General features: G+C 64.1%; 159 protein-coding genes, 1 tRNA gene and 4 pseudogenes. 81 read left to right on the top strand and 83 right to left on the bottom strand.

Features of this window, described 5'->3' with window-relative positions:
* Positions 1-157, bottom strand: a pseudogene (locus tag K359_RS61305) (IS5/IS1182 family transposase); the annotation flags it as partial.
* Positions 158-354: 197 nt separating this feature from the next.
* Between K359_RS61305 and K359_RS0117865 the strand changes: the two are divergent.
* On the top strand, positions 355-990 hold the full coding sequence (locus K359_RS0117865; RefSeq protein WP_029080576.1) for a pyridoxamine 5'-phosphate oxidase family protein: 636 nt from the start codon (positions 355-357) through the stop codon (positions 988-990).
* Positions 991-1,096: 106 nt separating this feature from the next.
* Here the strand turns inward: K359_RS0117865 and K359_RS0117860 are convergent, their stop codons facing one another.
* The 5 genes from K359_RS0117860 to K359_RS0117840 all read right to left on the bottom strand — a co-directional run bounded on the left by K359_RS0117860 (position 1,097) and on the right by K359_RS0117840 (position 8,363).
* On the bottom strand, positions 1,097-1,504 hold the full coding sequence (locus tag K359_RS0117860) for a nuclear transport factor 2 family protein (protein WP_029080575.1): 408 nt from the start codon (positions 1,502-1,504) through the stop codon (positions 1,097-1,099).
* Positions 1,505-1,628: 124 nt separating this feature from the next.
* Positions 1,629-4,781, bottom strand: a complete 3,153-nt coding sequence (locus K359_RS0117855) for an efflux RND transporter permease subunit (RefSeq protein WP_029080574.1) — start codon at positions 4,779-4,781, stop codon at positions 1,629-1,631.
* Between the two features lie 12 nt (positions 4,782-4,793).
* Positions 4,794-5,711, bottom strand: a complete 918-nt coding sequence (locus K359_RS0117850) for an efflux RND transporter periplasmic adaptor subunit (RefSeq protein ID WP_029080573.1) — start codon at positions 5,709-5,711, stop codon at positions 4,794-4,796.
* A 273-nt stretch (positions 5,712-5,984) separates the two neighbouring features.
* Positions 5,985-6,638 (bottom strand): OmpA family protein, encoded by a 654-nt coding sequence (locus tag K359_RS0117845; protein WP_029080572.1) that lies wholly within the window; start codon positions 6,636-6,638, stop codon positions 5,985-5,987.
* A 141-nt stretch (positions 6,639-6,779) separates the two neighbouring features.
* Entirely contained in the window at positions 6,780-8,363 is a 1,584-nt protein-coding gene (locus tag K359_RS0117840) for a caspase family protein (RefSeq protein ID WP_029080571.1), read from the bottom strand.
* A gap of 497 nt (positions 8,364-8,860) precedes the next feature.
* Here K359_RS0117840 and K359_RS0117835 point away from each other — a divergent pair, with 497 nt between their 5' ends.
* Both K359_RS0117835 and K359_RS0117830 read left to right on the top strand, forming a co-directional pair.
* Positions 8,861-9,667, top strand: coding sequence for an N-acyl homoserine lactonase family protein (locus tag K359_RS0117835; protein WP_029080570.1), 807 nt, complete (start codon positions 8,861-8,863; stop codon positions 9,665-9,667).
* Positions 9,668-9,727: 60 nt separating this feature from the next.
* Positions 9,728-10,612 (top strand): annotated as a pseudogene (locus tag K359_RS0117830) (NAD(P)-dependent oxidoreductase); the annotation flags it as partial.
* A gap of 221 nt (positions 10,613-10,833) precedes the next feature.
* Here K359_RS0117830 and K359_RS0117825 read toward each other — a convergent pair.
* Positions 10,834-11,394, bottom strand: coding sequence for a MarR family winged helix-turn-helix transcriptional regulator (locus K359_RS0117825; protein ID WP_371261162.1), 561 nt, complete (start codon positions 11,392-11,394; stop codon positions 10,834-10,836).
* Positions 11,395-11,562: 168 nt separating this feature from the next.
* On the opposite strand from K359_RS0117825, the gene K359_RS0117820 reads away from it, so the two are divergent.
* From K359_RS0117820 to fahA, 5 genes are all read left to right on the top strand, one after another.
* The gene (locus tag K359_RS0117820) at positions 11,563-13,191 is read left to right on the top strand and encodes an FAD-dependent oxidoreductase (RefSeq protein ID WP_029080567.1); all 1,629 of its coding nucleotides are present in this window, start codon (positions 11,563-11,565) and stop codon (positions 13,189-13,191) included.
* A gap of 9 nt (positions 13,192-13,200) precedes the next feature.
* Positions 13,201-13,428, top strand: coding sequence for a DUF2783 domain-containing protein (locus K359_RS0117815; protein ID WP_029080566.1), 228 nt, complete (start codon positions 13,201-13,203; stop codon positions 13,426-13,428).
* 27 nt (positions 13,429-13,455) lie between these two features.
* Positions 13,456-14,412 (top strand): MBL fold metallo-hydrolase, encoded by a 957-nt coding sequence (locus tag K359_RS0117810; RefSeq protein ID WP_029080565.1) that lies wholly within the window; start codon positions 13,456-13,458, stop codon positions 14,410-14,412.
* Between the two features lie 2 nt (positions 14,413-14,414).
* Positions 14,415-15,761 carry a homogentisate 1,2-dioxygenase gene (hmgA, locus tag K359_RS0117805; RefSeq protein ID WP_029080564.1) on the top strand — a complete coding sequence of 449 codons (1,347 nt, stop codon included), beginning with the start codon at positions 14,415-14,417 and terminating at the stop codon, positions 15,759-15,761.
* Between the two features lie 106 nt (positions 15,762-15,867).
* Positions 15,868-17,139, top strand: coding sequence for a fumarylacetoacetase (gene fahA, locus K359_RS0117800; RefSeq protein WP_029080563.1), 1,272 nt, complete (start codon positions 15,868-15,870; stop codon positions 17,137-17,139).
* 101 nt (positions 17,140-17,240) lie between these two features.
* Here fahA and K359_RS0117795 read toward each other — a convergent pair whose 3' ends face one another.
* Positions 17,241-17,552, bottom strand: coding sequence for a DUF1272 domain-containing protein (locus K359_RS0117795; RefSeq protein ID WP_029080562.1), 312 nt, complete (start codon positions 17,550-17,552; stop codon positions 17,241-17,243).
* A gap of 83 nt (positions 17,553-17,635) precedes the next feature.
* Positions 17,636-18,112, bottom strand: a complete 477-nt coding sequence (locus K359_RS0117790) for an Lrp/AsnC family transcriptional regulator (RefSeq protein WP_029080561.1) — start codon at positions 18,110-18,112, stop codon at positions 17,636-17,638.
* A 123-nt stretch (positions 18,113-18,235) separates the two neighbouring features.
* On the opposite strand from K359_RS0117790, the gene hppD reads away from it, so the two are divergent.
* On the top strand, positions 18,236-19,354 hold the full coding sequence (gene hppD, locus K359_RS0117785; protein WP_029080560.1) for a 4-hydroxyphenylpyruvate dioxygenase: 1,119 nt from the start codon (positions 18,236-18,238) through the stop codon (positions 19,352-19,354).
* A gap of 183 nt (positions 19,355-19,537) precedes the next feature.
* On the opposite strand, the gene K359_RS0117780 is transcribed toward hppD, so the two are convergent.
* From K359_RS0117780 to K359_RS64430, 5 genes are all read right to left on the bottom strand, one after another.
* Positions 19,538-20,650: a CaiB/BaiF CoA-transferase family protein gene (locus K359_RS0117780; RefSeq protein WP_029080559.1), complete on the bottom strand. Its 1,113-nt coding sequence runs from the start codon at positions 20,648-20,650 to the stop codon at positions 19,538-19,540.
* Between the two features lie 248 nt (positions 20,651-20,898).
* The gene (locus K359_RS0117775; protein WP_029080558.1) at positions 20,899-21,699 is read right to left on the bottom strand and encodes a xanthine dehydrogenase family protein subunit M; all 801 of its coding nucleotides are present in this window, start codon (positions 21,697-21,699) and stop codon (positions 20,899-20,901) included.
* 13 nt (positions 21,700-21,712) lie between these two features.
* The gene (locus K359_RS0117770) at positions 21,713-24,052 is read right to left on the bottom strand and encodes a xanthine dehydrogenase family protein molybdopterin-binding subunit (protein ID WP_029080557.1); all 2,340 of its coding nucleotides are present in this window, start codon (positions 24,050-24,052) and stop codon (positions 21,713-21,715) included.
* A 91-nt stretch (positions 24,053-24,143) separates the two neighbouring features.
* Entirely contained in the window at positions 24,144-24,629 is a 486-nt protein-coding gene (locus K359_RS0117765; RefSeq protein WP_029080556.1) for a (2Fe-2S)-binding protein, read from the bottom strand.
* A 133-nt stretch (positions 24,630-24,762) separates the two neighbouring features.
* Positions 24,763-25,098: a hypothetical protein gene (locus K359_RS64430; protein WP_245284643.1), complete on the bottom strand. Its 336-nt coding sequence runs from the start codon at positions 25,096-25,098 to the stop codon at positions 24,763-24,765.
* Between K359_RS64430 and K359_RS0117755 the strand changes: the two genes are divergently transcribed.
* The 4 genes from K359_RS0117755 to K359_RS0117740 all read left to right on the top strand — a co-directional run bounded on the left by K359_RS0117755 (position 25,082) and on the right by K359_RS0117740 (position 29,658).
* Positions 25,082-26,749: a PQQ-dependent dehydrogenase, methanol/ethanol family gene (locus K359_RS0117755; RefSeq protein ID WP_198031154.1), complete on the top strand. Its 1,668-nt coding sequence runs from the start codon at positions 25,082-25,084 to the stop codon at positions 26,747-26,749. The genes K359_RS64430 and K359_RS0117755 overlap by 17 nt on opposite strands.
* 29 nt (positions 26,750-26,778) lie before the next feature.
* Entirely contained in the window at positions 26,779-27,981 is a 1,203-nt protein-coding gene (locus K359_RS0117750; protein ID WP_334262164.1) for a c-type cytochrome, read from the top strand.
* 138 nt (positions 27,982-28,119) lie between these two features.
* A complete protein-coding gene (locus K359_RS0117745; RefSeq protein WP_029080553.1) occupies positions 28,120-28,800 on the top strand; it encodes a response regulator transcription factor in 681 nt (226 codons plus the stop codon).
* Between the two features lie 81 nt (positions 28,801-28,881).
* The gene (locus K359_RS0117740) at positions 28,882-29,658 is read left to right on the top strand and encodes a response regulator transcription factor (RefSeq protein WP_245284648.1); all 777 of its coding nucleotides are present in this window, start codon (positions 28,882-28,884) and stop codon (positions 29,656-29,658) included.
* A 102-nt stretch (positions 29,659-29,760) separates the two neighbouring features.
* Here the strand turns inward: K359_RS0117740 and K359_RS0117735 are convergent, their stop codons facing one another.
* Together K359_RS0117735 and K359_RS0117730 are read right to left on the bottom strand one after the other, a co-directional pair.
* Complete coding sequence (locus K359_RS0117735) at positions 29,761-31,134, bottom strand: ATP-binding protein (protein WP_029080551.1); 1,374 nt, start codon at positions 31,132-31,134, stop codon at positions 29,761-29,763.
* Entirely contained in the window at positions 31,131-32,303 is a 1,173-nt protein-coding gene (locus K359_RS0117730) for an FIST N-terminal domain-containing protein (protein ID WP_029080550.1), read from the bottom strand. Before K359_RS0117730 ends, K359_RS0117735 begins: the two co-directional genes overlap by 4 nt.
* Before the next feature lie 462 nt (positions 32,304-32,765).
* Here K359_RS0117730 and K359_RS0117725 point away from each other — a divergent pair, with 462 nt between their 5' ends.
* From K359_RS0117725 to K359_RS0117705, 5 genes are all read left to right on the top strand, one after another.
* A complete protein-coding gene (locus K359_RS0117725; protein ID WP_029080549.1) occupies positions 32,766-34,799 on the top strand; it encodes a methyl-accepting chemotaxis protein in 2,034 nt (677 codons plus the stop codon).
* A 336-nt stretch (positions 34,800-35,135) separates the two neighbouring features.
* Positions 35,136-36,626 carry an MFS transporter gene (locus K359_RS0117720; RefSeq protein WP_029080548.1) on the top strand — a complete coding sequence of 497 codons (1,491 nt, stop codon included), beginning with the start codon at positions 35,136-35,138 and terminating at the stop codon, positions 36,624-36,626.
* Positions 36,627-36,632: 6 nt separating this feature from the next.
* Positions 36,633-37,463, top strand: coding sequence for a trehalose-phosphatase (gene otsB, locus K359_RS0117715; protein ID WP_029080547.1), 831 nt, complete (start codon positions 36,633-36,635; stop codon positions 37,461-37,463).
* A gap of 213 nt (positions 37,464-37,676) precedes the next feature.
* A complete protein-coding gene (gene otsA / locus K359_RS0117710; RefSeq protein ID WP_029080546.1) occupies positions 37,677-39,128 on the top strand; it encodes an alpha,alpha-trehalose-phosphate synthase (UDP-forming) in 1,452 nt (483 codons plus the stop codon).
* A 1,296-nt stretch (positions 39,129-40,424) separates the two neighbouring features.
* Positions 40,425-40,514, top strand: a tRNA-Ser gene (locus K359_RS0117705).
* A gap of 330 nt (positions 40,515-40,844) precedes the next feature.
* Here the strand turns inward: K359_RS0117705 and K359_RS0117700 are convergent.
* The gene (locus tag K359_RS0117700; RefSeq protein WP_029080545.1) at positions 40,845-42,344 is read right to left on the bottom strand and encodes a CoA-acylating methylmalonate-semialdehyde dehydrogenase; all 1,500 of its coding nucleotides are present in this window, start codon (positions 42,342-42,344) and stop codon (positions 40,845-40,847) included.
* 137 nt (positions 42,345-42,481) lie between these two features.
* Here K359_RS0117700 and K359_RS0117695 point away from each other — a divergent pair, with 137 nt between their 5' ends.
* The 3 genes from K359_RS0117695 to K359_RS57280 all read left to right on the top strand — a co-directional run bounded on the left by K359_RS0117695 (position 42,482) and on the right by K359_RS57280 (position 47,157).
* Positions 42,482-43,369 carry a LysR family transcriptional regulator gene (locus K359_RS0117695; protein WP_029080544.1) on the top strand — a complete coding sequence of 296 codons (888 nt, stop codon included), beginning with the start codon at positions 42,482-42,484 and terminating at the stop codon, positions 43,367-43,369.
* A 550-nt stretch (positions 43,370-43,919) separates the two neighbouring features.
* Positions 43,920-45,878 carry a primary-amine oxidase gene (locus K359_RS0117690; protein WP_029080543.1) on the top strand — a complete coding sequence of 653 codons (1,959 nt, stop codon included), beginning with the start codon at positions 43,920-43,922 and terminating at the stop codon, positions 45,876-45,878.
* Positions 45,859-47,157, top strand: a complete 1,299-nt coding sequence (locus K359_RS57280; protein WP_084518431.1) for an MFS transporter — start codon at positions 45,859-45,861, stop codon at positions 47,155-47,157. The genes K359_RS0117690 and K359_RS57280 overlap by 20 nt, the downstream gene beginning before the upstream one ends.
* A gap of 17 nt (positions 47,158-47,174) precedes the next feature.
* Here K359_RS57280 and K359_RS0117680 read toward each other — a convergent pair whose 3' ends face one another.
* Positions 47,175-48,212, bottom strand: coding sequence for a response regulator transcription factor (locus K359_RS0117680; protein WP_029080541.1), 1,038 nt, complete (start codon positions 48,210-48,212; stop codon positions 47,175-47,177).
* Between the two features lie 614 nt (positions 48,213-48,826).
* Between K359_RS0117680 and K359_RS0117675 the strand changes: the two genes are divergently transcribed.
* The 8 genes from K359_RS0117675 (at position 48,827) to K359_RS52265 (ending at position 59,443) form a co-directional block, all read left to right on the top strand.
* A complete protein-coding gene (locus K359_RS0117675; RefSeq protein ID WP_029080540.1) occupies positions 48,827-50,110 on the top strand; it encodes an ABC transporter substrate-binding protein in 1,284 nt (427 codons plus the stop codon).
* Positions 50,098-50,886 (top strand): ABC transporter ATP-binding protein, encoded by a 789-nt coding sequence (locus tag K359_RS0117670; protein WP_198031153.1) that lies wholly within the window; start codon positions 50,098-50,100, stop codon positions 50,884-50,886. Before K359_RS0117675 ends, K359_RS0117670 begins: the two co-directional genes overlap by 13 nt.
* Positions 50,883-51,650 carry an ABC transporter ATP-binding protein gene (locus K359_RS0117665; protein WP_051346179.1) on the top strand — a complete coding sequence of 256 codons (768 nt, stop codon included), beginning with the start codon at positions 50,883-50,885 and terminating at the stop codon, positions 51,648-51,650. Before K359_RS0117670 ends, K359_RS0117665 begins: the two co-directional genes overlap by 4 nt.
* A gap of 3 nt (positions 51,651-51,653) precedes the next feature.
* Positions 51,654-52,538 carry a branched-chain amino acid ABC transporter permease gene (locus tag K359_RS0117660; RefSeq protein ID WP_029080537.1) on the top strand — a complete coding sequence of 295 codons (885 nt, stop codon included), beginning with the start codon at positions 51,654-51,656 and terminating at the stop codon, positions 52,536-52,538.
* Between the two features lie 3 nt (positions 52,539-52,541).
* Positions 52,542-54,191 (top strand): branched-chain amino acid ABC transporter permease, encoded by a 1,650-nt coding sequence (locus K359_RS0117655; RefSeq protein ID WP_029080536.1) that lies wholly within the window; start codon positions 52,542-52,544, stop codon positions 54,189-54,191.
* 73 nt (positions 54,192-54,264) lie between these two features.
* Positions 54,265-56,589 carry a N,N-dimethylformamidase beta subunit family domain-containing protein gene (locus tag K359_RS0117650; protein ID WP_029080535.1) on the top strand — a complete coding sequence of 775 codons (2,325 nt, stop codon included), beginning with the start codon at positions 54,265-54,267 and terminating at the stop codon, positions 56,587-56,589.
* Between the two features lie 82 nt (positions 56,590-56,671).
* Entirely contained in the window at positions 56,672-57,037 is a 366-nt protein-coding gene (locus K359_RS57275) for a hypothetical protein (protein ID WP_051346178.1), read from the top strand.
* A gap of 66 nt (positions 57,038-57,103) precedes the next feature.
* Positions 57,104-59,443, top strand: coding sequence for a N,N-dimethylformamidase beta subunit family domain-containing protein (locus tag K359_RS52265; RefSeq protein WP_051346177.1), 2,340 nt, complete (start codon positions 57,104-57,106; stop codon positions 59,441-59,443).
* A gap of 340 nt (positions 59,444-59,783) precedes the next feature.
* Here the strand turns inward: K359_RS52265 and K359_RS52260 are convergent, their stop codons facing one another.
* Positions 59,784-60,602, bottom strand: coding sequence for an IclR family transcriptional regulator C-terminal domain-containing protein (locus K359_RS52260; protein ID WP_035976707.1), 819 nt, complete (start codon positions 60,600-60,602; stop codon positions 59,784-59,786).
* A gap of 226 nt (positions 60,603-60,828) precedes the next feature.
* Between K359_RS52260 and K359_RS0117630 the strand changes: the two genes are divergently transcribed.
* The 6 genes from K359_RS0117630 (at position 60,829) to K359_RS52255 (ending at position 68,546) form a co-directional block, all read left to right on the top strand.
* Positions 60,829-61,923, top strand: coding sequence for a PEP/pyruvate-binding domain-containing protein (locus K359_RS0117630; protein ID WP_029080534.1), 1,095 nt, complete (start codon positions 60,829-60,831; stop codon positions 61,921-61,923).
* Between the two features lie 23 nt (positions 61,924-61,946).
* Positions 61,947-63,758, top strand: coding sequence for a PEP-utilizing enzyme (locus tag K359_RS0117625; protein WP_029080533.1), 1,812 nt, complete (start codon positions 61,947-61,949; stop codon positions 63,756-63,758).
* Positions 63,759-63,771: 13 nt separating this feature from the next.
* The gene (locus K359_RS0117620; RefSeq protein ID WP_035976706.1) at positions 63,772-64,557 is read left to right on the top strand and encodes an SDR family NAD(P)-dependent oxidoreductase; all 786 of its coding nucleotides are present in this window, start codon (positions 63,772-63,774) and stop codon (positions 64,555-64,557) included.
* A gap of 16 nt (positions 64,558-64,573) precedes the next feature.
* The gene (locus tag K359_RS0117615; protein WP_029080531.1) at positions 64,574-65,668 is read left to right on the top strand and encodes an aromatic ring-hydroxylating dioxygenase subunit alpha; all 1,095 of its coding nucleotides are present in this window, start codon (positions 64,574-64,576) and stop codon (positions 65,666-65,668) included.
* Between the two features lie 24 nt (positions 65,669-65,692).
* Complete coding sequence (locus K359_RS0117610) at positions 65,693-66,373, top strand: HAD family hydrolase (protein ID WP_029080530.1); 681 nt, start codon at positions 65,693-65,695, stop codon at positions 66,371-66,373.
* A gap of 532 nt (positions 66,374-66,905) precedes the next feature.
* Positions 66,906-68,546, top strand: coding sequence for a cytochrome c (locus tag K359_RS52255; RefSeq protein WP_156928542.1), 1,641 nt, complete (start codon positions 66,906-66,908; stop codon positions 68,544-68,546).
* A 111-nt stretch (positions 68,547-68,657) separates the two neighbouring features.
* Here K359_RS52255 and K359_RS0117590 read toward each other — a convergent pair whose 3' ends face one another.
* Positions 68,658-69,749: a GNAT family N-acetyltransferase gene (locus K359_RS0117590; protein WP_029080529.1), complete on the bottom strand. Its 1,092-nt coding sequence runs from the start codon at positions 69,747-69,749 to the stop codon at positions 68,658-68,660.
* Positions 69,750-70,260: 511 nt separating this feature from the next.
* Between K359_RS0117590 and K359_RS0117585 the strand changes: the two genes are divergently transcribed.
* Positions 70,261-71,598, top strand: coding sequence for an MFS transporter (locus tag K359_RS0117585; RefSeq protein WP_029080528.1), 1,338 nt, complete (start codon positions 70,261-70,263; stop codon positions 71,596-71,598).
* A 57-nt stretch (positions 71,599-71,655) separates the two neighbouring features.
* Here K359_RS0117585 and K359_RS0117580 read toward each other — a convergent pair whose 3' ends face one another.
* From K359_RS0117580 to K359_RS0117550, 7 genes are all read right to left on the bottom strand, one after another.
* Positions 71,656-72,432, bottom strand: coding sequence for an SDR family oxidoreductase (locus K359_RS0117580; RefSeq protein WP_029080527.1), 777 nt, complete (start codon positions 72,430-72,432; stop codon positions 71,656-71,658).
* A gap of 43 nt (positions 72,433-72,475) precedes the next feature.
* Entirely contained in the window at positions 72,476-73,678 is a 1,203-nt protein-coding gene (locus tag K359_RS0117575) for a CaiB/BaiF CoA-transferase family protein (protein ID WP_029080526.1), read from the bottom strand.
* Between the two features lie 57 nt (positions 73,679-73,735).
* Positions 73,736-74,698: a 3-hydroxyacyl-CoA dehydrogenase NAD-binding domain-containing protein gene (locus K359_RS0117570; RefSeq protein WP_035976705.1), complete on the bottom strand. Its 963-nt coding sequence runs from the start codon at positions 74,696-74,698 to the stop codon at positions 73,736-73,738.
* 7 nt (positions 74,699-74,705) lie between these two features.
* Positions 74,706-75,467 carry an acetoacetate decarboxylase gene (locus K359_RS0117565; RefSeq protein WP_029080524.1) on the bottom strand — a complete coding sequence of 254 codons (762 nt, stop codon included), beginning with the start codon at positions 75,465-75,467 and terminating at the stop codon, positions 74,706-74,708.
* Positions 75,468-75,622: 155 nt separating this feature from the next.
* Entirely contained in the window at positions 75,623-76,045 is a 423-nt protein-coding gene (locus tag K359_RS0117560; RefSeq protein ID WP_029080523.1) for a phasin family protein, read from the bottom strand.
* Between the two features lie 56 nt (positions 76,046-76,101).
* A complete protein-coding gene (locus tag K359_RS0117555; protein WP_029080522.1) occupies positions 76,102-77,748 on the bottom strand; it encodes a fatty acid--CoA ligase in 1,647 nt (548 codons plus the stop codon).
* A gap of 45 nt (positions 77,749-77,793) precedes the next feature.
* A complete protein-coding gene (locus K359_RS0117550) occupies positions 77,794-77,988 on the bottom strand; it encodes a hypothetical protein (protein ID WP_029080521.1) in 195 nt (64 codons plus the stop codon).
* Positions 77,989-78,472: 484 nt separating this feature from the next.
* Here K359_RS0117550 and K359_RS52250 point away from each other — a divergent pair, with 484 nt between their 5' ends.
* From K359_RS52250 to K359_RS0117510, 8 genes are all read left to right on the top strand, one after another.
* On the top strand, positions 78,473-79,102 hold the full coding sequence (locus tag K359_RS52250) for a TetR/AcrR family transcriptional regulator (protein ID WP_051346175.1): 630 nt from the start codon (positions 78,473-78,475) through the stop codon (positions 79,100-79,102).
* Positions 79,103-79,299: 197 nt separating this feature from the next.
* Positions 79,300-80,076, top strand: a complete 777-nt coding sequence (locus K359_RS0117540; protein WP_035976704.1) for an enoyl-CoA hydratase-related protein — start codon at positions 79,300-79,302, stop codon at positions 80,074-80,076.
* Between the two features lie 33 nt (positions 80,077-80,109).
* The gene (locus tag K359_RS0117535) at positions 80,110-80,970 is read left to right on the top strand and encodes a xanthine dehydrogenase family protein subunit M (RefSeq protein ID WP_029080519.1); all 861 of its coding nucleotides are present in this window, start codon (positions 80,110-80,112) and stop codon (positions 80,968-80,970) included.
* 4 nt (positions 80,971-80,974) lie between these two features.
* Complete coding sequence (locus K359_RS0117530) at positions 80,975-81,457, top strand: (2Fe-2S)-binding protein (RefSeq protein ID WP_029080518.1); 483 nt, start codon at positions 80,975-80,977, stop codon at positions 81,455-81,457.
* On the top strand, positions 81,454-82,215 hold the full coding sequence (locus K359_RS0117525) for an N-acyl homoserine lactonase family protein (RefSeq protein WP_029080517.1): 762 nt from the start codon (positions 81,454-81,456) through the stop codon (positions 82,213-82,215). Before K359_RS0117530 ends, K359_RS0117525 begins: the two co-directional genes overlap by 4 nt.
* Positions 82,208-84,610: a xanthine dehydrogenase family protein molybdopterin-binding subunit gene (locus K359_RS0117520; protein WP_051346174.1), complete on the top strand. Its 2,403-nt coding sequence runs from the start codon at positions 82,208-82,210 to the stop codon at positions 84,608-84,610. Before K359_RS0117525 ends, K359_RS0117520 begins: the two co-directional genes overlap by 8 nt.
* Entirely contained in the window at positions 84,603-85,352 is a 750-nt protein-coding gene (locus K359_RS0117515; RefSeq protein ID WP_029080515.1) for an SDR family NAD(P)-dependent oxidoreductase, read from the top strand. Before K359_RS0117520 ends, K359_RS0117515 begins: the two co-directional genes overlap by 8 nt.
* Before the next feature lie 10 nt (positions 85,353-85,362).
* Entirely contained in the window at positions 85,363-86,904 is a 1,542-nt protein-coding gene (locus K359_RS0117510; protein ID WP_029080514.1) for a class I adenylate-forming enzyme family protein, read from the top strand.
* Between the two features lie 15 nt (positions 86,905-86,919).
* Here K359_RS0117510 and K359_RS0117505 read toward each other — a convergent pair whose 3' ends face one another.
* Positions 86,920-87,978 (bottom strand): helix-turn-helix domain-containing protein, encoded by a 1,059-nt coding sequence (locus K359_RS0117505; protein ID WP_245284641.1) that lies wholly within the window; start codon positions 87,976-87,978, stop codon positions 86,920-86,922.
* A gap of 164 nt (positions 87,979-88,142) precedes the next feature.
* Between K359_RS0117505 and K359_RS0117500 the strand changes: the two genes are divergently transcribed.
* The 3 genes from K359_RS0117500 to K359_RS0117490 all read left to right on the top strand — a co-directional run bounded on the left by K359_RS0117500 (position 88,143) and on the right by K359_RS0117490 (position 91,469).
* Complete coding sequence (locus K359_RS0117500) at positions 88,143-89,372, top strand: ABC transporter substrate-binding protein (RefSeq protein WP_029080512.1); 1,230 nt, start codon at positions 88,143-88,145, stop codon at positions 89,370-89,372.
* 65 nt (positions 89,373-89,437) lie between these two features.
* Entirely contained in the window at positions 89,438-90,991 is a 1,554-nt protein-coding gene (locus tag K359_RS0117495) for a 4-hydroxyphenylacetate 3-hydroxylase family protein (RefSeq protein WP_051346173.1), read from the top strand.
* Positions 90,992-91,028: 37 nt separating this feature from the next.
* Positions 91,029-91,469, top strand: a complete 441-nt coding sequence (locus tag K359_RS0117490) for a carbon monoxide dehydrogenase subunit G (protein ID WP_029080510.1) — start codon at positions 91,029-91,031, stop codon at positions 91,467-91,469.
* A 237-nt stretch (positions 91,470-91,706) separates the two neighbouring features.
* On the opposite strand, the gene K359_RS0117485 is transcribed toward K359_RS0117490, so the two are convergent.
* The 7 genes from K359_RS0117485 to K359_RS0117455 all read right to left on the bottom strand — a co-directional run bounded on the left by K359_RS0117485 (position 91,707) and on the right by K359_RS0117455 (position 98,417).
* Entirely contained in the window at positions 91,707-92,369 is a 663-nt protein-coding gene (locus K359_RS0117485) for a hypothetical protein (protein ID WP_156928541.1), read from the bottom strand.
* Positions 92,350-92,964, bottom strand: coding sequence for a papain-like cysteine protease family protein (locus tag K359_RS57270; RefSeq protein ID WP_165127262.1), 615 nt, complete (start codon positions 92,962-92,964; stop codon positions 92,350-92,352). The genes K359_RS0117485 and K359_RS57270 overlap by 20 nt, the downstream gene beginning before the upstream one ends.
* Positions 92,961-93,872, bottom strand: coding sequence for a phosphatase PAP2 family protein (locus tag K359_RS65800; RefSeq protein ID WP_029080508.1), 912 nt, complete (start codon positions 93,870-93,872; stop codon positions 92,961-92,963). Before K359_RS65800 ends, K359_RS57270 begins: the two co-directional genes overlap by 4 nt.
* Before the next feature lie 50 nt (positions 93,873-93,922).
* Positions 93,923-95,731 carry an adenylate/guanylate cyclase domain-containing protein gene (locus tag K359_RS0117470; protein WP_063618934.1) on the bottom strand — a complete coding sequence of 603 codons (1,809 nt, stop codon included), beginning with the start codon at positions 95,729-95,731 and terminating at the stop codon, positions 93,923-93,925.
* 280 nt (positions 95,732-96,011) lie between these two features.
* Positions 96,012-96,863, bottom strand: a complete 852-nt coding sequence (locus K359_RS57260; protein WP_165127264.1) for an alpha/beta fold hydrolase — start codon at positions 96,861-96,863, stop codon at positions 96,012-96,014.
* Positions 96,853-97,251, bottom strand: coding sequence for a carboxymuconolactone decarboxylase family protein (locus tag K359_RS0117460; RefSeq protein ID WP_029080506.1), 399 nt, complete (start codon positions 97,249-97,251; stop codon positions 96,853-96,855). The genes K359_RS57260 and K359_RS0117460 overlap by 11 nt, the downstream gene beginning before the upstream one ends.
* Before the next feature lie 23 nt (positions 97,252-97,274).
* A complete protein-coding gene (locus tag K359_RS0117455; RefSeq protein ID WP_029080505.1) occupies positions 97,275-98,417 on the bottom strand; it encodes an FAD-dependent monooxygenase in 1,143 nt (380 codons plus the stop codon).
* Between the two features lie 303 nt (positions 98,418-98,720).
* Here K359_RS0117455 and dctA point away from each other — a divergent pair.
* The 9 genes and pseudogenes from dctA to K359_RS0117410 all read left to right on the top strand — a co-directional run bounded on the left by dctA (position 98,721) and on the right by K359_RS0117410 (position 106,768).
* Positions 98,721-100,036: pseudogene (gene dctA / locus K359_RS52230) on the top strand (C4-dicarboxylate transporter DctA).
* 24 nt (positions 100,037-100,060) lie between these two features.
* The gene (locus K359_RS52225) at positions 100,061-100,999 is read left to right on the top strand and encodes a LysR substrate-binding domain-containing protein (RefSeq protein WP_084518424.1); all 939 of its coding nucleotides are present in this window, start codon (positions 100,061-100,063) and stop codon (positions 100,997-100,999) included.
* 188 nt (positions 101,000-101,187) lie between these two features.
* Entirely contained in the window at positions 101,188-102,483 is a 1,296-nt protein-coding gene (locus K359_RS0117440) for a potassium channel family protein (protein ID WP_029080504.1), read from the top strand.
* 79 nt (positions 102,484-102,562) lie between these two features.
* Positions 102,563-103,168 (top strand): hypothetical protein, encoded by a 606-nt coding sequence (locus tag K359_RS0117435; RefSeq protein ID WP_198031152.1) that lies wholly within the window; start codon positions 102,563-102,565, stop codon positions 103,166-103,168.
* Positions 103,169-103,458: 290 nt separating this feature from the next.
* Positions 103,459-104,391 carry a tripartite tricarboxylate transporter substrate-binding protein gene (locus K359_RS0117430; RefSeq protein WP_245284646.1) on the top strand — a complete coding sequence of 311 codons (933 nt, stop codon included), beginning with the start codon at positions 103,459-103,461 and terminating at the stop codon, positions 104,389-104,391.
* 251 nt (positions 104,392-104,642) lie between these two features.
* Positions 104,643-105,359: a septum site-determining protein MinC gene (gene minC, locus K359_RS0117425; RefSeq protein ID WP_029080501.1), complete on the top strand. Its 717-nt coding sequence runs from the start codon at positions 104,643-104,645 to the stop codon at positions 105,357-105,359.
* Positions 105,360-105,381: 22 nt separating this feature from the next.
* Positions 105,382-106,197 carry a septum site-determining protein MinD gene (minD, locus tag K359_RS0117420; protein ID WP_029080500.1) on the top strand — a complete coding sequence of 272 codons (816 nt, stop codon included), beginning with the start codon at positions 105,382-105,384 and terminating at the stop codon, positions 106,195-106,197.
* Positions 106,197-106,475 (top strand): cell division topological specificity factor MinE, encoded by a 279-nt coding sequence (gene minE, locus K359_RS0117415; protein WP_029080499.1) that lies wholly within the window; start codon positions 106,197-106,199, stop codon positions 106,473-106,475. The genes minD and minE overlap by 1 nt, the downstream gene beginning before the upstream one ends.
* The gene (locus tag K359_RS0117410) at positions 106,472-106,768 is read left to right on the top strand and encodes a hypothetical protein (RefSeq protein WP_029080498.1); all 297 of its coding nucleotides are present in this window, start codon (positions 106,472-106,474) and stop codon (positions 106,766-106,768) included. The genes minE and K359_RS0117410 overlap by 4 nt, the downstream gene beginning before the upstream one ends.
* Positions 106,769-106,792: 24 nt before the next feature.
* Here the strand turns inward: K359_RS0117410 and K359_RS0117405 are convergent, their stop codons facing one another.
* Positions 106,793-107,635: an NAD-dependent protein deacetylase gene (locus K359_RS0117405; protein ID WP_256375161.1), complete on the bottom strand. Its 843-nt coding sequence runs from the start codon at positions 107,633-107,635 to the stop codon at positions 106,793-106,795.
* A 104-nt stretch (positions 107,636-107,739) separates the two neighbouring features.
* On the opposite strand from K359_RS0117405, the gene K359_RS0117400 reads away from it, so the two are divergent.
* On the top strand, positions 107,740-108,120 hold the full coding sequence (locus tag K359_RS0117400; RefSeq protein WP_051346167.1) for a cytochrome c family protein: 381 nt from the start codon (positions 107,740-107,742) through the stop codon (positions 108,118-108,120).
* A 20-nt stretch (positions 108,121-108,140) separates the two neighbouring features.
* Here the strand turns inward: K359_RS0117400 and K359_RS0117395 are convergent, their stop codons facing one another.
* From K359_RS0117395 to K359_RS0117385, 3 genes and pseudogenes are all read right to left on the bottom strand, one after another.
* Complete coding sequence (locus K359_RS0117395) at positions 108,141-109,301, bottom strand: LysM peptidoglycan-binding domain-containing protein (RefSeq protein WP_029080495.1); 1,161 nt, start codon at positions 109,299-109,301, stop codon at positions 108,141-108,143.
* 166 nt (positions 109,302-109,467) lie between these two features.
* Positions 109,468-109,554: pseudogene (locus tag K359_RS61300) on the bottom strand (AsnC family transcriptional regulator); the annotation flags it as partial.
* 60 nt (positions 109,555-109,614) lie between these two features.
* On the bottom strand, positions 109,615-109,821 hold the full coding sequence (locus K359_RS0117385) for a hypothetical protein (RefSeq protein WP_029080494.1): 207 nt from the start codon (positions 109,819-109,821) through the stop codon (positions 109,615-109,617).
* Between the two features lie 404 nt (positions 109,822-110,225).
* On the opposite strand from K359_RS0117385, the gene K359_RS0117380 reads away from it, so the two are divergent.
* Complete coding sequence (locus tag K359_RS0117380) at positions 110,226-110,468, top strand: hypothetical protein (protein WP_029080493.1); 243 nt, start codon at positions 110,226-110,228, stop codon at positions 110,466-110,468.
* Between the two features lie 22 nt (positions 110,469-110,490).
* Here K359_RS0117380 and K359_RS0117375 read toward each other — a convergent pair whose 3' ends face one another.
* The gene (locus K359_RS0117375) at positions 110,491-110,955 is read right to left on the bottom strand and encodes an Lrp/AsnC family transcriptional regulator (protein WP_029080492.1); all 465 of its coding nucleotides are present in this window, start codon (positions 110,953-110,955) and stop codon (positions 110,491-110,493) included.
* Between the two features lie 161 nt (positions 110,956-111,116).
* Between K359_RS0117375 and K359_RS0117370 the strand changes: the two genes are divergently transcribed.
* From K359_RS0117370 to K359_RS0117360, 3 genes are all read left to right on the top strand, one after another.
* Positions 111,117-112,130: a 1-aminocyclopropane-1-carboxylate deaminase gene (locus K359_RS0117370; protein WP_029080491.1), complete on the top strand. Its 1,014-nt coding sequence runs from the start codon at positions 111,117-111,119 to the stop codon at positions 112,128-112,130.
* A 99-nt stretch (positions 112,131-112,229) separates the two neighbouring features.
* The gene (locus tag K359_RS0117365; protein WP_245284645.1) at positions 112,230-112,475 is read left to right on the top strand and encodes a hypothetical protein; all 246 of its coding nucleotides are present in this window, start codon (positions 112,230-112,232) and stop codon (positions 112,473-112,475) included.
* 207 nt (positions 112,476-112,682) lie between these two features.
* Positions 112,683-113,948, top strand: a complete 1,266-nt coding sequence (locus K359_RS0117360) for a S1C family serine protease (RefSeq protein WP_029080489.1) — start codon at positions 112,683-112,685, stop codon at positions 113,946-113,948.
* A 23-nt stretch (positions 113,949-113,971) separates the two neighbouring features.
* Here K359_RS0117360 and K359_RS0117355 read toward each other — a convergent pair whose 3' ends face one another.
* The 6 genes from K359_RS0117355 to K359_RS61295 form a co-directional block, all read right to left on the bottom strand.
* Positions 113,972-114,916, bottom strand: a complete 945-nt coding sequence (locus K359_RS0117355) for a metallophosphoesterase (RefSeq protein ID WP_029080488.1) — start codon at positions 114,914-114,916, stop codon at positions 113,972-113,974.
* 82 nt (positions 114,917-114,998) lie between these two features.
* The gene (locus K359_RS0117350) at positions 114,999-116,747 is read right to left on the bottom strand and encodes an NAD(P)/FAD-dependent oxidoreductase (RefSeq protein WP_029080487.1); all 1,749 of its coding nucleotides are present in this window, start codon (positions 116,745-116,747) and stop codon (positions 114,999-115,001) included.
* Positions 116,748-116,906: 159 nt separating this feature from the next.
* On the bottom strand, positions 116,907-117,599 hold the full coding sequence (locus tag K359_RS0117345) for an alpha/beta hydrolase (protein ID WP_029080486.1): 693 nt from the start codon (positions 117,597-117,599) through the stop codon (positions 116,907-116,909).
* Positions 117,600-117,744: 145 nt separating this feature from the next.
* A complete protein-coding gene (recQ, locus tag K359_RS0117340) occupies positions 117,745-119,613 on the bottom strand; it encodes a DNA helicase RecQ (protein WP_029080485.1) in 1,869 nt (622 codons plus the stop codon).
* Between the two features lie 240 nt (positions 119,614-119,853).
* The gene (locus K359_RS0117335; RefSeq protein WP_029080484.1) at positions 119,854-121,068 is read right to left on the bottom strand and encodes a DUF2235 domain-containing protein; all 1,215 of its coding nucleotides are present in this window, start codon (positions 121,066-121,068) and stop codon (positions 119,854-119,856) included.
* A 64-nt stretch (positions 121,069-121,132) separates the two neighbouring features.
* The gene (locus K359_RS61295) at positions 121,133-121,417 is read right to left on the bottom strand and encodes a hypothetical protein (RefSeq protein ID WP_156928539.1); all 285 of its coding nucleotides are present in this window, start codon (positions 121,415-121,417) and stop codon (positions 121,133-121,135) included.
* Between K359_RS61295 and K359_RS0117330 the strand changes: the two genes are divergently transcribed.
* The gene (locus K359_RS0117330) at positions 121,409-121,936 is read left to right on the top strand and encodes a hypothetical protein (RefSeq protein ID WP_245284640.1); all 528 of its coding nucleotides are present in this window, start codon (positions 121,409-121,411) and stop codon (positions 121,934-121,936) included. The two genes, K359_RS61295 and K359_RS0117330, sit on opposite strands and share 9 nt — an antisense overlap.
* Positions 121,937-121,984: 48 nt before the next feature.
* Here K359_RS0117330 and K359_RS0117325 read toward each other — a convergent pair whose 3' ends face one another.
* The 9 genes from K359_RS0117325 to K359_RS0117285 all read right to left on the bottom strand — a co-directional run bounded on the left by K359_RS0117325 (position 121,985) and on the right by K359_RS0117285 (position 130,647).
* Entirely contained in the window at positions 121,985-123,376 is a 1,392-nt protein-coding gene (locus K359_RS0117325; protein WP_029080482.1) for a VWA domain-containing protein, read from the bottom strand.
* A gap of 6 nt (positions 123,377-123,382) precedes the next feature.
* Complete coding sequence (locus K359_RS0117320; protein WP_371261164.1) at positions 123,383-124,336, bottom strand: AAA family ATPase; 954 nt, start codon at positions 124,334-124,336, stop codon at positions 123,383-123,385.
* A 249-nt stretch (positions 124,337-124,585) separates the two neighbouring features.
* Complete coding sequence (locus K359_RS0117315; protein WP_198031151.1) at positions 124,586-125,218, bottom strand: HAD-IA family hydrolase; 633 nt, start codon at positions 125,216-125,218, stop codon at positions 124,586-124,588.
* Positions 125,219-125,387: 169 nt separating this feature from the next.
* Positions 125,388-126,086, bottom strand: coding sequence for an isoprenylcysteine carboxylmethyltransferase family protein (locus K359_RS0117310; protein WP_084518423.1), 699 nt, complete (start codon positions 126,084-126,086; stop codon positions 125,388-125,390).
* A gap of 99 nt (positions 126,087-126,185) precedes the next feature.
* The gene (locus K359_RS0117305) at positions 126,186-126,527 is read right to left on the bottom strand and encodes a hypothetical protein (RefSeq protein ID WP_156928538.1); all 342 of its coding nucleotides are present in this window, start codon (positions 126,525-126,527) and stop codon (positions 126,186-126,188) included.
* A gap of 37 nt (positions 126,528-126,564) precedes the next feature.
* Positions 126,565-126,744: a hypothetical protein gene (locus tag K359_RS0117300; RefSeq protein ID WP_029080477.1), complete on the bottom strand. Its 180-nt coding sequence runs from the start codon at positions 126,742-126,744 to the stop codon at positions 126,565-126,567.
* A 52-nt stretch (positions 126,745-126,796) separates the two neighbouring features.
* Positions 126,797-126,988 (bottom strand): hypothetical protein, encoded by a 192-nt coding sequence (locus K359_RS0117295; protein WP_029080476.1) that lies wholly within the window; start codon positions 126,986-126,988, stop codon positions 126,797-126,799.
* Positions 126,989-127,163: 175 nt separating this feature from the next.
* Complete coding sequence (locus K359_RS0117290; protein WP_029080475.1) at positions 127,164-129,626, bottom strand: S8 family serine peptidase; 2,463 nt, start codon at positions 129,624-129,626, stop codon at positions 127,164-127,166.
* 346 nt (positions 129,627-129,972) lie between these two features.
* Complete coding sequence (locus K359_RS0117285) at positions 129,973-130,647, bottom strand: response regulator transcription factor (RefSeq protein ID WP_029080474.1); 675 nt, start codon at positions 130,645-130,647, stop codon at positions 129,973-129,975.
* Positions 130,648-131,089: 442 nt separating this feature from the next.
* On the opposite strand from K359_RS0117285, the gene K359_RS0117280 reads away from it, so the two are divergent.
* Positions 131,090-131,851: a trypsin-like serine protease gene (locus tag K359_RS0117280; protein ID WP_029080473.1), complete on the top strand. Its 762-nt coding sequence runs from the start codon at positions 131,090-131,092 to the stop codon at positions 131,849-131,851.
* A 188-nt stretch (positions 131,852-132,039) separates the two neighbouring features.
* Here K359_RS0117280 and K359_RS0117275 read toward each other — a convergent pair whose 3' ends face one another.
* The 3 genes from K359_RS0117275 to K359_RS0117265 form a co-directional block, all read right to left on the bottom strand.
* The gene (locus K359_RS0117275) at positions 132,040-134,262 is read right to left on the bottom strand and encodes an acetate--CoA ligase family protein (RefSeq protein WP_029080472.1); all 2,223 of its coding nucleotides are present in this window, start codon (positions 134,260-134,262) and stop codon (positions 132,040-132,042) included.
* A 168-nt stretch (positions 134,263-134,430) separates the two neighbouring features.
* A complete protein-coding gene (locus K359_RS0117270; RefSeq protein ID WP_029080471.1) occupies positions 134,431-135,021 on the bottom strand; it encodes a class GN sortase in 591 nt (196 codons plus the stop codon).
* Between the two features lie 213 nt (positions 135,022-135,234).
* Entirely contained in the window at positions 135,235-137,454 is a 2,220-nt protein-coding gene (locus K359_RS0117265; RefSeq protein ID WP_371261163.1) for a marine proteobacterial sortase target protein, read from the bottom strand.
* Positions 137,455-137,707: 253 nt separating this feature from the next.
* On the opposite strand from K359_RS0117265, the gene K359_RS0117260 reads away from it, so the two are divergent.
* The gene (locus K359_RS0117260; protein ID WP_029080469.1) at positions 137,708-138,472 is read left to right on the top strand and encodes a helix-turn-helix transcriptional regulator; all 765 of its coding nucleotides are present in this window, start codon (positions 137,708-137,710) and stop codon (positions 138,470-138,472) included.
* Between the two features lie 251 nt (positions 138,473-138,723).
* Here K359_RS0117260 and K359_RS0117255 read toward each other — a convergent pair whose 3' ends face one another.
* Together K359_RS0117255 and K359_RS0117250 are read right to left on the bottom strand one after the other, a co-directional pair.
* Complete coding sequence (locus tag K359_RS0117255; RefSeq protein WP_035976700.1) at positions 138,724-139,944, bottom strand: ABC transporter substrate-binding protein; 1,221 nt, start codon at positions 139,942-139,944, stop codon at positions 138,724-138,726.
* Between the two features lie 128 nt (positions 139,945-140,072).
* Positions 140,073-141,614 (bottom strand): long-chain fatty acid--CoA ligase, encoded by a 1,542-nt coding sequence (locus K359_RS0117250; RefSeq protein ID WP_029080467.1) that lies wholly within the window; start codon positions 141,612-141,614, stop codon positions 140,073-140,075.
* 215 nt (positions 141,615-141,829) lie between these two features.
* On the opposite strand from K359_RS0117250, the gene K359_RS0117245 reads away from it, so the two are divergent.
* The 4 genes from K359_RS0117245 (at position 141,830) to K359_RS0117230 (ending at position 145,860) form a co-directional block, all read left to right on the top strand.
* On the top strand, positions 141,830-142,966 hold the full coding sequence (locus K359_RS0117245) for an acyl-CoA dehydrogenase family protein (RefSeq protein ID WP_029080466.1): 1,137 nt from the start codon (positions 141,830-141,832) through the stop codon (positions 142,964-142,966).
* Between the two features lie 116 nt (positions 142,967-143,082).
* Positions 143,083-144,252 carry an acyl-CoA dehydrogenase family protein gene (locus K359_RS0117240; RefSeq protein ID WP_029080465.1) on the top strand — a complete coding sequence of 390 codons (1,170 nt, stop codon included), beginning with the start codon at positions 143,083-143,085 and terminating at the stop codon, positions 144,250-144,252.
* Complete coding sequence (locus tag K359_RS0117235) at positions 144,252-144,908, top strand: glutathione S-transferase family protein (protein ID WP_029080464.1); 657 nt, start codon at positions 144,252-144,254, stop codon at positions 144,906-144,908. Before K359_RS0117240 ends, K359_RS0117235 begins: the two co-directional genes overlap by 1 nt.
* A 133-nt stretch (positions 144,909-145,041) precedes the next feature.
* A complete protein-coding gene (locus tag K359_RS0117230; RefSeq protein WP_156928537.1) occupies positions 145,042-145,860 on the top strand; it encodes a helix-turn-helix domain-containing protein in 819 nt (272 codons plus the stop codon).
* 178 nt (positions 145,861-146,038) lie between these two features.
* On the opposite strand, the gene K359_RS0117225 is transcribed toward K359_RS0117230, so the two are convergent.
* Complete coding sequence (locus tag K359_RS0117225; RefSeq protein WP_029080462.1) at positions 146,039-147,262, bottom strand: ABC transporter substrate-binding protein; 1,224 nt, start codon at positions 147,260-147,262, stop codon at positions 146,039-146,041.
* Positions 147,263-147,480: 218 nt separating this feature from the next.
* Between K359_RS0117225 and K359_RS0117220 the strand changes: the two genes are divergently transcribed.
* From K359_RS0117220 to K359_RS0117200, 5 genes are all read left to right on the top strand, one after another.
* Positions 147,481-148,347, top strand: coding sequence for a 3-keto-5-aminohexanoate cleavage protein (locus tag K359_RS0117220; RefSeq protein WP_029080461.1), 867 nt, complete (start codon positions 147,481-147,483; stop codon positions 148,345-148,347).
* 106 nt (positions 148,348-148,453) lie between these two features.
* Entirely contained in the window at positions 148,454-150,055 is a 1,602-nt protein-coding gene (locus tag K359_RS0117215; RefSeq protein WP_029080460.1) for an AMP-binding protein, read from the top strand.
* Positions 150,052-150,180, top strand: a complete 129-nt coding sequence (locus tag K359_RS65795; protein WP_256375159.1) for a hypothetical protein — start codon at positions 150,052-150,054, stop codon at positions 150,178-150,180. The genes K359_RS0117215 and K359_RS65795 overlap by 4 nt, the downstream gene beginning before the upstream one ends.
* Positions 150,180-151,808 (top strand): acyl-CoA carboxylase subunit beta, encoded by a 1,629-nt coding sequence (locus K359_RS0117205; RefSeq protein WP_029080459.1) that lies wholly within the window; start codon positions 150,180-150,182, stop codon positions 151,806-151,808. Before K359_RS65795 ends, K359_RS0117205 begins: the two co-directional genes overlap by 1 nt.
* Positions 151,805-153,784, top strand: a complete 1,980-nt coding sequence (locus K359_RS0117200; protein WP_029080458.1) for an acetyl-CoA carboxylase biotin carboxylase subunit — start codon at positions 151,805-151,807, stop codon at positions 153,782-153,784. Before K359_RS0117205 ends, K359_RS0117200 begins: the two co-directional genes overlap by 4 nt.
* A 133-nt stretch (positions 153,785-153,917) precedes the next feature.
* Here K359_RS0117200 and K359_RS0117195 read toward each other — a convergent pair whose 3' ends face one another.
* The 9 genes from K359_RS0117195 to K359_RS0117155 all read right to left on the bottom strand — a co-directional run bounded on the left by K359_RS0117195 (position 153,918) and on the right by K359_RS0117155 (position 164,411).
* Positions 153,918-154,913 (bottom strand): ABC transporter ATP-binding protein, encoded by a 996-nt coding sequence (locus K359_RS0117195; protein WP_029080457.1) that lies wholly within the window; start codon positions 154,911-154,913, stop codon positions 153,918-153,920.
* Positions 154,910-155,923, bottom strand: coding sequence for an ABC transporter ATP-binding protein (locus tag K359_RS0117190; RefSeq protein ID WP_029080456.1), 1,014 nt, complete (start codon positions 155,921-155,923; stop codon positions 154,910-154,912). Before K359_RS0117190 ends, K359_RS0117195 begins: the two co-directional genes overlap by 4 nt.
* The gene (locus K359_RS0117185; protein WP_029080455.1) at positions 155,923-156,816 is read right to left on the bottom strand and encodes an ABC transporter permease; all 894 of its coding nucleotides are present in this window, start codon (positions 156,814-156,816) and stop codon (positions 155,923-155,925) included. Before K359_RS0117185 ends, K359_RS0117190 begins: the two co-directional genes overlap by 1 nt.
* A 60-nt stretch (positions 156,817-156,876) precedes the next feature.
* Positions 156,877-157,824: an ABC transporter permease gene (locus K359_RS0117180; RefSeq protein WP_029080454.1), complete on the bottom strand. Its 948-nt coding sequence runs from the start codon at positions 157,822-157,824 to the stop codon at positions 156,877-156,879.
* 35 nt (positions 157,825-157,859) lie between these two features.
* On the bottom strand, positions 157,860-159,455 hold the full coding sequence (locus K359_RS0117175; protein WP_029080453.1) for an ABC transporter substrate-binding protein: 1,596 nt from the start codon (positions 159,453-159,455) through the stop codon (positions 157,860-157,862).
* Between the two features lie 423 nt (positions 159,456-159,878).
* The gene (locus K359_RS0117170) at positions 159,879-160,766 is read right to left on the bottom strand and encodes a TauD/TfdA family dioxygenase (protein WP_029080452.1); all 888 of its coding nucleotides are present in this window, start codon (positions 160,764-160,766) and stop codon (positions 159,879-159,881) included.
* 79 nt (positions 160,767-160,845) lie between these two features.
* Complete coding sequence (locus K359_RS0117165) at positions 160,846-161,544, bottom strand: DUF2270 domain-containing protein (protein ID WP_245284639.1); 699 nt, start codon at positions 161,542-161,544, stop codon at positions 160,846-160,848.
* Positions 161,545-161,666: 122 nt separating this feature from the next.
* Positions 161,667-163,217 (bottom strand): AMP-binding protein, encoded by a 1,551-nt coding sequence (locus K359_RS0117160; RefSeq protein ID WP_029080450.1) that lies wholly within the window; start codon positions 163,215-163,217, stop codon positions 161,667-161,669.
* A 39-nt stretch (positions 163,218-163,256) separates the two neighbouring features.
* Entirely contained in the window at positions 163,257-164,411 is a 1,155-nt protein-coding gene (locus tag K359_RS0117155; RefSeq protein WP_029080449.1) for an iron-containing alcohol dehydrogenase, read from the bottom strand.
* 1,125 nt (positions 164,412-165,536) lie between these two features.
* Here K359_RS0117155 and K359_RS0117150 point away from each other — a divergent pair.
* Entirely contained in the window at positions 165,537-165,839 is a 303-nt protein-coding gene (locus tag K359_RS0117150; RefSeq protein WP_245284638.1) for a hypothetical protein, read from the top strand.
* On the opposite strand, the gene K359_RS52220 is transcribed toward K359_RS0117150, so the two are convergent.
* The 5 genes from K359_RS52220 to K359_RS0117125 form a co-directional block, all read right to left on the bottom strand.
* Positions 165,821-166,378 (bottom strand): GNAT family N-acetyltransferase, encoded by a 558-nt coding sequence (locus tag K359_RS52220; RefSeq protein WP_035976699.1) that lies wholly within the window; start codon positions 166,376-166,378, stop codon positions 165,821-165,823. The two genes, K359_RS0117150 and K359_RS52220, sit on opposite strands and share 19 nt — an antisense overlap.
* A gap of 7 nt (positions 166,379-166,385) precedes the next feature.
* Positions 166,386-166,916 (bottom strand): phage tail protein, encoded by a 531-nt coding sequence (locus K359_RS0117140; RefSeq protein WP_029080447.1) that lies wholly within the window; start codon positions 166,914-166,916, stop codon positions 166,386-166,388.
* Between the two features lie 12 nt (positions 166,917-166,928).
* Positions 166,929-167,447 (bottom strand): phage tail protein, encoded by a 519-nt coding sequence (locus K359_RS0117135; RefSeq protein WP_029080446.1) that lies wholly within the window; start codon positions 167,445-167,447, stop codon positions 166,929-166,931.
* 12 nt (positions 167,448-167,459) lie between these two features.
* Positions 167,460-167,957, bottom strand: a complete 498-nt coding sequence (locus K359_RS0117130) for a phage tail protein (RefSeq protein WP_029080445.1) — start codon at positions 167,955-167,957, stop codon at positions 167,460-167,462.
* 381 nt (positions 167,958-168,338) lie between these two features.
* The gene (locus K359_RS0117125) at positions 168,339-176,414 is read right to left on the bottom strand and encodes a cadherin repeat domain-containing protein (protein ID WP_156928536.1); all 8,076 of its coding nucleotides are present in this window, start codon (positions 176,412-176,414) and stop codon (positions 168,339-168,341) included.
* Positions 176,415-177,294: 880 nt separating this feature from the next.
* Here K359_RS0117125 and K359_RS0117120 point away from each other — a divergent pair.
* From K359_RS0117120 to K359_RS0117110, 3 genes are all read left to right on the top strand, one after another.
* Positions 177,295-178,455, top strand: coding sequence for an efflux RND transporter periplasmic adaptor subunit (locus K359_RS0117120; protein WP_245284644.1), 1,161 nt, complete (start codon positions 177,295-177,297; stop codon positions 178,453-178,455).
* Positions 178,452-181,625, top strand: coding sequence for an efflux RND transporter permease subunit (locus K359_RS0117115; protein WP_029080442.1), 3,174 nt, complete (start codon positions 178,452-178,454; stop codon positions 181,623-181,625). Before K359_RS0117120 ends, K359_RS0117115 begins: the two co-directional genes overlap by 4 nt.
* A 296-nt stretch (positions 181,626-181,921) precedes the next feature.
* Positions 181,922-183,112 (top strand): ABC transporter substrate-binding protein, encoded by a 1,191-nt coding sequence (locus K359_RS0117110; protein WP_029080441.1) that lies wholly within the window; start codon positions 181,922-181,924, stop codon positions 183,110-183,112.
* A 161-nt stretch (positions 183,113-183,273) separates the two neighbouring features.
* Here K359_RS0117110 and K359_RS0117105 read toward each other — a convergent pair whose 3' ends face one another.
* From K359_RS0117105 to K359_RS0117085, 5 genes are all read right to left on the bottom strand, one after another.
* Entirely contained in the window at positions 183,274-183,663 is a 390-nt protein-coding gene (locus tag K359_RS0117105) for an MAPEG family protein (protein WP_029080440.1), read from the bottom strand.
* 166 nt (positions 183,664-183,829) lie between these two features.
* On the bottom strand, positions 183,830-184,915 hold the full coding sequence (locus K359_RS0117100; protein ID WP_029080439.1) for a lipocalin-like domain-containing protein: 1,086 nt from the start codon (positions 184,913-184,915) through the stop codon (positions 183,830-183,832).
* On the bottom strand, positions 184,905-187,364 hold the full coding sequence (locus K359_RS0117095) for an ABC transporter permease (RefSeq protein ID WP_029080438.1): 2,460 nt from the start codon (positions 187,362-187,364) through the stop codon (positions 184,905-184,907). Before K359_RS0117095 ends, K359_RS0117100 begins: the two co-directional genes overlap by 11 nt.
* The gene (locus tag K359_RS0117090; protein ID WP_029080437.1) at positions 187,361-188,014 is read right to left on the bottom strand and encodes an ABC transporter ATP-binding protein; all 654 of its coding nucleotides are present in this window, start codon (positions 188,012-188,014) and stop codon (positions 187,361-187,363) included. The genes K359_RS0117095 and K359_RS0117090 overlap by 4 nt, the downstream gene beginning before the upstream one ends.
* 40 nt (positions 188,015-188,054) lie before the next feature.
* The gene (locus K359_RS0117085) at positions 188,055-188,813 is read right to left on the bottom strand and encodes a class I SAM-dependent methyltransferase (RefSeq protein ID WP_029080436.1); all 759 of its coding nucleotides are present in this window, start codon (positions 188,811-188,813) and stop codon (positions 188,055-188,057) included.
* Between the two features lie 224 nt (positions 188,814-189,037).
* Here K359_RS0117085 and K359_RS0117080 point away from each other — a divergent pair, with 224 nt between their 5' ends.
* Positions 189,038-190,354 carry an MFS transporter gene (locus K359_RS0117080; RefSeq protein ID WP_029080435.1) on the top strand — a complete coding sequence of 439 codons (1,317 nt, stop codon included), beginning with the start codon at positions 189,038-189,040 and terminating at the stop codon, positions 190,352-190,354.
* A gap of 219 nt (positions 190,355-190,573) precedes the next feature.
* Here K359_RS0117080 and K359_RS0117075 read toward each other — a convergent pair whose 3' ends face one another.
* Positions 190,574-192,292, bottom strand: a complete 1,719-nt coding sequence (locus K359_RS0117075) for an amidohydrolase family protein (RefSeq protein WP_029080434.1) — start codon at positions 192,290-192,292, stop codon at positions 190,574-190,576.
* A 188-nt stretch (positions 192,293-192,480) separates the two neighbouring features.
* Complete coding sequence (locus K359_RS0117065; protein WP_029080433.1) at positions 192,481-194,283, bottom strand: chloride channel protein; 1,803 nt, start codon at positions 194,281-194,283, stop codon at positions 192,481-192,483.
* Positions 194,284-194,361: 78 nt separating this feature from the next.
* Between K359_RS0117065 and K359_RS0117060 the strand changes: the two genes are divergently transcribed.
* Together K359_RS0117060 and K359_RS52215 are read left to right on the top strand one after the other, a co-directional pair.
* Positions 194,362-194,814, top strand: a complete 453-nt coding sequence (locus K359_RS0117060; RefSeq protein WP_029080432.1) for a MarR family winged helix-turn-helix transcriptional regulator — start codon at positions 194,362-194,364, stop codon at positions 194,812-194,814.
* 187 nt (positions 194,815-195,001) lie between these two features.
* On the top strand, positions 195,002-196,666 hold the full coding sequence (locus K359_RS52215) for a CYTH and CHAD domain-containing protein (protein WP_084518422.1): 1,665 nt from the start codon (positions 195,002-195,004) through the stop codon (positions 196,664-196,666).
* Between the two features lie 73 nt (positions 196,667-196,739).
* Here K359_RS52215 and K359_RS61290 read toward each other — a convergent pair whose 3' ends face one another.
* On the bottom strand, positions 196,740-196,928 hold the full coding sequence (locus tag K359_RS61290) for a hypothetical protein (protein ID WP_156928535.1): 189 nt from the start codon (positions 196,926-196,928) through the stop codon (positions 196,740-196,742).
* A gap of 131 nt (positions 196,929-197,059) precedes the next feature.
* Here K359_RS61290 and K359_RS0117045 point away from each other — a divergent pair.
* A partial coding sequence (locus K359_RS0117045; protein WP_029080431.1) for a helix-turn-helix domain-containing protein occupies positions 197,060-197,308 on the top strand: 249 nt, incomplete at its 3' end.

Here is a 197,308-nt window from a genome sequence, read left to right as displayed (position 1 = left end):
CGTTCTCGCTGTAGAGCGGCGCGATCTCGCCGTCGATCCAGTCCCAATCGATCTTGCCGGTGAGCCGGACCAGCTCGTGCTTCAGATTGATGATCTGGTCGAGCCGCGCCCGGAAAAAATCGTTCGCTCCCGTCGTTTTGTGCTTCTTCGGCCGCATCGTGCCCTCCGATGCGGACAGGGAATCATGCTTCGCCCGTCGAGGGAATCTCGAAAACGAAATTGCAAGCTTCCGATGCACAAAACACCAAAACCTTGCAATCTCAGAACGTCATTCCAGCCAAATTACGATTCCAGATCAGTCGCCTGGAAGCTTCTTAACGGGCGACGGTATAGACCGACCAAAGGGAGTCGGTCATGGACAGCCAGAACACGGACGGCAAGCCGCCGGTCAAGTCGCAGGAGGATCTGCGCGCGCATTTCGGGCAAGTGAGCCCGCTCGCGGAGAAGAAGGTCCTCAATCATCTCGACAAGTTCTGCCGCGACTTCATCGCACTGTCGCCGTTCCTCGTCATCGCCACCAGCGACGGCAAGGGCCATGCCGACGCCAGCCCGCGCGGTGATGCGCCGGGCTTCGTCTCCGTGCTCGACGACAAGACGCTGCTGATCCCGGACCGGCGCGGCAACAACCGGGTCGATACGTTCGGCAACGTCCTGGCCTCGCCCGGGGTCGGGCTGATCTTCCTGGTGCCCGGCATCAACGAGACGCTGCGCGTCAACGGGCGGGCGGAGATTTCGCAGGAGCCGGACCTCTTGACGCCACTCACGGTGCAGAACGTCACGCCGATCATCGGCGTGAAGGTGCATGTCGATGAGACCTACTTCCATTGCGGCAAGGCGCTGATGCGCTCAAAGCTCTGGAGTCCCGCCACGCAGGTCGAGCGCCACAGCTTCCCGACGCTGGGCCGGATCATCGCCGAGCAGACCGCCGCCGTCGAGGTCGAGGTCGCCGAGAAGGCGATGGAAGAAGCCTATCGCACAAGGCTCTACTAATCTGCTCGCGGTCCTGGCTGTCGAGCTCCGCCATCACGTTCCGGCCGGATCCACCTGCAGAGCCCCGCAGTCCCTCGTTGGCTGCGGGGCTATTGCTTTGCGGGTGCTATGCGGAAGTGAGATGCTTTATCAGGGCGGTATCAGCAAACTCGATCAGTTCAACGATCTTTCCGTCGCGGATCGTGAACAGGTCGAGCATATCGGTGGTGAACGGGTGGTTCTTTGGAACGAAGCGGATTGTGACGCGCGAGTGGACGGCCGCGCGGTCACCGTCGATCAGGAAGCTGATATATTCGCGCTTGGTAAACTCGAATGCCGCGCACAATTGCGTCAATGTCTGCGTAAGATTCGAGTGACCGCGCGTGGCGCCGGCCACCACGAGCAGCTTGTCGTCGCCGACAAGCTCAAACGAGGCTTCGGCATGAAAATCAGCCAGGATGCCGGCGACGTCCCCTCTGCCTCGTGCAGCGTAGGCTTGTTCGATCAATCTGCGTACTGCTTCCCGATCGGCCATGATGCCGCTCCCTCAGAAATGTCGAATGAGGCATGCTACCATTTCGGGAATACAATTGAACAGGCAACCTTCAGCAGTTGCGGACCCGATTTCGAGCGATGACGCGGTGGGCGCCAGCCTCGGCTCATTCCGCGGCGGGTGAGATCATGCTCGGTGGGCCGGGCGGCTTCTTGGCTTCGTCGGCCGGATGCTCGCTCGGGGTCAGCTCGTGGTCGGCGTGCGAAACGACAAGCCGCTTGCCGAAGCGCCAGATCAGGCTGCCGATATCGTCCATCACCATGAACATCGCCGGCACGAACACCAGCGACAGCACGGTCGAGAAGATCAGGCCGCCGATCACCGCGAGCGCCATCGGCGAGCGGAATTCGCCGCCGGCGCCGAACGCTAGCGCCGACGGCATCATGCCGGCGGCCATCGCGATCGTGGTCATCACGATCGGGCGGGCGCGCTTCATGCCGGCGTCGATCATGGCGTCTTCGCGCGCCTTGCCGTCGCGGATCGCCTCCACCGCGAACTCCACCAGCATGATGGCGTTCTTGGTGACGATCCCCATCAGCATCAGGATGCCGATCCACACCGGTGTGGTGAGCTGCTTGCCGGTCAGCAGCAGCGCGCCGATCGCGCCCCCGATCGAGAGCGGCAGCGAGAACAGGATGGTGATCGGCTGCAGGAAGGTGCCGAACAGCAGCACCAGCACGGCATAGACCATCATCAGGCCGGCGGTGATCGCGGTGGCGAAGCCGTCGGACAGTTCGGCGAGGCTCTCGGCGTCGCCGGACGGGCTGACCTTCACTCCCTTGGGCAGGCTCTTCATGACCGGCAGGTCGTAGATCAGCTTGGTGGCGTCGCCGAGCGCGGCATTGCCGACCAGATCGGCGGCGACGGTGGCCTGCCGCTCGCGGTCGTAGCGGTTGATGCTGGTCGGGCCCTGGTCGAGCTGGATGTCGGCAACCACGGAGAGCGGCACGCCGCCGCGTTCGCCGCGCTGGCCGAGCGGCACACGCAACTGCTCCAGCATCTGCAGGTCGCTGCGCGCATTGTCCTCGAGCTGGACGCGGATCGGCACCTGGCGGTCGCCGGCGTCGAACTTGGCCAGCGCCGGGCCGACGTCGCCGATGGTGGCGACGCGGATGGTCTGCGACAGGCTCTCGGTCGAGACGCCGAGCCGCGCGGCGAGCTCGGCGCGCGGACGGATGCGCAGCTCGGGCCGGTCGAGCGCGGTCTCCGAGATCACGTTGGCGATGATCGGGATCCGCTTCATCTGCGTTGCCAGTTCGCTGGCGACGTTGTTGACGATGTTGCTGTCGGTGCCGGTGACGACGAGCGAGATGGCGCGCAGGCCGTTCTCGTCGAGGAACCAGAACCTGATATCGGGAACGTTCTCGAGCTCCTTGCCGATCGCAAGCTCGAGCTCGCGCTGGGTGATCTTGCGGTCCGCCTTCGGCGTGTAGTTGATGATCAGCGCGGCGCGGCGCACTTCTTGCGTGCCCGGCGGCACGCGGCCGCCGTCGACGAAGATGCTCCTCACCTCGGGCCGCTTGCGCAAGCGCGCCACGATCTCCTCGGTCACCTTCTCGGTGTAGGCGAGCTGCGAGCCGGGCGGCAGCTCCATCGCGAGCAGTGAGCGCGCGGTGTCCTGCGCGGGCAGGAAGCCCTGCGGCAGCAGCGTGATGCTCCAGATCGACGCGGCAAAGACCGCAAAGCCGATCAGCACCGTGATGTAATGGTGCTTCACCGACCAGGCGACGAGGCTGTGATAGCCGCGCAGGATAGGGCCGGGCGGCGGGTCGTCGTGGTCATGGTGCTTGAGGAAATAGGCGGCCAGCACCGGCGTCACGAAGCGCGCGGCGAGCAGCGAGAAGAACACCTGCACCGACACGGTGATGCCGAACTGCTTGAAGAACTGTCCGGCGATCCCCGACATGAAGCTCGCCGGCGCGAAGATCGCGATGATGGTGAGCGAGATCGCGATCACCGCAAGGCCGATCTCGTCGGCCGCTTCGAGCGCGGCACGATAGGGCGACTTGCCCATCCGCATGTGGCGGACGATGTTCTCGATCTCGACGATGGCGTCGTCGACCAGAATACCGGTCGACAGCGTGATGGCGAGGAAGGAGACCAGGTTGAGCGAGAAGCCGAGCAGGTCCATCGCCCAGAATGCCGGGAAGATCGACAGCGGCAGTGAGACCGCCGCGATGATCGTGGCCCTGATATCGCGCAGGAACAGCAGCACGATGATGACGGCGAGGATCGCGCCCTCGAACAAGGTCGAGATCGCGGCTTCGTAATTGCCCTTGGTGAACTCGACGGAGGTGTCGATCAGCTTGAGATCGACGTCGGGATAGGCAACCTTCAGTGCGTCGATCCGCTTCTGCACCGCGGCTGCGACCACCACGTCGCTGGCGCCCTTGGAGCGCTTGATGCCGAGCGCGACCACCGGCTCGCCGTTGAAGCGGGCGAAGGTGCGCCGGTCGGCGATGGTGTCGGTGACGGTGCCGAGGTCGTCGAGCCGGATTTCGCCGCCGCCGAACAGCGGGATCATCGTGCCGGCGAGTTCGTTCAGCGTCTTGGCGCCGGCCAACGTCCGGATCGCCTGGTCGTTCTTGCCGATCTCGGCGCGGCCGCCGGCGACGTCGACATTGGTGCCGCGCAGGATCTGGCTGACATTGACCGCGGTGAGCCCCACCGCCTGCAGCTTGTCGGGATCGAGCGAGACCAGGATCTCGCGCTCGACACCGCCGATGCGCTCGACCTGGGCGACGCCGCGCACGCCCTGCAGCGCGCGCTTGACCACGTCGTCGACGAAATAGGAGAGCTGCTCCGGCGTCTTGCCGGGCGAGATCGCGGCATAGGTCACGATCGGCAGGCCGATGACGTCGACGCGCTGGATCAAGGGCTCGGTGACGTTCTGCGGCAGGTTGGCGCGGACCCGCGTCACCGCGTCCTTGACGTCGTTGAGCGCGCGGTCGGTGTTGGTCTCCAGCGCGAACTGGATCGTGGTCACCGACAGGCCGTCGGTGATCGATGAGGAGATGTGGCGCACGCCCTCCACGCCGGAGACGCCGTCTTCGATCGTCTTGGTGACCTGCGATTCAAGTTCGGACGGCGCGGCGCCGAATTGCGAGACCGCGACCGAGATCACCGGAATGTCGGCGCTCGGCAGCCGCGTCACCGCGAGCCTGGTGAAGGAGACATAGCCCAGCACGAGCAGGATGATCGAGAAGACGATCGAGGGAAGCGGGTTCCGGATCGACCATGCCGAGATGTTCAAAGCCATTAGCGTGCCCGATTACCGTGTCCGAGTGCGATCGAGTTCGTCGGCGAACATGGTCTTGATCTGGTCGCCGTCATGCAGCGAGGTGCCAGCATCGGCCACGACGATTTCGCCGACGTCGAGGCCTTCAAGGATTTCGGTCGAGGTGTCGGAGGTCAGCCCGACGCGCACCCGGCGGGTCTCGACCGTGTTGCCCTTGACGACCTGCAAGGTCAGGCGGTCGATCGCGGTGCGCGGCACCGCGACGCCGCAGGAGCGCTTGGCGTCGATATTGGCGCGCGCGAACATGCCGACCTTCAGCGTCGGATTGTTGTTGATCGTGATGCGGACATGTCCGAGCTGGGTGGTGCGGTCGATCTGCGGCGAGATCAGGCGGACCTTGCCGACCATGTCGGGCGCATCGTCGCGGCTGATCCGCACATTGGCGCCGGGGTTGAGCTTCAGCAGCTGGAAGCCCGGTACCTCGGCGTCGAGCTCGATCTCGTTGTTGATCGAGATCCTGAACATCGGCGGCGCCTGCGGCGAGGCCGGCGCGCCCGGTGCGGTGCGCACCTCAGTGACAAGGCCGGCCGCCGGCGCGCGCAGCACGATCGGCTTGGCATTGCCTTGAGCGGCCTGCTGCGGCGGTGGGGTCAGCCGCGCCAGTTCCTGGTTCTCGGTCACGGTATCGCCCTCGCGGACCAACACGTCGGTGACCTTGGAGCCTTCCTGGTCGACATTCACCTGAGCCTCGCGGCGCGGCACGATGAAGCCGGTGACGCGGACCATGTCGGAGAAGCAGGCATTGGTCGACTTCGTCACCACCACCAGCGCCTGGCCCGGCGTCTCCTTCTCCTCCGGATGGGAGCGGTGCTCGAACGCGTAATAGGCGACAGCGAGGATGATGACAAACAGCGTGCCGAGCGCAGGCTTGAGGTATTGGGAAAAATTCATCACCGGATCAATCCAGAACTTGTCGCGCCAGAACGTGTCGCGCCATGGGTGTTCGTCGAAGTCTCATCCCGCCCGCCATCGTATTTGTTTGAGCATGCGATAGGCCGGTGTCCATTGTTGGGGATCATGCCCTGACGTCATGTGAGGCGGGTCACGTGTGGGCCGCTTAGGACCTCGGTCCAAAGCATTGACCCAAAAGCAAATGCGCCCCGCCGGGGTGCGGGACGCATTGTAACCGCAAAAAGGCGGTCCGCCACGCCCATCGCTTCCAGATCACTTGGAGGCGGTGGCCTTGTTTTCCATATTCACGACCTGCACGCGCCGGTTGACGTCCGCCATCGGGTGGCCCGGGTCCTTCAGCTTGCTCTTGCCGTAGCCGACGGTGACGAGATCGGTGCCGTTGATGCCGTATTTGTCGACCAGATAGCGCTTGATGGCGTCGGCGCGGCGCTCCGAGAGGCCCTGATTGTACTCCTCGCCGCCGGCGGCGTCGGTGTGGCCGGCAACCACGAAGGTCGAGCCCTTCAGATCCTGATTGGTCAGGGCGCGACCGAGCGCCTGCACCGACGCCAGCGACTTGGCGCTAATGTCGGCGGAGTTGTAGTCGAAGTTGATCTCGAGATCGATCTTGGGCTTGTCCTGGACGATGGTCGCGATTTCCTCGCGTTCGGCCGAGGACAGCGAGCGGGTGGCGCGGCCACGGACGCTCTGCACGAATTTGGCCTGGTCGGCGTTCAGCTCGGGCGACGTGGTCTGCGGGCCGGCCGACAGGCCGCGGGTCAGCGACTTCTTGTCGGGCGTCAGCGCCTTGATGATCTGGTCCTCGGTGACGTTGTCACCGGCGCGGACGGCGGTCATGCCGAACGACAGCACGATGCCGGCGGTCATGATTGAAAGGATCGCGGCCTTTGCCGACGGCTTGAACATTTCGGTCCCCCCTGCGCGAGCTGGCGCGGTTCCAGGCAATTATTCAGATCGATTGCCGGCAGCGGTGCCCGGCACGCACCCTCTGATTAGTCGTGCAATTCCATCAGCGGTTCGAGTCGCGGGCAGGCCTCGTTCGATTGGTCATTGCACGCCGTAGTCGGCGAATTCCTTGACGATATTCGGATCCATCGCCTTGGCGTTGGCGATGTCGAGATCGCCTTCCGCGACCGCGCCGTTGCGCTTTTTGGCAAGGCCCCGCCCGTACAGCGACGAGGTCAGCCGCGGGTTGATCTTCAGCGCAGCGTCGAAATCGGCGATCGCGTTCTTGTTCTGCCCGCCCTTCAGGTTCATCAGCCCGCGGCTGTCGAGCGCGTCGACGAAATTCGGGCGCAGCCGCAGCGCCTCGTTGCAGTCCTTCAGCGCCGCCTGCAGGTCGCCGATGACGGTGCGAACCCAGCAGCGGTTGTTATAGGCCTCGACGTCCTTCGGGTTCAGCCGCAGCGAATTGGTGAAATCCTTCACCGCGAGGTCGTAGGCACCCTTGCTGGCATAGACCTGGCCGCGGCGGTACAGCGCGGCCGCATCATCGGGGTTCTTGTCCAGTTTTTCGCTGAGGCTCTTGATGGTCGGATCGTCGGCAAGCACAGGCGAACTGCTCGGCGCCGGGGTCGGCTGGATCACCACCGGTGGGGGTGGCGCAGGTGGCGGCAGCGCGATCTCGGGCGCCTTTGGCGGGGGCGGCGGTGAGGTCGGCGCTGTGGCGACGGGCGGCTTCGGCGGCGCCGGTGCCGGCGTCGGCGCGGTTGCCGCGGGTGGCGTCGGCGTGGTCGCCGGAGGCGGCGCAGGCGGAGGTGAAACCGGTGGCGCGGCTGCCACCTCGGGCGACGGCGATGCGGCAGGCGCGGGAGCCGGTGCAGCGGTCGACGGCCCCGCCGCGCCGCTTGGACTGGCTGCGCCACCAGGAATGGCTGCGCCGCCTGGAATGAACGAGAAGTCCGCGGCGAGGGACGACGAGATCCACGGCACCTGTTCCTGGCGCGAGGCCCGGGTGACGCCAACGCGGGTGCGGTTCAGCGTTTCCTCCGCCATCAGGTCGGGGGTGCGGATCTCCTTCAGGAGTTCCCGCACGAACAGGCTGTGGTCGCTGCCATTGTCCGAGATGACGGACGACAGTGCCGCCGAATACATCACCAGCGTACCGTTGGGCGCGATCACCGGGGCAAGCCCGGCCGAGAAGCTGCGGAAGCGGCGCTCGAACGGGTTGCGCCTCGAGGCGTCGACCAGGGCGATCTTCACCCCGGCGCCGCGGCTGTTGATCTCGCCGAGCACGGTCTCGAGGCTGAAACCGTCGCGGCGAACGTCGGCTTCGGCCCAGATCTGGGCATCGACCGGGATCATGTAGCTCTGCCGGTTCGACTGGATGCCGTAGCCCGAGAAGAAGATCAGGGCGACCGAGCCCGGCTTGATCCTGCCATAGAGCCTTTCGAAGGCGCGGCGCATGCCGTCGCCGGTCAGGTTCTCGCCGACCTCGACGGTGAAGCCGTCGCGCTTGAGCTCGTCGGCGACGTCACGCGCGTCGTTGATCGGCTCCTTCAGCGGCGCGTCGGCGTCGGGATATTTGGCGTTGCCGATCACCAGCGCGAAGCGGTCGCCGGCGGCGAAGGACAGGGTCGGCGACGCGATTGAAAAAATCAGCGTGGCGAGCAAGGCAAGGCGGATTTTCATAATCGCGGCAAATCCAGATCGCGGCTTCCAATGAAATGGCGCCGCTTCGAGCCTGCGCCTCGGGGACCTTACTCTAGAGCCATTTCCGTTCCGATGGAAATCGGAACGGGGCTCTAGATTCTTGTTTTGACGCGTTTTCTTGACGCGAGCCGGTGGCCATCCCGCATCAAGTGCGGGACAGGCTTCGCTCGAAAACGCTCTCACGAAAACCCATTATCAAACCACGGCCAAACCCGCGTCAACGGCTTGCGGCGCCATCGCTAATCGCGGCGGTGATGGCGAGGCCGCAGTGCAACAGCTGCGATCATGGCCGCCATCGCCGTCGTGGCATAGTGCGGGTTCCTGCGACCGGATAATGTGATTGCACTCACAGAGGCGCTCGCCCCCTGTCATGCGCTCGTCGCACTTCGCGCGGTTTGACCTTTGCGCGAGGCGATGGCTTTGTGGTCGGGACGGCAAGCCGTGCAAAACAAGCCACGCAAACAAGAGCGAAACCGATGGGAAACGCCTACGAAATCTACGCCCTGCGCTATGCGACGATGTCGCCGCGCACGCCTCACCTCAACTTCCTGGTGCCCGATCCGCACGACACCACCGCGCAGGACCTTGATTATTTCGTCTGGCTGGTCCGCGGCCACGGCCGCGACATTCTGGTCGACACCGGCTTCAACGCCGAGGAGGCCAAGGCGCGCGCCCGCAAGCTGACGCTCAATCCGGTCGATGCGCTGGCCGGCTTCGGCGTCAGTGCCGATGCGATCCGCGACGTCATCGTCACTCATCTGCACTATGACCACGCCGGCAATCTCGATCGCTTCCCGAACGCCAGATTCCATCTGCAGGAACGCGAGATGAGCTACGCGACCGGCCGCTGCATGTGCAACGGCATGCTGCGCCATCCGTTCTCCATTGAACACGTCACGCAGATGGTGCGTCACGTCTATGGCGAGCGCGTCACCTTCCACTCCGGTGACGGCGAGATCGCGCCCGGCGTCACCGTGCACCGCGTCGGCGGCCATTCCGACGGCCTGCAAGTGGTGCGGGTCGAGACCCCGCGCGGCCCGGTCGTGCTGGCATCCGACGCCGCGCATTACTATGCCAACCTGCACAAGCGCAGCCCGTTTCCGATCGTCTACAATGTCGGCGATATGGCGCAGGGCTGGGAGACCGTCGAGCGGCTCGCAGGTCATCCGGACCGCTTCATCCCCGGCCATGATCCGATCGTCAGCGAGATCTATCCGCGCGCCAGCGACAAGGTCGATGCGTTCGCGCTGCATCTGGCGCCGTCGCGATCGTTCGCGAAATAACCTCGCCGGTTTGGGCGGGGTGCATGCACAACACCTCAAGAAACGTCAAAAAGAAGAAGCGATATGACTGACTATAAGACTCTCGGGTTCATCGGCCTCGGCGTGATGGGTGAGCCGATTTGCCGCAACCTGGTCAGGAAGAGCGGCGAGCGCGTCGTCGTGTTCGACCTGTCGGCCGAACCGCTGCAGCGGCTGCGCGCTGACGGCGCCGAGGTGGCTGAAACGGTCGCCGACGTCGTCAGGCAGAGCGACGTGCTGTTCCTCTGCCTGCCGAGCGCCAAGCATGTGCGCGCGGTGTTCGAGGGCGACGGCATTTTGAAGAACGTGAGGAGCGGCCAGATCGTGGTCGATCTCGGTACGTCGTCGGTGAGCCAGACCCGCGACTTCGCCGGGCAATTGCAGGCCAAGGGCGTGGCCTGGGCCGACGCGCCGATCGCGCGCACGCGGCAGGCAGCGCAGGACGGCACGCTCAGCGTGATGGTTGGCGCGGAGCCCGCGCTCTATGCCGCGATCGAGCGGCTGATCCGCTGCTTTGCCACCGACGTCACCCATTGCGGCGAGGTCGGCGCCGGGCAGGTGACCAAGATCCTCAACAACATGGTGCTGTTCGAGACCGTGAACGCGCTGGCCGAGGCCGTCGCGGTGGCAAAGCACAATGGCGTCGATCCGAAGCTGTTGCTCGATACCCTGTCGAAGGGCTCGGCGGACAGCTTTACGCTGCGCAATCACGGCATGAAGGCGATCGTGCCAGGCGTGTTTCCCGAGCGCGCGTTCTCGACCGAATATGCGCTGAAGGATCTGTCCTACGCACTGGAACTGGCGGCCGACGCCGGCATCACGATCCGCGGCGCGGAGCTGATCGGCACGGTGTTGCAGCAGGCGATCGACAAGGGATCGAAGGACAATTACTTCCCGGTGATTGCGAAGCATATCGGCGGGGCGTAATTCCCTCCGTCGTCATTCCGGGCTCGACGCTGCGCTTTGCCCCGGCATGACCTGTATTCGGGAGGCTCGAAGCCAACCCCCAGCGTCGTCCTGGCGAAAGCCAGGACCCATTACCACAAATGTCGCTCATTGCGCTTCGCTGGAACGACGATTCGTGTTCACGACACCGGGCGCGGAGTATGGGTCCTGGCTTTCGCTAGGACGACAGCGGAGTGCGCCGCCTAATACACGTCCTTCGCGTCGGCCTCTTCGCTGGTCTGCACCAGTTCAAGGCTGGTCTCGATCTTGCCGAGCAGGCGTCCGAGATCGCGGCGCTCCTGCGCGGACAGGCAGGAGATGATCTCTTGCTCCTTGCGCAGCAGGCGCGGGATCAGCTCTTCGTACAGCGCCTGGCCCTTTTTGGTCAGCTGCAGGCGGAATTCGCGGCGGTCGTCGGCATTCTCGACGCGCTCGACGATCTCGCGCTCCATCAGCGCCGACACCGCGCGGCTGATGGTGGATTTATGCGTGCGGGTGCAGTGCGCGATGTATTGCGCGCTGCAAGGATCGCTGCGGAAGCCCAGCGTGGCGAGCACGCGCCATTCCGGAATGTCGAGGCCGTAGCGCGCCTGATATTCGCTCGATAGCGCCGAGCTCACCTCGGCCGCCAGCCGGTTGAGGCGGAACGGCATGAAGTGGAAGAGGTCGAGGCGCTTCTTTCCTGGCGCGGCATTGTCGCGCACGTCCGCGTCCACGGCGCTGCGCGGCCGCGCTGGAGGCTGGCTTGCAGAGGTCCTGGCCAAAAATCTCTCCAATTTGAGTTGACGGCGGCCCCGACTGGGGGTTTAAGATAGTTGCAAGTGAGACTAATTTAGCAAGGTCGCGGCCGACCCGCAAGGTCCTGGTCGCAAGCCGGTCACACAGAACCGCAGCCAAGGGCCGCGGCGCAAGGGAACATCCAGGGTCATACAATGGCAAACGCCAATACGGCACAGGCCAAAACCCAGTTCGGCTATCGCCACCACCCCGACCAGGAGCGGTCGGGCGCCAACATGGCGGAGCATCCCGTTGTCGTGGTCGGCGCCGGGCCAGTGGGGCTGTCGCTTGCGATCGACCTCGCGCAGCGCGGCCAGCGCGTGGTGCTGCTCGACGATGCCGACCGGATCGGCGAGGGTTCGCGCGCGATCTGCTTCTCGAAGCGCTCGCTGGAGTTCTGGGACCGCCTCGGCGTCGGTGACCGCATGGTCGAGAAGGGCGTGGTGTGGAGCGTCGGCAAGATTTTTCACGGCGCCTCGCAGCTTTATCAATTCAACCTGCTGCCCGAGGAGGGTCACAAGCGGCCCGCCTTCATCAACCTGCAGCAGTTCTATGCCGAGGCCTATCTGGTCGATCGCGTCGAGCAGCTGCCTGGGATCGATCTGCGCTGGCGCAACAAGGTGATCGCGCTGGAGAGCCGCAATGATGGCGTCGCGCTGACCATCGCGACCCCCGACGGCTCATACCAGGTGCATGCCTCTTTCGTCGTCGCCTGCGACGGCGCCCGTTCCTCGCTGCGCCAGATGGTCGGCGCGGATTTCGCGGGGCAGGTGTTCGAGGACCAGTTCCTGATCGCCGACGTCAAGATGACCGCGGCGTTCCCGACCGAGCGCTGGTTCTGGTTCGATCCGCCGTTCCATTCCGGACGCTCGGCGCTGCTGCACAAGCAGCCGGACGACATCTGGCGGATCGATCTGCAGCTCAATCCGGATGCCGATCCGGTGGCCGAGAAGCAGCCGGAGAATGTCCGGCCGCGGATCGAGCGCATGCTCGGGCATGACAAGTTCGAGTTCGAATGGATCTCGCTCTACAAGTTCCAGTGCCGTCGGATGGCAAAATTCATCCACGGGCGGGTGATCTTCGCCGGCGATTCCGCACATCAGGTCTCGCCGTTCGGCGCGCGCGGCGCCAATTCCGGGCTCGAGGATGCCGAGAACCTGGCGTGGAAGCTCGACCGCGTGCTGCGCCGGCTCTCGCCCGAAGGCCTGCTGGAGAGCTATCATATCGAGCGCAGCGCGGCGGCGGACGAGAACATCCGCGAGTCGACCCGCTCGACCGATTTCATGGCACCGGCGACGAAACAGGAGGCGCGGCTGCGCCAGGCGGTGCTGTCGCTCGCAGAGAATACCGAGTTCGGCAAGCGCATGGTCAATGGCGGCCGGCTGTCGGTGCCGTCGGTCTATGACACGCCGCTGTCGAGCGGCGATCGCGACGACTGGCGCGGCGGTCCGCGGCCGGGCGCCTCGATGCTGGATGCCCCGGTGACCGAGCAGGGTGGCGGTTCCATTTATTTGACCGACGTTTTCATCAGGCAGGGAACGCGTTTCACGCTGCTGGAGTTTGGCAATGGCGCGGCAGCCGATGTCCCTGATGGCGTCGGCCGCATCCGGATCGGCGGTGAGGGCGGCCTTGTCGACACGCAGGGGCTCGCCGGCAAGCGCTACGATGCCGAGCCCGGCACCGCCTATCTGCTGCGGCCGGACGGCTACGTCGCGGCGCGCTTCCGCAACGCTGAGCGGCCGTCGCTCGATGCGGCGCTGGCGCGCGCCGCCGGCCTGAACTGAGGAGCGGTCATGGCGCTGTCGACCAGTTCGAATTTCGCAAAGCCCGATGACGCCTTCCGCGCCATCGTTGAGGCGCATCGCGGCCTCACCGAGGCGCAGAGCGCCGATCTCGATGCCGCGCTGGTTCTGGTGCTCGCCAACCATATCGGCGATCTCGACGTGCTGCATGAAGCGATCGCGCTGGCGAAGCGGCGGATGCTGGACGCGAGCCAGCAGCAGCAACAGCAACAACAATAGACTGATCAAACGGACAGGATTGAACTGATGGCCAAAGGTTTTGCATCGACCACGGATCTCGCGGAGAAGAAGGTCACCTTCTCCGAGATCGGCACCGATCTCTATGCCTTCACCGCAGAGGGCGATCCGAACACCGCCGTCATCGTCGGTGAGGACGGCTGCCTGGTGTTCGACGCGCAGGCGACGCCGGCGATGGCGAACAAGGTGATCGAGCGGGTCAAGACCGTCACCGACAAGCCGATCAAATATGTCGTCCTGTCGCACTATCACGCGGTGCGCGTGCTCGGCGCGTCGGCCTATCACGCGCAGGGCATCGTGGCCTCGCAGGAGACCTCCCGGCTGATCCAGGAGCGCGGCCAGCAGGATTGGGATTCCGAATATGGCCGTTTTCCCCGTCTGTTCCAGGATGCCGCGAGCATTCCCGGCCTGACCTGGCCGACGCTGACCTTCGAGGGCGAGATGTCGATCTATCTCGGCAAGCGCGAGGTGCGGCTGATGCAGCTCGGCGCCGGCCATACCTCGGGCGACATCGTCGCCTGGGTGCCGGACGCCGAGGTGATGTTCTCCGGCGACCTGATCGAATATCACTCGGCCTGCTATTGCGGCGACGCGCATTTGCGCGAATGGCCGATGACCTTGAACGAAATCCGCGCCTTCAATCCGAAGGCGATCGCGCCGGGCCGCGGCGATGCGCTGAAGGGCCTCGAGACCGGCCGTGATGCGATCGCTATGACCCGCGATTTCGTCACCACGCTCTATGGTGCCGCCGAATCCTCAGTCGCCAAGGGCCGCAGCTTAAAGGAATCGATGGCGGCGACGCGCGAGGTGATGGATCCGAAGTTCTCGAAGTTTGCGATCTACGAGCACTGCCTGCCGTTCAACGTTTCGCGTGCCTATGACGAGGCGTCCGGGATCGACGATCCCGTGATCTGGACCGACAAGCGCGACCAGGAAATGTGGGCCGCCCTGCAAGGAGGAGGATAGAAATGAACATCAACACCTCGCCTGATCAGATCGTTCGCAGCTCGGGGCAAGTGACGCCGGGCTACATGTCCGGCTTCGGCAACAGCTTTGAGACCGAGGCATTGCCCGGCGCGCTGCCGATGGGGCGCAACTCGCCGCAGCGCTGCGCCTACGGGCTCTATGCCGAGCAGCTATCGGGCTCGCCGTTCACGGCGCCACGTGGCACCAATGAGCGCTCCTGGCTGTATCGCATCCGTCCGTCGGTGCGGCACTCCGGCCGGTTCGCCAAGGCCGACGCCGGGCTGTGGCGCACCGCGCCGTGCCACGAATACGACATGCCGATCGCGCAACTGCGCTGGGACCCGGCGCCGATCCCGAAGCAGGACATGACCTTCCTGCAGGGCGTGCAGACCATGACCACGGCCGGCGATGCCAACACCCAGGCCGGCATGGCGGCGCACATCTATCTCATCACCAAATCGATGGTCGATCAGCATTTCTACAACGCCGATGGCGAGATGATGTTCGTGCTGCAGCAGGGCAATCTGCGCCTCGTTACCGAATTCGGCCGCATCGATGCCGAGCCTGGCGAGATCGTGGTGATCCCGCGCGGCGTCAAATTCCGCGTCGAAATTCCCAATGGTCCGGCGCGCGGCTATCTCTGCGAGAATTACGGCGGCGCGTTCACGCTGCCGGAGCGCGGCCCGATCGGCGCCAACTGCCTGGCCAATTCGCGCGACTTCCTGACGCCGGTCGCGAGCTACGAGGACAAGGACACGCCGACCGAGCTCTACGTGAAATGGGGCGGCGCGCTGTTCAAGACCACGCTGCCGCACTCGCCGATCGACGTGGTCGCCTGGCACGGCAATTACGCGCCCTACAAATACGACCTGCGCACCTTCTCGCCGGTCGGTGCGATCGCGTTCGATCATCCGGATCCGTCGATCTTCACGGTGCTGACCTCGCCGTCGGAGACCGCCGGCACCGCGAATATCGACTTCGTGATCTTCCCGGAGCGCTGGATGGTGGCCGACAACACCTTCCGCCCGCCGTGGTACCATATGAACATCATGTCCGAGTTCATGGGCCTGATCTACGGCGTCTACGATGCCAAGCCGCAAGGCTTCGTGCCCGGCGGCATCTCGCTGCACAACATGATGCTGCCGCACGGCCCCGATCGCGAAGCCTTCGAGCACGCCAGCAACGGCGAACTGAAGCCGGTGAAGCTGACCGGCACGATGGCCTTCATGTTCGAGACCCGTTTCCCACAACGCGTGACGCAGCACGCCGCGACATCGGCGACGCTGCAGGATGATTACTCGGATTGCTGGAAGGGGTTGGAGAAGAAGTTCGACCCGAACAAGCCGTAGTGTTCATGTCGTCATGGCCGGGCTTGACCCGGCCATCCATCTTTCAAAGAGCGATGGATCGCCGGGTCAAGCCCGGCGATGACAGGTTAGTCACCGGAGAAGCATCTTGCCCCACCCCAACGACCCAAAACTCCGCTCCTTCATCGACGTCGCGCCGACCTCGGACTTCCCGATCCAGAACCTGCCTTACGGCGTGTTCTCGTCGAAGGACGGCCTCGCGCCGCGCGTCGGCGTCGCGATCGGCGACTTCGTGCTCGACCTCTGGGAACTCGAGCAGGACTCGCGGCTCGATGTCGGGCCGCTCGGCGTGTTCTCGCAACCCTCACTCAATGCCTTCATGGCGCTCGGGCCAAAGGTGTGGTCGGCGACGCGGGCGCGGATCAGCGAGCTGTTGCGCTCGGATCATCCGGAGCTGCGCGACAACAGGGAATTGCGGGCGCGCGCGCTGGTGCCGATGGCCGACGTCAGGCTGTACATGCCGTTTGCCGTCTCGGGCTACACCGATTTCTATTCGTCGAAGGAGCACGCCACCAATGTCGGCGTCATGTTCCGCGGCAAGGACAATGCGCTGCAGCCGAACTGGCTGCATATGCCGATCGGCTACAACGGCCGCGCCTCGACGGTGGTGGTGAGTGGCACGAAGGTCCGGCGCCCGCGCGGGCAGCTGAAGCCGCCGACCACTGAGGTGCCGAGCTTCGGCGCGTGCAAGCGGCTCGATTTCGAGCTGGAGATGGGCATGGTGGTCGGGCAGGCGTCGCCGATGGGCGAGATGCTCACCGAGAAGCAGGCCGAGGAGATGATCTTCGGCTTCGTTATCCTGAACGACTGGAGCGCGCGCGACATCCAGCAATGGGAATATGTACCGCTCGGGCCGTTCCAGGCCAAGGCGTTTGCGACTTCGATCAGCCCGTGGGTGGTGACGCGCGAGGCGCTGGAGCCGTTCCGGATGCAGGGCCCGGCGCAGCAGCCGGAGCCGCTGGCTTACCTGAAGCAGGCCCAGCCGAATAATTACGACATGCAGCTCGACGTCGCGCTGCGCGCCGGCGCCATGAACGAGGCGAAGACGATCTGCAGCACCAACTTCAAATACATGTACTGGTCGTCGGTGCAGCAGCTGGTGCATCATGCCTCCAGCGGTTGCGCGATGAATGTCGGCGATCTCCTAGGCAGCGGCACGATCTCCGGCCCCGAAAAGCACCAGCGCGGCAGCCTCTTGGAAATCAGCTGGAACGGCACCGAGCCGGTCGAGCTTGCCAGCGGCGTGACGCGCTCGTTCCTCGAAAACGGCGATTCGCTCGTGATGCGCGGCTGGTGCCAGGGCGACGGCTATCGCGTCGGTTTTGGCGAGGTCGAAGGAACGATCGTCGCGGCGGAGTAATTCGCACGGGCGCTGCTTCACCTCCCCTACCAGCTCCCGCGACTGACCCCCATCCCACCTTCCCCCTTTCAGGGGGGAAGGAGCCCGAGAGCAGGGCAGCCTCACCGCTCCTCCGGCCTGATATCCTTCAGCCGTGCCGTATTCGCCGCGACATCGTCGAGGCTGTATTTCAGATGCACCCGCTTGTCCGACGGCGGCTGGTTCACCGTGCAGACGCCCGGCCGCCACGGCTTGGCGGGGCGGATCGGCCGCGGCGCAAAGCCGCCGCCGCAGTTCGGGCAGACATTGCCGAGCTTGGTCTCGGCGCAGTCTGCACAGAACGTGCATTCATAGGAGCAGATACGCGCGTCCACAGCGCTCGGCGGCAAGTCCTTGTCGCAATATTCGCAGTTCGGTCGCAGCTGCAGCGCCATGGTCGTCTCTTTGCCGGATGTTAAAGCGATGATCGCAAATCACTTGCTGAATGCGAACGGCGTATTTCCCTCGATTTGCGCCATCACGTCTGTAGCAATTTGAGCGGCAGCTTCGTGCTCTCCTTCAACCGGTCGAGCACGATCGAGGAGCGCACATGCGCCACGCTCTGGTGCGGCATCAGCACGTTGTTGACGATATCGGACAGGCTCTTCAGGTCGCGCAGCATCACCTTGAGCACGTAGTCGGCATCGCCGGTCAGCGCATAGGCCTCCTGGATGTCGTCGACGCGGTTGACCAGCTCGCGAAACCGCTTGGCGTTGTCGGGCGAGTGGGTCGCGAGCGTAATGTGGATGAAGGCGATCAGGCCGAAGCCGAGCGCCTCGCCGGCCAGGTCGGCGTGGTAGCCGGCGATGACCTTCTCCTCCTCCAGCCGCATCCGCCTCCGCGAGCATTGCGAGGCTGAGAGCCCGACCAGGTCGGCCAGCTGCTGGTTGGTCAACCGACCGTCATCCTGCAGCGCGGCGAGCATTTTGAGGTCGAAGGTGTCGACTTCAGGCATGCGTCAAATATCCATTTCATGCACAGATCATGCGCGGTATTAGCAAAACAGGGGCAATTTTGCACGCACGTTGCGCGAGAGGTGACGGAAACTGATCTCCAGACAAATCAGGGAGTTACCGTCATGGGTCCGTTTCCGCACGACGCGCCGCCGGCCGAGATCAGCGCCGACAATCCGATGGGCACCGACGGCTTCGAGTTCGTCGAATATGCCCACCCCAATCCTGGCGAGTTGCACGCCCTGTTCAAGCTGATGGGCTTTGTCGCGGTGGCTCGCCACCGGACCAAGCGGATCACGGTCTATCGCCAGGGCGACATCAACTATCTCGTCAATGAGGAGCCGGGCACCCACGGCTTCAACTTCGTTGCCGCACACGGCCCCTGCGCGCCGTCGATGGCGTTCCGCGTGGTCGATGCCAAACTCGCCTATGAGCGCGCGATCGCGCTCGGCGCCGAGCCGGCGGATGTGTCGTTCGCCGAGAAGACGCTCGATGTGCCCGTGATCAAGGGCATCGGCGGCAGCCTGCTCTATTTCGTCGATCGCTACGGCGCCAAGGGTTCGGCCTATGATGCCGAGTTCGAATGGCTCGGAGCGGTCGATCCGCGTCCCGCGGGTTCGGGGCTGTATTACGTCGATCATCTCACCCACAACGTCCATCGCGGCCGCATGGATGTCTGGACCGGGTTCTATGCAAAGCTGTTTAACTTCCGCCAGATCCGCTTCTTCGACATCGAGGGCCGCGCGTCCGGCCTGTTCTCCCGCGCGCTGACCAGCCCGGACGGCAAGATCCGGATTCCGATCAACGAGGATGCCGGCGATTCTGGGCAGATCGAGGAGTATCTCAACGTCTATCGCGGAGAGGGCATCCAGCACATCGCCTGCGGCGCGCGCGATATCCATGCGACGGTCGAGACGCTGCGTTCGTCCGGCCTGCCGTTCATGCCGTCGCCGCCCGAGACCTATTTCGAGCGGATCGACGCCCGCCTGCCGAAGCACGGCGAGGACGTCGCGCGGCTACAGACCAACGGCATCCTGATCGACGGCGAGGGCGTGATCGAAGGCGGCCAGACCAAGGTGCTGCTGCAGATCTTCTCGGCGAACGCGATCGGGCCGATCTTCTTCGAATTCATCCAGCGCAAGGGCGACGACGGATTCGGCGAAGGCAACTTCAAGGCGCTGTTCGAGTCGATCGAGGAAGACCAGATCCGCCGCGGCGTGCTGAAGGTCGATCACGCCGCGTAGATACTGCGTAGCGTGCCACGCTAGGGCACAGCCAGCAGGTGTCGTCCCGGCGAACGCCGGGACCCATGCCGCGGAATTGATCGCGTATTCCGGATGGCAGTCCCGCGGAACGGTCGTGCGCCACAACGGCGTTGCAGGGTATGGGTCCCGGATCGCGCTCGCTTGTCCGGGACGACAGCGAGACTATTTCCCCGCCTTCCACGCACTCGTCACGTCGCCAATATCAGCCAGCTCCGGCTCGCGGATCGCGGACGGCGTGCGCGAGAAGCGCGGCGCGGGGGCGGGCTGGGTGACGCCGTGGCGCTCGACGAACACCTGGCGGGCCGCCATATGTGGATGCTTCGGCGCTTCCTCCATGGTCAGGATCGGCGCGAAGCAGATGTCGGTGCCTTCCATGATCGTGCACCAGTCGGCGCGCGACTTGCTCTTGAATACCTTTTCCAGCTTCTCCTTCAGCGCCGGCCAGGCCTTGCGGTCCATCTGCGCGTCGAAGTCGGCGTCGGAGAGGTCAGCATGCTTGCGCAGCAGCGCGTAGAACTGCGGCTCGATCGAGCCGATCGAGATGAAGTTGCCGCAGGAGCATTCGTAGACGCCGTAGAAATGCGCGCCGCCGTCGAGGAAATTCTGGTCGCGGCCGCCGCTCCAGCGGCCCTGCGCGCTCATATCGTAGAACATCGACATCAGCGACGCCGCGCCGTCGCACATCGCGGTATCCACCACCTGGCCCTTGCCGGACTTCTGCGCTTCCAGCAGCGCGGCGAGCACGCCGACCACGAGGTAGAGCGCGCCGCCGCCGAAATCGCCGACCAGATTGAGCGGCGGCACCGGCTTCTCCTTGGTGCCGATCGCGGCCAGCGCGCCTGTTATCGAGATGTAGTTGATGTCGTGGCCGGCGGCATTCGCCAGCGGGCCTTCCTGGCCCCAGCCGGTCATGCGGCCATAGACCAGCCTGGGATTGCGCGCGAGCACGACATCGGGGCCGAGACCGAGGCGCTCCATCACGCCGGGACGAAAGCCTTCGATCAGCGCGTCGGCATGGCCGAGCAGGTCGAGCACTTCGGCAATCGCGGCCTTGTTCTTGAGGTCGAGCTCGATCACCTTGCGGCCGCGGGTGGCCACCGCCTTCAAATTCTTGCCCGCGCCGACCCGGTCGAGCGTGATGACCTCGGCGCCCATGTCGGCGAGCAGCATGCAGGCGAACGGTCCGGGGCCGATGCCGGCGAATTCGACGATGCGGAAGCCGGCGAGCGGGCCCGAGGCGCGAGCGGCGGTCTGGGAGGCAGGTTTATCGAGCACGTTGCTGTTCCGTTGGTTGTGGGGCGTTAAGCGGCTGAGCTGTTGCGGCGGGCTTGGTGCCGCACTTCATGCGTTCTCCCAGCCGTCCGTGGGACGGTATTTTTAATTAGCTGATTAGCTAAATTGTCTCGCCTAATGCGGGAAGTGGCAAGCGTCTTTTGCCGCCGAACGCCGGTAAACGGAATGCCGGTAAAACGCGAACGGCGCGCATCGCTGCGCGCCGCCCCTGGACTTGTGTTTAGGCGCTATCAACCGGCCGCGGTCACTGCCCGCTGTCCCATCACCTTGATCAGGTTCGCGCGATAGTCTGCCGATCCGTGGATGTCGGCGAGCAGGCCGCTTGCCGGGATCGTCACGCTGTCGAGCGCCGAGGCCGACCAGTTTGCCTTCAGCGCCTGCTCGATCGGCGCCACCCGCATGACGCCGCTCTGCGACGCACCGGTTGCCGTGGCGCGGACGTCACCCGACTTGGTCTTGGCGACGAACACGCCGGTCAGCGCGAAGCGCGAGGCCGGGTTCGGAAACTTGGCGTAGCCCGCCTTGGCCGGAACCGGGAACGACACCGCGGTGATGATCTCGCCATCCTCGAGCGCCGTCGTGAACAGGCCCTTGAAGAAGTCTTCCGCCGCGATCGACCGCTTGTTGGTCTTGACCGTCGCGCCGAGCGCCAGCACCGCCGCCGGATAATCCGCCGCCGGGTCGTTGTTGGCGAGCGAGCCGCCGATGGTGCCGCGATAGCGCACGGCGGGATCGCCGATCATCGACGCCAGATTGGCGAGCGCGGGGATCGCCTTCTGCACGGCGTCGCTTTGCGCGACATCGTAATGCGGTGTCGCGGCCTTGATGGTGACAGTGTCGCCCGAAACCTCGATGCCGATCATCTCCTGCACCTTGGAGAGGTCGATCACGTCGGAAGGCGCGGCGAGACGCTGCTTCATCACAGGAAGCAGGGTCTGTCCGCCGGCAAGGAATTTTGATTCCGTGCCCTTGGCGAACGTGGCCGCGGCGTCAGCGACCGAGGAAGCGCGGTGATAATTTGTCTCGTACATGGCTCTTCCTCCCTCAACCGTGGATGGCGTGCCAGACGCGATCGGGCGTCGCCGGCATTTCAAGCTTGTTGTTGCCGATGGCGTCCGTGATCGCGTTGATCACGGCAGCCGAGGCGCCGATCGCGCCGGCTTCGCCGCAGCCCTTGACGCCGAGCGGGTTGCCCGGACACAGCGTCGTGGTGTGGGAGAGCTGGAACGACGGCAGGTCGTCGGCGCGCGGCATGGTGTAGTCCATGAACGACGCGGTCACGAGCTGACCGGTGTCGTCATAGATCGCGCCTTCGAGCAGCGCCTGGCCGATGCCCTGTGCGAGGCCGCCATGGACCTGGCCTTCGACAATCATCGGGTTGATCAGCCGGCCGAAGTCGTCGGCTGCCACGAAGTCGACGAAGGAGGTCTTGCCGGTGGCCGGATCGACCTCGAGCTCGCAGATATATGCGCCGGCCGGGAAGGTGAAGTTGGTCGGGTCGTAGAACGCCGTCTCCTTCAGGCCGGGCTCCATGCCGTCAGGCAGATTGTGCGCGGTGTAGGCGGCGAGCGCGACCATCGGCAGCGCGATCGACTTGTCGGTGCCGGTGACCTTGAACTCGCCATTCTCGATCACGATGTCGCTCTCGGACGCCTCGAGCGCATGCGCCGCGATCTTCTTGGCTTTGGCCTCGACCTTCTCCATCGCCTTCACGATCGCCGTGCCGCCGACCGCGAGCGAGCGCGAGCCGTAGGTGCCCATGCCGAACTGCACCTTGTCGGTGTCGCCATGAACGATCTGCACCTGGCTGATCGGGACGCCCAGGCGTTCTGAAATCAGCTGCGCGAACGTCGTTTCGTGGCCCTGTCCGTGGCTGTGCGAGCCGGTGAGCACCTCGATGGTGCCGACCGGGTTGACGCGGATCTCCGCCGACTCCCAGAGGCCGACGCCGGCGCCGAGACTGCCGACCGCCTTCGACGGCGCGATGCCGCAGGCCTCGATGTAGCAGGAGACGCCGATGCCGCGCAGCTTGCCACTGGCCTTCGCCTTGGCCTTGCGGGCCGGGAAGCCGGCATAGTCGATCGCCTTCATCGCGGCATCGATCGAGGCGTGGAAGTCGCCGATGTCATACGCCATGATGACCGGCGTCTGATACGGGAACGTGGTGATGAAGTTCTTCTTGCGCAGCTCGGCCGGATCGACCTTCAACTGCCGCGCCGCGGTCTCCATCATGCGTTCGATCAGATAGCTCGCCTCGGGGCGGCCTGCGCCGCGATAGGCGTCGACCGGCGTGGTGTTGGTGTAGACGCCGACCACCTCGGCATAGATCGCCGGAATCACGTACTGGCCCGACAACAGCGTCGCGTAGAGATAGGTCGGCACCGCCGAGGAGAACAGCGACATATAGGCGCCGAAATTGGCGTGGGTCTTCACCCGCAGGCCAAGGATCTTGTTGTCCTTGTCGAGCGCCATCTCTGCCTTCGAGACATGGTCGCGGCCATGCGCGTCGGTGAGGAAGGCCTCCGAGCGGTCGCCGGTCCACTTCACCGGGCGGTTGACCTTCTTCGAGGCCCACAGCGCCACCATCTCTTCCGGATAGATGTAGATCTTGGAGCCGAAGCCGCCGCCGACGTCGGGCGCGATCACGCGCAGCTTGTGCTCCGGCGCGATGTTGTAGAATGCCGACAGCACGAGGCGGGCGACGTGCGGGTTCTGCGACGTCGTGTAGAGCGTGTAGTGCTCTTCGGCCTGATCGTAATGTGCGACCGCAGCGCGCGGCTCCATCGCGTTCGGCACCAGGCGGTTGTTGGTGAGCTCCAGCGTCACCACATTGGCCGCCTTGCTGAAGGCGTCCTTCACCGCGGCTTCGTCACCGAGATGCCAGTCATAGACGATGTTGCCGGGAGCCTCGGGGTGCAGTTGCGGCGCGCCTGGCTTGATGGCGGCCTTGATGTCGGCTGCGGCGGGAAGCTCTTCATAGTTGACGACGACAGCTTCGGCGGCGTCCTTGGCCTGGTTCTTGGTCTCGGCGATCACGACCGCGACCGCCTGTCCGACAAAGCGCACGGTCTCCGGCGCCATCGCCGGCCACGCGCCCATTTTCATCGGCGAACCGTCCTTCGAGGTGATTGCCCAGCCGCAGATCAGATTGCCGACCTTGTCGTCGACGATCTGCTGCCCGGTCAGCACCGCGATCACGCCGGGCATCTTCATGGCCTCGGTTGAATCGATGCCCTTGACCTTGGCATGTGCATGCGGGCTGCGGATGAAGTGAGCGTAGCTCATGCCCACCATCTTGACGTCGTCGACGTAACGTCCCTGGCCGGTAATGAACCGGCGATCTTCCTTGCGCACGACGCGTGCGCCAATTCCTTCAACACCCATGGTCTGGTCCTCCCGACCGGAGATTCGTTTTGCCGCCGTTTCCATCGAGACTGGCGGTGATGAGCTTGATCGTATGTGCTGCGTGGGCCGGCTATTCGGCGGCCTGCGCGACCTTCATGCGGCCGGCTGCATCGAGCACCGCCTTGACGATGTTGTGGTAGCCAGTGCAGCGGCAGATGTTGCCTTCTAGCTCGTGGCGAACCGTTTCCTCGTCGAGCTTGCCACCATGGCGGTGCACGATATCGACCGCGGACATGATCATGCCGGGGGTGCAATAGCCGCACTGCAGGCCGTGATTGTCGCGGAACGCCGCCTGCATCGGGTGCAGTTCGTCGCCCTTGGCGAGGCCTTCGATCGTGGTGACGTTGGAGCCCGTGGCCTGGCCGGCCAGCATGGTGCAGGATTTAACCGCCCGTCCATCGACATGGACGACGCAGGCGCCGCACTGGCTGGTATCGCAGCCGACATGGGTGCCGGTGAGGTTCAGGTTTTCGCGCAAGAGGTGCACGAGGAGGGTTCGGTCCTCAACGTCGACCGAGACCGCCTTGCCGTTTACCGTCAATTTGACTGTAGACACGCGTTTCTCCCAATAGCTTCGTTATGGGCCCAGTAGATCACGCTTCATGTGGGGCGTAACCGCGATCAAAGTCGTAGTCGCGGCCCTGTCATGAAGGCGCCGGGCTGTGTTTCCGATCCTAGCAGGCGGCCGTTCAATGAGCAATTTGCAAGCTGGCAGCGACGCGCTCCGGCGCGATCAAATTGCGCTGCGGCGCAAGCGATTCTCGGCAGGCTGACGGTGCTCGCAACGTGCCGAAAATCGTCGCCGTGATTGCTACTACCTTCCGCCTATAACGGCGCAAAAGCGTTGCTGTCATTTTCATCGCCGACGCAGCGACAGAGATCGCTGGTTCATGAAATTGGGTAGCGATCCGCGCGCGCGATGCATCCATCGCGGCAACGAAACCATATTGGAGGAAGCCAATGAAGCTGAGGAGCGGGATTTTCTTTGCCGGCGTGTCGCTGGTCGCCATGGTGATGGCAGGCATTGGTGCGTCGAGAGCGAATGATTCCGTCGTGAAAGCGGCGTCCGATCCCAACGGATGGGCGATCGCAGGCCACGACTACGGCAATACGCGCTTCAGCCCGCTGAAGCAGATCAATTCCGAGAATGCCGGCAAGCTGCAGCTGGTCTACTCGCTGTCGCTGGCTTCGCTGCGATCCAACGAGTCTTCGCCGGTCGTGATCGGCAAGACACTGTACGTGTCGACCTCGTGGGGTCCGAAATTCGTCTATGCGATCGACGCCGCGACCGGCGCGCGCAAATGGACCTGGCAGCCCGATATTCCCGATGACGTGCTTCAATACGCCTGCTGCGACGTCAACAGTCGCGGCGTGTCCTACGCCGACGGCAAGCTCTTCGTCGGTCGGCTCGACGGCAAGCTGACCGCGCTCGACGCCGAGACCGGCAAGGAGCTCTGGACCTCGACGGTGGTCGACTACAAGCAGGGCTCGGTCATCACCTCGCCGCCGCTTGTGGTTCGCGACAAGGTCATCACCGGCTTCGGCGGCGGCGAATACGGCGTTCGCGGCTCGTTGCAGGCGTTCTCGCTCAAGGACGGCAAGCTGCTCTGGCAGACCTACACGGTGCCGGCGCCCGGCGAACCCGGCAGCGACACCTGGAAGGGCGACACCGGGCTGCATGGCGGCGGCGCCGCCTGGCTGGTCGGCTCCTATGACGCCAAGTCCGACACGGTCTACTGGGGTACCAGCAATCCGGGACCGTGGAATACCGCGGTGCGCTCCACCGGCGACGGCAATTTCGGCAAGCTGACCAACCTCTACACCGCCTCGACGCTGGCGATCAACCCCGACACCGGCAAGATCAAGTGGCACATCCAGGGCACGCCGGCCGACGCCTGGGACTATGACGGCGTCAACGAGCTTTTGCTCGCCGACCTGAAGATCGAGGGCAATGAGACGCCCGTTCTGATGAAGGCCGACCGCAACGGCTTCTTCTTCGTGGCCAACCGCGAAACTGGCAAGATGATCTCGGCCGAGAAGTATGTCTTCGCCAACTGGGCCAAGAAGTGGGACATCACCACGATGCGGGCGGAAGAGGATCCGGACAAGCGTCCGGGCCCCGGCCATCCCGCCAAGGACATCTGCCCGAACCTGATCGGCGGCAAGAACTGGCAGCCGATGTCGTTCAACCCGGTGACCGGCCTCGTCTACATCCCGACCAACAATGTCTGCATGGACTGGTCGGTCAGCGACGTGAACTACAAGCGCGGCGTGTTCTATCTCGGCGCCGAATTCCCGACCAAGGAAGGCCCCGGCGGCTTCCTCGGCGAGCTCGTGGCCTGGGATCCCGTCGCCAACAAGAAGGTGTGGGGCATCAAGGAAGACCTGCCCTTCAACGGCGGCACGCTGACGACGGGCGGCAACCTGGTGTTCTCCGGCAACCTGCACGGTGATTTCCGCGCCATCGATGCCAAGAACGGCAAGGTGGTGTGGAGCAAGAACCTCGGCAGCGGCATCGGCGCGGGTCCGGTGACCTATTCGGTCGACGGCAAGCAGTATGTCGCGATCGTGGTCGGCCGCACCGCTGCGCTGCCGGCCTTCCTCGGTGACATCGGCAAGAAGATGGTCGCCGCAGCACCCGAAGGCGGCTCGCTGTTCGTGTTTGCCCTGCAGTAATGCATCGTTTAAGGGAGGCAGCATTGTCCGTGTCCTGCATCAATCGGAACGAAGTGCCCAAATGTGCGCGCGGCGCGCAGTTGGGAAGGGCGATCCGGGCCGTGCTGCTCTCCACCGCGCTGCTCGCGCCGGCCCTGTCGGCCGGCGCAGACGAGGCCAGGCCGCCGCTGCGGCTCTGCGCCGACCCGACCAATCTGCCGTTCTCGAGCGACGATCCCGGCAAGCCGGGCCTCTATCTCGAGATCGGCCAGGCGGTGGCGCAAAAGCTCGGCCGCACGGTGAGCACCAATTGGTACAAGTCCTATTTCGGCAAGCGCACCGTGCGGGAGACGCTGCTCAGCAAGCAGTGCGACGCCATGGTCGGGCTGCCGCTGATCGACGATTTCATGGGCCCGGCGGTGATCTTCTCGAAGCCGATCGCCCATGAAGGCTATGCGCTGGTCGGCGCCAGGGATCGCAAGCTGGCTGGCATCGACGACCTCAAGGGGTTGCGGGTTGCGGTGCAGTATCAGTCGACGCCGCAGAACCTGCTGGCGCTGCGTGACGATATCCAGAAGGTCACCGTGCTGAGCCCGGAGGAGGGCATGGCGGCGCTCGATCAGGGCAAGCTCGACATCGCCTTCATCTGGGCGCCGGTGGCGGGCTGGCTCAACAAGACCAGCTATGGCGACAAATATCAGATCGTGGCGACCGAGGGCGACGGCCTCTTGTGGGCGACCGCGATCGGCTTCGCCAAGGCGTCCGGCGCGCTGCGCGATGAGGTCGACGGCGTGCTGCCGTCGCTGCAGCCAGAGATTTCGGCCCTGTTCGCCAAATATGGCGTGCCGGACGGCGCCCCGGTCAAGTTCGGCCAGGCGGCTCCGGCGACGACGTCGTCTGTCGGGGCAAGCGAGCCTGTCACGGTAGGGCAGGCGGCCGCGGCCGAGAAGCCGGTTCAGACCGCGGCGACCGCCGGGGATGCCAAGGGGGACGCCACGGCGGGGCGGGAGGTCTTCAACGGCACCTGCGCCCATTGTCATGGCCCGGATGCGGTGCAGGCCGAGCGGAAGATCGACCTCAGGCTGCTGAAGAAGCGCTATGCTGACGAGATGGAATCGGCCTTCTGGAAGACGGTCCATGACGGGCGGCCAGCCAAGGGCATGCCGGCCTGGAAGGATGTCTTCAGCGACGACGAGCTCAGAAACGTATATGCCTATCTGCAGAGCGTGCAGGATCCCGGCGGGTCGAACTAGCCGCGGCCATCGGCGATTGGAGCGTTGTCAAGCGAAGTGGATACCGGTTCGCGTGAAGAAAACGCGTCAAAACAAGAATCGAGAGCCCCGTTCCGATTCAATCGGAACGGAAATGGCTCTAGCTGTGCGAGGGTCCTCATGATGGGGTTCCTGATCATCGACGATCACCCTCTGTTTGGCGAGGCGCTTGGCAATGCCATCCGCATCTCGCACCCAGATGCCCGGATCTATGAGGCGACCTCGATCAAGGGAGCGCTCGGCATCCTCGCCAGCGAACCGAACATCGATCTGGCTCTGCTCGACCTGCTGCTGCCCGATGTCGTCGGCTTCTCCGGCTTCCAGAAGATCCGGGATCGCTATCCGCGGCTGCCGATCGCCATCGTCTCGAGCGAGGAGGACAAGCACACCATCCGCGAGGCGCTGGAGATGGGCGCGGTCGGCTATCTGCCGAAATCGACCTCGCTCGGCGAGCTCTCGCAGGCGATCGCGCGGGTGCTGAGCGGGTCGGTCTCGGCGCCGCGGGACTTCGTCGCGGTCGGCGCGCTGGATCAATCCGAGACGGCGCGGACGCTGCGCGAGCGGATCCAGAAGCTGACGCCGCAGCAGATTCGCGTGCTGCACCTGATCATCCGCGGCCTGCAGAACCGCGAGATCGCCACCGAGCTCAAGCTCGCGGAGTCCACCGTGAAGGCGCATGTGACCGAGATCCTGCGCAAGCTGAAGCTGTTCAGCCGCAACAAGGCGATCATCGAGCTCGGCAAGATCCCGCTTCCTGTCGCCGACGCCTGCGCGGGCGCGAAGGTGGAGAAGGCGCCCTAGACTTGCTGCACTGCGAGGCGCGCGCATTGAAGGTCGCCCCTATAGGCTGCCGGTCGGCTTTGGGATAACGTCGTGCGCACAATGGCTGTCATCAGCGATCCGAGGGAGGACGGCGCAGCATTGACCACGACCGCGCCCCTGGCGGACGAGCCGCCGCTCAGCAAGGCGGGTGCGCCTCGACTGCTGATCGTCGAGGATCACCCGCTGTTCCGCGCCGCCCTGATCGGCGTGATCGGGGCCGAGTTTCCCGATGCCGAGGTGCTGCAGGCGACCTCGATCGACGGTGCGCTGGACGTGATCGCCGCGCGCGACGGCCTCGATCTGATCCTGCTGGATCTGTCGATGCCCGGGACCACGGGCCTGCTTGGCGCCTACCGGGTACGCGCCGCCGCGCCGCGCAGTGCGCTGGTGATCGTGTCGGCGCATGACGATTCGCGGATCATCGGCGGGGCGATCTCGCTCGGTATTTCCGGCTTCATCCCGAAATCGACGCCGAAGGTCGAACTGGCGCGGCTGTTGCGCGGCATCCTCGAAGGCGAGGTGTGCCTGCCGACCCGCTTCCGCGACACCGCTGCTGCCCGCAAGGGCCAGGCCGAGACGCGCGAACTGATGCAGCATCTCGGCCAGTTCACCGCGCAGCAGCTTCGCGTGCTGGACATGATCTGCCGCGGGCTGCAGAACAAGCACATCGCCTATGAGCTCGATATCTCGGTGACCACCGTGAAGGTGCACGTCTCGGAGATCCTGCGGAAGCTCGGCGTGCGCAGCCGGACCGAGGCCATCATCGCGATGTCGAAGCTGGACTTCGGCAAGCACGACCACGCGCCGGTGACGGCGTCGCCGTCGCGCGACGCCTAGAGCCTTTCCCGTTCCGATGGAATCGGAACGGGGCTCTAGGTTTTTGTTTTGACGCGTTTTCTTCACGCGAACCGGTATCCACTTCGCTCGAAAACGCTCTCGTCACAGCCGCGCGGCCGACTGCTCCGCCGCCAGCAGGAACGACAGCAGCGAGCGCATCTCGGCGGGCTTGATCGGCTTCTTCAATAACTCATGGCCGTAGGCCGATACGTCGGAGGCAGCCTTGGCCGAGTAGTCGGCGGTCACGATGATCGCCGGAACCATGGCGTTGATCTCGCCGCGGATCACGTCGACGGCCTGGATGCCGGTCTCGCCATTGTCGAGATGCAGGTCGGCGATGATCGCGTCGGGAATGCCGTCGAGCGCGTGGATGCGCTCCAGCGCCTCGGTCTTGGAGATCGTCACCGCGACGTCGCAGCCCCATTTCTCCAGCAGGTGGGCGAGACCCTCGGCGCTCGAGAGGTCGTTCTCGATCAGCAGGATTTTCGCGCCCTCCATGCCGCCATAGCGATAGTCGACGCTGGCCTGCTCGCGCACCGGGATCGCAACCGGATCGAGGGTGCGCGGCACCGTGACCGCGAACACCGAGCCCTTGCCGGCGCGCGAATCCAGCCTGATGTCATGGCCGAGCAGGTCGGCAAACCGCCGCACGATCGAAAGGCCCAGTCCGATGCCTGCCTTGTCGCCGGCGCTGGCCTCGCCGCGCTGAAACTCGACGAAGATGGCCTCGCGCTGGGCTTCCGGGATGCCCGGCCCGGTGTCGTGCACCTCGATGCAGATATCGTCGCCCTTGAGGCGGCATCCCATCAGCACGGTGCCGCGCTGGGTGTAGCGCAGCGCATTGGCTACAAGGTTCTGCAGGATCCGGCGCAGCATCAGCGGATCGGAGCGCACCACCGCGGACGACGGCATGATCTTGAAGCCGAGGTTGCGCTTGGCGGCGGTCGCCACGAATTCCTGCTCTAGCGGCTCGAACAGCGAGGCGATCGCAACCGGGCCGAACTCGGGTCGAAGCACGCCTGCATCGAGCTTCGAGATGTCGAGCAGCGTCCGCAGCATGTCCTCGAGCGTCGCCAGCGAACGGTCGATCTGGTCGGTCAGCGCGACGCCCTTGGGCTCGGGTGCCATTTCAGTGAGCGCAGACAGCGTCAGCCTTGCCGCGTTCAGCGGCTGCAACAGGTCGTGCGTCACCGAAATCAGCACCGATGATTTCAGCGAGCTTGCCGCCTCGGCCTGCTGCTTGGCCTGCAGCAGGCGTCCATTGGTCTTTTCCAGCGATTGCAGCGCCTGCTTGAGCTGCTTGGTGCGGTCGCGGACCTGCTGATCGAGCGCAATCGCGGTCTCGAACAGCGAGAACGCGTTGAGCTGCTGGTCGGTCGAACGTTCGACGCGCGACATCAGCGCCGCGTTGATCTTGCGCAGCTTCTCGGCCTCGCGTTCGAGGGCGGCAATTCGCGTGGTCTTGGTGTCGGTCATTGCGGCGCGATAGCCCGCTTGCCGATGGCGATGCCGGTCAGTGTCTGGTTGACATGCATGGAGCGATACTGCTCGCCATAGGTCTGAAAGCCAATCACTTTGTTGCGGCGATAGAGCTCCGACATCTCCCGCGACAGCTGGCGTTGCTCGACATCGAGCCGGCGCAGCACGCATTCGAAGCCGATGAACATCGAAACCTCGCCGAGATCCTCGGTCAGCTCCTCGAGCAGGCGGCTGGTGACGTCGATCGGATCGCGCTCGCGCGCCACCGTCAGCACCATGCCCTCGTCGATGGCGCAGAAGAATTGCAGCGACCCGTCCGGATTGGTGCGCTGGATCGACCGCGCGTAATAGGCGCCGCCGACGCGGACCAGGACCGGATGCGCGGCGAAGGAGAACAATTCGAGCTTGCTGTCGCTGAGGCCGACGGCGCGGGAATATTCCAGCGCGGCCGGCTCGGCATTCAATTCCTTGACGATGCGGTGCTCGGTATCAGCCTCGGTCACCACCATCTTGGTCGAGGTCGGCTCGAAATGGTCGCACTTGAACAGGCGGAACGGCAGCCGGGTCCGGATCAGGATCAGGACGGCGGCGTCGGTATGGGCCTCGCCGCCATGGAACACCCAGGACTTCTCGAAGCGCAGACCGTCGCCGGCCGAGCCGCCGACCACCGGAATGTCGCCGAGCGCTGCATAGATCGCCGACATGATGGTCTCCTCACGCTGGCACATGCCGTCGATGAAGAGCAGCCCGAAGGAATCCTCGGTGTGGTCGCAATGCTCGGTGCGCTGCGCGAATTCGTTCTGCAACTCGGTGCAGATCGAGCGGCCATGATCGACCCGAAACGTCGCGAGGTCGAACAGCGGCCGCGCCGCGATGACGAAATCGGCTGCGTTGAAGCCCATCGCGACGACGCTGTCCTCGTCCCAGCCGCTGGGCGACAATTCGCCGGCCGTGGTGCAGCCGAAGATCGGAACGTTGGGCATCCGGCGGGACAGTTCGGCAATGAATTCCTGCGGGTCATAGAACGGCGACACGAACACCACGAGCATTGCGAGATCAGCTGACGCCAATTGGCGTGCGATCTCGTCCGCTGCTTGCCGCGGCCCGTCGGTCTTTGCCTGCACCACGACAATGCTGTCGGTGGCGCTGCCGTTCTCCTTCGCCAAAGGCGTTCTCCCTGACCAGAATTTTTTGCTTTTCTTGGCGCGGCCGGTTGAGGCAGCGCGGGTCGTAAGGGCATACGGGCCATGCCGCGATTGGTTGCGGTCAGGCCGGTCGATAAATTCTAGGTCGTGAGGGGGAATGTCATTGGCCGGACTCCGCCGGCAGCTTCGCTCGCCGCAAGCGCCAACGGCGCCGCTCGACGCGATGACATGGGACACCTCCCGATGTGTTCTCCTGGCCCGGACAGGGACAGGTTTGATCAGTTCTAAACTATCGGGCCGGTCCCGCGCGTCAATCACCAAGCCCACCCACCTGGCCCGACCAAGGTAGTAGCGTGCCGATTCAGGCGAACTTGTTGCCCATTTACCGGGCCTTATCGATTCTGCCTTAGTTTTGCCCTCCGGGGTCTGGGGCGGGTTGCCGCCGGACCCCGCGTGGTTTTCAGAATGAAGACGGGGGTTGGAATGCCGGGACTCAAGCGATCGCTCTCGATCAGGTTCCCAACCCTCAGATTCCGCGCCAAGATCATGCTCGGCTTTGCCGTCACGCTGGCGCTGTCGGCAGCCACCATGGGCTTCGCCTATATGGGCTTCGAGCGGGTCTCCGCGGGCGTCGGCTCCTATCGCCAGAGCGTCGCGGAAGCCGACCTCGCCCGCAACATCGATCGCGAACTGATCTCCTACCGCTCGCTGGCACGCTACTATGTCGCGACCGGCAAGGAGGACGACGCCAAGGCGGCGCTCGCCGCCGAAGCCAGCCTGAAGGACGCCATCATGGCGTCGATGAAGGGCACCACCAACCCGGCCCGGCTCGAGCAGATCACCAAGCTGGAGCGTGAATTCCGCGCCTTCACCAAGATCTTTGCCGAGATCGTCCGGATCAAGGACGAGAGTGCGCAGACGGCGCAAAATAAGCTCGTCCGCAGCGCGACCTCGATGCGCTACAAGCTCGACGACCTCCCGAGCAATGCCGATGATTCCGAGCTGCAGTCGATCCAGTTCGGTGCCAAGAAGGTGGCCGACCAACTGCAGTCGATCACCGGGGCGGTCAACACTTTCGTCGTCAACGGCGACAAGACCGTCGCCTCCAGTGCGCTCGCCCGGCTGAAATTCGCCGACAATCTGGTGAAGGGGATCACCTCGCAGAACGAGCGAATCACGCAAGGGGTGAAGGAAATCACTGCGCTGCTCGAAGAATATCGCGAGGCGCTCGCCAAGCTGATCGCCAATGCGAAGTCGATCGACGAATTGACCGTCGAGATGACGGAATCCGCGGCCGCGATCAGCCAGGGCGCGGCGGCGATGAAGTCCGATCTGTTCGCCGACCAAAAGCGACTTGAGAGCGAATCGCACACGATGATCGGCGACACCGAGCAGCTGATCCTGATGCTCGCCGCCGGCAGCTTCGTGCTCGGGCTGGTCTGGGCGTTCCTGCTCGGCAAGGGCATTTCGCGGCCGATCGCGGCGATGTGTGCGGCGATGCGCGAACTCGCGGCGGGCAATTTCGATGTCGTGCTGCCCGGCCTCGGCCGCCGTGACGAGCTCGGCGAGATGGCCGGCGCCGTTGAGGAGTTCAAGGTTCAGGCGGTCGCCAAGGCCGAGCGCGATGCCGCGACCCAGGAAGCGCAGAACAAGGCGAGCGCTGCGACGCGGCGCACCGAGCTGATTCGTTTTGCCGACGAATTCGAATCCGCCGTCGGCGCGATCGTCTCCAACGTGTCGGCTTCCGCCGTGCAGCTCGAGTCGGCCGCCGGCACGCTGACCCGGACTGCGGAGACCACGCAGAACCTGTCCAGCCAGGTCGCCGGCTCCTCCGAGGAGGCCGCCAGCAACATGCAGTCGGTGGCTTCGGCGACCGAGGAATTGTCCGCATCCGTCGACGAGATCGGCCGCCGCGCCAAGGAATCCAGCCAGATCGCCGATTCCGCCGTGCGTCAGGCCGAGCAGACCGATGCGCGGATCGGCAAGCTCTCGCGTGCCGCGCAGGAGATCGGCGACGTGGTCAAGCTGATCACGGCGATCGCCGAGCAGACCAATTTGCTGGCGCTGAACGCCACCATCGAGGCCGCACGCGCCGGCGATGCGGGCCGTGGCTTCGCGGTGGTCGCCTCCGAGGTGAAGTCGCTGGCGAGCCAGACCGCCAGGGCCACCGACGAGATCTCCAGCCACATCTCGGGCATGCAGGCCGCGACGCAGGAATCGGTCGCCGCGATCAAGGAGATCGGCGGCACCATCGGGCAGATCTCCGGGATCGCGACCAACATCGCGAGCTCGGTCGCGCAGCAGAGCGCGGCAACGCAGGAGATCGCGCGCAGCGTGCAGAACGTCGCGCAGGGCACCCAGGAAACCGCCTCGAGCGTCACCCAGGTCAACCGCGGCGCCACCGAGACGGGAGCTGCCTCCGAAGAGGTGCTGAACTCGGCGCGCTCGCTGTCGGTCGAGAGCTCGCGGCTGCGCGAGGAGCTCGACCGTTTCATGGCGAACATCCGCGCCGCGTAGACCCACAAGTGTCGTCCCGGCGAAGGCCGGGACCCATAACCACCACTCATTATTGTTGTACCTGCAATTCACCGCGTGCCCATTGACGTGGCCGCGGCGTATGGGTCCCGGCCTTCGCCGGGACGACGGAATTAATTGCTTTCGCCAGGACGAGGACATCGATCCCGCTCGAACTGTCTTCAGTGATACGGCGGTTTTGCTCGCTTTTCCGCATTGCGGGAACCCTCGCCGGCCTGCGGCGTTGACGTCGCGTGGCGGGCACTCCGTTTGCCGCAATCCTGGGAGGGAGAACCTTGGAACGCATCGTTCCGGGGATTTTTCCATTGGTCCATTCTGATGACACTGCAGCGGACACAGTTGAGCTCTGCGACGACGCACGAGGCGGTGGCGCCAGCCACGCCGAATGACGACCGCGTGATCGAGACCTCGATCCCGCTTCGGCTCGACAATCTCAGCTGGAGCGGTTTTCACACCCGCGTCGTGCTCGCGCTCGGCATCACCTGGATTCTCGACGGGCTCGAGGTGACATTGGCCGGTGCGCTGTCGGGCGCGCTGAAGGACAGCCCGGCGATGCACTTCACCAACGCCGATGTCGGCCTCGCCAGCAGCGCCTATCTCGCCGGCGCCGTGCTCGGCGCGCTCGGCTTCGGCTGGCTCACCGACCGGATCGGGCGCAAGAAGCTGTTCTTCATCACGCTCGCGGTTTACCTCTCGGCGACGGCTGCAACCGCGCTGTCGTGGAACGTCGCGAGCTACGCGCTGTTTCGTTTCCTCACCGGTGCCGGCATCGGCGGCGAATACACCGCGATCAACTCGACCATCCAGGAACTGGTGCCGGCGCGCTATCGCGGCTGGACCGATCTCGTCATCAACGGCAGCTTCTGGATCGGCGCCGCGATCGGCGCGCTGAGCGCGATCGTCCTGCTCGATCCCGCATTGCTTGCGCCGGACCACGGCTGGCGGATCGCCTATTTCACCGGCGCGGTGCTTGGCCTCTTCGTGCTGCTGATGCGGATGTGGATTCCAGAAAGCCCGCGCTGGCTGATGATCCATGGCCGCCCCGAAGAAGCCCACAGGATCGTGGCCGATATCGAGACCTCCGCGCTGGGCCACGAGCAGCCGAGCGAGGGTTTTGAGAAGATCAGGATTCGGATGCGCGATCACACGCCGCTGCGCGAGGTCGCGGTGACGCTGTTCTCGACCTACCGGCAGCGCTCGCTGGTCGGGCTGACGCTGATGGCCGCGCAGGCCTTCTTCTACAACGCGATCTTCTTCACTTTCGCACTGATCCTGACCGATTTCTTCGGCATCGCCGCCAGCCATGTCGGCTGGTACATCCTGCCCTTCGCTGCCGGCAACTTCCTCGGCCCGCTGCTGCTCGGCCGCCTGTTCGATACGGTGGGCCGCCGCACCATGATCACACTGACCTATGGCATCTCCGGCGTGCTGCTTGCGTTGTCCGGCTATCTGTTCTCGATCGGCGTGTTGAGCGCGCAGACCCAGACCATCGCCTGGATGGTGATCTTCTTCTTTGCTTCGCCCGCGGCGAGCGCCGCCTATCTCACCGTCAGCGAGACGTTTCCGCTGGAGGTTCGCGCGCTCGCAATCGCCGTCTTCTATGCCGTTGGCACCGGCATCGGCGGCGTGATCGGGCCGGCGCTGTTCGGCGTGCTGATCGACACCGGATCGCGCAACAGCGTGTTCGCCGGCTACCTTCTGGGGGCGGCACTCATGATGGTCGCCGCAGCGGTCGCGTGGCGCTATGCCGTCGCGGCCGAGCGAAAATCGCTCGAATCCGTCGCGCGACCGTTGGCATTTGTGGAGTAGACTAGGATGAAGCATGATTTGGCCGAAATGCCCGTGGATGATGACATCACCCCTGACCACGCGACCGATAATGTGCCGGCGCCGGCGTCGCTGATCCCGCCGCTGGGACAGACCGCAGTGCTGCTCGATATCGACGGCACGCTGCTCGATCTCGCGCCGACGCCGCGCGAGGTCTGGGTACCGCCGGATCTGTCGACCACGCTGAAGCGATTGCATGAGCGCACCAGCGGCGCGCTGGCGCTGGTCAGCGGCCGCTCGCTCAACGACATCGACCTGATCTTCGCGCCCGACCAGTTTCCCGCGATCGGCGGCCATGGTGCCGAGATGCGGTTGCAGCCGGACAGCGAGGCGGTCGCCGCGCACGCGCCGCCGCTGGACAAGGAATTGAAGCGCCGTCTCGCCGCGATCGCCAAGCTCAGCCCCGGCATTCTGCTCGAGGACAAGGGCTATTCGCTGGCGCTGCACTATCGGCTGGCGCCGCATGCGGAGAAGGCGATCTATGAAGCGGTGTCGCTGATCCGCGCCGATTTGCCGAATGCGCCGATCGAGGTGCTGCCGGGCAAGAGCGTCTGCGAGATCAAGCACTCTGGCTTCACCAAGGCGACCGGCGTGCTCGAACTGATGACGCATGAGCCGTTCAGGGGACGCCGCCCGTTCTTCATCGGGGACGACGTCACCGACGAGACCGTGTTCGGCATCATGCCCGACTTCAATGGTCTCGCATTCTCCGTCGGCCGTCGCGCAACCGGCGTCGCTGGGCATTTCGATGGGCCGAGCGATGTGCGTGAATTCCTTGCGCGTCTGCTCGACGACGATAGGGACGTCAGCCTGTCCTAACCAAATCATCTGCATTGCACGTCGCGTCGCGCACTCCTGAATGCGGTTGTTTTGCGTCGTGACGTGCATCTCGCATGAATTTTTCTTTTTGCGAGTTCCTGCGAGTTCCTTCAGCGCATGCCAGAATTTGGTTTCAATTGGGAGAAATCTTGATCCGGAACCATCTTGATGAATGGTTGTTAATACGCGAGTTGACCAACAGGAGGGGACCTGGTGAACCTCGTCGTCGTATCGAACCGCGTCTCGCGCGGAAAACCCAATGAACCCATGACGGGGGGGCTGGCTGCGGCATTGTTGCCGGTGGTGGAAAAGACAGGGGCAATATGGGTTGGTTCCAGCGGACGTGTCCGCGACGGGAACCACAAGGAACCTTTTGCAGAGGTCGAGGCCCTCGGTGCGGGCGCGCTGGCGATGCTCGATCTGCCGGCCGCGCACTATGGCGGCTATTACGAAGGCTTTGCCAATTCGGCGCTGTGGCCCGCGATGCATTCGCGCGCCGATCTGATTCGTGCCTCGCACGAGGACTACACGAGCTATCGCGAAGTGAACGCGTTCATGGCGCGCGCGCTGTTGCGCTTCCGCAAGCCTGATTCCGTGTTCTGGATCCAGGACTATCATTTCCTCGCACTCGGCGCCGAGCTGCGCGATCTCGGTGTCACGCAGCCGATCGGCTTCTTCCTGCACACGCCATGGCCGGCGCGCGCGGTGATCGCAGGCGTGCCCAATCATCGCGCGCTGATCGAAGCGATGCTGTCCTACGACCTGATCGGCTTCCAGACCGACGAGGACTGCGAGAACTTCCTGAGCTACGTGCAGCACGAGCTCGCGTTCGAGGTGCGTGACGGCGTCATCAACTCGTCGTTCGGCCACACTCGCGCCGCGGTGTTTCCGATCGGCATCGATCCCGGCAAATTCGCCCAGCAGGCGACCAAGGCGATGATGCATCCCGACGTGACGCGGCTGCGGCGCAGCCTCAACGGCGAGAAGCTCGCGATCGGCGTCGACCGGCTCGACTATTCCAAGGGTCTGGTCAACCGCATCAAGGCGTTCGACAAGATGTGGACGCTGCACCCGGCACTGAAGCGCTCGGTGTCGCTGCTGCAGATCGCAACGCCCTCGCGCGGCGCGATCGAGGCTTACGGCAATCTGCAGAGCGAGGTGGCGAAGCTCGTCACCGACGTCAATGGCGAGCATGGCGAGGTCGACTGGACCCCGATCCGCTACCTCAACAAGGGCTTTGGCCAGGGCGTGCTCGCCGGCCTCTACCGCACCGCGCAGGTCGGCGTGGTGACGCCGCTGCAGGACGGCATGAACCTCGTCGCCAAGGAATATGTCGCAGCCCAAAACCCGGCGGATCCCGGCGTGCTGGTGCTGTCGAAATTCGCCGGCGCGGCGAACGAACTCGATGCTGCACTGCTGGTCAATCCGCACGACATCGACGGCATGGCGCGCACCTTGGCGACGGCGCTCGCGATGCCGCTGACCGAGCGGCGGATGCGCTGGGAAGCCATGATGGAGAAGCTCAACAGCGGCACCATCCAGCAATGGTTCGCGGATTTCATCGAGGCGCTGCAGGATACGCACAGTGCGGGAAACGCGGCGCTGCCTGAGCCACCGAGCCTGTGGCCGCGCCGCACGGCGGATCTTGCCGCGCGATATCACTAGTCGCATCGCATAGCAGGATGGGCATGTTTGCGCTTGCCCGTCCTCGTGCATCGTCGTCTTCCGATTCAACTGTCAAACAGCCTGTTCGGTGTCATCATCCGCGTATGCGGTGATCCGGTATTCGAGAGGCGCCTGTGCGTGAGCCGAGAGGCTGCGGCGTACTGGATCGCCCGGTCCCGTCTACGCCAAGGCTTCGACGAGGCCAAGAACCCCTGGCGCGCCGAAGCTTTAGCGAAGGCGGCGAGCCGAGCGATGACAGCGCGGCTGCATCACACACGATCGTCGTCCTGGCCTAGTGCGCAATTGCGCACGGGAGCCAGGACCCATAGCCACCGCACCTGATGATGAGCGGGATCGTGGCCCCAGCATAGTGCAACAATTCTCATTGGGGGTGATGGGTCCTGGCCTTCGCCAGGACGACACCGAATGTGTTGCACGGGTTGTGACATGCTTTCGCATTCTCGCGACATGATTTGTCCGAGCTTTGCTTCTCGTTCCGCCCTCTCCTTGAATAGAGGGCGCAGGGAAAGCCGGGTGCCGATCGCACCCATGGGCCCCGAGCAAAGGTAGAAAGCTCGGGGGTGGGACCACAGGTGTAACCGGAGAAATCCGGCTTTCCCTGCGCGATGGATTACGGCTTACTTCGTGCTCTCCCCGGCGAGACTGGGCTTGCTTGTCACCGCCCCCGCATCACGCCATCGCGTTTTGCGAGGGGACACCGGCCGCTAGGGCGTCAGGACCACACGACTTCACCGTCCGCTTCACACGCATTCGTCGACTGCGCGCTCGGCTCCCACCGCATCTCACCGCAACACCCGTGACGATGCGCAGCGCCCCTCGATCGGGTGAGACGGGACTTTCATACACTGAGTTTCATTTCTGATAAAGCGAAATGTTTTCGCGCGAGGGGCTTGCGCCGTCGGGCAACTCAGTGGCAGGGGGCTGCGGCTCTATCGACTCGTCATTCCCCGGTGCGCAATTGCGCATCTGAGGGCAGCCCGCAGGGTTGAGCCCGGAATCCATCGGAGCACGGAACAAGCGGCGAAATGGATTCCGGGCTCATGCTTCGCATGCCCCGGAATGACGGAGGACGGATCGGTCGGCTGTATCAATTGATTTGCGCCGGTCTCTGACCAGTCACTGGCCAAAATCTCTCGCAGAGGCAAGCGAGGCCGCGGCGCGCGGCTGCCGTCACCGCAAATTTACCCAATCTTTTCAATCCATTGGGGAAATTTCGCGCTCCGGCCCCGCGCTCCCTTGCAAAATCCGCCCCGTCCCTTCAAGAGAGGGCCTCCCGGAGAGATGGCCGAGTGGCTTAAGGCGCACGCTTGGAAAGCGTGTGTGCGGGAAACCGTACCGTGGGTTCGAATCCCACTCTCTCCGCCATTTGCACGATTTTCCACGCCAAACTGCGATATCCTGCGATTTCGCACCCTCAATGGTGGCGAACGCCGAGCTTTGTGAGCGCTTTGCTCCTCCGCCGTAGGGCTTCGCTTTTCTCCAGCAGACTTCGCTGACCTTACGGCAGGTCCAAATGCTGACCGCGATTTGAACCCATCGATCGGATTGCGTTGTGCAATTGATCCGTTCTGCCGATCTCAGGCATTGCAATGGGCCCTTCGGGTGGACTGTGACGTAAGGCGTCGGTCGCTTGCTTCTTGATGGTGAACGACCCCAAGAGAGCTGGAGCCGTTCACCGTTGTGCGGCGCGGGTGATCAGGACATGGTGGGCATAACAAATTCCGCGCCAGCGCGAATGCCGGTGGGCCATCGCGTCGTGATGGTCTTCAGCCGGGTGTAGAACCGGACGCCCTCGGGGCCGTGCATGTGGTGGTCGCCGAACAGCGACGCCTTCCAACCGCCGAACGAATGGAACGCCATCGGGACCGGGATCGGCACGTTGATGCCCACCATGCCGACATGGATCTGATGCGCGAACTCCCGGGCCGCATCCCCATCCCTGGTGAAGATAGCGGTGCCGTTGCCGAACTCGTGCTTGTTGATCATGTCCGCGGCGTCGTCATAGGACTTGGCACGGGCAACGGCGAGTACGGGACCAAAAATTTCTTCGCGGTAGATCTTCATGTCGGTCGTCACGCGGTCAAACAGTGTTCCTCCGATAAAGTATCCCTTCTCGTAACCCTGACGCCGGAAGTCACGTCCGTCGACGATCAAGTTCGCGCCTTCGTCGACGCCGGCATCGATGTAACCGCGCACTTTGTCGAGGTGTTGCTTCGTCACCAGCGGGCCCATCTCGGCATCCGGGTCGGTGCCCGGGCCAATGTTCAAGGCGCGCACCTTGGGCACTAGCCTCTCGATCAGCTTGTCGGCGGTGGCGTCGCCGATCGGCACGGCCACCGAGATCGCCATGCAGCGCTCGCCGGCAGAGCCGTAGGCGGCGCCCATCAGTGCGTCGACCGCCTGGTCCATGTCCGCATCGGGCATCACGATCATGTGGTTCTTCGCGCCGCCCAGCGCCTGGCAGCGCTTGCCGTGGCTGGTTGCGGTTTCGTAGATATAGCGCGCGATCGGCGTCGAGCCGACGAAGCTCACGGCGACCACGTCGGGATCGGTCAAGATCGCATCGACTGCTTCCTTGTCGCCCTGGACAACGTTAAAGACCCCGTCGGGCAGGCCGGCTTCCTTGAGCCACTGTGCGAGAATAAGCGAGGCGGACGGATCGCGCTCGGACGGTTTGAGGATGAAGGTGTTGCCGCAGGCGAGCGCGACCGGAAACATCCACATCGGCACCATTGCCGGAAAGTTGAATGGCGTGATGCCGGCGACAACGCCGAGCGGCTGCCGCAGCGAATGGCTGTCGACGCGGGTGCCGACGTTCTCGGTGATCTCGCCCTTGAGCAGTTGCGGTGCGCCGACCGCAAACTCCACGACCTCCATGCCGCGCTGAATTTCACCCTTTGCATCCGAGAGAACCTTGCCGTGCTCAGCGGTGATCACCGCGGCGAGTTCGTCGATACGCTCCTCGAGAATGCGCAGGAAGCGGTTGAGAATGCGCGCGCGGCGCAGGGGAGGCGTGTTGGCCCACGCCGGGAAGGCTTTGCTCGCCGCCGCCACGGCTGCCTTAACGTCGTCGGCCGATGCCAGTCCCAGCGTCCCGGATTGCTCGCCGGTCGCCGGATTGAAGACAGCTGATGTTCGGTTGCCTCGGCCCGGCGTCAGCCGTCCATCGATGAAATTGTGAATGGTCGTAGTCATCAGCTTGCCTCCAGGAATGCTTGATCGGAAGGGTATGAGGCAGGTAAAATTGCGCATCAACGGCATAAAGCGCGGCTCCGTTGTGCAGAAAATAAAGTCAGAAATCGTCACTAGATGAGACGGGCGGGCTAGATTCCATGGATTGGGAACGCGTGAGAATTTTTCTGGAAGTCGCGCGTGCGGGCCAGATCCTGAAGGCGTCGCGGCATTTGCGGCTGAACCACGCGACGGTGGCGAGGCAACTTACAGCATTGGAACAAAGTCTGAAGACGCAGCTCCTGGAGCGGCATACATCCGGCTGCACGCTCACCGCGGCAGGGGAAGCGCTGGTGGCGGCGGCGGAACGCGCCGAAAGCGAATTTCTCAAGGTCGGCACCAGCATCGGCGGCGCGGCCGAGGCCATCACCGGCACCGTGCGGGTCGGTGCGCCGGATGGACTCGGCAACTACTTTCTTGCCGAACATCTTGGCGCGCTGGCGGCAAAGCACCCGGGACTCGTCATTCAACTGGTGCCGTTGCCTCGAACGTTTTCACTGTCGCGCCGCGAGGCGGATATTGTGATCACGCTCGATCGGCCGAAGCAGGGCAAACTGATCGTCTCGAAACTGACGGACTACACGCTCAGCGTCTACGCGGCCGAGAGCTATCTCGCGCGGGAAGGCGCGATCGATCGCCAGACGGATCTCGCCGGCCGTCTGTTCGTGACCCATGTCGAAGACTTCGTCTACAGCCGGGCGCTCGACTACGCCTCTGTGCTTGGGCAACTGATGTCGCGTCGCTATGAATGCGGCAGCGTGGTTGCGCAGATGGAGGCCGTGCGCGCCGGCCACGGCGTGGGAATCCTGCACGACTATGCCGCCCGGCGTTATCCCGATCTCCGGCGTTTGCTCCCTGACGTGCGGTTCGTCCGCAGCTACTGGATCACGTCCCATCCGGACACCCACGACACCCGTCGGGTGCGCGAGGTGCATGGCTTCGTCACGTCTGCCGTTAAGGCCGTAAAGTCCTCGTTCGAAATGAGGTGAGGACCGGCTGAAGAAGCAAGTGCCACGAGCGAGCATGCCAGCCTCCTGCACCGATCATAGGTCTCGGCCCACGTGAAGCTGCGGCCTTCATACAGAGCGCTGGTGAGATGCGGATACACGGCGGCCGTGCGAGCCACGAGGCTCAGCGGCGTCAGCGGTCGAAAATTGGTTCTTGTCCAGGCCAATGTTGTAGGGGTTCCCCATGTCTCCTCCCGCTGCACGGTCATTGGGCCGGCGTTCAGAACGTCTGGTCGCGGGCCAACCGGGCGCGGTCTGAGCATCGCGCCCGCACCCGCAGAATCGGTCAACTGACGTATTGTCGAATAGCGATGCGCGGAAGAAATTCCGGCCATCTGTCTACGAGCCAACTGGGCGCGACGTTCGTCCGATGAGGAGCGATTCGTCGAGATGTGATCTGCCTTCGGAATGCCCGGTTGCCGTCGTGTGTGGCCGGTGCCGCAGCGGTATTGCTCAATATGGATGCACGCGTGCGGGCTCATTCCGTCGCTCCGCTCGTCTGCGCCCAGTCGTCTATGCAAGGAGCTAGCCTATGGACACCGTCACCGCCTCGTCGTCCTGCACATGCGTCCCGGACACCCCCAACACGGATGCCGTGAAGAATCCTCTCGATCCCTTGACGGCTGCCGAAATCGGCGCGGTGATCCGGATCGTCCGTAATGATCTACAGTACGGCGCCGACTTTCTCTTCGAGACGATCGAGCTTCTCGAGCCTGAGAAATCAGTCGTACGTCTGTACAAGCCGGGAGATCCCATAAGAAGGGCGGCGCGGGTCAATCTGTTCAAGGTCAGGGAGGATGGCATCTGGCGCCTGACGGTTTCTCTTGCGGAAGGGAAAGTTCTCACGTCGAAATATGTGCGAACCGCCAAGCCGATGATCCAGCTCGAGCAGTTTACGGCCATCGAAGACGCCGTTCGCGCAGCTCCCGAATTCATTGCGGCCTGCAAGAAGCGCGGCATCGAGGACATGTCGCTTGTCTGCATCGATCCGTGGTCGGCGGGCAACTTCGGCATTCCCGGCGAGGACGGCCGCTACCTTGCGCACGTCTTCGCCTGGCTGCGTCTGCGGGAGAACGACAACCTCTATGCGCACCCGATCGGCGGCCTGAACGCCGTGGTCGACATCAAGACCTACGAGATCATCCGCGTCGACGACCATGAGATCATCCCGATTCCCCAGGCAGAGGTGAACTACGAGGCGGAGTTCATCAAGGATCCACGAGCGCCCTACAAGCCCCTCGACGTCGTTCAGCCTGAAGGTGTCTCGTTCAGGCTCGATGGCCGCCGCCTGGAGTGGGATCGCTGGTCTGTGCTCGTCGGCTTCAATTCGCGCGAAGGTCTGACCCTGCATGACATCAGCTACGACGGGCGGCCGATCGCGCACCGCGCGTCGCTGGTGGAAATGGTCGTGCCGTACGGAACCACAGACAAGGGGCATTTCCGGAAGAATGTCTTCGACATCGGTGAGTACGGCATCGGCAAGCTCGCCAATTCGCTGAAGCTCGGCTGCGACTGCCTCGGTGCCATCGCCTATCTCGACGCACATCTCGCGACGATGGACGGCACCGTGGTCACCATCGAAAACGCCATCTGCATCCATGAGGAGGATGCCGGCCTGCTGTGGAAGCATTGGGACTTTCGCTCCAACAATGTCGAGTCGCGGCGTGCCCGCAGGCTGGTCATCTCCTGCATCGCGACGGTCGCCAACTACGAATATGGCCTGTTCTGGTACTTCCACACGGACGGCTCGATCCAGTTCGAGCTCAAGGCTACCGGCATCATCAACACCGCCGCGTGCCATCCGGGCCAGCCCGGCAAATACGGCAAGGAAGTCGCGCCCGGCGTCGTGGGCCACATTCACCAGCATATCTTCTGCGCGCGGCTGGACATGAACGTCGATGGCGACGACAACAGCGTCGTCGAGCTCAACACCCAGGCCGATCCTTGGGGACCCGACAATGTCCATGGCAACGGCTTCTACGAAGAGGAAACGGTTCTGAAGACCGAGTTGGGCGGTTGCCGCCAGGCAAACCTTGCGACGCATCGGGCCTGGAAGGTCATCAATCCCGGCCGCAAGAACTGGGTCGGCACGCCGACGGGCTACAAGCTCGAGGCGAGTCATCCGGTGACGCCGTTCATCGATCCCGAGTCGCCGTCGGGCAGGCGGTCGGCCTTCATCAAGAACCAGCTCTGGGTCACCGCCTTCGATCCCGAAGAGCGCTATCCGGCCGGCGAACACATGAACCACTCGGATGGAACGGGAGGTGTTTCCGATTTCGTCAGGAACAACCGGAACATCGAGAACACCGACATCGTGCTCTGGCACGTCTTCGGTCTTCACCATCAGGTCCGTCCTGAGGACTTTCCGGTTCAGCCCTGCATCTTCACCGGCTTCAAGTTGATGCCGAGCGGCTTTTTCGATCGCAATCCCGGCATCGACCTCGCGCCGGACAGCAACGCGGCAAGCTGTCATGCGCAGGCCGCCGAATAGAGCACGGCTCGCTACCGCATTTTTCGCGTTGCAGCCCGTCCGGCCGGCATTGTCGGCCGGTCGGCTCCCGTCCGTCGGAGGGGCAGCGTGCGCGAGGCCGGGGACCTCTGCGGCCATCGCCGTCGCTTTTGTGATCTTTGTGAACTCCGCTGCGCGCGTCCTTCCCGCGCTGCTGGCTGTCCCCATCCAGCAGGACCTGGGCTGGCAAATCTCCGACGTCGCCTGGCCGATCACGCTCGGCATCGTCGTCTCTGCATCTGCATCGCCGCTCGCTGGCCGTGGTCTCGAACGATGGAGCATTCGATGGCCGCTCGTCGTCAGCCTGGTTCTCCTCGCGGTATCGCTTGCATCGACGACGTTCGCGACGTCGCCCTGGCACCTCGTTCTGGCCTGGGGCCTCGGACTTGGCTGCAGCGGGCCCGTGAGCGCATCCATCCTGGGCGCGATGGTCGGCAGTCGTGGCAGCGCGGCGCATTGCGGCACGCGCTTTGGCCTCCTGACGTCGATGCAGTTCCTCGGATCGGCGGCAGGACTGCTGCTTACATCGCGCGCGGTCGAGGCGCTCGGTTGGCGCATCGCGTTCCATGCCGCTGCAGTCGTCGTACTGGCCACGGCCTTCGTGGTCATCCTCCTTGTCGCGGCATCTGGACGCGAAGTTACGCCGCAGCGGTCGGCATCCAGCCGGCATGCGCCGTCGTATCCGGAGGGGAGGGGGTGGCGGTTCTGGGCGCTGGCTGCGATCTTCTGTATCTGCGGCGCATCGACATCCGGCTTGATCGACAGCCAGCTCGGCATCCTCTGCATGGGCGCGGGTCTCGGCCTCCCGTCGAGCGCCGACGTGATGGCCATCGTCCTGCTTGGCGGCGCGATCGGAAGTGTGGCGAGCGGGTATCTCGCGGATCGTTATCGCGCACGAATGCTGCTGGCGGGCTACTTTGTCGTCCGCGCGCTCATCCTGCTTTGGCTGCCGTTCACAGGCCTCAGCGTTGTCGAGCTTGCCCGGTTCGGCGCGCTCTATGGCCTCGATGCGGCGCTGACGTTTCCAGCGCTGGTGATACTGATGTCCGCAAATCTCGGCAGCCACGGCATCGGCGCGGCAATGGGCTGGATGATGGCGGCGCACGTGGCAGGAGCCACCATCGCTTCCGCCGGCGTCGTGGCTCTTGGCCTCGGAGGCTATGCGATCGGGTTCGCGAGCGTTGGTCTGACTTGTCTCGTGGCCGCGGGGCTTGCGGTGCTGCTCAAGGATCCGCCCTCAAATAAAGAGCCATCCCACTGAAGCGGTCGCGAAGTCGGTCAATGGCCCGCAAGCTTCCGGGACCCTCGGGAAGGGTTCTCCGCCAGCAGCAGTCCTTCGGATACCGCAAGTGCTGCGAGCCGCGTGCGCGAATCACAGCCCATCTTTGCGAGGATGTGCTCGATGTGTGTTGACACTGTGCGGGGCGACACGAAGAGCTGCTCGGCGATGTTGGGATTCGACGCGCCGCTGGTCACGAGGTGCAGGATCTGAATCTCGCGGAGCGAGAGATTGTACGGCCAGCGAATGCATTCTTCAGTGATCAGGAGGATGTTTCCGCGGCAGGGCGTGATCGTGACCTGGTGGCAGCGGCCGGTCTCGTCCGGCCAGACGAAGCGTTGCGGTTTCGAAGACTTCGCCTTCTCCAGCATGAGCCGGCGAAGCTCTCCGCCCTCGCCGAGATGCGGCCCCGGACTACGGTTGGGCAGGTGAAATGCAAAACCATTCGGCGAGACGGCGAGCGCGTAGGAGCCGGGCGCCAGCTCATCGGCCAGAAGCTGTGGTGTCCTGAGCTGATCGCAGATGTTCAGCAAGATCGGGCGGAAGCGCTCCGTCATCTCGCGGTGCTCGTCCTTGGCGTGCGCCTCCTTGGACCAGCTCATGTGGATGGCCCCGATGTAACGGCCGTCCGCAACGCGCAGGCACATTGTCGAGCCTTCCCTGAATCCATCCGGCATCAGGTATTCCTGAGCGGTGAATGTATCCGGCAAATGGAGATTCCAGTCACGCTTGTAGTCTCGCCAGCGCAGCGAGTGCGTGTCCTTCTCGCGCGCGATGGCGTAAGCCGGGCAGGCGTTAGGGAATCCGTCGAGCACGTAGGACATCGTTCTGTCCGTATACCCTTCGACGGCCAGAGAGCGGTGAATTCGGGATATCGGATCTATTGCGACCAGGGCGATCGCCTCGCTCCTCACGAACTCGCGTAACAGACGGGTGACCTGCGTCGCCTGATCAATGATCTGATCATTCAGGACCGCCGCCGGTGTATCGAGCCGGACTGTGGCTGACATTGTATGGTCGATCGCTGCCGATTTCACGGTGAGCCTCCAGCTCGTGAAAGATCTTGTCGACGGTTCGTGATCCAATCTTCTTCTTGGTCGCTGACGGTCGGTTTTCTGGTTCGGCCGGATCGAGGTGCTTTACGCAATCTCAGGGCAACAACCGTTCCAACCAACGCAAGGTGCCACGTCATTACTGTGGCCCTTCGCTCTGCTGACCCCGATGGTCCCGGATCGAAATCAGCACCGCCTGAAAGCTACACGAGTACCTTAGGGCTGCGCGCCCGGTGAGTCAAAGGAACGTCACAATTCATGCGGTTCAAAGTCAGCGTTTCTGACGTGGGCGTGCCGGCAGTGTCGTCGGTTGATGAAAATCCGGGCTGGGCTTGCTGAGCTAATTGTCACCCCGGTCGCTGTTCGTGCCCGCGGTGCTCGGAGACTTCCCCGGTTGCTCCAACGCGTCCGCTAAAATCGGTCAGCTGACGTATTGCTGAAAATCGGCGGGAAACCGAAGCTTCGATCCTGCGGTGCAGGTCGAGGGCCGCAATCACCCGACGTCGCGTGGATACGCCGTCGTCACCCAACACGAAATCCCGCCCGGTCTCGGTCGCGATGCCGAGAACCTGTGCGCGCGATTGCAGGAGGTCGCTCAGATGGTTTTGAGACTCACCAGACGTTCAGTGACCGCGGGCATCGGCGCGGCTGTCGCGGCGCCATTTGTTGGACGGTCGGCGTTTGCAGCACAGCCGATCATTCTCGGCATTCCCTACTGCCAGACGGCGGCCGCGGGGGTTGCGGATCATCAGGACTTTCTGAACGGCACGACACTCGCGATGGAGGAGATCAATGCCGCGGGCGGCATCCTTGGCAGGCCGCTGAAGCTGTTCACGACGGACATGAATGTTCTGTCGCCAGAATCCTCCAAGCAGGCGCTTGCAGCCTGCGTGGACGCCAAGGTCGACGCCATCTCCTTTGCTTTCACGCTTGTCCCGCTGCCGGCGATGGACGCGACCGTGAAGTACAAATGTCCGTACATCAACGGCAACGCTCAACGCGCCGGCACCTCTGCCGTCAAGGCGCATCCGGATAAGTACAACCACATCTTCCAGTTTTGCCCGTCGGAGGTGAACTACGGATGGAGCTATGCTTCCTGGCTGGAGGACGAGGAGCAGCGGGGTATCTGGAAGCCGAAGAACCGCAAGGTTCATATCATTCAGGAGCAGATTGGTTACTGCCAGACCATTTCGCGTGCCGCGCAGGAGGCGATCAAGCGGCGCGGCAAGTTCGAAGTCGCCCGCATTACGGATATCCAGTATCCCGTGCAGGACTGGGCGCCGGTCATTCGCGAGATGAAGGAAGTCGATGCTGCCGCGATCATGGTGGACCATTGGGTTGCCGCTGAATACGCCGCGTTTTGCAAGCAGTTCGTTGCAAGCCCGGTGCGCGACTCGCTCGTCTATCTCCAGTACGGCCCGTCCCAGCCGGAATTCCTCGAGCTTGCCGGATCGGCTGCGAACGGCTTCGTGTGGGGCACAACCATGGGCATCTATGGCGACGAGAGAGGTCTTGCCTACAGGCAAAAGTACAAAAAACGTTTCCCCGGCATCGCGGGGCTCGCCTACACCGGCATTGCGTACGATCAGACGTACTACCTCAAGAAGGCCTGGGAGGCTGTTGGCGATCCCCGGAAGTTCAGCGAGGTCTGCGACTGGATCCGCGCCAATCCCCAGCGTGGCGTCTGCGGTCACGTCGACATGGGCAATCCCTACCAGGAGGCGCGGCATTTCCCCGACAATGGAGGAGACGAGCTGCAGGCGCAAAAGCTCGAGGCCGGCGTCGCGCAGCTCTACGTGCAGATCCAGGGAGGCGAGCACAAGATCACCTATCCCGGTCCGGTCTCGGAAACGAAACTGATCGCTGCGCCGTGGTGGAGCTGATGCTCAGACGACTGTCTCCGAGCAGCGGGGTTGAACAGGGCGGAACAGCCACCCTGTTCTCCTGCAGCGGAATTTCGCTCGATCTCGGCGGGCGTGAGATTCTCCGCGATATCAACCTGCACGTCCAGGCCGGGGAAGTGCTTGGCATCATCGGCCCCAACGGCGCGGGCAAGACCAGCTTGTTTGAAATCCTCTCCGGACGGATGCCTCCGAAGAGCGGCATGGTGTGGTTCAAAGGGGAGAATGTCACGGGCTTGCCGTTGCATTCCCGTTCGCGTCTGGGAATTGGCCGCACCTTTCAGACGCCGGTCGTCCCCGACGAGTTGACGGTCGGTGAGACATTCAAGGCGGCGCGTCAGGCCTATCGACCTTTCCTCACCAAGTTCGACGCGGAATATGGTGCCGACCTTGTCGGTCTGAAGATCAGTGAGGACACACCGGCGACGCAGCTCGATACCTTCAACCGGCGCAAATTGTTGCTGGCCTGCCTGCTGATGCGCCGGCCGTCGTTGCTGCTGCTGGACGAGCCGGCGGCGGGCCTGATCAATTCGGAGGTCGACGAGATCGACAAGCTCCTGCGCATGCTCGCCAAGGAGATGGATGTCGCGATCCTTATTGTTGAGCACCGCATCGAGCTCCTCGGCATGATCGCCGACCGCATTCTGGTGATGGACGCCGGCGAGGTCATCTCCGAGGGCCTGATGGACGACGTCATGGCGGATCCCAAGGTTCACGCGGCCTATTTCGAGGACTTCAGCGAAGAGGCCGACGCATGAACATCTCCGTGAGCAATCATTTGCCGGGCGCTCCGGCGCGTCAGCCCCCGCGCGAGGTTTTGAACGTCCAAGGATTGTCTGCCGGCTACGGTCCGGTCCGCGTCATCCACGATCTAGATCTCGTCGTGCAGTCCGGGGAGCGGATTGGCATCGTCGGCCTGAACGGCCACGGCAAGTCGACGCTGTTCTATGCAATCGCGGGGCTCACCGGCTGGCAGCGCGGCTCGATCAAACTCAACGGCAGGGAGGTGGGTCGCACGCGAAGCCAGGGACCGGGGCGCTACACCCATGAAATCGTACGCGCGGGTTTGGCGCTGATTCCCCAGGGCGACGAGATCTTCCATGGCCTGACCGTCGAGGAGCATCTCGATTCCGGGGCCTACACCGCGGCGGCATGGAGCGATCGCGCCGCACGCAAGCTCCGCATCCTCGAGATATTTCCACCGTTGCGGAAGCTGATGGATGTACCCGTGGGGCGCCTGTCGGGCGGTGAACGGCGCATGGTGTCGATCGGCCGCGGCCTGATGACCGATGCGTCGCTCTTCCTCGTCGACGAGCCATCGCTCGGGCTGGCGCCCAAGATCGGCAAGAGCGTGATCAACGCGCTGATGGCCGTCAAGCTCGGAGATGCCGCCATGATCATCGCGGAGCAGAACGTTGCATTGCTTGAGGGACGGGTCGATCGCGTCATCGGCATGCATGTCGGCAAGCTCAAGGGTGAGGCCTCGGCGGCCCTCGCGTTGAACGTTTATCGAAAGGCGTAAAACGTGGATATCTGGTTTATCGTCAGCAACACCATCGTCCTTGCGTGCATTTACGGCACGCTCGCGATCGGAATTTCGATCACGTGGTCGAGTCTTGGCCTGCTCAACCTGTCTTACGGATTCATTTTCGCATTCGCAGGGTATGGCGCCTGGCTGTTCGCCCAGAACGTCTCCGCATGGGGACCTGCAGTGCTGGCCGCGGGTATCCTCGCCGGCGCGCTCGGCGGTGTAATCATCTGTGCGATCGGATTCATACCGATCCACGACAAACCGAATTTCACCATCCGCGGTTTGATTGCGACGCTCGCGATCAATTTGATCGGCACGCAATTCCTGCTCTGGTGGTTCGGTCCGCGTTCGAAGAATCTGCCGGATATCTTCGGCAACTGGTCGCTATCCTTGCCGGGCGGCGCGGTCTTCACGGCCGACAAGGTCGGCAACGTGGTGACGTCCATCGTGATACTGGCGGTCGTTCTCAGGTGGATGCAGTCGAGCCGCCGTGGCCTCGAAATCCGCGCCATGATGATGAATCCTCATGCGGCCTCCATCGTCGGCATCGGTGTGCGGCGCACCTCCTTTTACGTCATGGGCATCACGGGCGGATTGGCGGGTCTCGCGGCCGTCCTGCTCTCCCAAACCTATTACATCTCGCCGTTCGGCGGACTGATGCCGATGATCAAGGGCGTCAGCATTGCGCTTTGCGGCGGACTCGGCAGCGTGCGCGGCGCTGTCATCGCCGCGATCGTGCTCGGCTTGAACGAGGCGCTGACAGGCATGTCGATCGGCGGTCGCTACGTTCTCATCACCCAGTTCGTCGTGATTATCGCCATTCTCTTGGTCCGTCCGCGCGGCATTGCCGGGCTGCTCGACAAGGCGAGGGAGGCCTGAGCAATGTCTCTTGATAGCGGCACCAAATGGCGCAACCCGCTCTTCGTCTGGGGTGGCAAACGCGACGTCGAAGAACTTCCAACCATTCCGTTTCGAAGCCATCAGGAGGTTTGGGAAGGGACTCGTCAATCGAAGACGAAGCTGAACCCGGTCGGCCGCCTACGCTACTATCACAAGTGGCCAGGCCACGGCAGGACGATGTGGAATCGTCTTCGCTACTGGCCGACGCGCCGCCGGGTGCTGCGCCTGCGCGGGGAATACAATCCCAAGACGTTGCGCGCGGAGAAGACGATTGTCGACAAGCGGCCGATCTGGTGGGTGCTGGGGCTACTCGCGCTGGCGATCGCTCCCCTGTTCACGCCCGGTGACCTGCAGAACACGCTGCTGACGGCCGGAGCCACGTTCGGCATCTATTCCGCCATCAGCCTGTGCTGGATGCTCATCATGGGCACGGCGGGCGTCTTCTCGCTCGCTACCTATGCAGTGGTCGGGACGGCCGCGTTCGTTGCGGCGCTGCTTGCGGTCAAGTTCGCGCTGCCCTGGTGGCTGTTGCCGCCGATCGGCGCGCTGGTGGGTCTGGTCTTCGGCGGGATCATCGCGCTGCCGGCCACGCGGCTGGATGGCTTCTACTACGCGCTTCTCACTCTCGGGCTCAACGAGCTCTGCCGGGTCTACTTCATCACCTCGAAGGAATTCGGGTCCGCCAACGGCGGCCTGTATGGCGCAACGACCTACGTGCCGGAAGATTGGTCGCAGTTGGGTCAGCTGCTCCTGGCGTATTACGCCTGCTTCGGCCTGATGCTGCTCGCATTGCTGCTCTACCGGTTCGTCAACGGCCGCAGGCTTGGACGAATCCTTCGCATGGCGCCCGAGAAGCGCGAAGCCTTCGCTGAGGCGACCGGGGTGAACTTTCGTCAGGCGCGTGTCTGGGTGTTCCTCATCTCGTCGACTGCGCTGGGCTTCATCGGCGGATTCTACACCTCGAACTTCGGCGGCGTGGCGTTCTCGATCTTCAACTTCGACACCGTCCTGCTCGGCCTCGCCATGCTGGTGATCGGCGGCGTCGGACGTGCGGAAGGCGCGGTGGTCGGTACCCTCATCGTCGTGTTCTTTGACCAGGTGCTGAACACATGGGGGCCCGCGCGCTTCATGATCATCGGCCTCATCATGCTGCTGGTCGTTCTCTACCTGCGCAACGGGCTATTTGGGATCAAGGCGCAGTTCCGTGCCTGGCGCGACAAGAAGAAGAGCGAGCGGAGGTCGACGCGGGCGGAGAAGGGCGGTGAGATGTTGCCTGAGGAGGCGACGGAGACCGACGACAAGAGCGTCATCTATCAACGTCGCTACGACAAGATGACCCGCAATCATCTTAAGACGCTGGTGTCGCCGGAAGTCATCGAGGAGCATCGCCAGTCCCTCAATGGACAGCACAGCGAGGCGCTCGAACGGCTGCTGATCTATTTCCGCACGCGTCCTCAGGTGGAGAAGTACGCCATCATGGCCGTGGAACGCTTCGAGGGTTACCGCATCGTGGCGCTGTCCGGACATCGGGGCGTCGCGCCGCGCGTGGTCGAGGACAGGATTTACTCGACACCGGATGAGGCCTGCCACGGCGTCTTCATGCGACGCGTTCAGGACCTGCTTGAGTCCTGATCGAACTTACGAATGAAGCTTTGTCCGACCCGCGCGGCGGACATCGGGACGATCGCAAAAGAGGGAGTTGGTGGTGACACCGGTCAGGCTATTTGGCTACACGGACAGGATCTCGGTCAAGCCGGGCGAGGCCATCCAGTTTCATGTCAGCTCCGAGGGGACGGACACGGCTGAGGCGCAACTGGTGCGCTTGATCCACGGCGATGAAAATCCGGCCGGACCTGGCTTCGTCGAGGAGGAGGTGGCATGCGCCGCCAACGGCACATGGCGAGTCGAACGACAGTTCACCCAGGTGGGATCGTTCCTCGGGGTCGATGATCCCGCAGGCCGGTTAGCGTTCGAAGGCAGTTTCACCCTGTTCGCCTTCATTCACCCGACCTGGCCTGCGTCCGGGAAACGCCAAAGCGTCATCGGCCGGTGGGACGGTGATCGGAAGCAGGGCTATGGGATCGGGCTCGACGAGAAGGGCTGTCTGAGGTTTTGGATCGGACGCGGCGAAGATGCCGTCGACTGCCTGGCTGCCGACACGCCGCTACAGGTTCAGATGTGGTATTTCGTGGCCGCGACTTTCGATGCCAAAACCCGGCGTGCGACTTTGTATCAGGTCGGTGTCGGCAACAGGTACAACGGCCTGTTGGGCAAGGTCGCACTGGTCGATTACGATTCTCATGCGTCCGCGATATTCCGGACCGGACCCGGCAACCTCGGCACAACGCCGTTCCTGATGGCAGGTTCGCGCGGGCGCGACGCGCAGCAGCGTGCATGTGTATCGGAGTTTTATTGGGGCAAGATCGACCGGTGCGGCGCGTTTGATCAGGCGCTGCAGCCCGGCGAGCTCGACACGATCAGAAGCGGCCTCGTTCCCGCGATGGAAAGCCTGGTCGCGTACTGGGACACGACCGCAGGATACACCGACCGCGGCATCGGCGATCTCGTGGTCGACGTCGGGCGGCACAAGCTGAACGCCGCAGGATACAACCGCCCGGTTCGCGGCCAGACCGGTTGGAACTGGGACGGCTTCACCGATTGCTTCCGCTTGGCTCCGCACGAGTTCGGAGGCATCGAGTTTCATGCCGACGCGCTGACCGACTGCAATTGGAAGGCAACCAGGGTCGTCACCCTGCCACGCGGTCTCAAAAGCGGCTGCTATGCCATGCGGCTGCGCTCTGGCAGGGGAAAGAGCTTGAGCGAGGAGCACGTCGTGTTCTTCGTGCGGTCGGAAAAACCGCAGGCGCGCGTTGCATTCCTGTTTCCGACGTTGACCTACCTTGCCCTTGCGAATGAGCGCTTGAGCTTCGATCATCCGGAGCGCGAGGCCTTGACGGGCCAGCCGGCCGTGCTGTCCGACATCGATATCGAGATGTACGCGCGAGCCGATTTCGGGCTGTCGACCTACGACATGCACGCCGACGGCTGTGGCGTGTGCTACAGCTCCTATCACCGTCCGATCATGAACATGCGGCCGAGATACAGGATGCCGAGCCTGGACGTGGCGTCGGGATTGGCTGCCGATCTCTCGATCATCGCATGGCTCGACCACAGCGACCTCGATTACGAGGTCCTGACCGACGAGGATCTGCACCGCGACGGACCGGCGGCATTGTCGCCGTATGCCTGCGTTATCAGCGGCGCGCGACCTGAATACTACACCGAGCGCATGCTGGACGCGACCGAAGACTATATCGCCGATGGCGGTCGCTACATCTATGCGGGCGGCAACGGATTCAACGCTACGGCAGGCGTTCGCGACGGCGAACCATGGATCGTGGAGTGCCGGCGCCGCGATGACGGGTACAAGCCGTGGATATCGCGCTACGGCGAGCACTACATGGCCACAGACGGGATGCGCGGCGGCCCCTGGAAGGTGCTCGGACGGGCAACGCAGAAGCTGGTCGGGATCGGCTTGAGCAGCTCGGGCGGCGGACGAAGCGAGCCATACCGGCGGATGCCGGACAGCTATCACCGCACCGTGTCCTGGATCACTAAAGACATCGATGGCGTGATTATCGGCGACTTCGGCCTTGCCAACAACGGCGCCGCGGGGCTGGCCCTCGACTATTACGATCGTGCCTTGGGCACACCGCCGCACACCAGGATCATTGCATCGTCGGGGGGGCACACCGATAGCTATGTCGTGAACCAGCAACTCGTTCTCTATTCCTACCTCGGCCTCTATGGGTCGTATGACTGGCGCGTTCATGCAGACATGACCTACTTCACGGCGCCCCATGGGGGAGCCGTGTTCGCGTGCGGCTCGGTCGCGTTCGCGCAATCGCTGCCGCTCAACAATTTCAGGAACAGCTCATCCCGTGTGCTGGCCAACGTCGTCGAGGCGTTCGTCGGGACGCGCAGGTTGCCCGGGTTCGCCTGGGTCAACGAGGAAAAGCAGTGGGCCTAAAACATCCGTCACGGAATGCCGCGCCGGTACGTCCAGCCGGCACGGTTCACGTCGGACATTTGCAGATTCCGGAGAGCTGAGGATGCTGCCTCTCGATTACGAAAGGTCTCAGGACCGCGACATCATCGTCCGGGACCGGTTCGACGGCTTCCGCCGCGAGTTTCTGCGGACGCTCGTGACGCCCGAGGTGATCGAAGAACACCGCCGGTCGCCGCTGGGCCAGCACAGCGAACGGCTCGAGCGCCTGTTGATCTATTTCCGTCAACGGCCGCTGGACGAAAGATATGCGGTCAAGGCCGTAGAGCCGTTCCGCGAGTATCAGGTGGTCAGGCTGTCGGGGCATCGGGGGACTTCCCCGCGCGTGGTTGACGAGGCCATCTACGCGTCAGCGAACGACGCCTGGCATGGTCTGTTCCTGCACTGCATTCGTGACCTCCTCGAAACCTAGAGATAGCTGCAACACGCTGGGTGGGGCACGAGCCTCGTTCAGCTTCTCGATTGGAAACTCGGCACCATGGCGCAGATCAAAATATTCGGCTATGCAGACAAGATCTCGGTGAAGCCCGGCGACACCATACAATTTCATGTCAGTGCCGACGGCGTGTCCACCGCTGAAGCTCATCTCGTGCGCTTGATCCATGGCGACGAGCATCCGCATGGTCCGGGATTCATCGAGGAGGAAATCGACTGCGTCGCCAACGGCACCTGGTGGGTCGAGAAGCAGTTCACGCAGGTCGGATCCTTCCTCGAGGTCGCCGACCCCGACCGCAAGCTCGCGCTGGATGGCAGCATCACGCTTTGTGCATTCATCTGGCCGACGTGGCCGGATGTCGGGCATCGTCAATGTCTGCTCGGCCGCTGGGACAATGACAAGAATCACGGCTACGGCCTCGGCATCAATCCGAGCGGCAGGCTGGAGTTCTGGGTCGGGAGCGGGAACGAGGTCGACTATCTGCAAGCGGAGCTGCCGTTGCAGAAGCAGGCCTGGTATTTCGTCGCGGCCACCTTCGATGCGCGAAGCGGTCGCGCCACCCTGTACCAGGAAGGAGTCGTGAACCGCTACAATAGCCTGCTCAGCAAGGTCGCGCCGGTCGAATATCGCTCGCATGTGTCGGAGGTGTTTCGGTTCCGGCAGAACAACCTGGCCGGTACGCCGTTCCTCGTAGCCGGCTCGCGCGACTGGCACGCGCTCCGCGGCCATTTCGTGTCGCAGCTCTACTGCGGGAAACTCGATCGCTGCGGTGTTTTCGATCGCCCGTTGGGTCGCGAGGAGCTCGACGCGATCCGCTCGAGCGGGCAGCCTCCATCATACGGCATGGTGGCATATTGGGACACCACAAAGGGTTACACCGATCACGGCATCGGCGATGTCGTGGTCGACATCGGACCACACCGCCTCGATGCGAACGGCTACAACAGGCCGGTGCGCGCACAGACCGGCTACAACTGGAACGGCCGCAACGACTGCTTCCGTCTCGCCCCGCATGAATACGGCGGCATCGAATTCCATGCTGACGCGATGATCGACAGCAACTGGAAAGTCACAAAGACGCTCGAGCTGCCCGAAACGCTGCGCAGCGGCGCGTACGCGATGAGGGTACGCGGCGGCGACGGCAAGGGCCTGGCCGAGGAATACATCGTCTTCTTCGTCCGGCCGCGCGTGCCGACCGGTCGCATCGCTCTGCTGTTCTCCACGGCAACCTATATCGCCTATGCCAACGAGCGCTTCGCGACCGACGGCCACATCGTGCAGCCGATGGCCGGTCAGCCGCCGACGATCTCCGAGGTCGACATCGAAATCTACGAAAATCCGGAATTCGGCGGCGGCTGCTACGACTCGCATGCAGATGGCGCCGGCATCTGCTACTCGAGCTACCATCGCCCGATGGTCAACATGCGACCGAAATACCGAATCTCCGCGTTCGACCTGCCCTGGAATTTTCCTGCTGATCTCTCGATCCTGGCGTGGCTTGAGCACAAGGGATACGACTACGACGTTTTGACCGATGAAGATGTTCATCTGGAGGGTGTCGCCGCAATGGCCCCCTATGCATGCATCCTCAATTCCACGCATCCGGAATATCATTCCGAGCGTATGCTCGATGCGCACGAGGACTATATCGCCGGTGGCGGACGATTCATCTGCATGGGTGCGAACAGCTTCTGCTGCAATGTGGCGTTTCGCGACGACGAACCGTGGATCATGGAGTGTCGCAAGACCGGAGGACACTGGATAGCCTGGGCGGCACGGCCGGGCGAATATTACCTCGCCACAACGGGGCAGATGGGCGGAATCTGGACCGGCTTCCAGCGCTGGGGGCAGAAGCTGGTCGGCAACACGTTTGCCGGCGAGGGCTTCGCTCATAGCCAGCCTTACCGGCGGATGCCGGATAGCTATGATCCCGCGCTGGCCTGGATCACCGAGGGGATCGAGGGCGAGATCATCGGCGATTTCGGCCTGGGCAACGGCGGCGCGGCGGGCATCGAGATCGACTGCTACAAACTGGGGTTCGGCACACCGCCCAACACCAAAATCATCGCATCCTCGGGCGGTCACCCCGACAACTACATCGCCCACGACGAGGAGGGGGCGCACGCGCATCAGGGTTTCAGCGGGACGCACAACTACATCCTGCGGGCCGATATGGTGTACTTCGAGGCGCCGAACAACGGTGCGGTGTTTGCAACCGGATCCATCGCATTCGGGAGTGCCCTGCCCATCGACGGATTCGAGAACAATGTCTCGCAGCTTCTGGGCAACGTTGTGAATGCGTTCGTCAAGCCGGGACCATTGCCGGGCTCGTCGAACAGACCCATGCAGAATACGGAAAGACTTGAACGAGTTAGTCTCTAGATCGAGCCCAATCCTGCTCACGTGGCGAGGTGTCGAGCCCAGGATCTCGGCAGTGTCCAGAGATGACCGACGCAGAGCGCGCGCAATTGGGTCGATTGTCATTTCTAGGAAGGCCCGGAATGATTGACTTGCATTGCGCGCCGGATATCGCGCGCAGATCCATTGGTACAGGTCGACCTCGCGCGCCTCGTAGATTTGGATATTGGGTCGAGCAAATCGGACAATCTACGAACAGCAGTCAATCCCTATGTTTCTGCGAGCCCCATAAGCAGACGTCGCGTTTCAGGTCCGCTGATCACTCTGAACAGAGTTCAGCGAGGGCTCAGGGCCGGGAGTGTTTTCAAGCGAATAGAATCACGCTGTCATTCGCTTTGCTGATGGACCGAGCGGCTTCATTCAACTGCGGGAGAAAGCGTTCGATAATGACGGGCACAGTGGCGACCCTGGCGATCCATGTGAGATTGATGCATCCAACGACTTCGTCGCCGGCATAGACTGGAACAGCGATGGAATTCCGGCCGTCGTTTGCCTGACTTCTTGGAAGGTCATAGTGACCGCCAAAATCCCGATCGCGAGCGCCGTATCCGCGAGCACGTACGTCGGCGAGCACCTTGTCAAGCTTGGCCGTGTTGTGCGCGAGCGCATCACCCGGACGGCCACTTTTCCGCAAACGCGCAAGAATTGCCGCTCTTTCCTTTGGCGAACAAAACGCGAGGTAGCATCGCCCCGAGGCTGAGCGCAGCATGTTCACGTTGAACGAGCCAACCGGGTTTGGAGAGATAATATAATCAAAATCGGACATAGGTCGGTTGGATTCAATAGTCACCATATGATCGAGCCGCGGACTCAGCAAAGCTGATGGCCAGCGAACACGCTTGCAGAGGTCCGCCAAAATCGGTGCCGCGACTTCTGCAAGATGGGTTTCCTCGTCAAATACTCTTGCTCGCTTTGAAAATGTATAGCTCGGGACATAAGCGCCATCAGCGATCCGCTGCCAAATCAGTTCACTCCCGACCAGAGTTTTGAGAATTCGCAGCAATGTCGCCTTTGGCAGCCTCGTAGCCAGATGCAGATCATTCAGGCTTACAGCCTTCGACTCTTGAATAATCCGCAGGACGTCTAACCCTCGATCCAAGGCGCGTATTGTTTTTGTGCTCATGCGGTAGGCCGAGATGTTTGCCCCAGTAAAAGCCGGATCTCCTGGTGGGGACCGCGCTGGTTGCCGCCGCGCGCTACCCGCCGCAAAGCCCGTGTTTGGACCGGAACCCTTTACCCCTGATAACACGATTTCACTTGGTGAAACAGAGGTAGAGTCAACCAAACAAACGTTCTGAAAGGTGTAAGAGTCGCTCTAACGAGACAAAAACGGCTGGAAGCGCATCAAGATGGGTGTCCAAGACAGCGACCAATACGTGATCGCATTCGAGCAGGCGTCAAACCGCGACGTTTCGCTCATCGGTGGAAAGTGCGCCGGGCTTGCTTCACTTATAGTAGCTGGCGCGACAGTACCGCCTGGTTTTGCAGTGACAACTCGGGCTTACCTTGAAACGCTGGCCGCGCGTAAGCTCGGGTACGAGATTCAAACGCGTGTCGAAGCGGTCCCCTCGAACGATGTCGGAGCGCAAGCCAAGATCGCGAGCGAAATCCGGGAACTGATCAGGTCGGAAGCAATTCCCGGCCGCATCGCCGACGCAATTCGATTTGGCTATGACAAGCTCTGCGCCCGGGGCGGCGGCGATTTGCCGGTGGCTGTGCGCTCTTCCGGCACCTCCGAAGACATGCCTGACGCCAGTTTCGCGGGCCAGGGCGACACGTATTTATGGACGGTTGGTGCAAACGCCGTCGTCGATCGGATTCGGGACTGTTGGGCGAGCTTGTTCACTGCGCGCGCGATGGCGTATCGCGGTAAACATAATCTCCTCCATCTCGATCAGGCCATGGCCGTTGGGGTTCAGCAAATGGTCGACGCCCGCGCTGCCGGCGTCGCCATGAGTCTCGATCCCTCGAATGGCGACCGGTCCAAGATTGTCATCGAATCCGTCTGGGGATTGGGCGAGCCACTGGTCTCCGGCTTAACGACGCCGGATTACTTCGTCGTGGACAAGGTCTTGCTGGAGCCCGTCAAGCGGGTCGTTGCCAGCAAGCCCACTGAACTCGTGGCCGATATCGCCAATCAAACGACCGTCTTACGTGAGGTGGAGGAAGCCCGGCGGAACGTGGCGAGCCTCACCGAAGCGCAAATCCGTGCCGTCGCACGTATCGTCAAAGCGCTCGATCGGTCCTTCGGTGCGCCGCAGGATGTCGAATGGGCAATCGATCCGCAAAGGACCGAAGATGAGGGCGTCGTCCTGCTTCAGTGCCGACCGGAGACGGTGTGGAGCCGAAAAGCATGTAGCCCGGTTCTGTCCAAAAGCTACGCGCCCGGAATTGAGGGCGTGCTGAGCACCTTGATGGCGCCTTTGGCATCGCGGCGACAATGATCATAAAAAACGGGGGAGACAACATGAACGCGCAGGCAAAATTCCCAAGTCCTTACGAGCTCAAGGCGCCAAAAGGCGCCGAGGGTTGGCGTGATCTCTATCCGTATTACGCGTTGTTTCAGGAGGAACGGAAGGACGGCGACGAAAAGCAGTTTTGGTTCTGCGACGCCCAGCACTGGCCGACACCATTCCGGCCGTTCGACACCATCATGGCGGACTATGCGGTCAAGTGCCTGGGTCAATACAACACGCGTCACCTCCTTGTGCCTCCGGCCAATGGCGTCGACTACCGGATACACAATGGTTATCTCTATTTGAGCCCGATCGCGGTCGCGCCCGAGAAGATTCCCGAACGCGTACCGCATTTTCTGGAACGCGCTGGCTTCTATTTTCAGAACTGGAACAAGCTGCTGGATAACTGGCACGTCAAGGTGCGCGGGGTCATCGATGCGTTGGAAGCGCTCCGATACGAACAATTGCCGGACATGGTCCCGAAAGAATGGGTGTTTGAAGGGCGTGGCCTCGACAACACGTACTACTTGATGGAAAATTACGAATCCGCGTTGCAGCTTTGTTACAAGGCCTGGCAGTATCATTTCGAGTTTCTCAATCTGGGTTACGCGGCTTATCTCGATTTCTTTGGTTTCTGCAAAGAGCAATTCCCCAGTATTCCGGATCAAGCCATCGCCCGGATGGTTCAGGGCATCGACGTTGATCTGTTTCGGCCCGACGACGAACTGAAGAAGCTTGCCCATTTGGCTATCGAAACCGGCGTTGACACTGCGCTGATGAGCGGCTCTGTTGAACAGGCTCTTGGTGCGGTCGCCGCACTCCCCAAGGGCAAACAGTGGTTTGAAGCCTGGACTGCTGCGCAGAATCCGTGGTTCAACTTCACCTCGGGGAACGGCTTCTACTCATCCGACAAATATTGGATCGAGCACCTTGATATTCCGCTCGGGTACTTACGGAACTACATCGTTCAACTCAGGAAAGGCGTCACGATCGAGCGACCGACGGCGCAAGTGGCCGCCGAGCGCGAGCGTATTACGAAGGAATATGCGGAGCTTTTGAACAATGAGGTGCGGCCGGTTTTCGAACAAAAGCTCGGACTTGCACGCACGGTTTTCCCTTACGTCGAAAATCACAACTTCTACATAGAGCATTGGTCGCTTGGCGTATTCTGGCGAAAGATGCGGGAACTGAACCGGCTCTTCATCACGGCCGGCTTTTGGTCGGACCCGGAAGGGATGTTCTTTCTAAGCCGCAACGAAGTCAGGGACGCGCTGTGGGACTACTGCTCCGCCTGGGCGGTGGGAGGCGCCCCGACTGGACCCCATTTTTGGCCGCAGCGGATTGCGCAGCGGAGAAAGACCATGGATGCCCTGGCCCAACATCGGCCCGAACCGGCTCTCAACCAGCCGCCTGAGGTCGTGACCGAGCCTTTCACAATCATGCTGTGGGGCATCACCACCGACCGCATTTCCGTCTGGTTGAAAGGTCCGACCAATAGCTCGCGGCTCGAGGGAATGGGGGCGTCGCCTGGGGTCGTTGAAGGTCTGGCGCGCGTTATTCGCTCGCCCGACGAACTCGATCAGATCCAGGACGGCGAGATTCTCGTCGCACCAGTCACGGCGCCCAGTTGGGCCCCGGTTTTCAGCAAGATCAGCGCCACCGTAACCGACATCGGCGGGATGATGTCGCATGCGGCCATCGTGTGCCGCGAATATGGACTTCCCGCCGTTACTGCGACCGGCTCGGCGAGCGCGGTGATCAAAACCGGCCAAAGACTGCGAGTCGATGGCACCGCCGGCACGGTCGAAGTGCTGGCGAACTGAGTAGAGAACCGTGATGAATGCCGCCGTCCCAGCGCTTGATTTTCACGGCCGTACGATCCTGATCACCGGCGCTGCGGGTGGGCTTGGGCTGGCGTTCGCGGAAGCATTTGCAGCGGCGGGCGCGGACCTTGTGCTCGGGGATATCGCCGCGGATGCGATGGAGGGCGTCGCTGACGGCCTAGCGAACCGCTATCGCGGGCAGCGCATCGTCGGCTTGCCGCTCGACGTGACGCAGGAGGAAAGCACCAAGCGATTTGCCCAGGAGGCCGCGCATGCGGTGTCCGGCCGCGAGCGTATCGACGTGCTCGTCAACAACGCGGCGATTTACGCCGGGTTAACCCGTGCCGGCTTCCACGAACTCGACCCGACGGAATGGGATCGCGTGATGACGGTGAACCTGAAGGGGCCTTTTCTAATGGCTCGCGCGGTGCGGCCATGGATGCTCAAGTCAGGCGGGCATATCGTCAACCTCGCGTCGGCCACGGTCTTTAGCGGCACGCAACTGTGGGCACATTACGTCGCCAGTAAGGGCGGCGTGATCGCCTTGACGCGCGTACTCGCCACCGAGCTCGGCCCCCACGGCATCACCGTCAACGCGATCGCGCCGGGAATTACGCTCACGGATGCCAGTCTTGGCTTGATCCCGGATGCGGCGAACTACGGCGCGCAGCGTGGCGCGATCCGGCGTGCGGCCATGCCCGACGACGTGGTCGGCGCAGCACTGTACCTCGCTTCGCCCCTGGCCGCGTTCGTCACCGGGCAAACGCTTGTCGTCGACGGTGGCAAGCAATTCATCTAATAAGGAGGATTCTTCCATGATGCAGATCGAGACTCACGTCGACCGCTTCGTCCGCAATTGCTGGTATGTTGCCGGTTGGGCAGACGAGATTTCAGCCGACAATGTCCTTGAGCGAACGTTGCTCGGCGAGTCGATCGTTTTCTATCGCGCAGCGGATGGCCGGATCGTTGCGCTTGAGAATCGCTGTTGTCACCGTGGCGCGCCGTTGCACGCAGGTCGACGAGAGGGTGACAGCCTGCGCTGCCCTTATCACGGTATGCTCTTCAACGCGGAGGGCCAATGTACCGAAATCCCGGGACAGGAAATGATTCCGCAGCGCGCTTGCGTGCGCAGCTATCAAGTGATCGAGCGTGACGAATTGATCTGGATTTGGATGGGCGAACCGGCGAAGGCCGACCCCGGCAGAATCATCCGCTTTGAGTGGCACACCGATCAGGCATGGCGCAAGAAGCGCTCCTACTTGCACTATCAAGCCCCGTATACGCTCATCGTCGACAATTTGCTCGACTTCTCGCACCTGACCTATGTCCACAGCACGACGATCGGAACGCCCAGCACGGCGTCGACGCGTGCGCAGGTCGAGCCGATCGACGGCGGCCTCAAGATCACGCGCCGTTATTACAACGACCAGATCCAGGCAAACCGAAGCAGCATCGCCACGTTCCAGGGGCCGGCCGATCGTTGGCAAATCTACGAATGGTTCGCGCCGTCGTTTGTGCGCTTGTACACCGGCTCTGCGCCCGCCGGCACCGGCGCACATGAGGGGCGGCTGGTACCCGAGGCCATGCAGTACCGGCACTGCTCGGTCCAGACACCGGAAACGTCGACCAGCACCCATTACTGGTTCACGCATGCGGCGAACTTCAAGACGGAAACCTCGGAAGCGATCGACGTCGTGTTCGACGGCGTGAGCCGCGCCTTCAAGGAGGACAAGGACATCATCGAAGTGCAGCAGAAGGCGCTGCAGAGCGGCCGGCCCTTCCAGCCGATGAACATCGCGCATGACCAGGCATTGGTGCTGGCGCGGCGGCTGATCCAGCGGCTGCTCGATGAGGAGGCGCGCCCAGACGAGCAGAAACCCGCGTCAGCGGCATTCGAGCTTGCTCAGTAACCGTGCTCGCCCAGGATTGTGTCAATGACTTCGCCTGAAGTACCGATCGCGCTTGTACTGGACTACGGTGGCGTCATCTGCCGAACCACCTTCGAACGTCAGCCTCAAATCGAGCGCAAGCTCGGCCTCGCACCCGGCACCTTGCGCTGGCGCGGTCCGTTTGATCCCGACAACGACGAGCTATGGCGCGACATGCTCGCCGACCGGATTAGCGAGCGGGAATATTGGCACCGGCGCGCCGCTGAAGTCGGTCGCCTGGTCGGCGAGGAGTGGACCAGCCCGCGCATGATGATGGCCCCTGCGCCGAACGATCCGATCGACGCCACGACGCGCCCAGAAGCGCTCGCCGCGGTGCGCGCCGTCCGTGACGCCGGGCGGAAAGTCGGCGTATTGTCGAACGAGCTTGACCTGTTCAACGGTCCCGGCTTCGGGGCCAAACTATTTATCTTGAAGCTTATGCACGCAATCGTAGATGCTACGTATACGGGCATCCTGAAGCCAGACCGGCGCGCATATCAGGCTGCGGCGGATGCGCTCGGTGCGCCAATTGAACGCTGCCTGATGGTCGATGACCAGCCGCGCAATATCGCTGGTGCACTCGCCGCCGGTATGCAAGCTGAGTGGTTCGATGTCACGCGGCCGGCGGAAACGTACGCGCGTGTGCTCGCGCGGCTGGGTATCGACGCGGCGGAGAGCGTTGGCTGAGCACAAGCGAACCCGGCAAAAATCGAAGAGCGCGCGGCGGAGGTACTTTCTCGGCTTGCGCAGACAGATCGCATGAGGCCGCAACTCACGAAGCGGAACCGTGCCCCTGAAAGGGCGGACAAAAGAACACGATCTAAGCTTTGTTGCACCAGGTGCCGATGTTGCCGCCCTTCAGGAGTCACCCTCGCAGACCTCGTTGTGAACATGGTGACTGCGTGGATAGCGAGGCGTAGGCTTTTGCCGGAGGCGAAAACCCATTTTCGGCCGTAGTTCAACGGTGGATTTTTGGCCCAGAAAGTCGAAAATGCTTATCTTTCAACGGGGGTTGACTGACACTCTCTCCGCCAGCCGGCTGGATGTCCTCCAAAATGGGCGCTTTCTACAGTTCTTTCCACGCGTCATCGCGAACGGGTCATGACGCCACTGCGCCAAGCCAAGCTTGAGCTGAGTGATCGCTGCGGCCATTATCCGCAATGGGAGCAGCCGGACGCGTTCGTTGATCTCGGCACGTCATGACGGGAGCCATGCGGCCATGAGACGGCGCTCATTTGTCCTTGCAGCTATCGCCGTCGCGCTGGCAGGTGCTTCATTGCTTTGGGCGACGGCGCGTACGACGACCGAATCGCTTTCCCGCCCTTCGGTTTCGGCCTCCGCTACCGCGGAGGCAAGAGGAGCTGCGGCATTTGAGGGCGCAGGCTTCGGTGGAATAAGCCTGGACGCGCTGCAAACGCATGCGTTGCCCTGGCGGCTCGTCGCTGCCGCTCTGGTGCTCGACGCCCAGGCGCGCGATAGAAGTGCGCCGTTGGCGCGATCGACCCTGGATGCGACACTTGCGGGCTTTGGCTTTTTTCCTGGCGCCGAGGTCGCCAATCGCCCCCTCGGCGTCTTGAAAAGCTCCAGTGAATTGCCGCTTGGATTTTCCTACGGCGATCTGGCTCCGCTCGCCGGGACAAAAATCCGCGTGGCCAATCTCGGTTGCGCGGCATGCCACGCCGGCGTCACCTACGGAGCGGACGGAACGCCTGATCCGCACCGGACATGGCTTGGCATGCCCAATACCTCCCTTGATCTCGAGGCCTACACACTCGCGGTCTTCCGTGCCACGCGCAACGCGACCAAACACCCCGAACAGCTGATTGCCGCCATCGACGTCTTGTTTCCGGATATGGGCTGGGGCGAAAAACAAAGCCTGCGCTGGTTTGTGCTGCCACTGGTCGAGCGGCGTATTGCCGATCTCGGCGACATCGAAAAGCCGCTACCGTTTCCGAACGGCACGCCGGGCAGCACCAATGGCGTTGCCGCGCTCAAATTTGCGCTCGGCGTTCCCCTCGCCGGCCATGGCGCCGGCGATGCAGGGGTCGTTTCGATTCCCGACCTCGGCAGTCGGGTATGGCGGACGAACCTGCTTGCGGACGGAGCCTATGCCGTGCCCGGCCCGGCGCGTCAGATGCCGATGACGGCAAGCGGGCTCGACGATCCGCATCTGAAGTCGCTTGCGATGATCATGACTTTCTTTACCGTGCCGAGCATGGGCGTCCATCCCGATGCCGCTCTCGGCAATATTGCAGAGGCCGTCGACGTGATGGCCTTCCTCAAGAGTTACAGGCCACAGCCATTCCCCGGCGCCATCGACAGGGATCGGGCCGAACACGGTCGTCAGCTTTATGCCACGCAGTGCGCTGCTTGCCATGGACGGTACGATGCGAACCTGACCCCGCGCCTCGTCGAATTTCCCAACTGGATCGGCGATGTCGGCACCGACGGATTGCGCGCCAAACTATTCGATGAGCCGCTCGCAGCGGCAATCAACCGGACCGGCTATGGATCGAAGATCGCGGTGGCCCGCGGAGGCAACTATGCGGCCCCTCCGCTGACCGGCATCTGGGCCTCAGCGCCCTATCTGCATAATGGTTCGGTGCCGACGCTCGCTTCGCTGCTGTCTCCGGATACACGACCCCGGCGATTCAATGTCGGCGGTCATGCGCTTGATTTCGAGCAAGTAGGGCTCAAGCTCGACGGGGCCGGCAACTATCCCGGCGGTTACAAACCTTTCTCGATGCCGGCCTTGATAGACACGGCGACGCCAGGCAGGAGCAATAGTGGGCATCGCTTCGGAGAGAAGCTCGATACAGGCGACAAGCGCGACCTTATCGAGTATCTGAAACTGCTCTAGCTTTTGTTTTGACGCGTTTTCTTCACGCGAACCGGGGGGCCATCCCGGATCAAGTCCGGGACAGGCTTTCGCTCGAAAACGCTCTGGTTCAGACCGTCACATCGTCGCGGGTCATGACAATCCCTTGCGAAACAGGTGCAGGCGCTGCAACGGGCGCGCACCCAAACGCTCCATTTGGCGAAGACTCGCAGCGTTTACGTCGCTGATCCAGGTGACGCCAAGCGATTCGTAGCCGGCATCCTTCAGGGCCGTCACCGTGCGGGCCAGCATCGCGCCCATCACGCCCTGCCCATGAAGATCGGGGATTACCGAATAGAAGATGATGACCGCGCGGCGGCGTCGCAACCGATAGCGCAGATAATGAAACGGCGTCAGCAGACCGATCCGCGATCGCGTGGCGGCAAGCAAGCCGTTGAGGTCCGGAATGCACACGATCGTTCCGACGGGACGGCCGTTCTTCAACAGCACCGAAGACAGACGGGGATCGAGGATCGACATCATCTCGCCGGCCTGAAACTGGAATTCGTCCGGTGTCAGCGGCACGAACATGGGATTTTTATCGAAGCCGCCGTTGAGCACCAGACGCGCCTGCTCCATCCGTTCCGGAAAGCTGCGCCGTTCGATCGGCGCGAAGCTGAATCCGGCGGAAGGGTCGAGCGCGCGCGTCTGTGGCGCCACGGTCCGGATATCGAGTTCGAAGGTCGTCATCGGAAAGAACGGTTCGAAGCCGTTGGCCGCAAGCAAGGCCGGAACGTGCGGCGGATTGACGACCATGTCCGTATAGGCGCGCGCACCGAACCCGTCGGTCACGACACCGGCTTGCTGCATGGCCGTCAGGTTGAAATTCCCAACCAGTTCCGTCTCGCCAGCCTGGCGGGCAAACGAGGCGGCAGCGTCGAGCAAGGCAGCCGCAGCCTCCGCGTCGTCGGCGCAGTCAAAGAATCCGAACTGGGCTCGATTGGTCCCGTCTCGCGTATTCGATTGGCCATGAACGTGCGCGATGATGCGCCCGACCGGGCGACCGTGCCGGTGTGCGGTCCAGAAGCGAAACGGATTGCCCGACAGCCAGAGCGGGTTCGCCTTGGCATCGAGCATGCGCAGGATATCGCCGCGTAACGGAGATACGTAACCATCGCCGGGGCGATAGGCGTGAAACGGCGCTTCGAAGAACGCCCGGCTGTCTCCAACGCGAAGTTCGATCATTTTGCACTCGCCACGATCAGCCGCGACTCGATGTCGGGTTCCGGATCGAGCCCATCGTGTAGCAAACGATCTTCATTCCCAGGTTAACTTGAGCCCCAAAACTCCTCACGGCATTGAGGCGCAAACGCGGGAGGCGAAGCCACACCTTTCGGGCCGCCGTTCAAACGGTAGGTTGGGGCCCAGAAGGGTCGAATTGATCGAGCCTTTGCCCATCGCAGCGCAGCGCGCTCAAGCCGAGCTGGCCTCGCGGCTGGCGGCCGTCAGACGTGCTAGGATCGAGAGCGAGCTGAAGGCAGTCACGCGCTGCCCGCGACGTGTCGCCGTGACCCCGGGCCGCGCGGCCGGCCTAAAGCCGTTGATTGCTAATCAATCAAGCAACTGTTAGAATAACAAGAATGTGAATTCCGCCGCGTCGCAACACGATGGAAGCGGCGTCGACCCGCACGTCCAGGCAAATCCATTCTCAACTGGGGCGCAGACTCCAGGCGAATGCCAACCAGGGGAGTGACGAATGTCCATAGGCACGACGAGCGTCGACAGCATTCACAGCCAGGGGCAGAGCGGTGCTCTCGCGCAGCTCTATTCGAAGATCGGCTGGCGCATCCTGCCATTCCTGATGTTGTGCTACGTCGTCGCGTTTCTCGACCGCATCAACATCGGCTACGCCCAGCTCCAGATGAAGCAGACGCTGACCTTCAGCGATGCGACCTACGGTTTCGGAGCGGGAATCTTCTTCGTCGGCTACTTCCTTTTCGAGGTGCCGAGCAACCTGCTGCTGGAGCGCATCGGCGTCCGCAAGACCCTGCTTCGCATCATGTTCACATGGGGCATCGTCGCGGTCGCCATGGCCTTCGTGAAAACACCCACGCAATTCTATGTCGCGCGCTTCCTGCTCGGCGTGCTCGAAGCCGGCTTCTTCCCGGGTATCATCCTCTACCTGACCTACTGGTATCCCTCGGCCCGCCGCGGTCAGATCATCGCGATGTTCATGACCGCGACGGCGATCGCTTCGGTGATCGCCGGTCCGCTGTCCGGCGCGACGATGAAGTATCTCAACGATATCGATGGCTGGCATGGCTGGCAGTGGCTGTTCATCTCGCAAGGATTGCCTGCTTCGATCCTCGGCCTCGTCGCCTATTTCTATCTTCCTGATAGACCCGATGACGCGAAGTGGCTGACCGCCGACGACAAGGCCAAAGTCCGCTACCAGCTCGATCATGATCACAAGGACGTCGAGTCCTCGTCTCACGCTAACTTCTGGCAGATGATTAGGGATCCGAAGGTCTATGGCCTGGCGTTCACTTATTTCCTGCTGCTGGGTGCGAGCTACACGATGGTGTTCTGGATCCCCTCGCTCATCAAGAGCTGGGGCGTCGCCGACCTGTTCCAGGTCGGACTGCTGGCCACCCTGCCGCAGATCGCGGGCATCATCGGCACCGTGCTGATGGGGCGCCACTCCGACAAGACGCGCGAGCGGCGCTGGCACTATGTTGCCTGCGTCGTGGTCGCGGCGCTGGGACTGATGACTATCACTTTCTCCCACGGCAATCTGCTGGCCTCGGTGATTGGTCTGACGCTGGCGGGACTGGGCTTCGTCTCCGCGACGCCGCTGTTTTTCACCACGACCACCGAGTACCTGTCCAAGGCCAGCGCCGCGGGAGGCATCGCGCTGATCAGCAGCCTCGGCAATCTCGGTCCGGCAGTTGCCCCGTCGGTGACCGGCTACATCACGGCGGAAACCGGCAGTTCGCTCTATAGCACCTACCTGATCGTGACGGCCTATCTCCTCTCCGGCCTGCTGCTGCTGGCCATCGTCAAGGTGGCGAATCCAAACGACGACAAATCCTGACAACGGGAAGGGCGGGACGCCGCTGGCGTCCCGCCCTTCCCGTTCCGTCAGGCAAGCCTACGCGGTCGTGGCAAGTCCGCCGTCGACCGGGATCACCGCGCCACACACGAAGCTGCTGGCGCGCGACGCCAGGTACAGCGCAATTCCCGCCATATCCTCCGGCGCCCCCATGCGCTTCATCGGAGCGTCGTCAACGACCTGACGGGAGCCGTGTTCGTCGATCGCATCGGTCATCTTGGATGGGAAATAGCCGGGCGCGATCGCGTTGACCGCGATGTGCTTCGGCGCGAGGAATTTGGCCATGATGCGGGTGAGGTGATTGACCCCCGCCTTCGACGCGGCATACGAGTAGGCTTCGAGATGCGTGGTGCGGATGCCCTCGATCGAGCCGATATTGATGACCCGCGAATAGGCCTTCTCGGAGCCTGCCGCTTCCAACAGATCGAGCAACTTCTGCGTCAGGAAGAAGACCGACTTGACGTTGAGGTCCATGACCTTGTCCCAGCCGTTCTCCGGAAATTCATGGAATTGCGCGCCCCAGCTCGCGCCGGCGTTGTTGACGAGGATGTCCAGCTTCTTTTCACGCTTGCGCAGTTCGGCGGCGAACCGTTCGATCTCGTCCATCCGCGACAGATCGGCCGGAATGGCGATGCATTCGCCATGTTTGGACAGTTCCTCGGCCAGCGCCATGCAGGCGTCGGGCTTGCGCGCGGTGATATAAACCTTGGCGCCGTTTTCGACATAGGCGCGGGCGATCATCTCCCCCAGGCCGCGGCTGCCGCCGGTCACCACCGCGATTTTGCCCTTCACGGAAAACAGCTCTTCGATCTTCATGCGTCGCTCCTGAAAACTGAAACGTCCCTGGCGTCGATCGCCGTCAGCCGACGGCACCCGCCGCGCGCATCTGTGCGATCGCCGCCGCGTCGAAACCGGCTTCCTTCAGCACGTCGTCGGTGTGTTGCCCGACCGAGGGCGGCATCCGGGGCTGCACCTTATCCACGCCGCGCAGCGAGATCGGGCTGTCGATGGTGCGGGTCTCGCTTCCGGCAAACGGCACAAGGATGTCGTTGTCGAGCAGTTGCTGGTCGGTCGGAATGTCCTCGGGCGTCGCCACCACGTCGAACACGATGCCGGCTGCGGTCAGGCGCTTGCGGAATTCCGCGCGGTCGTGCTTCTCGAACTCCTTGTCGAGCAGCGCGATCAGCTCCTTCGAGCGGGTCAGGCGGTCCACCTTCTTGGCAAAGCGCGGATCTTCGATCAGGTCCTCGCGGTCGAGGCACTTCATGAAGTCCGGCCACTGCTTCTCCTCGTTGAGGATGGTGAGGATCAGCCAGCGGCCGTCGCGGCACCTGTAATAGTTCGTCAGCGCATTGAAGGCGACTTCGCGCGCTGGGCGGTCGGTGAAGGTCGCGCCGCACAGCGCGGCCTGCGCGTTATACCCGTTGGCCCACAGTCCGTTGGCGACAAGGGATGAGCTGACCTCGGTCCCCTTGCCGGTGAGCTGGCGCTGGTACAGCGCCATCACGATGCCTGAGAACAGCGTGAATCCCGCGGAATGATCGCCCATGCCGTTGGCCGGACGCACTGGCACGGATTGCGACGAGGCGCGCACCGTATCCATCAGGCCGGAGCGCGCCCACCATGCGGTGACGTCGAAGCCGGGCTTGGTCGCCTCGGCGCCCTTGTCGCCGTAGCCGGAAAACGAGGCGTAGACCAGCCGGTCGTTCAGCCCGGCCAAGGCCTCGTAGCCGATGCCGAGCTTCTTGCGCGCGGAAGCAGGATAGTTGGTGATGAAGACGTCAGCCTGCGAGGCGAGGCGCTGGATCACGACGCGGCCCTCGGGCTTGGCCATGTCGACGGCGAGGCTGCGCTTGTTGCGCGAGCCCAGCATCCACGCATAGTTCTGGTCGCTTCGGGGATGGCCCGGCAATTTGGTGAGATGGCGGTAGGGATCGCCCGAACCAGGCGGTTCGATCTTGATGACGTCAGCGCCGAAGTCGGACAGGACCGTGGCCGCCGCCGGCGCCGCAATGAAGCTGCCGCAATCGATCACCTTGAGGCCTTCGAACAAAAGTCCCATCTTGTTCCTCCCTGGTTCGCGTCCCGCTTTGCCCGGATGACGCGATTGCATCGCGCACTACTGGTCGGTCGCGACCGATCGCAGCGCCCGGATGATCGCGAGCTGCTTGGCGTCGCGCTCGCCTTCCAGCTGCTCCGCCGGGCGTGCCGCGAACGAGGCTTCCGCCTGAGCGATGATCTTGTCCTGCGCCGCCTCGTTCAGATCGACCGGCGCCATGTTCTTCCAGGCCTCGTTGAGGCCGGGGCCGAACTGCTTGAAGAACGACCTGAAGCCGCCGGCGCCGCCGCCGAGATGGAACGAGCGGAACGGGCCGTCGGCGGCCCAGCGCAGGCCGATCGAACTGGTGACGATGTCGTCGAGCTCGTCCACCTTCACGACGCCCTGGATCACGAGATAGCAGCACTCGCGGAAGATCGCGCGCTGCAGGCGGTTGGCGACGAAGCCCGGCATCTCCTTGCGCACGACGCGCGGCACCTTGCCGAGCGCGGCGTAGAAGGCGACGGCGTCGGCGACCGCGTCCTCGCTGGTTTTCTCGCCGGGCACGACCTCGACCAACGGGATCAGGTGCGGCGGATTGAAGGGATGGCCGACCAATAATCGCTCCGGCCGCGAGCACTTCAGCGCCTGTTCCGTCGCCGTCTTGGCCGAGCTCGAAGACAGCAGCAGGGCCGTGTCGCCGACGACCTTGCTGATGCGCGCCCACAGATCCTGCTTGAACTCGATCCGCTCCGGGCCGTTCTCCTGCACCAGGTCGGCGCTGGCGACCGCGGCTTCGAGATCGGCTTCGAACCGCAGCTTCGCCTCGAGGTTCGCGGTCGGAAGTCCGAGCGCCTCCAAGGTCGACAGATTGTTGCGGATGTAGTCGCGGACGAACGCATCCACGTCGGGGCGCGGATCGTTGACGACGACCTCCAATCCGTGCGCCAGGAACACCGCCGTCCAGGACGCGCCGATCACGCCGGCGCCGATGATCGCGGTCTTGCGGTAGCGGTTGAGGATGTCCTGCTGGGCGTTGGGCATGATGGCCTTACTCCCTCACTGCGGCTGGCGCAGTGTCGGTCAGATAGTCGTAGATGACCGCGGCCGGCGACAGGGTGAGATCGGTGAGAATGTGGGTGGCGGATATGATCTCGCGCACCGGCAAATCGGCCAGCGGGGCGAGCACGTGCTCGAACAGCTGCAGGCGCGCCGGGCCCCGCCACGCGCCCTTGACTTCGATATTGGTGATCTGCGTGCGCACCAGTTCGCAGATGCGCGGCCGCTTGGTGTAGCTCGGCAGGATCTTGAGCATGTAGGTCGGAACGCAGATTTCCTGCCGCGCCTTTTCCAAATCGTAGGGCTTGTGCTTGTAGCCCATTGTGGCACGCGCCACGCTCAGCACGCCGTAGTCCAGCGTGCCGACCAGCGTGTCGGAATCGACGAACAGTTTCGCCGAGCCAAGCTTCTTCGGAAACGCGCTGAGCTCGCGGCCGGCGGCGATCGCCGGCAGATTGTCGAGATACATCCCGATGATGTACTCGCCCTTCTCCTCACCGTGACGCACCACGGCGGCCTGGCCGCATTCGACATAGGAGCCGTAGCCGGTGGTGTCAGGCATGTTCATCACCTCGAAGCGGACCAGCGGCTCGTCGACCTCGAGTGGCTCCGGCACCTGCCTCACCAGTGCTTCGCGGTCCGTGCGATAGGTGATGTTGAGATATTCGCGCGAGGTGAAGCGATGGGGGCCAGGAACGAAGGCCGGCGCGCCGGTCGGGGTGGTGTACTGCCTGAGAACGTCTTCCTTTTTCATGGTGATGTCCGCTCCTGAGTTCCGGTGCGTCAGCTGGCGCCGACCGTGTCTCGCGTTGCTGTCTTCCATCCCGGCACGAAGATCGGCCAGATTTGTCGCTGAGTCCATCCGGTCGAGCCGCCCGTGTCGGCTGGCCCGAAGTGCAACATCGGAAATCAGGCCTTCCTGCTCTCGATCGCCGCGCGCGCCTCGGCGATGCTTTCACGGATCCGGTTCATGATGATGGCCGACGCCCCGGCACCCGACTTCTGCACCAGCTCGGCAATGTCCTTGGTGCTCTTGACCACCGCGTCGAAGGCGCGCCGCGCCAGCTCAGCTTGCTTGGCCGCAATTTCCTGCGGCGATCCCTGCGGCTTGAATTCGGCGATCAGCTCGCGGCTCTGGCGCGTCACGTCGGTGAGAATGTCCTGCTGCAGTGCGAGCAGCGCGCGACCGTCCTGCGAGAGCGCGAGCGCCGATGCCTGCACCGCCTCGACGTTCTTGCGATGGGTCTCCAGCAGCGCGTCGTAATCGATCTTCGGCAGGTTGAACTGCTTGCCGATCTCGGCAAACATATCCATGAGCGTCTTCTCGGCCATCGTTCCCTCCTTGCGATCGGTGTTTTTGCTGCGTTGCGTCAGGCCGATCTGCGACCTCAGCCGTCGCCGTATTTTGCCCGCAGTGCCTTCTTGTCGATCTTGCCGACACTGGTCTTGTCGAGCGCGTCGACGAACAGGATGCGGTCCGGAATAGCGAAGCGGGAGATTACGCCCTTGTCGGCATAGCTCTTGACGTGAGCCTGCACCGCGCTCTTCTCGACGCTGTCGGCGGAACCCGTCACCAGGATCGCCAGCGGACGCTCGCCCCATTTCGGGTCGGCGACGCCGATGATCGCCGCCTCCTTGAGGCCGGGCATGTGCATCAGGATATCCTCCAGCTCGATCGACGAAATCCATTCGCCGCCGGTCTTGATGACGTCCTTCATGCGGTCGGTGATCTGGACCACGCCATGGGCCGACATGGTGCCGATGTCGCCGGTGTGGAGATAGCCGCCTTCCCAGAGCTTCTCGGAAGCGGAGGGGTTGCCGAGGTAACCCATGGTCAGCCAGGGCGCGCGGACCACGATCTCGCCGGAGGTCTTGCCGTCGTGCGGGACGTCCTTCATCGCGTCGTCGACAACGCGGAGATCGACGAGCGGCACGGGCGTGCCGGTCTTGGTCCGCAGCTCGGCCTCCGCGTCGGGATTGCCGGTCAATTCATCCTCGCGCAGTTGCGCGATGGTCAGGATCGGGCCGGATTCCGACATGCCGTAGCCGGCGAAAATGTCGATGCCGCGCTGTATCGCAGCCTTGGCCAGCGCTTTCGACAGCGCCGAGCCGCCGATCACCATCTTCAGCTTCGACAGGTCGACGTCGTTGCTGTTCGGCGCCGACAGCAGCATCTGGAGAATGGTCGGCACGCAATGGCTGAAGGTCACGCCCTCGGTCTTGATGAGCTCGAGCAGCAGGTCGGGCTGATAGCGGCCCGGATACACCTGCTTCACGCCGGCGGCGGTCGCGGCGTAGGGCAGCCCCCAGCCATGGACGTGGAACATCGGCGTGATCGGCATGTAGACGTCTTCGCGGTGGAAGCGGCCTTGCCGGGCCGGCGAGCCGAAGCCGACCAGGTCGATCAACGTGTGCAGGACGAGCTGACGATGGCTGAAATAGACGCCTTTCGGAACGCCGGTCGTGCCGGTCGTATAGAACATCGTGGCACGCGTGTTCTCGTCGAAATCCTGGAACGCGAAATCGGGCGACGTCTTTGCCAGCAATTCCTCGTAGCGACCGGCGACCTTGCCGGCCGTGGCGGGGAAGCTGCCGTCATCGGAGATCAGGATGATGCTCTCGACGGATTCCAGCTTGTCGCGCAGCTGCTCGACAAGCGGCAGAAACTCGACATTGACGAGCAGCAGCTTGGGCCGCGCATGGTTGAGCGTGAACAGCACCTGCTCCGGCGACAGGCGAATGTTGACCGTCTGCAAGGTCGCGCCCAGCATCGGGATCGCGAAATAGCACTCCAGATAACGCGGGCTGTCCCAATCCAGCACGCCGACAACGTCGCCGCGCACGACGCCTTGCGCAGTCAGGGCACCCGCCAGCCGGCCGATCCGTTCCTGAAGGTCGCGGTAGGTGTAGCGACTGATGTCGCGATAGACGATCTCCTGGTCTGCCGCTTGCGTCATCGGAGCGTGGAGCAGGTGCTTGATCAGCAGCGGGTACTTGTAGGCTGATGGCGTATGCTCGATCAGGAAATCGGACATGATGCTCTCCCGGGATCTGGAAGGCGTTGGCCTGCGCCGGCAGGTTCATCGCAGCGAGATATTTGGAGAAGGTCTGCGCGAGCAGGTTCTGCGCCGTGAGAGATTGGTTATCCGGTTCGTCGCCTGGCCGAACTCGGCGGCCTTGATGGCATCGGCGCCGGGCGAATTGCCCGCATCCTCCCGTTGGCGCGGCAGGTCGCGCCAAACGTCTCCGAAATCCGGATTGGTCCCGTGGCTCACGGCGCTCCTCCTGGTGGCGGATCGTTGTCCTGCCGATCGCTTTCGCCGTAAGGTCACCCGAGGCCGAAAGTCTCCGGGGAACGCCGCCTGGCGAAGCTTTCTCTTATTCTATCGCTCGCTTGATTGAATAGCAAGTCATCGCGATTTAATCGGCGGATCATGCTCCGTCAGAAGCCTGGATCGGATGACTACTTGTCCGGGGAGACCGTGATACCCGGCCGCCCCGAGCCGGGAGGCAAGATGCGCCGAAGGTGCCACATCTTCCGAAGGGCCAGATGCTTCGCGCCGCCATCGCCTTCGGCGAGCCCGGCTTGCGATTCAGGGGAAGGACGCCGTGGGCCGACGACGGCTGCGAAGTCCGCAAGGCCGCACAACGGAGCTGTCGAGCCCGGCAGCAATTCTCGACAACATGTGCTCAAAAGTGTAGATGGGCGGCAATCGAAAGCGGCGAGGCTGGTTGTTTCCGTTGACGGCTGACAAGAGAATGACGAAGCCCAAAGGGCGCGCGAAGGGCGGCGAGAAGAAGCCGAAATCGCTTCGACGAGGGCCCGACCGTCGCCGGCAGATCATCGCTGCCGCATCCGGGCTGTTCGCCCACAAAGGCTTCGAGGGCACCTCGATCCGGGAGATCGCCGCGGCATCCGGCGTGCTGTCAGGCTCGCTGTACTATCACTTTCCTTCCAAGGAAGACCTGCTGTTCACAGTGCATCAGGAGAGCCTGACGGCGATGCGCCGCGAGGTCGAAACTGCGATCGCCGGGGTTACCGATCCGTGGGCGCGGCTCGAGGAAGCGATCGTCGCGCATTGCCGTATCCTGCTCGGTGGCAGCGTCACCCGGGCCATTCTCACCCCGCCGCGCTACTACAATCTTCGAGGCGTCCGGAAGCTGGTTCGTCAGCGCGACGAGTATGAGCAGATCTTCGCGGGCCTGATCGATGAACTTCCGCTCAATCCCGACTGCGACCGGCATGCCTTCCGCCTGTCGATGCTCGGCGCCATGAACTGGACCGTGTTCTGGTTCAAGGCAGGCGGTCCGCTCAGCGTCGACCAGGTCGGCCGCCAGATCGCCCTCATGGTCCGCGGCGCTGCGATCGATCGCTCCCGCAAGCGATAGCCGGCGCTGCGCGCCGCGCCTGCCCTTCGCCTGGCGATTCCGGCCTCCCGATCATCCACTTACGAGGAAAGAACGTCAAAAAGCTCTTGCGGCTTGACGCGGCCGAATAAATTAGTCTACTTATGCAAGTGACAGGGAGCGCCGACTGTCCGTCGGAAAGTTTCCGGGATTCGTCGGCTGAGCGCCGGAGAGGTTACGTGTCGGAGGACATCCACATCGAGCGCCGCGACGGCATCGTTCACGTCATTCTGAATCGGCCTGCCGTGAAGAATGCCGTGACGTTGGCGATGTGGCGCGAAATGGCCGAGATCTTCGCGGGCTTCGCCGGAGACCGGGCGGTTCGCGGCATCGTCCTTCGGGGGGCGGGCAAGGATTTCTCGGTCGGCGCCGACATTTCCGAATTCGAAGTGATCAGGGACGACAGGCATCAAAGCGCCGCCTACGAAGTCGCAGTCGACGCCTGCTCGGGTGCGATTGCGGTGCTCGGAAAGCCGGTGGTGGCCGCGATCTCCGGCTATTGTCTCGGCGGCGGCTGCCATCTCGCGTTGGCGTGCGATTTCCGCTTCGGCGATCGAACCGCGACGTTCGGCATCCCCGCAGCGAGGCTTTCGATCGTCTACGGCCTGCATAGCGTGCAACGCCTGCTGGCCCTGACGGGAGTTTCGAACGCAAAGCGGATCCTCTACTCAGCGGACCGCTACCCAGCGGAGCAGGCGCTGTCGATGGGATTGCTCGACGAACTACACGAAGACGCAGGCCTCGCGGCGGAGGGCTTTCTGCAGCGGTTGGCGGCCAATGCGCCGCTGTCGATCGCCGGCGCGAAGTCCATGCTGAACGGGCTTTCGATGGGCGCCGGCGCGCTCGATCCGCCCGCGGCGCAGCGGCTCATCGACGAAGCCGCCGACAGCGAGGACTTCCAGGAAGGCCGCCGTGCGTTCGCGGAGAAGCGGTCGCCGCGATTCCGCGGCGCGTAGGTCCGGAAGGGAACCAGCTTTGGAGGGCACCCAATGAAGCCTGCCCAATTCGACTACGTCGTGCCGTCCACGGTGGAAGCCGCCGTCGAAGCGCTCGTTGCCGCGAACGGCGAAGGCAAGGTGCTGGCCGGCGGTCAAAGCCTGATGCCACTGTTGAACTTCCGGATGGCGCGTCCGACCGTGCTCGTCGACCTGAATCGCATCGAGGGATTGTCCTACATTGAGGACCGCGGCGACCGCATCGCCGTCGGCGCGCTGACGCGCCATCGCGAGCTGGAACATTCGCCGTTGATCGCCGCGAAGCTGCCGGTGATTGCGGCGGCGATGCGCCACGTCGCGCATCTTGCGATCCGCAACCGCGGCACGATCGGTGGCAGTCTGTCCCATGCGGATCCCGCTGCCGAACTCCCGATGCTTGCGACATTCTACGAAGCCGAAATCCTGGTCCAGGGGCCTTCGGGCCGCCGGAGGATCACCCCAAAGGAATTCTTCGTCGACGCCCTGACGAACTGCCTTGAGCCGGAAGAGATCGTGGTGGAGGTCGCGTTTCCGATCCTGAAGCAGGACGGCTGGGCATTCGAGGAGGTCGCGCGCCGCTTCGGCGATTTTGCGCTGGCCAGCATCGCCGTCTCCGTGCTCCGCGGCCCGTCCGGATTGGCGGCCGCGCGCGTCGCGGTGATGGGCGTGGCCGACACGCCGCGGCGGCTGAACGAGGCGGAGGAGAAACTCATCGCGTTGGAGCTCGACGACCGGATGCCCGATCGCTTCTCCGAGATCGTCGTCGCCCAGGTCTCGCCGAATGACGATCTCCATGCTTCGGCCGACTACCGCAAGCATCTGCTCGCACAACTGGCGAAACGGGCGTTGCAGACGGCGCTGGCGATGAGGGGCTGATCGGATGACAAGCAGCGTATCGGTGACCGTGAACGGCGAGAGCTACGACGTATCGGATGTCGAGCCGCGCTTGCTGCTTTCCGATTTCTTGCGTGACCGGCTTGGCCTGACCGGGACGCATGTCGGATGCGAGCACGGCGTGTGCGGTGCCTGCACGGTTCTGGTGAACGGCGACAGCGCGCGATCCTGCCTCATGTTGGCCGTCCAGGCCAACGGCGCGGAGATCGTTACGGTCGAAGGGCTCGGATCGCCGGAAGAGCTCAATGAGCTGCAGGCTCAGTTCCGCGAGCACCACGGGCTGCAGTGCGGCTTCTGTACGCCGGGCATGCTGATGACCGGCGAAGATCTGCTCCGGAAATATCCGCTCGTAACCGACGAGGACATCCGCGAGGGGCTCTCGGGCAATCTCTGCCGTTGCACCGGATATCAGAACATCATCGCGGCGATCCGAAGCGCCGCCGCCAAGCGCACGGAGAAGGCGTCATGAAGCTTAACTTCCTCGCCGCGGGGCGCCTCCGTATGAAGAAGAGCATCTACGTGCCGGACGCCGACCGCAGCGAAACCATCGATCTTCCCGTCAGCAGCGCGTTGATCCGGCACAAGCAGGGCAACGTGCTGTTCGATACCGGCTGTCATCCGTCTGTGGTCGACGATGCCGAGGGGCGGTGGGGACCGCTTGCCAAAGTCATGAAGCCAATGATGTACGCAAGCGAGACCTTGCTGCCGAGTCTCGCGTGCAGCGGCCTTGAACCCGGCGACATCGATATCGTCGTGAATTCGCACTTTCACCCCGACCATTGCGGCTGCAACCAGTTCTTCAAGAAGGCGACGATCCTGGCCCACGCGAAAGAGATCGAAGCCGCTAACGCGCCGCATGCCGACGCGTCCGGCTATCTCAGGGACGACTGGGACTACGGACAGCCGATCGAGCCCGTGAGCGGGGAAAAGGATTTGTTCGGCGATTCCAGCGTCGTTTTGGTGCCGCTGCCGGGCCACACGCCGGGGATGCTCGGGGCGCTCGTCAGCCTCGACCGCGACGGCCGGTTTCTGCTGGCCTCCGACGCGGTCAGTCTGCGGCAGAATCTCGATGCAGACGAGGCTCCGCGAAATACCTGGAACGTCGAGCAGCAGTTGAAGACCTTCCAGGAGATACGGCGAATCGAGCGGAACGGAGCCACCATCATCTGTGGCCATGACGACGCGCAGTGGCGGACCTTGCGCAAGGGATCCGAAGGCTATGAATAGCGATCGGCGCGCAGGTCCCTCCGACGTCCTGAGGCCGCGGAACGTCGGTGCGCCGATCAAGCGCACCGAAGACCCGCGTCTTCTGACCGGGAACGGCGAATACACGGCCGACCGGAAACCGGACCGGCCGCTTCATCTGGCGTTCCTTCGCAGCGGTCAGCCGCACGCGCTTATCGTCCGCATCGATAGCGCGGCGGCGCGGGCTGCGCCCGGCGTGGTCGCTGTGCTCACAGCGGAGGACATTGCCGGCGATTTCAAGCCGGTGATCCCGTTCTCGCGGATGCCGAACTACTACGCGACGCCGATCGTGCCACTTGCTTCCGGAAAGGTCCGCTACGTCGGGGAGGCTGTCGTCGCGGTCGTTGCGACATCGCGGTACCTGGCCGAGGACGCGCTCGAATTGATCGACGTCGAGTACGAACCGCTCGATGCAATCTCGCGCGCGGAATCCGCCATCGCAGATGGTGCGCCGCTGCTGCACGAAGCCGCCGGCACCAATGTGCTGATCGCCCGCGAATTCAAGAAGGGCGATGTTGCAGCCGATCTGAAGGCTGCCGCGGTCAAGGTCGGCGGCCGTTTCGAGATGACGCGCAAGGCGCCGCTCGCGATGGAGCCGCGAAGCTATACCGCGGAGTACGACAAGCGTCGTGATGCCATCACGCTCTACACGTCGTCGAACATTCCCGGCATCGTTCGCGACGCGGTCTCGGAATCGCTGGACCTGCCGGGGCATCGCCTGCGGGTGGTCGCACCGGACGTTGGCGGGAGCTTCGGGTCGAAGGGATCGCTCTATCCGGAGGAACTCCTGATCTGCATTGCGGCGCGCAGGCTTCGTCGGTCGGTCAAGTGGACGGCGGACAGGCTCGAAGACGTCAGCAGCAGCAGCCAGGCGTTCGCCGAAATCGTCGATGCGCAGATGGGGTTCGACGCGGATGGCATCGCGACCTCGCTGCAGGCGGACGTGATCGGGGACGTCGGCGCGTTCTCGATCTATCCATGGACCTGTGGCCTGGAACCCGTTCAGGTCGTGAGTTTCCTGCCGGGGCCCTACAGGATCGGATCCTACAGGGGCACTGTGCGCGGCGTTGCGACCTGCAAACCGCCGACCGGCCCTTACCGCGGCGTCGGCCGTCCGATCTCGACCTTCGTGGCGGAGCGGCTGATGGACCTCGGAGCGGCCGCGCTTGGCATCGATCCGCTCGAAATCAGGCGCCGGAATCTGGTCCGGGCGGAGGAGTTTCCGTACCGGATCGCGTCCGGAATTATCTGGGACAAGACCGGTTTCATCGAATGTCTCGAAGCCGCTGCAGAGGCGGCCGGCTATGACCAACTCCGCAAAGAACAGGCTGATGCGCGCAAGCAAGGGCGCCTGTTCGGCATCGGTATCGCTTCCTACGCCGAGTTGACGGGCATCGGCTCGAGGATCGCGGTGGCGCCGGGCATGCCGATCAATACCGGCTCCGAAACGGCAAGGATCACCATCGACTCGACTGGAGCCATTACCGCGGCATTCGGCGTCGCCTCGCATGGCCAGGGCCTCGAGACCACGTTGGCCCAGATCGTCGCCGACGATCTCGGAGCCCGGTTTGAGGACGTCCGCGTCATCCAGGGCGACAGCGACGAGGTGCCGATGTCGACCGGGACTTACGCAAGCCGCAGCGCTGTGCTCGGGGGCGGCGCTGCGAAGCACGCCTCCAGGATACTTCAGGAGAAGATCAAGCGGGTGGCCTCGCATCTCCTCGAAGCCAACGCTGATGACATCGAGGTGAGCGAAGGTAAGGCCGTTGTGCTTGGCACCGACCGCACCGTGACGTTCAAGCAGATCGCCAAGGCGGTCTATTCCGACATGAAGACGCTGCCGGTCGATGCACGTGAGGAATTGAGCGCCACCTACACCTACGATCCGATCAACGGGACGACCGCGGCCGCCACGCACATCGCCGTGGTCGAGGTCGATCCGGTGACATGCTTCGTGCGAATCCTCAAATTCGTCGTCGCCGAAGACTGCGGTCGTCTCATCAACCCGATGATCGTCGATGGTCAGGTGCATGGTGGCGTCGCGCAGGGCATCGGCGCCGCGTTGTTCGAGGAGCTGATCTATGACGAAGACGGCCAGCTCCTGACTGCGAGCCTCGTCGACTACATGATCCCTTCCGCGCCGGACATACCGTTCATGGACGTCGTTCATGTCGAGAGCGAATCCGCCGCGGCGGGCGGTTTCCGGGGCATGGGCGAGGGCGGCACGATCGGCGCGCCGGCGGCGATCGCCAACGCGATCGCCGATGCGCTGTCGCCGCTCGGTGTCGGTGTCTCGATCCTTCCGATGACGCCGGAGCGCATTTTCAAACTGATGGAACAAGCCAAGCTCAAATCGAGAGGAAAAGCAGATGAGTGACTTGAAAGGACGCGTTGCCCTGGTGACTGGAGGCGGACGGGATGTCGGCGCAGCCATCTCCCTGATGCTGGCAGAACGCGGCGCGAGCGTCGCCGTCAACTATCACAGTTCGAAGGCGGATGCCGAAGCGGTGGTCGCCGAGATCGGGAAGGCCGGCGGCAAGGCGAAGGCCTACGAGGCCGACATCGCGGACGCGGACATCGTCAAGAAGATGACCGCGGACATCAAGAGCGATTTCGGCGGGTTGGACATCCTGGTCAACAACGCCGGCCTGGTGTTCCGCAAGCGGTTCAGCGAGAGCACGCCGGAGGATTGGAAGAAGCAGATCGACACCTGCCTCTATGGCGCGCTGAATTGCTCCCACAGCGCAGGCCCCCTGCTCGAGGCGTCGGGCCGCGGACGGATCATCTCGATCATGGGCGACTCCTCCAGGGTCGGCGAATCCGGTTTGGCGCTTGGTGCCGCGGCGCGCGCCGGCACGATCGCACTGATGAAGTCGCTGGCGCGCGAATGGGGCCGTTCGGGCGTGACCGCCAATTCGATCTCACTCGGGCTGATTGAAACCGCGCACGACAAGACGTGGGTCGATGCGAACCGCGAGAAGCTGGTCAAGGCTTACGCGATCCGCCGTCTGGGACTGCCCTCCGACGTCGCGCCGCTGGTCACCCTGCTCGCCTCCGATGCCGGAAGCTGGATCACCGGGCAGGTGATCAGCGTCAACGGCGGATACAGTATGGTCTAGGGAGGGAGGCATGCTTCACGTCGATCTGATCGCGCCGATTGCGACGCTTCTTGAGCGTCACGCGCAGCAACGCCCGGGCCAAATAGCGTATTGGGATTCATCGCGATCCGTCACCTACGCGGCTCTCACCAGGCGGACAGCGTCGATCGCGGCCAACCTGACGAAGGCCGGTCTGCGCGACGGCGACAGGATCGCGATCTACCTGCCGAACGGCGTCGATTGGATCGAAGCATGCTTCGCCGCCTTGCGCGCCGGCGCGGTCGTTGTCCCCATCAGCTACGATGCGGCGGAGGGGGAGATCAGCTATCGGCTGATCGACGCCGGATGCGGCTTCGTCGTCACGACGCCTGCCAGAAAGGATACGATTCACAAGGTCTGCCGTGACTCCTCCATCGCGCCGGATGTGATCTTTGCGGGGGCGGATGCCGAAACGGAGAGCGTCTCGTTGGGCCGTCTCGCGGTCGACGATGCCGCAGCGCCCTCCGATCCCAATGATATCGATCGTTCGTCGTTCATCATCTACACGTCGGGGACGACCGGGCGGGCAAAGGGCGTGCTGCTGTCGCTACGCAGCATGCTTTGGATCACTGCGTCCTGCTGGGCGCCGATCGCGGAGTTGAACGAGAAGGACGTCGTGCTGTCGCCGTTGCCGCTGTTCCACTCCTACGGCCTCAATCTGTCCGTGCTCGGCGTGCTCGCCGTGGGCGCCAGCGAACACATCATGGAGAAGTTTTCGCCTCAGCAGGCGCTCGACCTGCTGCAGACCGGAAAGTATTCGGTGCTGCCGGGCGTGCCGACCATGTTCCACTATCTCATGTTGCGTGCCCAGGAGAGCGGTGTCGAGCGCCTCGGCGCGGTCCGGCTCTGCATCTCGGCCGGCGCCATCATGCCGGCGACCCTCAACCGCGGATTCGAGGATCGCTTCAGGACGCGGCTGCTCGACGGATACGGCATCACCGAGACCGCCACCATGGTGACGATGAACTGGCTGCGCGGCGCGCGACCGATGGGATCGTGCGGGCTGCCGGTGCCCGGGCTTGCCGTACGGATCGTCGATCCGTCGTCCGCCGAGGACGTCCCGTTCGGCGAGGAGGGCGAGTTGATCGTCCGCGGACCGAACCTGATGCAGGGCTATCACAACAAGCCGGCGGAGACTGCGTCGGCGCTGCGCAAGGGCTGGTATCACACCGGTGATCTCGCGAGGTCGGACCCGGCGGGCTATCTGACGATCACAGGCCGGATCAAGGAGCTCATCATCCGTGGCGGTCAGAACATCGCGCCCGCCGAGATCGAGGAGGTCGTCGTCCGGCATCCCCAGGTCAAGGACTGCGCCGTGGTCGGCGTGAAGCATGCGACGCTCGGAGAGGTGCCCTGCCTCTTCGTCGTTGCGAAGGACAACGAACTCGATGTGGCTGCGCTGCTCGATCATTGCAGGGCGCATCTGTCGGCCTACAAGATTCCCGAGGCGACCCATCTCGTCGGCGAAATTCCAAGGACCGGCTCCGGGAAGATCATGCGTTTCAAGCTGGTCGAAGCGTTGAGCCAGGCGTGAACGGAAGGACGCCGTTCAGTCCACCGATCGCGGCCCCAGGGCGCCGAACGATTTGGGATCGTAGGTCAGCCGGTAGCGCATATCCGCGGCGACGATCGGCTGTTTGCAGCGGTCGCAATCCACCGAAGCGTTGAAGTCGTGTCCGCATTTGAGATGGGTGAGCAGCAGTGGGGGCTTGCCTTTGGAGAGCCAGCGATCGCCCCATCGCAGCATCGCGATGAAGGGGCCATAGAGATCCAGTCCCATCTCGGTCAGAAGATATTCGTAGCGGTCGGGGGAGCTCTGGTATTGCCGGCGGTGGAAGACGCCGTTGGCAACCAGGCGGTTGAGCCGATCGGTCAGGATGTTCGGCGCGATCGCGAGCTCGGTCAGGATCTTGTCGTAGCGGCGGTTGCCGAAGAATCCCTCGCGAACGACCATGAAGCTCCACTTGTCGCCGATGATCTCCAGGGCGCGCGAAACCGAACTCGGGCGCCCGAGCATGAACCGGCTCCCGTCGGAAGCCCGCCTGGTGTTGCGGCCCGGCTTGGCAGGGCGTCGTCCGGCGCCGGGGCCGTCCCGGTACGTCGCACCGCGCGCGCCGACGCTTTCGCCGCAATGGGAGCACGTGACGATGGGGTGGCTGTCGCAACCGCAATTGGTGTGGATCAGCGTCAGCGGAGGAGGCTTGCCCTTGGATAGCCAACGATCGCCGAACTGCATGAGCGCGATGAAGCTCGGATAGAGATCGAACCCCATCTTGGTCAGCCGGTACTCCTTGCGTTGCGAGGAGCCGGGCGCGACCTGGCGGAAGATGGCGAGCTGGGTGAGCTTCCTCAGCCGGTCGGTGAGTGTGGCCCGCGGGATGCCGAGCGCCGAACGGAACGCTTCAAACGTCTGCGTTCCGAAGAACGCTTCGCGGATGATCAGGAATGCCCAGGCATCGGACACGATGTCCAGCGTGCGCGCGACCGAACAATTGCGTTCGGTTCGACCGGCGGCCGTCCGGTCCGCAGCCGCCGGTGACCTCGGTTTGGCCGAGGCTTTGGTGCTCTGAATCTTGGCGGCGGCGGGCATTCCGGAAAGTCCATCCATGCAGCCACCGCGAGTGCGGCGGCCCCGAAAGTAGCGCACCTCTAGCACATCGGCGCGATTGACTCGCTCGAAAAATCAGTCTAGTTATGCATGTAATATAAGTCTAGTTATGCTAGTTAAAGAAATATAGAAATCGGCGGCATGAGACCCCGGGGAGGAACGTCATGAACCTGAAAATAGCGAGCGTCCTGGTCGCATCCGTTGCGACGCTGGTGGTCATCAATGGCGGCGCCGCCGCCCAGACCGCGGCGATTTCGGACGGCGTCGTGAAAATCGGCGTGCTGACGGATATGTCCGGACAGTTCTCGCACGAATCCGGCGAAGGAGCCGTTACGGCGATCAAGATGGCCGTCGAGGATTTCGGCGGCAAGGTTCTCGGCAAGCCGATCGAGGTCGTCGTCGCCGACCACCAGAACAAACCCGACACCGCATCAGCGCTGGCGCGCAAATGGTTCGACGTCGATCACGTCGACATGATCGGCAACCTTATCAATTCCTCGATCGCGCTCACGGTCTCCGGACTGGCGAAGGAGAAGAACCGAATCGCCATCATCAACGGCTCCGGATCATCCCGGCTGACCGGGGATGCGTGCACGCCGAATAGCGTCCACTATGCCTACGATACCTACGCCCTCGCGCGCGGCACGGGCACAGCGCTCGCCAAAGAGGGCAAGAAGTCGTGGTATTTCCTGACCGCCGACTACGCATTCGGGCATGCGCTCGAAGCCGATACCTCGGCAGTCGTGAAGGCGATGGGCGGCGAAGTCGTCGGGGCGACCCGCTATCCGCCCGAGACGTTCGACCAGTCCTCTTTCCTGCTCCAGGCGCAGTCGTCGAAAGCGCAGGTCGTTGCGCTGGCCGGCTCCGGCAACGTGCTGGTGAACTCGATCAAGTCGGCCCAGGAGTTCGGGATCCAGCACGGCGGACAGACGCTCGCGGGGCTGCTCGTCTGGATCACCGACGTCAAGAGTCTGGGCCTCAGCGCGGCGCAGGGGCTGGTGCTGACAAACGCCTTCTACTGGGACCGCGACGACGAGACGCGGGCGTGGTCGAAGCGGTTCTTCGAGCGCATGAAGCGGCCGCCGCATATGGGCGACGCCGGCGACTATTCGTCCACCATGCACTATCTGCGGGCCGTCCAGGCCGCGGGCACCGACGATGCGCAGGCCGTCATGAGCAAGATGCGCGAGCTGCGGATCAACGATTTCTTCGCCAGGAACGGCAGGATCCGGGAGGACGGCCGCATGGTCCACGACATGTACGTCTACGAGGTCAAGAAGCCGTCGGAGTCGAAGGGCGATTGGGATTTCTACAAGCTTCGCGAAGTTATTCCCGGCGATCAGGCGTTTCGTCCGCTCAAGGACAGCGCGTGCCCGCTGGTGAAGAAAGGTTGACACAGATCGATAACAGGGGCCGCGATGCCGTTGCGTTGCGGCCCCGCACCGATGGAGGCATCGTGATGGATCAGGACGTCGTCGCCGGCGGCTCGGCTCAGTTCTGCAATCCGATCCGGTCCGGCTCCGAATATATCGAGAGCCTGAGAGGGCGGAAGCTGAAGGTCTATCTGATGGGTGAGGCGGTCGAGGAGCCGGTCGACCATCCGATCATCAAGCCGTCGATCAACGCGGTCGCGAGGACCTACGACCTCGCCAACGAGGATCCCGAACTGGCGTCCGCTATCTCGCCTCTGACCGGGGACCGCGTGAACCGCTTCCTCCACATCTCTGCGAGCCCCGGCGATCTCGTCATGCAGAACAAGATGCAGCGTCGTCTCGGGCAACTGACGGGTACGTGCTTCCAGCGCTGCGTCGGCATGGATGCGCTCAATTCGCTGCATTCGGTGACATACGATCTGGATGGGAAGCACAGCACCGGCTATCACGCGCGGTTCAAGCAGTTCCTCGCGCGCGTGCAGCGCGCGAACCTGGTCATCGGCGGCGCGATGACGGATGTGAAGGGCGATCGCGGGCGATCGCCGTCGCAGCAGGCTGATCCGGATCTCTTCCTTCACGTCGTGCGCCGCACGTCGGAAGGCGTCTATGTTAGCGGCGCGAAGGCGCATCAGACGGGCTGCCTGAATTCGCATTGGCTGATCGTGATGCCGACGATGCGGCTGGAGGCTGCCGACAAAGACTACGCGATCGCCGGCGCCATCCCGGTGGACGCCGACGGCATCACCTACATCTATGGCCGGCAATCCTGTGATACGCGCAGCGCCGAGGAGGGCGACATCGACGCCGGCAACGCGCGGTTCTCCGGCCAGGAAGCGATGATCGTCTTCGAGGAGGTGTTCATTCCGAATGAACTCGTCTTCCTCGACGGGGAGTTCGAGTTTGCCTCCACGCTGGTCGAACGCTTCACCTGCTACCATCGCCGCAGCTACGTGTGCAAAACGGGCGTGGGCGACGTGCTGATCGGCGCGGCCGCCGCGGTCGCGGATTACAACGGTGTCGAGCACGTCTCGCATGTACGCGACAAGCTCGTCGAGATGACCCATCTCAACGAGACGATCTATGGCACCGGTGTCGCCGCGAGCCATCAGGGGATCGCGATGAAGTCCGGGGCGTATCTTCCGGACGAGATGCTGGCGAATGTGTGCAAACACCACGTCACGCGTTTTCCCTACGAGATCGGCCGCCTGGCGCAGGATCTTGCCGGCGGATTGATGGTCACCCTTCCTTCTGAGCGCGAGCTAAGGCACGAAACGGTCGGCCCCCTGATCGAAAAATATCTCAAGGGACGTCCGGAGGTCTCAACCGAGGACAGGATCCGGGTCCTGCGCCTGGTGGAAAATATGACGCTCGGCAGGAACGCCGTGGGATATCTCACCGAGTCCATGCACGGCGCGGGATCACCTCAGGCGCAGCGGATCCAGATCGCCCGTTCGATGCAGATCGAGTTCAGGAAGACGTTGGCGAAGACTTTGGCCGGCGTCGCCGACGCCTCGCGCGCGCAGATATCGAACGACCTGTCCACCTACATGGCGCGGGTGTTCGCGCCGGTTCGCAATTGATGCTCGCTATGCATTCCCGAAAGCCCGGAGACGTTCCATGGCGATGACGATGACTGGAGAGATTCAACTTTCGGCGCCTCGGGAGGCGGTTTGGGAAAAGCTGAATGACCCCGACATCCTGAAGGCCTGCATCCCGGGGTGCGAGGAATTGGAGAAAACCGACGAGGGGGGCTTTCGCGCCGTCGCCCGGATGAAGGTTGGTCCCGTGTCGGCTCGATTTCGCGGGAAAGTCACCTTGAGCGATCTCGATCCTCCCAACGGCTACAAGATTTCAGGGGAAGGCGAGGGCGGTGTGGCGGGCTTCGCGAAGGGCGGCGCCAAGGTCGATCTCGTCGAACGCGAGGGAGGCACGCTTTTGAGCTATCACGTCGATGCCCAGATCGGCGGCAAGCTCGCGCAGCTGGGGCAGCGGCTCATCAACGGCACGGCCAAGAAGATGGCGGACGAATTCTTCGCCAATTTCGCGCGGGCTCTCTAGAGTACTTTCGGTTCTGATTGAATCAGAACCGAAGCCCTAGCTTCTTGTTTTGACGCGTTTTCTTTGCGCGAACCGGCGTCCACTTCGCTCGAAAACACTCTGGTGCTAGAATCCATCGTGCGGCTTGGCGCCCTCGATGCCACCAACGAAGCAATTCGCGGGAGCTAGCAGGATCGGCCTGAGGGCTCCCGCTGTTTCTTTGAAGGGTACCCCGGCAGTTTGGGGCACCGATTTGTGTCACCCTGCCGAAGCGCTGTCGGTTGGAACCGCAAGCGATGCTTGAAACAGGACAGCAAGCAGCTGTGCGGGCTTCACGTCACGGAAGGCGGGCAGAAGGTTCGAATCCATCGGCAGGATGAAGTCTTTTTGGCTGTCCTGATATCGGATCCACAATCCGGCAAAGTAAATTGCCGGCGCAAGCAGCAGCATTGGCTCGCAAGAGTTGCCATCGTCGATGCTGGACGAGATCGCTTCGCGGACCGAGGGTGTCTGAAGCGCTTTGAGAGAGCTGGTGACGTATGGCCCCTCGTTCAATTCGGCCAGGCGGTAACCTCCGTGATCTGTCAACACAGCATGAGCCGCAGCAATCGGCTCGAGAGCGTCGTTCCTGTCATAGATGAGAAACCGCCAACCGAGGATGGTCACTACGGAATCGAGCGCGGGCAACTCAATTGACGCGGGAGCCTTGGCGCCGTTGTTGGGCCGGATCAGACGACGCAACGTGTTCAATCGCAGCAGTGCAATGCGATGCGGTGCGCAAAGCTGGAGGCCTTCGGGATGGTCGCTGTGCGCGAAGCTTAACTTGGGCGTCGCAAAGCCCCGCGTGGATGCTCGCTTGATCATGCCGGCAAGGACGGCGTTGCGGGCACCATCTGAAAGATCAACTGCTGAGATCGGCATGCGCTGCCCCCTTGGTGTAGTATGTGTCCGTCCAGGTACCGCAGTTGATGTAACCGCGGGGGAATTCCTCGGCGTCGATGTCCGAGAGGCCCCACCAAGGGTCCGCGATCGCCAGGCCGCGGTCATCTTGCTGCTGCGCACCGGGCGCCGATTCACCGGCGTAACCTTTGATCGTGACAAGGTGGGCCCCGCCGCCATTCCACACGATGCGCATGCATAGCGGGCGGGTGCCGCCGATCTCTTCCTGGGTCTCCTGAAAGGACGCGGGTCGGCGCGCCGTCCATTTGCTGAAATGCCCAACGCGGAACAGCGACGACATCAGGTAGCCGTAGACATTACATGTCTCGTTGCCGCCCACGCAGCAATCATCCTGGCCCAGTTGTCCGTTCGCGATGTCGCATTGGGTCACTGTGCTGGAGGGCCGATAAAAATGGGCGACGCTGGCCGCGACCGCGGCCCAGCACCAGTTTGACTTCTCCTGGTGCAGGTTCTTGAAGTCGAGCAGCCGCCATCTCGATTGCGTGAGCGGAGGCAATTCAATCGGGACGCAGGTTGCGTTCACGAGAGAAACGGTTTCGTCTGCTGTTGACGTCACGATCGATCCTCCGGTTTCGCAGTGGAGGTCGAATATCCGGATGGCAGGGCCAGTGTCCCGGCCCCGCCAGGCTCCCGCTTGGCCTCAATCAATGTCGCCTTGAATGTCGGACAATTTTTGAGGATCTCGAACGCCTGGCCTGCAATGTCCTTCCCCGCAAGCGTATCACTCGGGTAGTGGACACCGGCCACCTCTCGATTGCGACCAATGCGATCCGCCAATGCGACCAGCAGCCGTTTTGTGCGTTGAGGATCGATCTCCGCAAGCGACAGAGCGATCAGGTGGCTTTCGAGCGAATGCGCGCTTGGAAACGAGGCGTGCCCCGGCGGATTGATCAACGGAACGAGAGCAGGACAGACCTGTTGCGGTCGAGCCCGATTGAATTTGAGCTTGAAGTGGATCGCGACCATTTGAGCGACCCGGATCGCCATCTCAATGATCTTGAGCGTGTTGGGATGTGACCACGCCGACATCATCAAGACCTCGGCAAAGTAACCCCGGAGTCTGGCATTTTGATCGAGAATTTCACCCATCAGGCGCGGGCGCTCGTCGCGCGCCATTGCAGCCAGTTGATCAATTTCGACGCAAATGTCCGCAGGATCCGTTGGCGGACCGCGGTGCTGAATGGAGCGGCGCCAATTGGTCTCGCCGAACTCCGCCAGCGCGATCACACCAAAAAGATCGGGTTGCCACCCCGACCAAGGGAAAACCGCCGTGAAGTTGAGTTCCTCCGCGCGGATTTCACCGCCCAGCGGATCGAAGATCAGGAAAGGTGCGCCCTGCGGCGGTGGCGAACCAACATAGGCTCCCCCTGCGCCATAGCTCTGACCGCCACCACCACCGCCACCGCCATCTCCGCCGCCGTCGCCGCCACCGTCCCCGCCGCCATCAAGCAAATGAAATTGCATCGCAACCTCCCAGCTCCAATGATCATCTTGTCAAATCGGGTCACTCCAATTCACACAGGAAGTCCTGCGGCTTCCAGTCTTTGCACGTAAAGTGAAGCCTGCTCCGCCTTGAAAGGGCAACGCGGCGCATAGTGAGACACAGTGAACTGCGGCAATACCAACCGATGGTGCTTCGCCATCAGCGAGGCGTCCTCGTGCCGGCCGACGGCCTCGAGGCTTGCCGCCGCGATCCGGATCGCGTTTCCATACCGTGGATTGAGGCTGAGCGCCTTTCGCGACCAGCGAATGGCTTCCTCATAGGTGCCGTTCAAATAATGATTTTGGCAGAGCCGTGTATAATTGACGAAGGCTTGGTGATCCAGCGGGGACAGCCGAATGGCCCGTTCGGCCCGTTCAATTCCCGACGCTGCCTGGCCGATGAAGCCGTATGTTGCGCTGCTGAACATCCATGCCCAGGGATTGTTTGGCGACGCCGCAAGCGCACGATCAAAGCAGTCCAAAGCCGTGTCATAATCAAAATGGAATGCACTCCGCGCGTGCCCTTGCAGTGAAAGAGCAAGTGCGTCGGATGGATCGCGTTCGATGGCGCAATTCGAGAGCCGAATGATCTCGGCGACTTCGGCGTCGGGATCGGTCGATCGGCCCTCGGCAATGTTCAGCATGTGCCAACGCGCAGAAAATGCATATGGTGCCGCATACCCGTCGTCCTCCTCGCGCGCCCGCTCCAGCAGGGTCCGAGCCCGCGAAAAGCTGGCAAAGTCCAGCTTGTAGAGGAGGTCAAGCGCGCGCAGAAAATAATCGTACGAGTTCAAATTGTGGGGACGCTTCCGCATCGCGCGTTTGACCTCGGCCTGTTGTACGTGCGCCGAGATGCGACCCACGATCATGAGGGCGATTTCGTCCTGCACGCCGAAGATCTGCTCGATGTCCGTCTCGTATTTTTCTGCCCATATGACCGATGCCGTCGACAAGTCCCCGAGCTCAACAGAGAGCCGAATTCGACCGCCGGCGCGCCGGATCTTGCCACTGAGAAAATATCGCACGCCAAGCCGTTCGCCGGCCACCGTTCCGTGATCGACGGCGCGGCGATCGATCATCATGGTCGATCCGCGAGCAACAACCAGAAGATGACGAATATTGCTAAGCGTTGCGATGATATCGTCGACGAATCCCTCAGCGAAATAATTGTCGTCGGCGTCGTCTGAAAGACTGACGAATGGCAGGACCGCGATCGAGGGCAGTCTTGCGCGTTTCGAAGGCGAGCCCGCGAACCCGACTGCCGCACCGCGATCCACCCCCGGCAGTCGTAACGAGAACGCGGTGACGGCCCGCGTCAAATTCTTCAGCCGAAGGTCACCAAGGCTGTCGAATTTCAGTTCTCCGACGCCATCAAGATTATCGAGCATGGCCGACGACACCACGATCCCGCCCGCCGGCGCAGCCGTCTGAAGGCGCGCGGCGATATTGACGGCGCTTCCGTAGACGTCATCGAGATCGAAGATGACGGGCTCCCAATGAAGACCAATTCGAAATGCGATGCGACGCTCGGGAGAATGCTGGCTTTCCCGAACCGGGATTTCCTGTTGCAACTCGGTCGCGCACTCCAGCGCATCCAACGGGCTCTCGAATACCGCGAGAAACCCGTCACCGGTATTCTTTACGATTTCACCGCGATGGGAGACGATGGTCGGATCGGTGATTTCGACACGTAGAGTCCGAAGATGTTGATGGGTTTCGAACTCGGCCGCTTCCATCAGCCGGGTATAACCAACCACATCAGCCGCAAGGACAGCCCGATAAGCCCGCTCAAAGGGAGGCGTCACTTGAGGGGACAAGACAGGGTCAGTCTGCACTGCCATGCTCAATACACCGGCGCGTTGTGACCTTCTCTGTACTCTAGCATGAGGAAACGACCCTGTCGCCACCGGGTTGGGAGTCATCGGTGGGCGAGAACCGCCACAAAGGGGCTGGCAGAGGCCTGCTATGCGGGAATCAGGTGCAGATGACGGCCAGCAGTCGGTGCGGACATATCTCCTCCACGGATGGGAAGGACCAAGCGATAGCCCGACAGAGTGGCGGCGCAGCCAGCCCGGTCCCATTTCGATAAGAGCTTACCGGATTGAGAATTCCTACTTTGCGCTATGCAAATCGAGCCAGTTCGCGCAAGTGCCCGTCGATAACAGTGTCGACCTCGTCTGGGTGATCCACCTGGGGCAGATGCCCGGCGCCGGGGATGATCGTCAGCCGGCAACTCAGCATCGCCGCTAGCTCGGTCATCGGCTGCACCAGCAACTGGTCGCGCGCGCCCACGATCATCGTAAGCGGCAGCCGCATCGTCTTCACACCGTCGAGATAGGCGAGGTCTTGAATCGCGCGGGCGCAGCCGATGAAGCCTTCGGGATTGGTCTCGTTGATGCAGTTCAGCAGCGCAGCTGTGATCGCAGGGCGCGCGGCGAGGAAGGCGGGTTCGAACCAGCGCTCGGCGGTTGGCGCGGCCAGCGGCGCTATGCCGCGCTCGCGCGCCAGCGCGATCCGGTCGTCCCATGCCGCGGCAAACGGCGGCGGCGCATCGGCGCGTGCGGCGATTGCGCACAGGCTGAGCAGGCGGTCGGGATGACGCACGCCGAGACCGAACGCCGTCATGCCGCCCTGCGAGACGCCGATCACATGAGCTTGCCGGATGCCGAAGTGGTCGAGTACCGCGACCGCATCCGCCACCAGATCATCCATGGTGTAGGGGCCGCGTGGCGCTTCCGAGTGTCCGTGACCGCGGCTGTCCAGTGCGAGCACGCGATAGCCGCGCCCGGCAAGGGCGATCGCCTGCCGATGCCAGATCGCGCTGCTGGTCAGGATCGAATGGCAGAGCAGCACCGGCGTCCCGCGCTCGGGGCCGCCGGCACGGACGCTGAGCCGCCCGGCCTGTCCCTGCACATCGTGCCGGACAAAGCCCTGCCATGCGGCTGATACGATCGGGGCCGGTTCAGTCGACAAGACCCATCTCCGCAAAGACGTCCTTGGCGATGCGGAAGCTGTCGAGCCCGGCGGGCATGCCGCAATAGACCGCGATCTGCAGGAACACCTCGCGCAGCTCGGTCTTGCTCAGGCCGTTGTTGAGCGCGCCGCGGATATGCACCTTGAGCTCGTGCGGCCGGTTGAGCGCCGCGATCATGCCGAGGTTGAGCAGGCTGCGGCTGCGCTTGTCGAGATCAGGGCGATTCCAGATCTCGTCCCAGCAATATTCGGTCGCGAGCTTCTGGATCGGCCAGTTGAAATCGTCGGCGGCCTTCAGCGATCGCTCGACATAGGCGTCGCCGAGCACGGTGCGGCGGGTCTTGAGGCCGCGCTCGAACTTCTCGCCGCGGGGGTTTGCGTCGGTCATCGTCTTCTCCTGTTGAGCTGTGGTCAGGCCAGCGCCGGCTCAGCGAGCGGCGCGGTCCAGGCGTCGTAGCCGTAGACCCAGTCCGGATCGGTCGGGTTCTTGAGCCAGGTGTTGGTCCGCGAGCTCGACTGCACGCGCGAGGTCCTGGGCTTGCGCGTCGCCTCGAAGCAGCGGAAGGCCTCGGCGACGCCGTCGCGATCGACGCCCTTCAGGCACCGCGACAGCACCGCCGCATCCTCGATCGCCATCGCCGCGCCCTGCGCCATGTAGGGCGTCATCGGATGGCAGGCGTCGCCGAGCAGCGTGATGTTGCCGTCGCTCCAGCGCGGCAGCGGATCGCGGTCGACCAGCGCCCATTTGTGCACCGACGGGCAGGCTTCAAGCACATGACGGACCTGGGGATGGAAGCCTTCGAACGCCTTGCGTAATTCGCTGACGTCGCCGGTGGCCGACCATGATTCCACGGTGAAGCCGGGCTCCGGCTGGCTGGTGACGAAGTAGACCTCGCCACGGTCCGGCTTGACGTAGTAGATGACGATGTGGCGATCCGGCCCCCACCATTTGGTGCAATCGTCGATCGGATAGCCGTTGAGCAGCGATGCCGGGAATACGGTGCGATAGGCGATGCGGCCGGTGAAGTTCGGCTCGTCGCGGCCGAACAGCCGCTCCTTGACGAAGGAATGCACGCCGTCTGCGGCCACCACGGCGTCGACCGTCGCGGTGTGGCCGTTGGCGAAGGTCAGCGCCACCGAGCGGTCGGCGCGCTGTTCGATCGCGGTCAGCTTGTGGTCGAGGCGGACGAGGTTGTCAGGCACGGCGCTGGCGAGCGCCGCATGCAGGTCGCCGCGATGCCCGAGCAGATAAGGTGCGCCATAGCGCTCCTCGGCGGCGGGACCGAACACCATGTCGAAGCGCACCGCGCCGGTGTCGTATTCCTTGTTGTTCCAGGAGCGCGGATAGAACGCCTCGCGGCGCAGCACCGGCTCCAGGTCCCACGCCCGCATCACCTTCATGGCGTTGCAGCCGATCTGGATGCCGGCGCCCAGCCGGGTGAAGCGCTGGGCCTGTTCGTACACCGTCACATCAACCCCTGCGCGGGTCAGCGCTGCCGCGGAGGCAAGTCCGCCCATGCCGGCGCCGATCACTGCCACCGAAAGTCTGCTCATTGTCACTCCTCACAGCTTGCGCCGGTTGCCGACCGCTTCCCCGTCTTTGTCGTTCAAAGCGGGAGGCGCCCGCAAACGAGTAATGCTGACGGAGCGTGAGGTGGGCTCACGCGGCCCGCCGTCGGCCGCGCGCCCTTCGAATCAGGCCGACGCCGGCCTGTGAGCTGAGGTCACGCTGCCTGAGCTTAACTCGTTTGCGCGTTACGCAATCGCCCGCCAACGTCCCGCCGCTGCCGCATCGGTGCGTTTGCCGATGAAGTCACTCGCGCGGCCAACATCAAGATGTTCCGAGGATCGACGCCCATGTCCACCATCACCAATGACGGCGCCACCCGTCTCGACGCTGCTGCTGCGCCCTGGCATGAGCGCCTCTACGTCCAGGTGCTGATCGGCATCGCGCTGGGCGCGCTGGTCGGCTATCTCTGGCCGGATATCGGCGCAGCGCTGAAGCCGCTCGGCGACGCCTTGATCAAGATGATCAAGATGGCGATCGCGCCGATCGTCTTCCTCACCGTGGTGCACGGCATTGCGAGCCTCGGCGACATGCGCAAGGCCGGACGGATCGGCGTGAAAGCCCTGATCTATTTCGAGGTCGCGACGACGGCGGCGCTGATCCTCGGTCTGATCGTGATCAATCTGGCGCGCCCCGGCGTCGGCATGCACGTCTCGCCCGATACGCTGGATTCCCGCCTCGTCGCCTCCTACGTGACCCAGTCGCACGACCAGTCGGTCGTCGGCTTCCTGATGAACGTGATTCCGTCGACCGTCGGCGGCGCGTTCACCAGCGGCGACACGCTCCAGGTGCTGTTCTTCGCAGTGCTGTTCGGCATCGCCCTGCAACGCTTCGGCGAGGGCGGCAAGCCCGTGCTGCAGGCGATCGAGAGGCTGTCGAAGATCCTCTTCATCCTGATCGGCATGATCATGCGGATCGCGCCGATCGGCGCGTTCGGCGCCATGGCCTTCACCATCGGCAAGTACGGCGCCGGCTCGATCGTCGCCTTGTCGCATTTCATGCTGGTGTTTTATCTCACCTGCCTGCTGTTCGTGATCGTCGGGCTCGGCATCGTGTCGCGCCTTGCGGGCTTCAGCATCTTCAAGCTGATCCGCTATCTCCGGGAAGAGCTGCTGCTGGTGCTCGGACTATCAGGCTCGGAATCGGTGATGCCGCGTTTCATCGACAAGATGAAAGCCGCCGGTTGCGCGGAATCGACGGTCGGCCTGGTGATCCCGACGGGCTACACCTTCAATCTCGACGGCACCTGCATCTATTTGACCATGGCCAGCGTGTTTCTCGCCCAGGCCACCGATACACCGATGTCCCTGGTTCAGCAGATCGGTCTCGTCGTGGTCTGCCTCCTGACGTCGAAGGGCGCCGCTGCCGTGCCGGGCAGCGGCTTCATCGTGCTGGCGGCGACGCTGGGCTCGATCGGCCATGTTCGGTGGCGAGCATTGCGCTGCTGCTCGGCATCGACCGCTTCATGTCCGAAGCGCGGGCGCTGACCAACTTCATCGGCACGGCGGTCGCGACCGTGGTGGTGTCGCGCTGGGAAGGCGACCTCGATCGCGCCCAGTTCGTCCGCGCCCTCGACAATCCGGACGCCACCACGCTATCCTCCTGAGCCTTGCGGAGACGCGACACGATCATGAGAAAGTTGCCACCGCTCAATGCGGTGCGAACGTTCGAGGCGGCGGCGCGGCATGTCAGCTTCACCAAGGCCGCCGAAGAGCTGCTCGTCACCCACGGCGCCGTCAGCCGCCAGGTCGCGCTTCTCGAGGAGTGGTTCGGCGTCAAACTGTTCCGCCGCGCGCCCTCGCAACTGACGCTGACCGCGGCCGGGCAGATCTACTATCGCGAGGTCACGGCGATCCTCGATCGCCTTGCGCTCGCCTCGATGGACATGAAGCAGTACGGCTCGCCGTCGGTGCTGCGCGTCAGCGCACCGCCGACGTTTGCGATGCGCTGGCTGATCCGCCGCATCTCCTCGTTCCAGCGCATGCGCGCCGATGTCGAGCTGCGGCTGCTCACTTCGATCGGGCCGCTCAACGTCAACGACCGCTCGTTCGACGTCGCGATCCGCGGCAATGTCGGCGAGCCGGTCGGCTGGATGTCGCAGCATTTCATGACCGAGCTGATCGCGCCGGTCTGCCATGTCGACCTGTTGACACGCGGGCGGCTCGCCACTCCCGACGACCTGCGGCACCATACCCTCATCACCTATTTGACCGAGCCCTACGACTGGCCGCGCTGGCTCGCCCAGGCCGGCGCCGAGATGAGCGCGGATCAGGAGACGCTGCGGTTCGAGCAGATGTTCTTCGCGCTGCAGGCGACGCTGGAGCGGATCGGCATCGGGCTGTTTCCGCTGTTTCTCGTGATCGACGAACTGATGGCCGGCCAGCTCTGCCTGCCGTTCGGCGACCTCGGCCTGCGCAAGCGCGAATACCGCTCGTTCTATCTCGCCGACAATGAAAGCGCCGGTGCCATCGCCGACTTCACCGCATGGCATCGCCGATGCCGGCCGCGAGACCGAGCAATTCATGATGGACTGGGGCACGTCGAAGGGCTGGAGCTTCTAGACAAGTGAAGCGTGGGCTTGGAGGTCAGGGGTACCCTTGCGTGTATTGCGGGGCCGGGCAATACTCGCGCCTCAGGCGCGACACCTGAAGACAACAATTGCTCATTTCGTACTGTCATCGCTCCACCGATGAGAGCGACCGGGATTTCGATCGGCGTACAGGAAAATTTCGTTAGCGCGGAGCCGTCGTCCAACCCATGCCGCTCTGGACAGAGATACGAACGCCGGCATCGTGGCTGCGGCTTCGGGACATCACCCTCACCGAAGGTCCTTTCGTCGGCGCCGCGGGATTGTATGTGCTGGCGTGCTGGATGCTGGTCGCGGCCGTCGCGAGCGGCGCTCCGGATCCCACAGAAGGCGCGCGCACGACCTACTGGACGCTGCTGTTGCTGACGGGGGGCCTCTACCTCAGCGCCCGCGCCGTCATGCGCGTCTTCCAGCCACGTTATCGGCGCCGCCTGCTGTTGACGATCGTCACGAGCTATACCGCAGTGATCCTGATCTTCGCGGGCACCTATTACGTGTTCTGTGCGCTCAGCGACCAAAGCCAGGCACGCGCGATCGCTGCGCTGTACGACGACTGGAACGGGAAGAACGCGGCGGACCGGGCCAAAATGCGGCTCGATCCGATCGACCGGCGAGCGTTCAAAAGCACGGAGAGCCTGTGGAGCGTGGCAGGTTTCGATCTGAACGCCTGGGAGAAGAAGGATTATGCCGAGGCCTTCACCAAGGCCCAGGAGCAAGGACAGCGCCAGCTCAAGCTGAAATTCGCCGATGGCATGAGGCCGATGACGTTGCTGGATTGCCTCCATTTCAACGTCGTCACCATGACCACGACCGGATACGGCGACATCACCCCGGCGCGGCTCTACTCCAAGCTCACCGCCGATCTGCAGATCCTGTTCGGCCTGGCGATCCTGGTGATCGCCCTCGGCATGCTGTTCGGCAACTGGTGGCGGACCGATATGGTCGAAGAGATTCGCGAGCGGATCCAACTCGGCGAGTTCGACTTCCGCAATGCGTTCTGGCACGGGCGCTCACCCGCGCTGCGGACCGATGAGGCGATCCGCGAGGAGCGGGAAGCGGGTGATCCGCCGCCGGTCTGTCCGTGGTGCGCGTCGCCGCGGACGCTTCGTTTTCCCAACCTGTTCACCGCACCTGCGGCGCCGAGACGCTACGATCCGCGACGCGATGTCTTGACCTTCGTTGTGCTGCTGTCGGTTGCGACCTATCTCATCTACGCGATCGTACCGGAGGCGCGTTTCGCCAGCCTGCCCGGCCTCCTGCGCTGGACGGTCAGCACCGTGCTGATCGCCATCGTCGCGGCCCTGATGCGAATCCCTCTCGTCCTTGCTTGCGACCGGATCTATGCCCCTTTGGAGCAGAAGTGGCGAGCTGAATATGACGATGCCTTGACGACCTATTTCAACTCCTGGGCCTGCGAGGCCTGCCGCAGGCTGTTCATCGTGCCGGGGAAGCGCACTCCGCCATAACTGATGGCAGTGGCGATCATATTCCTTGTTGCAACGTTTTGGTGTGTCGTCTCCGCGGGTTATGTTAAAGTCGCCTGCATTGCTGATCGAGCGCTTTACGTCCTGTGATCTATTTGAGGAGGTGGAAATGTTCGCCAGAATATTGCTTGCGGGCATCGCGGCAATGCTGCTTGCAGCTCCGGCACACGCGCAAGCGCCAGCGGTGAGGGCGTTGCTCTCAGAAATCGGCGCCACATCGGCAGCTCGCCAGATTGCTACAGCAGTTGGCCGGCGCAGCGATCTCGCCCTGAAGATCATGGAAGGGGTCGGCTTCAAGGTCGAGTCGGAGGCGGCCGCGGCCCAGCAATGGCGAATGCTGTCGACCGAGCAATTGGGGACGATCATCACCCACGACGATCATCTGACGCGCCAGTTTCTCAGCTCTCAGCGGCTGACGGCGGAAGATCGCGATCTCTGGTACTCCGGGATCAACACGATCCGGAGGAACCGGATCGGTCTGGACGCCCTGGCTTCGCCTGATTCATCGGGACTTGCCAAGGCGCCGGCCGTGACGAGCGAACCCACCGTCTCCTGCGGTCAGTTTTGCCGAGCGATGCTTCGTGATGCCGGTGTTACAGCCGGAGTCTCGTCGACCGTACCACTGAGCACGTATATCGACGCGTTGTTGAAAAAAGACAGCAAATAGTAATCGGCGATCTCTCGGCCGGATTCGTCACGCATGAGCTGCACAAAATTGCGGCGCGCCTTGAGTTCGGGTGGACGTTGATTGACGTCTGTGCCGCTTGCATCGGTTGCAACCGTGCCCCCTTCCTCGCCGCAGCAACGATGTTCGAAGCCGCCGAATAGTGCTAGCGATTGCAAGGCCCGGTCGGGCCGGACCGCAGGGCGCCGGCACTCTGACAACAGATGGGGGAACGCACATTGCCAGGCATCTCTCGCCGGCCATTCCTGCAACTCGCGCTCGGCGCCGCGACGTTGCCGCTTGCTTCGCCCGGCGTTCGCGCGGAGACGCTTGCGCGCCCGGTCACGATGATCGTGCCGTTCGCCGCCGGCGGGCCGACCGATGTGCTGGCGCGCATCCTCGCCGAATATATGCGCAACACGCTCGGCCATCCCGTCATCATCGAGAATGTCACGGGCGCCTCCGGCACGGTCGCGGGGCTGCGCGCGTCGCGCGCGGCGCCTGATGGCACCACGATCACGATCGGGCATTGGGGCACGCATTGCCTCAACGGCGCGATCTATCAGCTGCAGTATGACGTGCGGGAATTTGCGCAGATTGCGCTGATCGCAAGCGGGCCGCAGCTCGTGATCGGTCGGCCCGATCTGCCGGCGCAGAATCTGAAGGAGTTGATCGGCTGGCTCAAGGCTAATGGCGGCAAGGCGACATCGGGCACTGCAGGTCCGGGATCGGGCGCGCATGTTGCAGGCGTGTTCTTCCAGCAGCTCACGGAGACGAACTTCTCCTTCGTGCCGTATCGCGGCGCCGGTCCGGCGCTGAACGATCTGATGGCCGGACATATCGACATCATGTTCGATCAGGCCTCCAACTCGCTGCCGCAGGTGAAGAGCGGGACCGTGAAGGCCTTTGCGGTGACCCAGTCGTCGCGCCTCGCATCGGCGCCGGAGATTCCGACGGTCGATGAAGCCGGATTGCCGGGTCTCCATATCGCCTATTGGCACGGCATCTGGGCGCCGAAGGGTACGCCCGCCGAGATCGTGTCGACACTGTCGAAGGCAGTGATATCAGCGCTCGCCGAGCCCGCGGTCCGGCTACGCTTCGCCGAACTCGGGCAGGAAATTCCGCCGCCGGACCGGCAAGGCCCCGTCGCGCTGCGCGACCATCAGGCCGCCGAGGTCGAGAAATGGTGGCCGATCGTCAAGTCCGCCAACATCAAGGCGGAGTAGCCGTAATCATCTGAATTAAAAGAGAGAGAGCGTAGTTTGGCATGCGCCGTCGCCGCGACGTTGATCCGCTCCGTCGGCCCCCAAAAGAGCGTTCGCCCGCGCATTTGCGATCTTGCTCGGCCGCGTCGCAAAAAAATCGGTCAGGCGACCGCCGCCGACTCAAATCAGTGAAAACACCCAGCTTCGTTAACCATTGATTAACCATGCGGGCCGATTGTTAACCATTCGAAAAGACAGCCGAGTCAGAGTCGATGGACGCAACTCAACAGGTCGCACGTCAGCAGGTCCGCATGCGCGGCCGTTCCTATGTTGCGTTCGTTTTCTCGCCGGTCGTGCCGGTCGTGTCCTGGCTTGCCGAGATTGACGCGACACTGGCGAAGTCGCCGGGCTTCTTCACCGGCAAGCCCATCGTGCTCGATTTGTCGGCCGTCGATCTCAGCCAGACCGCAATCGCGCATCTGGTTGGCAGCCTGGGGGAACGCAACATCCGCATCCTCGGCATCGAGGGCGTCGACGAATCGAAGCTCGGCACCAACATGCCGCCGCTTCTGACCGGCGGCCGGGCCTGCGCGATCACCCATGTCGAGCCGAAGACGCCGCAGGTGCAGGAAAAAAGCAAGGACAAGGACAAGAGCAAATTGCCGTCGCTGTTGCTGGAGAGCCCGGTCCGCTCCGGCCAGTCGATCGTGTTTGCCGAGGGCGACGTCACCGTGCTCGGGTCGGTCGGCTCCGGCGCCGAGGTCGTCGCCGGCGGCTCGATCCATGTCTACGGCACGCTGCGCGGCCGCGCGATGGCCGGAATCAACGGCAATTCGGCGGCTCGCATCTTCTGCCAGAGGATCGAGGCCGAGCTGCTCGCCATCGACGGCTATTACCAGACCGCTGAACAAATCTCTGACAGCTTGCGCAACCGGCCCGCCCAGGCGTGGCTCGAGGGCGAAATGCTGCGCATCACAGCTTTGAACTGACCGACCACAAGGAGAGAGAGAAATGGCCAAGGTTTTGGTCGTGACGTCTGGGAAGGGAGGAGTCGGCAAGACGACCTCCACCGCCGCGCTCGGCGCGGCGCTCGCGCAAATGGGCCAGAACGTCGTCGTCATCGACTTCGACGTTGGCCTGCGTAACCTCGATTTGGTGATGGGCGCGGAGCGGCGGGTCGTATTCGACCTTATCAACGTGGTGCAGGGCGTCGCAAAACTGCCGCAGGCCCTGATCCGCGACAAGCGGCTGGAGAACCTCTGGCTGCTGCCGGCGTCGCAGACCCGCGACAAGGACGCGCTGACCGAAGAGGGCGTCAAGCGTGTCATCGCGGATCTCAAGACCAAGTTCGACTGGATCCTGTGCGACAGCCCGGCCGGTATCGAACGTGGCGCGACGCTCGCGATGCGCTACGCCGACGAGGCCATCATCGTCACCAATCCGGAAGTGTCGTCGGTGCGCGACTCCGACCGCATCATCGGCATGCTGGACTCCAAGACGGCTCGCGCCGAGCGCGGCGAACGGGTCGAGAAGCATCTGCTGGTCACCCGCTACGATGCCGGCCGCGCCGCCCGCGGCGAGATGCTGTCGATCGACGATATCCTGGAAATCCTTGCGACCCCCTTGCTCGGCATTGTCCCGGAAAGCCAGGACGTGCTGCGCGCCTCCAATGTCGGCTGTCCGGTGACGCTGAACAATGCCGGCAGCGCGCCGGCGCGCGCATATAGCGACGCGGTGCGGCGCCTGATGGGCGAGCAGATCGAAATGAAGGTGCCGGTCGAGCGAAAGGGGCTCATGGACCGGCTGCTGCGACGGAGGGCTGCGTGATGAACCTGATGCGGCTCTTTGGCGGCCGTGCAGGGTCCGCCCCCGTGGCACGGGAGCGGCTGCAAATCCTGCTCGCGCATGAGCGTGGCCGGAGCGGTGCGCCCGATCTTCTGGAGACCCTCCGCTCGGAAATCCTGAGCGTGGTGTCCAAACATGTCGATCTTGATCCCGACAAGATCGTGATCCGGATGGATCGCGGCAAGTTCGTCTCGATGCTCGAGGTCGACATCGAGGTTCCCAACGGCGTGCAACGATCGAAGATGGTGGCGGCCTCATGACGGCAGACAGCGACAGCCATATTGCCTGGCAGCGCGCGCAGCTGAAGAAGCTGCGCGCGGCGTTGAAGGCGATCGAGGCCGATCAGCTCGGCAAGGCCAATTGCGGGCGCGCGACGCAGATGACGATCGACGAATTGCAGCGCAAGATTGGCGAATCAGGCCGCTGCATCGCCGAGTATGAGCGCCGTACCCGTCGCCCGCTGGCGACGGATCTCGGCAGCCTCGCCAGCGTGAGCTGGACGCACTGGAACGCCAACATGCCGATGGCCAAATCGCAGCGCCATCGGGCGTGAGAGCAGACGCGAGCGAGCGCTGATCTACAGCAGAAACGACAGCGCGGTCTCGCACTGGTCCTCGACCTTGAGCGTGAGCAGGTCGTCGGCTCGGGTGCGGCCGAGATTGACGGCGGCAATTGGCAACCCGCGTTGCTCGGCCATCCGTACGAAGCGGAAGCCGGAATAGACCATCAGCGAGGAGCCGACGATCAGCAGCGCGTCGGCCTGTTCGAGATGCGTCTGCGCCGAAGCGACCGTGTCGCGCGGCACGTTCTCGCCGAAGAACACCACATCAGGCTTCAGCACGCCGCCGCAGGCTTCGCAGGCCGGCACCACGAACGACGAGAATTCCTGTTCGAGGTCGGCGTCGCCGTCGGGCGCATCGGTGGCATCGAGCGCGAGCCAGGCAGGGTTCAGCCGCGCCAGTTCGCCCTGAAATTGTTCGCGCGGCATCGTCGTGCCGCAGCTGAGGCAGCGGACCACGTCGAGGCGGCCGTGCAGGTCGATCACGCGCTGGCTGCCCGCGGCCTGGTGCAAACGATCGACGTTCTGGGTCAACAGTAGCTCGCAGCGGCCCTGTTGCTCGAGCTTGGCCAGAGCGCGATGCGCACCATTCGGTATCGCGCGGCCGAACCGCCGCCAGCCGACCATGCTGCGCGCCCAATAGCGCTGCCGCGTCGCCGCCTCGCCCAAAAATGCCTGGATGGTGACCGGGCGCGTCCGCTTCCAGTTGCCGTCGCTGTCGCGATAGTCGGGAATCCCGGAATTGGTGCTGCAGCCGGCTCCGGTCAGGACAAACAGGCGTTGATGGCTGGTGATGAAATCCTGGAGGGCGGGGTGCTGCATGGCAGCACATCTAGTGCGGCGGCTGGGCGTGCGCCAGATGCAGGGGCTTGCCGTGCGAGGACCTTTCATGCGGCCTCTGCGTTGACGGCATGGCACAAGCGACGCGGTGTTGCGAGCTTGCGCGGTTGCCGACGGAGCGATCGATGCGGCCCAGATTCATCGTCCTGCTTTGCGCACTGGCGTTCCTGCCGCTGCTGCCGTCCCATGGCCAGGATGCGGGCGTGTCCGGCGAGCAGGCGTTCAACAATTCCTGCCGCACCTGCCACACCGTCAAGGACGGCGACAACCGTGTCGGCCCGCATCTACACAACATCGTCGGCCGCAAGGCCGGATCGGTGGCGAATTTTCCCTACTCGGAGGCGATGAAATCATCCGACATCATCTGGGATGAGCGCACGCTGCTGCGCTTCATCGAGGATCCCGAAGCCGTGGTGTCGGGCAACGGCATGAAGCCGTATACCGGCGTGCGTTCGGCGGAGGATCGCGCCGGGATCGTGGCCTTCCTGAAATCTCCGGGCAAATGACCGCCGACGGAACGCCGATCTCACCGCGCCGGCAGGACGAAGACCTGGCCGGGATAGATCAAGTTGGGATTGCGGATCTGCTGCGCGTTTGCCCGATAGATCACCGCGTAGCGCTGCCCGGCGCCGAGCGCGCGCTGGCTGATCCGCCACAGACTGTCGCCGCGGGCAACGGTGGTCGTCGTGATCTTCGGCACGATCACGGCGGAGGGTGAGCTCACTGCCGCTGTGGTTGTCGCCGCCGCGAGCTGCGGTGTGGCCACATCCGCACGGCCGGATGATGCTGCAGGCGCCGGGATCGACGCGGTCGTCGTCGTGTCCGGAACGTTGAACGGCACCTCGGCACGCGCGCGGACCTTGCCGGAGCCCGGGTCGACGTCGTCAAGCCGGACCCGATAATCGCCGGCCGTTACGCCCTTGTTGATCGTGACCGAGAGGTGCCCCGCCTCGTCGGCCGTGGCGGATGTGATCAAGCTGTCGTTGAGATAGAGCCTGATGGTCGCGCCGGGAGCTGCCCGACCGCTGACATGGAGCTTGCCGCCCGGCTCGGTCTCGACGGCCTCGACAGCCACCTTTCCGGCCGCTGGCGCCGCGGCCGCAGGTTGCGACAGTACCCGGATCGGCTTGTCCGGCGTCATCAGCGCCACCATCGGCCGCTCCCTTGCCGCAGCCTCGAGCGCCACGGCCACGCTCTGCTTGGAGGTCACCTGCTTGCCGTCACGCGTGATTCGCAGGGTCAGGTCATAGTTTCCCGGCGGAAGCGGGCGCGGAACCATGACGAACTGGCCGGATGTATCAGCCACGATGCGATCGTGCACCTCGCCATTGCGCAGCAATTCCACCGTCGCGCCCGGCACTGCCCTGCCGGCGACAACGGTCTCGCCGGTCGGCTCGATGCTGACGACGTCGAACTCCGGCACCGCATCGCTGCCCGGTGCTGGCGGCGGTCCCGCCAACACGTTGGCGAGCGCCGCGGTCTCGGTTTGCGCCTTTGCCAGCGGCGTCTTGTCCTGGTCTTGCGCGGGAACCGTCGGCGCGGATGGCGCCGTCGCCATCAAAGGCGTGCTCACGCCGAGGATTTGCTGGGTTTGGTGGATGCCGTAGACCAGCGCCGCCGTGCCGCCGGCGGCAAGTGCCAGCAACGGTATCGCCAGTCTGATCGCCGTGACGTTCATGATCGTCATCCGCGGATGTCCCCGCGCGTCCGCGCGCGCCCCTGCAGCCTGAGGGGATTCCGGGTGAGACTGCGCCGATTTGCGCTGCCCATCAAGTCGAATGAGAGGATTACTCCTCCCGGGCCGCCTGGCCGACCGAGCTCACCGCCACTCTGCGGCATTGATCATGTCAGGCTCAGAACTCCGGTGCCGCATTGTCCACCACCTCCTTCATGACGAAGAAGGAGCGGGTCTGCCGCACGCCGGGCGGCGCGCTCAACCGGTCGCCACGGACGCGCTTGAAGCCGTCGACCTGCGCCGATTTTCGACGGCTGCGCATTGCCTATTGAGAGTACGAGAGCTGCTCTTCCGTCACCACGCGCTCGATGTTGCCTGCCTTGCTCCTGATGCGGTATCGAAGCCGCCCGTCTGCTTCAATCGGCATGCGTTGAACGATGGTGTAGACCGCCGGCTGATCGGCCTCGGCACGACCTTGCGGCCCCTGGGCCCGGTGGTGAACGTCTTCATTCAGCTTGTAGGCATATGACATCTATCCACCTCTGCAGTTTTGGGGTGCTCTAGAGCATTTTCGGTTCTGATTAAATCAGAACCGAAGCTCCAGCTTTTTTGTTTTGACGCGTTTTCTTCACGCGAACCGGTGTCCACTCCGCTCGAAAACGCTCTAACGCAGGACTGTGCCGTGACGCAATGGAGCTGTGGCTTCCTGTATCGACGCGACTTGCTGCTTCGATTGCCGCGTCAGGCCTCTCTGGAGTCCGCAGGAGCACGTAAGTCACATTGACCGAATACGCGGCAAATAGCCACCGAAACCTCGCCTTCGACGAAGGCTGTATGAGGGCGTTGGAAGGGTTCCCCAGCCATTTTGTGCGGCCTCAATTGCCATTTGATCTCCGCAGGCAGATGCTGCCAGCAAAAAGCGCAAGGGAGAGCAGCATGAGCAAGCCAGGTCTCGACAATCGGCATCCCAACAAGGACGGCGAAATCAGCGGCAAGCACGGCAACACGCTGCTGCGCACCTTGCGCAAGGTTTACGGGCCGGGTTTCGCGGCGGGTTATCCCGAAACCGAGAAGTTGAGCGATGTCCTGGCCGCACTGAATGAGACGTCGCTGAGCCAACTCCGCAGAGATCATCAGACCGGCCATCTCGGGCACAAGATCGCCAAAGCTTCGAAGTAGGTTGCCGAGCGGAGCTAGCGGCTCAAAACTCCAGCGCCGCATTGTCCACTACTTCCTTCATCACGAAGAAGGTGCGGGTCTGCCGCACGCCGGGCAGTGCGATCAACTGGTCGCCATGGATGCGCTTGAAGTCGTCGACGTCGCCGGCGCGGATCTTGAGGAAGTAGTCGAAGTCGCCGGCGACGAGGTGGCAGTCGAGCACGCATCTGAGTTTCGCCACCGCCTGCTCGAAGCTCGCAAAGCTCTCCGGCGTCGAGCGGTCGAGCACAACGCCGACCATGACCAGCGTGCCCTTGCCGAGTTTGCGCGGCGCCACCATGGCGCGGACGCCGCTGACATAACCCTCGTCGAACAGCGCTTGCGTCCGGCGATGGCAGGTGGCGGGGCTGACGCCGACCTGATCGGCCAGCTCGGCATTGCTGAGCCGGCCGTTCTTCTGCAGCAATCTCAACATCTTGAGGTCAATGCGATCGAGTCGGGCGGACATGGAAGAATCTCTCGCTGTTGGACTAATTTATGAAAGAAAACATAGCATCTGCGCCAAAATCAGCAATCATCGGTAACTGCGAGGGCTGAGTTAGAGAGCACCTTTCGCGCCTCGGGTGATAGGTGTGGCCGCCGTTCCAGACCACCAAAGAGGATGCCAGTATGCTGGAGAAGTTCGCGCGCTATCCGCTCACCTTCGGACCGACCGCCATCGAGAAGCTCGATCGGCTGTCAAAGCATCTCGGCGGCAAGGTCGAGCTCTATGCCAAGCGCGAGGATTGCAATTCCGGGCTCGCCTTCGGCGGCAACAAGCTGCGCAAGCTCGAATACATCATCCCCGATGCGATCGCCTCCAACGCCGACACGCTGGTCTCGATCGGCGGCGTGCAGTCCAACCACACCCGCATGGTTGCGGCCGTTGCGGCCAAGATCGGCATGAAGTGCCGGCTGGTGCAGGAGAGCTGGGTGCCGCACGAGGACGCGGTCTACGACCGTGTCGGCAACATCCTGCTCTCGCGCGTGATGGGCGCCGATGTGCGCCTGGTCGACGAAGGTTTTGACATCGGCATCCGCAAGAGCTGGGAGCAGGCGATCGAGGAGGTGAAGGCGGCGGGCGGCAAGCCCTACGCCATTCCGGCCGGCGCCTCCGTGCACAAATATGGCGGGCTCGGCTATGTCGGCTTCGCCGAAGAGGTACGCGCGCAGGAGCGCCAGCTCGGCGTCAAGTTCGACTACATCGTCGTCTGCACGGTGACCGGCTCGACCCATGCCGGCATGCTGGTCGGCTTCGGCGCCGATGGGCGCGCGCGCAACGTGATCGGCATCGACGGTTCGTTCACGCCCGCGCAGACCAAGGCGCAGGTGCTGTCGATCGCGCAGAACACGGCGAAGCTTGTCGAGCTCGGCCGCGACATCGTCGAGGACGATGTCGTGCTGATCGAGGATTACGCCTATCCCGCCTATGGCGTGCCGTCGGAAGAGACGAAGGCGGCGATCCGCCTCAGCGCGCGGCTCGAAGGCATGATCACCGACCCCGTCTACGAGGGGAAATCGATGCAGGGCATGATCGATCTGGTGCAGAAGGGCTTCTTCCCGGCCGGAGCGAAGGTGCTCTACGCCCATCTCGGCGGTGCACCGGCGCTCAACGGCTACGCCTACGCGTTCCGGAACGGCTGAGGCGGCTACGGGCTCTTACGGGGCTGCCGCGTCAGGTCCGCGTCAGCTTCGCCCGGTAGTTTCATCGTGCCGGGCGAGTCGGGAGACCTTCGCGTGAGGATGATGAATGCGGCCGGCCGAGCCATCGCCGCGCTCGGCATTGGCATCGTCGCCGTGGGACATTGGTTCTGGGTCTACCAGAACCATGGTCATATGCCGCGCACCCGCCTGCTGGCGCTGAACAGCGAGGTCGAACTCTATGCCGGCATCTTCCTGATCGGCGTCGGCGTGCATGCCCTCGCATCCTGGTACTGGTTCAACGATCCGGATCCGCCGGCGCAGTCCTCGGTTCGGGAGCCGCAATAGCCACCCGCGTTCGCAGCGCTTGGATTATGTCCGGGTTGACATCCTAGGAACAAAATAGGAACATGCGGCCATGTAACCTGAGGGTGTGGCGAATGCCGCATCCGCGGCGGTATTGCGTGGCCACAGGACCAAAGACCAAGCCGCGCACCACTTGCGGATGAATTTCTCCGCCTCCTATGATGGGGTTGTGGCTGGGGAGTGCGCGTCATGAGAGTTGTGATCTGGGCGGTCGTTGCGGCCGTTTGCCTGCTTGTGTCTGCAGCTCCGTCGAGTGCCCGCGGGCCCTATGGCTCGATCACTGTCGGCAACTGGAAGGGCGGCGCCTTCACGGACGACAAGAGCGGCACGTTCACGCATTGCTCGGCGGGGTCGACCTACCAGAGCGGCATCTTCTTCATGGTGGCGATCGCCGCGAATGGCAGCTGGCGGCTGGGCTTCGCCCATGAGAGCTGGCGTCTGACGCCGGGCGAGGCCTTTCCGCTTGCGCTGACCTTTGACGGCCAGCCGGCGTTCAATGTCTACGGCATGCCGCTCGGCACCACGCTCGTGAATGTCGAGATGCCCGTGAACTCCAGCCTGATCAATCAGTTCCGCAAGGCGCGCCAGATGACGGCATTCGCGCAGGGACAATTGTTTCAGTTCAACCTGAATCAGACCGGACAATTGCTGCCGGCGCTGCTCAACTGCGTCATGTCGGTGAAGAAGAACGGCGTCGCCAGTGCCGGGGAATTCGCGGTCGCGGCGAAGCCAGTGGCGGCCCCGCAGGCTGCACCGGCGCAGTCTGCACCGAACCCGCCACAGAAGCAGGCCAGGGGCGGGACCGGCACCGGTTTCGTGGTCAGCAGCACCGGTCATGTCGTAACCAACCATCATGTCATCGATGGCTGCAGCGAGATTACGGGTAATCTGAGCGGCGAGGCGCCAGTCAAGCTGCGGCTGGTGTCGAGCGATGAAACCAACGATCTCGCGCTGCTGCAGGCGCCGTCCCCGTTCAAGGACGTTGCCAAGATCAGGCAAAACGCCATTCCGGTCGGCAACGGCGTCGTGGCGATCGGTTACCCCTATCACGGGCTGCTGACATCAGATTTCACCGTGACCACGGGCATCGTCTCTTCGCTGAGCGGCATCCTCAACGACACCCGCTTCCTGCAAATCAGCGCCGCGGTGCAGCCCGGCAACAGCGGCGGCCCGCTGTTCGATCTCGGGGGCGGTGTGGTCGGCGTCGTGGCCGCGAAGCTCGACGCGGTCAGGGTTGCGCGGGCGACCGGAAGCATCCCGGAGAACATCAATTTCGCGATCAAGACCGGCGCGTTGCGCGATTTCCTCGACAACAGCGCGGTGCAGTACCAGATCGCCGAATGGCATGATGCGTCAAAGCGGGAGACGTCCGAGATCGCAAAGGACGCGCGCGGCTATACGCTCCTGATCGTTTGCAAGGTGAACGAACAGAGCGCGGGCGCGAAGAAGCCTTGATGGTGGTGCTGCGGTCTGCGGCGTCAATCGCCGAGCCGCCGCAGCGTATGCACCGTGATCTCGGCCGGGCAGTTCAGCCGCACCGGCGCCAGGCTGGTGCCGGCACCGGCCGATGTGTATCCGGCAAGCTGATGGAGGCGCCAGGCGCCTCTGCCCATGCGGCGCGGCAGCCGCGCCTCCAGCTTGATCGCGATGCCGCCGGGCAGGCAGAGCTGGCCGCCATGGGTATGGCCGCTCAGCATCAGGTCGAAGCCGGCCGCCGCCGCCGCGCGATAGGATTCCGGCGTATGCGCCAGCAGGATCGAGAACGCATCGCGCGGGATCGCCGCTGCGGCCTTCGGAATGTCGTCGGTGCGATAGAAATGCGCGTCATCGATGCCGGCGAGATGGATCGTTGCGCCGTCGCGCGTGATCGGCTCCTGCTCGTTGAACAACATCCTGATGCCCATCGCCTCCAGCGCCGGCGTCATGCGGATGCTGTCATGATTGCCGAGGATGCCATAGAGTGGCAGCTTGATCCGCGCGCAGAGATCCCTCATCAGCGCCAGGCTTTTCTCGAACGAGCCAAACGTCTTGCCACGATAGTCGCCGGTCAGGACGCAGATGTCGCAGGTGATGGTGCGCACGATGTCCGTGAGATGCTGCATCGCGCCGGCGCTGATGTCGGCGTGGAGATCGCTGAGCTGAAGGATGGTGAAGCCGTCGAATGCCGCCGGCAGGCGTGCCGACGTCACCAGATTGCGTCGTACCTCGACCTGGTCGGCGTTGCGCCTCGCGCGGCCGTAGAGGCCGGCCGCCTTGAGCGCAGTCGTGACGATCCGCGGCGCCAGATTCCAGTTCTCGACGTTGAACACCAGCGTGCCTTGGCCGAACAGCTGCTTCTCGTGCGCGGCCTCGATCGCAAGCCGGCGCACGACGTGATGTGCGCCGATCCGCTCGACCAATCCCTGCAGTGCCGTGTCGGCCATCGTCCCCCGTGCGGCCCGCGATGCGAAGCGCGGGCCGGGACGAGACTATCATGCGCGATCCCGGTGGGGATACCACTGCTGCTCAGACCATGGGAACGCGCCTGGCGGCGACCGCGGCCGGCGAGATCACCTCGATGTCGAGCGGCACCTGCCAGCGCTCGGTGAAGCGCACCTGCGGCGGCGCATTGCCGTTGCGGCCGCCCTGCAGCACGAAGCCGTCATAGCCCGAATTCATCACCTCATTGCACTTTTGCACATAGATCGGGAAGCCGCCGATATAGGGCATGAACACGCGGGGGCGGCCCGGGATGTTCGCGCCGACATACCAGGAGCTGCAGGTCGAGCGCAGCGAGACCGTGGAGACGTCGTTGACATGGGCGACCCAGGCGTCCTCGTCGTCGCGCACCGCCTCGATCGTGCCGGCGCCGATGTCGCGCATATGATTGATGCAATCCGCCAGCCAGTCGACATGCTGCTCGATCGCTTGGATCATGCTTGCGAGCACTGACGGGCTGCCGGGCCCGGTGATCATGAACAGGTTCGGAAAGCCCTCCGAGGCGAGGCCGAGATAGGCGCGCGGGCCGGCCCGCCATTTCTCGGCCAGCGTCTGCCCGCCACGGCCAGTGATCGCGATCTTGTCGAACGAGCCGGTCATCGCGGCGAAGCCGGTCGCGGAGACGATCGCATCACACCTGTACTCGGTGCCGTCGACCACGATGGCATCGCGCGTGATGCATTCGATCGGCGTCTTCGACACGTCGACCAGCTTCACATGCGGCAGATTGTAGGTCTCGAAATAATTGGTATCGACGCAGAGCCGCTTGCAGCCGAACACATTTTGCGGGCACAGCAGCTCGGCCGTCGCGGGATCCTTGACGATGCCGCGGATCTTCTCCCGCGTGAAATCGGCGATGGTGTCGTTGGCAGCCTGCTCGAACAGGAGGTCGCCGAAGGCGCCGAGGAAGGGCAGGCCGCCGCGCTGCCAGGCTTCCTCATAGAGCCGCTCGCGTTCCTGCTCGCTCGCCTGCAAAGCCGGCTGGGCGTTGAACTGAAAGTAGAAGCCGGTCGGGCGCGCGCGGGCCTTGGCGCGCAGCTCCGGATAATGCGCCTTGGCCTCCTTCAGATACTCCGCCGACAGCCGCTCGTTCCACGCCGGCACCGACCAGGTCGCGGTGCGCTGGAACACCGTGAGTTCGGACGCCTCCTGCGCGATGATCGGGATCGACTGGATCGCCGACGAGCCGGTGCCGATGACGCCGACGCGCAGGCCGGTGAAGTCGACGCCCTCATGCGGCCATTCGCCGGTGTGATAGATCGGCCCGCGGAAATCCTCCATGCCGGTGAAGGCCGGACGGTTCGGCGCCGACAGGCAGCCGACCGCCATGATGCAGAATTTCGCGGTGATCCTGTCGCCGCGGTCGGTCTCGATCAGCCAGCTGCCGGCCTTCTCGTCGAAGGTCGCCGCGGTGACGCGGGTGTCGAACACGATCTGGCTGCGCAGGTCGAAGCGGTCGGCGACGTGGTTGGCGTAGGCGAGGATTTCGGGCTGCGGCGAATATTTCTCCGACCAACTCCAATCCTGATCGAGTTCCTTGGAGAACGAGAAGGAGTATTGCAGGCTCTCGACGTCGCAGCGCGCACCGGGATAGCGATTCCAGTACCAGGTGCCGCCGACGCCGCCGCCGGCCTCGAACACCCGCGCCGTGAAGCCGAGCCCGCGCAGCCGATGCAGCATGTACATGCCGGCAAACCCCGCGCCGATCACCACAGCATCGAACGTTCCGGTTTCGGCAGGGCGTGCAGTTCTGTGCGCGGTGCTCTCCTGAGCCATGGCCCGTCTCTTCCCTGTATCGTCTCTTGGCCGCGCCTCGTTGGACGCGCTGCCCGAAAGATTAGGGCGAGGGCGGCGCGGCCCGCAAGCACATGCGTTGCCGCGCCGGGTATGGCTCCTATGCCGCGGTGCCGATGGCCGCGGTATCCGGGCGCTGCCTCAGGCGAGGCTGGTTGCCGCCTCGTCGATCAGCGCGGCCACCTCGGCCGGTTTCGAGGCCAGCGAGGCGTGGCCGGCGGCGAGCGTGATGATCTTGCGCGGTTTCATCCGCTCCGACATGCGCTTCTGGTTGTCCGGATTGATCATCCGGTCTTCGCTGGAGATCTGATACCAGACCGGCTTCTTCTTCCAGGCCGGCGCGGTGATGTTGTTTCCGAACGTGCTGGCAAGCGGCGCCTTCTGGGTCACCGCCATCACCAGCGCTTCATCGGCGGACAGATCCTGGCAGAAGCTCTCGTGGAACTTGTCAGGCTTGATCCAGAGGTAGCCGTCGCTATCGGGGGCAACATTGGCGATCGCCGCCGGCGGAAGCGCCTGGCTGATGCCGCCGGGGCTCTCGCCGGCGTCGGGTGCGAAGGCCGCGATGTAGACGAGGCCCACGACATTGGGAAGATCGCCGGCCTCGGTGATGACGGCGCCACCATAGGAATGACCGACTAGCAGCACCGGACCACTCTGCTGCTTGACCATCTTGCGCAGACGTTCGGCGTCATCAGCGAGTGAGGTCAGCGGCATCTCAACCGCTTGCAGGCCGCTGTATCCCTTGCGCGAGAGCGCGACGATCACCTTGCTCCAGTGCGCCGCGCCTCCCCAGAATCCGTGAACCAGAACGATCGTCGGCTTGCTGCTCATGCTCGGCTCCTCTGGTGGACCGGTTAAGGAAACGCGGTCAGGATGAGCGGGCATCCGGCAGCCGTCAACGAGACAAGAAGCGGCCGCATCGGTCCGGCGTCACGATGTCGTCACCAACACGATGCCGTCGGCCAATGCCGACTGTTCAGCCGTCGTTCGCCTTCACCAGCCTGATCAGCTCGTCGCCATAATGCTCGAGCTTCTTGTCGCCGATCCCGGCGATGCCGCGCAGTTCGGTCAGCGTGTCGGGCCGCATCGCGGCGATGCCGTCGATGGTGGAATCATGCAGCACGACATAGGCCGGCACGCCACGCTGCCGCGCCACCTCGGAGCGCCAGGCGCGCAGCGCTGCGTGTAGCGTGGGGTTGGCCTCCGCGCCTTTGCCGTCGGCCGCCGGCGCCAGCTCGCCGCGGCGCGACTTGCCGCGGATCGCACGGTTGCGCGCGCCTTCCGGCTGCTCGCGCAGCATCACCGCGGTCTCGCCCTTCAGCACGCCGCGTGCGCTGTCGGTGAGCTTGAGCGCGCCAAAAGCGTCGCTGTCGGCGCGCAGATGCCCCATCGCCACCAACTGGCGCAGCACCGCGCGCCATTGCTTCTCGTTGAGCTCGCGGCCGATGCCGAACACCGACAACTGGTCGTGGGCGAACTGCTTGACGCGCTCGGTCAGCCGCCCGACCAGCACGTCGATCAGGTGCATGGCGCCAAAACGCTGCCCGGTGCGATAGGCGCAAGAGAGCAGCTTCTGCGCGTGCACCTTGCCGTCGCGGACCCGCGGCGGCGTCAGGCAGTTGTCGCAATTGCCGCAGCTTTCCTCCGCGCGCGCCTCGCCAAAATAGCCGAGCAGGCGCTGCCGCCGGCAATGCACGGTTTCAGCCAGCGCGACCAGCGCATCGAGCTTGCCGATCGAGACCCGCTTGAAGGCGTCGGAGCCGGTGGATTCGTCGATCATGCGGCGCTGCTGCACGATGTCGGAGAGGCCATAGGCCATCCAAGCGGCCGAGGGCTTGCCGTCGCGGCCGGCGCGGCCGGTCTCCTGGTAGTAGGCCTCGATGCTCTTGGGCAGATCGAGATGCGCGACGAAGCGCACGTCGGGCTTGTCGATGCCCATGCCAAAGGCGATGGTCGCGACGATCACGATGCCGTCCTCGTTGAGGAAGCGGTCCTGATGCCGGGCGCGCACGGATGCGTCGAGCCCGGCATGATAGGGCAGCGCGGGAATGCCGGCCTCGCTGAGCGACGCCGCGACGTCCTCGACCTTGGCGCGGGACAGGCAATAGACCACGCCGGCGTCGCCTGCATGCCGCTCCTTGATGAAGCTCTTCAGCTGCGTGGTCGCGTTCTGCTTGTCGACGATCTCGTAGCGGATGTTGGGCCGGTCGAAGCTCGCGACGAATTGCGGCGCGTCGGTGAGTTGCAGCCGCTCGGCGATCTCCTTCCGCGTTGACTCATCCGCGGTCGCTGTGAGTGCGATGCGCGGCACATTGGGGAAGCGCTCGGCCAGCGCGGACAGGCCGATATATTCCGGGCGGAAGTCATGGCCCCATTGCGACACGCAATGCGCCTCGTCGATCGCAAACAGCGCGATCTGCGCCTGGCCAAGCAGATTGAGGCAGCGCGGCGTCAGGAGCCGTTCCGGCGCGACATAGAGCAAATCGAGATCGCCGGCGAGCAGCCGCCGCTCGACCTCGGAAGCTTCCTGATAGGACAGCGTCGAATTCAGCACCGCGGCGTTGAGGCCGGCTTCGGTGAGGCCGGCGACCTGGTCGCGCATCAGCGCGATCAGGGGCGACACCACGATGCCGCAGCCGTCGCGCAGCAGCGACGGCAGCTGATAGCACAGCGACTTGCCGCCGCCGGTCGGCATCAGCACCAGGCAATTGCCGCCATCGGTGACGTGGCCGATGATCTCTTCTTGCGCGCCGCGGAAGCCCGGCAGGCCGAACACGGAACTGAGCACGGCGCGCGCGTCGCGAGGCGGCGTGGATGCGTGGTCGAGGGCGGGCTGGGCAGTCATGATCCGAGATAGGGCGATTCGAGTTCCGTGGTCGAACGATTCCGGAACAGAACGTGTTAATACACCCTCCCGCGATAAACTCAATTCAGGCGTTGGCTGCCTGTTGCCGTGTACGCCCGCGCCACCGGCAAGCGGCTGAGCTCAGCCGCAAGCGGATCAAGGATGCGATCGACGCGGAGAGCGTTTTCGAGCGAAGTGGACACCGGTTCGCGTGAAGAAAACGCGTCAAAACAAGGAGCGTCAGACCGTCGGGGTCGGTGGCGCCGGCGTCATCGGCTCGACCTTGTAGGTGGTCGGCAGGTTGATCGGCCGGTAGGTCGAATCCTTCTCCATCCGTTCCAGCACCGAAGCATGGATGGTGGAGTTGTCCGGAATCAGCCGCGGCTCGCCCATCGGCAGATAGAAGCCGAGGAAGGATTTGCGCGCGGGCCATTCCTTCCATTTGTCGCTCTTCGGAATCCATTCCAGGATTTCCCAGGCGCCCGTCAGCGAATTGTGCAATGGGGCCGTCGCGCTTGGCGGCACATAGACGTGCGTGCGCGGCGGCAGCGGCATCCCCCAGGCGAGATGATCGATCAGCGCCTGGTCCATAGGCAGCCCGGCGGCCTTGGCCTGCTCGAGCATCCAGATCAGCGGAAATTTTGACGGCCCGCTCTCCGTCTCCGGATAGCCGCCGCCGACGTCGGAATGCACGCCGGCGAACCAGACCTGGCGGATATCCTGCTCCACCGCGGTCGACGGGTCGAACGGATCGGAGCGGAATTTCTGCGGTTCGATCCAGCGGTTGAGGCGAAACATGCGCCTGCGCTCGTCGATCGAGATCGCCTGGCGGAAGCGCTTGACGCTCGAATTGGTGCGGGTGAACAGCAGTGTCTGCAGATCGAACAGGAAGTTGTCCTGCCGCGGCACGATGATCGAGGCCACGGTGTCCCAGACCCCGATGAACTCGATATCGATGTTGCGGCCGCCGGCGATCTGGTTGAAGTGCCAGGCTTCTTTCAGCGGGGCATCGTCGAACGTGCCGTCCGGCTTCTGGGCGTCGGAACTGGCTTTCTTGTAGGTGTTGAACGCGTAGCCGGCGATGTCGAGCTGGTCGACCGGCAAGAGGCCCATCACGTGAACGAAGGCAGCCAGCACGCGCACGGTGTAGGCGCCGCGGCTGAAGCCGAACATCCAGACCCGGTCGCCCGGCTCCCAAGTCCGGCACAGGAACTGGTAGGCACCGAGCGTGTCCTTGTCGAGACCGGCGCCAAAGGCCAGCCCAAGCAGGCCGCGCACCTGCTGCTTGAAGCGGCCCCACGTGTTTTGCAGGCCGATCGTGCCGAGGCCGGGATGGTAATAGACCCGCTCGCGCTCGCTCTTGTCGGTGACGCGAAACAGCTTCAGCACATTGGAAATATTGGCGCCGATCTCGTTGCCGGTGCCGTCGCAACAAATCACAATATCCTTCGGCATCCGTTGCCCCCGCGGTCGCCGTGAAAATCCGCGGCCTCAATGTACGGCAGAATGCGGGCTGGATTCAATCTCCAATAGAATACGGTTCTGTGTACCCGGCGTGAACGCGGCCGCCGCGCAACCCGAATCCTCTGGCCGGCATTGGCATCAGCTGCATACTGGCGCTTGAGGACGATCCGCAGAATTCAATTGCAACGCTTTGGAAAAGGTGGGAATCTGCTTCCTGATCATTACAGTATTGCGTCGATATTTTCTCCCGTTCGGGGATTTCACCGGTGCGCGCGATCGTCTTGCCTGCGGCTTTGCGCAGCGTTCTCACCATGGACAGAAACGGATCGGCATGGGCCATCAAGCTCTCGTGACGGTCATTCTCGCGGGTCTGGTGGTGATTGCGTTCGGACTGTTCTGGTGGGTCGGCAGCTATTCCGATCGCGTCTTTGCCAACAGATTCCGCAGCCGCTTTCCCGAGAAAACGCTGAGCTACAGCGGCGCCCAGCTCGGCGAACTGGTGCAGTCCGATCTCCGGATGAAGTATGTCTTCCCGATCCTGTTCCCGCTCGATCTCGCCGTCATGCTGGCGCTGGCCGGCGCGATGGGGACGGCGTCATCGTACTGGCTCAACCTGTCCTACCCGCCGGCGGCGTGGCTCGGCCTGGTGGTCCCGGCGGTGTATCTGCTGAGCGATCTGATCGAGGATTTCCTGCTGGGCTGGCTGTTGCTGCGCGGCGATCCGCATGGGGCGGCGCGATCGGCCTCGATCCTGAAGGCGATCACGACGATCAAGCTCGTCAGTATCTCGGCGTCGGTCGCGCTGACGCTGATTGCATTCGCCGGGTGGCTGTTCCACGGCGACGCGCTTCGTCTCTGAAGCGCGACAAGCATGATCTTCCCGGACATGCTTTAGGCCGCTGGCGGCCTATTGATAAGTCGCCACGATGTCGGAGACGGCGCGCTCGAGTTGCTGCGCGGTCGCGCATTGGCGGACGACGGTGCAGAACGTCGCGTAGCGCGGCATCTCGGAATCGCCAAAGCCCCAAACCATGCGGCCCTCGGGGTTGAGCCACACCAGCCGCTTGGAGCGCTCGCCGATGCGGCGCAGGATGTCGGCGCGCGGATCGAGATTGTTGCTGCGGGCGTCGCCGAGCACGATCACCGTCGTCTGCGGCGTGATCGCGCTCATCCAATTGTCCTCGAAATCGGCGAAGGAGTTGCCGTAATCGGACGAGCCGAAGCCGACCTTGGACATGATCTCCTTCATCGCCTCTTCCGGCGTCTTCGATTCCAGGATGTCGCTGACCTCGATCAAATGGCCCGAGAAGGCGAATGAGCGGACGTCGTCGACGACCTCATGCAGGCTGTGGATCAGCAGCAGGAAGAAGTCCGAGACGCGAGCGACCGAGCCCGAGACGTCGCACAGCGCCACGATCTTCGGCCGGTCACGATGCTTGCGCTTCCATGCAGTAAGGAACGGCACGCCGCCCCAGGCCGCGTTCCGTCGCAGCGTGCGGCGAACGTCGAGATGGCCGCGGCGCTGGCGCTTGCGCGGCTTGGAGTAACGCTCGCGCAGCCGGCGCGCGATCCGGCGGATCAGCGCGCGCATCTGCTCGACCTGACGCGGCTCGATCCGCGCCAGCGGCGCATTGCGCAGGATCTCGTTGCGCAGGTTCTCCGCTTCTTCACGGCCGTAGAGCAGCAGGGCTTGCGAGACGGTGTCGCGCACGGTGCCGCGCAGGCCGTTGAGCGCCTCCTGCAGCCGCTCGGCGAGCCCCGGATTGCGCGTGGTCAGGTCGTCGATATCGTCGCGCAGGCGCTGGATGCCCATCGCATCCAGGATGCGGGTCTGGAAGATACCGCGCTGGGTGAAGTAGCGAATGTCGGGCAGCGAGGCGGCGCCGGAGGCATTGGCGATCGCGGTCGATATCGCGGAGCGGTCCTGCGACAGCAGCATCTGCGCCAGCGGCCCGATATTCTCGTTGGGCGTATTCTCGTTGGCGGCACCGCCGGCCGTGTCGCCATGCTCATCGGCGGACGGATTGCTGCCCTGCTCGCTGTTGTCGTCTGTCTTGCTCTGCTCGGTGCTCTCCTGCTGCGGCTCGGGCTGGCTGAAGAACAGGTCAAAGCACTCGCCGAGCGCGCGCTTCTCGTCTTGCGTCTTGGCAAGCGTCAGCAGGAACGTGTCGCGTAGGATGTCGCGGTCGGCAAAGCCGACCTGAGCAACCGCGCGCATCGCATCGATGCTTTCGGCGGGCGAGACCCGGACCCCGGCTCCCCGCGCCGCACGAAAGAAGCGATGCAGGTTCTCGCGCATCTTGGTCTAGCTGAACACGCCGTGCCGCGACGCCTTGGCGATGAAGCTCGAAATCTGCGGCGTCGCAGCCTCGATATCGGCCTCGTATTTCAGCAGCACGTTGAGCGTACCTTTGACGATCTCGTGGTCGAGTTCGCTCGCCTGCAGCAGCACCAGCACGCGCGCCCAGTCGATCGCCTCGCTGACCGAGGGCAACTTCTTCAGGTCGAGCGTGCGGATCTCGTGGATGAAGCCGACCATCTGCTTGCGCAGCGTCTGCGAGATGCCTGGCACCCGGCTCTCGACGATGCGCTCTTCCAGCTTCTGTTCGGGGAAGCCGATATGCAGATGCAGGCAGCGCCGCTTCAAGGCGTCGCCGAGGTCGCGCTCGCTGTTCGAGGTCAGGATCACAGTCGGCGGCGCCACCGCCGAAACCGTGCCGAGCTCGGGGATCGTGACCTGGAAGTCCGAGAGGATTTCCAGGAGCAGCGATTCGAATTCGGCGTCCGACTTGTCGATCTCGTCGATCAGCAGCACGCAGCCGGCCGGCTGCTCCAGCGCCTGCAACAGCGGCCGCGGCTCGACGAACTCCTTGGAGAAGAACACGTCGCCGAACGTGTGCAGCTGGTCGAGCGCGGCAGCCAGCGTCTGCGCGCCGCCAAGCACCTCGCCGAGCTTGTCCTTCAGGATCTGGGTGTAGAGCAGCTGCTTGGCGTATTTCCACTCATACAGCGCCTTGGCCTCGTCGAGGCCTTCATAGCATTGCAGGCGGATCATCTTCAGGCCGCGCCAGGCGGCGATCGCCTTCGCCAGCTCGGTCTTGCCGACGCCGGCAGGGCCTTCGACCAGGATCGGCTTCTCGATCTGCTGCGACAGATAGACCGCGGTCGCGATCTGCCGGCTCGCAATATAGCCTTGCGCGGCGAGGCCGCTTTCCACGGCCTCGATCGAGGCGGTGGGCCTGGTGTCAGCCACGAGGATCAGCTCCGAATTTGCCTTGAACTCGGACCTGTTTTGCGCCTGTTGCGGGCAAAGCACAAGGCTCGTTTGGCTCGTAATGGCATGGGGTTAGCGCATGGTTCCCGGGATATTTCCGCCGAGCGCAATACGCAGAAGCGTAGCCCGGACAAGGAACGGATCGGTGCGATTTCGCGATCGTGCTGTGACCCGAGGGGAGGCTGAGGATTAGAAGCTGTCGCCTGAATGCGAAGTGAATAGGGGGAAACCGCTTCACCTCAGCGTGAGGCCGGTCGCGGCTTCCAGCTCGGCGATCGCTTGCGCTGAATTCACGACCTTGATCGTGGTCATGCCCATCTCGCGCGCCGGCTTCAGGTTGACGCCGAGATCGTCGAGATAGATGCAGTTCTTCGGGTTCACCTGAAGCGTCTCCACCATCATCTGGTAAATGCGCGGGTCGGGCTTGCGCAGGCCGATCTTCGCGGACTCGATGATGTGGTCGAACAGCGCCATCACCTCGGCGACGTAGAGCGTGCGCCCGCTGCGGCTGCCGATCGCATTCGCCGGCAGATTGTTGGTGATGCATCCGGTCTTGAACTTCGCCTTGACGCGCTTCAGTGCCTCGACCATCTCCGGGCGCAGGTCGCCGGACAGCAGCGGCAGCACGTCCTTGCCGCGCACCTCGGCGCCGAGTGCTTTCGATTCCGTGGCGAACAGTTCGTCGAAGGCGTCGATATCGATCTCGGCGCGCTCGAACTTGGCCCAGGCGTTCTCGAGATGGTTGGCGGCGTTGGTGCGGCGGATGATGTCGATCGGCAGGCCGCGCTCGGTCTCATAGCGCGCGAATGCCTCGAACGGCGAGGTGGTCAAGACGCCGCCGAAATCCCAGATCACTGCCTCGATCATCAAAATCCTGCCCGTTAAGATCCTGCCCGTTGCGAAGCGGCGGCTTCGCCTCGCGTTTTCCGGCCGTCTGGCAGGAAGATAGGGAAACGCGTGCCCGTTCTCTTTATGGGAATTGCCGCCGACTAGGCAAGCCGCCAGTTTGCGGTGAAAATCCGCCACGCGGAACGGCTCACCAGACCATCGGCACCAGGCGGTAGCGTACGCGGGCGAGATACTCGGCATAGCCGTCGAGCTCGGCGGTGAGCATCCGTTCCTCCATCAGCGCCCGCAAGCCGAGCAACGCCGCCATGACGGGTACGATGGCAAGGCCGTACCAGGATCCGAGCAGCAGCGGCGCGCCGACATAGGTCAGCAACCCGCTGGCATAGATCGGATGCCGCACATAGGCGTAGGGCCCCGTGGTCACAGCAGCATGACCGCGCTCGCGCTGGATCTTCACGACCGGCGCGGCATAGCTGTTTTCCCGGTAGGTCCGGTACACGATGTAGAACGATGCCGCGATCATGACAGCGCCGGCACATTGCAGCCAGCCGGGGACGAACGAAGTCTGGTAGCGGACCGCGTCGAGCGCCATCAGCGGCAACCACGTCAGCCAGAGCAACGGCATGATCGTCGTGATGATGCGATCCCATCCCGCCTGGCCGCGCGAGGTACGCCGCTCCGCCAGCAATGCCGGATCATGCTTCGCGAGCCAGGCCTCGGTGATCAGCCCGCCGATCGTGATCTCGAGCAGCAACACCCAAGCGCCGGCCCATCGCATGGTGCCGGCCGCGAGGAACAGCAGTATCCCGAGGCCTGTGAATGTGAAGGCCGCGCGGCGCAGATTGGGGCCAGGAGTATAGGGGCGGGGATTGCTGTTCTCGTTCATCTCTCTCTCTCCGGCGAGCGGCAACGGCCGCGCCGCCGGACCGGGCGGGCCGTTGCATGTCTAGGCAGCAGATCGATGCGGCTCAACGCGAAACGTCGATCACGGTCGGCGGGTCCAGTTTCGCGCCTGTCCGGAGTAGACCTTGCTCGGCAGCGCGCGCGCAGTGGGATCGAGCAGGATCTTCATCGCGGTGTTGAGCCGCGTCTCCGAGTGCGGCGAGCCATCATGGCGCATCTGCTGCGGGGCGCCCGGGCCCTGCGGCGGCGCCATGTAGGCCGACGTTGTCGGCGGAGCGGGCGTGGTGGCGATCTTCGGACGGGCGACAACAGCGGCCTCCAGCGGACGCCGCGCCTGGTCCATTCTTGACGCTGCGGATGGTGCTTCCGCCGGCGGCGGGGAGGCGGCGCTGTCGGATCCGGATTTGCGGGGTGGTCTTGCCATGGCATCGGCTCCTTAAGGTTCGGTGATGACGACGACGTCAGGATTTGTCCTCGTCGGATGTGGTGCGTTTGGCGATGATCGGGTTGCGATCGCTGATCGCGGCGAGCAGCGAGGCGTGGCTCACAACTGATGACACGACGATCTTCCCGGAGGGCTCGATCCGGCGACCTTTCTGCTGCTGTTGCTCCGGGCTCCTAGCGGTGGATTTCTGTATCATGTCGGCCTCCTCGAGGGGGGGGCCCGACAGCGCCGGGCCCCGAGTTTGGCGATCAGATGCCGAAAGCACCGAGGACGCCCGGCAGCGCCTGCACGGCCGTACCGAGGATGTCCTGCCAACCCTGCGGGTTGACCGACCCGTTGGTCGCCACTTCAGCAATCCGCTTCGGACCGCGCTCGATGCCCTCACACTGGATCGGGCTACGCACGCTTCCGAAGGTCTCAAAGTCGTTCCTTGCGTACATGTTCAGCTCCTTCTTTCGGTTTGAATTGACGGCAACTACGGGAGGTGAGCACCGACCGGGGCAGCCGTCGCTGGACGTCGCCCAGGGGATCGCTCATCGCGTCGATCCCCCGGACCACGTGACGCCGATTTCGCGCCACGTTCTGATCTCCTCCGAACGCAGAGGAGCAATCGCGTCAATAGACCTGCCACTGCCGCAGCGGCCCGACCGCCACCGGCACCACGTCGCTCACGTCGATCGTGTACTGATAGACTTCGCGCGCCTGGGTCAGGACCTGCGTCGGATTGAAGAAGCGGTAGGTCACGTCGTGGCAAATCGATTCCGGGCGGCAGATCACGCTCTGGTCGACTTCGACGGTGTCGAGCCGCAAGCCCTTCTTGGCGACGTCGCTGAAGATCTTCCGCGTGTTGTAGGCATTCATCGCGGAATAGTTGAGCGCACGATCCTGCGGCGAGAGACCGACATTGCGGAACTCGTTGTAGATGCGCTCGAGGAAGCCCTCAGCGCCGGCCGGCCAGGTGTCGGGGTCGGGCCCGAACAGCGTGTAGAGATCCCACTGATAGAAACCGCGCCAATCGGTCACCAGCGTCGGCACGACCGTTCCGTTGAGCAGCTTGGTCGTGTTGGTGCTGTCGACCCAGCCGGCCATCGAGACCCGCGCAACGCCGCCACGCGGCGGGAATGCCGGCGGCGTCGTCGGTCGCGCGTCGGCGTCGGCGGCGGCGGCCGATCTCGCTGTCACCACGGTGCGGGTCGTTGCGGGATCGTCGTGCGAGACTTCCTGGTGCCACAACGCCAGGATCAGTGCCGCGAAGAAGCCGAGACCGAACACGTCGAGCGGCTTGATCGCGTAGATCGGGATTGAGTCGATCGTCATCGTCCAGGTGATGGCGTCGGCGTCCGGGAAGTTGTTGCCGGAGCCGGCCGGTGTCGCGCTCTCGCCTTCGGCCTGGTTCAACAGATAGCGCGCCATGATCGCCGGATTGTACGGCGCCGAAGTATCGCCGGAGTGGTCGCGCTCCGGTCCGAACTCCGGATCGCCGCGTCCGATCAGGCTGTCGCGCCAGTTGGCGATCGCCTGCACGAAGTAGTCGCGGCGGGCTTCCTTGCCGAAATCGTAGAACAGCCTGCCGATCGGGAAGGCGAGCTGACCGGAGGACTCGGCCGCAGCGCCCTGCGGACGCATGCCCCCGCCGCAGCCGCAGCTCTTCTCGCTGGTTCGAACCGCGGGCGCCTCGTACATCGGCAGCGCTTGGGGCATTGCGACCGGAAGCGCGTTGCTCGGCATCAGTGCCGGCAGCTGCGGCGGCTGCAGCCAGGCTTGCGGCATCATGGCGGCCGACTGCATCGCCATCTGCGGCATCATCATCTGTGGCATTGCCATCTGCGGCATCGGTGCCGGCATCCAGACCATATCGCCGCCCGGATGGGGGGCGTGATAGGGATAAGGCGCGGGCGCTGCGATCTGCGCTGCGACGACACCGTGATCAGCGGGGGCCGCCATGGCCACAGGCGTCGCCGACGCGGCAGGCTGGGCCTCGCTTGGCATGATCCCGGGACTGCTTCGCAGGACCGAGCCGTCCGGCCCGAAAATGCGTGGAGCCGATGGTGCAGACATTGCTGATAGATCTCCCATGGAACCCTCTCTGGTTGCAGTTGGCTGAGCGGCGGATGACGGTTGGACGAAAGAGCGCGCGGACACTCCCCAGAAGCGGGGAGGCGCGGCCGTGGCACCCGACGGCATGACGGCGTCCGCCTGCTCGCCAAGCAGGGCGGCGACAGCCGCGGGAATATCGAGACGTCCGGCGAGACAGCGCGAGGCGCTGCCGTCATTGCGGCAAGGCACCGCGCTTTCGAGCAGCGCAGCACGGACGGCTTGCGGATCGGCCTTGCGTCCATTCTGGCGCAGGCATGAGAGCAGCAGGGCGACGACGCCGGTGACGATCGGCGCGGCGAAGCTCGTTCCGGAACGCAGGCTGATGTTGCGGACCGGCGAGGCGCCGGCGATGTTCTCGCCCGGCGCGAGGATACCGTTCTCGAGATACGCGTCGCCGAAATTGCTGAAGTGCAGCGGGGTGCCGGCGAGATCGCATGCGCCCACCGCCAGCACCGAAGCGAGGCTGCCCGGCACCTGGACGCAGCGGCAGCCGTCATTGCCCGCGGCGGCCACGATCAGCTTGCCGGCGCGTTCGCAGGCGCGGGCCGCGTCGATGAGGATGCGATCGGCCTGTCCCGTCGCGGATTGCTGGCCGCTGCTGATATTGATGACGTCGGCGCCCGCGGCGAGCGCCTGGTTGATCGCGAGCGCCAACGTGCTTTGCGAAGAGGGTTCGATCTGTCCGCCTGCATTCTCGCGATAGATCGAGAACACGGTCGCGCTGCAATTCGGCGCAACGCCGAGCACCGGGCTGCCGGGCGTGCCCATCAGCACGCTCGTGACATGCGTGCCGTGCTCGGACTGGATCATCGGCGAGGACGGCGCGACGAACTGGCCGCCCATCGCGACACGGGCCTGCCTGAGCGAGGGATGATTGAGATCGACGGGGCCGTCGATGATCGCGATCTTCACCGCGGGGGCGCCGCCCGACGCTCGCTGCCACAAGGCAGCCAGACCAGCGATGTCGGCAACTGGATTCATGAAATCAATCCCGACCGACCTGCCGCAAATCCTCGCAGCCGATCCGTCTTCCACGGCAATCTGCAATTACGCAGCGAGCGAAAAGAGCGGGATGTCGTTGCGTTGGCGATGTTGTGGCAGGTGCTTCGCGAAAGGCCTATTCGCCGTGGTGGATCAGAAAGGATCGAGCCGGGGATGGGGGCCGATCGATCCATGAGATCGATCGCTTGGGCCGAATGATCGATCAAAGGATTTAGCCGGGATCGATCTCATGGCGCGACGCACGCGCATGCGCCGTGACGCGCTGCATCATCGCGCTGATGCGCGACGCCGCGGTCGGTCGGACACGGAATTCAGGATGGCGGGATCAGCCGAGTTCGCGGCGCCGATCGGGCGCTGGCGCCGATGATGCGATCCACGGCGCTTCGCGCACGCGCCGCATCGCCTGCGCCCGGCGGGGCAGGCCGAGCTTCTGGAGCACGTGGTGGACGTGATGCTTGACAGTCGCAAGACTGAGATTGAGATCGCGCGCGATCTCTTTGTTGGACAGGCCCTGTCCAATCAGCGTGAGAACCTCGCCCTCGCGACGCGTCAGCCCCTGATCCGCATCGATCGTATCGGTCTGACGCTCCATGCAAAACAGCGCGCGCAGCAGGCCGCCGGAAATCTCGGCGCTGCAGGCGAGCCGCCCCGAGGCGACGTCCGACAGCGCGCGGCAGAGCTCATCGAAGCTGGCGTTCCGGGAAATGTAGCCGCTGAATCCGGCACGGCCGCAGCGAACCACGTCGCGCCGGTCTTCGTTGAGGCCGAGCGCTACCAGGGCGACTTCCGCATGCGCGCTCGCAATCACGCGTACTTCGTCGAGATCGATGCCCTGCGTGACATCGATCAGAATGACATTCACACTGCTTGAATCGAGTGTCTGGCGCAGGCCGGCGAGATCGGGCACCGCCGTCTCGATCGCAAATTCGGCGTGGTTCTGGAAGCTCGAGATGAGCCCCTCGCTGAACAGCCTGATCGGCGTGACGACCGCGATCCTCATCAATATCCTCGAACTTAACGAAATGGCGAATGGAAAGCCGTATGAAAGTCAACGGCACCGGCATCCAGAAAGTCATGAAGGTAAATGCGGTATGCTGCCAGAGGTTGTATTATTTCATTGTCGGGTGGAAACTACGTCCGCGATGCGCGCATGATCAAGAGGCTCAGTTCACATTCGAGCGTCGTCCGGATCGCGCGACGTGATCCGAAGTGTTGCATATCGCGACAAGACGGCGGATGCGGAGCACGTGCATGTGATGACGCGTGCAGGAATCCGGCGGCGACTTCAACGCCGTAGTCATCGACGCCTAGATATTTAGACAATTGACGCGTGCAGGGCCGGATGCTCTGTACAATATTGCGTGTTCTCCGAGCGCGAAGTGCGAGCGACGCAATGCCGCGTTTCGGATGCGCTTAATTCTGATGTAGATCGATAGGATTCCATGACGAGCCTGATGCGAGCGACAGCCTTTCTGACCCTGTTGATGGCAGCGCCCGCGTTCGCCATCGTCGGCGGCGGCGCGCCGTCGACCGACGGCGTGGCGCGCGCCGTGGTCACCATCGTCGGCTCGCGCGGCAATTTCTGCACCGGTGCGCTGATCGCGCCGAAAGTGGTGCTGACCGCGGCGCATTGCGTGCATCCCGGCGCCGACTACAAGATCGTCGAGTACGGATCGGACCGGCAGCCGAAGCTGCAGGACGTCAAGGCAGTCGCGATCCATCCAGCCTTTCGGATGCAGGCGATGACCAATCATGTCGCGACCGCCGATGTCGCGCTGCTGCAGCTCGCGGCGCCTGCCGCAGGCAAGGCGCCGGCCTTGCTCGGCATGCCCAACATTCCGATCCAGGGTGGCGGCCGTTTCACCGTCGCGGGCGTCGGCGTCACGGCGCGCGGCGACGGCAAGAGCGGCGGCAGCATTCGTGTCGCTGGCCTGATCGCGGGCGGCAAGCCCGGCACGCTGCAGATTCGTCTGGTCGATCCGGTCGGGCAGGGCGTGCGCGACGGGCTCGGTGCCTGCACCGGCGATTCCGGCGCGCCGGTGTTCGAGGACAAGCCAGGCGGGCCCGCAATCGTCGGCGTGGTGAGCTGGTCCACTGGCCCAAACGGCACCGCCGGCTGCGGCGGCATCACCGGCGTGACGCCGCTGACGCTCTACCGCGATTGGGTGATGCAGACCGCGCGGCAATGGGGTGCGAGCTTTTAGCGCGGCTCCAGTCCCGTCATCCTGAGGTGCGCGCTCTTGCGCGCCTCGAAGGATGCACGGCCCCACTGTGGCCGATTCATCCTTCGAAGCTCGCCCAGCGGCGCAAGTGCGCCGCAAGGCTCGCACCTCCAGCGACAAAGGCGAAGCCTTTGCGCGGGGATGACGGAGCGTAGAGAGCGCGCCGAACCTTAGTGCCCCGCCGCCTTGTTCGCGGCGGCGTTGTTCAGCACGATCAGGCCGTCGACGGCGACGCCGAGCTTGCTGTTGATCAGGAACGGATTGACGTCGATCGAGGCGATGCGGCCATTGGCATCCGCCATCAGGTTGGAGAGCCCGACCAGCGCCTTCACCGCCGACGGCTCGTGCAGCGCCGGCTTGCCGCGATAGCCCTTGAGCTTGACGCCGGCCTTGGTCTTCGCGATCAGCTCCTTCGCCTCGGCGGCGTCGAGCGGTGCGCCGGCAAGCGCCACGTCCTTCATCAGCTCGATATCGACGCCGCCGGTGCCGAACAGAACCACGGGACCCATCTCGGCGTCGAGCGAGGCGCCGACCACGAGCTCGAGGTCGGCCTTGACCTGCTGCGCGATCAGGATGCCTTCGAGCTTCGGGTTACCCTTCAGCTTCTTCACCCGCGCGGTGATGTCGTTGAACGCCTTCTTCACCTCGGCTGCATTGGCGAGGTTCAGCACCACGCCGCCGATATCGGACTTGTGCAGGATGTCGGGGCTGACCACCTTGGCGACCACCGGAAAGCCGATTGTCTTGGCGATCTTCACCGCCTCGGCTGCGGTCTGCGCGACCTCTTCCTTTGAGATCGGAATGCCATAGGCCTTGAGCAGCTTCTTCGAGGCAACCTCGTCGAGCGCGGCAGCGCCATTGGCCGCCTTCAGCGTCTTCTCCAGCACCGCGCGCGCGGACGGCTTCGAGCTCGACGCGATGTCGGGCACCGCCTTTCGCAGACCGGCATATTCGATCAGCGACTTGATCGCGCCGACCGCGCGGTCGAGGCCCTGCATCACTGCGATATCGGGCAGCGTCTTGCGCAGTCCCTTGGTGAATTCGGTGAAGCCGATCGACATCGCGCTGATATAGATTACCGGCTTGTTGGCGTGGCCCGCCATCTCGTTGACGATGCGCAGATTGCGTTCGCGCAGCTCGTGCGGCGCCTTCGGCAGCTCGGCATCGATGATCACGATGTCGGTGTCGGGATCGTCGATCATGATCTCGATCGACTTCATGTAGACGGAGGGATCGACCACCGCGGCGAAGCCGGCGTCGAGCGGGTTGCCGACGATGCTGCCGGGCCCGAGCATCTTGGCCAGCTGCTCCGATGCGCTCTCACTCAGCGGCGCAAAATTCAGCCCGGCGGAATAGAACGCGTCGATCAGAAGGCCACGCTTGCCGCCTGACAGCGACACGGCCGCAAGGCGGTTGCCCTTCGGCGGATCGGCATGGACGAAGCACTCGGTGGTCTCGATCAGTTCATCCAGCCCGCGCACGCGGATCACGCCCTCGCGGGTCGAGATCGCATCGAAGGTCTCGATCGAGCCGGCGAGCGCGCCGGTATGCGCCATCGCGGCGGCGCGGCCGCCTTCGGAGGCGCCGAGCTTGAGCGCGATCACCGGCTTGCCGGCGGCACGCGCGGCCTTGCAGGCGTCGCGGAACACTTTGGTGTTCCTGACGCCTTCGAGATAGACCACGATGACGCGGATGCTCGGATCGGCGGCGAAATAGCTCATCAGATCCGGCGTCTCGAGGCCGGATTCATTGCCCGTCGTGACCATGTAGCCGACACCGACACCGCGATCCTCCAGCGCCTGGCGGATCGCCATCACGATCGCACCGGATTGTCCGGCGATCGCCACTGCGCCCTGCTCCATGGTGACGATGCGGTCGTCGATATTGGTGAACAGGTTCTCGCCGGCGCTGAGATTGCCGAGGCAGTTCGGGCCGGTGACCGCAAGCCCGGTCTCCTTGATCGCCTGTTTCAGCTCGACCGCGAGCCGCTGGCTTTCCTCGTCCTGCAGCTCGCTGAAGCCGGAGGTGACGATGGTCGCCGAGCGCGCGCCGGCGGCGGCCGCGTCGCGGATCACCTGCACGGCAAAGCGGGCCGGCACCAGCACCAGCACATGATCGGGCTTCTCGGGAAGGCTGGCGAAATCCTTGTAGCAGGTGACGCCCCAAATCGCTTCGCGCTTGGCGTTGATCGGAAACAGGCCGCCGGCATATCCGTATTTGACCAGATTGTTCCAGATCCGCTCGGCGTAGTTGCCGGGCTTGTCGGTGGCGCCGACCAGCACGATGTTGCGCGGGTGCAGCATCGCGTGGATGCTCTTGACGATATCGCTGGCGTCAGCGGGCGGCGCCCATTTGTGGGAGGTATGAGATGCGGCGCTTGCGAGAGCTTCCATTGGGCCCGCCCTATCCTTGTTATCGTTGATTTCCTCTGGCCAACGGTCGGTCGCCGCAGCATGTCGTTCTTCGCTCCTTTTATGGCTGATGGACAAGGGTGGCAACTCACGCTGGCGCAAGTCAGAGCATCGCATGCAATATCCCGGCATACGCAAAATTCGTGCGGATCAGGAACCCCGTTCGAGCGGGGTCGAATCCGGTTCGATCAGGGTCGCGTGCAGTAGATAACGCTCCGGCCCCGATGTCAGCGCATCGAATGGCCAGCAGGTCGACAGCACCAGCTCATGGCGGTCGGTGAGCGGATCGATGCCGGATTGATCGAAGCGGACCACCGCGCTGCGGTCAGCCCGGTAGCGAAATGTCTTGCCGTCACTTCGCGTCACGTCGATCTCGTCACCGATTCTGACATCCTTGAGGAAACGAAAATGGGTGTCGCGATGCGCGGAATAGACCGCGACGCCCGGCTCGCCGGCATCGACGGTCTGTTCGACATGGCCGGGACCGAACGCCAGCGCCTGGCCGCTGCTGCCGGCGAGCGCGATCGCGGAGGCGTGCAGGCGCTTCACCTCGATCCGGGCCACCGGCCAGGTATCGGCCCAGCTCCATGGCTTCACGGGCTGGCCGGTCGCGATGCTGCTTGCGAAGGCACGCTCCAGCAGCAGCTGCGCGAGCAGCGCCTTGGCGTGGATATAGGCGCCCTGGCCGAACAGGATCAGGCCGATGAGGGCGAAGGCGAGGGGGAGAAGGAAGCGGCGCATTGTTGAGCCTTCCGTCATTCCGGGGCGCGAAGCGAACCCGGAATCTCGAGATTCTCAGGTGCGCAATTGCGCACCATAGTTCGATGCTGCGCATCGCCCCGGAATGACACTCGAAGAAAAAATTGGCGCGCGCGGCCCTTGGGGGACGGGTGGGAAGGCCGCGCGCGCTCTCGAAGGAGGAAGTCGAGGGGCACCTCCTCCTTTCATCCGACGTCATTGGGGCGACGTCTGACGCCGGTTGAACACCAGAAGGAGAAGGCTGACCGTGAGCAGGATCACGCCTGCGATCATCTTCAGCTCTGCATCGGTTGCGGTCTTCGGCAACTGGATCGTGCCGGGACCTTGCGTCGCGACCGGTGACCGCTTCAGCACAGCGAGCTGCACCTTGCCGTCGCCCGCTTCGGCGCGGCGGTCGGTCGGCGCGGCCGGCAGTCGCGGACGCTCGCCGAACACCTTTGCGAAATCCCAGCCGGCGGGCAGGTTGAGCGGCAGCTCGGAGAGCTTCACCGGATCGCCTTCGGGGCGGCTCGGCGTCTTGTCGACCGCGACGAGGCTGGTCAGCCGCGTCACGAGCTGATGCTCCAGCGCGAGTGCAAGGATGGTCTTGTCGGCATCCTCCGGGCTCGCCTGGCGCGTGGTGCGCGCGACCTCGGCATCCGCGATCTTGCGGCGCGCCCACAGTTTTGACAGGCCCTTGCCTTCGGCGGCGCCGGCCAGCGGCAGCGTCACGCTCCACGGACGGTCGCCGATGCGGCCCTTGATCTCGACCGAGCCGGCAAGCTTGTCGAGCTTCGCGGCCAGCACCAGCGGCTCGTCGCGATAGACGTCGGGCAGTGCGGACGGCGTCAGGTCGGCGGTCGCGTCGGAGAATTTCGCGGCGAGGTTGGTCACCGCGGGATTCTCCAGCTTGGCGAACAGGTCGCGCATGCGCTCGTCGACCTGCTCGACCGAGCCGATATGGGTGAAGGTGCCGCGGCCGAGTTCGGCGGCGCGCGTCATCAGATAGGTGTTCGGCGCCGAGCCGATGCCGACCATGAACACCCGCGAGCGGCCGCGCAGCGCGCTGATGGTCTCGAACAATTGCTGCTCGTTGCCGATGGCGCCGTCGGTCAGGAACACGACCTGGCGGACATGGTTGGCGTCGTCATGGCTGGTGTCCGACAGCGCCGCGCGCATCGCCGGCACCATCTCGGTGCCGCCGCGGGCCTGCAGCGCGCTGACGAACGACGTCGCGTTGCCGATATTGGCGCTGTTGGCGGCGACCGGCGTCGGGAACAGGACGTCCATGGTGTCGTCGAAGCGGATCACGTTGAAACGATCCGCCGGCTGCAGGCGGCCGAGCGCATACAGCAGGCTTGCCTTGGCCTGGATCATCGAGATGCCGCCCATCGAGCCGGAATTGTCGATCACGAAGATCACTTCGCGCGGCAGGGCCTTTTGTTGCGCCTGCTCGACCGAGGGCGGGGTGACGAAGGCCAGCAGGTAGTCGGAATTGCCGACATGCTCGCGGAACAGTCCGACCGAGGGCGCCTTCTCGGCGGCCGGCTTCCAGGTCAGCTCGAAATCGCGATCGGCCGGCACCGGGCCCTCGGCGAGCTTGACGATGCGCGTCGTGCTGTCGGGGGTCTCGATCCTGACCTGGTGGAAGTGGCTCTTCACCTCGCCGAGCGGGAAGCCGGCATTGAGGCGCACCGTGATGTTGGTCGGATTGACCGGCGCGTTGTCGGCGGGATCGAGCACCTCGCGCGCGATACGGTCGCGGTCCGGCACGGGATCGGTCGAGGTGGCGCCCCAGCCATTGCCATCAGCGCGGAGGTCGACGCTCTGCACCACCGGACGTGGATTGTAGCGCGGGCCGACCACCATCGGCACCCGCAGCGAGAATTCGTTGCCGTTCTGCTGCACCGGCTCCTGATATTCGATCTGCACCAGCACGGTTTCGCCAGGGCCGATATTGGCGACCGAGTTGGTGAAGATGTTCGGCCGCTCCTGCTCGGTGAGCGCGGCCTTTTGGCCATTCTGTTTGGCTTGCTCGTAGATCGCGCGGGCCTGCTGCCGCTCCTTGATGTCGCCGACCACGATGCGGTCGCCGACCACCATCTTCAGCGTGTCGACCGCGCCGCCCGCCGGTAGCGGATAGACATAGGTCGCTTCCACCCAGTCCTTGGTCGGGTTGCGGAAGATCTGGGTGACGCGGGCGCGGACGGTCGGGCCCGACACCGTGAGGTCGACATCGATGCCGAGCCTGGTTGCATCGGCATAGCCGTCGTCGGTCTTGAACAGCAGCGAGCCGGATCGCGCGTCGCCTGGCCGCAGCACCGCCTGTTGCGGCAGCTCGGCCGACCACACCGGATCGAAACTCACAAGCAGCGCCGCAAAGCCGATCACCAGCGCGGCCACACCTTCCACCAGAAAGAACAGCACAATGCGCATCCGGCGCGACAGGCGGATCTGCGGGCTGCTCTCACATGCATCGTAAATCGTCATTTTCGTCACTCCCGAGCGAGGCTTTCGCTGCCTCGCGATCATGGAGAACGGCGGTTTTGGCGCGAGCAGAATGATCGGCAATGATTGGCCGCGGCCCGGCGCGGCCCGCCGCTCGCGGAGGCGGGTTTGTGCGGTTTTGTGATGGATTGTCCGGTCTGCTAGACTGCCCAGACTCATGGGGAATCGGGCAGGAATCACGATGCCGACGCCGGACAAGCAGCTTTCCGCCGAGCAGAGCCAGCAGGTTGCGGAGACCATTCGCGAGGAAATCGCGCGCCGCCGCATCTCGCGGCAGACCTTGGCCGAGCAGGCGAAGCTCAGCCTGTCGACGCTGGAGAAGGTGCTCGGCGGCCGCCGCCCGTTCACGCTGGCGACCACCGTGCGGCTGGAGCAGGCGCTTGGCGTCTCGCTCCGCAAGCTGCCCGAGGCGATCAGTGTGGTCGCGCCTGCCAATGGCGGGATCGCACCGGACAGCCTCGGATCCTATTCGCGCCGCTCGGTGGCGCGGATCGAGGGCACCTACATCACGGTGCGTCCGTCGTTCGGCGAGAAGGGCGCGGTCTATGCTTATCGCACCGAGATCGCCTGGGACGACGCGGCATCATCGCTCGGCTTTCGCGAGGGCGAGCGACAGGACACCGACTACACCCAGTATGGCGAGGTGGCGGTGCCCAATGAATCAGGCTTCGTCTACCTCGTGACCAACCGGCACGGCCAGCATCGCGTGATCACGGTCTCGCGCCCGCGCAATTCCGGCGAGATGTACGGCATCATTACGACGTTGCTCGCCGGCCGCGGTTCGCTGCTGACGCCGGTCGCCGCGCCGATCGCGTTCCTGCCGGTGAAGAACGTGCCCAAGCCGAGCGTCGGCCGGGTGTCGGCCGACGATGCCAACTTTGCCCTCTATCGCGAGCATCTGCGCCGCACGATCGATGAGCCGTTTGCGATCTTTTTGCCGGGATAATGTCGACAGGATTACGGGGCCGGTCCCGTCATCCTGAGGAGCGCGGAACGCGCGTCTCGAAGGATGCACGGCCACCAGCCGGGCCGTCGACCCTTCGAGACGCCGCTTCGCGGCTCCTCAGGGTGACGGTGAGATAGGGGCGCGCATCGCTCTGCCGGATTTCATCCAGCCTATCACTCCGCAAGAACAACGAAGCCGCCCGAAAGGGCGGCTTCGCGATCCTGTGCCGTTAGTTCGTTGAACGGACTGAACTAGCCCCCGGTCTCCGCGCTGATGATGTCGCCGAACAGCTCCCACTGCCCGTTCTTGAACTGCATCATCTTGAGCTGCTCGACCGGGGCGAAGTCGGTCGCGCTGGTGTTGATCCGGATGCCGGGGATAAGCGTGTCGGGCGTGAAGTCCTTCAGGCTCGCGGCCTGCTTCATCACGTTCTCGCGCGTCAGATTGTCGCCGGCCTGCTTCAGCACCTGCGCCATGGTCTGCGCCGCGGCGTAGCCATAGACCAGATTGGCGTCGGACAGATTGGCGCCCGGCAGGTACTTCTCGGCGAAGGCCATGAATTTCTTCATGCCTTCATCGTTCTTCCACTGCGGATCGGACGCGTCCTTGAGGTAGCCGGCCGACAGCACGCCTTCGGAAGCCTCGAGCCCGGCGGGCTTCATGACCGCGCCGATCGAAATCGAGACGTCGGTCATCACGTGCATCGGCTTCCAGTTGAGCTCGGCGATCTTCTTGATCGCCTGCGCGGCGAATTTCGGCGTCGAGATGTTGACGAACACATCGGCGCCGGTGTCCTTCAGCTTGACGATGTGGGAATCGATCGACGGCTCGGTGGTCTCGTAGCTTTCCTCGGCGACGATCTTGACGGACGACTTGTCGAGGACCTCCTTCAGGCCGATCAGGTAGTCCTTGCCGAAATCGTCATTGGCATAGAAGATCACGACCTTGGCGTCCGGCTTGGCTTTCAGGATGTACTTGCCGAAGATCCGCGCCTCGACGCGATAGCTCGGCTGGAAGCCCATCGTCCACGGGAAATCCTTCGGATCGTTCCACTTGCTGGCGCCGGTGGCGAGGAAGAGCTGCGGCACCTTCTTGGCGTTGTGATACTTCTGCACTGCGGTCTGCGTCGGCGTGCCCAGCGCGTTGAACACCAGAAAGACCTCGTCGCTCTCGATCAGCTTGCGGATCTGCTCCACCGTCTTTGGCGGCGAGTAGCCGTCGTCATAGGAGATCCAGTTGATCTTGCGGCCGTTGATGCCGCCCTGATCGTTGATCATCTTGAAATAGGCTTCTTCGGTCTTGCCGATGACGCCGTAGGCGGAGGCGGGACCGCTATAGGCCTCGACATTGCCGATCTTGATCTCGGTGTCGGAGGCGCCGGTGTCATATTTCTTTTGGGCAAAGGCGGCCTGGGTGGAGAGCAGGCAGAGCGCCGTGGCGGCGGCCAGCAGCAACAGTTTTGTTGTTTTCATAAAGACAATTTCCTCGATTGATTTTGATTGGGGACTTAACGCAACGAACCCGCAGCCGGTCCCGACAGACGGCTATGGGGCAATTGTTGTCGCGGCGAGATCATAAGCGCGTCACGCGCGTCTTGAGATCACGCCGCGGTATCGGTTGGCTTCGGCTGGCTGAATTGCTGCCGGAGCGTCGGCTTATGAATTTTGCCTGTCGCGTTTCGCGGCAGGGCATCGATGAATTCGATCAGGCGCGGGCATTTGAACCGCGCCAGATTGGCCTGGCAATGCGCGTGAATCTCCGTCGGCGTCAGCGAGTGGCCGGGTTTCACCGCGATCACGGCCATCCCGACCTCGCCCCATTGCTCGTTGGGGATGCCGATGACGGCGGCCTCGGCCACGGCTGCCAACTGGTGCAGCACGCTCTCGACCTCGGCCGGATAGACGTTCTCGCCGCCGGAGATGTACATGTCCTTCCAGCGGTCGACGATGTAGTAGAAGCCCTCCTCGTCGATCCGCGTGGCGTCGCCGGTATGCAGCCAGCCGTCGGTGAAGGAGGAGGCGTTGGCGTCCGGCCGGTTCCAGTAGCCCGGCGTGATGTTCGGACCCTTGACCCAGAGCTCGCCGAGCTCTCCGACCGCGGCATCGCTGCCGTCGGGCCGCACGATGCGCACTTCCGTATGCAGCACCGGCTTGCCGGATGAGCCGGCCTTGCGCGCGGCATCCTCGCGGTCGAGCACCATCACCGCGGGCGAGGTCTCGGTCATGCCGTAGCCCTGTTGCAGCGCGACGCCGCGCGCCTCCCAGGTCTTGAGCAGCGGCACCGGCATCGGCGCGCCGCCGACACCGCCAATGACGAGGCGGCTGAAATCCGCTGACGCGAAGGCCGGATGCTGCGCCATGAACTGGTAAATCGCGGGCACGCCGAAGAACACGTTGATGCCCTGCGCCGGATCAGAGATCAGCTTCAGCGCCTCGCTGGGGTCGAAGGCGCGCATGATCAGCACGGTGCCGCCCGCATGCAGCACCGGGTTGGTGTAGCAATTCAGCCCGCCGGTGTGGAACAGCGGCAGCACCGTCAGCAGCACCGAGGCCGGCGAGATATAGGCGGGGCCGCCGAGATTGACGCAATTCCAGAACGTCATCCCATGCGTGATGATTGCGCCCTTGGGTTGGCCCGTGGTGCCCGAGGTGTACATGATGGTCGAGATGTCATCGAGCATGACCTCCTCGAACCGCTCGAGCGCCCTCGCCGCAGCAATGCCGGCCTCATAGGCGCCGCCGGGGCCGAGCCGCACCGCGGCAGCGACATTGCAGAGTTTGGCGACCTCAAGCGCCGTCTCGGCGAGATCGTCATCATGGATCATCACCTTCGGCGAGGCGTCGGCTGTGATGTAGCGCAGCTCGGGAACGGTGAGGCGGGTGTTGAGCGGCAGGAAGATCGCGCCGATCCGGAAGCAGGCGAACTGCACCTCCAGCGTATCCGTGGTGTTCAGCGCCAGCACCGCGACGCGATCGCCGCCGCCGACCTTGAGCTCGTCGCGCAGATAGCCCGCGAGCCGCGACACGCGGGCGTCGAGCTCCGCATAGCTGAAGCGGCGATTGCTTGCGAGATCGACAAGCGCCATCTTGTCCGGCGTCCGCCGGCGATGATGCGCGATCCAGTCGTAGTAACGAACCGGCAAATGTCCCTCCTCCGGAACGGCAGTCTTGCGCCGCCTGTTCCTGGCTCGATTGATGCCATGAATTGGCAGTGGAGGGGGCGTATTGGGATACTGTCTTGCGTTTACTGGCTGGCTTGTGCCGGGATGGAAAGCCGGTCCGGCGGGCAGCCACTCGACGCAAGTGAACAGGGAAGAATCCGGACATCGTCGGAGGCGGGAATCAACGGAGCAAGCGGATGGCAAACCCGTTCTACACCAGCGAGCATGAGGCCTTTCGCGAGGTGATGCGGCGCTTTGTTGCCAGGGAAATCGAGCCTTATGCCCATCAATGGGACGAGGAGGGCGAGTTTCCGCGCGAGCTCTACGCCAAGGCGTCCGAGATCGGGCTGCTCGGCCTCGGCTTCCCGGAAGAATATGGCGGGATCGCCGCCGACCAGTTCATGCGGATCGTGGCCTCGCAGGAGCTGGCGCGGGCCGGCGCCGGCGGCGTCTCCTCGAGCCTGATGAGCCACACCATCGGCTCGCCGCCGATCGCCCGCGCCGCCCGGCCCGAGGTGAAGGCGCGGGTGCTGCCGGAGGTACTCGCGGGCAAGAAGATCTCAGCGCTCGCGATCACCGAGCCGAGCGGCGGCTCCGATGTCGCCAACCTCCGCACCAAGGCGCGGCGCGACGGCGACCATTACGTCGTCTCTGGCGAGAAGACCTTCATCACCTCGGGCATGCGCGCCGACTACCTGACGGTCGCGGTGCGCACCGGTGGCGAGGGCCCCGGCGGCGTCAGCCTCCTCTTGATCGAGGGCAACACGCCCGGCCTGTCCCGCACCCGGCTGAAGAAAATGGGCTGGTGGGCGTCGGATACCGCGACACTGCATTTCGACGAATGCCGCGTGCCGGTCGAGAACCTGATCGGCGAGGAAGGCCAGGGCTTCAAGATCATCATGCAGAACTTCAACAGCGAGCGCATGGGCATGGCGGCGAGCTGCACCGCCTATGCGCGGGTCTGCCTCGACGAGGCGATCGCCTATGCCAAGGAGCGCAAGACGTTCGGCAAGCCAATCGCCCAGCACCAGGTGATCAGGCACAAGATCGTCGACATGGCGCAGAAGGTCGCGGCCTCGCAGGCGATGCTGGAAATGCTGGCATGGCGGCTCGGCCAGGGCGAAAGCCCGGTCGCCGAGATCTGCATGATGAAGAACCAGGCCACCCAGACCATGGCGCATTGCGCTTCCGAGGCGGTGCAGGTCTTCGGCGGCGCCGGCTTCATGCGCGGCATCAAGGTCGAGCGCATCTACCGCGAAGTCAAAGTCAACGCCATCGGCGGCGGCACCGAGGAGATCATGAAGGATCTCGCGAGCCGGCAGATGGGGTTGTGAGTGACATGTCGTCGTTCCGGGGCGCGCGCAGCGCGAACCCGGAACCTAGAGATTGAACGGATCGAGATTCCGGGTTCGCCCGCTGCGCGGTCGCCCCGGAATGACAGGAAGCAAAAATGCTCTTCACCGCCGACCATGACGAACCGCGCCGCGCACTGCAAAAGTTCATCGCGGCCGAGATCAATCCCCATGTCGACGAATGGGAGATGGCCGATATCCTTCCGGCGCATGAGCTGTTCAAGAAGCTCGGCAATCTCGGCTTCCTCGGCCTCAACAAGCCGGTCGAATATGGCGGCCAGGGGCTGGATTACTCCTACGCGCTGATGATGGCCGAAGAGTTGGGTGCCATCACCTGCGGCGGCGTGCCGATGGCGATCGGGGTGCAGACCGATATGGCGACGCCGGCGCTGGCGCGGTTCGGCTCCGACGAGGTGCGCCGCGAATTTTTGGCGCCGGCGATTGCGGGCGACCAGGTCGCCTGCATCGGCGTCTCCGAGCCCGGCGCGGGCTCGGACGTCGCCTCGATCAAGACCAGTGCCCGCGCCGACGGCGACGATTACGTCATCAATGGCGGCAAGATGTGGATCACCAACGGCACCCAGGCCGACTGGATCTGCCTGCTCGCCAACACCAGCGACGGCCCGGCCCATCGAAACAAGTCGCTGATCTGCGTGCCGATGAAGACCAGGGGCGTGCAGGTCGCGCGCAAACTCGACAAGCTCGGCATGCGCTCGTCCGATACCGCGCAGATCTTCTTCGACAATGTCCGGGTGCCGAAGCGCAACCGGATCGGCGAGGAGGGGCAGGGCTTCACCTACCAGATGATCCAGTTCCAGGAGGAGCGGTTGTGGGGCGCGGCGGCCTGCCTGAAGGCGCATGAGTATATCATCAACGAGACAATCGAGTACACCCGCAACCGCAAGGCGTTCGGCGGCTCGATCCTCGACAATCAGGTGGTGCACTTCAAGCTCGCGGAGATGCAGACCGAGGTCGAGCTGCTGCGCTCGCTAATCTACCGCGCCGGCGAGGCGCTGGTGGCCGGCGAGGACGTCACCCGGCTCGCGACCATGGCGAAACTGAAGGCCGGCCGGCTCGGCCGCGAGCTCACCGATGCCTGCCTGCAATATTGGGGCGGCATGGGTTTTACCAACGAGACACCGGTGAGCCGCGCCTATCGCGACAGCCGCCTGACCTCGATCGGCGGCGGCGCCGACGAGGTGATGCTGATGGTTCTTTGCAAGATGATGGGCACGCTGCCGGGCCTCAAGCAAAAGGGAAACGCCTGATGATCACGCTGTATCACTGCGACGCCGCGCGCTCGTTCCGTCCGCTGTGGATGCTGGAGGAGCTCGTGCTTCACTATGAGCTGAAGATGCTGCCGTTCCCGCCGCGCGTGTTCGCCAAGGAATATCTCGGCATCAATCCGCTCGGCACCATCCCGTTCATGATCGACGGCGAGACGAAGATGACCGAATCGTCCGGCATCTGCCATTACCTCGGCACCAAATACGGCCCGACGACGCTGATCGTAGGTCCCGACGAGCCGGCCTATGGCGCCTTCCTGAACTGGATGTATTTCTCCGACGCGACGCTGACCTTTCCGCAGACGCTGGTGCTCCGCTACAGCCAGCTCGAACCGGAGGAGCGGCGCAACCCGCAGGTCTCGGGCGATTATGCAAAATGGTTCCTCGGTCGGCTGCGCGCGGTCGAGGCGGCAGCGGCGAATTCGGAATTCCTCTGCGCGGAACGCTTCACCGCCGCCGACATTGCCAACGGCTATGCGCTCCGGCTCGCCGGCAATATCGGCCTCGCCAAGGATTTCGGGCCGAATGTCGCGGCCTATTGGGCGCGGCTGCAGCAGCGTGATGGCTACAAGCGCGCGGTGGCGGCGGAGCAAAAAGCCGGGCAGGAACAGAACGTTGCGCCGCGCGCGCGGCCGTAACTTCTCCGTCGTTCCGGGGCAATGCGTCGGATCGCCCCGGAATGACGACGTTCAGCGTCGGTGACAGGTTGCGAATTTGCGCTATGGTAGCTCCGCCGCAGCGGCCCAAAGAGCCGCGCGAGGAGGAACCGCCATGGACGCGATCGTGGACGCAAAGGGCGAGCAATCCGGCCACCGGATGCTGATCACGCCGGAACGGGTGTTCTATGCCGGGCTGCTCGGCCGCCCGCGCGAGCGCTGTCCCGGCGCATTCCATGTCTATGTCGCGATCCGCGACGGGTTGCATCTGTCGACCAGCGAAGGCCGCGAGTCCCATGGCGAGCTCGCCGTGACGATGCCGAACCTGCGCCACACCATCACCAGCGAATATCGCTCGGCGATCTGCGTTGCGATCGAGCCGGAGAGCGTGCCCGACGGCACGCTGGAGGCGGTCGCCCGCCGCCTGCAAGGATCGGACTCGCATCTGTTCGCGGGTCGCATCCGCGCCGCCTATGCGACGCTTGCCGAGATGCAGCATCGTGACGCGATTGCGAATGCCGAGTTCGACACGATGTGCTTCGGCGACGCGCTGCCGCAGCGCGCGCTCGATCCGCGCGTGGTGCGCGCGATCGGCCGCATCGGGCAATTCTCCGGCGAGCCGGTGACCGCGGCTGGCTGCGCCACCGAGGCCGGGTTGTCGCCCTCGCGTTTCCTGCATCTGTTCAAGGAGGAGACCGGAATCTCGTTCCGCTCCTTCCGCGCCTGGAAGCGTGCGCGGCATCTGCTGCACTTCGCCAACCAGGACATCAACCTCGCGCATCTCGCGCAGGACATCGGCTATCCCGATAGCACCCATTTCAGCCACTCGATCCGCCGCTTCTATGGCCTGAAGCCGCGCGCGATCTTCTCCGGCTCGCGCGATCTTGCGATCTACCGCACCGGGCAGGCGGCGAGCGAACGCGCACTGACATAAATGTCGCCGTCGTCCCGGCGAAGGCCGGGACCCATAACCACCGATCCCAATGAGTTTAGACGGCTGGGGCTCCAGCGGACTCAACTAACCACTGTTCGTGGTTATGGGTCCCGGGTCGCGCGGAGCCTGTCATCGGGCGGCGCTTCGCGCCGACCCGTTGGCTTGCCCGGGACGACGGTTAGAGGTTCGCGCCCTGGATCACCTCGCCAAAGCGCAGCCAGCCCGGGCCCTCGATCCGTTGCAGCTGAAGCTGCTGCAGCGGGTGATGGTTGGTCGGGCTGGTGTTGACGCGGATGCCGGGCAACAGCGTCGGGACCTCGATGTCCGTCAGATTGTTCGCCTGCGCCATGATGTTGTCGCGGGCGAAATTGCCCTTGCATTGCTCGAGCACGATCTTCAACACCTGCGCCACTGTGTAGGCGTAGAGATTATAGCCTTCCTTCGGATTGCCGTCGGGGAAGTACTTTTCCATGAAGGCGAGGAAAGTCTTCACGCCGGGGTCGTTGGCCCAGGCCGGATCGGCGACGTCCTTCACATAGGCCGACGAGATCGTGCCCTGCGACTTGTCCAGACCAACCGGCGCGATGGTCGAGGAGATCGAGGCCGCGCCGCTGGCGATGAAATGCATCGGCTTCCAGCCGAGCTCATAGATCTTGCGGATCGACTGCGCGCAGAACTTTGCCGTGGTGCCCGAGATCAGCACATCGGGATTGGCGCCGCGCAGCGTAACGATCTGGGAATCGATCGTGGGATCGGTGACCTCGTGCGAGGCGACCACGGCTGATGTCGCGAACCGCTCGCCCAGCACATCCCTGGCGCCGGCGACGAAATCCTTGCCGAGATCGTCGTTCTGGTAGAGCACCGCGAACTTCGCGTCCTTGTTCTGGCTCAGCGCATATTTGACGAATACCTGCGCCTCGGTCCGCGCGCTCGGAGCAAAGCCCATGGTCCAGGGATAGCTCTTGTAGTCGCCCCATTTGTCGCCGTTCACCGACAGGAACAGATGCGGCACCTTAGCGGCGTTGATGTATTTGACGACGGACGAGTTCGGCGCGGTGCCGAGCATGTTGAACAGGAAGGCGACATTGTCGCTTTCGATCAGGCGGCGCACCTGCTCGACCGTCTTCGCTGGATTGAACGCGTCGTCGTAATAGATGTACTTGATCTGCCGACCGGCGATGCCGCCCTGCTCGTTGAGCATCTTGAAGTAGGCTTCCTGGCAGCGCGCCTGCACGCCGAGCGCTGACACCGGTCCGCTGAGCGAGGTGGTGCTGCCGATCCTGATCGCGGTCGCGGTGACGCCGGGCGTGTCCTCGGCAAGCGAAGGCCGCAGGCCTGCAGCTGCGGCAAGGCCAGCGCCTGCCGCGCCGGTGAGCCATGTGCGCCGGTTGATCGAGACCATGACGTTCTCCCCGTGATGCCGGCTTGTTGCGCCGCTTCTGCTTGGCGAGCAGAGCCTATGCGTCGTGCGGTCTTACGTCTTGTGTTAACCGGCTGGCGGCGAATTGCTGCGCGGGCGCATCGACTTAGCCAGTCAACGCAAGATGGCGCGACGGCAAAGTTCTCATCATGGGAAAACCAACGGCGCATGTGCGCTGCAACCCGGACAAGCGAGACGCCATGAGCGACAAGGCCGTCATCACCTGCGCGCTGAACGGCGTGCTTACCGACCCGAAGCAGCACAACGTCCCGGTGACGCCGGAACAGATGGCGCGCGAGGCCAAAGCCGCGTTCAACGCCGGCGCCAGCATCATGCACATCCATCTGCGCCAGCAGGAGCCGAACAAGGGCCACCTGCCGTCATGGGATGTCAGCATCAGCAAGGAGATCCAGCAGGCGATCCGCGAGGCTTGCCCGGGCGTGATCATCAATCACACCACGGGGACCTCGGGCCCGAACTACCAGGGCGCGCTCGACTGCGTGCGCGAGACCAGGCCCGAGATCGCCGCCTGCAATGCAGGCTCTCTGAACTATCTGAAGGTCAAGGCCGACAACACCTGGGCGTGGCCGCCGATGATGTTCGATAACGCGGTCGAGAAGGTGCAGGACTATCTCGATGTGATGAAGGTGGCCGGCACCATCCCCGAATTCGAATGCTTCGATGTCGGCATCGTGCGCTGCGTCGGCATGTACCGGCAGACCGGCATGTATTCCGGGCCGCTCGAATACAATTTCGTCATGGGCGTCGCCTCGGGCATGCCGGCTGATCCGGAGCTGCTGCCGATCCTCTTGAAGCTGAAGATGCCGGACGCGCATTGGCAGGTCACCGCGATCGGCCGCGCCGAGATCTGGCCGCTGCACCAGCGCGCCGCCGACCTCGGCGGCCATCTGCGTAGCGGGCTCGAGGACACGTTCTATCTCGGCGACGGCACCAAGGTGACCTCGAACGGGCAGCTCGTCGAAGGCCTCGCCGCCTGCGCGCGCCGTGCCGGCCGCGAGATAGCGAGCCCAGCAGAAGCGCGGCAGATCTTTGGGGTCAGGCACTGATCGTCAACCCCGCCGTCATTGCGAGCGAAGCGAAGCAATCCATCTTGCCATCGGAAGGATTGCTTCGTCGCTTCGCTCCTCGCAATGACGACGGAGGAGGAGCCACATGGACAACCTCTTAGCAACCGGCGGCGTCACCGGGCCGGGTCGTATCGGGCGGGTCGCGATCGGCGACCTCTTGAAGCGCGCCGCGCGGCGGTTTCCGGATCGTGTCGCGCTGACCGACGGCAACAGGCAGGTCAGCTTCACCGAGCTCGAACGCGACGCCAACCGCTTTGCCAATCACCTGGTGCAGCGCGGGCTGAAGCCGGGCGAGAAGATCTCGACCATCTGCAACAACTCCGTCGAGTTCGTCAAAGCGCTGTTCGGCATCCACCGCGCCGGCCTGGTCTGGGTGCCGATCAACACCATGCTCGGGCCGTCCGACATGGACTACATCCTCGGCCATGCCGAGGTGCGCTTCGCCATCATCGATGACAATCTGCACGCTCAGGCCGACCGGCGCGCCGCACTGGAAGCGCGCGGCATGGAGATGATCGCAATCGACCTGACCGGCAATGCCGGCAAGACCGGGTTGCAAAGCTTCAACGATCTCCTGGAAGGGCAATCCGACATCGAGCCGGAGGTCGAGATCAACGACCGCGATCTTGCGATGATCATCTACACCTCGGGCACCACCTCGCGGCCGAAGGGCGCGATGCACTGCCACCTCGCCGTTGTCATGGCCGTGATGAGCAACTGCATCGAGATGCAGCTCTCGCGCGATGACGGGATCACCGGGCAGTTTCCGCTGTTCCACTGCGCCGGCCACGTGCTGCTGCTCAGCTATCTCTCGGTCGGCGGCCGAATGGCATTGATGCGCGGCTTCGATCCGGTCGTCTGCATGGAGGCGATCGTTCGCGACCGGCTCACCGTGTTCGTCGGCCTGTCGCTGATGTATCAGGCGATCCTCGATCATCCGCGCCGACGCGAATACGACCTGTCGGGCCTGCGCTGCTGCATCTACACCATGGCGCCGATGGGCAAGCCGCTGCTCGAGCGCGCGATGGCGGACATGTGCCCGAACTTCGTGCTGTCCAGCGGCCAGACCGAGATGTATCCGGCAACGACGATGTCGCGGCCGGAGGTGCAGCTCGACCGTTTCGGCAACTACTGGGGCGAGTCGCTTGTTGTCAACGAGACCGCGATCATGGACGACAACGGCAACCTTCTGCCGCGCGGCGAGATCGGCGAGCTGGTGCATCGCGGACCTAATGTGATGATGGGGTACTACAAGGACGTCAAATCGACCGAGGAGGCGCGCAAGTTCGGCTGGCACCATACCGGCGATCTGGCCCTGATCGACGGCAATGGCGAGGTGCTGTTCCTCGACCGCAAGAAGGACATGATCAAGTCGGGCGGCGAGAACGTCGCCTCCGTCAAGATCGAGGAGACCTTGCTGGCGCATCCCGCCGTGCAGAACGCCGCCGTGGTCGGCCTGCCGCATCCGCAATGGGGCGAGGCGGTCTCCGCCTTCGTCAAGCTGAAGCCCGGCGCGGTGGCCGACGAGGCCGGTATCGAGGCGCATTGCAGAAAGCATCTCGGCGGCTTCCAGGTGCCGAAGCTGGTGCGTATCCTCGAGGAAATGCCGATGACCGCGACCGGCAAACTGCGCAAGGTCGAGCTGCGGCAGCAATACAGTGCATATTTCGACGGAAAGAGCGCATGATGATGGCTATCTCCACCCTCGTCATTCCGGGGCGCGCGAAGCGCGAACCCGGAATCTCGCGCAACAACCTCGAGATTCCGGGTTCGATGCGTTCGCATCGCCCCGGAATGACGGAGCAAGTTTGATGGCCATTATCGAGAACACGATTTCCACCGGTAGCGCCGGCTTCCAGGGCAATCGCGACGGCATGCTGGCGCTGATCGCCCGGATGCGGGGGTTGGAGGAGCGCACGCGCGCGGCGTCTGCCGCGGCCAAAGACCGCTTCCACAAGCGCGGCCAGCTGTTGCCGCGCGAGCGCGTTGCGCTGGTGCTCGATCCCGGCTCGCCCTTCCTCGAGCTGTCGACGCTCGCGGGCTACATGTTCGACGTGGCTGACGCCGACAAGAGCGTACCTGGCGGCGGGCTGGTCGCCGGCATCGGCTTCGTCTCTGGCATCCGCTGCATGGTCAGCGCCAATGATGCCGGCATCGACGCCGGCGCGCTGCAACCCTATGGCCTCGACAAGACGCTGCGGGTGCAGGAGCTCGCGCTGGAGAACAAGCTGCCCTATGTGCAGCTGGTCGAGAGCGCCGGCGCCAATCTGCTGCGCTATCGGGTCGAGGACTTTGTCAGAGGCGGCAATATCTTCCGCAATCTCGCGCGGCTGTCGGCGGCGGGGCTTCCTGTCGTCACCGTCACCCATGGCTCCTCGACCGCGGGCGGCGCCTACCAGACGGGCCTCTCCGACTACATCGTGATGGTCCGCGGCCGCACCCGCGCCTTCCTGGCCGGGCCGCCTTTGCTGAAGGCCGCTACCGGCGAGATCGCGACCGAGGAGGAGCTCGGCGGCGCCGAGATGCACACCTCGATCTCGGGCCTTGGCGACTATCTCGCCGAGGACGACCGCGATGCGCTGCGCATCGCGCGCGAGATCATGGCCAAGCTGCCATGGGACCGTCCTTGGGACCGACCGGCGTCCGAACCCGCCGCGTTCAGGCCGCCGCGCTATGACGCCGAGGAGCTGCTCGGCATCATGCCGATGGACCACAAGCGCCCCGTCGACATGCGCCAGGCGATCGCGCGCTTCATCGACGATTCCGACTTCACCGAATTCGGCGCCAATTACGGCCCGGCGACGGTTTGCGGTCATGCCCGCATCGAAGGGCAGGCGATCGGCATCATCACCAACAATGGCCCGCTCGACGTGCCCGGCGCCAACAAGGCGACGCACTTCATCCAGGCCTGTTGCCAGTCGCGCACACCGATCCTCTATATGAACAACACCACCGGCTACATGGTAGGCAAGGCCTATGAAGAGGCCGGCATGATCAAGCATGGTTCGAAGATGATCCAGGCGGTGACGTCGGCGACGGTGCCGCAGATCACGCTGTATTGCGGCGCCTCGTTCGGCGCCGGCAATTACGGCATGTGCGGCGGCGGCTTTCATCCGCGCTTCTGCTTCTCCTGGCCCAACGCCAAGACCGCGGTGATGGGCGGCGAGCAGGCCGCCGAAACGATGGCGATCGTGACCGAAGCCGCTGCCATCAGGCGCGGCAAGCCGATCGAGAAGGAGAAGCTGGAGGCGATGAAGGCGCAGATCACCGGCGTGTTCGACAGCCAGATGGACGTATTTTCGACCAGCGCCCGCGTGCTCGACGACGGCGTGATCGATCCGCGCGACACCCGCAGCGTGCTCGCCGACGTGCTGGCGATCTGCCGCGAGGCGGAGGCGCGCACCCCGCAGCGCATGCAGTTCTCGGTGGCGCGGCCATGAGCGGGGCAATCGTGAAGCGGACACCGTTCTTCAAGATCCTGATCGCCAACCGCGGCGAGATCGCGCTGCGCATCATGCGCACGGCGCGGCGGCTCGGCTATGGCGTCGTCGCAGTCTATTCGGATGCCGATCGCGATGCGCTGCATGTGCGCGAGGCGGATCAAGCGGTGCGGATCGGCGAGGCGCTGCCGGCGCAATCCTATCTGAAGATCGACACGATCATCGCAGCCGCCAAGGCGAGCGGCGCCGGCGCGGTGCATCCGGGCTACGGCTTCCTCGCCGAGAACGAGGACTTTGCGCAAGCGTGCCGCGATGCCGGGCTGGTGTTCATCGGGCCGTCGCCGGAAGCGATCCGTGCGATGGGGAACAAGGCCGGCGCCAAGGAGATCATGCAAAAGGCCGGCGTGCCCTGCGTGCCCGGCTGTCAGGGCGCCGATCAGGGCGATGCCGTGATGCTGACGGAGGCCAAGGTGATTGGTTTCCCCGTGATGATCAAGGCGGTCGCCGGTGGCGGCGGCCGCGGTATGCGGCTCGTCGCGGACGCCGCGGCATTTCCGGACGCGCTGCGCAGCGCGCGGTCGGAGGCGCAGGGCGCGTTCGGCGATCCCACCGTGATCCTCGAGCGTGCGATCGTCGATCCCCGCCACATCGAGATCCAGGTGTTCGGCGACCACTATGGCAACGCCATCCATCTCGGCGAGCGCGATTGCTCGGTGCAGCGGCGGCACCAGAAGCTGATCGAGGAGGCGCCGTCGCCAGCGGTGACGCAGGAGCTGCGCGCACGAATGGGTGCGGTCGCCGTGCAGGCCGTCAAGGCGATCGGCTATGAGGGCGCCGGCACGCTGGAATTCCTGCTCGATCGTACCGGCAATTTTTACTTCATGGAGATGAACACGCGGCTGCAGGTCGAGCATCCCGTCACCGAGGCGATCACCGGGCTCGATCTGGTCGAGCTGCAGCTCCGCGTCGCCGGCGGCGAGCCGCTCGGTGTGAAGCAGGAGGACATCACGTTCTCCGGCCACGCCATCGAGGTGCGGCTGTGCTCGGAAGACGCCGGGCATGACTTCATGCCGCAATCCGGCACGATGGCGCGCTGGCAGATGCCCGATGACATCCGCGTCGAGCACGCGCTGCAATCAGGCTCGGAGATTCCGCCGTTCTATGATTCGATGATCGCCAAGGTCATCAGCCATGGCGCGACCCGCGGCGAGGCGCGCGGCAAGCTGATCTGCGCCCTGGAACAGGTCACGGCCTTCGGCGTCACCACCAATCAGGGTTTCCTGATCGACTGCCTGCGCCATCCGGTGTTCGCCAAGGGCGAGGCAACCACGGCTTTCATCGGCAACAACCGCGATGCGTTGCTGGCGCCGCGGCCGGATCGGAGCAGCGACCTCGCGCTGGCGGCGCTGCTGCTCTACGTCACCAATCCGCACGCGCCGCCCTGGCAGCGCGGCCGGTCGCTGTCGGCGACATTCCCGCTCGGCCTACGGATCGATCTCGGCCACGGCGTCCAGGAGATCGAGATTTTTCGCGAGCGCGACGGCAGCTACGTCGCGACCCGCAATGGCGATCGCTTCAACTTCGCGATCGACGAGCTGGATCAGGACAGCATCCGCTTCCACCACGACGGCTTGATGGAGCAGGCCAAGTTCCTGCGCGACGGCGATCGGCTCTACATCCTCCACCGTGGCGTCGCGCTGTCGGCGCGCGATCTCACGCTCGCCCCGCCGGAGAGCGCGTCGGCCGCCGGCGGCGACGGCAAGGTCCGCGCCGCCATGAACGGCCGGGTCGTCGCGGTGCTGGTGAAGGCGGGCGACAAGGTCGCAGCTGGCCAGCCGGTGATGACGCTGGAGGCGATGAAGATGGAGCACGTCCACACCGCCGGCGTCGCGGGCACGGTGTCGTCGATTGACGTCGCCGAGGGCGAGCAGGTGACGACGGGGAAGATCGTGGTGGAGATCGAGGCGGCCGCATAACAGCTGTCGTCCCGGCGAAAGCCGGGACCCATAACCACCGATGCTGATTGCTGAAGCGCGCTGGGGCCGCAGCTCGTTGCAACAACCGACATTTGTGGCTATGGGTCCCGGCCTTCGCCGGGACGGCACTGCATTATTGACTAATCCGCCCGGTCCCGTCATTCAGCCAGCAGGCGACCTGATGACCCGTGCCCACCGTTTGCAGCACCGGGCGCTCCGTTTTGCAGCGGTCGATCGCGTAGCGGCAGCGGGTGTGGAAGGCGCAGCCTGAGGGCGGGTTGATCGGGCTCGGCACGTCGCCGTCGATCATCGGTGCGAGCCGCTTGGCCTTGGGGTCGGCGACCGGCACGGACGCAAGCAGCGCCTGGGTGTAAGGATGGCGCGGATTGGCGAACAACTCGTGCTTGTCCGCGATCTCGACGATGCGGCCGAGATACATCACCGCGACGCGGTGGCTGATATGGGCAACGACCGCGAGGTCGTGCGCGATGAAGAGGTAGGAAAAATTCTGCTGGCGCTGCAGGTCGATCAGCAAATTGATCACCTGCGCCTGGATCGAGACATCGAGCGCGGAGACCGGCTCGTCGCAGACGATCAGCCGCGGGCCAAGCGACAATGCGCGCGCAATGCAGATGCGCTGGCGCTGGCCGCCGGAGAATTGATGCGGAAAATTCTTCATCTGGTCGGGCCGCAGGCCGACCTGCTGGAACAGTTCCGCGACGCGCTCCTGCTTCTTCGCGCCGGTGGCGAGGCCGTGCACAATCAGAGGCTCGCCGACAATGTCGCCGGCCGTCATGCGCGGGTTGAGCGAGGCGAACGGGTCCTGGAACACGATCTGCATCGAGCGGCGGTAGGGCCGCAGCGCGGTCTTGCTGAGCGGCGCGATGTCCTCGCCATCGAGCTTGATCGCGCCGCTGGTCGGTTCGACCAGCCGTAGCACGGTGCGCGCCACCGTCGACTTGCCGCAGCCGGATTCGCCGACCAGGCCGAGCGTCTCGCCCGCGCCAAGCGCAAAGCTGACGCCGTCGACGGCATGCACGGTGCCGACCTGGCGGCGCAGCACGCCGCCGCGCACCGCGTAATGCTTGACGAGATCGGTGACCTCGAGGAGCGGGCGCTGCTCGGTCATGACGCCTCCGTCATCTCGCCGGCGCGCCAGCATGCCGCCCAGTGATTGCTCTTGATCTCATCGAGCGGCGGATACTCTTGGCGGCAGCGGTCGATCGCGAGCTTGCAGCGCGGCGCGAAGGCGCAGCCGGGCGGCAGATTGGTCAGCGACGGCACCATGCCGGGAATTTCGGTCAGCCGCGCATCGGTCTTCGCGCCGAGCGCGATTACCGCGGGCATCGAGGCCATCAGCCCGCGCGTGTAGGGGTGCAGCGGCGTCTCGAACAGCGCCTCGACGGTCGCTTCCTCGACCTTCTTGCCGGCATACATCACGATCACGCGCTGCGCGGTCTGCGCGACGACACCGAGGTCATGGGTGATCAGGATCAGCCCGGTGCCGAGCCGCTTCTGCAGATCGACGATCAGCGCGAGGATCTGCGCCTGGATGGTGACGTCGAGCGCAGTGGTCGGCTCGTCCGCGATCAACAGCGCCGGCCGGCACGCCAACGCCATCGCGATCATGGCACGCTGGCGCATGCCGCCGGACAGCTGATGCGGATATTCTTGCGCGCGGCGCTCCGGCTCGGGGATGCGCACCAGCCGCAGCATGTCGACCGCCTGTTTCCAGGCCTCCTTGCTGCTCACCTTCTGATGCAGACGCACCGCCTCGATGATCTGGTCGCCGATCCGCATCACCGGATTGAGCGATGTCATAGGCTCCTGGAAGATCATCGAGATGCGGTTGCCCCTGATGTCGCGCATCGCGGCATCATCGAGCTTCAAGAGGTCGGTGCCCTCGAGCGTGACCGAGCCGCCGACGATGCGACCGGGCGGATCGGGCACCAGGCGCATGATCGAGAGCGCGCTGACGCTCTTGCCGCAGCCGGATTCGCCGACGATCGCGAGCGTCTCGCCGCGGCCGACCGAGAACGAGACGTCGTCGACCGCGCGGAACAGGCCGGAATTGGTGAAGAACACCGTTTGCAGGTTCTTCACATCGAGAACCGTATCGAGCGTAACAGCCTCGCTCATCAGCCCCGCTGCCTCGGATCGAGGATATCGCGCAACGCGTCGCCGAACAGATTGGTGCCGAACACCGCGAGGCTGATGGCAATGCCGGGGAAGATCACCAGCCACGGCGCGGTGCGGACGTATTCGGCTGCGGATTCCGACAGCATGCGACCCCAGGAGGGATAAGGCTCGGGAATGCCGAGGCCGAGGAACGACAGCGACGCCTCGGTCAGGATGGTCGAGCCGAGTTGCGCGGTGGCGAGCACGATCAGCGGTGCGATGGTGTTCGGCAGCACATGGCGCAGCGCAATCCGCGTCTCGCTCATGCCGATCGATTTGGCCGCCTCGACGAACGGCTGTTCGCGCAGCGCCAGCGTGTTGGCGCGGATCACGCGGGCAACCGTCGGGATCAGAGGAATCGCGATCGCAAGGATCACGTTCGGCAACGAGGGGCCGAGCGCCGCGGTCATGACAAGCGCGAGCACCAGCAGCGGCAGCGATTGCAGGATGTCGGTCACCCGCTGGAACACGAGATCGACCCAGCCGGCGAGATAGCCGGAGGTGAGACCTACGATCACGCCGAGTGTGGCGCCGAGGGTCGTGGAGCCGATGCCGACCGCGAGCGAAATCCGTGCGCCATGGACGATGCGGCTCCAGACGTCACGGCCGAAGGAATCGGTGCCGAACCAGTGCAGCATGGAGGGGGCGGCCAACCGGTGCGCGGAATCGACGCTGAGCGGATCGTAGCGGCTGATGACGTTGGCCGATAGCGCGGTCAGCACGAACAGCAGCATGATGATCAGGCCGATGGTGCCTAGCACGTGGCGCTGCGCGAGGAAGGCAACCCGCCCCCAGCCGCCGGTGGCGTTGGCCCCGGCGCGTCGCAGTTCACTTTCGAAATTGATCGTCGCCATCGGGCTCTCTATTTGAGCATGATCTTATCGGAAAACCGGTTCCCACTTTTCCGGATCATGCTAGTCCCCAAACCGGATGCGCGGGTCGATCGCCGCATAGAGCATGTCGACAGTGAAATTCACGACAACCACAACCACCGCGATGAACATCACGAGGTTCTGCACGATCGGGTAGTCGCGCCAGCGCAGCGCCTCGACCAGGAAGCGGGCGATGCCGGGGATGTTGAACACGGTTTCCGTCACGATCAGGCCGCCGATAAGGAACGCGGCCTCGATGCCGATCACGGTGATGACCGGCAGCACTGCGTTCTTCAGCGCATGGTGATAGTTCACGGAGGCCTCGGAGGCGCCCTTGGCGCGCGCGGTGCGGATATAGTCCTGGCGCAGGATTTCCAGCATCGAGGAGCGGGTGATGCGCATGGTCAGTGCCGCGCTGCGGAAGGCGACTGCCATCGCCGGCACGGCATAGATCGCGAGTGCCTCGGTCCAGGTTTTCGGGTTGGGGTTGAAGATCGGCATCGTGCCGAACAGCGAGACCGAGGCCATCAGGACCAGCAGGCCGAGCCAGAACGACGGCAGCGACAGGCCGCTGAGGCTGACCACGCGCAGCGCGTAGTCGAGCTTTGAACCCTGGTGCACGGCGCTGATGACGCCGAGCGGGATGCCGATCGAGGCCGAGAACAGCAGCGCCAGCCCTGCAAGCCGCGCGGTGATCGGAATCCGCGGCAGGATTTCCTCCAGCGCCGGCTTCTCCGAGACGTAGGAATAGCCGAGGTCGCCCCGCAGCAGGCCGCCGATCCAGTGCAGATACTGGATCACGATCGGCTGGCTCAGGCCGAGCTCGCGCTCGAGATTAGCCTTGTCGGCGGGATCGACGAAGCCCGCGGCGTCGAACAGGATGTCGACGATGTTGCCCGGAACGACCCGCAGCAGCACGAAGATGATGACCGAGATCCCGAACAGGGTCACGAGCATCAGGAACAGCCGCCGCACGATATAGGCAAACACCCTGGCTCTCTCCCTGGTCTCGAATCTTCTTCGCGCTACTTGTCCAGCCAGACGTCTTCGTAACGATAGCCGTTATAGGAGCTGTTGGACATGATCGTGACATTCTTTACGTAAGGCTGCCAGCAGGTGCCGGTGCGGGCATGGAAGATGATCGGACGCGCGACGTCTTCCTGCAGCTTCTTGTCGATCTCCCAGACCAGCTTCTTGCGCTTGTCGAGGTTGGTCTCTTCCGACTGCTGGTCGAACAGCTTCTCGATGTCCTTGTTGCAATAATTGGTGTAGTTCCGCTCCGAGCCGCAGGCATAGTTCTCGTAGAAGGACTGATCGGGCTCGTCGACGGCATTGCCGGTGAGGTTGAGGCCGAGCGAATAGTCCTTGCGCGCGATCTTCGGGAACCACTGCGCGGTGTCGACGACGTCGAGCTCGGCGTCGATATAGATGCTCTTGATCTGGTCGATCAGGATGATCGCAGGATCGCGGTAGACCGCGATGTTGCGGGTCGACACCTTGATCTGCAGGTGCTTGTCCGGGCCATAGCCCGCCTTCTGCATCAGCTTGCGGGCTTCCTCGCGGTTCTTCTCGATGTCGGGACCGTAGCCGGGGATCGATTCAAGCATGTCCTTGGGCATCGCCCACAGGCCGTCCGGCGCTGGCTCCATGGTGCCGCCGATATCGCCTTGGCCCTCGAACATGATCTGGATGAACGCCTTGCGGTCGAGCGCCAGCGCCAGCGCGCGGCGGATGTCGATGTTGTCGAACGGCGGTCCGCTCGAATTGATGATGATGTTGGTGGAGACGTTGTTCGGTTCCACCACGCAGACGGCATTGGGCGCCTGCGACTTGACGTCCTTGAGCAGCGGGATCGAGACCTCGGTCGGGAATGTCATGTCGAACTTGCCCGAGACGAAACCGAGGATCGCCGTCGAGCGGTTGGTGATGATGGTGAACTCGATGCCGTCGAGATAGGGCAGGCCCTTCTTGAAGTAATCGGGGTTCTTGGCGAGCTTGATCGATTCGTTGGCCTTGAACTCGACGAACTTGAACGGCCCGGTGCCGACAGGCTTGGTGCGCATGTCGCCTGGCGACACGTGGCAGGGATAGATCGGCGTATAGCCCGAGGCGAGCAGCGACAATAGCGCGGGCTGCGGCCGCTTCAGCTTGAACGACGCCTCGAGGTCACCGTTGGTCGTGACCTCGTCGACCTGGTCGTACCAGGATTTTCGCGGATTCTGCCGAAATTTCTGCTGCGACTTGCCCATCAGCATGTCGAAGGTGCATTTGACGTCGGCCGCCGTGAGCGGCTTGCCGTCGTGCCATTTCACGTCCTTGCGCAGCTTGAAGGTGAGCGTCTTGTTGTCGCCGCTCCAGGCCCAGCTCTCCGCAAGCTCGGGCCGGATCGTGCTGGCGCTGTTCTGGGCGATGTGCTGGTCGAAAATCACGAGATTGCTGAAGATCGGCATGAACGGCACGTTCAGCGAATAGGTCGCGCCCTCGTGGATCGAGGCGCTGCCGGGACTGTCGCGGTGATAGATCCTGAAGATGCCGCCTGATTTCGGCTCGGCTGCGAGTGAAGCGCCGCTGTTAGTCAGCACAGACAACACCGCGACGGCCAGCGCTTGCACGCTCCGCATGGTCCCTCCCACATTTCGGTCTCAATGGCCGATTGGCATCGACGATACCACGGTGACGCTGTCGGGCAACCAGCGAGGCTCGCGAAGGGATTGGCAATTCGGATGACGCCAGAGCATTAAAAATATCCAGGGACCGGGAATAATGCGTGTGATTACGGGGAACCTTGCGTGTTTTGCTATGCAGCGGCGAATCCCCGTTCGAATTTGGTTGCTGATGCCGAGGCGTGCGGAGTGAACGGTCTGCAAACAGCGACAGTTTGTCGCCGGTTGCGAGTGTGGCCGTCGACATGTTCTCCGTCATCCTGAGGTGCGAGCGGAGCGAGCCTCGAAGGATGCACGGCCACTAGTCGGGCCGTCGATCCTTCGAGACGCGCGCAAGAGCGCGCTCCTCAGGATGACGGTACAACAGGTACAGCATTCGCATCACTCCGCCGCCTGCGACGAGGGTGGGCTCACGCTGGCGACGCCATCCGCCTCGGTCGCCGAGATCGTGGTGCGGATCATCAGGCGGCCCTCATGCGCCGGCCAGGGGCGGCCGCGATGCATGGTGGCGCGATTGTCCCACATCACGACATCGCCCTGCTTCCATTGGTGCAGATAGCTGACGCCGGGCGCGGTCGCAGCCTCCGTCAACTGCGCGATCAGCGCCTTGCCGGCCTCGGCATCCATGCCTTCGACGCCATAGGCGTGGGAGGCGAGATACAGCGCGCCGCGGCCGTTGACGGGATTGCGCCAGACCATGCGCCAACACACCGGCGGCAGCGCATCGGTTTCCTCGGATGTTGCGAGCCCGGTGGCCACCTTGCTGCGCGAATGTGCGTAGGAGTGCCAGGCGAACGAATTCTCCAGCCGCTTTGCCACGTCCTTGTCGAGCCGCTCGAAGGCAAGCCGCATCGAGACGAATTCGGTCTCGCCGCCATGTTCGGGGATGATGCGCGCGGACAGGATCGAGGTCAGCGCCGGCACGCGCTTGAACGAGGAGTCGGTGTGCCAGAGCTGGTTGGCCCTGGCGCGCAGCTGCTGCCGATGATCCGACGGAACCACCTGGCCGTCGGGCCCGAAGGTCGAGAGGATCACGAAATGCGAGCCGGTGCCCATCGAACCGACCTTGGTCACCTCGGGCGGGCCGAAGCGGCGCGAGAAGGCGAGCTGGATGTCGTCATCGACCTGCTGGCCGCGGAACACCAGCACCGAATGTTCCTCGAACGCCGCGCGCACGGCCGCATAGGCGGCATCGCTGGCGGCAACATCTGACAGCGTGACGCCACGCAGTTCGGCTCCAAACCCCTGACGCAGTGGGATCACGTCCATCGGCACATCCTCCCTGACTTTTCTTGTTGATGTGAGGTTAGGGGAAAAGCCCGCCAGCGGCAACGCGAGGCGCGGCACCTCACCCCATCGCGATCAGGTTGTGCCGCTTGCGCCGGTCGATGACCTCGATGCGATGCGTGATGAAGGCGAACAGCGCCCAGCTGGAGTGGAAGGCGACGCCGGCCAGAATGACGATGGTTCCAGGAATCGGGCCGATCGAGGCACGGTCCAAGATCTCGCTCATCATGGTCAGCGGCAAGGGATGGATCGCAAGCTTGCCGTAGTATGCGATGGCCTGGATTGCGAAGATCCAGCCATAGGTCCGCCGCAGCCGCCGGCCGATCGCCCTGACATAGCTGATGTGATAGCGGGGGTGGCGATAGTCGTTGGCCAGCAACTCGGTCCAGGCCGAGTTCGGCGAGGGGCCTTCGCCGCGGATCATCGGCGCGTAGAAATCGGTTTCGAGCAACCGGGCGCGGGCGCGCCAGACGCTGAAATAGCGATAGCGCCGCGCCTCGAACAGCAGGAACACGGTCACCAGCAGCCCGACCAGCACCATCGGCAGTGGCGAGGATTCCGCGCTGCTGTAGGTCGCCGACAGCGCGATCCCGGTCGTGACAACTGCCCAGTTGGTCGAGCTGTCGAGGCGGGTGCGCCAGACGGTGCTGCGGTAGACCTCGCCGCGATAGAGGTGGGCGAGAGCGCCGATCTCGGCGGCGGTGAATTCGAGCTTTCCGGGCTGTACCGGCTCGGGCTCGCGCGGCTGGGGCGACGGCATGGCGGCCTCCGGCGAAGCTGGCTTGCGATTGCCGAGCATAGCGCGAAATCCGCGCGACGGGCGAGTCCGTTGCGCCCTCCGGTCTGCCTCGCAGCATCGCTCCGGTCCGCCGCATCGACCGCTCAGACGATCCGCGAGGTCTTGTTGCCCCAGTAGCGGTCGCGCAGCAGGCGCTTGTAGAGCTTTCCGGTCGGCAGCCGCGGCAGCTCGGCCTCGAAATCCACCGAGCGCGGCACCTTCTGGCGCGACAGCGCGCCGGTGCAGAATGCGATCAGCTCCTCGGCGAGTTCAGGCCCCGGCGCGATGCCGTCGGCCGGCTGCACCACCGCCTTCACCTCCTCGCCGAGATCGACATTGGGCACCCCGAACACCGCGGCGTCGGCGACCTTGGGGTGGGTGATCAGGAGGTTCTCGCATTCTTGCGGATAGATGTTCACGCCACCGGAGATGATCATGAAGGTGGCGCGGTCGGTGAGATAGAGGAAGTTGTCGTCATCGACATAGCCGACGTCGCCGACCGTGCTCATGCTGCCGTCCGCCGAGCGGGCCTCGCCGGTTTTTGCCGGATCGTTGAAATACTCGAAGGGCGAGCCGGTCTTGAACCAGACGGTGCCGGGCGTGCCCTTCGGGCAAGGCTGCATGTTCTCGTCGAGAATATGCAGGTCGCCGAGCAGCACCTTGCCGACGGTACCGCGATGCGCGAGCCATTCCTGGCTGTTGCAGGCGGTGAAGCCGAGGCCTTCGGTCGCGCCGTAATATTCGTGGATGATCGGGCCCCACCATTTGATCATGTCGTCCTTGACCAGTGCCGGACAGGGCGCCGCGGCATGGATCGCGATCTCCAGCGACGACAGATCGTAGCGGGTGCGGACCTCCTCGGGCAGCTTCAGCATGCGCGAGAACATGGTCGGCACCAGCTGGCTGTGGGTGATGCCCCATCTCTCGATCAGCTCGAGATAGCGCTCCGGATCGAAACTCTCCATGATCACGACGGTGCCGCCCATGCGGATGGTGAGATTGACCGCGGCCTGCGGCGCCGAGTGATAGAGCGGCGCCGGCGAGAGGTAGACCATGCCCTCACGGTAGTGCCAGAGCTTGATCAGGAAATCGAACAGCGGCAGGTTTTGCCCCGGCGGCTCTTCCGGCAGCGGCCGCACGATGCCCTTGGGCCGGCCGGTGGTACCGGACGAATACAGCATCGCGGTGCCCAGCGCCTCGTCCGCGATCGGAGTTGCCGGCAGGCCGGCGGTCGCCTGCGCGAGCCCGACAATGCGATCGCTTTCACTGTTGCCGTCGACCACGATGCAGAGCTCGACCTGCGGACACTCGTTCAGCGCCTCGCGCGCGATGTCGAGCTTCAGCTTCGAGGTGATCAGGACCCGCGACTGGCTGTTGGTCAGGATGTAGGCGAGCTCGCCCGGCGTGAGGAATGAGTTGACGCAGGTGAAGTACAGGCCCGACCGCTCGCCGGCGCCGCAGGCCTCGAGGTAGCGGTTGTTGTTCTCCATGAAGATCGAATAATGGTCGAGCCGCCGCAGGCCTTGCTTGCGGAACAGATGAGCGAGGCGGTTGCAGCGCGCCTCCAGCTCACGATAGGTGACGATCTCGCCGGTCCCGGCCATGATGAAGGCCAGTTGCAGCGGGCGCAGGTAAGCATGCTTGCCGGTGTACATCGAACTTTATTTCCCCCTCACTCGCGACGTGATCATGCTTCAGGCGGCCATCATCAGAATCTCGCGGACCTGGGATGGACTGTCGATCTTGCGCGGATTGCGCGGCACCCACGGCGTGCGCATCGCACCCGCCGCGATGCGGTCGAAATGTTCGGGGCTGACGTCCACCTCCTGAAGGCTGCGCGGCATGCCGAGGCCGCGGATGAAGTGGTCGAGCACGTCGCCGGCGTCCGCGTTCGGGTGACCCATCGCGGCCGCGACAAACGCCTGCCGGTCGGCATTGTCGGGCTTGTTCCAGCGCATCACCGCAGGCAGCATCACGCATGACGTATAGCCGTGCGGCACGTCGAACTCGGCGCCGAGCACGTACCCGATGCCGTGGCTCGCGCCCATCGGCACGCCGGAGGCGAGCGGGCCGGTCGAGAGCCAGGTGCCGATCTGGCAATCCATCCGCGCCGAAATGTCCTTCGGGTCCGCCTTCACCCGCGGCAGGCCTTGCGCCAGCATCTCCAGTCCCTTCAGCGCCTGGGCGTCGCCGTAAGGATGCGCCTCGCGCGAGCAGATGCCCTCGACGCAATGGTCGACGGCGCGGATGCCGGTCGACAGGAACAACCAGTCCGGCGTGTGCACCGAGAGTTCAGGATCGAGGATGGTCGCGCGCGGCATCACCAGCGGGTGGCGCAGCATCTCCTTCTGCCGCTTGGCCTCGTTGGTGACGCCCGCGATCGAGGAGAACTCGCCGCCGGCGATCGTGGTCGGCACGCTGATCTGGCGCACGACCGGCGGCTTCATCTCGGGCGCGACGCCGCCATGGGTGCGGATCGTGTCGATGCCGTCGGATGTCGTGACGTCGTTGGCGAGGCAAAGCTGCACCGCCTTGGCGCCGTCGGTGATCGAGCCGCCGCCGATCGTGACGATCAGATCGGCTTTCGCATCACGCGCCTGTTCCGTCGCCGCGATGACCGCGGCGCGCGGCGTATGCGCCGGCATCCGGTCGAAGGTGCCGGCGCAACGGGTCCCGAGCGCGCGGCGGACCTTCTCGATCTCGTCGGTCTCGCGGTTCAGCGTGCCCGACACCATCAAGAAGGCGCGCTGCGCGCCCAGCCGGTCGAGCTGCTCGACGATCGCCTCAGCGGCGGGGCGCCCGAACACGACTTCGTCCATGGCGCCGAATACGACACGGCCTCGATGCACGCGCCTGTCCTCCCTTAGGATGCTCCGCCTTGTTGGCGGCGCTTTGCGGGCACGTTAGCGGAGGAAATCGGGGTCGTCATCAGGTCCTCCGGGGCGCCCGGCGGAGGCTCGGCATCGACCGCCGTCGTCCCAGGACCCATAACCACCCGATTCGGTGATGAACGGGATCGTGGCCCCAGCGTCGCGCAGCAACGAATGTTTGGGGTAATGGGTCCTGGCTTTCGCCAGGACGACATCGAATATGTGGCGCTAGCTTGAGACATACATCCGCATCCTCGCGGCGCGCTGCGCCCGAGTCTTGCGTTTACTAGCCCTCGCTGGAAACAGAGGGCGCAGGGAAAGCCGGGTGCCGATCGCACCCATGGGCCCCGTGCAAAAGGTAGAAAGCACGGGGGTAGGACCACAGGTGTAACCGGAGCAATCCGGCTTTCCCTGCGCGATGGGCTACGGCTTACTTCGTGCTCTCCCCGGCGAGACTGGGCTTGCTTGTCACCGCCCCCGCATCACGCCTTCGCGTGTTGCGACGAGACACCTGCCGCTAGGGCGTCAGGACCACACGACTTCACCGTCCGCTTCGCGTGCTCTCGTCAGTCACACGCTCCGCGTCCACCGCATCCCACACCGCGTTCGTGACGACCGCGAAGCGCCCCTCGATCGGGTGAGACGGGCAGACCATACACCGAGTTGCCGTTCCGATAAACCGAAATATTTTCGCTGAAGGGGCTTGCGCCGTCGGGCAACTCAGTGGCACGCGCGCGTGAGGGACGCATCGGCGGCAGGGTTCCCTCTCCCCTTGCGGGAGAGGGTTAGGGAGAGGGGTGCCACACGACGTGCTCTCTCCGTATCTGTCACGGCGACAGCAAACGAAATTTTGCGAGGGCGGTGCGCTCATCGAACAGTTTAGCCCGGGGCCACCCCTCTCCCCAACCCTCCCCCGCAAGGGGGAGGGAGCCTTGCCAGTGTGCTCACCTTACGTCATCCCGGGGCTCGCGAAGCGAGAGCCCTCAGGTGCGCAATTGCGCACCGGGAAATGACGATGAGAGCTTCGAGTTGGACGACTGACGGAAACCTTGACGGCAATATCGCGCGGCGTGTTACACGTCGCATGCAACTGGGAACGTGCGCATGACATCCACCGTCGACCTCGCGGCATTGCAGATTGATGACTTCACGCCGCACCAGGACGCGGAGTTCGAGATGCAGGCGGCGGAAGGCGTCGTGGCGCTGAAGCTTGCCAAGGTCGAGCCCGCGGGCAGCAGCGGCCGGCCGGGCGGCGCGTTCTCGCTGCTGTTCGCGGGCCCGAAGGGAGCCTGGCTGCCGCAGGCGATCTACTCCGTGCAGCATCCGGCGCTCGGCATGATGGAGATCTTCCTGGTGCCGATCGGGCCGGTCGCCGACGGCAACGGCTATCAGGCCATTTTCACCTGACGACCGGATATTCCTGCGGCGCGCCAGCGCATCAGATCGTACACGCCCTTGTCTTCCTCGGTGGTGAAGCCGAGCCGGCGGTAGAGCCGCATCGCCGGGTTGAATTTCTCGACATGGATCGAGACATCCTTGCCGGCTGCAGCAGCCTCGTCGATCGCGTCGCGCAACAGCGCCTCACCGTAGCCGTTGCCGCGATGGGCCGGAATGAAGGCGATGTCGATGATGCGGTGCTGGCTCGGCCAGCGCTCGATGTAGAGCCGGCCGATGTCCTCATCGTCGCGCGCGATCACCAGCCAGTCGGCATTTGGATAAAACTGCTGGTAGTGCGCGTGCTGGGCTTGGAATTGCTGCTCGAGAAAGGCCGCCTTGTCCGCCTCGCTCCACGGCACCGGCGCCAGTTCCTCGGCGCGGGTCGAGGCATAGAGCCGGCCGAGGAACGGCAGATCGGCCTCCGACAGGCGGCGAAACCGGCAACCGGATTCAGCCGCGCGCGCCCAGCCGAATGCAGGTGCGTCAGTGGGGGAAGCGGGGAGCGCCAAAACGACCTCAGCCCCGTGGTGGGAAGACGCCTTGCAGCGAAATGCAGAAATTCAGCGTGAGGTAGGGCATCAGATTGTTGTGCGGCAGGCCGGAGCCCGTCAGTCCGATCATGTTGGTGCTCATCTGCACCAGCGTGGGTGTCGGAGTGCCGACGACATAGGCCGCGCCGTTCAGTGATCGTGCGATGCCTCGGGTCGGTGTCGGTGCGGCCTGGTCGGCCTGCAGGTTGATCGCCATCATGTCGTGGGGGTGCGCGGCGAGTTCCGTTTGCAGCAGAGTTACCGTGTCGGAGCCGCCGTTCTCGCCGAGGTCGTACAGCGAGAGGCCGGGTCCCTGTCCTGGTGCCAGTGGCGCGTTGCCCTGCATGTTCGGAAGCGCGAAGTTCGACGTGCCGTTGCCGCCATAGGTGGTGCCGAGCAGCGAGAACAGCGCCGTGTTCTGCGAGAGCGGCACAAGCTGACCGTTGCAGAACGCCCAGCCCTTGGGGGCGAAGTTGAACGGAAAGATGCGGATCTCGGCGACGAAGGGGTCAGCCATGGTGTCGCGCTCCTAGCTCTGGCTCGGGAAGATGCCGAACAGCGAAATAATGAAACCGACGCACAGAAAGGGCTGGATGTTGCTGTGCGGCTGGCTGCCGCCGGCCGGCCCGATCACCGCCGGGCTCAGCGGCGTGGTCGGCGTTTGCTCCTTGTAGAGCAGCAGCGCGCCGCTCATCTGGTCGAGCACGTTGCCTTGCGGATTCGAGCCGCTGCCGGTGTTCGTTGACGCCTGCATCGTATGGGTATGTGCCGGGATCGTCTGCGTCGTGAGGGTGACTTGCTCGGCGCCGCCGATTTCGCCGATCGTGAACGCGGTGCCCGCATTGGTGCCCATATGAAGCGGCAACCGGCCACGCAGGTCGGGGACGGCAAAGGTGTTCTGGCCATCGCCGCCATAGGTGGTGCCGATGAGGTTGAACAGCGCGTCATTCTCGGAGATCGCCAGCAGGCTGCCGTCGCAGAACTGCCAGCCGGCCGGCGCGAAATTGCCGGCGAACATTTTGATTTCGCCTATAAAGGGTTGTGGCATGAGAGGTCTCCGTCAATTCTGCGAAGGGAAGACGCCCTGCAGGGCGATGCAGAAATTGACCGTCAGGAAAGGTTGCATGTTCTGATGCGCCTGGCTGCCGCCGACCGTGGAAATGCTCCCCGGCGCGAGCGCGGTCAGCGCCGTGGGCGCGGCGTACGCGTTGTTCAAGGCGCCGAGAATGTTGTTGGCCGGCACCAGAAGTGCGCCGTTGGTGTTGGTGGCGTTCGCGATGTGGGTGTGCTGCGGCATTTCGTTAATCGAAAGCGTGTGCGCCTGCTCGCCGCCGAGTTCACCGAGCACATGGCCGTTGCCGACATGCATCGGGGTGCGGCCCTGCAGATTGGGGAGTCCGAAGGTGGTCTGCCCGTTGCCGCCATAGACGGTGCCAAGCAATGAAAAAAGCGCCTGGTTCTGATTGAGCGGAAGCAGTTGCCCGTTGCAAAAAGCCCAGCCCTTGGGAGCAAAGCCGAACGACATCATGCGGATTTCGGAAAGAAACGGATCAGCCATCGGTCCTCCGCGAATACGTCGTAAGATTTATGAAAAATACGAGACAATGATGCCGTGTCGACAGCGTGTGCACGATAGCGTGTTTTTCATGAAGTGCAACCTCAACGATTGTGCCGGGTTGGCAATTTTTCTTCAATCGCCGGTTGAGCGTGGCGTGCGAGCCGCGATTGCTGGCGCGCGATCCTTAGTGTGCATCCTTGTGCGATCACTGGCTGCGGAGTTCACGTCATGAAACGGACATCTGCGAGCGCATCCTGCGCGATGATCTGAGTTCTCTGCGGTGGGAATCCGGACTCGACCGCGCCGAACGAACAACGCCTGCCGAAGCGATTCGGCAGGCGTTGTCGTGGTCGATGTTATCCTGGTCGATACGGCGTCCGATCAGACGATCAGGTCATGATGCAACTGGGTCTGGACGTGATTGTCGGTCGGCATGCCGCCCATAGCGGCCAACACCGTCTCGTGTCCGGCCCACGGGTTGCGGGCATCGGAATGCCCGCTGAACAGATCTGACAACGCCTGGGTGTTCATCCCGTGGCTTGTGTCGGCTTGCGGCGCCGCCTGGGCGAATGCCGAGAAGTTGAAGCTTTGACCCATGGCCGCTGTGTTGGCAGTAGGCGCGCTGGCCTGCTGCTGGCTCGGGGCCACGGTGCTCGGCGCGAACACGAAGTTCTGCTGGGCCTGGCCGGGATCCATGCTGTGGTCCTTCGGCAGGTCAGTCGCGGTCGACAGCCGGCGCTCGCCGTCGGCGAGGTTGATATACATCAAATCATTGGCATCGGAGGGCGAGGTCAGGTCGGCGAGGCCGATCACGTGTCCCAGTTCATGCACAACGGCGGTCAGGAGATCGAGATGACCCGCCGCTGCCGCCGACGGATCGGTCTGCAGATTGCTGCCGGACGCATTGAGGGCGTGCGTGAACTCCGAATTGTCCGATGGGGTCGGATCGACGAACCAGCCGTGGCCGGCGGCATCGACATCGATCGTAATGTGGCCGGAGCTTTCTAGGCCGACGACCTGGCCAGCGAGGTCCGCGACGCTGAAAGTGACGGCATGCAGCGCGGCGAGTTGACCCGCGCCGGCGCCTGCCTTCGCCCATTGGGCAATAGCCGCCGACACGACCGAGTCGAGCTCGCTCTGGGTCAGGTGGGTTTCGCCCGCCGTCGGCGAGGCTGCCGCAACGCCACCCGAACTGGCGACCAGGAACTGCGCGCCGCCAAAATAGCCGCCGCCTGCGGATTGCCCGGGGTCACCGATGGCCTGTGTGGCAACCGCGCCGTTTCCGGTGCCGGTCACGGTGTTGTTGCTCGCCACGTAGCTCGCGACCGCCGAGAAATTATACGGCGTGCCGGCATAGTTGGGACTGCCGATCAAGCCGGTTTTCGAAACGCCCTCCTGCTCGAGGAAGATGCCGGCGACCAGGCCGAGGCCCGTATTGCCGCCGAGATCAACGGTGTTCTTCAGTGCACCGGCGCCGCCGATCGTGGCGTTCAGCAGATTGTTGTCGCCGCCGGCTCCGGTCGCCGAGCCGTTCTGCACGTAGATGCCGGCAAATCCGTTCGTCGAATCGAGCGTATCGATCGTGTTGCCCTGGATCACCGCGGTCATATCGCCGGCAGCGCCGTTATGCACCAGCGTATAGATACCGCCGACGACGCCGGAGATATGATTATTGGTGATGGTCGTGCTCGACGAACCCGCGCCGTCCTCGAACACGCTGATGCCGTAACCCTGCGTCGAACCGCTGCCGGCAGAGCCTTGCGTGCCGATCGTGTTGCCGCTGATCGTGCCGGTGAAGTGCCCGTCGGTGCCGGTGCCTTTGGTGACTGCGAGAGCCCCGCCCAGAGCGCCTTTGATGGTGTTGTTCGAGATGTTGTAGGTCAGCGTGATATCGTTGGCCGCGCCGCCGCCGCCGATCGTGAGGCCGCCGCCGCCGCTGACGATGTTCTGGTTGGTGTTGCTGAAATTGTCGCCCGTCATGACCAGGTCTGACGACACCGTGCCGAGCAGATTGAGTTGGAACATGTCGCCGCGCGCGGAGGTGACGGTCGAGTTCTGGACCGTGGCGTTGAATGTGCCGCCGGTCGCCTGGAAGGCGATCGCGTCGTTGGACGCATTGCCGGCCGCGGAATTGGTCGCGAAGGTCGAGCCGGTCACGGTGATGCGATTCAGCGTCTGGCTGCCGTCGTTGAACACGTGCAGGGCATCATAGGCTGCGCCGGTGAGGGTCGAGTTCGTGATCGACGCCGTGCCGGACAGGCCGGTGAAGTAGACGTCGCCCTCGCCGATGCCGCCGACGCTGGTGCCGTTGGTGCCCGTCACCGTGGTGTTGCCGAGCGTGAAGCCGGTGACGGCGGTGCCGACGATGCCGTAGTTCTGGAAGTCGTGCATCGACACGTAGGAGATCTGCACGTCCTTGGTGTTGTTCAGGTAGATGCCGCTGCCCTGCGTGGTGCTGCCGTCGGCGCCGGTCTTGTTGGCGATGGTGCCGCCGCTGCCCGCCGTCGAGCCGTCACCGGTGACGTGCAGGCCGCCATTGCCGGCTGCGGTGCCGGTGTTGGAGAGGATGATGCCGTTGCCGGAGCCGCCGCTCGAGGTGATGCTCTTGAAGGTGAGGTTCGACGAGCCGATCTGGGTGTTCTCGACGTCGAGCGCGGTGCCGGTGCCTGACGTGATCGAGTTGGCGGTGCCGGTCAGCGAGATCGTGCCGCCATGGGTGAAGCTCATGCCGGCGCCGCTGGCGGTCTTGACCGTGATGTCGGACATCGAGACGGTGCCGACATTGAAGCCGTCGTCGCTGATGCCGATGCCGGTCGAGGCCGAGGTGTCGATGCTGACGCCGCTGATGCTGTGGCCCGACGTGCCGAGCAGGTCGATGCCGTTGTCGGCGCCGGTCACCTTGATCACCGGATCGGTGCCGATTGCGGTGTTGGCGGTGACCAGGGCACCGGTCACCGGGTTGGTGAAGGTCAAGGCGTGGCTGCCGCCGACCAGGTTGACGCCGTTGGCGAGGTTGATGCCGTTGGCCTCGGTGTAGGTGCCGGACCTCAGCACGACGTAGTCGCCGCTCCCTGCCGGGTTCGCCGCGTTGAAGGCGGCGATCGAGGTGTACGGGTCGGCAGCGGTGCCGAGATTGTGGCTGTTGGCCAGCGCCGTGGCCGAGTTGTCGATGTAGAACACCTGCGGCACGACGCCGACATGGAAGGTCTGGGCGCCTGAGGTGAGCGGCCCGCCGGTGCCGGTGTGGCCGTTGTCGCTGACGTTCAGCGTGACGGTATCCGAGCCGGCGAAGCCGTCATCGCTGTTGTATGTCAGCGTCGCCAGCGCGGTGTTGACCTGTGCGGCCGTGCCGGTCAGCGTCACTGTGTGGCTGTCGTTGTTGGTGAAGCTGGCCAGCCCCGTGGTGGTGAAGGTCAGGTTCGCGTGGCTGGAGGAAATCGTGGCCGTGACGGTGCCGGGGTCAGAATCGACGTCGGCGACCGAAAGGCCTGATATCGCAAAGTCGGTGTGCGAGAACGCAGTGCCGAGCGAATTGTCCGCCGGCACCGCCGCGGTCGGCGCATCGTCCACGGCGGTCACGCTTCCCGTCGTCGATGCCGTCCCGGTGTTGTTGCCGCCATTCGCGGTGCCGCCGTCATCGTGCACGGTCAGGGTATAGGAACGCGCGGTGCTGTCGGGATTTTCGCTGGTATTGTTGAACTGGATCAGGTCGAGCACCGCATTGTAATGCGCCAGCGTGTCGGTGCCGGTGAAGCTGATCGTTTCGGTGCCGGCGGTGCTGGTGATGTCGAAGTGGATCCCGCCGATGTCGCCGCTGGTGCCGGCGTGACCTGCGATCGAGAGCGCGTCCGACGCCTTCAGATTGTTCAGCACGAAGGTCGCATCGGTGATGTTGTTGCCTTCGGCGTCCGAGATCGTCAGGTTTGGCGTGATCGTGACCGGCGTCGAGCTCGAAGCCGGCGTGCCGTTCGGCGGCTCGGAGAATCCGGTGATGGCGCCGAAGGTCACGACGGGCGCGTCGTTGACCGGCGTGACATGGATGGTCGAGGTCGAGGTGTTGCTGTTGGCGCTGCCGTCGTTGACCGTGAAGCTGACGGTGCGATCAGCCCCGGTCGGGTTGTCGCTCGAGTTGAAATAGGTGATCGAATCCAGCGCGGCCTTGTAGTTGGCGACGCTGGAGGAGCCGGTCAGCGTCAGCACGCCGGTCGCGGAGTTGTACGATCCGCTGATGCCGTTCTGGTTGACGAAGCCCAGCACATCCTGGCCGGCGGCGAAGCCGCCGGTGATGGCAACCGTCGCGCTCGACATGCTGGCACTGTCGACGTCGGAGACGTTGACCGACGCATCGATCACGGATGCGGCCTGGTTCTCGGTATAGTTCAGCGTGCCGCCGGCCGTCGTGACCGGCGGATCGTTGACCGGGGTGACATTGATGGTGTCGGTGACCGGCGCCGAGTTGGCGGAGCCGTCATTGGTGATGATGGTGACCGTACGCGCCAGGCCCGACGGATTATCGCTGGTGTTCTGATAGGTCACCGAGGCGAGCGCCGCCTGATATTGGGCAACCGTGGCTGTGCCTGTCAGCGTCAGCAAGCCGGTTCCCGCATTGAACGAGCCGGTGATGCCGTTCTGGGTGGTGAAGGCGAGGACATCCTGGCCGTTGGCGTAGTTGCCGGTAATCTGCACGGTCGCGCCGGTCAGCGTGGTGTTGTCGACGTCTGTTACGGTGATCGCCGGGTCGAACGCGGTCGCGGCCTGGTTCTCGGTGTAGTTCAGCGTATGGCCGGCGACCACAACGGGCGGGTCGTTGACCGGGGTGAAGTTGATGCTGTCGGTCACCGGGCTGCTGTCGAGCGTGCCGTCATTGGCTGTTATCGTGACGGTGCGCGGTGCGCCCGACGGGTTGTCGCTGGTGTTGTGATAGGTCACCGCGGCCAGCGCGGCCTGATAATTGGCGACCGTGTCGGTGCCGGTCAGCGTCAGCGTTCCGGTCGCGGCATTGAACGTGCCGGTGATGGTGGCGGTGTTGGCGAAGGCGAGCACGTCCTCGCCGTTGACGTAGCCGCCGGTGATCTGCACCGTCGCGGACACCAGATTGGCGTCGTCGCCGTCGGTGACGGTGACGGCCGAATCGAGCACGGTCGCGGCCTGGTTCTCGGTGTAGTTCAGCGTGTGGCCGGCGGTGACGACCGGCGCCTGGTCGACAACGACCGCGATGGTGAAGGTCTGCTGGTTGTGCAAGGTGCCGTCGCTGGCATCGACCGTGACGTCATAGGACGGATCAGCAATGTTGATCTTGCTGGGATCGGCGACCGTGACCTTGCCGGTGGCCGCGTTGATGGTGAAGGCGCCGCCGGAGGTGTCGCCGACCAGCGAATAGGTCACGGCGGGACCGTTGACGTCGGTCGAGGATGCCGTCACGCCGGTTCCCGAGCCGGCTGGTGCGCCGACCGCGACCCGGTTGACGCCAGCGTCGCTATCGACCGGGGTCGATGGTGCGACGTCGGTGACGGCGATGGTGAAGGTTTGCGAGTTCGCCAGCGTCCCGTCGCTGGACTGGGCAACGACGGTGTAGCTGCCGCCCGAGCTTTCGAAATCGATCTTGGTGGAATCGGCGACAGTGATGACACCTGTGGTGGCGTTGATGGTGAAGCCGCCGCCAGAGGTGTCGCCGACCAGCGAATAGGTCACCGCCGGGCCGTTGACGTCGGTCGACGACGCGGTGACGCCGACGGTCGAGCCGTTGGCCGCGCCTTCGACGATGGTGTTGGCGGCGGCGTCGGCATCGACCGGGGTCGACGGCGGGGCGTCGGCGACGGCGATGGTGAAGGTCTGCGAGTTCGCGAGCGTGCCGTCGCTGGCCTGCGCAGTCACTGTATAGGCGTGGCCGGGCGCACTTTCGTAATCGAGCTTGGTCGGGTCGGCGACGGTGATGACGCCGGTGGTGGCGTTGATGGTGAAGCCGCCGCCGGAGGTGTCGCCGGTCAGCGAATAGGTGACGGCCGGGCCGTTGATGTCGGTCGACGACGCGGTGATGCCGACCGTGGTGCCGGCGGCGGCGCCTTCGACGACGGCGTTGGCGGCGGCGTTGCTGTCGACGGGGGCCGACGGCGGGGCGTCGTTGACGGCGATGGTGAAGGTCTGCGAATTCGTCAGCGTGCCGTCGCTGGCCGTCGCGGTGACGGTGTAGGCATGCCCCGCCGCGGTCTCGTAGTCGATCTTGCTGCTGTCGGCAACGGTGATGACACCGGTCGCGGCATTGATGGTGAAGCCGCCGCCGGAAGTGTCGCCGGTGAGCGAATAGGTCACGGCCGGGCCGTTGATGTCGATCGCCGACGCGGTGATGCCGACGGCGGTACCGTTGGCCGCGCCTTCGACGACGGTGTTGGCGGCGAGGTCGCTGTCGACCGGGGTCGACGGCGCAACGTCGGTGACACCGATCGTAAAAGTGTGCGAGCTCGCGGTCGTGCCGTCGCTGGCTTGCGCGGTCACCGTATAGGAATGGCCCGCGCCGCTGCTCTCGTAATCGATCTTGGTGGGATCGGCGACAGTGATGACGCCCGTTGTCGCGTTGATGGTGAAGCCACCGCCGGAGGTGTCGCCGATCAGCGCATAGGTCACCGGCGGACCGTTGACGTCGGTCGACGACGCCGTGACGCCGACCGTGGTGCCGGCGGCAGCGCCTTCGGCAACCGCATTGGCGGTGGCATCGCTGTCGACCGGGGTGGATGGCGGGGCTTCGTTGACAGCAATGGTGAAGGTCTGCGAATTGGTCAGCGTGCCGTCGCTGGCGGTCGCCGTCACGGTGTAGGCGTGGCCGGGCGCGGTGCTCTCGTAGTCAATCTTTGTCGGGTCGGCGACGGTGATGACGCCGGTGGTCGCGTTGATGGTGAAGCCGCCGCCGGAGGTGTCGCCGGTCAGCGAATACGTCACGGCCGGGCCGTTGACGTCGGTCGCATGCGCGGTGATGCCGACCGCGGTGCCGACGGCCGCGCCTTCCACCACGGCGTTGGCGGTGGCATCGCTGTCGACCGGCACCGACGGGGCGACGTCGTTGACGTTGATCGTGAAGGTCTGCGTGCTCGCGAGCGTGCCGTCGCTGGCCTGCGCGGTGATGGTGTAGCTGCCGTGCGAGGTTTCGAAATCGAGCTTGGTTGGATCGGCGACGGTGACGACGCCGGTCGCCGCGTTGATGGTGAAGCCGCCGCCCGAGGTATCGCCGACCAGCGAATAGGTCACGGCTCCGCCGTTGATGTCGGTCGCGTGCGCCGTGACGCCGATGGCGGTGCCCACAGCCGCGCCCTCGGTGACCGAGTTGGCGGTGGCGTCGGTATCGGTGGGGGCGGACGGCGGAGCGTCGGTGACGTTGATGGTGAAGCTCTGCGTCGACGAGGTCGCGCCGGCCGTCGCGTGCACGGTGATCGTGTAGGCGTGGCCGGGTGCGCTGCTCTCGAAGTCGAGCTTGGTGGGATCGGCGACGGTGACGACACCGGTGCTCGCGTCGATCTTGAAGCCGCCGCCGGAGCTGTCTGATGTCAGCGAGTAGGTGGTTGCGGGGCCGTTCGGGTCGACCGCGGAGGCGGTAATGCCGACCAGCGTGTTGGCGGCGGCGCCCTCGACGACGGCGTTGGCGGCGACATTGACGTCGACCGGCGTGGAGACCGGCAGGTCGTTGACGTTGATGGTGAAGGTCTGCGAACTGACGCCGCCATGGCCATCGCTGGCCTGCACCGTGATGCTGTAGGCGTGGCCCGGCGCGGTTTCGAAGTCGATCTTGCCGGAATTGGCGACGCTGACGACGCCGGTGTTGGGGTCGATCTTGAAGCCGCCGTTGGAGGTGTCCGCCGTCAGCGAATAGGTGACGCCGGGGCCATTGACGTCGACCGCCGCTGCGGTGATGCCGACCAGCGCGTTGACGGCGGCGCCTTCGTTGACCGCGTTGGCGGTGGCGTTGCTGTCGGTCGGTGTCGAGGGCGGCGCATTGCTGACCGCGATCGTGAAGCTCTGCGACGAGACGAAGATGCCGTCGGTCGCCTGCACATTGACGACATAGCCGCCGCCGGAGCTCTCGAAATCGACCTTGGTGGGGTCGGCGATCGTCACCACGCCGGTATTGGCATCGATCTTGAAACCGCCATGCGAAGAATCGGACGTCAGCGAATAGGTGACCGGCAGGCCGATCAGGCTGTCGGAATGTGCGGTGATATTGACCGAGGTGTTGACGGCGGCGCCTTCAACGACGGTGTTGGCACCGGAATTGATGTCGGTCGGCGCCGACAGGAAGCCGTGGATCGGCGGAAACGGCGTGCCGGGAGGGCAGCCGAGATAGAGATATTGCAGACCATACGCATCGGCGAACGCCTGCGCGGCCGGATCCAGGATGATATTGCCGCTCGGATCAAGATGGAGTTCGGGACGGGTTAAACCACCGATTGTATAGGCGGGTATGGTCGTCATGTGCACTCCTGCAACCGGCGTGGAAGCCAGTCAGTATTTACAATTTTTGGATACGGGGACGTGTGAAGCCGTTCACACGTTGAAGTTGACCAGCCGCGACGGGAGACCGCACCGACTCGCTCGCAATGTGGGAAAGCCGCGATGTCCGCGGAGCCGTGACATCAGCAAGATCAAATGCGCTTGCCATTTACGTAGTCGCCTTCACCACTCACGCCGCGACAAAGTCCGATGAATGTTCGAGAAAATGCGGCGGCCAACAAAATTTCACTGTTTGGCAACCATGACCGTATTGGCGATATTTCCGAGTGTCAATGTGTGTCCGGATGACAGCGCACTGTTAACCACGATTCGACCATGCAGCGGGAGGTAGAGCGCAGGAAAAGGGACCGGTTTTGCCATTTGCGGCCGGAGGTTGTGCGCCAAAAGTCGAATCGGACGCCGTGTGACGAATCTGTGAAACGAATTCGCGTTGTGATTGATTCGGGGCGATCCGTCTGTGATCTCATACCCTCGAAAGGCCAGCCAGTCTGTCCCTTCCCGTCGTCACGGTTTCGCGATCGTGTCGTAAGGCGTTCAGACTACGTAACTATTCGCTTGATCCGGCGCCCATCTTGAACAGACTGGGGGGCGGCTACATCTGTGACGTCCACTGCCGCGACATCACGACGATTCGTCCGCGTTGAATCACTGCAATTTTAGATGCGACTTTGGTAGCCCTGCTTTGGTCGTTCTGGGGGAGAAGGAATTGAGTGCGATTGACAGAACGGAGCGTCCGGCTCTGGTTAACGGCGTCGAACGCGATTCGCTTCGCCGCCATGATTCGCTCCGCCGTCTTGATTCGCTTCGTCGCCTTGGCGGGCTCGGCCTCGCGCCTCTCGGCTTGCTTGCCGCGTTGACGCTCAGTGGCTGCGGCGACAAGAGCGCACAATCGCAGGCCGCGCCGCCGCCGCCGCCCGTGACGGTCGCGCAGCCGGTCAAGCGCACGGTCACCGACTGGGACGAGTTCACCGGCCGCTTCGAGGCGATCGAGGAAGTTCAGGTCCGCGCCCGCGTCGGCGGCTTCGTCAACAGTTTCGAGTTCAAGGACGGTGCGATCGTCCACGCCGGCGATCTGCTCTACACCATCGATCCGCGCCCGTTCGAGGCGGTCGTGCTGCAGGCCCAGGGTCAGCTCGCCGACGCACGCGCCAAGGGGGAGCTTGCCAAACGTGATCTCGAGCGCGGGCTGAACCTGGTGCAGACCAGCGCGGTCTCGGAGCAGGTCGTCGACCAACGCCGCCAGGCATTGCAGGCGGCGCGCGCCGCCGAGACGCAGGCCGAGGGCACGTTGAAAGCCGCGCAGCTCAACGTCGAATTCAGCCACGTGCTGGCGCCGATCACCGGCCGCGTCGGCCGGCATCTGGTCACTCCCGGCAATCTCGTGCAGGGCAGCGAGGGCGGCGCGACGTTGCTCACCTCGATCGTGTCGCTCGATCCGATCTACATCTATTTCGACGTCGACGAGGCGACCTATCAGCGCAACAGCAAGCTGTGGTTCGAAGGCAGGCGGCCGAGCTCGCGCGACACGGCGAACCCGGTGCAGGTGTCGCTGACCGGCGAGACCAAGCCCTCGCATGAGGGCAAGATGGACTTCCTCGACAACCGCCTCGACGTCTCGACCGCGACCTTGCGCAGCCGCGCGATCATTCCGAACAAGGATTTGTCGATCCTGCCCGGCCAGTTCGGCCGTGTCCGCATCATCGGCTCCTCGCCCTATGAGGCGCTGCTGATCCCGGACACCGCCATCGCCACCGACCAGTCGCGCAAGATCGTGTTCGTGGTCAAGGACGACAACACGGTTGAGGCAAGAGCGGTCGTGCTGGGGCCGCTCGATGAGGGCCTGCGGGTGATCCGCGAAGGCCTCAAGGCGGAAGACCATGTGATCGTCGACGGCCTGCAGCGCGCCCGCGTCGGCGCCAAGGTGACGCCGAAAATGGCTCAGGCTCCCGCGGATACCAAGCCAACGGCAGGCGACAAGCCCGCAGCAGGTTCTAAACCATGAATCTCGGCAGGCTTTCCATCAATCAGCCCATCCTCGCGATGGTGCTGTCGATCGTGCTGCTGATTGTCGGCGCGATCGCCTATCCGACGCTGCCGGTCTCGGAATATCCGCAGGTGGTGCCGCCGACCGTCGTGGTGACGACGCAATATCCCGGCGCCTCGGCGCAGACCGTGTCCGACACCGTGGCGGCCCCGATCGAGCAGGAGATCAACGGCGTCGAGGACATGCTGTATCTCTACAGCCAGGCTACCTCGAACGGCCAGCTCACCATCACCGCGACCTTCAAGCTCGGCACCGACCTCGACAAGGCGCAGGTGCTGGTGCAGAACCGCGTCGCGATCGCGCAGCCGCGGTTGCCTGAGGAGGTGCAGCGCAACGGCGTCACCACGCGCAAGAACTCGCCCGACATCCTGATGGTGGTGTTCATGCTGTCGCCCGACGACAGCTTCGACCAGCTTTACATCTCGAACTACGCGTTGCTGCAGGTCCGCGACCAGTTGTTGCGGCTCGACGGCGTCGGCGACATCCAGATCTTCGGCGCGCGCGACTATTCGATGCGGCTGTGGCTCGATCCCGACAAGCTGGCCAATCTCGGCCTGACCTCCACCGAGGTGATTGCGGCGATCCGCTCGCAGAACCTGCAGATCGCGGGCGGCCAGATCGCCGAGCCGCCGATCGCCGACCGCGCCTTCCAGCCCAATTTGGTCTTCACCGGCCGCCTCAAGGATCCCAGGCAGTTCGAAGACATCGTGGTGAAGGCCGGTTCCGACGGCCGCACCGTGCGCCTGCGCGACGTCGCCCGCGTCGAACTCGGCGCGCTGTCCTACACCACCAACAGTTTCCTGCTGCGCAAGTCGGCGGTCGGCATGCTGGTGACGCAGCGGCCGGGATCGAACGCGCTCGCCACCGCCAAGGAAATCTCCGACACGATGGTCAAGCTCAAGGCGAGCTTCCCGAAGGGGCTCGACTACAATATCGGCTACAACCCGACCGAATTCATCGCCCAATCGGTCCATGAGCTGATCAAGACCATCTACGAGGCGATGGCGCTCGTCGTCATCGTGGTGCTGGTGTTCCTGCAGGGCTGGCGGCCTGCGATCATCCCGATCATCGCGATCCCGGTGTCGCTGGTCGGCACCTTCGCGGTGATGGCCGCGCTCGGCTTCTCGATCAACAATCTGACGCTGTTCGGCCTGGTGCTGGCGGTCGGCATCGTGGTCGACGACGCCATCGTGGTGGTCGAAAATGTCGAGCGCCATCTCGAGCACGGCATGTCCAGGCGCGACGCTGCGCTCAAGACCATGGAGGAGGTCGGCGGCGCGCTGGTCTCGATCGCACTGGTGTTGTGCGCGGTGTTCGTGCCGACCGCCTTCCTCGGCGGCATCTCCGGGCAGTTCTTCCAGCAATTCGCGGTGACCATCGCGGTTGCGACCGCGATCTCCTGCTTCTGCTCGCTGACGCTGTCGCCGGCGCTGGCCTCGCAGATCCTGGTCCCGCACGAGGACAAGCGCCCGCCGGCGCGCTGGAACATTATCGCGCGCGGCTGGGACAGCTTCACCGCATTGTTCAACCGCGTGTTTGACCGGTTGGCGCACGGCTATGCGGCGGTGGCCGACTTCGTGATCCGCCACACCGTGGTGATGCTCGCGATCTATGTCGTGCTGATCGGCAGCGCCGGCTGGCTGCTCGCAACCACCTCGCAGGGCTTCATCCCGGCGCAGGATCGCGGCTACGTCATCATCTCGGCGCAGCTGCCGGGCGCGGCGTCGCTGGCGCGCACCACGGCGGTGGTGCGCGAGATCGAGCGGATTGCACTCGATACGCCCGGCATCGTTCGCGTCGCGGCTTTCGCCGGCTTCTCCGGCGCGACGCGTACGCAGGCGGGCAATGCCGCCGCGCTGTTCCCGGTGTTCGATGAGCCGGAGGTACGGCTGAAGAAGGGGCTGACCGCCACGGCGATCACCGCAGAGCTGCGCAAGCGCCTGTCGGTGATCCAGGGCGCCTTCATCATCGTGATCCCGCCGCCCGCGGTGCCCGGCATCGGCACCGGCGGCGGCTTCACGATCCGCATCCAGGACCGGCAGGGCCGCGGCCCCGAGCTGCTGGCCTCCGCCACCGACGAGCTGGTCGGCGCGGCGCGCAAGTCGCCCAACCTGACGTCGGTGTTCTCACCGTTCACCGCCAACACGCCGCAATTGTTCGTCGATATCGACCGCGTCAAGGCGCAGAAGCTCGGCGTGCCGATCGCCAGCATCAACGACACCATCCAGACCTATTTCGGTTCGACCTACGTCAACGACTTCAACCTGTTCGGCCGCACCTATCACGTGACGGCGCAGGCCGACCTGCCGTTCCGCAAGGAGACCACCGACCTCGCGCGACTGCGCACCCGCAACGCCGCCGGCGACATGGTGATGCTCGGCAGCGTCGTGGACTTCAAGGATACCTCCGGCCCCGACCGCGTCGCGCGTTACAATCTCTACGCCGCCTCCGAGCTGCAGGGTGAGCCGGCGCCCGGCACCAGCTCGACGACGGCGCTCAACACCATCAAGCAGCTCGCCGACGCGACGCTGCCGTCGGGCTTCACCTTCGAGTGGACCGACCTGTCCTACCAGCAGGTCACCGGTGGCAACGCCGGCCTCTACGTGTTCCCGATCTGCGTGCTGTTCGTCTACCTGGTGCTGGCCGCGCAATATGGCAGCTGGACACTGCCGTTCGCGGTGATCCTGATCGTGCCGATGTGCCTACTCGCCGCCACGATCGGCGTGCGCCTGATGGGCCAGGACGTCAACATCCTGACCCAGATCGGCTTCGTCGTGCTGGTCGGGCTCGCCGCCAAGAACGCGATCCTGATCGTCGAGTTCGCGCGTGACATCGAGCTCGAGGGCAAGCCACGGCTGGAGGCTGTCATCGAGGCCTGCCGGCTTCGGCTGCGGCCGATCCTGATGACGTCGTTTGCCTTCATCCTCGGCGTGCTGCCGCTGGTGGTGTCGTCCGGCTCGGGCTCGGAGATGCGCCAGGCGGTCGGCGTCGCCGTGTTCTTCGGCATGCTCGGCGTCACGCTGTTCGGCCTGGTCTTCACGCCGATCTTCTACATGGTGGTGCGCAACCTCGCGGAAGGAAAGAACGAGGGCAAGCCGGCGGCGCCCGCGGCCAATGTGGCGGAGTGAGGACGGCAGTCGGTGCTCCGCAGAAGCAAGTCCTTCCCCGTCATCCCCGCGCAAAGGCTTCGCCTTTGTCGCTGGAGGAGCCTGCGAAGCAGGCGTCTCGAAGGGTGCACGGCCACCAGCCGGGCCGTCGACCCTTCGAGACGCGCGTTCCGCGCTCCTCAGGGTGACGGGAAGCTGCAAGTGCTCGCGGAGAGAGCCCATACTATTGGCTGAGCGGGAAGGGATGGGCAGGCGCCGGGTTATAAAATAATGTCGCGCCGATTTTTCCTGATCAAGACTGCTGGGAGAGCATAACGATGAAGTCGGGATTTTTGGCCGCGGTTGCGGCGTGCAGCCTGATGCTTGCGGCGCCGGCGATGGCCCAGGGCGTCAAGATCGGTATCCTGAACGACCAGTCCGGCGTCTACGCCGACTACGGCGGGAAGTATTCGCTCGAGGCGGCACGGATGGCGGTCGAGGATTTCGGCGGCGAGGTGCTGGGCCAGAAGATCGAGATCGTCACCGCCGACCACCAGAACAAACCGGATCTCGCGACCGCGATCGCGCGGCGCTGGTACGAAGTCGAGAACGTCGACATGATCACCGAGCTCACCACCTCGTCGGTCGCGCTCGCGGTGCAGGAGCTGTCGAAGGAAAAGAAGAAGATCGACATCGTGGTCGGCGCGGCGACCTCGCGCATCTCGGGCGATGCCTGCACGCCCTACAGCTTCCATTGGGCCTATGACACTCGCGCGCTCGCCGTCGGCACCGGCGGCGCGCTGACGGAGGCGGGTGGCAACACCTGGTTCTTCCTGACCGCCGACTACGCCTTCGGCTACGCGCTGGAAAAGGACACCAGCGACATCGTCGCCTCGAAGGGCGGCAAGGTGGTCGGCTCGGTCCGCGTGCCGCTCAACTCGTCGGACTTCTCGTCGTTCCTGCTGCAGGCGCAGAGCTCGAAGTCGAAGATCATCGGGCTTGCCAATGCCGGGCTCGACACCACCAACTCGATCAAGCAGGCCGCCGAGTTCGGCATCGTCAGGGGCGGCCAGAAGCTCGCCGGCCTCTTGATGACGCTGTCGGAGGTGCACGGTCTCGGGCTGGAGGCGGCCCAAGGCCTCGTGCTCACCGAGGGCTTCTATTGGGATCACGACGACGCCTCGCGCGCCTTCAGCGAGCGCTTCATCAAGCGCACCGGCCACATGCCGAGCATGATCCATGCCGGCACCTATTCGGCGACGCTGAGCTACCTCAAGGCCGTGAAGGCGGCCGGCACCAAGGACAGCGAAGCGGTCGCGGCGAAGCTGAAGGAGCTGCCGGTCGACGACGCCTTTGCCAAGGGCAAGGTGCTCGCCAACGGCCGCATGGTCCACGACCTCTATCTGTTCGAGGTCAAGAAGCCGTCGGAATCGAAGAAGCCGTGGGACTATTACAAGCAGCTCGCCGTGGTGCCTGGCGACAAGGCGTTCTTCAGCGCCAAGGAGAGCGGCTGCCCGCTGACGAAGTAACGCGCGCATCCAATGGTGGTGTCGTCCTGGCGAAAGCCAGGACCCATTACCACCAGCGGATGTCGTTTTAGCAAGCTGGGGCCGTTAGTCCCGTCAATTACCTTGCCTTGTGGTTATGGGTCCCGGCGTTCGCCGGGACGACGGCGGAGTATGTGGCGCCCTCAATGGATCAGCCGCCACACCGCGCCGCCGATCGCGCCGACCCACAACACGATGCACGCGGTTGCCTGGATGCCAAAACCGCGGCTGCGCTTTGCCACCGCCTCGCGATAGCCGGTGAAGTAGACGATGCGGCCGATCACCCAGAGCGCGCCGATGGCTGCGGCTGCGGCGTCGCTGACATAGATCGCGAACAGCCAGAGCGACGGCAGGAAGATAGGCATCCATTCCAGCGTGTTCATCTGGATGCGGAAGATGCGCTCGAAATCCGGATGGCCCGAGATCGCCGGCAGCTTGACGCCATAGGCGACACGGGCGCGCGCGACCTCGATCGAGGTGAAGAAATAGAACGCGACGGCAAGGCAGGTGACGATGGCCGTGTAGTGGTACATGTCAGGCGTGTCCTCTTGTTCCGTTGGCCCCGATGTCATGACGGGGCAGCAGCGACCGGTGTGACGGGCAGAGCGATTATCAGCGACGTCGGAACTGCATTCCCTCCCCCGCAAGCGGGAGAGGTGCAGTGCGTTTGCCGCCCAGCTGATTCAAACTCATTCCGCCCTAGTACCCGGTCATCTCAAGATAGCCGATTCCGGCGTGGCTTCCCGTGAAGCGGATCGGGCCTTCCCAATAGGGGAAGCTGGTTCCCATCCAGCTCTTTGGATTGAGCGGCGTGGTCTCGATGACAAGGCCGCGCGCAGGCAGGCTGACGCGCCACGATGTCGGCAGCTTGCGGCCGTCGATCTCGGTGATCGCAACCGGCGCGATGCTGTTGCCGCTGGCCGCGATCTCGGTCGAGCGGCCGTCCGGCGTGATCCAGTTGCCGAACAGGTTCTCGCGGCCGTCCTTCTGGCGCAGCCGGTACAGCATCAGCTTCTCGTCGCCGGGCAGATGCAGCGAGAACCAGTCCCAGCCGGTCTGGTCTGATGCGAGCGGCTGGCTGCTCCATTCGCGGTCCATCCACGCCATGCCTGTGACCTCGACCGGTCTGTCGTCGATCACGATGCGGCCGGACGCCTTGTAGAACGGCTGGCTGTAGTAATAGGAGGCCTGTCCGCGATCCGACTTGCGGCTGTAGCCATGATCACCCTGCAGCACGAGCGGACGGTCGGCGGCAAGCCGGAGCGTGGCGCTGAAGTCGGCGGCAGAGGCCTTGAGCTCGAGCGGCGCGACGGTCTGCGCATCGAACGCATCGAGGCCGCGGATTTCCCAGGCATCGATCCAGGCGCGGAACGGCGTGGCGTCGACACCGGCCTGCCCAACGCCGCCGCGCGCAAAGGTCTCGCTGAAGCGATGCGTGGTGGCGCTGGTCACGGCGGCATGGCCCATCCAGACCTGCTGGTTGGCCCAGCCCTCGACCGCTCCGCCCGGCTTCATGGCCTGGCGGAACAGCGTCCACTGCGTGCCATAGGCTGCGCCATTCGAGTCGGACAGGTTCGCGGTGACGTACCACCACTCGATCCGGAATTCCGGATGCGGGCCATGATCGGCGGGAAACGTGAACTGCTTGCCCGGCGTGACGGCGGCAAATCCCTCGGCATTCTCGCCGAGCCCGGCAAAGCCCTGCGCAAAACTCTTGCCGCCAAGGGCAAGCGCCAGCGCGCCGCCGGCAAACGCACGGCGCGTGATGGTGCCGCTAGCGCTCATTGGCGAAGATCCGGATCAGGCTGGCCGGCTGCATGCGCGCCAGTCTAGCGACCGGCATCGCCGCCGCACAGAGCGCGGCGGCCATCGCCACCGCGAGCAGCTCGATCAGCTGCAGCGGGAAGATTTGGAACGGCAGCCGCCAGCCGAACGCTTTCACATTGACGATCGCAAGCAGGCACCACGCGACCAGCAGGCCGAGCGGCAGCGCGAACAGCGCGGTGATCGCCGCGACCGCCATGGTTTTCAGCAGTTCGAGCGCCGCGAGCCGCCGTCGCGTCAGGCCGATCGCCCACAGCGGCGCAAGCTGCGGCAGCCGTGAATTGGCGAGCGTCAAGAGGCTGGTCAGGAGCGCAATGCCGGCGACGCCGAGGGTGAAGGCGTTGAGCGCCGCGGTGACCGAGAAGGTGCGGTTGAACACCCGCCTGGATTCCGTCTTCATCCTGGCCTGGTCGGCGACGTTGCGGTCGTCGAGGCCGAATTTCTCCTGCAGCGCCGTGATCAGCGGCGCAATCCTGTCGGGCGCGACGCGCAGGCCCATCCGCGTCATCGGCGTCTGCGGGAAGCGCCGCGTCAGCGCGGCAAAGTTGACCGCGATCTGGCCCTTGGGGTTGCCGTAATCGGCATAGATGCCGACGATCTCGAGCGGCCAGGTGCCGCCGGGGGCGGGCACTTCGATGTGGTCGCCGAGGCCAAGCTTCATCCGTCGCGACAGCTGCTCGCTGACCAGACAAGTGTCGCCCGGACGCAGCCTGACCCAAGCATTGGCGGTGCTCTCGAGCAGCGGCCAGTTGTCGCGATAGGTGGTGTGGTCGGGCAGGCCGAGCACCTCGATCGGCGCGCCGCCGAGCTGGGCGTCGGCGCGGCCGCCGGGCAGGATCGCCTCGACCTCAGGCCGGTCGCGCAGCCATGCCTTGATCTCCTTCGCCTGGGTATCGCTGGCGGCGCTGATATAGACGTCGGCGGCGAGCCGGCCATCGAGCCAGACCAGGAAGGTGCGGCTAAAACTTTCCACCATGGTGCCGACGCCGACATTGACGGCGAGTGCGAGCAGCAGCGCCATCAGCGCCAGCGACAGGCCCGACAATTGCTGGCGGCTGTCGGCCCAGAACCAGATGCTAACAGGCGCTCGCGCGCTACGCTGGCCGAATGCGAGCGCGATTTGCAGGACCATCGGCAGGATCAGCGCTGCGCCGAGCATCAGCGCGGCCAGCACGGCAAAGCCCGCGATCAGGGAATCGCCGAACTGGATCAGGCCGGCGGCGACCGCAAACACCGCGAGCGCCGCCGCGCTCTGGAGCATGAGCCAGCGCCGCTGCGCCTGCTGCCAGGCCTGCGGCTGCGCGGTCGCCAGCACCGGCATCCGGATCGCCTTGGCGAGGCTCGCGGCCGCCGCGGCGAGCGCGCCGAAAATGCTGATCGCGATGCCGGCGAACCACCAGACGGGTTTGAGCGACAGCTGTCCCGGAATCTGCGCGCCATAGAGCCCGCGCAGGGACGCTGCGACATCCGGCAGCAAAGCCGCCGCGATGAAATAGCCGCATACCAGTCCAATGAGACCGGCGATCAGGGCCAGCGACACCAGCTCGATCACCAGCACGGTGTTGAGCATCCGCGCCGAGACGCCGCAGGCGCGCAGCGTCCGCAGCATCGGCAGCCGCTGCTCGAAGGCGAGCCCGATTGCGGAGTTGACGATGAAGAGGCCGACGAAGAACGACAGCAGGCCGAAGGCGGTAAGGTTGAGATGGAAGCTGTCGGTCAGGCGTTCGAGGTCGCTCTCCGTGCTCGGCTCGACCAGACGCAGCTTGTCACCCGCCACGCTCTCAAGCGTGCCATGCGGCGCTTTGGCCTTGCCGACCAGCAGGCGCGAGACTTGTCCGGGCATTTTCAGGATGTCCTGCGCGATGCCGATGTCGACGACCAGCGCGCCGGGCGCGAGCTCGGCCTGCACGCGCAGCGGCGGCAAGCTCATGCCGTTGGCCTGCGGCCGCTCGCCTTCCTTGAAGCCGAGATCGCGCAGCGTCTCAGGCGCCACCAGCATTTCGCCTGGAGGCGTGACGAAGGATTGCAGGTTGCCGCGGCCGATCGTCGGCGCGTTGCCGACCTCGGACGGCAGGGTCACCGGCTCGACGCCGAGCATGCGGAAGCCGCGCCCGTCGATCTGGACGCGGCCTTCCAACATCGGCGACACCGGCCAGCCGGCGCGGCGCAGATCGACGAACAGTTTTTGCGGGAAGGTCGCGCTGTCGCTGGCGACCAGCATCGCGGTGCGCGAACCGCCGAAGGTCGCGGCGGCGCGGTCATAGGCGATGCGGGCCTGCTGGTTCAGCGCCTGCACGCCGCTCCACAGCGCGGTCGCCGAGATCAGCCCGATCAGCAGCGTCGCGAGTTGCATCGGATGCCGCCGCCAATGGCTGAGCAGCACGGCGAGGATCCAGAGCGCGCGCCTCACGCAATTACTCCGGCATGCAGATTGACCTGGCGGTCGAGCGTTGCGGCGAGCCGCGCGCTGTGGGTGACCATCAGGAAGCCGCAGCCGGTGCGCGTCACCAGATCGCGCGCAAGTCGCAGCACCTCGTCGGCAGTGTCCTCGTCGAGATTGCCGGTCGGCTCGTCGGCGAGCAGCAACAACGGCTTCGGCGCCAGCGCACGGCCGATCGCGACGCGCTGCTGCTGGCCGCCGGACAATTGCTCGGGATAGCGCTTCAGGAGGGTTTTCAGCCCGAGTCGCTCGACCAACTCGTCATGCCAGGCGGCATCGTGGCGGCCGGCGATGCGCGACTGGAACACCAGGTTGTCGGCAACCGTCAGGCTCGGGATCAGGTTGAACTGCTGGAACACGAGGCCGAGCCGGTCGCGGCGCAGCTCGGCGCGGCCGGCATCGTTGAGCTGGGAGACGACGGTATCGGCGAGCCTGATCTCGCCGCCGTCGGCGGCATCGAGCCCTGCGATCAGATGCAGCAGCGTGCTCTTGCCGCTGCCGGATTCACCCGACAGCGCGACGCTCTCGCCAGTCGCAACCGCGAGGTCGACGCCGCGCAGCACCGCGACGTCTTCGCCGGCAGAGCGATAACTCTTGGTCAGGCCGGTGACGCGAAGCACCGCGGCGGTCTGGTCAGATGAAGCGATGGCCGTGCCTCATTCAAGGCTTCTGGTATTTCAGGACGAACTCGTCGATCGGCACCGGTGCCTTGAAGACGGGAATGTCCTTGGGGTCCTCCGCATGATGCAGGAAATCGCCCTCGGCCACCAGCTTGAAGCCGGCGGCCTCGATCTCCTGCTTCAACGTGCTCTCCTCGATCCGGTGCAGCGTCTTGGCGACATTGGTGCCGTCGCCCGGCTTGGCCGAGTGGTCGGCGATCACCAGAAAGCCGCCCGGCTTGAGCGCGGCGAACATCTTCTTGTTCATCGCGGCGCGGTCGACCGGCAGATAGGTGATGTCGTGATAGAAAAAGAAGAAGGTGATCATGTCGAGGTTTTGGGCCTCGGGCGGGATCGGGTCGTCATAGTCCCGCACCACATGGACGACGTTCTTCATCGCGGGCGCCTTCGCGCGAATGTCGAACTTGTCCTTCACGAAGCGCTCGAGGACGGCTGCGGAATCCTGCGCGTAGACCTTGCCCGACGGGGCGACGGTGCGCGCCAACAGTTCGGTGCTGTAGCCGGCGCTCGCCGCCATGTCGAGGATGGTCATGCCGGGCTTGACGCCGGCAAAGGCGAGCATCTTGGCCGGCTGGCGGCGCTGGTCGACCTGGCGATCCGCATCGCTGCGGTCGGGCGCGGCGACGATTGCCGCATAGTCGGGAGCGGCCGCATCCTGTGCGCGGACTTGAGGCACGGCGAGCAGCGCGGCGGACACAAGTGCAACGCAGGCGGCCGCGCGTAGGATCGATTTGTTCATGAAATAACCCCGGGCTTTTCGTTGGCCCCGAACATAGCAGGGAGGACATGACAGATCACCGCTTCACGGGCGTGACGACGCGATCGTGATCGGGCCGTTAGCGGCGCGCCGGGGCGTGCGACCCCGGGAAAATGCGTTGTTGCGTTGCTCGGCGAGGCGTGGCTAGCATCGCCAATTGGGGCCGATTTTACGAAGCCAAAAAACGAAACGACGGGGAGCCAGACATGACCACGCAACCGACGCCCGGAGGGATGTCGAAGGGGACGCCCAAAGGCGCCTGGACAATCACCTTCCTGCTGTTCCTGTTCATGGTGGTGAACTTTGCGGACAAGATCGTGGTCGGGCTCGCCGGCGTACCGATCCGCAAGGAGATGGGTCTCACCCCGGAGCAATTCGGCGATCTCGGCTCGGCCTTCTTCATCCTGTTCTCGATCTCGGCGATCGTGGTCGGCTTCATCGTCAACCGCGTCGATACGCGCTGGGTGCTGCTGATCCTGGCGGTGATCTGGTCGCTGGCGCAATTTCCGATGATCGGCACCGTCAGCTACACGACGCTGGTGATCTGCCGCATCATCCTCGGTGCCGGCGAGGGACCGGCCTTCGCGGTCGCCGCGCACGCTATCTACAAATGGTTTCCGGATGAGAAGCGCACGCTGCCGACCGCGATCCTGTCGCAGGGCTCGGCGTTCGGCGTGATCCTCGCGGTGCCCGCGCTGAACTGGATCATCGTCAATCACAGCTGGCATCACGCCTTCGGCGCGCTCGGCATCGTCGGCCTGATCTGGACCGTCGCCTGGTTCGCGTTCGGCAAGGAAGGGCCGCTGGTGTCGACAGCGGCCGCCGTCGCCGACGAGCAGCGGATTCCCTACAGGAAGCTCCTGACCTCGCGCACCTTCATCGGCTGCGTGGTCGCGACCTTCGGCGCCTATTGGGCGCTGTCGCTCGGGCTGACCTGGTTCACCTCCTTCATCATCGAAGGACTCGGCTTTTCGCAGCAGCAGGCCGGCTTCGTCTCGATCCTGCCCTGGATCTTCGGCGCGACCATCGTGCTGCTGACGGGGTGGATTTCGCAGCTGATGCTGGCGCGCGGCTTCACCACCCGCGGCGCGCGCGGCGTGCTCGGCGCGACGCCCTTGATCGTCGGCGGCTGCATTCTCGCGACGCTGCCCTATGCGCCGCCGGGCGGGCTGATGATCGCGCTCCTGGTGATCGGCTCCGGCCTGTGCGGCTCGATCTATGTGGTGTGCCCGCCGATGCTCGGCGAGTTCACGCCGGTGTCGCAGCGCGGCGCCGTGATCGCGATCTACGGCGCGCTGTACACCATCTCCGGCATCCTGGCGCCGATGGTGATGGGCAACGTGATCCAGCACGCCGCCACGCCGATGGCGGGCTACATGACCGGCTTCACCATCAACGCCGCGATCATGGTGGGCTCGGGCGTGCTCGGATTGCTGCTGCTGTGGCCCAACACCGAGCGCGCGCGGCTGACGGGCACGGCGCAGCCGGCGGGCACGATCAAAGGCGCGATGTCGCCGACGTAAGGCGGGGCGGCTCTAGCAACTCGCTCCACTTCGCCTCTCCCCTTGTGGGAGAGGCCGGATTTCGCGCGTCAGCGGGAAATCCGGGTGAATGGTTTGCCTCAGCGAACTCAGTCCCTTGAGAGACCGCAACCCCTCACCCGGATCGCATTGCGCTCCGCTGCATGCGATCCGGCCTCTCCCACAAGGGGAGAGGCGGGAGTTTGCCGCGACGGCCTTTTGTCAGTTCAACCGCTGCGCGCCGCGCACGAGCTTGCCCGGTCGCGCGCCGGTGGCCTTGCCTTCGCGCTGGGTCACCACGCCGGACACGATGGTGGCGTCGTAGCCGTCGACCTGCTGCAGCAGGCGGCGGCCGCCGACCGGAAGGTCGTAATGCACCTTCGGCGGATGCAGATGCAGGCGGTCGTAATCGATCACGTTGACGTCGGCCTTGAAGCCAGGGGCGATCACGCCGCGATCATGCAGGCCGACCGACAGCGCGGTCTTGCGCGACTGCGCCGCGATCACGAACGGGATCGAGAGCTTCTCGCCGCGGCTGCGGTCCCGCGTCCAGTGCGTCAGCAGATAGGTCGGGAAGCTGGCGTCGCAGATGATGCCGCAATGCGCGCCGCCATCGGACAGGCCGGGCACGGCGCTCGGCTCGCGCAGCATCTCATGCACGGCATCGAGATTGCCGTCGGCATAATTCAGGAACGGCACATAGAGCATCCCGCGGCCCTCGTCGGTCAGCATCGCGTCATAGGCGAGCTCTTCCGGCTGCCGGCCCTGGCGCCGCGCCTGCGGGCCGAGCGCGTTCTCCGGCGGCTGCTCATAGTCCGGCGGATTGCCCAACAGATACATCTTGTCGTAGTTCGGCCGGAAGAACAGCGGATCGTCAGTCGCCGTCGCGCTTTCGCTCAGGATCGCTGCGCGCACCTCGGGCCGGCGCAGATGGGTCAGCCGTTCGGCCAGCGGCAGCTTTGCAATGGCACGGTAGCTCGGATGGGTCTGGAACGGGTTGCGCGACAATTCCAGCCCGAGCAATAGCCCGACCGGCCGCGCGGCGATCTGGGTCGTGATCGACAGGCCGCGCGCGGCGGCTTCGTTGATGGTGTCCATGGTCTGCCGCCAGCGCCGCGGCGCCTTGTCGGCCTGCGCCACCGAAAACGAGATCGGGCACTTTGTGTTTTCAGCGACCCGCAGCATCATCGGCAGATCTTCGTGCACGGTGCTCTGGTCGAGCACGAATTGCAGCACGCTGCGGCCGACGCCGTGCATCGCGCCGGCGATCGCGGTCAATTCATCTTCGCCGGCTTTCAAGGTCGGCGTGTAGTCACCTGTCGAGGTGCGGTGGTTGAGCGTGCGCGAGGTCGAGAAACCCAGCGCGCCTGATCGTACTGCGTCGCCGGCGAGCGCCGCCATCGCCTTGTTGTCGTCAGGCGTTGCGGGATCGCGGCGCGCGCCGCGCTCGCCCATCACATAGACGCGCAGCGCCGCATGCGGCAGCTGTGCGCCGATGTCCATGTCGAAGCTGCGCTTCGACAGCCACTCCATGTAGTCGGGGAAGCTTTCCCATGCCCAGGGAATGCCGGCGCTCAGCACCGGCTCCGGGATATCCTCGACGCCTTCCATCAGCTGGATCAGCCTGACGTGATCGCTCGGCCGGCACGGCGCGAAGCCGACGCCGCAATTGCCCATGATCGCCGTGGTGACGCCGTTCTGCGACGACGGCGTGATGTCCTGGCTCCAGGTCACCTGACCGTCGTAATGGGTGTGGACGTCGACGAAGCCGGGCGCGACCAGCTTGCCCTTGGCGTCGATCTCTTCCCTGCCTTTTGCGGAGACCTTGCCGACTTCGGTGATCTTGCCGCCAGAGATCGCGACATCGGCTTCATAGAGGTCACCGCCCTTGCCGTCGGCGATGGTGCCGCCGCGGATCACGAGGTCTGGGGTCGAGGTCATGGCGTGTCATCCCGAGGCTGTTCTTGGTTGCCGGCATCATGGGTGCCCCCTTGATGCTGTCAACCATCGCCGATGAAGCTCTGGGATGCGCTGGCGACGATTTGCCAGCGAGGATCGAATGCGACCGCCCGGCGGAAATTTGTTCCGCGACGGGTCGATGACCGCCGCCGCGGCAGCCGCGTGCAAACCTAGCGGGCGCCGAAGAAGGCTGTCTTCTGGGTCTCCTCGGCCTGCAGCCTGGCGCGCACCCGCATGAGGTCCTTCCAGCCGATATAGCCGACCAGGCGCTGATCGTCGCGCGAGATCACCGGCAGATGCGAGACGTTGACCTGCATCAGGCGGTCGGCGAGCCGGTCGAGATATTCATCGGGATAGGCGACGGTGATCTTGCTCCCCGCCAGCAGCTGGCTCAGCGTCGTGGTGCGATGCTTGCCGGCGCGGCGCCAGCGCAGCACGGACGGCGGGTCGATCACCCCGAGCACGTGATGGTTGGCATCGACGACCGGAAAGCTCGGATGACCGGTCTTCGGGTTGGTCAGGAAGGCTGCCGCGCCGTGCAGCGTCATGGTGTCGGAAACGGTCTCGACCGCCTTGGTCATCACGTCGCGCACGCGCGTCAGCGCGAAGGGATCGACGCGGTACTCGCGCACCAGATGATGGCCGCGCCGCGCGACCTTCTCCGTCAGGATCGACCGCCGCATCAAAAGCACCGTGACGCCATGCGCGGTGCCGCAGGCCGCGATCAGCGGCAGCAGCACATGGGTGTTGCCGGTGAGCTCGACGGCGAAGAAGGTCGCGGTCAAGGGCGAGCGCATAGTGCCGCCCATCGTCGCCGCCATCGCCAGCAGCGCCCAGAAGCCGGGGCTCGCGGCAGGCAAATAGCCGCTCAGCACCGTTCCCATCGCGCCGCCCATGATGAGCAGCGGCGCCAGCACGCCGCCCGACGTGCCCGAGCCGAGCGCGACCGACCAGATCACGGCCTTCACCACGAGCAGCAGCAGTGCGGCCTTCAGCACCACCTCGCCGCTCAGCATTGCGGCAAGATTGTCATAGCCGACACCGAGCGCTTGGGGTTCGATGAGCCCGCCGAGGCCCACGACCAGGCCGCCCATCAGCGGCCACCACATCCAGTGGATCGGCAGCTTCAGGAAAATGTCCTCGCAGCCATAAACCAGCTGAGTGAGCACGCCTGACAGCAGCCCCGAGAGGATTCCGATCAGCATCCAGGCGCCGAGCTGCAGCACCGAGATGTCGACGCCGCCCGTGAACGGGAACAGCGGCGCCGGCATGTGCAGGAAGGTGCGTCCGACCGCGGCCACCACGGCGGCGACGGTGACGGGAATGAAGCTGCGCGGCGTCCACTCGAACAGCAGCAGTTCGACGGCGAGCATGATCGCGGCGATCGGTGTGCCGAACACCGTGGTCATGCCGGCGGCGGCGCCAGCCACCAGCAGGGTCTTGCGCTCGTTGTCCGTCACCGGAAGCATCTGCGCGATCAGCGAGCCGATCGCGCCGCCGGTCATGATGATCGGGCCCTCGGCGCCGAACGGACCGCCGGTGCCGATCGACACCGCCGACGACAATGGCTTGAGGATCGCCACTTTGGGGTCGAGCCGGGAACGGCCGAGCAGAATCGCCTCGATGGCCTCCGGAATGCCGTGGCCGCGGATCTTCTCGCTGCCGAAGCGCGCCATCAGGCCGATGATCAGCGCGCCCGCGACCGGCACGGTCCAGAGACCGAGCGGCGAATCCTGCAATTTCAGATCGGCGAAGCTGAACCGGCCGAAATAGGCGATGTTGGTGGCGAGCTTGATCAGTTGCAGCAGTCCCGCCCCGGCCAGCACGCCGGCGCCGGCGACAAACACGGCGATCGCCGAGATCACCACGACCCGCGGATCGGTGGTGAAATCGCTCAGAAGGTGACTGGCCTTGTCGCCGATCTTGGAGGCGTTGTCGGCGGAGGCGCTCGATTTGGTGGAAATGACGCTCATGGGTGGCGTAAGGCTCTGACGAAGTGGACGCCGGGCGTCATATCGCATTGCGATATAATTACAAGCGGGAGACATCGAATGGCAGCGTTGAAAAGGCCTGCGAAATCGCCGGCCAGGAACCGGAAGCGGGTTCCCAGCCAGGCCGATTACGAGGCGCTGTCGCAGTTTCGCTATCTGATCCGGTGTTTTCTGGAGTTCAGCCAGGACGCCGCGAAGGCCGAGGGGCTGACGCCGCGGCAGCATCAGGCCCTGCTGGCGATCAAGGGATATTCCGGCGGCGGGCCGGTCACGATCGGCGATCTGGCCGAGCGGTTGCGGCTGCGTCACCATACCACGGTCGAGCTGGTCGACCGGCTGTCCGAGGCCGGATTGGTCGAGCGCGTGCTCGATCCCGCCGACCAGCGGCGAGTGCTGCTGAAACTAACCGGCCTTGCGGCCGATCATCTCGCCGAACTGTCTACGGTTCATCTCGACGAGCTGTCGCGGATCGAGCCGCTGCTCAAACAGGTACTGTCGCGGCGGTCGGGCTGACCGCGTCGCGTGCACAATGCATCGCGCGTCAGGCGCGCGGGCTCGCGGTCCCGGCCTGATATCCTGGAACCTGTTGCTTGCGTTGGATGAACAAGCATCGAAAACGCGTGGCGCGCGTTTCTCGCCCTTGGATGGCGGCGCAACCCACTTCAACTTCACCGCGTGAGTTCAGGCACAATTCGTGGCAATGCACGCTGCCGTGCAAGGGATATGCCTTGTCATTGTCATGAAACCTTCATACACCAAGCTGGGGGCGATATCATTGAATGAGCGGCAGCCGGTCGTGATTGATGCGGGCAGTGCCATTGCCGTCGGGCATGGCGATCAGGCGGAAATCGAACTCAAGCTGCTTGCGCCGCAAGGAAGCCTCGAAAAACTGCGCGAGGCACCCTGCATCGTGCAGCATGCGCGCAATCGCGGCGCGTTTCACCGGCTTGATACGGTCTATTACGACACGCCGGAGCGACTGCTGTTTCAGCATGGCATGTCCTTGCGCGTGCGACGCAGCGGCAAGACCTTCATCCAGACGCTGAAGCTTTCACCGAATGGCGCGCAGCCTCTGATGCGACGCCAATGGGAAGCGCCGGTTGAAGGCATCGCCCCTGATCTGGCGCGACTCCCCGTCGACGAGGTCGGCGATCCCGTGGCGGCGCTGAGCAACGACGCGCTGGTGGCGGTTTTCGCGACCAAGGTGCGCCGGCACGCGCGGCAGCTCGATCTGCCCGATGCGTCGGTTGAAGTCGCATTCGATGAGGGGACGATCGAGGCCGATGCGCGCCAGGAGGTCCTGTCGGAAATCGAGCTTGAACTGAAGAGCGGCAATGCCGGCGTCCTGTTCGATCTCGGAGCGCAGCTGCTCGACGCTGCGCCGCTGCAGATTGGCACGCGCAGCAAGGCGGAACGCGGCTATGCGCTTGCGTTTGATGTCGCGCCATCGGCAGCAAAAGCCGAGTTGTCAGGCATCACGGCGGAGCTTGTGGTCGACGACGTCATCGCACTGCTGGTGGGCTCCTGCTGGCATCATCTTTTGAAAAACCACGCGGTGGCCGAGCAGGGATCGGACCCCGAAGGCGTGCACCAGATGCGGGTGGCCCTGCGGCGCTTGCGGACGATCTGTGCGCTGTTCCGGCGCGACATTCCGTCGCCGGCATTTCTGGCGGTCAACACCGAAGCACAATGGCTGATGCGGCAACTCGGCCGGGCCCGGGATTGGGACGTCTTCGCCAAGGAGACGATCGCCCGCCTGGCCGGCGCGGCTCCGGATATCGACCTGGATGGCCTCCGCCAGGCGGTCGAACAGCAGCGGAAGTCGAGCTACGGCGCCTTGCATGGCGTTCTGGCCGATCCCCGTTGCAGCCGCTTCCTGCTCTCGCTGGGGCAGGTGGTGGAACGCCGCAGCTGGCGCAACGAGATCGACAGCGAAGCGCTGGCCGTCCTGTCGCAACCAATGCCCGTGCTCGCCGACAAAATCCTGGAACGATTGCATCGCAAGACGTTGAAGCGTGGGGCGCGCTTCCGGCGGCTCGATATCCATGCGCAGCACAATCTCAGAATCAACCTCAAGAAGCTGCGCTATGCGGCGGAATTCTTCCTGCCGCTTTATGCCGCGCACGCGCCGGCGAAGCGCTACGTGAAGCGGCTCGCCGGGCTGCAGGCCAGTCTCGGGCGGGTGTGCGACATCGGAAGCACGCGCACGCTGCTCCATGCCATCCGGCAGGACGACCAGCCTGCGCTTCATCTCGGCATCGGCGCGATGGCCGGCTGGCTGGCCCGCGATCAGATCGCGGTGGCGAAGACGCTGCGCAAGAGTTGGCGGCGGTTCAAGACGACGCCGGCATTCTGGGGCCGGTGAGTTTGGCAGCGGCAGTCATCGGCCGCGCCTCTTCCTGGAGGCTAGCTCGATGCGCGGTGAGTCCACCGCGCCATCAGGGCATCGGAGGTCGGACTTCGTCATCGGGCGAAACGGGCTCCGACGACGCGCCGGCTTCAGCGTCGCGCAAAGCTGTTTCCTGAGTAATCGGAATATGCGGCACGCTGCTGACCACGACCGGATTGTCGTCGTCGGCGTGGCTCATGAGTGTTTCAAGAAAGAGAAAAAATTTCTCTGAAAGCACAGCAACCTCCCCCGGTTCGGAAGAGTCACAATTAAGCTAGAGCATTTTCCGACCGGAATGAATCGGGTGGGGATTCCCAAAACGGCGCGAGTCAGATTCAAGCTGCATGCTGGCGAGGGAGGCCAGCATGTATGGCCAGGGCGCTTTCGGTTGATCTTCGTCAAAGGGTTATAGCCGCGATTGACGGTGGCATGTCCTGTCGACAGGCTGCTGAGCGCTTTGGTGTCAGCGCGGCCAGTGCGATCCGCTGGCGCGGTCGCCTCAAGGAAGTTGGCGACATCGTTCCTAAACGCCAGGGCGGTGACCGCAAATCGCAGCGCATCGAAGCGCATTCGCAATTGATTCTGGAGGCAGTGACAGCGAAGCCGGATATCACGCTC

It is taken from the genome of Bradyrhizobium sp. th-b2, from assembly GCF_000426785.1.
Taxonomy (GTDB): domain Bacteria; phylum Pseudomonadota; class Alphaproteobacteria; order Rhizobiales; family Xanthobacteraceae; genus Bradyrhizobium; species Bradyrhizobium septentrionale.
The sequence above is the reverse complement of the archived record's forward strand: the minus strand, read 5'-3'. Positions and strand labels throughout refer to the sequence as shown.

Bases quoted from the DNA above. Each gene is read 5' to 3' on its own strand.
- K359_RS65795 (WP_256375159.1), top strand. From the start codon at position 150,052: ATGATGATGGCTATCTCCACCCTCGTCATTCCGGGGCGCGCGAAGCGC.
- K359_RS0117510 (WP_029080514.1), top strand. From the start codon at position 85,363: ATGCTTCACGTCGATCTGATCGCGCCGATTGCGACGCTTCTTGAGCGT.
- K359_RS0117665 (WP_051346179.1), top strand. From the start codon at position 50,883: ATGAACATCTCCGTGAGCAATCATTTGCCGGGCGCTCCGGCGCGTCAG.
- K359_RS0117695 (WP_029080544.1), top strand. From the start codon at position 42,482: ATGGATTGGGAACGCGTGAGAATTTTTCTGGAAGTCGCGCGTGCGGGC.
- K359_RS0117590 (WP_029080529.1), bottom strand. From the start codon at position 69,749: ATGATCGAACTTCGCGTTGGAGACAGCCGGGCGTTCTTCGAAGCGCCG.
- K359_RS0117255 (WP_035976700.1), bottom strand. From the start codon at position 139,944: ATGAAAACAACAAAACTGTTGCTGCTGGCCGCCGCCACGGCGCTCTGC.
- K359_RS0117850 (WP_029080573.1), bottom strand. From the start codon at position 5,711: ATGAATTTTTCCCAATACCTCAAGCCTGCGCTCGGCACGCTGTTTGTC.
- K359_RS0117795 (WP_029080562.1), bottom strand. From the start codon at position 17,552: ATGGCGCTGCAGCTGCGACCGAACTGCGAATATTGCGACAAGGACTTG.
- K359_RS0117500 (WP_029080512.1), top strand. From the start codon at position 88,143: ATGAACCTGAAAATAGCGAGCGTCCTGGTCGCATCCGTTGCGACGCTG.
- K359_RS0117285 (WP_029080474.1), bottom strand. From the start codon at position 130,647: ATGAGGATCGCGGTCGTCACGCCGATCAGGCTGTTCAGCGAGGGGCTC.
- K359_RS0117220 (WP_029080461.1), top strand. From the start codon at position 147,481: ATGAGCGACAAGGCCGTCATCACCTGCGCGCTGAACGGCGTGCTTACC.
- K359_RS0117395 (WP_029080495.1), bottom strand. From the start codon at position 109,301: ATGACGATCATGAACGTCACGGCGATCAGACTGGCGATACCGTTGCTG.
- K359_RS0117535 (WP_029080519.1), top strand. From the start codon at position 80,110: ATGAAGCCTGCCCAATTCGACTACGTCGTGCCGTCCACGGTGGAAGCC.
- K359_RS0117675 (WP_029080540.1), top strand. From the start codon at position 48,827: ATGGTTTTGAGACTCACCAGACGTTCAGTGACCGCGGGCATCGGCGCG.
- K359_RS0117205 (WP_029080459.1), top strand. From the start codon at position 150,180: ATGGCCATTATCGAGAACACGATTTCCACCGGTAGCGCCGGCTTCCAG.
- K359_RS0117375 (WP_029080492.1), bottom strand. From the start codon at position 110,955: ATGTCCGCCCGACTCGATCGCATTGACCTCAAGATGTTGAGATTGCTG.
- K359_RS0117310 (WP_084518423.1), bottom strand. From the start codon at position 126,086: ATGAACGAGAACAGCAATCCCCGCCCCTATACTCCTGGCCCCAATCTG.
- K359_RS0117260 (WP_029080469.1), top strand. From the start codon at position 137,708: ATGCCGACGCCGGACAAGCAGCTTTCCGCCGAGCAGAGCCAGCAGGTT.
- K359_RS0117655 (WP_029080536.1), top strand. From the start codon at position 52,542: ATGTCTCTTGATAGCGGCACCAAATGGCGCAACCCGCTCTTCGTCTGG.
- K359_RS0117790 (WP_029080561.1), bottom strand. From the start codon at position 18,112: ATGCCTGAAGTCGACACCTTCGACCTCAAAATGCTCGCCGCGCTGCAG.
- hppD (WP_029080560.1), top strand. From the start codon at position 18,236: ATGGGTCCGTTTCCGCACGACGCGCCGCCGGCCGAGATCAGCGCCGAC.
- K359_RS0117280 (WP_029080473.1), top strand. From the start codon at position 131,090: ATGACGAGCCTGATGCGAGCGACAGCCTTTCTGACCCTGTTGATGGCA.
- K359_RS0117130 (WP_029080445.1), bottom strand. From the start codon at position 167,957: ATGGCTGATCCGTTTCTTTCCGAAATCCGCATGATGTCGTTCGGCTTT.
- K359_RS0117080 (WP_029080435.1), top strand. From the start codon at position 189,038: ATGACCACGCAACCGACGCCCGGAGGGATGTCGAAGGGGACGCCCAAA.
- K359_RS0117295 (WP_029080476.1), bottom strand. From the start codon at position 126,988: ATGTACGCAAGGAACGACTTTGAGACCTTCGGAAGCGTGCGTAGCCCG.
- K359_RS0117565 (WP_029080524.1), bottom strand. From the start codon at position 75,467: ATGAAAAAGGAAGACGTTCTCAGGCAGTACACCACCCCGACCGGCGCG.
- K359_RS0117400 (WP_051346167.1), top strand. From the start codon at position 107,740: ATGCGGCCCAGATTCATCGTCCTGCTTTGCGCACTGGCGTTCCTGCCG.
- K359_RS0117225 (WP_029080462.1), bottom strand. From the start codon at position 147,262: ATGGTCTCGATCAACCGGCGCACATGGCTCACCGGCGCGGCAGGCGCT.
- K359_RS0117525 (WP_029080517.1), top strand. From the start codon at position 81,454: ATGAAGCTTAACTTCCTCGCCGCGGGGCGCCTCCGTATGAAGAAGAGC.
- K359_RS57275 (WP_051346178.1), top strand. From the start codon at position 56,672: ATGCTGCCTCTCGATTACGAAAGGTCTCAGGACCGCGACATCATCGTC.
- K359_RS65800 (WP_029080508.1), bottom strand. From the start codon at position 93,872: ATGCAATTTCATTTGCTTGATGGCGGCGGGGACGGTGGCGGCGACGGC.
- K359_RS0117190 (WP_029080456.1), bottom strand. From the start codon at position 155,923: ATGAGCGAGGCTGTTACGCTCGATACGGTTCTCGATGTGAAGAACCTG.
- K359_RS0117370 (WP_029080491.1), top strand. From the start codon at position 111,117: ATGCTGGAGAAGTTCGCGCGCTATCCGCTCACCTTCGGACCGACCGCC.
- K359_RS0117720 (WP_029080548.1), top strand. From the start codon at position 35,136: ATGACACTGCAGCGGACACAGTTGAGCTCTGCGACGACGCACGAGGCG.
- K359_RS0117815 (WP_029080566.1), top strand. From the start codon at position 13,201: ATGGCGCTGTCGACCAGTTCGAATTTCGCAAAGCCCGATGACGCCTTC.
- K359_RS0117855 (WP_029080574.1), bottom strand. From the start codon at position 4,781: ATGGCTTTGAACATCTCGGCATGGTCGATCCGGAACCCGCTTCCCTCG.
- minD (WP_029080500.1), top strand. From the start codon at position 105,382: ATGGCCAAGGTTTTGGTCGTGACGTCTGGGAAGGGAGGAGTCGGCAAG.
- K359_RS0117580 (WP_029080527.1), bottom strand. From the start codon at position 72,432: ATGAAGATCGAAGAGCTGTTTTCCGTGAAGGGCAAAATCGCGGTGGTG.
- K359_RS0117735 (WP_029080551.1), bottom strand. From the start codon at position 31,134: ATGACCGACACCAAGACCACGCGAATTGCCGCCCTCGAACGCGAGGCC.
- recQ (WP_029080485.1), bottom strand. From the start codon at position 119,613: ATGACTGCCCAGCCCGCCCTCGACCACGCATCCACGCCGCCTCGCGAC.
- K359_RS0117230 (WP_156928537.1), top strand. From the start codon at position 145,042: ATGGACGCGATCGTGGACGCAAAGGGCGAGCAATCCGGCCACCGGATG.
- K359_RS0117530 (WP_029080518.1), top strand. From the start codon at position 80,975: ATGACAAGCAGCGTATCGGTGACCGTGAACGGCGAGAGCTACGACGTA.
- K359_RS0117700 (WP_029080545.1), bottom strand. From the start codon at position 42,344: ATGACTACGACCATTCACAATTTCATCGATGGACGGCTGACGCCGGGC.
- K359_RS0117505 (WP_245284641.1), bottom strand. From the start codon at position 87,978: ATGGATGGACTTTCCGGAATGCCCGCCGCCGCCAAGATTCAGAGCACC.
- K359_RS0117840 (WP_029080571.1), bottom strand. From the start codon at position 8,363: ATGAAAATCCGCCTTGCCTTGCTCGCCACGCTGATTTTTTCAATCGCG.
- K359_RS0117290 (WP_029080475.1), bottom strand. From the start codon at position 129,626: ATGAATCCAGTTGCCGACATCGCTGGTCTGGCTGCCTTGTGGCAGCGA.
- K359_RS0117110 (WP_029080441.1), top strand. From the start codon at position 181,922: ATGAAGTCGGGATTTTTGGCCGCGGTTGCGGCGTGCAGCCTGATGCTT.
- K359_RS0117270 (WP_029080471.1), bottom strand. From the start codon at position 135,021: ATGCGCCGCTTCCTTCTCCCCCTCGCCTTCGCCCTCATCGGCCTGATC.
- K359_RS0117485 (WP_156928541.1), bottom strand. From the start codon at position 92,369: ATGCCGATCTCAGCAGTTGATCTTTCAGATGGTGCCCGCAACGCCGTC.
- K359_RS0117140 (WP_029080447.1), bottom strand. From the start codon at position 166,916: ATGGCTGACCCCTTCGTCGCCGAGATCCGCATCTTTCCGTTCAACTTC.
- minC (WP_029080501.1), top strand. From the start codon at position 104,643: ATGGACGCAACTCAACAGGTCGCACGTCAGCAGGTCCGCATGCGCGGC.
- K359_RS0117170 (WP_029080452.1), bottom strand. From the start codon at position 160,766: ATGGACGTGATCCCACTGCGTCAGGGGTTTGGAGCCGAACTGCGTGGC.
- K359_RS0117490 (WP_029080510.1), top strand. From the start codon at position 91,029: ATGGCGATGACGATGACTGGAGAGATTCAACTTTCGGCGCCTCGGGAG.
- K359_RS0117615 (WP_029080531.1), top strand. From the start codon at position 64,574: ATGATGCAGATCGAGACTCACGTCGACCGCTTCGTCCGCAATTGCTGG.
- K359_RS0117175 (WP_029080453.1), bottom strand. From the start codon at position 159,455: ATGCGGAGCGTGCAAGCGCTGGCCGTCGCGGTGTTGTCTGTGCTGACT.
- K359_RS0117410 (WP_029080498.1), top strand. From the start codon at position 106,472: ATGACGGCAGACAGCGACAGCCATATTGCCTGGCAGCGCGCGCAGCTG.
- K359_RS0117315 (WP_198031151.1), bottom strand. From the start codon at position 125,218: ATGATCGAGGCAGTGATCTGGGATTTCGGCGGCGTCTTGACCACCTCG.
- K359_RS0117200 (WP_029080458.1), top strand. From the start codon at position 151,805: ATGAGCGGGGCAATCGTGAAGCGGACACCGTTCTTCAAGATCCTGATC.
- K359_RS57280 (WP_084518431.1), top strand. From the start codon at position 45,859: ATGCGCAGGCCGCCGAATAGAGCACGGCTCGCTACCGCATTTTTCGCG.
- K359_RS0117350 (WP_029080487.1), bottom strand. From the start codon at position 116,747: ATGGCTCAGGAGAGCACCGCGCACAGAACTGCACGCCCTGCCGAAACC.
- K359_RS61295 (WP_156928539.1), bottom strand. From the start codon at position 121,417: ATGGCCCATGCCGATCCGTTTCTGTCCATGGTGAGAACGCTGCGCAAA.
- K359_RS0117865 (WP_029080576.1), top strand. From the start codon at position 355: ATGGACAGCCAGAACACGGACGGCAAGCCGCCGGTCAAGTCGCAGGAG.
- K359_RS0117160 (WP_029080450.1), bottom strand. From the start codon at position 163,217: ATGTACACCGGCAAGCATGCTTACCTGCGCCCGCTGCAACTGGCCTTC.
- K359_RS0117085 (WP_029080436.1), bottom strand. From the start codon at position 188,813: ATGAACAAATCGATCCTACGCGCGGCCGCCTGCGTTGCACTTGTGTCC.
- K359_RS0117630 (WP_029080534.1), top strand. From the start codon at position 60,829: ATGGGTGTCCAAGACAGCGACCAATACGTGATCGCATTCGAGCAGGCG.
- K359_RS0117235 (WP_029080464.1), top strand. From the start codon at position 144,252: ATGATCACGCTGTATCACTGCGACGCCGCGCGCTCGTTCCGTCCGCTG.
- K359_RS0117125 (WP_156928536.1), bottom strand. From the start codon at position 176,414: ATGACGACCATACCCGCCTATACAATCGGTGGTTTAACCCGTCCCGAA.
- K359_RS52250 (WP_051346175.1), top strand. From the start codon at position 78,473: ATGACGAAGCCCAAAGGGCGCGCGAAGGGCGGCGAGAAGAAGCCGAAA.
- K359_RS0117560 (WP_029080523.1), bottom strand. From the start codon at position 76,045: ATGGCCGAGAAGACGCTCATGGATATGTTTGCCGAGATCGGCAAGCAG.
- K359_RS0117380 (WP_029080493.1), top strand. From the start codon at position 110,226: ATGAGCAAGCCAGGTCTCGACAATCGGCATCCCAACAAGGACGGCGAA.
- K359_RS0117100 (WP_029080439.1), bottom strand. From the start codon at position 184,915: ATGAGCGCTAGCGGCACCATCACGCGCCGTGCGTTTGCCGGCGGCGCG.
- K359_RS0117620 (WP_035976706.1), top strand. From the start codon at position 63,772: ATGAATGCCGCCGTCCCAGCGCTTGATTTTCACGGCCGTACGATCCTG.
- K359_RS0117625 (WP_029080533.1), top strand. From the start codon at position 61,947: ATGAACGCGCAGGCAAAATTCCCAAGTCCTTACGAGCTCAAGGCGCCA.
- K359_RS0117845 (WP_029080572.1), bottom strand. From the start codon at position 6,638: ATGTTCAAGCCGTCGGCAAAGGCCGCGATCCTTTCAATCATGACCGCC.
- hmgA (WP_029080564.1), top strand. From the start codon at position 14,415: ATGAACATCAACACCTCGCCTGATCAGATCGTTCGCAGCTCGGGGCAA.
- K359_RS0117105 (WP_029080440.1), bottom strand. From the start codon at position 183,663: ATGTACCACTACACGGCCATCGTCACCTGCCTTGCCGTCGCGTTCTAT.
- K359_RS52255 (WP_156928542.1), top strand. From the start codon at position 66,906: ATGAGACGGCGCTCATTTGTCCTTGCAGCTATCGCCGTCGCGCTGGCA.
- K359_RS52215 (WP_084518422.1), top strand. From the start codon at position 195,002: ATGCACGCTGCCGTGCAAGGGATATGCCTTGTCATTGTCATGAAACCT.
- K359_RS0117215 (WP_029080460.1), top strand. From the start codon at position 148,454: ATGGACAACCTCTTAGCAACCGGCGGCGTCACCGGGCCGGGTCGTATC.
- K359_RS0117770 (WP_029080557.1), bottom strand. From the start codon at position 24,052: ATGGGTGTTGAAGGAATTGGCGCACGCGTCGTGCGCAAGGAAGATCGC.
- K359_RS0117440 (WP_029080504.1), top strand. From the start codon at position 101,188: ATGCCGCTCTGGACAGAGATACGAACGCCGGCATCGTGGCTGCGGCTT.
- K359_RS0117575 (WP_029080526.1), bottom strand. From the start codon at position 73,678: ATGGGACTTTTGTTCGAAGGCCTCAAGGTGATCGATTGCGGCAGCTTC.
- K359_RS0117810 (WP_029080565.1), top strand. From the start codon at position 13,456: ATGGCCAAAGGTTTTGCATCGACCACGGATCTCGCGGAGAAGAAGGTC.
- K359_RS0117150 (WP_245284638.1), top strand. From the start codon at position 165,537: ATGACATCCACCGTCGACCTCGCGGCATTGCAGATTGATGACTTCACG.
- K359_RS0117520 (WP_051346174.1), top strand. From the start codon at position 82,208: ATGAATAGCGATCGGCGCGCAGGTCCCTCCGACGTCCTGAGGCCGCGG.
- K359_RS52265 (WP_051346177.1), top strand. From the start codon at position 57,104: ATGGCGCAGATCAAAATATTCGGCTATGCAGACAAGATCTCGGTGAAG.
- K359_RS0117725 (WP_029080549.1), top strand. From the start codon at position 32,766: ATGCCGGGACTCAAGCGATCGCTCTCGATCAGGTTCCCAACCCTCAGA.
- K359_RS0117330 (WP_245284640.1), top strand. From the start codon at position 121,409: ATGGGCCATCAAGCTCTCGTGACGGTCATTCTCGCGGGTCTGGTGGTG.
- K359_RS0117265 (WP_371261163.1), bottom strand. From the start codon at position 137,454: ATGCGCATTGTGCTGTTCTTTCTGGTGGAAGGTGTGGCCGCGCTGGTG.
- K359_RS0117470 (WP_063618934.1), bottom strand. From the start codon at position 95,731: ATGGCAGTGCAGACTGACCCTGTCTTGTCCCCTCAAGTGACGCCTCCC.
- K359_RS0117835 (WP_029080570.1), top strand. From the start codon at position 8,861: ATGGGAAACGCCTACGAAATCTACGCCCTGCGCTATGCGACGATGTCG.
- K359_RS0117515 (WP_029080515.1), top strand. From the start codon at position 84,603: ATGAGTGACTTGAAAGGACGCGTTGCCCTGGTGACTGGAGGCGGACGG.
- K359_RS52260 (WP_035976707.1), bottom strand. From the start codon at position 60,602: ATGAGCACAAAAACAATACGCGCCTTGGATCGAGGGTTAGACGTCCTG.
- K359_RS0117185 (WP_029080455.1), bottom strand. From the start codon at position 156,816: ATGGCGACGATCAATTTCGAAAGTGAACTGCGACGCGCCGGGGCCAAC.
- K359_RS0117360 (WP_029080489.1), top strand. From the start codon at position 112,683: ATGAGAGTTGTGATCTGGGCGGTCGTTGCGGCCGTTTGCCTGCTTGTG.
- K359_RS0117555 (WP_029080522.1), bottom strand. From the start codon at position 77,748: ATGTCCGATTTCCTGATCGAGCATACGCCATCAGCCTACAAGTACCCG.
- K359_RS0117860 (WP_029080575.1), bottom strand. From the start codon at position 1,504: ATGGCCGATCGGGAAGCAGTACGCAGATTGATCGAACAAGCCTACGCT.
- K359_RS0117115 (WP_029080442.1), top strand. From the start codon at position 178,452: ATGAATCTCGGCAGGCTTTCCATCAATCAGCCCATCCTCGCGATGGTG.
- K359_RS0117365 (WP_245284645.1), top strand. From the start codon at position 112,230: ATGATGAATGCGGCCGGCCGAGCCATCGCCGCGCTCGGCATTGGCATC.
- K359_RS0117755 (WP_198031154.1), top strand. From the start codon at position 25,082: ATGGTGATGGCAGGCATTGGTGCGTCGAGAGCGAATGATTCCGTCGTG.
- K359_RS0117585 (WP_029080528.1), top strand. From the start codon at position 70,261: ATGTCCATAGGCACGACGAGCGTCGACAGCATTCACAGCCAGGGGCAG.
- K359_RS0117740 (WP_245284648.1), top strand. From the start codon at position 28,882: ATGGCTGTCATCAGCGATCCGAGGGAGGACGGCGCAGCATTGACCACG.
- K359_RS0117245 (WP_029080466.1), top strand. From the start codon at position 141,830: ATGGCAAACCCGTTCTACACCAGCGAGCATGAGGCCTTTCGCGAGGTG.
- K359_RS0117275 (WP_029080472.1), bottom strand. From the start codon at position 134,262: ATGGAAGCTCTCGCAAGCGCCGCATCTCATACCTCCCACAAATGGGCG.
- K359_RS64430 (WP_245284643.1), bottom strand. From the start codon at position 25,098: ATGCCTGCCATCACCATGGCGACCAGCGACACGCCGGCAAAGAAAATC.
- K359_RS0117300 (WP_029080477.1), bottom strand. From the start codon at position 126,744: ATGATACAGAAATCCACCGCTAGGAGCCCGGAGCAACAGCAGCAGAAA.
- K359_RS0117610 (WP_029080530.1), top strand. From the start codon at position 65,693: ATGACTTCGCCTGAAGTACCGATCGCGCTTGTACTGGACTACGGTGGC.
- K359_RS0117240 (WP_029080465.1), top strand. From the start codon at position 143,083: ATGCTCTTCACCGCCGACCATGACGAACCGCGCCGCGCACTGCAAAAG.
- K359_RS0117745 (WP_029080553.1), top strand. From the start codon at position 28,120: ATGATGGGGTTCCTGATCATCGACGATCACCCTCTGTTTGGCGAGGCG.
- otsB (WP_029080547.1), top strand. From the start codon at position 36,633: ATGAAGCATGATTTGGCCGAAATGCCCGTGGATGATGACATCACCCCT.
- K359_RS0117495 (WP_051346173.1), top strand. From the start codon at position 89,438: ATGGATCAGGACGTCGTCGCCGGCGGCTCGGCTCAGTTCTGCAATCCG.
- K359_RS0117325 (WP_029080482.1), bottom strand. From the start codon at position 123,376: ATGCGCGAGAACCTGCATCGCTTCTTTCGTGCGGCGCGGGGAGCCGGG.
- K359_RS0117335 (WP_029080484.1), bottom strand. From the start codon at position 121,068: ATGCCGAAGGATATTGTGATTTGTTGCGACGGCACCGGCAACGAGATC.
- K359_RS0117355 (WP_029080488.1), bottom strand. From the start codon at position 114,916: ATGGCCGACACGGCACTGCAGGGATTGGTCGAGCGGATCGGCGCACAT.
- K359_RS0117165 (WP_245284639.1), bottom strand. From the start codon at position 161,544: ATGCCGTCGCCCCAGCCGCGCGAGCCCGAGCCGGTACAGCCCGGAAAG.
- minE (WP_029080499.1), top strand. From the start codon at position 106,197: ATGAACCTGATGCGGCTCTTTGGCGGCCGTGCAGGGTCCGCCCCCGTG.
- K359_RS0117305 (WP_156928538.1), bottom strand. From the start codon at position 126,527: ATGGCAAGACCACCCCGCAAATCCGGATCCGACAGCGCCGCCTCCCCG.
- K359_RS0117455 (WP_029080505.1), bottom strand. From the start codon at position 98,417: ATGAGCAGACTTTCGGTGGCAGTGATCGGCGCCGGCATGGGCGGACTT.
- K359_RS0117460 (WP_029080506.1), bottom strand. From the start codon at position 97,251: ATGACCGACGCAAACCCCCGCGGCGAGAAGTTCGAGCGCGGCCTCAAG.
- K359_RS0117075 (WP_029080434.1), bottom strand. From the start codon at position 192,292: ATGACCTCGACCCCAGACCTCGTGATCCGCGGCGGCACCATCGCCGAC.
- K359_RS0117820 (WP_029080567.1), top strand. From the start codon at position 11,563: ATGGCAAACGCCAATACGGCACAGGCCAAAACCCAGTTCGGCTATCGC.
- K359_RS0117690 (WP_029080543.1), top strand. From the start codon at position 43,920: ATGGACACCGTCACCGCCTCGTCGTCCTGCACATGCGTCCCGGACACC.
- K359_RS0117135 (WP_029080446.1), bottom strand. From the start codon at position 167,447: ATGCCACAACCCTTTATAGGCGAAATCAAAATGTTCGCCGGCAATTTC.
- K359_RS0117385 (WP_029080494.1), bottom strand. From the start codon at position 109,821: ATGTCATATGCCTACAAGCTGAATGAAGACGTTCACCACCGGGCCCAG.
- K359_RS0117195 (WP_029080457.1), bottom strand. From the start codon at position 154,913: ATGACCGAGCAGCGCCCGCTCCTCGAGGTCACCGATCTCGTCAAGCAT.
- K359_RS0117060 (WP_029080432.1), top strand. From the start codon at position 194,362: ATGGCAGCGTTGAAAAGGCCTGCGAAATCGCCGGCCAGGAACCGGAAG.
- K359_RS0117570 (WP_035976705.1), bottom strand. From the start codon at position 74,698: ATGCCCAACGCCCAGCAGGACATCCTCAACCGCTACCGCAAGACCGCG.
- K359_RS0117775 (WP_029080558.1), bottom strand. From the start codon at position 21,699: ATGTACGAGACAAATTATCACCGCGCTTCCTCGGTCGCTGACGCCGCG.
- K359_RS0117345 (WP_029080486.1), bottom strand. From the start codon at position 117,599: ATGAGCAGCAAGCCGACGATCGTTCTGGTTCACGGATTCTGGGGAGGC.
- K359_RS0117065 (WP_029080433.1), bottom strand. From the start codon at position 194,283: ATGAGCGTCATTTCCACCAAATCGAGCGCCTCCGCCGACAACGCCTCC.
- K359_RS52225 (WP_084518424.1), top strand. From the start codon at position 100,061: ATGAGAAAGTTGCCACCGCTCAATGCGGTGCGAACGTTCGAGGCGGCG.